Here is a 230,686-nt window from a genome sequence, read left to right as displayed (position 1 = left end):
CAGGAATCGCAGGTGATAAATATAGCCTTGGCTTTGTTGCGGAAACTGAGCGCCAAGTCAGTCTCCATTTACAACATCACATCAGCCAGTTGCCTGAGCAAGATGAACGTTCACGTCGTATCTTAGTTCAAATGAATGAAGATGAATTACATCATCGTGATACAGCCTTAAATGCAGGCGGTGTCGACTTACCTGTCCCTGTCAAAATCACCATGACTGCGATTTCTAAATTAATGACCAAAACCAGTTATTTTATTTAAGCTGAATATTGATATATCAACTTCAATTTAATATATAAATATTAATAAAAAAGACCTGAATCACTCAGGTCTTTTTTATTTCGGGTACTTCATTTTCAAAGGCAATTTAAAGAGAAATATCTTTGTCTTTTAAATTTTCATAGAACACTTGGCGAATCCATTGATGGCTTTTTTTATGGTGATTGGCGATATACCAAAACTGCTTAATTGAATACGTTGGAAAACCTTGAGGAAGTTCATAAATTTCCAAATTACCCCGTGCGAGTAAAACCTCACTAAGATAATACGGTACGGTTGCAATCGCATCCGATTGTTGAACTACCAAGCCCACTCCCAAATAACTCGGCAAAGTCATCACCTTATTGCGCTTATAACCCAATTTACTGATGTGACTTTCAAATGAAAAATGCCCTGCACCGACTTCAACATCAATATGCTTTTCACTGAGATAATCTTCGAGCGTGATTTTTGAATCTTTGAGTCGTGGATGGTCTTTCGCAGCAATCACCACAAAATGCTGTTCAAATAATTTTTGTTGATAAAAATGATCATCTAGATTTTCGTAATACCCTACGATCAAATCTAAAGTTCCACTTTTTAACAGCTCTAAACTCTTTGGTTTGATCGAATGAACATTCAATTGAACTTTAGGTGCGTGATCTTTGAGATAAGCTGAAATTTGAGGTAATAACACCAAATGTGCCACATCGGTCATGGCAATGTTATAAATTTTTTCCGACTCGAAATGATTAAACTCTTCTTTATGTAAACAAATCGCTTCGTAATTATTCAGCAAATTCGAGATCAATGGGAACAATTGAATCGATAGCTCTGTTGGTCGCATCTCATTTTCAACGCGAATAAATAACGGGTCTGAATAGTACTTTCTCAGTTTATTCAACAAATTGCTGACAGCAGGCTGACTCATGTCAATTTGTCTGGCTGCAAGCGACACGTTTTTAAACTTATAGACATAAAAGAAAACTTTTAAAATCTTAATATCTATTTCAACCACACAGATTTCCCAAAATTTATATCCAACCTCAACGCAAAAAGACATTGTGAAAACACAATGCCTTAAGTAACTTTAAATAAGCAAAACGAATTTTAAAAGTATCATCCGATACAATCAAAATATTAGAAAGCAATTAAGCTAAATAATAAACCTAAATAACAAAAGAGTTAAATGGGAAAAATCATCAATTTACATTTAAAAATCGAATCCTGAATAGAAACTTCCCTATCCTGTTTGGATATTTCAGACAAATTGTTCAACGATTGGATAATTCAGTGCAACCTTAAACTGATCATTAGCCCAAATATCGTAGAGTGGAATTTTGACATCGACTGCAAGGGGAACTTTTTTCGCATTAAATTGCATTGAACTTAAGTCTTGTCCCCATGCGATCAAATCCACATCTAACGTAATCTGATGCGAAGGTCGTATTCTACCTGACTCAAACTCCATATTTTTAAGGAACTTGAGCATCTGTTCGACAGTCAATTCACTTTTAACCAGACAAGCTGCATTCCAATAGTCTGCACCAACGCCATCACGGCATGGAATGAGATAAATAGGTGAAAACTGTGTTTCACCTAAACCACTGATTTGCTGAAAGGCGCGTTGAAAATGTTGCTCAGGATTTTGATTACTCGCCAGTGCTAGGGCGAACATCATTGCGGTGTCGTTCAAGACGAATTCCTACTGAATTTGCTTGCGCGATAATGGCAGGCTTCCGGATGGTAATCATAATAGATTCTATCGCTGGAAAGGTAGCAAAAAGCGCATTTAACACAAGTTTTGCTGCATGTTCGATCAATTCAGGCTTCGCTTCTTGAATCACTTTTGCTGATATTTCACAAATTTCAGCATAGTTCATGGTATCTGCTAAAGCATCTGAGTTTGAAGCCTGTTCCAAATCTGTATTGATCGTGAGATCCAACATTAAGGGTTGAATGATTTGGCGTTCCCAATTGAAACAGCCCACAACCGTTTCAACCTTCAAACCCTCAATAATGATGGCATCCATATTTTTACTCTTATAAAAAATTCAAACCTGATGAGATAGACTTCATTAGCATAAATTAACATCAACTTTCGAAATGACATGCATTCCGAAAGCTTTTTATTCAATCTAACAATCTATAAAATCAGGCTAAATCTAAAAACAAAATTAACTTTTCAGCAGTGTATTCGGATCTAAAGTCTGTACCATTTGCAAACGTTGATCTGCATAAATATCAGTATATGGTGCAAGCACGCGCATAAAGCGATCGAAATACAACATTTGTTTAAATAGCAATGCAAAATCACGTGGGAAACGGATACCGTGACGTTCACCCACTGCCACCATATCCATCATGATATCGTTCAAATCTGCTGGATTGGTCGATAAAATTTGCTGCGGATCTGCCATGATCACACCACTAAATAGACGCTCAATATCCTTGGCAAGGACTTGAATATCCACTTGATGATCGGTCATGCCCATTTTCAGCATATTTTCAGCCATTAATGGATAATTGGTGGTTTGCAATGCATCCATAAATGCCATGCACGCCGTCCAAACTTCTGGTTTTAATTGACCTACTATACCGAAATCAATAAATCCTACACGACCATCTTCAAGCAACATCAGGTTGCCTGCATGTAGGTCAGCATGGAAGCTTTCACACATCATCAAGCTACCAAACCACGTATTCATGGCGGTAATTAAGACTTGTGATGGATCTTTAGACAGTTTTTTAACCACTTCAAAATCAGTCAATGGCACACCATAAAAACGCTGCATGGTGAGTACACGTCGGGTTGAATATTGATGGTAAACCTTAGGTGCAGTTGCCTTATTATTTTGAGTTACATTTAAATAATTGACGAAATCATCAATATTTTTTGCTTCTTCAATAAAATCAACTTCACGCACCATACGGTTTTTAATTTCTTCAACAATATCTGCAAGTGAAGCAAACTTCACTTTTGGTACGGCTTTTTCAAGAATTTTGGTTGACCAATGCAGTACATTCAAATCGGTATAGAGAATCGTTTCTACACCTGGTTTTTGAACTTTGATGACGACATCTTCACCACTGACCAATTTAGCTGCATGTACTTGTGCGATGGAAGCAGAAGCCAAAGGTGTTTCGTCAATCGATGCAAATATCTCACCCAAATCACGCCCTGCAAACTCTGAAGCTAAAACGCTTTCAATATAGCTAAATGGCAATTTTGGCGTTTGATCTAAACAGCCTTGAAACTCTTCAACATATTCACGAGGGAAAAGTGAAGGCGTGCTGGCAATAAACTGACCGAGCTTAATATAAGTTGAACCCAAAGATTCAAAAGTTTCACGCATGAGTTTTGCGTTACTTGGTTTTTCTGTCGCGTATTTTATACCTGCTTTCGCCGCGATTACCGCAGTTTCCCCAACTCGGGCAACTGAGCGCAGTCCATCTAGCCAAATATTGTTTTTCATAATGTATGAATAGAAATAAATTCGTTTGAGTGTAGCAAATTAATCTGCATTTGCGGATTGTCTTGCCTGACAGATTGGACAATCTCTATCTGTTTCGTATGCAAGTAAGCGTTGTTTCATGCTTAAACCATCCCACAGCAACAGTTTTTGCTTCAATGGTGTCAGATTTAAACCTAAATAAAGCAGTGCATGATGTGCTTGTAAACTCGCCATAACATTCGGTGTTGTTGCTAATACACCTGAATCTGCACAGCGTAAGCTTTCATTGGTATGTTGTTCTTTGGGAAATAGACATTCATAGCAGGCTGAATCACCTTCTACCATAAACAACTGCCCTTGAAATCCAATGGCTGAAGCACTGATGAGCGGTACATTTTCAGATTTGCAGACTTGATTGACCAAATAACGCGTTTCAAAATTATCGCAACCATCTAAGACTAAATCTTGACTCGCAATCAAATGCTTTGCATTATTTTGTGAGAGTTTTTCGGTATAAAATTCAATTTGAATATGTGGATTAATCAATCTTAAACGTTTTGCTAAAATTTCAGATTTATAAAAACCCACGTCTAAACCTGTAAAACCAATTTGTCGTTGTAAATTACTGACTTCAATCGTGTCTGCATCGATCAAACTAATTTGACCTACACCTGCACGTGCGAGTAGTTCTGCGGTCGTACAACCGATACCACCACACCCAACAATCAAGACATTGGCAAGTTTAAGCTTTTCTTGAGCGTCAATATCCCAGCCATCGAGTAAGATTTGACGGGAATAGAGATGTAATTCGGATTCGTTGAGTTCAAAACTTGTTTCCAATGCTTCCATCATTTCTTCAATCAAATATGATCACTTATGAGTAATAAGTATAATCCACATTTCAAGTTTTTAAGATTCTTGTTATCTTGATTCATAATAATATTAATCTCTTAACGTAAATGAAAATTAATTTTTCTTTAGATACAGCAATAATAATTACTCTAACATCGGCACTTTTATACATGGCTGGACAAATTTATTTAAATTCATATTTACGTCCATTTGGTGCTGAAGCATTAGTCCTTAATTTTTCAATTCAAGATAAGCTTTATTATGGCTACCTTAAGACCGTAAATCACTGGATCTTATTTCTCTTCGCTTTAATTGTAATTTTTATTGGACTTCCAGTCTTTATTAAAGAATTAGGAATTGATAATAAAATTAAAAATTTTTTTAAGAAATTAAGAAAAAGTCATACCTCAAAAACTTACGCTCGAATCCATGATGAATCATCAAATCGTTCTTTTGATCAAACGATCGATTCCCGAATAGCACTACTTTATCCAATTCTATTTTTTATTATATTTTCATTGTTTTATTTAGCTCACTTGGAAAGAAAAACTGAAGAAGAGTCACAAAAAATAATCGTTGATTTTCCTGCAAAACTTTTAAAAATTGAGGTAAAAGAATTAGACTTGAAAGATCCTCACAAACTTTTATGTGGACAAAGTCTTTGTGCAATTGTAAGTAAGAATAAAAAGGGAAATATCATTCTTAATTATGCAGAACCCAAAAATATCACTGTGATAAAAGAGATTAAATAAAAAAAGCACCTTATATGGTGCTTTCTCTTTTAATCGTATCAGCTCACTTTTTGAATATCTTCCATCTTGGCAATCTCTTGTTGTTTCAACAAATTCCGCTGAATTTTACCACTCGACGTTTTAGGCAATGCATCTACAAACTCCACTTCTTTCGGATAGGCATGTTTAGACAAACGTGATTTCACATAGGCTTGAAGCTTATCTGCCAAAGCTTGATCAGCATTAAACTGAGGTTTTAATACCACAAAAGCTTTCACAATTTCAGTACGCTCAGGGTCAGGTTTACCAATCACAGCAGACTCTAAAACTTCATTACACTCCAATAAAGTGCTTTCCACATCAAAAGGACCTATACGATAGCCTGACGTTGTAATGACATCGTCCGCACGACCCACAAAATCTACCCCACCCAATTCATTAAGTTTAACCGTATCACCTGTTAAATAATAATGACCAACAAAAGACTTTAAGTTATTTCCACCATAACCCTTAAACCATGCCAACGGTGACTGTAAGAAATCAATCGCAAGTGTTCCGATGCCACCTTGTTCAACTTCTTCATGTGCAGTATTGAGTACACAAAAACGATGGCCGGGATTTGCAAAACCAGCCGAACCGACTTTAATTGGATGCTCTAATGCATGATGGTTGGCAATCACCATGCCCAACTCAGTTTGCCCATATTGATCATAGATATTCACATCTAAGTCGTGCTTAAACCAATGAATCACTTCAGGAGTTAATGGCTCACCTGCACTACTCACAGCACGCAAATGTGACTTGATTGAAGCATCAAATTTTTCTTTAAAGCCAAAGAACATGCGAAAAGCAGTTGGCGACCCAGTTAAATTATTCACTTTGTACTTTTTAATCAGTTGTACAGCTTGGTCAACACTAAAAGCACGCTCATCCATAATGATGCTATGCCCTAAAGCCAACGGTGCTGTAATACCGTAATACAACCCATACGCCCAACCTGGATCAGCCAAATTCCAAAATGTATCTTCTTCACGCAAATCCACTGCATGTCGCATATATTCCTTAAAGGCAAGAATGGCTTTTAGCGGTACAGGCACTGATTTAGCAAGCCCTGTCGTCCCTGAAGTAAACATCATTAAAAAGTCATCTTCAAAACTTTGTGAGACAGGCTCAAAATCACTATTGTGAAGTTCTAACGCTTTCCAAAAATCAGCATCCTGATTTGCATCATCTTGGGCATGGACATTGAGGATTTGAATATGGTCGATATCATTCAGCTTAGGTCGTTGCTCTGTATTGGTGACTATCAGCTTTGTACACGCAGTTTCGATGCGATGCTGAATCGCTTTCGACTCAAATGCAGTAAATAAGGGTTGGTAAATCGCACCTATTCGCCAAGTTGCTAAAATCGTAATCAGCAATTCAGGTGTGCGTGGTAATAAGCCTGCAACACAATCACCTTTTTTCATTCCAATCGATTGAAAATAATGAGCTAACTTGCCAGATTGTTCAGCGAGTTGATCAAATGTCCATTGCTCAGACTCTCCATTTTTTCCTTCCCAAATCAGCGCAACTTTATTTGAGCCAACATGGCGACCACAACATTCGGTATAGGCATTTAAAGCATGTGGTGTACCCACCAACTGATCTGCGATTAATTGTTCAAGATTAAAATCTTGATAAGCTTGGGCTAATGTTTTCATGCAAACTGTCCTTATTCTTTAACTTGCATCACTTCATGTCATGCGTTTCTAGAGTCATATTTTCGTTTTAAATCGCTATTTTTAGATCGCTATATAGCTCGATGGGATTCTAAATATTTATAAAATCATTGTGCTTTATAGAACATATTTTATTCAACTAGATAACCATGAATGAATCAGTTGCACAATTTCCAAAGACCTCAATGCTTATGCACTTTATGAACAATGGTTCAAATCAATACGCTTAAATTTGATAGGTTTTATTGGACTCATAAAAAATAAAAGCCCTGAAACCATGACAGTTTCAGAGCGCTATACGTTGAAAATGGGGAATTGAATTAATTTAGAACTTGAATTGTAGAACTTAAATTTTCGTTACTTCTCTTGCGATCACTAGTCGCTGAATATCGGAAGCACCTTCATAGATTTGGCTAACGCGCACATCACGATAAATACGTTCTACTGGAAAATCAGATACATAGCCATAACCACCGTGGATTTGAATTGCATCTGAACAAACACGTTCTGCAATTTCAGAAGCAAAGAGTTTCGCCATCGAAGCTTCTTTTAAACACGGCAATCCTGCATCTTTTAAACTTGCTGCATGGAAAATCAGTTGTCGTGCAGCTTCAATTTTTGTTGACATATCTGCTAAACGGAATGCAACTGCCTGATGTTGTACAATTTTCACGCCAAAAGCTTTTCGATCATTGGCATATTCCACTGCTGCATCTAAAGCCGCTCGTGCCATTCCTACACATTGTGATGCAATGCCAATTCGACCTGACTCTAAATTGGATAATGCAATCTTGTAGCCTTCACCCTCTTGCCCCAATAAATGATCTAGCGGAATACGACAATTATCTAAGACAATGGTTGCTGTATCTGAACAATGCTGCCCCATTTTCTCTTCAATTCGAGAAACAATATATCCATCTACATCCGTAGGTACTAAAAAGCATGAAATACCTTTTTTGCCTGCCGCTTTATCAGTTACTGCAAAAACAATTGCGACTTGAGCATGTTTACCTGTGGTAATAAATTGCTTGGTGCCATTCAACACCCAATGATCACCCTCTTTACGAGCCGTGCATTGCAAAGCACCTGCATCCGAACCAGCTTGAGGTTCAGTTAGACAAAAACAGCCTAACCATTCACCTGTGGCTAATTTCTTCAAATATTTTTCTTTCTGCACTTCTGAGCCATATTTTAAAGTGATGCCACAAGGCAATGAGTTCTGTACACTGACGATGGTTGAAATTGCCCCATCACCTGCAGCGATTTCCTCTAAAGCAACAACCAAAGAAATATAGTCTAAGCCTGCACCATTCCACTCTACAGGCACAGTCATACCTAATGCACCGAGTTCCCCCAATTCTTTTAATTCTTCACGTGGAAAACGATGTGATTTATCACGCTCAGGCGCAGTTGGTTTCAACTTTTCCTGCGAATAACTACGCATCATGTCCTGAACCATTTTTTGTTCATCATTTAAAATCATTTGAGCTTCCTTCTCTTGATCAGGTCATTTTTAATAGGTTAATATTTTCTAATACAATTTTTGATACGCGGAAAAGTCATTTGCAACTGTTCGAGACTGATGCAGTTCAACTCTAAAGTTTCTGCGATTTTTTAGTTTCGTAAAAAGTATTTAACGAGTTTTGCAAATGACAATGGTTTTGGTTACTTTTGCCGAAACAAAAGTAACAAACAGCATAGGCTGTAGTCTGACTGATAAAGTACAGACACCGACGTATTAAACGGTAATCTATTTATTTAGCCGCCATCCGAATCGCGCCATCCAAACGAATCACTTCACCATTCAGATAAGCATTTTCACAAATATGCCCCACCAAATGCGCAAACTCTTCTGGCTTTGCTAAACGCGGAGGAAACGGTACCATTTGCCCCAAAGAATCCTGAACATTCTGCGGTAACCCTTTCAACATTGGTGTTTCCATAATGCCAGGTGCAATGGTCATCACACGGATTTTCTCACGTGCCAATTCACGCGCCAAAGGAAGCGTCATCGCAACCACAGCACCTTTGGAAGCAGCATAAGCAGATTGACCAATTTGTCCATCATAGGCTGCAACTGAAGCAGTATTTACGATCACACCACGCTCTTCTTCACCTGCTTTTAATTCATATTTGGCAATGAGCTCAGCGGCAAAACGCAACATATTGAAAGTACCCGTTACATTGATATTCAAAACTTTTTGGAACAATGCCAATTCATGAATACCATCACGTCCAAGGACTTTTGCCGAAGGTCCAATCCCTGCACAATTGATTAAGCCATTAAGCTGACCATAATCTTGCTCAATCTGTTTAAAGAAACTTTCCACAGCTTGTTCATCGGTCACATCCAATTGAATGAAATGAGAATGTTCACCTAAACGCTTTTGCATTTCCTTGCCCAATTCATGATTCATATCAACCATGATGACTTTTGCACCTTGAGTAATTAAATGCGTAGCTGTAGCAGCACCTAAGCCAGAAGCACCGCCAGTGACAACAAATACTTTTCCTTGAATATTCATTTTTTATCCTTTTACATTTTCAGTATTTTTGAGCATTTTGTTTGTGCCTAATTCTTATGCTTTTGATATAGAATGAGAAGACAATTTTCAGTTTAATTTACACTCGACTTAAGACGCAGAGTAAACATTGTCAAGCTTGAGTACAATTTCCAAAAGTTGCATCCTGTTTGATGCATTTGGACAATTCTGATCGTAGAACAAAATAATGGATTTAAAGCAGAATAATCAATCAATTGAATTACACAAAGGAACGATCTCTATCAGTTTGGTAAACGAGGTTATTTCTTCTGTGAAAGATGCACATTGTGACATACATGCTATTTTGCATCAGTCTGGAATTCCACTTGAGCTTTTAGATGCACCTAAAGCACGTATTTCAATAGAATCTTTTGGACGATTATGGATAGAACTTGCTAATCAGCTCAATGATGAGTTTTTCGGCATGGATCGCCACCCAATGCGTCGGGGCAGCTTTAAACTACTTTCTGAAATGTTGATCCACAGTGAAAATTTACGAAAAGCTATTCAGTACATCACGCAATTTTTTAATAGTATTCTTGATGATGTTCAGAGCCAGTTATTCGTTCAGGAAAATTATGCTTATATTGTGATTAAAGATCTGAATGGAACTAAACCAATGTTTAGCTATGCCACTTATCTTATGCTGATCCATAGCTTAATGTGCTGGCTCTCTGGCCAAAGAGTCATCCTCAATCAAATTCAATTAAAATGCCCAGCGCCCTTAGATGATCAAGATTATAAAGTCAGGTTTTGTGAGCAAATCAAATATGGCTGTGATGAACATTATATTCAGTTCGATGCCAATTATTTAAACATCGCGATTAAACAAGATCGTCAATCATGGTCGAATTTTATAAAACAAACGCCTTATAACTTATTGGTCCGCTATAAAAACCCCAATTCAATCAGTACGATTATTCGTAAACAGCTCATCAATAGTTCACCATCGGAATGGCTTGAGATTCATGATTTAGCCAAACAACTCAACCTATCGGAAGCCACATTTCAACGGCGCTTAAAAGCTGAGGCTGTAAGTTACCAACAGTTAAAGAATGATATACGGCGTGATATTGCGATTGAATTACTTACACAAACCGATTATTCACTACAACAGATTAGTGATGAATTGGATTTTCACGATCCAAGTGCATTCCATCGTGCCTTTAAAAAATGGACTGGGGTAAGCCCTGGCGCATATCGTCATTTGCAAGAACATTAGACTGAACAGTCATTTGATATAGATTTAATTTAACTGTTTTATTTTTAAAATCTTATTTAAAGATAGACGAATTAAAATTCAAATAACACATTTACACTTATCTGAATAGAATTGCATTCACTGATTAAACAGGTTATTTTTCAATCAAATTTTGCATCATATGCAACCCACTCCTCTCCCTCGTTTAATCCGTTAAAGGTCTAAACATGCTTAAAATGTCCGATGTACTTGAACACCATCTTGTACAAAACTTTGCTCATGCTTTGAATTCTTCAACCGCATCATCAGTTGCTACTATTGAAGTAGACGAATTACTGAATCAAGCTATTTTGAATGCATCTGAGTTACAGCTTCAAAATGCAATTTCTGCATTTTTGATAGACAACGATGCTCTAGAACTTGCACATGCTTTGGATATTAGCCCTGAAAATATTCAAGCCATGCAATCGGGTGATGTTCTGAATCATGACTATCTTCACGATACAGCTAAAGTCGTTGCTCTGTGCCTAGCACTTGAAACCAATACTTTAGAGACCGTTGAAATTGCAGAATGCTTAACTGATTATCCAATGTAACTTTACATGTATTCATTTTTCTAAATTGCATCAATAAAAAAGCGACTCTTCAAGTCGCTTTTTTATTTGGAATCTGTTCTTTAATTCGGCCATTGCCCTAAGGTCACACGGTCATTACCGCCATAGTCTTTAACTGTACGAATTTTCTTAAATCCATACTTTTTGAAAACCTGCTGAACTGCATCACCTTGATCATAACCATGTTCAAGTGCAATCCAACCTTTCGCGGTTAATTGCTTTTTGCCATGTTGAATAATCAGTTCAATATCTGCCATACCGTGTTTGTCTGCAACCAAGGCACGACGTGGCTCAGTGGCTAAGTTTGGCATGTGTTTATCATCTGCATCAATGTAAGGTGGATTAGACACAATCACATCAAAAAACTGATTTGGTTTTAAGGCTTTGTACCAACTACCCAAGGCAAATTTCACATGATTTAAATCATGTTGCTCTGCATTGTACTGCGCGACTTCAAGTGTCGGTGCATAGATATCTGTTGCCGTCACATCCCACTCAGGACGCTCACTGGCAAGTGATAATGCAATTGCACCCGTACCTGTACCCAAATCGACAATACGTGCATCTTCAGGTAAGTCTAAATGCAACACGGTTTCAACCAAGATTTCAGTATCTGGGCGTGGCACTAAAGTATCTTTAGTTACTTTTAAGTCCAATGTCCAAAAAGGCTGTGATCCTGTTACATATGCTAAAGGTTCACCCGCTTCGATGCGTTTAAGTGAATCCACATAAGTCTGTTCTTGTTCAGCCGTTAATTCTTGATCCTTTTTCATGACAAGATCAAAAGAATCAATTTTGGTGATATGTTCAAGTAACCACGCATTTTCTTGGCGTTCATAACTTTCTGCTTCACCACGTAAAGCCAATGCCTGTGCAATATTCACTTAACCACCATTCTGCTGTGCAAGCATCGCCAACTGATCCGCCTGATATTCACGATGTAAGCTATCTAGCATTTCAGTTAAATCACCTTCCATCACCGCATCTAGCTTATATAAAGTTAAGTTAATACGATGGTCAGTCATACGACCTTGGGAATAGTTATACGTACGGATTCGTTCTGAACGATCACCCGAACCAACCAAATCACGGCGCATTTCTGAGGTTGCCGCATCGGCAACAGCACGTTTGGCATTTTCTAAACGTGACACCAATAGCGCCATCGCTTTGGCTTTGTTTTTATGCTGTGAACGTTGATCCTGACATTCCACCACTGTACCTGTTGGCAAATGGGTAATACGAACAGCCGAGTCAGTTTTGTTAATATGCTGACCACCTGCACCCGAAGCACGGTAAGTATCAATACGCAATTCTGATGGATTAATTTCAACAGAAGTATCAACATCAATTTCAGGTAAGATCGCAACAGTACATGCAGACGTATGTACACGACCTTGCGACTCTGTCGCAGGAACACGTTGCACACGATGCGCACCACTTTCAAACTTTAAACGACCATAAACGCCATCACCATTAATCAGGCAAATGATTTCTTTATAACCGCCATGTTCACCTTCATTTTCAGAAAGGACTTCTATACTCCAGCCTTGAGATTCAGCATATTTACTATACATACGATACAAATCGCCTGAGAAAATCGCAGCTTCGTCACCACCAGTACCCGCACGAACTTCCAAATAAGCTGAATTGGCATCATTTGGATCTTTAGGAATCATCAAGATGTTTAAGTCAGCCTCAAGCGCTTCGATTAAAGATTTATTGTCTTTAATCTCTTCTTGTGCCATTTCTTTAAAGTCAGGATCTGAAAGCATTGCTTCAGCAGTTTCAATATCTTGTTCTGCTTGAGTGTATTTTTTCCAAACCGTTGTGATTTCACTTAAGTCACTATGCTCACGTGACAAGTTACGAAAACGCTTATTGTCCGAAATTACTTCTACATCAGCCAATAACGCTTCTAATTCTTCATGACGATCACAAAGTTGGTCTAATCGTAAACGTAACGATTCTTTCATTTTAAATAAGATCTCAAGCTAAGACCCAGTATCACTCAACAATAAGTGACACTAAGCGAATTCTAAATTAGCAATAGTTTAACGAGTCTAGGCTTCAAAAGACATATATATGTCATTTTCTCCATGATTTACCCATCACTGGTCATTCAAATTGGGGCTTAAAAGTTCATATTCAAAATCGATGATTTTCTACATTCTTCATAATTTCTTCTTATTAAGCGATTTTCAGCCTAGAAAATATTCAGTTGTAATATAAACACAACAATGCGCTACCAAACTGTAAAACTATGGCTTTGCTTCTACACATTTTGCGCTGAAGTTTTTGTTAAATTTGCTTCATCGAAATAAATATGAATAAGTCCACATTTTGGACATGGAGTGAACCATGAAAATGAATGTTATTTTAATCAGTGCTACTTTAGCTGCTTCATCAATGTTTGCTGTAAATGCGTATGCAGATAGTACAGCACGTGTTGCTGCTGCAAGTGCATTAGGCAGTGTTGCAGGTACAGCTCTAGGTAAAAATATGGGTGGCAATACAGGTGCGACGATTGGTGCTGCTTTAGGTGGTGCTGGTGGTGCGGCTGTTGCTAGTAATAAGCGTAACCGTACTGAATCTGCTATCGGTGGTGCATTAGGTGGTGGTGCAGGTTATACCGTAGGTAAAAACATGGGCGGTTCCAACGGTGGTTACATCGGTTCTGCTCTTGGTGCTGCGGGTGGTGCTGCACTTGGTAATAAAATTTCTAAAGACAAAGATTACGATTCTCGCCAAGATCGTAAATGGAAGAAAAAACGTAATCGTCGTCATTAATTCATTTGTGACGTCTTAAGCACCTTCGGGTGCTTTTTTATTACCCTCTATCTTCAATATCGCACGGCTCATTCAAATTATGACTACTCGACTTGATCGCATTAAGAATAAACTCGAAGCTTAAATAAAAAATAAAATTCGTATTTAGCAGTAATTTCATCATTCTGATAAATCATTTTATTGCTGTAATTTACTCTCGAAACATTTTAAAACATACAGACCGATCAACTGGCTATTAAAAGCATCTCTACGCCTTCAACCCTAGCTAAAAATGAAGACATTACGGAGAAAAAAATACAATTCGAAAACGATGCCTCCACGCTCTATGTGCGCTTTAACACTATATTGAATCTAACAGTTAAACAACGCACTTCGTAAGGAGTCAAAAATGAAAATCAATAAATTACTCTTCGGTGCTGTCATTGCAACTTCAGTGATGACAATGTCTACAGCACAAGCCAATAGCAATACACGTGTTGCCCTCAGTTCAGCGCTTGGTGGTGTGGTTGGTGCTGCCATTGGTCAACAAATGGGCGGTTCAACAGGTGCAATGATTGGTTCTGCACTGGGCGGTGCAGGTGGTGCTGCGGCTTCTGCGAATAAACGTGACCGTAATGGCGCAGCCATTGGTGCCGCATTAGGTGGTGTAGGTGGTTATACTGTTGGTAAAAACATGGGTGGTACCAACGGCGGATATGCAGGTGCAGCTATTGGTTCTGCAGGTGGTTCAGTTCTAGGTAAGAAAGTATCTGAAGACCGTCGTTATGATGATGGCTATGACAATCGTAATAACCGTTACGATGATCGTTATGACCGCCGTGATCGAGGCTACCGCACAAGTAACTATCGTTACAATGATCGTGATTATCGTAGTAGCCGTGGAGACAATGGTCGCCATCTGGGTTGGTACAAAAACGGTAAACGTTAATAATAGCCCTCGTCATTATAATCACGAAAATGATAAAAGCACCTTTGGGTGCTTTTTTAGTATGAGATCGATTGTTAAAAACTTGTATTTCATTACAGCTTTTATCCTAAGCACCAAACCAACGTAAGTACTAAAATATATGAGTTTTAAATCATTCTTATCAAAAGAACACCTAAAATCACAATATATCGTATTTATTCGATATACAAAATCATCATCTAGTCGTATGATTTAATCATCCTCTGCATAAGGGCATTCAAATGCGTACCTTAAAAGATATTAAATTTTCAGTATTAGAACTCGCCCCTGTACGTGATGACAAAAGTGTTGAGTTTTCTCTGAAGCATGCTTTAGATCTAGCTCAACATATTGAAAAATTAGGTTACGATCGTTTATGGTTGGCTGAACATCACAACATGGATGGGATTGCCAGTTCAGCGACAGCTGTTTTATTGGGTTATATTTTAGCAAATACTCAATCTATCCGAGTGGGATCAGGTGGCATCATGCTCCCCAATCATGCTCCCCTCGTGGTTGCTGAACAATTTGGAACGCTTGCAACGCTTTACCCCAATCGCGTTGAACTTGGATTAGGTCGAGCACCGGGTACAGATCAACATACCATGCGTGCATTACGTCGTGGACGTCAAGAAACTGAAGACCAGTTCCCAAGAGATATCTTAGAAATTCTCAGTTATTTTGATGATGCTCAACCGAATCAAAGAATTACAGCCACACCTGGTCAAGGTACTCACGTTCCAGTTTGGTTACTGGGATCAAGCCTATTCAGCGCCCAACTTGCAGCGAAACTTGGATTACCTTATTCATTTGCATCCCATTTTGCACCGCGAATGTTAGGGCAAGCGATTCAACTGTATCGTGAAAACTTTGAACCTTCTCAATATTTAGATAAACCTTATGTGTCTATGGGTGTGCCTACAGTCATTGCAGACTCTGATGAGGAAGCGGAGTATTTAGCGACAAGTGCTTATCAACGTGTATTGGGTTTAATGCGAGGACAAAGCCTCAAACTCAAAGCCCCGGTTGAGGACATGAATGCATTGTGGTCACCTGCTGAAAAAATGTCAGTTGATAATTTCTACGCTATGGCGCAAATCGGCTCACCAGAAACAGTCAAGCAAAGTTTAGAGCAACTGCTTGTGCCTTATGATGTCGATGAATTTATTTTTACTTGTGATATTTACGATACTGAGAAACGTAAATATAACTTTGACTTGTTGATGCAAATTAAAAATCAAAGCCATTAATAAATACTCTAAACTATTGTTTTAACAACAAAGCCTAATCAGATTAGGCTTTTTTTATTGACTGAAACTTTATTGAAATTCTTCATAATTCATCTTTAATCCAATGTATTGAAAATCCTTTTAATAGCTTTTTCAGGCGAAATAATTTATAAAAATAAACATGATAATAAAGAATACTGAGAATAATATGCAGCAATACATTAACAAACCTTCTTCAGCTTTCATCGCTGTAAGTTGGGTGGCGCTCATCGCTGGACTTGCCGCTTATTGCGTAGGATTATTTAATGCTCAAATGGCTTTGAATGAAAAAGGCTATTATCTAGTTATCATTCTGTATGGCTTATTTTCTGCTGTTTCACTCCAAAAAGTAGTTCGAGATAAATTAGAAGGCTTAAATGTCACCCCAATTTATCTAGCACTCTGTTGGGCTTCACTTGCAATTTGTATTGTGCTTTTAGGCATTGGTTTATTCAATGCGACCTTATTACTCAGTGAGAAAGGCTTCTACATGATGGCTTTTCTCCTTAGCTTATTTGGCGCTGTTGCCGTACAAAAGAACGTGCGTGACTTGGAATATCTACGTGTACACACACTCACTCCAGAAATTTCACACCAAATGCCAAATGATCCATTCAATAATGACAATCCAAACACTTAAAATATTCAAAAATTGACAATTTAGATCCATTTAAAAAATTAAATATCGATGAGCTTGAAAATTATTTTCTATTTTCAAGCTCATCGTCATTTAAGCCTATGGCTTCGATCAAAAACATCTGTTGTAAATGAATGCATTCATGTCTCTACTTTTAAATGCATACGTTTCTAAAAGCTCATTTTCAATACCTTTTAATAACTGACAATTTATTGTCAGACAAATTTGATTTGGAAATGACAACCAGATGTCCTTAAATGACACCCTATAAAAAATAATTAAAAGAATGTATTTATTTTCATGATTCAAATCATTGCCTTAGAGATATGGCAAAAATGTTCAGTTCATTTTTATATTTTATGCAAACTTGATCACATTATCGAATTGTAAAATTGAAGTATTAAAAAAATATGATGGAACAATCATGGCTTCAATTGATCTCGATAAAATGCTTGAAAAAGTCAAAAATACACAATGGACACTGTCTGATATTGACTGGGATGCTCCTGGGCGTGAGTTAGTCACTGCTGAACAGTGGCCAAAATTAAAAGACTTTATGGCAGATTTGATGTGGATTGAGCATGTAGGTGCTCGTGCATTTTCAGCCATGTCAAAAAAAGCCCCGACAGAAACCCTTCGTGAAATGTATGCCATTTTCCATGCTGAAGAACAGCGTCATGCCAATGCTGAAATGGCACTGATGAAACGTTGGGGGATGCTTGATGGTGATATTCCAAAACCCAATAAAAATTTACGATTAATCATCGAATGGTTAGACACCTATGCAGATGACATGCCCTTCTATATCTTGGGTGCGGTAATTCCAATGCTTGAAGTTGCACTCGATGGCGCACTGTGTACTTTCCTACTCGAAACCGTTGATGATCCAGTGTGTCACCAAGCCTTTGAACTGATCAATGGCGATGAGGCACGTCACTTAGGTGTAGGCTTTAGTGTTATGGAAGCACAAGGCATCAACAAAACCATGATCGAACTTGCCCAAATGGCTGCCCGAGCTGTAGATCCACGTATGCTTTTGGGTATTTTGGCTTACTTACCATTGATCAATAAAATGCGTGATAACGTCATCAAACTGGGTTTACCTGAAGAAAAACTTTATTCTGCCATGAATAAGTTTGCTCGTATTGGTGGTCGTACCGCTGAAGGTCGCCGCAACCCATGGTTCCAAATCATTCAATTCCACGGCAAAAATGTCGTAGATCGTAATAAAAAATGGTTCCATATGCCGGTTGATGCCATGGTAAAAGTGACTGATAAGATTCCAGAAAAATCTTTACCTAAAGTTCCAACTTGGATATATGAATTAACTGCAGAACCCAAAGCCGTTAGCTAAAACAACAATTAGGTATCTCTATGAATAAGGAAAAAATGAAAAACAAGGATGTTTTTTTTGAAAATTCGCCAGATCATTTTGAAAAGTATCAAGGTAAATTGATCTCGGCATCTGAAATCAAACAAACAGATTTTTCAGGTTTACGCGTTGCTATTATTGGTGCAAATCAACTGTCTGTAACGCATTTAGATCTGATCTGTCAAAGCGCTGAGTTCGTAAAAGTATTTCAAATTCGACCTCACTTTGTACTTCCACATACTGAAAAAGGGATTCAACGATTAATTTCACATCCTCTGTTAGTGAAAAACCGACGTTTATTTAACAATCGAGTGAAATCGTTACTGGCTATTCGTTATTTAGAATCTCAAGTAGCGGATGTTTGGTTACGTCGTCAATTGATGCCAAATTCTGCTTCTGAGAGAAAGGTATTTTTAAAGTCGGATACCTACTATTCAGCGCTGCAAAATAGCAACTGTAAACTAATCACTTGGCCTGTGGTAAAAATCACTAAAGAAGCGATTCAAAGTATGGAAGGTATTGAACATTTAGTAGATATCATTGTGCATACTTATGAATAGTCTGATGCACACTTACTAAAAATGATGCCGAAAACTATTCTTTAAATCATGATTACTATCGGTATAACAATGAAAAAGGAGCAACGTGCTCCTTTTCCTTTTTCACTTTTTGACGCGCAATAAAGCTGAATTCATGTATTTAATTCACTGTAATATTTACAATTCATTTGATAATCATAAAGTTCACCATTTTCATCATAGTGAAGTACCACTCGTTTTGAAGCTTGCATATCTTCAAGTTCTTGGGGAGTGATCGACAAGTATTTCGACAACATCGCATTATTCACATTGAGCACTATTTTCTTGGCATGTTGTTTTCGAAATCTAAGCCAATTAAAACTTGCCCATAACAATAGCGTTGCACCAAAAAATATAACCAATGCAGCTAACCACATAATATTTAAAAGTTGTACATCAAATTTTTCCGCAAAAATATAGTTTCTGATCAAATTCCCTTGGTAAAGCCAAAGGATTAAAGTAAATAAAGGAACAAATAAAAAACTCCAAAATGTCCAGCCCGTAAATTGCAATAAATAATGCCCTTGTTTATTTTTCACAAATTTCGACTGATCGATATACGGTGGTAAATCTAAGTCTTTATCTTCAATTAAATCATTTTTCAGTTTCATTTCATTCATTATTTACTCTCCTTTAAATCCACGGTCTGGGCTCACCCATCGCGCGCGCTTATTTCGATTAAAAAGTGCTTTAGGTACAGCAACCACAGTCGTCATTACAGAAAGCACCCAGAAAAAGATCGGATACCAGATCACCCAAAAATAGTTTCTAAAAAAGCGACCGTTGTCGTAGCGCTTATCAATCCAAAGGCTAATAAAGAATTGAACTAAGCAAGTAATTGCCAAAATCACGCCATACCATTGCGGCATGAGCGATTTAATTTGCCAACCTGTTGGATAGTCGATGAATAATCCTGTTAGGAATAAAAATACAATCAATAGAATTAAATAAGACCAAATCACACTGAGCATGCATTCAATTGCTACTGGCCACATTCCCATCATTTTGAAACTGAACATTTTAGGTAAATAGGTTTTAAGAACCTCTACTCCACCTTGCGCCCATCGAACTCTTTGCTTCCACAGCCCTGAAAAAGTTTCTGGCATGTAGATATAACAAAGCGCATTGGGAACATAATGAATTTTCCACTTATCAATTTGGATTTTCCAAGAAATATCAATATCTTCAGTGATTTTATCTGGCGACCAAAAACCGACACGCTCTAATGCGGTTTTACGAAAACCTGCGATGACGCCAGATACAGTAAAGATACGCCCATAGGTTCGTTGAGCCCGTTTGATCAGCCCAATAATCGATGAAAACTCACCCACTTGTAACTTACCTAAGATACTAGAACGATTGAGAATTCTCGGATTTCCTGTCACAGCACCGACATGCCCAAAGTTCAGTAAATGATGCATCATCCATAACACCGCATGTGGATGTAATAAGGCATCTCCATCAATACAAATCAGATATTCATATCGACTGACCATTGCCCCTGAACGCAGTGCATAAGCTTTACCCTGATTATTGGCTAGATGTACGACGCGCAGCTGTTCATGCTCTTTAACCAATTCATCTAAAATCGCAGCAGTCTGATCTGAACTACCGTCATTCACGGCGATCACTTCAAACTTTGGGTATTGAGTTTGTAGAGCATAACGAATGGTTTCTCTTACTTGCTCATCTTCGTTAAAGCAAGGAATGATGATACTCGCACCTTCTTGGCTTGGCTCAGGTAAGGCTCTTTGTCTAAATTCATATTTAAAGAAAAACCATAATCCACCGATCATCCATGTCCATGCCATCACTAGTGGATATAAAAATGAAAATGAAAATATAAAATCAACAATACTCATTTCTTGACTCCTTGCTGAGAGTCAATTTGAAATGGATCTCGATAAAGTAATGTGCTTGAATTTAAACTGAGCGGTGTGTACAAATATTGATGAACCTGTTGAGCATTTGCAAAACCGTAGTTTGATATTGCCAACTTTTGAATACCTGCTCGTTGTAAGTGCTGTAATTGCTGACTTAAAAGCGGCCAATCCTTTTGTTGTTTAATATCGTCATTATTGATCGTCACCATTAATTTGGTTTTCTCTAAAGCGCTGAAATGATTCAACTGCTCAATAAAAGATTTCAATAGTTTCGGATCATCAAGACTGTCTATTTCAAAATTGATCAATGAAAAGTCATTTTTTAAAGCATCAACAACTGTACTCAATGGTTGGCTTTCGCTATTGACGTAATTGAGCTGTATATAAAAATTTTGACTGTTACTGCTGTTTAGATATTGATATGTTCTTTTTTGAATCGCATCACTTAAATTGAGCACTGCATTCAAATCAGACTGACAAGCAGTGTCTAATCCTTGCTTATTATTAAAGATACATGCCAAACGATTTTCAGCATTCAGCATAATGCCATCGATACCTTTATTATTTTTAACCAAATCTTCGGCTAAATCGACAACCAATAAAGGCTTTGATGGATCTGGATAAATCGGGAGCTGTGCAGTTACACGATTAAAGACGCGTGTTCTTGCCTGCCAAGTCACTCGATTTAATAGATCCTGATCTAATTGCAAATGCGTTGTCGGGAAATAAGCTTGGTCATAAACTCCATTTTTATTTGGATCAGCAAGAACTTTAAGAATCAAAGTATTACTAGATAAAGCACTGATTTGATTCAATGCTAAACCTAATATTTGATTTCCCTGTTCTACATTTTCAGATTTGAATTGCTTTAAATCCACCGTTACCGCACGAATCGGATTGTAATTTGCAAGTTGTTGATTATTTACAAACTCTGTCATTTGTTGATGTAAATCTTCAGCGGTTGGGTTATTCATCACCAAGCCACGCTGATAAATCGCATCGCTCTTTTTATTTGGTGTGTCTACCCCCAAACTAAAGGACAAAGGAAAGCCTGCCTGAGCAGCAATCCGAGTTGTTTCAGGATTAACCGCACCGTAAGGCCAAATAATCGCTAGGGAATCAATACCCAGTTCTTTAGTCAGTATGTCTTTTGATTTTTTTAAATCGTAATACAGTCTTTGCTGATATTCAGCATCAGTCTCATAACGTTTCATTGTTGGAAAATATTGATGCGTTAAGGCTGCGGGTTGCTGATTGCCTTGAGGATTCGCCAATACCCCTTTATGCATATCATCAGAATGACTCGCAAACTCAACTAAACCTGATTTTTTCATCTCGCGCATTTGCGCCCAAGTCATCAAGTTTCCTTTACCATACGCTTCATAAGCCGCTTGTGTATTTCCATTGGTCCAACTGGTCACAATCGCAAAGACCACAGGAACTTTATACTGCTGAATTAAAGGATAGACATGGGTGTATCCACTTAATGCGCCATCGTCAAAACTAAGCACAACAGCATTTTCAGGTAATGGTGTGCCATTTTTTTTTGCTTCAGCAATTTCCTTTAAACTGATCGGATGCCATGGTGAATCTTTTAACCATTCAAAAAATTGCACCAAGTTTCGTGTACTGACTGCATAAACATCTTTATCACCCTGTTTCAGTACATCATCTCTAACATCATGAAAAGTGAGTCCAATAAAAGTACGTTCAGCCGATTTATCCTGATTTTTTTCTTGTGCAAAACTTTGAGAATGACAAAGTGCTATCGCCATAAACATTGAGCTGAGTTTGATTTTTGTTTTCATTAGAATTTCCCCTCAAAGCCCAACTGGCCATACCATTTTTTTTCTTTTTCACCATCGTAGGGATGCATTCCCCAGCCAACACCGTATTGAAGTCCCCAGGTACGTGTTAATTGCCATTGATGCCCATAACGGATATCGACTACAGGCTCTGCATCAAACTGACTTTGTTTATAAAAACCTGTGGTTAATGAAAATTTCTGCGTCAATGATTGTTCGTACTCACGCCAAGTTAACCAATCATGGTTAAAATCGATGCCGACACTGATACTTTCTTTCGGGCTAAAGTAAGAGGTTTGGTCTAAGCTATTTCGACCTAAATAACTGGATATGCCAAACTGAGTCTTATGATGAGGTTGCATGAACATATTTTGCTGATAACGCACACTAAGCTCTTGTCTCAAGTTTCCATCACTTATATCTGTTGCCTGATATTGCAAAGAAGCTTGTTTTGATTCATTGGCTTGCCAAGATAAGCCTGCTGTATAGGACTGAGCATCTTCATTCAGTTTAAGTGCTTGTAATGGAATGTCAGATTGCGTTGAAAAACCCAAGTTATATCGCCAATAATCATCAAGACGATGATTCCAATTCACATCAAACCCGAAATGATCCCCATTTAAATCTTGCGACGCCATAAAAGAGAAAGACTTTTGTTGTGAATCCCACTCTGCCCCAATACCTAAACGCTCATCTCTAATTTTTCCATCACGGTAATCCCCCATTCGATGCTTATATTGGGTAAAAATGCGGTAATTATCTTGAACCCATGGTCCATTCAAACGAGTAATAGATTCAAAATCCCTTGTACCTTTTAAACTTTCTAAGACCTGATTTTGATTGGCTTCACTATGCGAAAAACGAGAGTCGTGTGAAATTGAAAAGCGCTCACGATCTGCAAGCTCTTTATTACTTTTAATCACACTGGTATCTGTTGGATAACGCTGATTCAATTGATTGTTCTGGTCACGCCAAGCTGAAATATTGCCCAAAGCTTGCTGATTTTGCATTTGATTGATCAACGTGCTTTTCGACAGTGGTTGTATACCATTTAAACGACCTAATGTTTCTTGAGCCTGTAAAGGCTTTTCACGCCAGCGTTGTATGCGGACTAGGTTATTAATGACTTCCTCATTATTCGGAGCACGTTGAATTTTTTGATTTAAATTTTGTTCCGCAGCATTTAAATCATTGGAATATGCAAGCGACAACGCCTTTAAATTTTCGTAATCATTCCGCTCAGGATGAACTCGCTTATCCACCCCTTTAGCCAAACTGTATTGAAAAGTTGGTATTTTAGAATCAATATCTTTAATTAAAGCATTAGCTTGCTCATAGTCTTCCTGTTCAATCAGTGCGTAATATAAAGAGGTATATACATTCATATCCGCATAGTTTTTTTCTGTTAGCAGTGATTTATAGACTTGCTCTGCTTTCGCCGGTTGTTGTGTCGACAAATACGCATCTGCAATCGAATGCCTCACATAAGCAGGCATTTCATTGATTTGCAGACCCAGTCCACGACTTACCTCAAGTACATCTTGATGACGACTTCGATAACTCAGCGCATAAATATATTCATATTGAAAACGACGATATAAATTAGGATCTTGCTTCAACTCAGGATCAAGCACTAATGCATGTTTTAAAACCTGATCCAGTTGTGCATAGCTCTGAACATCTGCCTCACCTTGATAGGCTAAATGTTTTTGGCTTTTAATCGCATTTTTAATACTTTCAGAAAACTGTCCCAACAATGCCTGTCTTCTGACTGTATGTGTTGAATCCAATGCTGGATTTTTTTGGATCAATGCTAAAACTTGCTGATAAGCACCTAATGCCATGAGTACATTGAGATATTCTTGCTCTGATGCAGTATTGGCAGTCTCAATATTACTTTTACGAATCACAGCTAAAGCCTGAATAGGCTGATCGCTGATTCGATATGCATAAGACAATTGATTCAACTGATCATGATTTAACTGTTCAATGTCTATTTTTTTAAGTTGCGCTATTGCTTCAACTTTTTTCTGATTTTCAGCCAGTAAAACAGCCTTTAATATTTCTAAATATGAGCTGTTATTCTTTTTTTGAAATAGATCTAATACATTTAAGGCAATTGGGAACTGCTTTTTATCTCGATATGCTTTGATCAGCGGCAATTGTGCATAAACTGGAAAATGTTCAGGCTGAATATGCTGCAACCATTTCTGATCTTCTTCTAGATATCGCTTATTTTGTAGTGCGAGTAAGAGATAATCAGCGATTAGTTTTTGATTATTTGGTGCTTTTTCCAGTAATTTTCTAAGTTCAACAATTCCTGCATCCACATTGCCCTGTTTAATTGAAATAACAATCGCTTCTCGCTGTTGATCAATTTCATTTATATGCTGATCCGGAGCTGCCTGAAGATTCGTTACCGTTAATGTACATAGCGTTATAGGTATAAAAGACTTCAAATAATAAAAATCAAATCTGGGTTTCATTCTAAAAATTCACTTGTTGTTCTTCGCAAAAGTGTGACTCATTTCACACTTTATGGATGGTATTCAAATGACTTAAGAATTATCGTTATCTAATGTAATGTGAAAAAACACGCTAAAAATCATTTAATTTCTTTAATTCAATCGATTATTAAAAAAATCAAAATCCGACATTTGTAATTACTTATACTATTTATGGTTATTTTGTAATATTGCGTAAATTTAATGAGATTAATTCTCTTCTTCGTAAAGATAATTAACTTTGAAAATTGATATTTTTTAAGTGAACCATGGCTTAATAATTTTATTTATTGTCATTTAGGTCAATAAATTTAACTTTAAGCCCCCTACTTTACACATGTGTTCTTCTTGAAGAACCTCCCAAGAGGCAAGTTAAACTTATTTATATAAATTTACGCTTTCCCCATAGTTTTAACCATTTATCGGAATCATAATTAGATTGACCATTGCTGAATAATTACAAAGGATTGAAATCCTAAACTAGCAATGCGAATTTGCTAAAAATTGCTTTTAACTCACTTTAAAAAATTTAAAACAATCTAAAAAGTTTAAAGCTAATCCATATAAAATTTCTTCAAAGACCCTTTCTAAAACAATTAAGCCAGCAAATGCTGGCTTAAAATAAATGAACTAAATTGAAAAAAATTGATCAACCGATTCTACGCTTTAATCCAGTCATTTGCAGAACGCGGGTAGAAATCTCTTCAATCGACATTTCAGAAACATTTAAATACTTAATCCCTTCTGAAATATAAATACCTTCTACTGCGCGAAGCTCCATTTCACACTGTCTAAAGCTTGCATAACGACTATTGGCTTTACGTTCAGTACGAATTGCGACTAAACGCTCTGCATCAATCATTAATCCAAATAATTTATGTTTATGCTCTTTAAGAACTGAAGGTAAACGATTGTCATCCAAATCTTCTTCAGTCAATGGATAGTTCGCAACACGAATACCAAATTGTAGAGACAAATAAATAGAAGTCGGTGTTTTTCCAGAACGAGATACACCAATCAAAATCAGGTCTGCTTTATCGTAATGACGAGTTCGCGCGCCGTCATCATTATCCAGTGCAAAATGTACTGCATCTATACGTGACTTATATGACTCAGAGTCAGTAACAGCATGCGTTTGTCCGACTAAAGTCGTAGGTGATGTTCCTAGCTCTTCCGACAGCTTACTAATCATCCCTTCAAAAACATCAAGGTTAACTGCATTAGCCGTATTGATGATATCTCGTACGTACGGATCGACCAATGTATCAAACACTAAAGGCAATTGACCGTCACTTGCTGAACGCGTGTTAATCTCAGCAACCACGCCCATTGCAGCCTCTTCCGTAGTGATATACGGAATAATATGAATATCAAAATCGACATGAGGAAATTGTGCCAATAAAGAATGTCCAAGTGTCTCTGCTGTAATTGCAGTTCCATCGGAAATAAAAAAAACACTTCGCTTTATCTCTTTACTTTCTGACATTAAAATACTCCTCATTTATTTGTCTAAGTGCTATATAATCTTTATAGTAAACTGATCTTACATGAGTGTCGCTTAGTAAAATAAGTTTGCTAAGTTTTATTGAAAATATCATGCCAAGATAGTGATTAATACTGCATAAGTGGAGTAACAACTTTGGAAGCACGCGTAATCGGTCTGGAAAAACTGGGTAAGCACGACGTTGAAATCGTCGGTGGTAAAAACTCATCCCTTGGAGAAATGATTAGCCATTTAGCAAATGCTGGCGTATCAGTTCCAGGTGGATTTGCAACCACGGCTAACGCGTATCGCGAATTCCTAGAGCAAAGTGGCCTAAATGCTAAAATTTCAGCTGAATTGAAACAATTAAACGTTGAAGATGTTAATGCGCTTGCAGAAACAGGTGCAAAAATTCGTCAATGGGTTGTAGATACTCCGCTTACGCCAGCTTTAGAAAAAGAAGTACGTGATGCATTTGCTGCATTATCAAACGGCAACCCTGATATCGCGGTTGCCGTTCGTTCATCTGCAACAGCTGAAGATCTTCCAGATGCTTCATTTGCGGGTCAACAAGAGACTTTCTTGAACATTCGTGGCATCGATAACGTGCTGATCGCGATCAAAGAAGTGTTTGCATCGCTTTATAATGACCGTGCAATTGCTTACCGCGTACACCAAAACTTTGACCATGACATCGTTGCTTTATCTGCGGGTATCCAACGTATGGTTCGTTCAGAAACTGGCGCTGCTGGTGTAATGTTTACACTAGATACAGAGTCTGGTTTCCGTGATGTTGTATTTATTACTGCATCTTACGGTTTGGGTGAAATGGTTGTACAAGGTGCAGTTAACCCTGACGAATTCTACCTATCTAAACCACTTCTCAATGCAGGCAAACATGCTGTATTACGTCGTAACTTAGGTTCTAAACACCAAAAAATGATTTATGGTGAAGAAGCGTCTGCTGGTAAATCTGTATCAATCGTTGATGTTGATAAAGCTGAACGCCAACAATTCGCTTTAAATGATCAAGAACTTCAAGAACTTGCTAAACAAGCACTTATCATCGAAAACCATTACGGTGCTCCAATGGACATCGAATGGGCAAAAGATGGTGATGACGGTTTAATCTACATCGTTCAAGCGCGTCCTGAAACTGTAAAAAGCCGTGAAAATGTCGGCACAATGGAACGCTACCTTCTTAAGCAAAAAGGTACTGTACTTTGTGAAGGTCGTTCAATTGGTCAGCGCATCGGTTCAGGTCGTGTACGTATCGTTTCTTCAATTAAAGAAATGGACAAAGTACAAGACGGTGATGTTTTAGTATCTGACATGACTGACCCAGATTGGGAACCAGTAATGAAACGTGCTGCTGCAATCGTAACGAATCGTGGTGGTCGTACTTGTCACGCTGCAATTATTGCACGTGAATTAGGCGTACCAGCAATCGTAGGTTGCGGTAATGCAACAGAAGTGCTTGTAGATGGTCAAGAAGTGACTGTTTCTTGTGCTGAAGGCGATACAGGTTTCATTTACGAAGGTGCTTTGGATTTTGAAATTCAACGTAACTCAATTGAATCAATGCCTCCTTTAGAATTCAAAGTCATGATGAACGTCGGTAACCCTGACCGTGCATTTGACTTTGCTCAAATTCCTAACGAAGGTATCGGTCTTGCACGTTTAGAATTCATCATCAACCGCATGATCGGTGTACATCCAAAAGCATTACTCAACATCGACAGCTTACCACGTGAAACTCGTGCTGCTGTAATGACACGTACTGCAGGTTATGCATCTCCTATCGAATTCTATGTGGAAAAATTGGTTGAAGGTATTTCTACACTTGCCGCTGCATTTGCAGACAAGCCAGTGATTGTTCGTATGTCTGACTTTAAGTCAAACGAATATGCGAACTTGATCGGTGGTAAGTTATACGAACCTGAAGAAGAAAACCCAATGTTGGGCTTCCGTGGTGCGAGTCGTTATGTATCTGACAACTTCCGTGATTGCTTCGAGCTTGAATGCCGTGCATTGAAAAAAGCACGTGACGAAATGGGCTTAACCAACATTCAAATCATGATTCCTTTCGTACGTACAGTTGCAGAAGCGAAACGTGTAATTGAATTGTTAGCACTGAATGGTCTTAAGCGTGGTGAAAACGGTCTTAAAGTGATCATGATGTGTGAATTACCAACCAATGCATTATTGGCTGATCAATTCCTTGAGCATTTCGATGGTTTCTCTATCGGTTCTAACGACTTGACTCAACTAACACTTGGTCTAGACCGTGACTCAGGTATTGTGTCTCACTTATTTGACGAACGTGATCCAGCAGTAAAAGCATTGCTTTCTCTTGCAATCAAAGCTTGCCGTAAAGCAGGTAAATATGTAGGTATCTGTGGTCAAGGTCCTTCTGACCACCCTGATCTTGCATTATGGTTAATGGAACAAGGTATCGACTCAGTTTCTCTTAACCCAGACTCTGTATTAGACACTTGGTTCTTCCTTGCAGAAGAAAAGACTAAACAAGCTTAACAAAACGTGTTAAAAAAAGACCCATTCATGGGTCTTTTTTTTCCCTATAATTTTTTCATTCGTATTTTGTTTTTGAGATTCTAGTTTTATGCAAATTTACTTGGCGCGAAATAATCAACAAGCTGGGCCATATACAGTTGAGCAGATCAATCAAATGTTACAAAGCCAACAAGTGTTGTTGACAGACTTGGCTTGGTATCAAGGTATGCCTGAATGGAAAGCTTTAGGTGAACTCACACAAGGTAAACTTGAGTTTCAACCCGCAGGATATGTTCCCAATGCTCCATTTGGAAATACTCAAACGAATGAAACAACATACCAAAACCCATCTATTCAAAATGTCAGCGTAAATAAAAAGCAGGAAAGCACTGAGCTTGCATCGATTGGTTCACGTGTACTTGCTAAGGTTTTAGATTTACTTCTTTGGATTCCTGCTCTTGCTATACCATCATTTTTCTTTCAAGAAGGTGATTTAACTAAGTTACAAGCCATCCAACAAAAAATGCAAGCGGCTCAATCTTCTGATCAAGCCGTACAACTTCAACAAGACCTTTTTAATTTGATTCCTGTTGAAGCGTGGCAAGCCATGGCGGTCTATATTGTGGTCATGTTGATTGCTCAAGCACTTTTATTGGCAAAAACAGGACAAAGTCTAGGCAAAAAAGTTACTAAGATTCAAATCGTCGATGCCGAAAATGGTGAAAAAGTAAACTTAATGCGTTCATTTACGCTAAGAAGTGTGATTTTCATTATTTTAAACATGCTATTCATGCCGTTCATTACCATTATCGACCACCTATTTGCATTAAGTCAAAAGCGTCAAACTTTGCACGACAAATTAGCAAAAACGAAAGTCGTAAAGCGTTAAAAGTGAAGTAAGGGATGCTCAGGCATCCTTTTTTATACCTATGATTTATATCAATAAAAATTAGAAACACCGTTTAATTCTGACCAATAAAATCGGGTTTATCTCAAGCACTTTATGCCACTTTATGTATAGCTTAGTTGGATTGATTAGGGCATAATGCCCTACAACGTAGCGGTGTTTCATTATTGGGAAGACTCATGCATTGAGAATATGAATTTTCAATCATGGAACACTTTAATCGCTATCCCATAATTTTATTAGGGAATGGGACTCTTCACCGAGGTTGTAAAATGAGACAAACAATTTTAGCTGTATTGTCTTTATCTGCGATCGCTGCACTCTTAACTGGGTGTGGTGGTGATATGGTACTTCTAAACTCAAAAGGTCCAGTCGCTCAAGGTCAATCTGATCTTATGATGACTGCGATCTATTTAATGCTGTTGGTGGTCATTCCATCAGCACTTATGGCATTGTGGTTTGGTTGGAAATATCGCGCGTCAAATAAAGATGCAGACTATGAACCTACTTGGGCACACTCTACTGCGATCGAAATCGTAGTTTGGGGTATTCCCGTAATTATTATCGGTATTCTTGCATGGTTAACTTGGTGGGGTTCTCACAAGTATGACCCTTACCGTCCAATCGAAAGCGATAAAGCACCATTAACGATTCAGGTTATTTCTGAACAGTTTAAATGGATTTTTGTTTATCCAGAACAAAACATTGCAACAGTTAACGAAGTACGTTTCCCAGAAAAAACTCCAGTTAACTTCAATATCACTTCTAACTTCACAATGAACTCATTCTTCATTCCGCAGTTAGCAGGTCAGATTTATGCAATGGCAGGCATGCAAACTCAACTTCACATGTTGGCTGATAACCAAGGCGTTTACCGTGGTTTCTCTTCGAACTACTCAGGTTACGGCTTTACACAAATGCGCTTCCTAGCTCATTCTGTGTCTGACGCACAATTTGCTGAATGGGTATCTGCAGTTAAAGCGGGTAATGGTACTTCTGTAAATGCTGATGCTGTACAAAAAGGTATCCTAGACAAAGTTGAATTTGCAACCTTGCGTGATGGTAACCGTGGTAAGAAACAGATTGAAGCAATCATCGCTAAAGCATCTACGCCTGAAGAAAAGGCTGCTGCACAAGCAATGAAGCCATATCCTACTCAACCACATCCAGTGACTTATTACTCTTCAGTAGAACCTAAGCTGTTCGAATCAGTAATCAATAAGTATATGAGCAACTACCACGGTGATGATCATTCATCAACTCAGGTAGAAGCGACTGCACATGATACTGCTGCTTCTGAAGTTACTGTTAATGCCGAACAACCTGCTTCTCAAGTTGTGGGGGAATAAGACATGAACTTATTAGGTAAGTTAGGTCCAGATGCAATTCCGTACGATCCAATCGTATTGGCTACAGTTGCAATGATGATCTTAGGTGGTATCGCAATCGTTGCAGGTATCACTTACTTCAAAAAATGGGGCTACTTGTGGAACGAATGGTTCACATCGGTAGACCATAAAAAAATTGGTATCATGTACCTACTTGTATCTGTAGTGATGCTTGTACGTGGTTTCGCGGATGCGATCATGATGCGTCTTCAACTGTTCCTTGCAAAAGGTGGCGGTGAAGGTTATTTACACCCAGAACATTACGATCAGATCTTTACTGCGCATGGCGTAATTATGATCTTCTTCGTGGCAATGGGTCTAGTTGTGGGCTTAATGAACATCTCTGTACCTTTACAGATTGGTGCTCGTGACGTTGCCTTCCCATTATTAAACTCTTTAAGCTTCTGGTTATTCGCTGGTGCTGCTGGTTTGATGATGGCTTCTCTAGCAATTGGTGAATTCGCTGCAACAGGTTGGATGGCTTACCCTCCTCTGTCTGGTATCGAATACTCTCCAGGTGTTGGTGTTGACTACTATATTTGGGCACTTCAGATTTCTGGTCTTGGTACACTTCTTACTGGTGTTAACTTCTTCGTTACCATCATTAAAATGCGTGCGCCTGGCATGGGTCTTATGGATATGCCGATCTTTACGTGGACATCTTTATGTACCGCTGTATTGATCATTGCATCATTCCCAGTATTAACAGCAACTATTGCAATGTTAACGCTTGATCGTTACTTCGGTTTCCACTTCTTTACAAATGACATGGGCGGTAGTCCAATGTTGTACGTAAACTTGATTTGGACTTGGGGTCACCCAGAAGTATATATCTTAGTTTTACCAGCATTCGGTATCTTCTCTGAAGTTACTTCTGTGTTCTCGCGTAAAGCTTTGTTCGGTTACAAATCAATGGTTTATGCAACTATCGCAATCACTGTGCTTGCTTTCGTTGTATGGGTTCACCATTTCTTCACCATGGGTGCAGGTGCTAACGTTAACGCGTTCTTCGGTATCATGACTATGGTTATTGCGATCCCGACGGGTGTTAAAATCTTCTCATGGTTATTCACCATGTATAAGGGTCGTATTACATTCACATCACCTATGTACTGGACAATTGGCTTCCTAGTTACTTTCGGTATCGGTGGTTTGACTGGTGTATTAATGGCTGTTCCACCTGCGGACTTCCTTGTACACAACTCTTTATTCTTGATCGCTCACTTCCATAACGTAATTATTGGTGGTGTTGTATTCGCTATGTTTGCGGGTATCACGTTCTACTGGCCGAAAATGTTCGGTTGGCAGTTAAGCGAATTCTGGGGCAAAGCGTGCTTCTGGTTCTGGTTCTTCGGTTTCTACTTTGCGTTTATGCCGCTTTATATCCTTGGTTTCATGGGTATGACTCGTCGTTTAAACTCTTACGACAACCCTGAATGGGATCCGTACATCGCTATCGCACTTTTTGGTGCTGTATTAATCGCAATCGGTATTGCTTGTTTCATCTTGCAAATCGTTGTGGGTTACTTACAACGCGAAAAAACTTTAGACGTTACTGGCGATCCATGGGATGCTCGTACGCTTGAGTGGTCGACTTCATCTCCATCTCCATTCTATAACTTTGCGATTGTTCCTGAAGCTAACGGTATTGACCGTTTCTGGACTGACAAAGAGAATGGCGTAGCTTATGCTCGTCCGACTAAATATGAAGACGTTCACATGCCAACAAACCGTGCTGCTGGTTTCGTTATCGCTATGTTCATCACTGTTATGGGCTTCGCGTTAATCTGGCACATTTGGTGGTTAGTTGTCGTTACTTTCATTGCTTCTATCATCAGCTTCATCGTGTCTTCTTTCACTAAGAAAGTGGATTACTATGTTCCTGCTGCTGAAGTTGAACGTATCGAAAACGAACGTTATGCATTACTTGAAAAACACTTGAAGAAGGACTAAGGATATGGCTGAAGTACTTCATCACGACAACCACGGACATGATGAACATCATCACGATGATACTGACATCACTGTCTTTGGTTTCTGGACCTACTTGATGAGTGACTTGATTTTATTCGGTACACTCTTCATCGCGTTCGCTGTATTAAGCAGTCATATTCCACCTGGCACACCAAGTGCAAAGGATCTTTTTGCAGATTCTTTAGGTTTCGTTTTAACTGAAACTTTCGCGCTTTTGATTTCTTCTGTGACTTTTGGTTTTGCAGTACTTGCTTCATACAAGAAAAATGTAGGTCAAGTTTTAACTTGGCTCGGCGTTACTTTTGTATTTGGTGCAGTCTTCATCGGCATGGAACTTTATGAATTCAATCATTTAGTTCACGCTGGTCACGGTCCAAGCGTAAGTGCGTTCTTATCTGCGTTCTTTACCTTAGTAGGTACGCACGGTATCCACGTAACTTCAGGTTTAGTGTGGATGATCGTTTTAATGATTCAAATCAAGAAAAATGGTTTGACTACAATTAACACGCGTCGTCTAGCTTGCCTAAGCTTATTCTGGCACTTCCTTGACATCGTATGGATCTGCGTATTTAGCGTAGTGTACTTGATGGGAGTATTATAATGAGTCATGACCATAATGCTGCTGATGCTTCACACGGTAACGTAAAGCAATACACGATTGGTTTTATCGTTTCTATTCTATTGACTGTAGTTCCTTTCTACATGGCAATGAATAGCGAAGATTTTAGCCGTGGTGCAATTATTGCAGTTATCGGTATTACTGCTGTTGCTCAGGTACTTGTACAATTAGTTTACTTCTTGCACATGAACTCATCTGCTGAACAACGTTGGAACGTGATTGCATTTATCTATACAATTCTAACTATTGCTGTTTTATTAGTTGGTTCTGTATGGATCATGAACTACTTACATTCAAACATGATGATCTAAACTGATCGGCATGTTTAAAAAGTATTTATTCCTGACTAAGCCAGGAATTCTCTTTGGTAACTTCGTTACCACTTTGGGTGGCTACTTTGTAGCTACCCAAGGTTCTGTAGATTTCCTTCTCCTGCTTCTTACCCTTCTTGGTACAACACTCGTTGTTGCATCCGGATGTGTGGTTAATAATATTATTGACCAAGACATCGACCAAAATATGCAACGCACTCAAAATCGTGCATTGGTTAAAAAATCAATTTCTGTTCCTGTCGCTTTTGTTTTTGCAATAGTACTTGGCGTTCTTGGTTTTGGCATATTGTGGTTTTGGGTAAATGCGTACGCGTTCTTATTTGCCGTTATTGGTTTTGTCGTATATGTTGGTTTTTACAGCTTATGGACAAAACGAACAACGATTCACCAAACGGTTGTAGGTAGTATTTCTGGTGCAGCACCACCAGTGATTGGCTATACCGCTGTAGCGAATCAATTCGATATAGGCGCTTTGCTGATATTCCTAGGATATGCACTGTGGCAAATGCCCCATTCATGGGCCATTGCAATTTATCGTTTCGATGACTACAAAAATGCAGGCATCCCGATTCTACCTGTCGCACGCTCTATTCAGCGTACGAAAATAGAATCACTGATCTATGTCATATTGTTTATCGTTGTCATGAACGGTTTATTCGTATTTGGTTATACGAATTGGATCTATCTTGTTGTATTGAATGTTTTAAGCTTTTACTGGCTTTATCTGAGTATTATTGGTTTCAAAGCCGAAGATGATCAGCTTTGGGCTAAAAAAACTTTCTTATTTTCAGTCATATTGATCACCGTAATTAGCATCTGCTTTAGCTTTACCTCTACAGCACCTATGACAGAGATTGTATTTTTTTAAAAAGATAGAGTTTTACTCTATCTTTTTTTAATCAAAAAAAGCATGCTGTTTAAGACCAAGTTTCACGTTATAAAGAACAAAGTCTCTAACTTATAATTCAAATGAGTCCATTCACTTTAAATTAAGCATATCCATTTTAGATTCATCTTTATTGAACCATCATCAATTCCCTGCTCATTAAATCTACGCACCACTACAACACCTACTCATAATCCCAGCAATATAAAAATCAGACATGCTTTATCTTGAATTTACATAAATAAAGCTACCTACTAAAAGTAAGTAACTTTCAATTCAGTTTAAAGATAATCCAGCTAAACTTTTTATTGATAATCTTCGTGCCATCCTTGTAATTCAAAGCCAAAGTGCCTAGAATACAGCTTCGCAATTTTTTGCGACGCAATTTTTATTGTCTGATGAATAATTCTTTATTTATTAGACTGTTTAAATTGTGACTCCTTGCTTCTAACAATTTAAGTTAGGGGCTGCATAAAACCGTAAGGAGCTGACAATGCGTCACTACGAAATCGTAATTCTGGTACACCCAGACCAAAGCGATCAAGTTGTGGGAATGGTAGAACGCTACATTTCTCACATCAAAGATGCTGAAGGTCAAATTCACCGTCTTGAAGATTGGGGCCGTCGCCAATTGGCTTACCCAATTAACAAAATTCACAAAGCGCATTACATTTTAATGAACGTTGAATGTAACCAAACTACGCTTAATGAATTGGAAGAATTATTCCGTTACAACGATGCTATTCTTCGTAACGTTATTATTCGTCGTGAAAACGCAATCACTGAAGAGTCTTTATTGGCTAAGAGTGCTGAAGAAAAACGTGCGCGTAAAGCTCAACGTGAAGAAGCACAACAAGCTCAAGACTCTGCTGAAGCATAAGGAGAACATTCAATGGCACGTTTTTACCGTCGTCGCAAGTTCTGCCGCTTTACAGCTGAGAAAGTTGCTTACATCGACTACAAAGATATCGATACTTTAAAACAGTACATCACTGAAAACGGCAAGATTGTTCCTAGCCGTATTACAGGTACTAAAGCTCGTTACCAACGTCAATTAGCGCTTGCTATTAAACAAGCTCGCTACTTGTCTTTGATTCCTTACACTGACAATCATAAGTGAGGTTGAGCTGTGGATATTATCTTATTACAACGCATTAAAAACCTAGGTAAACTAGGCGATAAAGTTTCAGTAAAAGCTGGCTATGGTCGTAACTTCCTTATCCCTCAAGGTATGGCAGTTGCAGCTACAGAATCTAATACTGCTGCTTTTGAAGCTCGTCGTGCAGAACTTGAGAAAGCTGAAGCTGATGTTTTAGCTGCTGCTCAAGCACGTGCTGATCAATTGGACGAAGTTAACATCGTTATCACTGCGAAAGCTGGTGATGAAGGTAAACTATTCGGTTCAATCGGTACTCGTGATATCGCTGACGCGTTAACAAACGCTGGTCTTGAAGTTGACCGTGCAGAAGTTCGTTTACCGAACGGTGCACTTCGTCACACTGGCGAATTCAACATCGCAATCCAATTGCACCATGATGTTGTTGCTGAAGTTCTCGTTACTATCGTATCTGAGTAATTTCTTGCAAAAAAAAGAGCATGCGTTTGCATGCTCTTTTTTTATCTCTAAAATTTGAGTTTCAATTTAAAATTTAATTTTTCTGATCCAAGCACATTACATTATTGATAATTCAGTTATGTAGATTAAGACTTTTGCATTAAGATAAGTCATATTCAAGTTCGTTTTATCGTTATATTAAAAATCAAGGGTTTATATGTCTCAGGCGACCGCCACAGCAAATTCAAAGAAATTTAATGATGATTCAAAAAAAAATGAATCAAGCCCATTAAAAGAATTTCGTACGCCTCCACATAATTTATCTATTGAGCAAGCTGTATTGGCTGCGCTCATGACTGTCGCTGAATCATTTGAACAAGTCAGTGATGTTCTGACTGAAAATGATTTCTATGCGACTCGCCACAAATATATTTATCGCGCAATTGAAAAACTCGCGCAAGAAAGCTCACCTTATGATGCAGTTTTGGTCAATGACTGGCTCATCAAACAGAATTTGCTTGATGCCATCGGTGGTGAAGAATACTTGATGCAGCTCATGGCTGACTCCCCTGCCAGTTTCTATAATTTAGAAACTTATGCCACTAAAATTCGTGAGTTTGCTACGCTACGAAATATGATTAAAGTCGGTAATGAGATTTTACAGAATGCTTACGACACTAAAGGTCGTGAAGTGAGTGAAATCTTAGATATGGCTGAAACCAATATTTTCTCCATTGCTGAACAACACAATAATAATGCAAAAGCCCAAGGGCCTAAGACGATTAGTAGTGTCACTGCTGACTTAATTACTAAACTGGATGAACTTTCCCAAATGGAAGGTAGCATTACAGGTTTAAGTACGGGCTTTGTGGAGCTAGACAATAAAACTTCAGGTATGCAAGCGGGTGACATGATCATTGTTGCGGCGCGTCCTTCAATGGGTAAAACAACACTGGCGATGAACTTGGTTGAAAGCGTGTTGTTTAACTCAAATCTTCCAGCGCTTGTATTCTCAATGGAGATGCCTGCAGATTCGATTGCCATGCGTATGATTTCATCTTGGGGTCGCGTTCACCAAGGTCATTTACGTTCAGGCAAAATGGATGGTGATGAATGGTCAAAAGTTACCGGTACAATTCTTCAACTTCAAGAAAAGCATCTATATATTGATGACTCTTCTGCACTTCCGCCTACGGAAATGCGCGCACGTGCTCGACGTATTGCCAAACAACATGGTGGTAAACTCGGTTGTATCATGGTCGATTATCTCCAGTTGATGAAAGTACCTGGCATGGGTGACAACCGTGTAGGTGAAATTGGTGAAATTTCACGAAGTTTGAAAGCACTAGCAAAAGAAATGCAGTGCCCTGTGATTGCATTGTCTCAGTTGAACCGTTCACTCGAGAACCGTCCAAACAAACGCCCTGTGATGTCAGATCTACGTGAATCAGGAGCAATCGAGCAGGATGCCGATTTGATTATGTTTATTTACCGTGATGAGGTATATAACAAAGAATCAAAAGAAGCAGGCACTGCCGAAATTATTATTGGTAAACAGCGTAACGGCCCAATTGGTACAGTACGTTTAGCCTTTGAAGGTCAATACACTAAATTTAGTAATCTATCTCCAGAATACTACGCTCAATATGATGATGAAGAGTAATATTACTCCTCATCACACTTTTCCAAAAACCCTGAAGGAGTAACTCAGGTGCGCCAAGCAACAGTTTGTATTGACAGTCAAGCACTTCAATACAATTTAAACCGTGTCAAACAACTTGCCCCTACCGCTAAAATCGTCAGCATGGTGAAAGCCAATGCTTACGGACATGGAGTTAAAGACTGCTTAGCAGCCTTAAGTGAAACAGATGCCTTTGGTGTCGCATGCTTAGAAGAAGCATTAGAAATTCGAGAGCTGGGTTATAAACAACCCATTACATTGATCGAAGGTGTTTTTTCAGCAGATGAAATGCCCACCGTAATCGACAAGAATATCGAATGTGTTGTCCACCATACACAACAAGTGGAATGGTTAATTCTTCACAAAGATCAATATATTCAAAAAGAACTTAAAGTTTGGGTAAAACTCAACAGCGGTATGAATCGCTTAGGTTTTAAAATCGATGCAATTAAAAATGTCATCCATCAACTTAAAGCAGAAGGTTTCACATGCGTATTGGCGATGCATTTTGCCAATGCTGATGCCGATCACCCATTAAACGATGAACAAATTCGTCAATTTTTATACATTAAAAACGATTGCGCTCCGATATTGGCATCTTGCTGCAACTCTGCTGCCATTTATAAATATCCTGAACTGCACTTTGATTTTGTGCGCCCAGGTATCATGCTTTATGGTGCAACGCCTTTTGCAGATCGTAATATTCATGACCTTGATTTAAAACCAGTGATGACTTTTACTGCTGAAGTGATTGCATTAAATCAAATCCAAGCGGGTGAAGCTGTTGGTTATGGATCAAACTTTGTTGCAGATCAACCAATGCAACTTGCGATTGTTTCTATTGGATATGGGGATGGTTATCCGCGCGCATTTCCAAAACAAAACTATGTCGCTATTCATGGTCAAATCACGCGTGTGATTGGTCGTGTGGCCATGGATATGATTGCCATTGACGTGACTGACCTTAAAGCTGAAATTGGTACAGAAGTTGAACTTTGGGGAACAAACCGCCTAGTAGATGATGTAGCTGAAGCAAATGGAACGATTGGTTATGAACTACTCTGTCGCTTAAGCCAAAGACCACAAAGAAAGAAAATTTAAGTCAAATAAAAAAATCCAAGCCAATGCTTGGATTTTTCAATTTTAGACCAATTCAACAGATTCAATATTCACCAGTGAACGAACCAAATCATCGACATGGTGTTGCTCAAAATCATGCGGTTTAAAACTTTCAAACCCCAATGACTGACAAAATTGATTAATTTGATGATTTCTTGAAATATATTTCATAGACCAGTCAGGAAATTGAGGTTGCTCTAAAGCTTTAATTTCAAAAATTTTAATATTGTGATGTCTTGAATCTGAATGAAGTTTTTCCAAAAGTATATTGAGCGTCGATAAATCACCTTCCAGATATTGAAAAAAATAACCCTGTGCAAAATACAAAACACCCGAAATTTGGTGCTTATAATTAAAATTTCGCGCTTCACTTAATATCGCGGTCAAGTCTTCAAGCAAGTGTTGTTTTTCTGATGTACTTTCACTTGCATAGCAAAACTGATGCATGATGATCTCAATTATTATCATTAGAACTTGAGATTATCATGCTACTTCAATAAATGTGTGAAATATTAAAAATTTAAATGGTGATTCGCATTAATCAAAATAATCTTCAGTCGGTACAGGAAGCTCTTGCAAACCTTGCTTTAAAGTTTCTGACCATTGCTTGCTGATATGTGTGAAATAAGCATCTTCTTCATAAATCCGCTTTCCAGCTGGCATAATGAGAGAATCTTTTTGATAAATCACGGCATCTAAAGGCATACCTACCGAAACGTTTGATCTCAACGTCGAAGCAAATGAAATTAATCCACAGCGCAACCCATCAGCCAACCCAGTAACGTAAGAAAGTGCACGATCTAAAATAGGTTTGCCATATTTACTCTCACCGATTTGAAAAAATGGCGTATCACTGGTGGCACTAATAAAGTTACCTTGCGGATAAATATTGTAAAGCTGAATTTCTTCACCTGAAATTTGCCCGCCGACCAACAAACTACAATAATAATTACTTTGCTCTTGCTGATCCGCAGTGACTTCAGCGATAACACGTCGCACTGTATGACCGACCAATTCAGCCAGTTCAAACATGGTATTTACACTATACAAATTTGGTTCTTGTTTAAGATCCAATTGATTCTTTAAATGCCCAATGACTGCTTGAGTCGTTGCAAGATTTCCAGAGGTTTGAATGGTAATAAATCGCTCTCCCGGTATGCCAAAAGTATATAACTTTCGAAATACAGAGATATGATCAACCCCAGCATTGGTTCTTGTATCACTAATAAACACCAAGCCATCTTTTAAACGCATCGCACAACAGTAAGTCATTATTTTTCCCTTATTTTTCTAACAAGGTAATACCTGCACGATTGTACTCATGCTTTCGATACCACCCTTTTCTCGTACCCCTCTTATAGGTGCAACATCCCAATAATCACGACCAATTGCAATATAAATATGTGAACTCGGCGTATATTTTTGATTACTGACGTCAAAAGTATGCCATTCACCCTCTATAAATGCCTCTGCCCACGCATGACTGGCAAGATGAATTGACTCAGGAACATATAAATAGCCTGATGCATAGCGGGCAGGTATGCCCAATGCTCGGCACATCCCAATAAAGACATGGCTATGATCTTGACACACGCCTTGCTGATGATGAAATGCCTCTGTCGCGGTGGTCGTCACCTGAGTGCTATAACTGATATAAGGCATATGCTGTAATAGTGCCTCTGATAATCGAACAAGGTTTTGATGACTGACAAAGGGCACATAATTTCGAGCAAAATGAATCATCTGATCATCGCAAATCGTACTTGGCGTAATTTGCAAAAAAATACTGGGTCTTAAATCAATATCTATCGCTTTAGCAGAGTCTTGCTGAATATCTATCGTTCCCTGAGCCATGATCGTCATACTGTGATAACTAAAGCGTTGTGAACTGGTCAGCCAAATATTTTGAAATGCATCTAATTGTTGCTGCACCAAGCCCGGTACACTAATCCCCCAAGATAAAACCTGCTGATGTGCATTATTTTGTGGTGTCATTTTAATGTATTGAATACTGTTTTTAGCTTGCTCGGTATAAACATAATGTGTTTGATGATTGATCATCAATTTCATGCATCCACCTCAAATAGGCACTGTACCTGATCATTTAACTGATAAAAGCTATGCGCGTTACGGTGTTCCAATAAATGTTGCCAAGCTTCATCAAGACTATCCCAACCTTTTGCTTTTAACATTTCAATCACTCCACTCAACGATTGAATCGTGACATGAATATCTTGATTTAAACGCAACTGCCTGTCTAAGTTCTCAAATAATTGCCCCATACTGAAAAAGAGAAAAATATCTTCATTTTCAGCCTCAAGCACATCACTACATTCATCAACCACTGTACAAATCAGTCCTGCATTAAGTTTTGCAGTATCAATCATTTGCTTTAATTCACAATATGCATCAATTGAAAGTACACCACGAAGATCTTGAATATTATGAATAACTAATTGAAACTGCTGATAAAATGAAGCCGGTTGTTCTGGGCTCATCACCAGTTCATTCAAGGAGCTTGCATTAAATGCCGGCAGACAAAATGCATGTGCATAAGCCAAAGCTTGTTCATCTGTTTGAAATGGAAATTGACCACATAAGTTTTGAATACGCGCCAAATAACGGCCAACCCAATAAATATTTTGTGCATTACTATTTAGAATAATCATGTCATTCTCCTGATTTCATTAGGAATGAAGTGTGTCGATGACCCATGTATCTTTAACACCACCACCTTGTGAAGAGTTAACAACTAACGACCCTTCTTGCATCGCTACACGTGTTAAACCACCCGGTACAATTTCAGTTCTATACGGCGAACTTAAAACAAATGGTCGTAGGTCGATATGTCTTTCCGCAATGCCAAAATCGGTCATGGTCGGTGCAACAGAAAGCGCTAAAGTAGGCTGAGCAATATAATGGTGCGGATTGGCCAATAATTTAATTCGAAATGCATCAATCTCTTGCGAAGTTGCCTGAGGTCCAATCAACATGCCATATCCACCAGATCCCTGTGCCTCTTTAACCACCAGTTGATCCAAATTTTGAATAACATAATCCAAAGCATCATGATCACGGCATTGATAAGTTGGAACATTTTTTAAAATTGCTTGCTCACCTAAGTAATAATTAATCATTTGATCTACATAAGGGTAGATCGATTTATCATCAGCAACCCCAGTACCTGGTGCATTTGCAATGACGACATTATGGTGTAGATAAGCAGACATTAAACCAGGTACACCTAAGGTGCTGGTTGGCATAAAGAACAAAGGATCAAGATAAACATCATCTAAGCGTCTATAAATTACATCGACTTGTTGCTTACCCCAAACCGTTTTGACATAAACCTTGCAGTTTTCTACAAAAAGGTCACTTCCTGTTACCAAAGGTACATCCATTTCTCTTGCTAAGAAGCAATGTTCATAAAATGCACTGTTATAGCGCCCCGGCGTAAGAACCACGATAAAAGGATTATCGACATAGGCATTTTCAATCAAAATTTCTTTGAGTAACTGCGGATACTGCTCAATGCCCATTAAATTACTTTTTTGACAAAGTTCAGGCATCATTTTTTCACTGATCTTACGGCTTTCAAGCATGTAAGACACACCAGATGGCGTTCTCAGATTATCCTCAAGGACAAAAAAATCGCCTTGTTTATCACGTACAATATCTATACCACTGATTTGACTATAAATTTTACCTTTTAAAGTGTGATTACACATTAAAGGTTGATATGCCTCATGAGTGAGCACTGGTAGCTCAGGAATGATGTCATCCTTCAAAATATCTTGATTATGATAGATATCATGTAAAAAATGGTTTAAAGCCTGCACCCTTTGTGCACAACCCTGCTCTATTTTTGACCACTGTTGTTTAGCAATCACACGCGGTATTAAATCAAAAGGAATAATTCGATCTGTCCCTTCTTGATCACCATAAACTGTGAATGTAATACCTTGATATAGAAAATGTTCTTTGGCTTTTAAATTAAGTGCTTTTAGCTCTTCAAGGCTTCGTTCACACAACCATGATTCTATTTTTTTTGATGATTCACCTGAAATACTTGCATCATCCAACATTTCATTAAAAAATTCTGATTTTAAATGGTCAAATAAATAAGCTGTACTGTTATGTTCCACTTCGATTTTTACTGATTTTTCAAAAGCAACTTGCGTATTTGTTGTAAAACCACTCGAAGTTGTATCTTTATCTTCTTTAAGCATACAGACCTCATCATTATTCTAAATTGTTATCTCTCTTAAGCAAATTGAGTGCCAAATCAACAAAACATTGGCTTATCTCTATTAATTACTCATCTACAAGGTCAATTCAATGTGTTTATTGATTTAAGTTGTTTCTAAATATAGAAAATTGATGCTTGATAATCTGACGTAGTTTTCTTATTGTGTCTGAGTAAATTCAAAAGTCATTGTTAATATTAGATTATGTCATCACAAGAAAAAGAAACCTCAAATAGCCTGTATCGACAATGGCAAATACTCTCTCGACTTTCCACTGGAAAGTGGATGGGAACACGTGAACTCCAAGAAACCCTTGAACGCGAAGGGATTGAAATTAGCTTACGTACCATTCAGCGGGACTTAAATCAAATTTCTCAACGCTTCCCCATTGAAAGCAATAAAACTGTACCCCAAGGCTGGCGTTGGCGCTCAGATGCACCTATCCAAAGCTTACCCCATATGACCAGCTCTCAAGCCGTCACTTTTATGATGGTTGAAGAACATTTAAAACATTTACTACCACCTAGCTTAATTGAGGAAATGAATCCTTGGTTTGATTTGGCTCGTCGTAGTCTTTCAACTCAAAACAATGTGCGTCAGTGGATTAACCGCGTGCGTATCGTACCTGCCAATCAACCGCTGATTCCTCCCGTTGTTGAAAGGTATGCACAACAAGCCATTTATGAAGGTTTACTACAAGATAAGCAAATTGAATGTGTCTACCGCGCTCGTGGTCCACTGGGTGAAGATCGAAGTTATATTCTTAATCCACTGGCTCTAGTCCAAAAAGGTTCGATTATTTATTTAATTTGTACCCGTCATGACAAAACTGAAGTTCAAACCTTTGCATTACATCGCTTCAAATCTGCTTCTGTGCTCGATACACGCGCTCTTCACCCTGTGAATTTTGATATTGATGCTTATATTGACTCAGGTGCTTTAGGCTTCCGTGTTGATTTTGATAAGCCAACTGAGCATGTTGAACTTGAACTGATTATGAATGAAGCCGATGCATTGTATTTTTCTGAGAGCCAACTGAGTAAAGAACAAACCATTACTCAAATTTCAGATGATTTGTATAAGGTCAGTGCAAGTGTTCCCTTCACATCGCAATTGGTGTGGTGGCTAAGAAGCTTTGGTAAGAAAATTATTCGTATTGAACCACTGAATGTGTTTAATGCGGTTCATGAAATTGAGTCTTAAGATCTCGCTTTAAACTCTATCTCTCGTAAAACACATAAATAAAAAAGAGCCGAATCTGGCTCTATCTAAAATTTCAGTATTATTTTATCAATTTAAAATCTATTTATATGGATTGGATCTACAACAGTGTTTAACCCCGACATCTGCTGTAGATGATTGATTTCTTGCTTAGCGGATAAATGAATACTTAGCATTGCATCATACAGCATGCAAGTTCATAGCCATTATAGCGAATCGCTTTTTTAGTCATGATACTTACCTCTCATTGTTGGTGTAGATTTAATTTAATACCCATCAACAATTTTGTAAAATACCCTTTTTTGCAACTTAAATCTAAATCTTTCATTAGGAACATTAGAGCTTAAGTTATGCTTTTTTTTAAAAAGTCATCCTTTCTGCTTACTCAACGAGATGGTTATAAGCTGAATGCTCATGTCCTTATTCAATTTCTCATATTTTGTTTTTATATTTTGACAATGCTGTAAGTGCAATTGCTGAAACGATGACTCCAGGTAAACTTGCCATCAAAATACCTATTGTTCCTAAACCTAATGCCAAAATTTTTCCTGTTAATAGTGGCCCCGTCATTGCCCCTAAGCGACCTAGAGAGATTGCGCTACCAACGCCTGTTACCTTACCAGCACCCGAATAAAATATCGGTGAAATACCATAAAGAATTGATTGACCACCAGTCGAGAATATACCGCCCATCACACCTGCTAAAATTAACAACGGAATCCAAGTGGTTGTAAATAACATGAGCAATGCAACAAATAAACCCGCATAGATGATAGTCGCCATTTGCCACAACTTCAAACGATCAAGCAAATAACCCAGACCCAAAGTTCCAATAACCGCACCTACTTGGAACACCAACATCACCAAAAATGCTTGTTGTTTTAGTAAACCTTGCTGCATTAACAAGTTAGGCAACCAACTAATCAAAATGTAGTTGATCATCAGCGTAAAGAAGAAAGCAGACCAAAGTGGCAGTGTATTTTTATATTGTTTCTTCTTAAACAATACCTCAACCATACCCGGTACAGCTTCAGTTGTTGCCTGAACACAATCAACAGCAACCACTTTCGGTTTATCTTTAAAAATAAATGCCATCAACGGAATAAGCGCTAAAGGTGTTAAGCCGCCGATTAAGAAGAGGGTTTGCCATTTAACTTCAGGAAGCACAATAGCCAAACCTGCTACAAAGATCGCACCTACTGGTAAACCACAATACATCAAGCTGTTAAGCTTACCGCGATTCTCTTCATTTGCTTCATCACCTACAACAGAAATCATTGTCGGCATTGCAGCACCTAGACCAAGACCCGTCAGAAAGCGTGCCACGTACAACATTTCAAGTGTTGTTACAACTGCTGTCAATGACATGAATACACCAAAAATACCAACAGATAGCATAAGGATTTTCTTTTGCCCTAAATAGTCTGCAGTACGACCACCAAAAAATGCACCAAACAACATTCCAAAAACAGCCAGACTAAATACATAGCCCATTTGAACTTGATCTAAGCCAAAACTCGTAGCAATTCCTGTTGCAGCAATTCCGGGCGCCTGAAGATCATAACCTTCAAAAAATGCGACCCAAAAGCACAGAAATATCGTTAATACTTTTTTAGTTTTACTGTTATGTGACTCCGCCATGAGTAATCTCCATCAATAGTTTAGGAATCGCTTGATACTCTTGCGATCTACTGAATTATTCTCAACTGAAACCATTTAAAGAAATAGCACTACAATGGTCGGGATTCTCTACCACTTGTTCTTTATAATGAATACAAATTAGATCTAAAATATTCCTTATTAAGATTTATTAACTATTAACTATTTACCTTTATTTTAATTATCAAGAACTTAAAAAAATCATAGTTAAAATATATACAACCATCATATATATCTATCAATAGAAGCCAACCCATAAAAAACCCGCACTTAGCGGGTTTTTATTACTTCAAAATCTTATGCAGACTTTTTAGTTTGTGCATTTTTACGAATCGTAATCATCACCAATTGAACTGCAGCAGGTGTCACACCCGGAATACGACCTGCTTGAGCAAGTGTTTCAGGGCGAACATCTTTAAGCTTCAAGGTTATTTCACGTGATAATCCAGAAACGATATCGTAATCAAAATCAGCTGGAATCTTGGTATCTTCCAAACGCTTCATTTGAGCAACATCTTCATGCTGACGGTTAATATAACCTGCATATTTCACCGCAATCTCAATTTGTTCACCCACGAACGGCGTTACTTCAGAATCTGTTAATTCGGCAATTTGAGCAAAGCTGATATTTGGACGTTTCAATAGATCAATTGCAGAACATTCTTTAGAAAGATCTGCGCCTGTCATTTCTACAAACTTTTTACCCATTGGGTTGTTAGGCGCAGCCCATAAATGTTGTAAACGACCTGTTTCGCGCTCTACTGCTTCCATTTTTTCACAATAAGAAGCCCAACGCTCATCATCGACTAAGCCTAGCTCACGCCCCATCGCAGTTAAGCGTTGATCTGCGTTGTCTTCACGTAACATCAAACGGTATTCAGCACGCGATGTGAACATACGGTACGGTTCTTTGGTACCTAAAGTGATTAAGTCATCAACCAATACACCCATGTACGCTTCATCACGTTTAGGTGTCCATTGTTCTTGATCCCATGCACGGCGCGCAGCATTCAAGCCTGCAAGTAAACCTTGCGCACCCGCTTCTTCATAACCTGTTGTACCGTTAATTTGACCTGCAAAGTACAAGTTATTAATCGCTTTAGTTTCTAAAGAGAATTTTAATGCTTGTGGATTGAAGTAGTCATACTCAATCGCATAACCTGGACGAAGAATGTGCGCATTCTCCATACCCTTCATTGAACGAACTAGTTCAAACTGAACATCAAATGGAAGCGAAGTCGAGATACCATTTGGGTATAACTCATGAGTATCTAAACCTTCAGGCTCTAGGAATACTTGATGTGAGTCTTTATCTGCGAAACGGTGAATTTTGTCTTCAATCGATGGGCAGTAACGTGGTCCCACACCTTCAATCACACCAGTGTACATTGGTGAACGGTCTAAACCGCCACGAATGATGTCATGTGTTTTTTCATTAGTATGTGTGATATAGCAGTTCACTTGCTCAGGATGCATTGATGCATCACCCATGAAAGACATCACAGGAGATGGGAAATCACCTGGTTGAGCAGTCATTACAGAGAAATCTACTGAACGTGCATCAATACGTGGTGGCGTACCCGTTTTTAAACGCCCCACAGGAAGATTTAATTCACGTAAACGATGTGCCAATGAAATTGAAGGTGGATCACCTGCACGACCACCGCTTGATTTCTCAAGACCGACGTGAATCACACCACCTAAGAACGTACCTGCTGTCAGTACAACTGTTTTCGCATCAAAGCGGATACCCATTTGGGTAACAACACCCTTAACGGTATCGCCTTCAACGATTAAGTCATCAGCCGCTTGTTGGAAAATATCTAGATTTGCTTGGTTTTCTAAAGTCTCACGAATCGCAGCTTTAAAACGTACACGGTCAGCTTGTGCACGTGTAGCACGAACCGCAGCACCTTTGCGTGAGTTTAGAATACGGAATTGAATACCGCCTTTATCGGCAGCAAGTGCCATTGCCCCGCCTAGAGCATCAATTTCACGGACTAAATGTGATTTACCAATACCACCAATCGCTGGGTTACAGCTCATCTGCCCTAGAGTCTCAATGTTATGAGTAAGGAGCAATGTCTGTCGTCCCATACGTGCTGCAGCCAAAGCCGCTTCCGTACCTGCGTGACCGCCACCGATAACAATGACATCGTAAACTTTAGGATAATGCATAGTGGTATTTAGGAGATAAAAAATAATGACTGCAAATTATAGCAAATTTTCATTCACTAGAGACAAATTCTCTTTCATTAATTCGAAACAGGCTATTGCTGTTTGTTTGGCTGTTTATTTGAATCTTTTCAGATTGTTTAAGCTAATTTCATCTCGATATGAGGAGTGAGCCTTGAATATTAGATACATTTTAAAATGAGTTGTTTACATCATGTGCATGTAATCCTATTGGTTATTTTTATAGCATATTGAGTGTTAACTCAGTAAAAGGAGTAAAAGGATAGACGCGATGAATCTCAAAAAAATATTCATGCCTTTATGTATAGGCATGGCGATGACGACCACTGGCTTTGCCAACGATAAAGTAGAGAGCACCTATAACGCCAAACAATATCAAAATGTCTGTAAAGGAAAATCAGAAGGTGCAGACGTGAGTTTTCCTTTCAAAGGCATTATTTGGAATGGCACTTGCCAAACTCAATTCTTTCCAAGCAATGCCTCTGGTATTAAAGGCACTGAAGAGCAATTGAATTCAAGCTGTAAAACTGACCCTGAAGTAAAATCAGTCAATATTGAAGGTAAAGAATATAAAGGCAAATGCGCTCTAGGTTATGCTCCACCCATGCCAAAAGCATAGCGCCCATTTATGTTTTAAACCCACATCAAAATCCAAAAAATCAAAAGCAATCATTTCTTAGATTTGATTGCTTTTTTTTGATTTTAAAGCTAAAACTTAGGCTAAATAATATTCACGATTTAGCTCAATCTTAAATCGAATTTCTAAATTAAAACAATAATCTATTCGGGACGATTCTATGGATAATGGATTAATCACAATATTTTTGCCACTTTCACTTGCTATTGTCATGGCAGGATTAGGCTTAGAGCTGACTTTAAAAGATTTCGCTCGGGTGTCCAAACACCCTAAAGCTGTATTAATCGCTCTATTTTCACAATTGGTAATTTTGGTTGCTATCGCCTTTTTGATTTGCAAGGTACTAAATCTACCACCACTCTTGGCAGTCGGTCTGATTCTATTAGCAGCATCGCCGGGTGGTGCAACTGCCAATCTGTTTAGTTATTTATTCCGTGGTGATGTGGCTTTAAATATTACCTTAACTGCGATTAATGCCATTATCGCAGCAGTCACTCTACCGCTGATTGTCAACTTTGCGATTCATCACTTTATTCAAGACTCCATGCAGATTGGCTTACAGTTCAGTAAAATCTTACAAGTTTTTGCGATTATTTTAATTCCCGTCAGTATCGGTATGTTAATACGTCGATATGCACCCAATGTTGGAGATAAGCTTGAAAAGCCCGTTCGTATTTTTGCGGTGGTTTTTTTGGTTCTGATCGTCATCGGTGCGATCTATTCAGAACGTGAAAATATGATCAATTATATCGGTCAAGTTGGTCTTGCAACTGCTCTGTTTTGTTTTGCCAGCTTATGTGTCGGCTATTTTTTACCGCGCTTTTTTGGTATTCCGAGTTTCCAAGCAAGAGCTTGTGCATTCGAGATTGGCATTCATAACAGTACCCTGTCGATGACCATTGCTCTTACGATTTTACACAGCACAGCTATCGCTATGCCTGCAGCGATCTATTCAATCTTTATGTACGTCTTTGCCATGATTTTTGGTCTATTGCTCAATCGTTTTGCACCGATCACCCAAAAACAAGCTCAGATGAACGCAGAAACATAAAGGTAAAAAGTAGCTCATCAATACATCATTCACAATAAACACTTTAAAGGGTATTCAAATGAATACCCTTTATCTATTTCACGCAACATTCAAGCTAAATCCCGACAAGCTTCTGTCGAATAAGCTACAATACCTCATCAAATATATTTTTAGGTTTTTATACTGTGAAGTGGTTACAAATTCATATTACTGTTGAAAAGTCACAAGTTGAATTCACCGAGACGCTTCTAGAATCACTTGGTGCTGTGAGCGTGACTTTAGATGATGCTGAAAATCAAGATTTACTTGAACCACTTCCAGGTGAAACACCGCTTTGGAATAAAGTCATTGTAACTGGCATCTATGCTCAAGAAGACGATGAACAAATTGATGTTGCAGCGCTTGAGACTTTTATCCGTACTCAACTTCCAACTGAACCAATGCGTAGCGAATTCATGGAAGACCAAGAATGGGAACGCACTTGGATGGATGCCTACGAGCCAATTCAAATTGGTGAAAAATATTGGATCGTTCCTGAATGGATGGAAGCTCCTGAAGCGGATGCGGTCAATATTAAACTTGATCCGGGTTTAGCTTTTGGTACAGGTAACCATGCTTCAACATTCCTTTGCTTACAATGGTTGGGCAAAACTGATGTGAAAGATAAAATCGTGATTGATTATGGTTGTGGTTCAGGCATTTTAGGGGTTGCAGCATTGTTACTCGGTGCTAAAAAAGTCTATGCAACTGATATTGACCCTCAAGCTGTTTTAGCTACACAACAAAATGCTGATCTCAATGGCGTGCTTGATAAACTATATGTCGGCTTACCAGAAGAGTTCAATAAAGAGCTTGCCGATCAAAAAGCAGATGTATTTGTAGCTAACATTTTGGCAGGTCCACTGATGGCACTTGCGGCTGACTTCTCAACATTGATTAAATCTGAGGGTGCGTTCGCACTTGCAGGTGTAATTGAAGAGCAAGTTGATGATGTTTCTCGTGTTTATTCTGAATTTTTTGATATATTAGACGTGGAAAAACGTGACGGCCATTGGTGTCGTATTTCTGGAAAACGCCATCAATTCAATTAACTAATTTTATACTATGACTCAAAAACAAACCCGCTGCCCAAATTGCCAAACCGTTTACAAGGTCTCTGTGACTCAGTTAACGATTTCGCAGGGTATGGTTTGTTGCCCAAAATGTTCTGCTGAGTTTAATGCACTGGTTCATTTGGTTAAAATAGAGAAAGATGAATCTGATCTAATGCTGAGTTCTCAGCATTCTCCTTATTCTCAAACTTTAGACTTTGAAGAATATGCATCGGAAACCAATGTCCTCGATATTTTTGAACGAAAGATTGAAGGCTCAAATATTAATCTCAGAACTTACCTGAATAATTTAAATACCTTTAATAAAGACCCGATTACCAACTTCCCTTCGCTGAACCTGTCTTCACAACACAATATTGCATCTCCAAACCCTCAGACACATAGCAAGCTCTATTATCTTATTTGGGCAGCTGCCAATTCGATTTTGGCACTTTTACTGATCTTTCAGATTCTATGGTTTAACCCCAATTTTTTAGATCGACACCCATTTATTAATGCTGCCTTTATTGCAACCTGTCATGCTTTTAACTGTGAAACTATTGATGAACGCTATATGCAAATCAAAGTTGCACAAGTAAATGTAATAGACGCAAAAAATGAATCGACAGTGTTTAAAGGTCAATTGATCAATCAATATGAAAAAGGCTTAGAACTCCCCCTCATTAAAATTGCTTTAATGAAAGACGATAAAGTTATCCTGAATCAAATTATCCCACCATCAGAATATTTAATTGACAGCTTAAATGGAATCACTCGAATTCCAACAAAAAGCCCATATCGTTTCGAATTTAACGTAAATAAACCTAAAATTTCATTTGATCGTTATAAATTAGAAGTGATACGTCCATAAAAGTGAAAAAAAAGATAAAAAAGTGAAAAAAAATGTAGTTTTCTTGCTCACTTTTTCTAAGACAATGGTATGATACGCGCCACGAAAGCTATGCCATAGCAACTTCTCGCAATTTTTCAAAAAAATACATCTCACTGTTGTGCTTAATTTAAATATTTTGCGCATGGAGTTTTTTCTTTTTTTGAATATTAGCCGGTAACAAATATTAAAGTATTGTTACGGTTAAATTTCGCGCAATTGTTATTTATATGGCAAGCTAAAGTTCTTGTTTTAGAGTCATCCGTTTTAGGACCTAAAACGGGGCTCGTTTTTTATTTTGACCACATTTTATCACTTTACCCAAGTGATTATTGATTTTCGGATTATCTCGCATGAATAGCAAATCTCCTATTTTTACTGCACAATCTGATGTCGCTCTTCGTATTCACGTAGATCGCGCAGTTCGCCATTATTTTGCACAATTGCAAGGTGAGCAGCCATCTCAGGTTTACGACATGGTGCTAGCAGAAATGGAGAAACCTCTTTTATCTGTAGTATTAGAATATACACGTGGTAATCAGACACGTGCTGCAGAGATCCTCGGATTAAACCGTGGTACTTTACGTAAAAAGTTGAAAGCTCACGGTTTAATGAGTGAATAAATGATAAAATGCTTGCGATTTCGCAGGCATTTTTTTTAACTTGCATTTCGCAAATTTGTTTTAATCTGTTTCTATAAGACTGTGACGAAGATCATGACTATTAAGCGCGCTTTAATCTCTGTTTCCGACAAAACCGGTATTGTTGAATTTGCACAAGAACTTGCTGCTCTAGGGGTAGAAATTTTATCAACTGGCGGGACATATAAATTGTTGAAAGACAATAGTGTCGCTGTTGTAGAAGTTTCAGAGCATACAGGTTTCCCAGAGATGATGGACGGTCGTGTTAAAACACTACATCCGAAAATTCATGGTGGTATCTTAGCTCGTCGTGGTTTAGACGAAGCTGTAATGGCTGAACACAACATCGATGCAATCGACTTGGTTGTTGTTAACCTTTATCCATTTGCTGCAACTGTTGCTAAACCAAACTGCTCACTTGCAGATGCGATTGAAAATATCGACATTGGTGGTCCAACAATGGTTCGTGCAGCGGCTAAAAACCATGCGTCAGTAGGTATTGTGGTCAATGCTACTGATTATGCAACGGTTGTATCTGAACTTAAAGTGGATGGTGCTTTATCTCTTGCAACACGTTTTGACCTCGCAGTAAAAGCGTTTGAACATACAGCTCAATATGACGGTATGATCGCTTCTTACTTAGGCGCTCGTGTAGGCAAAGAAGAAGGTCAAGCTGACAAGTTTGCGCGTACTTTCAATACTCAATTGAATAAAGCACAAGATTTACGTTACGGTGAAAACCCGCATCAGTCTGCTGCTTTCTACGTTGAAGACACTGCAACTGAAGCATCTGTTTCAACTGCTAAACAGTTACAAGGTAAAGAACTTTCGTATAACAACATCGCAGATACTGATGCAGCACTTGAATGTGTGAAATCATTTGCTAAGCCTGCATGTGTCATTGTAAAACACGCAAACCCATGTGGCGTTGCTGTATCTCTAGATGGCATCCAAGCGGCTTATGACCTTGCTTATGCAACTGACCCTGAATCTGCATTCGGTGGCATCATTGCATTCAACCGTGAATTAGACGTTGCAACTGCACAAGCGATTGTTGACCGTCAATTCGTTGAAGTGATCATTGCACCTAGCGTTGCTGAAGGCGTTCTTGAAGTAACTGGCGCGAAGAAAAACGTACGTGTACTTATCTGTGGTGAACTTCCTGCGATTGATGCACGTCAATCTCAACTTGACTATAAACGCGTAAATGGCGGTTTATTGGTTCAAGATCAAGACTTAGGCATGATTACTAAAGATGATCTTAAAGTTGTGACTAAACGCGCACCGACTGAACAAGAAATTGATGACATGATCTTCGCTTGGAAAGTTGCGAAATACGTGAAATCAAATGCGATTGTTTATGCTAAAAACCGTCAAACGATTGGTGTAGGCGCAGGTCAAATGAGCCGCGTAAACTCTGCTCGTATTGCTGCGATTAAAGCTGAACATGCAGGTTTAGTGGTTGAAGGTGCAGTTATGGCATCTGATGCATTCTTCCCATTCCGTGATGGTATTGATAATGCTGCAAAAGCAGGTATCAAATGCATCATCCAACCGGGTGGTTCTATGCGTGATGAAGAAACAATTGCAGCAGCTGACGAAGCTGGCATTGCAATGGTCTTCACTGGCATGCGTCATTTCCGTCACTAAGTTGGCAAACTGATTATGTCGTATAAGCACTTATTCATGCTTAATACATTTGATTTATAATCGAGATAAAGTCCTCTCCTGCTTACAGGCTGAGGACTTTATGTCATTTTCGATTCATGGAGTATGAACCGATGAATATTTTAGTTTTGGGTAATGGCGGCCGTGAACATGCATTGGCATGGAAAATCGCACAAGACGATCAAGTTGCTCAAGTTTTTGTAGCCCCAGGTAATGCGGGTTCTGCAACTGAAAATAAATGTAAAAATGTATCGCTAGACATTCTCGATAATGCTGCAATCATCGAATTTGCTAAAAACAATGCAGTCGATATGATTGTTGTAGGCCCTGAAGCTCCACTGGTGAATGGTGTAGTTGATGCTTGTCGCGCAGCAGGTGTTCAAGCTTGGGGACCTACCAAGTTCGCTGCACAACTAGAAGGATCAAAAGCATTTGCCAAGCACTTCTTAAAACGCCATAACATCCCAACTGCTTTCTATGATGTGTTCACAGAAGTAGATGCAGCGAAAGCATTTGTTGAAAAAAATGGCGCACCAATCGTAATCAAGGCTGACGGTCTTGCTGCGGGTAAAGGCGTGATCGTGGCAATGACCAATCAAGAAGCATTTGATGCCATTGATGACATGCTTGCAGGCAACAAATTTGGTGATGCAGGTTCACGTGTTGTAATCGAAGAATTCCTTGCAGGTGAAGAAGCCTCTTTCATTTGTATGATTGATGGCGACAACATTTTACCGATGGCAACTTCACAAGATCACAAACGTATTTTTGAAGGTGACCAAGGTCCAAACACTGGTGGTATGGGCGCTTACTCTCCTGCTCCTGTTGTAACTTCAGAAGTGTTTGAAAAAGCCATGAATGAAGTCATGCGTCCAACAGTTGAAGGCATGAAAAATGATGGTCATGTTTACACTGGCTTCTTATACGCAGGCTTAATGATTGATGAGCAAGGTCAACCTAAAGTGATCGAATTCAACTGTCGTTTTGGTGACCCTGAAACTCAACCAATTATGATGCGTTTGAAATCATCTTTAGTTGATTTGGTTCAAGCAGGCTTAGATGGCAATCTACCTGCTGAAGCTGAGTGGGATGATCGTAAAACTGTTGGTATCGTACTTGCATCACGTGGCTACCCTGAAACCTCTAGCAATGGTGATGTGATTTCAGGTTTAGACACTGAAATGACAGATGCGAAAGTATTCCATGCAGGGACTAAAGCACTTGATAATGGTGATATAGTAACTGCGGGTGGTCGCGTGTTATGTGTGACTGCACTTGGTAATACCATTGGTGAAGCGCAAGCGAAAGCATTAGAGCTTTGTCAAAAAGTGACTTTCGATGGTGTTCAATATCGTAAAGATATTGGTTACCGCGCAATTGCTCGTGAAAATGCTTAATCTAAATTTAGATTAATAAAAACCCCGCTAAGTGCGGGGTTTTTTATTTAATCACTATATTTTCTTCTAATATATTTTGCCACACTGTCAATTTCAGGAAAAATAGTAGCCTCTGTAATACCTAAAAGCTCAAGGTTATATATCAATCTTTGCTTACTATTAGCTGGTATAATAATTTTATTCTTTTTACTTAAAATATATTTTTGATCAATCTCAGCAGGCTTATTTTTGCAACCATCGATACCAAATAGAAAAAACGCTCCATCTTGCTTTATCACTCTTGGATTATCCATTTTAGGTTTCACACATAAAACTTTTGATAAAACCTCTGGATCCATACGAGGAACAAAATGTGGCTTTTCACTTTGAATCTCATAAGTTAACTTTTTAAGCTGATATGAACTATTAAATTTTCGTATCATTTCATCATATTCATCACAAGACGGAAGTACTTCTTTATCTAAATCAGTTTGTAAACAAAAATTAGAATCAACACGACTTAAATTAGATAAAATACTTACCGCATCACTGTCATAGTATTTGATATCTGATTTAGGTATTTCAAATATAATAATCTCACCATCATCTTTGGGCTTAGATTGGCATGCGAAATATAATGCAACTAATGGATTTATTGTAATATCTAACAATCGAGTAGGAAGAGAGTAATGCTGCATCTTTACTAGAAGTTCAAAAGTTGTTTTACAATACTCAAAATCCTGAGGACATTTAAGTAAAAGCTCTTTGAATAAAATATGTTCATGTTTGATTATGTTTTCACGATATATATTAGGAATCAACTTATAACTTTTATCTGAATGCCCTCTAAAAAAATAAACATTATTATCTCGATCATATGTGTACTCATTTAATTTTTCTAAGAATCCAGATACGCCTATGGAAACATTCTTACTCACTCAAAGCCCCTACTAAATAGTTAAAATTTTAAATGTAATTGCTTATTAAAATAAATTATCTAGTCAAATATTCAAACATATAATTTATCAATACTCTTAATTTTTATGAAACCTAAAGTGATGATTTACCTCCAACGCCCTCCACCAATAGTAAAAACTCCTACACTGCCCCATTTATTCAAATGTAGAATCAAATACCCTAAATATTGAAATGCAACTCTTTATATACAATTATGATTTAGATCTTAGAAAATCTTATAAAGCATTGATCTAGTTATTTTTAAGCAAGGAAGTTACATATTCAAAATATAAGACTGTAATTTATAAGTTTTATATATTTTCAAACTATTTTCTTATGCACTTTTAGCGATAACCAATTCTGTTCTATCCACTATAAAGAATAAATATTAATTGTTATCATCCATTTAAATTTCGTTATCAATTTAAGTTTTAAATTTTACTGATTTCAATTCATTAAGTACTCATCGCCAGATTGAATGACTTATTCGACTGAAAGAGTATTGCAACAATATGTCAGTCAATCTACAGTCTAATGGATAAGTCGATCATTCAAATTAAGACTTAAAAACATTCTAATATTATCGATAAATTAATGGTTTATTTTAATTTATCAGGGACACATTTATGAAAAAGATTCTCGGACTCGTACTAGGGTTAAGCGTAGGTATCGCAGGTTGTTCTAAACAAGAAACCCCTGCTCCAGAAGCGAAAGCAACAGATACAGCAGCAGTGCAAACCGTCACAATCGCGTCAACAGGTTCAGATGCTGATGTTTGGCGTCATATCGCTTCTTTACCTGAAACTAAAGAAGCAGGCTTAAAGCTAGATGTTAAAAACTTTACTGACTATGTTGCGATGAACACTGCTGTAGCCAATAAAGAAATCGATGTAAATGCATTCCAGTCTTATGCATATTTGGTGGCTTTCAACGAATCCAACAAAGATAAAATTGCACCATTATCGACTACATATTTAGAACCAATGGGTATCTACTCGAGCAAAGTTAAAAAACTAGAAGAGTTTAAACAAGGCGCAACGATTGCCATTCCCAATGACGGTGCAAACGAATCTCGCGCATTATTGTTATTACAATCAGCAGGCTTAGTAAAACTTAAAGCTGACTTTGACAATGTAAAAGGCACAACTGCTGACGTAAGTGAAAATGCGAAGCAAATTGTGATTAAACCGATTCAAATGGCAACGGCTGTTCGTGTAAAAGACGAAGTAGACGCGATTGTTTTAGGTAATACTTTGGCAATGGAAGGTGGTCTAAACGTATTGAAAGATGCGATCTACTACGAGCCAATCGACCAAAGCACAAAAATGAACGTTAACATTCTAGCGACTTCTGCTGATCGTCAAAATGATCCAGTTTTACAAAAAGTAGGTGCGTTGTACCACACAGAAGCGGTTAAGCAGTTCGTTCAAGAAAAATTCGCTGGTACTAAAGTTGATGTAAATAAACCGATTAGCTACCTCACTGAATCAAAATAGTAATATACTTCTACTAAATAAACAGGCAAATTAACTTTGCCTGTTTTTCATTTTATATATAGTTCTTGACGATATGATTGAATTTAAAAATATTTCAAAACACTATCAACTCAAAGGTCAAACCATACGCGCCTTGGATCAGATCAACTTATCCATTCCAGACGGCAGTATTTTTGGCATTATTGGGTATAGTGGTGCAGGTAAAAGTACGCTTATTCGCTTGATTAATTTATTGGAAAGACCCAATGAAGGTCAGGTCATTATTAATCAAAAAGACTTTACTGCATTGGATGCTCGTTCGCTCCGTCAAGAACGTGCCAATATTGGCATGATTTTTCAGCATTTTAATTTATTGCAAACCAAAACGGTTGCTGCAAATATTGAAATGCCGCTTAAACTTTTGGGGTTTAGCAAAGCAGAGCGTGAAAAACGCTTAAATGAGCTTCTAGAGTTCATTGACCTAAAACATAAAAAAGATGCATTTCCTGATGAACTTTCAGGTGGTCAGAAACAACGTGTAGGTATTGCACGTGCTCTTGCCAATCATCCTAAAATTTTACTCTGTGATGAAGCAACCAGTGCGCTTGATCCTCAGACCACCAAATCTGTACTTGAATTACTTAAAAAAATTAATAAAGAGCAAGGCATTACCATTGTCATGGTAACGCATGAAATGGATGTGATTGAAACTGTTTGTGACTATGTCGCTGTCATGGAACAAGGTAAAGTGATTGAGTCTGGTTCTACACTTGAAATCTTTAGCCAGCCTCAGCACCCAACCACTAAAACATTCATCCAGACGGTTTTACAACAACAGCTTCCTGTCAAAATTTTGAATAATTTAGAAAATCAAAATCACCACAGTATTTACAGCCTACAGTTTCTAGGCACTTCAGCTCAAGAAACTGTTGTACAAGCTGCAATTAAGCAGTTCGATATCAGCCTGAATATTTTATTTGCCAATATGACTGAAATTCATGGTGCAGTGATCGGTCAAATGTTTGTTCAATTACTTGGTGATGCTGAAATCATTCAACAAACCATTGCGTTTTTTGAACAGCATGGTGTCAAAGTTGAGCAATCAGGAGTATCCGAATGAGAGATTTGATTGTCCAGTGGTTAACTGAAATCACTGCTCCATTTTGGAAAAGTTCACTTTCAATCGATCAGTTTGTTACCGCTCTGCAAGAAACCTTCCACATGGTGTTCTTTGCGATGATTTTCGGTACGATCTGGGGTTTCATTCAAGGGATCACCTTAGTTGTGACACGTAACGGAGGGATCTTACCCAATCGTGCGATTTACCACGGTTTAAACCCGATCGTGAATGCACTGCGATCACTCCCCTTCATTATTCTACTGATTGCGGTATTACCACTAACCAAACTTCTGGTGGGTACATCTATTGGCACATGGGCTGCGATTGTTCCATTGACGATTTATGTCGGTCCTTATATTGGTCGTTTGGTCGAAACATCGCTGCTTGAGGTGAATGAAGGCATTGTAGAGTCTGCCCATGCAATGGGAGCATCTCCTCTTCAAATCGTGTTTAAGTTTATCTTACCTGAAGCACGTAGCTCACTGATTCTCAACCTCACCACAGCGACCATTAGCTTAATTGGAGCAACTGCAATGGCAGGTGCTGTCGGTGCAGGTGGTATTGGTGATTTGGCTATTTCTTATGGTTATCAGCGTTTTGACACCAGTGTGGTGCTTCTCACCGTGGTTGTATTACTGATCTTGGTACAGTTAGTCCAAATGATTGGTGAACGACTCGCAAAAATGCGATGAAATAAAGCCCTCGATCGAGGGCTTTATTTTTTAATATCCAAAGTGTTTTTTATATATTGCAATTTTAAAATGAAGTGTTAGTGTTTCTGAAACCTTTAAATAATATAAAACAATGAAAATTATCACTTCCTCATGTCTCGTATTCACTTTAATTTTACCTTGTTACGCCTTTGCCAAAGCCACTATGGATTATGTAAGCTCGATTCAAGTAAATGGCATCGAAATCAACAAACCTGTGGCAGCAAATCAAGTCGATAAAATTTTCGGTAAAACTACACACAAAATCTCAAAAGAATATTCTGAATGTACAGCTAACCATGACTATTCAACCGAATATAAAAATAGTAAACAGCTCAGATTTGAAATATTTGCCGAGGATAATCCTCAAATCAAATCTGCAACATACTACGAAACTAAAAATAATTTTCAGCAACTCGGTACAACTCAAGGTCGTGTTTGGCTCACATGGAAGAATGCCGGCCATTTAACAGAAAATATCAAAGTAAATCAAAAACAAATCGATTTCAAATACACTTTAGCTCAATTCAAAAAGGACTTTCCAGTCAGTGCTAAAAATAACAATACTGTAGTGCTTATACTTAACGCATCCGAAATAAAGAATTATTTAAAAAATCCAACGGATTTTGATGAAGGTTATACATCAGCTTTATATTTAAAATTTAATAATGGAAAATTAGAGAGTCTTGAAATCAACCAAGGCATTGCCTGCTAATTTATAACGAACAATGATTTCAAAAATAAAAAGGAGACTTACGCTCCTTTTTATTTAGTATTCTAAAAACTATTCATCTTTTATAAGAATCAATTCACCCAAAGTTCAGCAATCTTTTTCATCAAATCTGCTCTAAATGGCGCTGTCGGATTACATGGATTACGCTGCACTTCATTTTCATAAAAAGCTTGCCACTCTTTTACCATTGGTAGTGTCACACCTTTATCTTTAAAGCCTTGAATATCTTTTTGAGCCACATTTTCCAAACGAGCTTTCGCACCTTCAGGTCCTGTCGCCCAACCAATCACCCCTTGGCCAAAACTTGGCAAGCTCATGTTATTTGGCGTTGGTGGTACAGCATTACGTGCTATCGTTTCATTTACCTTACATGATGGATCGCGCTTAAACTCACCACTCTCTTTATTAGATGCTGGCGTATGACTTGCACATGCAACCATAAAAGTCGAAGTGAGTAGCACAGTCGCGATATTTAGTTTTTTCATTTTCTTGATCCATTCACATGTATTTACATATTGAAGATACCTTGCTCTTAAAAAGCATTAAAGTCTAATTCGACACTTTTATCTTTAAATGAATAAATTATGACTACAATTTACAATTACATCTGCTTAAATTAGGATAAAACCTGTAATAGCAGTTCGACCAAGCAAGTCACCTAAGGATATGTTCATGGCTTACCAAATACACGTTATTGATGTTAAAAATGCACTTCAAAATTATATTTGGTTATTGGAAGACACCGATACAAAGGAAGCGATCGTCGTTGATCCTACTGAAGCAGATTTAGTTCAATCCTTTTGCTTAGAGAACCAGATTACACTGCAACAGATTTGGCTCACCCATTGGCACAAAGATCATATTGGCGGCGTACCCGAACTGATTGCAGAACAACAAATACCTGTCTATGGCCCTCGTGAAGAACTGTCTAAAATTCCATTCATCAGCCATCCACTTGAAAATAATACACAGTTTCAATTTAACGGATTGGATGTTGATGTCTTTTCCATTCCTGGGCATACACTTGGACATATCGCTTTTTTCATTGATGAAATTGATACCCTCTTCTGTGGTGACACATTGTTTGCAATGGGATGTGGACGATTGTTTGAAGGCACAGCGGAACAAATGTATCAATCTTTGAATCGTTTAGCTGCACTACCACCCCGAACCCAAGTCTACTGTACACACGAATACACGCTGTCTAATGGCTTGTTTGCACTCACGGTCGAACCAGAAAACAAAGCCCTTCAACAACGAGTTAAAGAAGTACAAGCTTTAAGAGAAGAAGGTAAAATTACACTTCCATCAACCATTGAACTTGAGCTGAAAACCAATCCATTTTTACGCGTTGAAAGTGCTGAAGAATTTAAACATGTTCGAGAATTGAAGGATCATTTCTAAATCCTAATGATGCTTTCGAAGATTTAAATTGGACATTAATTTGAATAAAAATAGTAAACTAATGACCTAAATATCCAAAAATTTAAGCTATGCTTGCTTAAAATCATGATTGATTGTTCACAATAGAATAGGTTCAATCAATCATGATGCTCCACTCAATCCATTTATTTTTTAAAATTTTTTATTAGACAACCTAAGTTCAGAATAAAATCACCACTTTTCAATATTTTAAAATAAATCATAAAATACATAATCTTAACCTAAGTTAACAAAGTATTTTGAAACAACTCAATGCTTCCAATCACAAGAATTGGATATAAAATAAACAAACAAAAATATTTTTCATATTTCTTTTGATCCAGCCCTTTAAAAAGATTTTTTTCACCCTAATTTAATAAAGATCACTAAAAGGAGTTATCTAATGAAAAAGGTTGTTAAAGCAAAAAATTTGATCGCATTTCGTATTTGGTTAGAAAAATTAGGCTATTCAGTTAAAACATTAACCGATAATCGAGGCTTTACTTTTAGCTTTAAAAAAGAATATGGTCTAGTGACCTGCGACCTATCTGGTAATAATTTAGCGATGCAACTTGGTGAAGAATTTGAGGATCATTTAAAAGCTTAGTTATTTAGTTATATAGCTTAGAGAATTCGCTTCATAGTCGAAGATATATCAATCATCATTCGACCTATGATTTGAAATTTTCACTCAAATTAAAAAAGATTTAGTAAGATCATTTACGCCCAAGGATTTGGGCTTTTTTATTCCCGAAATTAAACTATCTAATAAAATGAGCAAAACTTATTTTATGCTTTAATTCAACCCACTTGTTTTTAGCAATCAAGTTAAATAAAAGTTTATTAACTGTTTGATTCAATTTCTGCATAACTAAATAATGAAATATAAATATTTCAAGAATCAATTTATCAAATTTTAGGCAATAAAAAAGCAAGGTATCAAACCTTGCTTTAATAATGGTGGGGACGGAGAGACTCGAACTCTCACACCTTGCGGCGCTGGAACCTAAATCCAGTGCGTCTACCAATTTCGCCACGTCCCCATTGAATACTCAACTACAACATATATGTAATGAGTTTCATAAAACTTGGCAGAGGATCAAGGACTCGAACCTTGACGAACGGTTTTGGAGACCGTCATGCTACCATTACACCAATCCTCTATTTCACTTACTTCGGTCGTTCCACCTCAGTAAATTACTTGGTGGGGACGGAGAGACTCGAACTCTCACACCTTGCGGCGCTGGAACCTAAATCCAGTGCGTCTACCAATTTCGCCACGTCCCCGATGGCTGTGTATATTATAGAGATCACCCCCACCTGACAAGCCCTTTTTATTAAAAAGTTAATCGTTTGATTAAATAAAAAACGATTTAACTATTCCTTGCTTTTTCTTTAAACAATATCGCTTAATAACTGTTTTATTTGATAAAAATTTGTACAGCGAATGGCTTTATTCTTATTTAAAAGCAGTTCAAACAGCGTTTCAAATTGTTTAAATGGATCATCTAATTCTATTTTTAGGCTTTGGCAGTGTAATTTTGCCCATTCCATGTAAGTTTTTGCTTGTAATTTACTTTGCGTTAACCATTCCAACCAAATAATACCAATTGCATAAAGATCAGTTGCATATGACTTGGGCTCTGCATGGAATAATTCAGGTGCCATATAACGTGGCGTAGCCGTATTTTCTTGTGTCACTAAATGATTTAGATCTACACATTGTTCAAGATCAATCAACACTGCCCTATTTTCAAATGCTCTAAAATGTTCAACTTTTAAATCACCATGGATATAACCAAGATCATGTAATTTCTCTAGTACTTCAAGACTCCGTAAAAATACCGATCTAATCGCGTCTACAGATAACTGCGCTGATGAGACATCAAACAGTGGAGCAAGCTCATGAACAATCAACAGTGATGGAATTGCATTCTCTATTGCGCGATGTTCTAAGTTATTTACATCTAACACTCGATGTGGCGATAAAATCTCACCATTCAGCTGATGAATATTTTGATATTGATTAATTTCATTCAGAAAACTCTGCTCATGTAGCGCACTGACATTTCTGTATTGTAATTTTAACCAAAGCTTTTGATCGTCGATTTCAATTCGATACATCCGACGACCAAACTCTTGACTGCGCTCTGAATTAAGAGCTTGCTTGAGCTGAGGGAAGATTTGATCTTGAAGTTTGAGACTTAACACGTTCACTTTTCGTTTGTAAGGGTTTCAACAGCTCTAAGCAATGCTCAATGGTTTTACCAATGCGAGCGTGTGCTTCGATACTGGATATTTTAGACCATGTTGCACGCTCACCTTCCTGTTGTAAAACTTTAAATAAATGAGGACGCGGATTTTGTAGCATGTATTGGTAATGTTTATAGCTGTAATTGCCAATAATATTTAAATCACCATAATAACGCTGATCAACAATGCCATAACCATGATCCAGCATACGGCGCACAGTCGGTACGCGTCCCATACGATCACGGGTAAAGTTCATCACGTCCATTGCAATGGCTTTACCATGAGTGCGTACAATCCGTTGAGGCCAACTGAGTAAGTCTGTACGAAAGCGCTCCTCATCGGATTGCATGAAAGGAACAATGTGCGGATTTACTTGACTGGCAATGGTGTAATTGACGTTGTAAAGACGCGCTAGCTTCTCCTGAGGGAAATCGCTGCGCACACTACCATCTACCCAACGGATACTCGCCAAATAAGGTGTATGCACGCCATCATAGCGTTTACTGGTCAACCGCACAGGTGGAAATAAAATTGGTACGGCACATGATGCGAGTACTGCACTCCATACCAACAAATCAGGTGCGGTATATTTATTCATAATGCGCGCACCTTCTTGCGCTACATCATAAGGAGCAACACTGATATTGATATCTAAACCCGATTTTTCATAGGCCTCTTCAAAAGTCAGATCACCTAAATTTTCAACCAAGAACTTTTTTAAATAACGGACATCTGCAAAACCACCATCACCACGCAATAATTCTTTCATACTGCGAAAATGAAATGCTTCACTATAAAAACTTTCACCCGTGAGGATTTGATCAATTTCGGTAGAATTCGATACGCCTAGCATTGCAGTCATCATTGCACCTGCGCTCGAACCAGACAGGACCTTAGGCATCAAATCCTGCTCTCGAAGTGCTTTACACACCCCTGTATGAAATAAACCTAATGATGCCCCACCAGAGAACATCATCGCAGGCTGCCCATAAGCCAACTGACAGTTTTGAAAAAAGTCGCTCTTTTCTTGCACACTTAGCGAATCACACTTTTGTGACGCGATAAAAATAAGGCTTTCACAGACTTCATGAATGTAATCCTCAATAATTTTTTTGGTTCCTACATAAGTTTGGGTAAACAGCATCGGATGTCCAATATTTGCAACATCATGCGATAACCCTTCCCTCAAAATATAAATCAAATCCACCACACGATTTTGTAGCTTATAACGACGTAACATATTTAAACGGTGGGAAATAATTTCAGCATCAAAGTAAGGTGAACTATTGTCATATTTCCATTCTTGTGCGCCAGTTTCCTGATCTAGGCTTAATGCAATCTCTTTCCATTCCGCATAAGTTTCAGCTCGATTCAGCTCTCTTTTTAATTTTTTAATACGATATTGTTGATGTGGATTAAGATCAGCGTGGTGATTAAATGCCATTTTAATTATTCCTTTGATTTTAATCCTGAGGATTCAATATTTTTCTCATCAAAACTATGCTGAATTTATGTGCATTAATCAATCACCAAAATATTATTTTTATTGATGATTAAATACTTTTACTTTGCCTTAAGTCTGAATTATTGTTTGGTGATCTATGCTAGATTAAGATGGCTTTAAACAACACTTTAGCTGAAATATATGGCAACTTTTGAACTTCCAGATCATCTTATAGAGCGCCTTTCGACTGTTCTTGAACAATTACAAAATGTTCTACCAGAACCTAAACAAAGTACAGACTTCAGCGCCCCTGCTTTTAAATGGCAAAATAAACAACTGAAAGCCATTCATCAACCCAAACCAATTCTTTTAGAAGACTTAAAAGGCATCGAACGTCAGATGCAGAAAGTACTCCAAAATACTGAGCAATTTTTAAAAGGTCTTCCTGCAAATGATGTATTGCTGACAGGTTCACGCGGTACAGGTAAGTCTTCAATCGTACGCGCACTGTTATCACGCTATCAAAATGAAGGTTTAAGGCTGATTGAAATTGAACGTGATGATCTGGCTGATTTGCCTGAAATTCAAAAACTGATTCAAGACCGCCCTGAAAAATTTATCGTGTACTGTGATGATTTAGCATTTAATGCCGAAGATGAAAATTATCGTAGTTTAAAAAGTGTGTTAGATGGATCACTTCAGTCAGGTTCAAATAATTTTATTATTTATGCCACCAGTAACCGTCGCCATTTACTGCCTGAATTCATGCATGAAAATACTCCTGTTACACGGGTGGATGTCCCACAGTACACCGAATTACATCCTCAAGAAGCGATTGAAGAAAAGATTTCATTGTCGGATCGTTTTGGTTTGTGGCTCTCCTTTTACCCAATGGATCAAAATTTATATTTAGAGATCGTTGAACATTACTTAGCAAAACAAAATATTCAAATGACAGCTTTAGTCCGTGCCGAAGCACTTCGTTGGAGTCAAAGTCGTGGACAGCGTTCTGGTCGTTCTGCGTACCAATTTTCTAAGCACTGGATTGGTTCTGAACAACTAAAGACACTCTAATACATTGATATTTTAGGTTATTGATATTGATTAAAATCCTACCTCTCAATCATCTTTGTGAGGTAGCATTCATTTTCAAATTTAGATTTTTATAAATACAGTCCTCATTTCAAAGTGAAAATAAAAACAGTTTAAATTTTTAAATCAACAAAACACCCCATCACACCACCATTCTAAATAACTTAAATATCACTGTTTAAAGCATGATCAATTTACTTAATCCCAATCATGGCGTATATTTTTCATTCAAAATGTGTGATTTTTACCACTCAACATTTAAGCGATTCATCTTTCTATAGAGAGCTTAACTATGGCTAAACCTACTCACAAGATTCCCACGCGCCCGAGTCGAGTCCACTCTAATTCGTTTAATTATGCGTTAGATTTCGACCAAATTAATTTTAGAAAGCGTCCTGAGCTTTACCGTATAGGACGTGGTGAGCAAGGTGTCTTATTGGTACAGCCCTATAAATCTGAAATTTTACCTTTTTGGAAATTTGCTGATCCAGAAAAAGCCACAGAAAGCAGTCAAAAAATTTATCAACTGTTTTTAGAATATCTCTCAAATGATGACTTTGTCGGTGCTGACATGGCGCGAAAATTTCTTCAAATGGGTTATACCCGAGCAAGACGTTATGCCAATCATAAAGGTGGTAAGAAATATAATGGACCAGTTCCCGATGATAAAAAAGGTTTAAGTGGTGCACATGGACGTGAAGAACTCCCACGCAGTGCTGAGGATCCTGTTAAAGCAGAGTCAGCAAGAATATTTAAAGTGCAATGGGATATTGCTAAAAATCACCCGAAGTACATTGAGTTAAAAGAAAGTTTTAAAACGTCAGTGGAGAATATCTGAATCTCTCATTTCTAGAAGTTGAAGCTTAAATCTATCTGACCAAACTTAAAAATGATCAATGAATACGCTCATTCAACATTTTATACATTGGTTATTTTGCCAATCATCTCAATCTATTTTATTTTAAAAACTACATATGAATAAACTTTCCGTTATTTCCAAATTTTTAGGACATTCCCTATTAAATTTAAAGCCTTTACTTGATTCATCAGTTCAAAATTCTGTACTCACCTTTTTAGATGACGACATCATTCGTCCTCGATTAAATGAGCAATATTATAGCTGGACACATTATGGAATCTTTATTCCAAACCTGCCTGAGCCTCATCGCTATTTAAATATTACGATCTTACTCGGAACTCCGAGTGCCTTAGCTTTTGATCATGATCAACTCATTAGAGATAAAAAATCACCTCGTCACACTGCTACATTTTTTTCAAGCACGGCTGCAACCACAGATTCTTTTCTCAAAGCTTATGATTTTGATGGTGAATGCGAATTTACAGAAAATGGCGACTTGATTCGCTTAGGTAATGATCTAAAAATTTATGGAGAATTACCCTATATTAAGCTTAAAGGTCAGTATCTTGGTTTGTATTTTGACTTTGATTTAGATGTAACTCGGCATGTATCTTGGTTTTTAAAGAATCCCATTTACGATCATTTTAGTTTGCTTTCAACAATAAGTGGCACGCTTACAGATACCACCAAGACTTATGACATTCAATATCTGTGTACTTATGAATATGCAAGATCAACAGGTATGCATTCTGTTTATTCAAAACTACTCCCTGAACATTATAAAATTCCACTCGATTTTTTTACTTATCAAATTATTAACGTCAATAAAAATACGCAAATCCTACTCACAAAAGCCGATATTTTAGGAAAAGCTGCAACTTATACTGCGCATATTCGCCATCTGAATAAACAAGCAGAAGTCTATACGGATGTAGAGTTTAAAATTTTAAAGTATAACGACAAACCTCAAATCTCACCCTATGGCGAAGCCATGAAAATTCCAAAAACGTTTCAATGGATTGTTAAAGATAATGGCGTAGAAATCATCAATATCCTTGCTGACTGTGATACTACCTTCCAATATGGTCACGGACGTGGATATGCGACTTCATATCGGTATAATGGTGCACTTAAATCTGAGAATATTAAAGGCATTGCTTATATGGAATATATCAATTTACAATCGAATTAACAAAAAAGAGCCTTGATCAGCTCTTTTCACTTTCATTTCTTACCGACATCAATAAGACTATAATTTAACTTATTATTTAACGTATTCTTATCTCACAATTGACCTATTTAAATGAGTTCATTTACAAGCTGATCTTTAAGCATCTCTCGTAAATATCTCGAAATTAATCGTACTCAACATTCGATTTTTTTAGTATCTTGTCCACTTCTAAAAAGTAGCATGTGTTGATCAATGAATTTTCTTTATTTTGCTTATGGCGTAGGTTTAGTGGTTGCAATGAATATTTTTTTATTCATTTTGACATTACTTGGTCATCAATTTATAGATAAGCAAATACTTGAAAACATTATTCATGTGCTTTTTTTCATTGGGCTGATTCTCATTGGCTATATGATTACTCGTAAAGCACCAGAGACTAAAATAATCAATGCACTGCTTTTAGCTTTAATGTTGGTCACTGTGATGGGTGGCTTTATCTTTATTTCAGGTTTTATTCCTAACGGATTTAATCTATTTCTTCTAGGTAGCTTTTTAGCGCTTATCGCTGGCTGTGGTTCATTTGTTATTATTCATAAGAAAACCTTAAATACCAAATAACGATTTGCGTCCTTTAATTAGTCCATCCTACGATTAATATATTGAAAATAAAAAAGAGGCTTTAAGCCTCTTTTTCAGTATTGCAAATTAGATATCTGCCGGTTTGCTTAATTCTATCATCGGCCAACGTGGTGTCGTTGTTACCACCAAATCGTCATGCTGCCCAGCTTTCAAACGCTGATAACCTGAAAAAGCAATCATTGCGCCATTATCTGTACATAAAGCAGGTTCTGCATAATACACCTGAGCTTTGATTTTCGCTAAATCAGCTTCTAAACGCTCACGCAAACGTTTATTTGCACTGACACCACCAGCAATGACCAAACGTTTAAGATTGGTTTGTTTTAATGCTTTAACTGACTTTTTAACCAAGGTATCAACCAACGCTTCTTGAAAAGATGCAGCAATATCAGCTTCTCGACCCTGACCTTCGACTTTCTTTAATTGATTAGAAACCGATGTTTTCAGTCCACTAAAAGAAAAGTCTAAACCTTGATGTAACATTGGACGTGGGAAATCAAAAGCTTTTACGTCACCCTGTTCCGCAAGTTTTGAAATGTTAGGACCACCTGGATAAGGTAAGCTCATCATTTTAGCCACCTTATCGAATGCTTCCCCCGCCGCATCATCAATCGACTCACCCAACATTTCATATTGACCAATGCCATAAGCCGCCATCAATTGAGTATGACCACCTGAAACCAATAGTGCCACGAACGGAAATTCCGGTGGAGTTTCAGACAATAATGGAGCAAGCATATGACCTTCCATATGATGCACCCCAATCGCAGGCTTATTTAAGGCAAAAGCCAAAGTACGCCCAAACAAAGCACCTGTCATCAGTGCACCCATGAGCCCAGGTCCACGTGTATAAGCAACAGCATCAATCTCTGGCTTATCTACACCACTTTCTTCAAGCAATTGATTCATCAAAGGAATAAGCTTTCGAACATGGTCACGAGAAGCCAGTTCTGGCACCACACCACCATATTCTGCATGCAATTTAATTTGACTATAAAGTACCTGTCCTCTTAAGCCGACTTCACTGTCATAGAGTGCGAGACCAGTTTCGTCACACGAAGTTTCTAAGCCCAGAACGATCATTAAATTGCCTTTTATACATTTCAAAATATTGCTAAAGCTATTATAGACTTGTGGTATGAGATGTAAATGAGTAAAATACTGACCTTCACTTGTGACTTAGCGCAATTCGGCGTTAAGTCTTATCCATAAACTAGAGGATTCTTCATGCCACAAGTTAAATTGAAAGAAGGCGAACCAGTAGACGTAGCTATCCGTCGTTTCAAACGTTCATGCGAAAAAGCTGGTGTTTTAGCAGATGTTCGTAAACGCGAATTCTACGAAAAACCAACTCAAGAACGTAAGCGCAAAAAAGCTGCTGCAGTTAAACGCTACCAAAAGAAATTGGCTCGCGAATCTGTACGCACCACTCGCCTTTACTAAGATTAATTTGTGATTGATTGACTGTCTGGAATATATAAATGACTACTTTAAAAAGCCAAATAACTGAAGTTTTGAAGGTAACAATGCGTGCCAAAGAAATGGACAAGTTAACGGTAATCCGTAGTCTTCAGGCAGCAATTAAGCAAATCGAAGTCGATGAACGCGTTGAACTAGATGATAGTCGAGTTCTCGCGGTCATTGAAAAGCAAATCAAGCAACGCAAAGAATCGATTAAAGCCTTTGAAGGTGCTAATCGACAAGACTTAGCTAGTAAGGAACAAGCCGAAGTTGAGATTTTATCTCAGTTTCTACCAGCAGCTATGACTGAGGAAGAACTTGATTCCGTGATTGAGCAAACTATTCTTGCTCAACAAGCTACTAGCATTAAAGATATGGGTAAGGTGATGAATTCTCTACGTCCGATCATAGCCGGACGTGCCGATCCTGCACAAGTTTCAGCTAAAATTAAAGCTAAACTGGCATAACCCTCTTTTCGTATATTGTTTGATTTGGTCTATTTAATCTGATTGCTTCCAGATGACATCATTATTTGATTAAATAGCCAAATACCTCATTTATTCTCTTCTATCCCAAAATATCAATTATAAAAATCAATCTATTCAGTTTTTAGAATATTTACGATCTTCTCCCCTCATAATCTTACTAAAATGCTTAAACCTTTTAAGTCATTCGTTTTAATTCTGATTCAAATCACACTGAATATTATAGTCTTTCAATATTTGCATTTCTTTTGATTGCTTTACTTTATTAATCACATCTTGCTTCGTAATATTTGCATAAGAAAAGGGTAAAGAATCTCTATTTTTATTCGTCAATTGATAAAAATCATCAACATAAGTTGCCACAATTGAGCAGTATTTATTTTTCTGTTGAGAATCAAATTGAACTGTCGTTGGTGGTAACGACTTTAAAAAATCACGCATATCCTGACTATATTGTTGAGTGATTTTATCTAAATCACGTGCATATTTTTCAGGTATTTGCTGTGCAAATGATGAAGTGCAAAATGTTATGAGTAACGCTGCCAATATCTTATTTTTCATCAATTTAATTTCTTCAGTCCATGATTAAGCGTCTTAATATTATATGTTGAATTGATACTTACAACCATTGTTTTAGCGCATAAATAAAACACTAACCGCTCTCAAGGTTTACAAAATCAGGTTTGTTTTTGATATAGAAATATTCTTTGGGAGTAGGTATTTCTCCATGTGTAACTGTACCCAGTCTCAAGCGAATAACATCAGGCAAATCCAAGCGATAAGAATAGACTGGACTAGCACATATACCACAGAATACTCGTGCCTTATTCGGCGTATGAAAATACTCTTTTAAGATCTGATAGCCAGTACAAATTTCAAATTTAGAGCGTTCCAATGCACTATTCCACGCCATTATTGTGCCTTGAGCCAATTGACAATCACGACAAAAACACAGAATACTTTGCTCGATTTCACCATGATAGAGATAAGTTATTGCTCCACATAAGCACTGACCTTTTATCATCATCAAAAACCTTCATTCATTTTCTAATTATCGATTCGGCAAACAATCACTGCAAAATGCATATCAAACCACTACCTTAGTACAAAACATCTTATATTTTTTGGGTATGCTCTTTTTGCATTACACTGAGTCGGCTATTAATCTTAACAGACATTGATTTATTACTTTTTGCAAGACGCTGAGCATGAATCAAAGATCGAATTGCAACCTCTTCAGCGCCTTTCCAATATTCAACCTCAGCTCGGTATCGAAGCACATTGATTGTTCGCATTGGATTGTCACGATCTAAATTTGCAGACTGTTGCATGATTTGCCAAGCCACAATGTCTCGATTATTTTTCTGTATAAATTTACTCACCAATTTCTCAGCTTCCACTGGTTGCTTTTTCAAGTTATAAATTTGTGCCAATTTATAAGCCAAAGCTCTATTTTCAGGCATTACTCTCTGCCTATGTAAAATCAACTGCATAGCAGCCTCTACCTGATCCTGCTCTAAATATAAATCGGCTTGAATCAATGCTAATAAGGTATGCGTAGGCTGAATGGTCTTAGCCATATCCAACTGCTGTTGAGCTAACGTATATTCACCTTTCTTGAGATAATATTCCGCGAGCGCCAACAAGCCACCAAAGTTTTTAGTCTGCGCCAAAGCTTTGAGTTGCGACTCCGAAGCTTGATTGGTCAGAACAGCTGTATACCACTTAATCACCTCAAATGCTTGCTGAGTATTACTGAAAGGTGTCCTTGGAAACTGATTGGCTCTTAAACGTGCCTCACTCATACGCTGAGTGGTCAATGGATGCGTAAACCAAAAATCAGGCATAAAACTGACACGAGCAGTTGCACGATTCATGGTTTCAAAAAAATCAGCCATACTCTGCGGATTATATCCCGCACCATACATCAACTGCATACCTATACGGTCTGCTTCACGCTCTTGATTACGACTATAACTCAATTGTTTATCAACCAATGCTGCTTGAGTCCCCATCATCACCGCACTACCCACATCACTATCAGCTTGTGATGCAATTGCAGCGCCGACAATAATCCCTGCCAGTGCTAACAATCCCTGCCCCTTAAAGGCCTCTTGTGAGCGACTATAATGTCGTTGGGATACGTGTGCAATCTCATGCGCCATAACACCAGACACTTCATCTAAATTCTTGGATGAAGTGATTAGTCCTGCATTTAAAGCAAATAAACCACCAGGTACGGCAAAGGCATTAATCTGAGGATCATTAACAATCACAAGTCCAATGGGTCGTCCGAGCTTGGTTTGGCTTAATATACGTGAAAATATCGACATGAATTGGTCTTCCAACCACACATCATGCAAAACTGGCATTTGATTTTGAACTTGACGATAAACCTTTTCACCGATCACATGTTCACGTTGTTGATCAATCAAACCCACACCACTCCCAATCTCAGGGATGTCAAAAGTAGGTACCTTTTCAGTATTAAAAATATCATCAGCACTACACATAGCGCTAAAACATAGACTCAATGCAAATAAGGTTTTTTTCAACACATCAACTCAAACAGATGAATATAATCGGACTATAACACTGAAAATTGAACGAATTCGCAATGAAGTGTTATGAATATTTATTTATGGAATCAAAAATGAGTTCCAATTAAAAAATTAATAACTCAAGTTGTTACAGCAAAATTAGGCTCATTCAAATATCAAATCATAAAAATTTAGCTAAATCGTTCATTAACGAGACATTTCGGAGTTTCACCCTCTAATGCTTGAACTAAATTTAAATAAGCCAACTCAGCCATTTTAAAGCGTGTTTCAGCCGTTGCAGACCCAACATGAGGTAAGGTCACCACATTATCCAACTCAAACAACGCTGAAGACTGTAAAGGCTCTTTTTGATACACATCCAATCCCGCGGCAAAAATCTTGTTTTGCTTCAGTGCATCAATTAAAGCACTCTCATCGACCACTGATCCACGTGAAATATTAATAAAGACCGCAGAAGATTTCATTTTATGGAATTGTTCAGCCCCTATTAAGGCCTTCGAGTCCTGATTTAAATCAACTGCAACCACAATGAAATCCGACTGTTCCAACAATTCATCGAGTTGCAAATATTCTGCATTGACCAACTGAGCAAACTTAGGTTTTGCAGTTCTATTATGATAATTGATCTTCATGTTAAAACCATGAAATCCTCGCTTAGCAATCGCCAGCCCTATATTGCCCAGCCCAATAATACCCAGCTTCTTACCATAAACATCTACACCAAATTGTGCTTTACCAACAGTTCTTTTCCACATTCCTTGCTTGGTCCACACATCCAACTGCGGTACTTGACGTGCAGCACTCATCAACAACGTAAAAGCTAAATCTGCAGTCGTTTCCGTCAAAACATGCGGTGTATTTGCTAGCCAAATTTTTTGCTGATTTAGATAGTGAAGGTCGTAATTATCATACCCTACACTCACCGTAGAAATAATTTTAAGTCGTTTGGCGGTATGTAAATTTTCTTCATTGAGTAACCGACCCGCACCAATCATGCCATCCGCATCTGCAACTTCTTTTAAGATTTGCTGATTAACGTTACCTGCTTTTGGATCAATGCAGACCACTTCATAACGATCTTTTAATTTTTGTAGAATGATTGAATCAATTTGACTAAATACCACAACCTTTTGGCGCATAAACTTTCCGAATATTTTTAAATCCTTTGTATCTTTTATACACTTTATTTGTGATTTTTGTTGTGTGAGTTGCTGTATTTTTATTAAATAAATTTAAGTCTTCATTCAATTTCAATCACGTTATTCTATATTTTGAATGAATCAATTATTGTGATTTTTGCATGTAATTCCAAAGTGCTCTTTTCAGCTGTGGTTGATCTAGCATCTCTTGAAGACTTGGCAATGCAACTATTTGATCAAGCCTTGCATGTGAAATTTCTCCCAAGCTTAAAATCTGTTTATCCACTTTCAATGCATCAATAAAACCTTGAATATACACTTGGACACCACGACCATCCTGTAATGGCGTTAAGGCAAATGGCCATTTCAAAGCAGAGAACTGACCTGTTTTAGCCATTTGAATATTGTGCCACAGTGTCGCCTGTTCCTGAGTCAACTCCGTTGAATCGACCAATATTAGACAGTTTTCCAAACTTAATGCTTGAAGCTCAAAAGGCGCAACATAAACCGCCTCACGCACTTCTGTTGAAATTACCACACCTGATTTTAAATTCGGTTGCTGATCAGCTCTTTCAACATTTGACTTTTCTAAACGATGTTCACGAGCTTGGATAGGCTGTGTAACGACATGAGAATTTTGATTTTTTCCAATCTGAACCACATCAGACGTATCAAGATTATTGACTTGAAAATCTTGAAAATGATTATACTCAGGTGCGGCTTGATCACGATATAAACTAGATGTGTAGGTACGCGTTGGCGCATCAGTTTTAGGTATCCATAAATCAATACCAATTACTGACAATATACTGCGCTGATGCTCTACCATATTCACATTCATTTCATACGTACTAGCATTTAATGGGCTGGATATTCTACCGATTTTTACAATGGATTGCTGGGCTTTAATTCCTCAACCAATCTCCCATCTTCTAAGTCCCCCATTCCATTTGAGGGCATGTTGTTATTCTAAGCAATTTAAATCCAATTTGCTCAAAAAATATTAAATTGAACAACAAATTTTAAGACTTAGGTTAAACAATCATAATACTGTTTTTCTTGTGCATTTGACTGACAATCTCTTCACTGTCAAATCCTAAACGCCAATACAGCAACTCAAGTACATCGAGCTCATCCTGTGTAATTACACGGTCATGCCATAAACACAGCTCTGCCACGCCCAAAATACTTAAGCGATCTCGTAATAATAGCCCTGCGATATCATTCAATATTTCCCCCAAATCTATGGGTTCATCTGAAATTTCCTCATAGATTTCCAACTCTTCAACCGTCAATACTCGTTTTAAAATCTTATAACGTACTTCAAGTTGATTTGCTGTATTTAACTGTTGCACATGCAATAGTGCATCTACCAAACGTACAATTTGCGGCTTAGCATCCTCTAAAGAAGTCGGTCGATGAATCGGTAAAAGAGTCAGTTCTGCTTTTACTTTTTCAATCAATAATGCATCCAACAAACCAATTTCACCATCTTCCTGAATAATTTTTGCAAGTTTGGTAATAAATTGGCGCGCACTGGTGGCAGGCATATTGCCTAAATTTGAGCATGCCTCATGGAAAATCTGAATATGCACACGTCCATCTATATGCAATAACGAATCGACAATGGCACGACTCACCTGCGCATTGGAAGGAATAAACTCACGGTATTGACGAATCATCAAAATCGCGATCATAACCTCTCGTGACCCTGTAGAGGTTTGCATGGCACGTGTGATTAATTCAGGACGAGCCATTTGCTGACGCACCTCCAAACTTAAAGGTTTGATTGCATCTTTGATTGCAAAACTAATCGGAGACAATCGAAGCAATGGTAAAGGCTGAGGAGACATCCACGGATTATATTCCTCTGCAATAGACTCTTCTAAAGAGCGCATTAAGCTAAATAAAGGCTGAGTTCTCAATTTCTGTAAGTTTTCCAGCTGTAAATCTTGCAGCAGACTTGGATTTAACTCATAAATACGGTCTTGAATACTTGGATGAATATTCATCCAACTTTGTGGGCTTAATGAGTTTGCAAAACACATATGTGAAATTGCTTCTGAGTATTCACTATGAATCTGAGAACCCGCATGATGCACATAGATTCGCAGCAGCGTTTGAACATTCGCATCATTGAGTAACAATCGTTTGGTTTTACGATCGTTATAATAGGTTCGACCACCCAAGGTCACATATTTAATCAAACGATTAATCAGAACACCTAGACTTCCAATCAGCCAAATCACACCACCAATTGCAACTAAGCTGGTTTCAAACTTATGTCGGGTATTTGATGCATTTCGCTTAAATCCTTTTTTAGCTATCTGACTACCCCATTGACTAAAAGTTGTCACACCACTGTAAAGAATTTTTAAGCGTGTATTTTCAGTCGCCTCACCCGATAAAATTTTATTAAATTCATGTCCCAACAGGCCACAAAGCTCAAGCTCATCCAGATTTTGTAAAGCACCCCAAGTTAAAATAATCACGGTATCTTTAGGGTGAAAACCTGCGGTCAGTGCATTTACCCCTATTTCATCTTGTAATACATACAGTGTTGGAATATCAATCACAAATGTATTGGCCAGTTTCTCAGTCAATTTTAAAGCTACACCTTCCTCAGGCGTACTCTCCAATAAACTCAGCTGACGCGCTTTTAATTGCTTGGCAAGTGTATGCCCACCTGAACGAAAGACATAAAATTCATACAGAATCGACCCACCAATAATAGAGCCAATAAAAAGTAGAAAATAAGGACTAAAACTATTCCAAAAAATAGATTGCTGCGGATTAAAATAGTGAATAAGAAGCCCTAAAGCACTATTCAACAGAAAAATGGAAAATAAAATAACAAGCGCACTAATACTTGCAGGCCAAAGCATGTTTTTGTTTTTTATTAAATAATGACTTACATCTTTCAATGTAAAATTTCCTGATTACATTGTGTTCAAATCATAAATTAAAAAAGCGAGAATTACTCGCTTTTTTAATCAATTTTTTCTGAAGAACTTAGGCGTCTTTTAATCCACTTAAATCAACAGATGCTGCATCAACATTTACATCAATGTAGCCATCTTTTTTCTTCATTGCAGATTCACAACGCTTTTGCTCTAAATCATCCAAGTAAGCATCGTTAATACCACCCGCTACGTAGATACCATCGAATACTGAGCAATCGAATTCACGTAAATCAGGTACTTTTTTGGTACGGACTGCATCTTTTAAATCTTCCAAGTTTTGGAAAATTAAACGATCTGCACCAATCAACTCACGAATTTCTTCAACATCACGGTTAGATGCAATCAATTCATCCTTAACTGGCATATCAATACCATAGACGTTTGGATACTTCACCATCGGTGCCGCAGAAGCGAAAAATACTTTTTTCGCACCTGCATCACGCGCCATCTGGATAATTTCGTTACAGGTTGTACCACGTACAATTGAGTCATCGACCAAAAGTACATTTTTGCCTTTAAACTCTAATTCAACAGGGTTCAACTTTTGACGTACAGATTTTTTACGCAATTGCTGACCTGGCATAATGAAGGTACGACCGATATAGCGGTTCTTCATGAAGCCTTCACGGAATTTAACACCGAGTGTATTTGCCAACTCAAGCGCTGAAGTACGTGATGTATCCGGAATTGGAATCACAACATCAATGTCATGGAACTCACCCCATTCACATAAAATTTTGTGAGCAAGCTTCTCACCCATTTTAAGACGGGCTTTATAAACAGAAATACCATCAATCGTTGCATCTGGACGAGCAAAATAAACATACTCGAAAATACATGGGCGATATTCAGGGTTTAATGCACATTGCTTTGTGAAAAGCTGACCTTCTGAATCAATGAAGATTGCTTCACCAGGAATCACATCACGTTCAACTTTAAAACCTAGTGCTGTTAAAGCAACAGACTCTGAAGCAAGAATATATTCAAGACCTAATTCAGTCTCACGTGAGCCTAGAATTAACGGACGAATACCGTTTGGATCACGGAAGCCAACCAAACCATGTCCAGTGATCATTGCAACTACAGCATAACCACCTTTGCAACGTTCATGTACTTTAGCAACAACGTTGAATACATCGTCAGCATTGGGAGTGAGTTTACCCAGCTTTTGGAATTCGTGTGCAAAGACGTTTAACAATACTTCCGAATCAGAATCCGTGTTCATATGACGTAAGTCAGTTTTGAACAAATCATCATGAATTTCTTCAGCATTGGTTAAGTTACCGTTATGCGCCAAAGTAATCCCATAAGGAGAGTTTACGTAAAATGGTTGCGCTTCAGCACTACTTGAAGAACCTGCTGTCGGGTAACGGACATGACCGATACCGTAATTACCCAGTAATGCGCGCATATGGCGTGTATGGAAAACATCACGAACCATACCGTTGTCTTTTCTTAAGAATAGCCGACCTTCATCACATGTCACTATTCCTGCAGCATCTTGTCCACGATGTTGTAACATCGTTAATGCATCAAACAACATTTGGTTAACCGGTGATTTACCCGCTATACCAACTACTCCACACATAGCAACCTCGCAAACAAGCTAGGATTAATAAAAAGGATTTTTCGTTGAATCTGATGATGCATCATTCTGATCAGAATCTTTCAGCGTTTTGTCGCTGTTCTGATCATCACTGTCATCTGAATTAATCTGATCTAAAGCCTTATTGGCAGTATCTTTGGTAAATTCGGTTGCCATAGGTGCATAAGGCAACAATGCTTGAACAAACTTTGATTGTTTCCAATGCGGAGAACTTTCCACAAAAGAGCCAATTCCTTGCATAGAAATGAGGACGATCAATAGACCTTTCAAGGTCCCAAATGCTCCACCCGCCAAACGGTTGAGTGGTCCTAATTTCAGTGTTTTTAACATTCGATTGAGAATCGCAGTCACAATCCATGTTAAAACAACAATAAGCAAAACAATAAAAGCAAAGGCTGCAATTTTTTGAACAACTGGATCTTGACTCAGAACAGTCATTGATGGTGCGATCAAATTGGCATATTTTGCACCGACAATCAGCGCAAAAATCCATCCAACTAAGTTCGCAAAGGCATTAACGAATCCTTGACGCAAACCGTTAAGCCCTCCAATGAGCAGAATAATCAGTATAAAGATATCTAAGTTGTTCATAGAAATTAGGTCATGGCATTAACACAATCTTTGATTAAAGCGGGTCCTGTATAAATCAAACCACTGTAGATTTGTACGAGACTTGCGCCTGCTTGTTGTTTCGCTATAGCCTGTTCACCCGAAAGAATACCACCCACCCCAATCAGTGGAATTTGATCCTTTAAAATATTTGAAAAAGCTTGCAAACAAGCCGTACTTTTTTCAAAAACTGGCGCACCAGATAAACCACCCGCTTCATCACCAGAAGGTAAGTTCTCAACGCCTTCACGAGAAAGCGTTGTATTGGTCACAATCAAACCATCAATTTTAAATTCAATCAGCTGAGAAGCAATAAATTGAATATCTTCTTCAGTTAAATCAGGTGCAACTTTTAAGACCAAAGGAACATAGTGCTGATATTCTTCAGCCAACTCTAATTGACGTTTTTTCAGTGTTTCAAGTAACTCAGTCAACGCATGACCACTTTGAAGACTACGCAAGTTTTTAGTATTTGGTGAAGAAATATTCACTGTCACATAAGATGCGTAGTTGTACACTTTTTCTAAACAAATCAGATAATCCGAAACAGCATCTTCAACAGCAGTATCCGCATTTTTACCGATATTAATACCTAAAACACCTTTAAAATTGGATGCTTTAACATTTTCAATCAGTTGATCAACACCATCATTATTAAAACCCATACGGTTAATAATGGCTTTAGCTTGAGGAATACGAAATAAACGAGGTTGCGGATTGCCCGCTTGTGGACGAGGGGTGATTGTACCGATTTCGATAAAACCAAAACCTAAACTTGCCAGTGCATCTATATAAGCACCATTTTTATCCAAACCTGCGGCTAAACCGACTGGATTTGGAAACTGAATTCCCATGCATGTTACAGGCTTAGCTTCAATCACTTGACGCATTACACCTAACTTGTAGGTTTTTTTGAGTAATGACAATGTCAGATCATGTGCACGCTCTGGCGCCAACGAAAATAGAAATGGACGAGCAAGCGAATATAACATATTCAAAAAGTCTACTGCTTTTTAAGTTGGCATATTATAGGCACAGTCCGTGTAAAAGGCTATGCCTGTCAGTTGTTTATTTTCACCAGTCACTTCACGGTCGCTGTTAATTTAATCTGCTCACCGACTTTATTTAATTCAAGTTTTTCAATGCTCAAGCCCATTTGTGCCAGTTGAGTCAAAAAGTTTGCCAAAATTGAATAGTTTTGATGTTCAGCAATAATTTGCATCGCATCTCCCATTTGCTGAGAAGCGACTGAAATCCCCTGCTGCTGAGAAACTCGTTGAATTTTATCTGCCGTAGTTAAATTTAAATCATCGGCAGGCTTCATCGTAGCAACATTGGTTTGCATCCACACGAGATCATCTTTAAGCTGAGTTAAACGACTTTGCTGAAAGTCAGCAGCTTGATTCATCTTCCAAAGTGATGCACCAATAATTGCGACAACAACAATAATTGATGCGCAAATGACCATGATTCTTTCACGTAAAGAAATACGATCTAAATTTTCACTGAGCTTATCCAACCATAAATCAAACCAGTCATGCGTTTTATTGAATAGTTTCATTATTGTATTTTCACCGCCCCAATCACACCATCCGCTTGTGTCTGAATGTTGCCTAATTCAGCTTTAAATCCCTGCTGATTTAACTGACTCACCAAAGTTTGTAATGCATCAGAACTACGTGCCACCAAATTCATATTCAGGACATTGGCATCATAATTTACATTATTCGCCACAATTTGATTTTGCATCAAAATTGGTCCTACACGACTAATCAACTGTAAAGCTTGTGTATTTGCGGTTTGACTTAAACGCAAGTTACTTTCAAATAAGCTTTTGATATTTTGCTCGGTGACGCGACTATTCGCCCCAAACCAAGTTTTATACTGTTCAATGGAAACTACAGCGGTTTGATCGGCAAGTTTCTTCAATTTCACCCAACGCGCCAAGTCATAACTAAATTGTACAACCAACAATGCCATCAGCAACATCGCACATGCTTTCCAATAGCCTGAGGCATGACTCTCCTCACGTTTGGCTTTAGGTAATACATTAAATGGATGACTTTTTGCTTTTATAATTGGTTGAAATTGATAGTTAAAACTTTCTCGTTGTTCAGTGGTTGTTATTGCAAGTAAAGCCGTAGATTGCTCATCAGTCAGTGCATCATATTTGAATATTTCAGGCTTCGCACACATATCAAGATATAAAGACAACTCATCTACCGATGAACCTTGCATTGCACTTTCACGTACGAGCAATTGCTGTTGGACGTTTGCAATAATCGTTTCATTGTCTTTTGGTATTGGTAAAACCAAAAAGTCTGGTAGTAATGCAGTTACTTTAACAGGTATCAAAGTCAGTGAATGCTGCATCGTGAGAACAGCATTTTTAGCAATAGCCAGAATAGAGAGTTGATCTGGTGCTTCAAAGTGCGAAATCACTTTCATTTGATCAATCGGGAAAATCACATACTCTTCAATGAGATATTTAACCCCATCATTCCCCAACTGTTTATATTGAGCTTTAGAGATCTTCTGTTGAATAATTTGTACGTCGCGACTTGGAAAGAAAACGACGGCTTCCTCTCCTTGATATGGTTTGATATCTTGAATCAATTGTTCAAGACTAGATGCCTGCATCCAGTTTTCACCACGTGACCATTGCCAAACCCCATTGGCCTCAGGCATCCATAAATACAACATTTATAATTTTCTGCCGTTTAATTTTTCAATTTAAATTTATTTACACATTAGGAATAAATGATTTTCGCTGTGTTGACAAGCCATTTGCGATGACACTTTGCTCATAAATACGCGCTTCCGCAAGTGCATAAGGATTAAATGATTCATGTGTCAACTGTTCAGCGATATGTGCCACAACATTCATATGACAAACTACCACGATATTTTCAAACGGTAATTGACTCAGCCAATCAATTGCATCTTTCGCATGATCATCTGGTTTGATTTTGTCACAGATCAGCACAGCAACCTCAGGGAAAATCGCTTGTAGATATGAAAGCGTTTCTTGAGCACGTAATAAAGGACTCACCACGAATATATCAGGAATCACTTGATCCTTTAAAAAGCCAGCAGTTTGCTTTGCTTGCGCATGCCCACGAGATGTCAGTGGTCTTTTAATATCATTACCATCTGTAGCTGGCGATGCTTCCCCATGACGAACCAAGGTTAATTGCATAAGTTTTCCCTAAACTTAAAAAATCCTATTGTAACGAAGCATAATGACATTTTTTTGATATTTGAATCGGCAATGTTCAATACTTATGAATGACACACCTCACTCATAAGTATGTTTAGAACGTAAAACTCTATCAATGTTTTCAAATCACTACATTTTAAAATTTAATGATGAATACAAAGCGTTTCCTGAGACCAGCTAAACAATCCATCCGAAATTTTTCTGTCGTTAAAACTATCACACTTTGCTATGTGGCAACACAAATTCCACATCACTACGATGACCATTTTTCATCAACGATACAGCTATATGTAATGGTGGAGCCCCTTCATAAATCACTTCATATAGAGCTGTAGTGATTGGCATATATACGTCCAGCTCTTTTGCACGACTATTCACTTGCACGATGGTATTGATACCTTCTGCTGTTTGACCAAGCTCTTTTGTCGCTTGTTCTAAAGATTTGCCAGAACCCAATGCAAAGCCAACCTGATAGTTACGACTTAAAGGGCTATTACAGGTTGCAAACAAGTCTCCTACACCAGATAAACCCAAGAAGGTTAAAGGATTGGCGCCTAATTTCACCGCAAATCGACTCATTTCTGCCAAAGCACGAGTTAAGATCATACTCTTGGTATTTTCACCCACTTTATAAGCAGCAGCTATACCCATTGCAACCGCATAGATATTTTTTAGTGCACCGCCTAATTCAACACCATTCACATCATCACTGCCAAACACACGGAATAGAGCACTATGCAAGGCTTGTTGTACTGCATAGCGTACTAGCTCAGAATCACTTGCAATCACAGTACCTGCTGGCATTCCTGCCATAATTTCTTTAGCAAGGTTCGGACCAGAGAGCACCCCATACGGCACTTCAGGAAGCTCTTCGCGAATAATGTCACTCATAAAGCTGAAGGTTTTTGCTTCCACACCTTTCGTTAAAGACACCACAGCTTGAGCACTAATGAAAGGTTTGATTTGGCGTAAAACATCTCGGAAAGAATGGCTTGGAATAGCAACTAAAATAATATCTCGATCACGAACAGCTTTTTCCAAGTTCGACTCAGCAACTAACCCTTTCTCAAGTGTGAAATCAGGCAAATAACGTTGATTGATATGTGTTGCATTAATTTCTGCAGCAACAGCTTCGTCACGAATCCAAATCATGGTGTCACAACCATTTCGCACAGCTGTATTTGCCATCGCTGTACCGAAACTCCCCCCACCTAACACAGTAACGCGCAATGCTGTTTTACTGTCTAGAGCAACTGGCTCAACCAAATCCGTGAATTTTAATTCCGACATTATTGTTATCCCAAATTTAAATTTATCTGTTCAACTTATAGGTAGATGAATACCATCTCAATACTGATTAAGGCTTCCAATTGGTCACATTCGATTCAGTTTGAATCTCTAAACGTGGAGGAATTGATTTAAAAGCAGTGCCAATGTAAATAATTCCAGAGATGAGATCATCGGTTTGCAAACCTAATTTTTGTTTAAACCAATTGGATTCAACCACAGCACCACTACGCCACATGGTTGAAAACCCTTGAGCCTGTAGGGAAAGTAGAAAATTTTGAACAGCAGCACCAGTACTTAAAGTCTGCTCAAAGTCAGGGACTTTGGCATGATCTTGAAAACGCGTCACTGCCAAAACAAGTAATGGCGCTCTCATGGGATGATGTCTTACACGCTCAACTTGTTGCTCATCGATGTCATCTAAGTCACGCATGGCATCAACTAAAATTTCACCAAATGCCTCTCTTTGCTCACTTGCAACAACGATAAAGTGAGTCGGCTTTAAACGGTGGTGATCTGGTGCAGCCAAAGCTGCCTGAAAAGCACGTTCCAATTGCTCTGTATTGGGTGCTGGCTCGACCAAATGTCCAATCGACTGACGTTGATGAATATTCTGATGTACTGCATCTAGAAAAGAATCTGACATTGACTGCAAATCTATGTATTACGTATTGAAGCTTAGCTTATCACAAACCTTAAAACTTACTCTATAGCCTTCAATTTTCTAATTTTGAAAGCAAAGTTCACAAGAAAACCTTATTAAAATTCAAAATATATACAAAGTATTCAGAATCAATCCTTAAGTGATCGTTAATATAGTCAATGACATTTAATTCAGCTTTGGGAAGAAAAATAATGAAAGCGATTCTTGCAACATCATCAGTTTTACTTGCAGGTCTATTTTTAACAGCATGTGCTTCAAATCCAACTGAAACATTGGCGATCCAAAAACCAAACAATCAATATGAAGTTTCTGGGCTAGGTAAAAGTCAAATCCTTGCTAAAAACAACGCAATCACAGCTGCCAATAAAACCTGTGGTAAAAGTCACGCCCCTGTACTTCTAGATGAAAAAACAGAATATAACGGTGCGTTAAAAGGTGTATTTGACGAAAAAACAGGACAAATGGTATCTGCAGCAGCAAGTGTTCTAGGTTCAGTGATTGGTAAAAATACCACCATTGAAAAAGATACTGACTACCAAACGGTATTAACCTTTAGCTGTAAAGCCAATTAATCATTGATATAAATAGCTAAAAAATAGATTAGAAAATAAAAAAGTCCCTGATGGGACTTTTTTATTAGATGCCATTTTTAAGCACCTCAAGGAGCTAATATCGGCTTAGCAATAACCATCTAAACGCGTCAGCGGAATTTTCTGTCCAATTGCTTTTTCAATTTCTGGAAGATAAAACGCATCATCTTCAGATAAGAAACTAATACTAACACCACTAGTACCTGCACGGCCTGTACGCCCAATACGGTGTACATAATCATCAGACTGCTCTGGTAGAGTAAAGTTAATGACGTGAGATACACCATCCACATGAATACCACGACCTGCAACATCTGTTGCAATCATAATGTTGTGTTGACCATTTTTAAATTGATCGAGCATTTTTAGACGTTTATCTTGAGCAATCTCACCTGACAACATGACTACTTTATAACCATCACGTTTTAAGTTGTCATATAGCTTACGCACCTGATCACGACGGTTCGCAAAAATCATGACCTTTTCAATCGGCTCATCACGTAAAATTTCTTGCAAAAGCTTATATTTGTCTGACTTTCCAACCACATAAACACGTTGTTCAACATCAGCATTAGTTTTCTTATCAGGCTCAATTTCAACTGTTACAGGCTCAAATAACCATTGCTGTGCCAAGTTAAGAACGTCATAGCTAAATGTTGCTGAGAATAATAAAGTTTGACGTTGTTCTTTGCGTGGAGAATAACGAACGATACGTTTAACCGATGGAATGAAGCCCATATCTAATAATCGGTCAGCTTCATCAATCACTAAAAATTCAATTTGATCTAACCAAATTTCTTTTTGCTCTGTGAAATCAATTAAACGACCTGGTGTTGCAACAATAATATCGACAAAACCTTGATCTAATTGTTTCTTCTGCTTATCAAAATCCACACCACCGACTAAAGTGACTACATTCAAACCAGCAAATTTAGTCAGCTCTTTGGCATCGCTTTCAATCTGAATCGCAAGTTCACGTGTTGGTGCCAAGATCAAAGCACGTGGTTCACCACGAAAACGTTGATGTTGAATTGGGTTTTTGAGTAAATCATTGATAATACTAATAAGGAATGCAGCAGTTTTACCTGTACCTGTTTGTGCACGACCAATTGCATCATGACCTGCCAAAGTATATTGCAATACTTTTGCTTGGATCGGGGTCATTTCTTTAAACCCTAAAGCATCAATTGCTTGCTTAAGTTGTGGCTCTAAGTTTAGGGTTTCGAAACCAGATGACATATATACGTGCTCGACGGTCAGATATTAAAATATTATATTCATTATAAACAAAAAACGCCCCAATTCCTAAAATTGGAGCGTTAACCTAGTTTTAAAAAACTAGGATTAGTCTAAAGGCTGAACTTCTTCAGCTTGAAAACCTTTTTGACCTTGTACAACGCTAAATTCTACGCGTTGACCGTCACGAAGTGAACGGTGACCGTCGCCTTGGATAGCACGGAAATGAACGAAAACATCATCACCGCCAGCGCGCTGAATGAAGCCAAAACCTTTAGTGTCGTTAAACCACTTAACTACGCCTTGTTCGCGAGCTGTCATAAGTTAATCCTCAGTTGGTAAGAAAAGGGACCACCCGGTGTTGCAAACAGCAGAGCAAACAAATTTTAAAACATTTTTGTATTTCAAAGCTTGTAATCATTCTATAAAACTATTAACAAAATCCCGGTTACATCCATTCATAAATAAGGCTTAGAGACGAAAAATCCCTATTCGATTCCTTAGTTACGCAACGAGCTTATCATGTGTTAATTACAATTAATAGAGGTTTTTTCGCAAAATATCACACAATAATTTGATTATTTATCATCCAAATAGATTAGCCATAAAATCACTTCAGGAATTTTTAGAGAAATTTCACAAAATATCATTAGTAATCACTCACACTTTGTTAAAATAGACAGTTAAATTCTAGATTATTTAATGAAATGAATGCTTTAATTGAAATAGATGCTATGGGTAAACCTTGCCCGCTTCCATTATTACTTTTAAAAAAGCAATTGAAGCTCAATGCTACACCGCAAACCTACCGCTTAAAATCTTCTGACCCTAATAGTCAGCTGGATATTCGTCGCTATTGTGAAATACATAACTACACATGCGATTTTACCCAAATTTCTGAACAAGAATTTCATTACGTAATTGAATCTTAATTGTTTTCAATTAAACTACTTGTGTGGCAATGTTGAATATTAATTTACATTTCACTACCCAATTTCCTTTAACTCCACATACAAATCGAATTAAGATATTGTTATTGGTTTTACAACTATTATCCATTAAGGAGAACACATGACTGACAGCAGCAATCAATTGATGCCCCTGTCATTGTCTGCGCCTGGGGTAAATCTCGGTGCTTATATGAGCACTGTGAATCAGATCCCAATTTTGACAGCTGAACAAGAAAAAGAGTTAGCTGATCGCTATTTTTACGATCAAGATTTAGATGCAGCCAAAATGTTGGTGATGTCGCATCTGCGCTTTGTTGTGCATATTGCTCGTAGTTATGCAGGTTACGGTTTACCACAAGGTGATTTAATTCAAGAAGGCAACTTAGGCTTAATGAAAGCTGTAAAACGCTTTGACCCTAATATGGGCGTGCGTCTGGTTTCATTTGCTGTGCATTGGATTAAAGCTGAAATTCACGAATACGTGATTCGTAACTGGCGTATTGTAAAAATTGCCACGACTAAAGCTCAACGTAAACTGTTCTTTAATTTACGAAGCCTGAAAAAGTCGAGTAAGAAGCTTACTTTAGATGAAGCAAAATCAATTGCTTTAGACCTAAATGTGACACCTGAGCAAGTGTTAGAGATGGAAGGTCGTTTGACTGCCTATGATGCTGCATTTGATGCACAAGGTGATGATGACGATGAAAATACAACTTATGTATCTCCTGCGCTGTATCTTGAAGATAACCGCTACGATCCCGCACGATTAGTTGAAGAAGAAGACTACGAACAGCAAAGTACATCTGCTCTTCACAATGCCATGGATCAGCTTGATGACCGATCACGTAATATTTTACAACGTCGTTGGTTAGATGATGACAAATCGACTTTGCATGAACTTGCCGCTGAGTACAATGTTTCGGCAGAGCGTATCCGTCAGCTAGAGAAAAATGCCATGGATAAAATCAAAGTTGCGATGTCTTCTAATTAGATTTTTCCAAAGAACAATCATTAGGTTGTGGTATTCAAAATATTGATATTTAAAAAAGGGCTTGATGCCCTTTTTTATCACGTTTTCTTGATTTTCATTTTTTGCACTGCTGACTTTATGCTAAGGTTAGTCGCAAGTTTAAAGAGCTTAAATCACCATGTGGATTGTCATCTCTGCAATAAATCTCGCTCTCGCTGTCATGTTAGGTGCCTTCGGTGCTCATGGTTTAAAAGCACGTGCCTCTGAAGCACAACTGGCATGGTGGTCTACAGCAACTGATTATTTTTTCTATCATGCACTCGGATTGCTCCTACTTGGACTTCTGGCAAAAGTGATTCCTCAACTGCCCATTAAAGCCAGTTTTCTCTTGATTCAAATAGGCACCCTGTTTTTCTGTGGCTCACTTTATATCATGGCGCTGGGGCTTCCACGTGGATTAGGTATGATTACCCCAATTGGTGGTGCTTTGATGATCGCAGGTTGGTTGGTTTTGGCGTGGAATGCTTACAAATACGCACGATAATGCTTAGGCTATAAACACTGAGTGCTGAATGATTAATTCTGAAAATCACAATTTAAAAAAGGATTTAAGCTGTGAATATTTATCTTAATGGCGAAGTTCAACAGACCCACTGTCAGAACTTACTGCAACTCATACAACATCTTTCACTAGACGGAAAAAGATTTGCAGTTGAAGTCAATGAAATGATTATTTCTAAAAGCAAATTGGAGCAAACTCCTATTGCTGAATCAGATCGTATTGAAATTATTCACGCTGTCGGTGGCGGCTAAAACGGAGTTGTTATGCAGGATCATCCTCTCATCATCGGTTCTCGATCTTTTCAATCACGCCTATTGGTTGGAACTGGTAAATATAAAGATCTTCAAGAGACTGATTTAGCGATTCAAGCCAGTGGCGCTGAGATCGTCACGCTTGCGATTCGACGTGTCAATATTGGGCAAGATCCAAGTCAACCGAACTTATTGTCTGTTATTCCCCCTGAGAAATACACACTACTCCCCAATACGGCGGGTTGCTTTGATGCGGATACAGCAGTTCGTACCTGTATGTTAGCGCGTGAATTACTTGATGGTCACAACTTGGTAAAGCTTGAAGTCTTAGGCGATGAAAAGACGTTGTATCCCAATATTATGGATACCCTTAAAGCTGCCCGCACTTTAGTTGAAGATGGTTTTGAGGTCATGGTTTATACCTCAGATGATCCAATCGTGGCACAAGAACTTGAAAGTATGGGCTGTGTTGCCATCATGCCACTAGGCAGTTTGATTGGTTCAGGTCTTGGAATTTTGAATCCACATACAATTTCAATTATTAAAGAAAATGCCAAAGTGCCTATTTTGGTCGATGCAGGTGTCGGCACAGCAAGTGATGCTGCTATTGCGATGGAACTTGGTTGTGATGGTGTATTAATGAACACCGCTATTGCCTCTGCTCAAAACCCAATACTCATGGCATCTGCGATGAAAAAAGCAGTAGAAGCAGGTCGTGAAGCTTATTTGGCAGGTCGTATGCCCCGTAAACGTATGGCAAATGCGAGCTCACCTGAAACCGGCTATTTCTTTAAATAAATCCATTCATTGCTGTGAGTGAAATTTATTCACACCATGATACTTGCGATAATCTCTAGTTCGCTTTAAAAAGGATGTTTATGCATCCTTTTTAATTTTAGAACATCTCAAATGAAAATAAATCCAACTAAAGCAATATGTGCTCTGTTCATAGTTCTATTCCCTAGCTATTTGACAGCACAATCTGAATTTCAAAGCCTTATACCATCGGGTTGGTCTATTTTAGATTCTGCGCAGGGTGACCTGAATCAAGATAGGCAACCTGATTTAGCACTAATCATTGAAGAAAATAATCCCAATAATATTCGAAAGGATTCGGATGATCGTAAAATCAATTTAAACCCTAGACATCTTCTGGTTTTCTTTAACAACAAGCATCGCTATCAACTCATAGCTCGCAATAAAAACCTACCCACAGCAGATGATGCAGAATCTTCCTGCTCATTAGATCCGCTCGCGGAATCTAATGGAATTGAAATTAGAAAAGGCTTACTCACCATTGAATTCAGTTACTTTATGGCATGTGGCGGATGGGAGTGGCCACAACATACCTATACTTTTAGATACCAAAAGCAAAAAATGCAACTTATTGGCTTTGATTACAGTAGTTTCCACCGATCCTCTGGTGAACAAAGTGCAAGCAGTTATAATTTTTCGACACTTAAAGTCAAACGCACTACAGGAGGCAATCAATTCGAGGGTGGTCAGGCGAAGAGTACTTGGAGCAGTTTTAAACAGAAACAACCTTTATTCTTAAATGAAATCAAATTTGATCATTTCCACACGCAATTTGAATATTAATCAAGAAAAGTCATGTTCTAGAAAGAGCTAAATAAAGAAATCTATTTTGATAATCCAGCATAAAAACAGCCTCATGAAGAGACTGTTTAAGTTAGTGTTTTAATTTATGCTTATATTTGAATAAGGATTAAATTTTTAACCTTAATTTTTCAAGCTTAATTAAGGCATCAACCCTTCATCACGCATTGCAATCTGTACAGATTGGCGAGCTGCAACTTTATTCCGAATCGCATTAATATTGTTATACGGCGTCAAATCATGCTTGATGCCCTTTGACCAATTGGTCAGTACAAATAAGTAAGCATCTGCCGGTCCAAAATTATCATCGACTAAATAATCATTATCAGACTCACCAATTGATTTATCAATAAATGTTAAAAGACGATCAATTTCAGCATACGCTTTTTGTTTCGCATCATCACTTAATGCCGCACCAAAAAATACAGCATAAGCATCATGTAACTCAGAGTTTAGGTAACCCAGCCATTCCAATACTTTGGCACGCCCCAAACCTGAAGGTGGAATCAAATCTTGCTTTGGATCATGTTGTGCCAAAAAAGGTAAAATCGCGACATTTTCAGTCAAAATCAACCCTGGATTAATCTCTAGAGCCGGTACATATCCTTTTGGGTTGATCTGATAATAATCATCCCCTTTTTCAGTTTGATGGTTTTTTAGATTTACTTTTACTAAGTCAAAATCAACGTTAATTTCATTTAAAATAATGTGAGCAGCAAGTGAACAAGCACCTGGCGAATAATACAACTTCATATATTTTCCTTGTTATTTAACTTAGTTTTTACTTCTATCAGTTTTAAATTGCTTCTGATTTTTTTTCAAGTTGAAGTCGTTTTAAATTTGCAAGCAAGCGTAAAAAAATCAATTTGAAACTTGAATATTCATTAAAATCTAGATTGATTCAAGTAATTTTTATGCTTTTTCACAAACAGATGACTTAACATACCCCAAATTTTAAGTCACTGGTAAATTTGCGTGATCAGCCTGAAAAAAGATGAATGGTTTTCTAATATTCGCACTGATGTACTGGCAGGTGTAGTCGTCGGACTTGCGTTGATACCAGAATCCATTGCCTTTTCCGCAATTGCAGGTGTTGATCCGCAAGTCGGTTTGTACGCATCCTTCTGTATCGCAGTCACTATTGCTTTTTTTGGCGGACGTACTGCCATGATCTCGGCTGCAACAGGTGCAATGGCTTTACTGATGATCACTTTAGTCAAAGAACATGGCTTGCAATATCTTTTGGCAGCAACTGTCCTTACAGGTATGATCCAAATCATTGCGGGTTATTTCAAAGTGGCTAAATTAATGCGCTTTGTTTCTCAATCTGTCGTTTATGGTTTTTTGAATGCTTTAGCGATTTTGATTTTTGTAGCTCAACTCCCTGAAATTAGTCAAATGGATTTGAGTGGTTATTTGTTCTTAGTCTTAGGGCTTGCCGTCATTTACTTATTTCCGTATCTCCCGAAAATAGGTAAAGCGATTCCATCGCCTTTGGTCTGCATTATTGTATTGAGTTTACTTGCACTGTTGCTTGGTTCAGATATGAGAACGGTCAGTGACCTCGGACAATTTCCAGATACTTTACCCATTTTTATCATTCCCAATATTCCCCTTAATTTAGACACTTTACTGATTATTCTGCCTTATGCCCTGACCTTGGCAACAGTAGGTCTACTTGAAACGATGATGACCACAACCGTGATAAATGAAGTCACACAAACTGAAGGTAATCGTCATCAAGAATGTCGTGGACAAGGCATTGCCAATATCGTGAGTGGATTCATGGGCGGAATGGCAGGTTGTGCGATGATCGGACAATCAATTATCAATGTTTCATCTGGCGCACGCACACGACTTTCAACACTTGTGGCTGGTGTATTCCTACTCTGCCTTGTGGTGTTTTTTAAAGATGGGTTGGCTTATATTCCTATGGCTGCTTTAGTTTCAATTATGGTCATGGTGGCTTTAACAACTTTCAATTGGGATTCAGTCAAAAACTTCAGCAAACACCCAAAGCAAAGCAACATCGTGATGCTGAGCGTAGTTGCAATTGTATTGGCAACCCACAATTTGGCACTTGGGGTATTGGTGGGTGTAATGCTTTCAGCTCTTTTTCTAGTCAACAAACTTGAAAGTGAAGTGAAAGTTCAATCTGAACTTGAAGAAAATAAGCGTATCTATGTGGTGAAGGGGCAAATCTTCTTTAATAGCGCCGAAAAGTTCTATCAATTTTTTGACTTTAATGAAATAGTTGAATCAGTTGAAATTGATCTGACCCATGCGCATATTTGGGACATTACTTCTGTGAATATGCTCGCTAATATTGTCGCAAAGTTTGAGTCTAAAAACATTCATGTTGAAGTGATTGGATTGAATCAAGCCAGTTCAACTTTGATTGATCGTGTTTGTGACTAATGCTGTGATTAGCGTTGTATAATTCTGTGATAATCGCTTCGATAAAGTGTAAAAATAAAAGCCTGAACAATTTCAGGCTTTTATTTTATGGATTAACTTTTAAGTTCTAAACCATTTTTGGCGAACCAATAATAATGCGAATAGCCCCAACAGCGTAAACAATGTCGTCGAACCACCGCCCGATTTTGAATTACTTTCTGGAGTTGTTATGACAGTATTATTTAAATCTAAATCAACAATGATTGGATCGTGATCTGAAGAACGATATGCATCATCCGCGTAAAATGCAGTGATCTGTTCAGAAGATTTAAACTCTTCGTTATAGTCCAATGCTGTGGGTTCATCTGCATTAATATGCCATGCAAATGCACGTTTTACATGCGCATATAAATTTTCATCCGCTATGGCATGGTCTAAATTCCCTGCTCCACCAAATCCATTGGTATCACTTGCCACACCAAAGACATAACTATAGGCATTTTTACCTTGTCCAACTTTTTCATCGTTGAGCAATACTTTATATTTTGCTTTTTCAAAGGCTAAAATCGGATCTTCTTTTGCATAACTATTTAAATCCCCTACGAACAAGTAATTCGGTTGAGCTGCTTTGGTTGGATTTGTAGCAGCCCATTGGGTGATTTTATTGACTGCATTTAAACGGGTTGCATTCCAACAACCTTGTCCATCTTTCTGATCCGCATCATTTGAGGTAGTATCTTTTGGACAACTGCCTTTAGATTTTAAATGATTCGGAACTATTGTGAATTGTTTGCCACCACTTAATGGCTGAAACGTCTGTGCCATAGTCACACGATTCAACTCGGTACCATCATCAAAAATTGCAGCATCATTTACAGGCTTAACGCGTTTACTGTTATAAATAATCGCCACAGCTATCACATCTGTCCCTAACTTATTTTGCTTGGGTGGAATGACATATTTCCAATCTGAACCGAGTGCTTTAGTCAGATAAGCCAATGCACTCTTTTCATCATATCCATTATTTGCAATCTCCATCAAACCATAAACATCAGCATCTATTGCTTTCAGTGCTGAAACGATCTTGGCATGTTGTCGATTAAACTCAGAAACTGTGTTTGCACCACGATCAGGCTTCAAACCATTCACTACGGCATTGTCATAATTCAAGACATTAAATGCCGCCACACGGATTTGCTTAGTCTCTTTTTGAATAATGCTATTTCGAGGATTTGTTTCTTTAACGATTTCAGGTTGTGCTTTGTTCAGAATCGGTTGAATACGCCAAGCACCAAAACGGTACTCTAAAATTCCTTCAACATTTTTCAGTTGATAGCCTGATCTGACTGAATTGCTCGCATTAAAGCCTACAGGTAACCATGGCGTTTGATTTTGATTGCTATAGCCATCATCAAGTTCAATTTTAGAGTTTAAATTTGAAAGTGCTAAGGCTTTCGCTTCAGCAGATTTGGCAGGGAATAAATTGGTCGGAATATACAAACGTCCAAGACTTAGGGAAAGCTGGCCATATCGCCCAAAATTATAATTTTCACTCACAGTTAAAGTTTGAGGGAGTTTGACCCACATGCCTTGATAGCGTTTTGGCACATGTCCTGTGGTATTTGTTAGACCATCAAAAGGCAGTTGCAGAGGAGTTGCTGTCACAGTACTCCCTGCATTGCTATTACAGGTTGTAATTTCACTGCTCAATTGATCGATTCGCAGTTGATTTTCAAATGTCGTCAAATTCCCACGTAAAATCACCTCATTACCGACAGCTCCCCCTTTAATTTGGCTTGCTACAGGCAAGTAAACAAATATCGCATTACTTAAATTTGGCTTGGATTGACTATCTGCTGTCTGAACATAAAATCCTGAAAATCCATTGTCATATCGATAATCTGCAGTGATCACGCCTCTCACAACATATTGTTGATTTTGAGTCGCCGTTTGCAAGTCTGCGATTGGTGTACTCGCCGTACTACAACTTACACTGGTCAATGGAGGTTGAGGTTGCGGTTGGCTAGTCAGAGTTAGATAGTTTGAAAAGGCATTACGTTCAGACCATTTTTCCCAACTCGCAAGTAAGTCAAATGCTGTTGTCGAGTCGATGCTTGAATTTGTATTTGTTAAGACACGACGCTTAAAACTATTGCCCTTTGAAATATTTGCCCAACCATTGGCAGGTTGATCACCGACTCTACCAAATCGATCTATTGCGATACCATTGTGATAAAGCACAATGGCATCATCACCATTGAATGCCAAATTTGCAACTTGATTGACCGTTTCGCCCAAAGCAGTTTTTAGATATGAATGCCCAACTAAATGTTTAGATTGAGTCGACAAACTTCCAGTGAGTTTTACCGTTAAATTGGGTGTTGATTCACCATTTGGATACTGACGGATTTCATATTCCGCTAAGTTCACAGTATTTGGGTCTGGATTATAAATTTCCAAACCTTTCTTATTGTTATTCCCATCCACATATTGGCTAAACAACAAAGCGGCTTGCGCTGAACTTAAAAGCGTTGATGCTCCGATTAACGCAAGACAAATCACGATTCTTTTTGGTTTAAGATGATTCATGTTTAATTCTTAGAGTTATTGATTTGTCTCAAACATAATTTAACAATATGACATCACAATGAAGTATTTCTAAAAAACAACTGGTTTTTACATTTCGATAACAAAGGTACTGCGACTCAAGTTTAAAAGCCTTTTTCAAATGACAAGGTCATTTATAAAAGTATAAATTCGAAAATTTATAGAAAATAGGCTGAATTCCCCTAAATAATTTGACTTGATATGCTGAGCACTTAAAATACCGCATTCAAATTTTTTTCATTTGCCAATTTATGTCGAACGATCAATTAGACCCGCAAGTTGTAGAATTAGACAACTTGAACGAGAATCGCGAAATTGTGACGTTTATGCGCCGTTCATCGCCACTGAATACTTCACAACGTACTGCGCTTGAACAATATGGTCATATGATTTTGGAATATCCTGTAGGCGACCTTCGCCAACAGTTTGAGCATCCAGAACGTCCATTAACTGTAGAGATCGGTTTTGGTATGGGTCGTTCATTGGTGCTTATGGCGAAAGCCAACCCTGAGCGTAATTATGTCGGTATCGAAGTGCATGTCCCAGGTATTGCACAGTGCGTATATGAAGCTGGCATGGCAGGTTTAACCAATCTACGTTTACTTGATGCAGATGCCATTCAAGTATTACGTGAAATGCCTGACAACAGTATCAATGCTGTTCAATTGTACTTCCCAGATCCTTGGCAGAAAAAACGTCACTTCAAACGTCGTTTCGTTTCACATGACCGTATGCCATTGGTTGAACAAAAACTTGAAATGGGCGGTACTTTCCACTCAGCAACGGATTGGGAACCATATGCAGAATGGATGTTAGATGTATTAGACAACCGTCCAAATCTTGAAAACTTGGCAGGTAAAGGCAATAGCTACCCTCGCCCAGACTGGCGCCCTCAAACTAAATTTGAACGCCGTGGTTTAGAAGAAGGTCACAAGATTAATGACTTCTACTTTAAGAAAATTAATTAATCAGGGTTGATTTATCAGATTCAAAAAAAGAGCTTCAACTGAAGCTCTTTTTTATGATGGTTGTCGTTTTGAAATCTGCTCACTCATCATTTGATAGCATTGCTGTAGATCCTCACGGCCTGAATCCACTAGCATCTGTTGATGCATATTCAAAATATTCTGATCACCACGCATTGCAGGACCAGTTTGGACTTGCCTCGGATCATGCGCTGTGACTTTTTTTGCAGTCTCTAAGATCAATGGATAAAGCAAACTGAAATCCACTTGTTTTGCATCCACCACTTGCTTTGCCATGTCATAACAATAATTACTAAAATTACAAGCGAAAACGGCTGCCAAATGCAAACTCAAGCGTTGCTCAGAATCGTATTGATAGACACGCGAGCTTAGACTTTGAGCAAGTGTATTTAAAACATCTAAATCTTGAGTTTGAACCGCCTCAACAAATAATGGCGTGTTCGCCCAATCCACGTCACGCTCTAAACTAAAAGTTTGCAGTGGATAAAATACCCCTGAACGTGAATGATATTGAGTCAGTACAGCAAGATTGGTACTGCCTGAAGTATGTACGATCAGTACATCCTTCAATACATTTGAAAGCTGTTCAATCACTTGAGATATTGCCTGATCACTGACTGCAATGATCGCCAAATCAATATCGGTGTTTAATTGTGTTATATCCGATACAGCATCAGCACTTATCCCCGATGCCAAGGCTTCTGCATGGTTCACATCACGGCTATAGACTTGTACGATTTCGTGTCCTTGCTTATACAGCACACGGGCTAGGTGTGTAGCAACTCGCCCTGCACCAATTAGACTGATACGCATCTAAATTCCTTCATCTTATTCAGCTCACAGCATGCCAATAAAAAAGGGATGAATCAATTCATCCCTTTTTAGATCGTTTTGAATTAAACCGATTTAATCCTGTATCTATTAATTAAACACATTATTTAAATAGACAATGCGCTCATTTGTACGTTGTGTAAAACATTTATCATATTGCATTTCAGTATTTTGAGCCTGTAGTGCATCATCCCAATATTGATACTGTTTTTGGTAGGTTTCACGCTCACTCTCAGAAATGTCGTAAATACGTTTTTGTGAAATCACCTTACAGTCCACGTCACGTTTTTCAAACCAATCTGCCTGATCTTGTTTTAATTGAGCCTTTTGCTCATCATTAAAACGATCCCACGTTTGGTTTAAACGCTCCACCACTTTTGCTTTGTCTGCATCAATTTCTTTCTTACGAATATTCATTGCTTTTAATGCAAGCTCAGTTTGAGCGGCTTCTTTTTCGCTGCTTAGATTTTCACGAGCTCGTATTTCTTCATTTTCTTTGACATAAGCTTCATATTGCACAGCTTTCACTGTGACAAGTACCACTGCATCGAGTACTTCATTTTGATGTTGTGCATTTACAGTAATACCTTCTTTATCTGTTTTCAGCACATCAAACTTGAAATTGCCTTTGACTAAATCACTGCTAATGGTTAATGGAACTTCACGATTTTCTAAATAATCATTCAGGGTTCGGTAAGCCATTCCACCTTCGTCACCACACCCTTCTTCACAATCATTGTGCTGTTCTAAAAAGGCATTTTCAGCGCGTTTTTGTAGACCTTTAGGGAAATTCACCACCAGCTCACCTTCACATTCTAGTTGTGAGGTTTTGGTAGTGTCTTGGGTGATTGTACGGATATTTTTAATATCAAATTTTAAATTTTCATTAATCGTTTTTAATAGAGCTTCATCAGCCGTGTAATAATCAGAATCACGCAAACTACGATCTATTTTTTTTAGATACTCTGATTTAAGAAATGCCTGCAACCCTTTAATGTGATTATCATTGGTACAACTCCACTCAATATTTGCTGTTTGTGCAGTTTCTTCTTTTTTCGGTTTGAATTTATCGCATCCTGAAATGGACAATGCTGTAGCTATAACACTGATTAATAAAATTTTATTCATTTTGTGACCTTATTGTCGTTATTTTTGATGACATTAAATCAAAATATTCTCATTTTTACGACTAGAAATTAGAAAAGATCACAATAAAGTGATCTTTTCTAATGAGCTCAATATCAAGCTAACGATTAAATTCAGTTGGTTTGCTTAACACTTTCACCAGTAACTTCACGCTGTACACCTGTTTCTGTATTAGTCACTTCAAATTCAATACGGCGATTTTTAAACTTGCCTTCATCGGTTGTGTTATCCGCAATCGGGTTCTCTTGTCCAAACCCTACTGCATTTAACTTACTTGGATCGACACCTTTAGATACTAAGTAATCCGCCACAGATTGTGCACGTTTAAGTGACAATGATTTGTTAGCATTTGCATCACCTGTTGCATCTGTAAAACCTTTAACCGTCAGTTCTACATTAGGTACACGATTCATGAGTGCCGCTGCTTGATCCAATACCGATTTATTTGCATCTGGAATATCATTTGAACCCGTTGCAAAATTAATAATTTGCAAATTCAATGCTGTCGCAATATCTATGGGTTTCACTTGATCTGGATTAAGACTAGCCAATGCTTTTTCTGCATCACCAATACTGGTATTCACAGCCTGACTCACATCAATGCCTTGCTGTGTTTTGACAGTCAAATTCGGTGTAATCGCTTTAATTTTACCTGCTAAAGCTTGGATTACATTTGCATCCGAACCTTGTAGTGCAATTTCACTACCCGTCCATGTCAAGGTGGTATTCGGCGAACCTTTAAGCAGTTTAATCACGCTTGATAACGCATTTTGATCAATCAGTTCTGCATGGTACTGCTGGCTTGAATCAATGCCACAACCAATCGGATGATTAAATAACTGTTTCACTTCTTTTTGAATATTTTCCACAAAACTTGGATTACCGATTCTTGCTTGGCAAGTGACTAACTCACCTGCTGCATTGGTATTGAGTTGGAAAAAAGCAGGCTGTGCCGTTGCATTGGTCACCGCAGTTGGATCACCGCTTACCACCGTCTCATCTTTGTTATTACAGTAGCGTAAAAACAAACTGACCAATATTCCTAGAATAATCAAAGCAATTAATGGCAACAATAAACCTGATTTTTCTTTTTCTGGTGGAGCAACAGGTGTAGACGTTGGTGTAGAAACATGATTTGGCGCTTCGTGTGAAGCGACTTGCGGGATCGGATTGGCGTGTGTAGCCTGAGTAGCAAATGCCCCAACCCCTAACCCACCAAGCAATGACGTAGCCCAAAGCGGTAAAGCAGATTTTATCGAATCTAAATTTTGATCCAAATAATGCAAAATCGCATTTTGATCCGAACTTCCTGCTAAATCAGACACGGCTCCTAAAGTTGGCGCAATGGTTTGACTCAACAATGACTCTGTTTCAGCAGGAGATGAGCTTTGATTAAATGCTTCTACAAAATGATTTTTGGTGAGTTGATCATGTCCAAAAATATCGGATAAGTTTGGACTTAAACTATTTTGGAGCGTATGAATCAATTCAGGTTTTGCTTTAAATATGGATAATAATATTGGGATAAATGTAGCGACAGCCGTGCTTTTTTCTTGATATAAACTAGGATCCTGTTGGTTATTATCTTGATTTAACACAATAGGAATGATTCGATCTTTGAGTAATTGAATTAAATCCATTTCTCGCTCCTTATTCATTTTATTTTAAAGTTATACTTCAGAATACTAATCCTTATTGTCTATAATATTTATTATAATTATGTATGTTATTTGATCATTAACACATTTAACAAGATCATGATTATTTTAAGCATGTAATAAAAAAGCCAGCCGAGGCTGACTCCTTTCTTTTTAAAATTCGTGAATACATCAAACTTAATATTCAAGATAGTATATTTTTTGTCTAAGTGCTGTGGTTCTCTGATCCGTCATATTTGCTTCGCAATTTAGACGATAAACTTCAGGATTATCTGTATTACTACTATCTAACTTACATTCAAGACTACGTTTTTTTAACCAAATTTTTTGTTCATCCAACAAATGATCTCGAACCTCTTTTGATGTTGAATTCCAAACTAAATTTAAGTTTTCATTAGCACTATCTAACTTGGTTTGTGCTTCACTTATTAATATTGAATGATATTCTTTAGTAGCAGCCTCTTCTTCTACTTGACGTTGGATCTCTTCTTGTTTCGCTACTTCAGCCGCATTTAAACGAGCTGATTTTAATAAAGAATCAATAACTACATCTCTAACAAAATATGCAGCACTTTCACCATTTTCTAATTGTACAAATACTTTTTTAGCATCATCGGTAGGTTGAACCATATAATCAAGTGATGTTTTTAAAGTATTGGATTCTAATGATAAATCAGATAAGACTGCAGATTGAGCAACATTAACTTCACCATATACATCTCGAGCATCATTTGCATCTTTAATCATATTACTCGGAAGATTTACAACAAAAGTCGTTACGCAATATTCTTTCTTACTGTTTGGATCTGAATTATTTGTCCTAATATCATTAACATTAAAACTTACATTTGCTAAAGATGCACGTAATTTACCCATATCAATCGTGATATTTTCAGAAGCAATCAAGCTCTTAACTCGTTCTGCAGATGCATCACTTAGTTTTTTACTAAAGCTTTCAACGATTAATTCCTTAGCTGTTTCATTATCACACTTAACACCTGAACCAGTTAGCGTTGCAACTTTGTCACATCCCGTCACAATCAACATACTTAATGCAGTGAGTACTAATTTAGATTTCATTTTTTATACTCCTGATTAGTATTCAGAATATGCTTCATCAGCGGGAAGAGTAGCTTCATAAGCTGCGTCTACAGCTTCTTGTGCTGCATACTCAGCATCGGAATAAACTGATGTGTTTACAGCTGCTTTTTTTTGCTCTTCTTCTAAGCGAATTTGATTTTTTTCAATCTGTGGTTTTAAAAATGCATAGGTCAGAGTATCGGCAACTAAAGTGTTAATATTTTGAGTATTTTTTAAAACTGCAAATACTTTTTCACCACTATCGGAAGGTTGTAAAACATATTCTAAAATGAGATCAACTTTATTATTTGTAAAATTTATTCCAAGCTCATTAGCCTGTGACTCAACATTTTGGACATCTACTTTTGATCGTGCTTCATCAGACTTTTTAACCAAATCTGACGGTATACTAATATTCAAATCAATTGAACACTGAGTTTTAGTGCTATTTGGATCAATAAAATCTGTACGACTATCTGTAGTCAAAAATTGGATATTTTGTGCAGTAAGTTTTAGCTTTGCAGGGTCTAGATCTTTAATATTTCCTGCTGAAATCAATTGCTTTAACTCATTTTCCAAGCTTTTGTTTAAATCATCTTTTAAAATAGTATGAATCAATTGATTTGCTGATTCATCATCACACTGAAGATGTTTCGAAAAGATTGTTCCACAACCGGAAAGGCTAAGGCAAACCATACTTAAGATCAAAATTTTGTGTTTAGATTTGATTTTCATTTTGTTGTACACCCCTCAAAGTTACAGAAGTATAAATAAACACAACATAAAATTACAATAATAAAGCCGAAATTAATCCAGCTTTATTATTTGATTTTATTGAACTTTTAATTTAGGAAAGTTAAACAACAAAAACTCGTTCAGTCTTTCCAATAAGTGTTTGTCCCAATAATGGCGTGTTCTTTCCTTGAGACAATATTGTGTCCTTCGCAACAACCCATTCGAGTTGAGGATCAATTAATACCCAGCCAGATTCTGTTTTCCAACGTTCTAACATATTTGCAACTTTTGCTGCAGAAACAGTGACTTTCTCAACCCATTCTAAAGGTTCAAATAAACCTTCATTAATGAGTTGGATGCCCAATGGTACATAAGTATCAAATGCAGTGATCCCCGGTAGAGTCTCTGCAAAGGGTGCTAATTTTGCTGAACTACTTAATGGCTCATGATGCGTACAAATCGTATCAATCACACCCTCTTTTAATCCCTGACGCAATAATTGCTTGTCATTTTCAGAGCGTAATGGTGGACGTACATGCGCCAACGAATTAAAACCATCAATGAGTTGTTCGGTTAAATGCAATTGATGCATCGCTACATCGCAAGTCACATTTAAGCCTTTATCTTTTGCAATCTTGATCAATTCAACCGATGCACCACACGACAGCAAGCCAAAATGGGCACGTACACCAGTTGCTTCAATCATCAATAGATATTTAGCAATCGCAATCGTTTCAGCAAGTGCAGGAATCATCGGTAAACCTTGGCGAGATGCGATAAAACCTTGATGCACGCAACCGTCTTTAGCAATCTGAGGTTCTTCCGCATAAAACACAATGGTCATACCCAAACCCGCTGCGTATTCCATGGTGCGAAGTACTACATCATCATCTGCAAATGCTGCTGAAGCATTGGATACCGCTGTACAGCCACCTTTTTTAAGCGCAGCCATATTGGCAGGCTGATTGCCCTTCAAGCCCTGTGTTTGCGCACCAATGACTTCAAGATAGATGCCACCATCTAACATCGCTTTTTCAACTAAGCCATGAATCAGCGCGCCATTGTCTTGCACAATCGGTTGCGAATCAGGTGGCGTAAACACATGCAAAATACCATTTTCACGAGCTGCACGACCTTCTGACTTCAATGTCCCATGCTGTTGTTGACCCGGCTCACGTAAACGCGCACATAGATCGACCATGGTTGGCATTAACCATTTGCCTTGACCATCAATCGTTTCTGCTACATTTTGCGATTCAGCAACCAATTTACCATTTTCAATAAAAACAGTTTTGACACTATCTGATTTGTTGATCGGGTCTAAGACACGTACATTCTCAATTTTTACAATAGTCATGACTTATTCCTTAAACCGCAATCGCTTCAATTAAACCCTGTTCCTGTAACTGACCCTGCATAGACAATGCAAGTACTGCCATACGTACAGCAATACCATTGGTCACCTGATTCAAAATCACAGCTTGTGGGCCATCAGCAATACTTGAATCAATTTCAACACCACGGTTCATTGGCCCCGGATGCATCACGATACAATCTGGTTTTGCCATGGCTAAGCGTTCTTTGTTCAAGCCATACATTTTGTAGAATTCAGCTTGTGAAGCGAGTGCTGGTGAATCAATACGTTCATTTTGAATACGTAAGGTAATGATCACATCACAGTCTTTAATCCCTGCTTCCATGTCATTGCACAGGCGTACACCTTCGCCATACTCTTCAAAACCGAAAGGCAACAAGGTATTCGGTGCAATCACACGAATATCTTTACAGCCTAAAGTTTGTAAAGCTGCAACATCCGAACGTGCAACACGTGAATGCTTGATGTCACCAATAATGGCAATAGAAATATCTTCAAAATTCTTTTGGGTTTCACGGCGAATCGTCAGCATATCCAACATTGCTTGAGTCGGATGCGCATGACGACCATCCCCTGCATTAATGATGGCTACTTTAGGGCAAACCGTTTGCGCAATAAAATGTGCTGCACCTGAAGATGAATGACGTACCACGAAAATATCAGCCGCCATTGCTTCCAAGTTCCAAAGCGTATCTCTTAAAGTTTCACCTTTAGACGTACTTGAACGTGCAATATCAATATTCAAAACATTGGCAGATAAGCGCTTTGCAGCAGCTTCAAAAGTAGTACGAGTACGTGTGGAATTTTCAAAGAAGAGATTCATCACGGTACGCCCTTCAAGCAATGGCGTGGTGATCAATTGGTTTTGTTCATTAAAAAAAGAATTCGCTGTATCTAATATTTTTGTAAGCGTTTCTTTGGAGAGACCTTCGATGGTGAGGAAATGTTTTAAATGTCCATCTTGGTTCAGCTGAATCTGACTCGGGGTATGTAACGACGCCAAGTGCATGAGAGATTCCTTATACGTTAAGTCAACGTATTATACAGACATTGCTATGAATTGGCAGTCTCCCCACTCATTGATTGATTTAATATCAATCACTTTAAAATCAAAATTTCCGATACTTATTATTAATTTTCAAATATTTAAATTAAACAAATTTTAGTAATTGAGTTGCAAACTATTGGCTATGATCAGAGCCAATAGACTATCGCCAAAGAACCTTCGCATCACGATCCATCAGTACCCACTCGAGTACGGTCATTCTTCTACCATTTTTCCATGCTCGTGTTTGGATATTAATTTGAAATTTATCATCATCACGAACAATCCACTCCGTAGGCTTAGACTCAACACGATCATAATAATCAAGACTATGCCGTCCTAACTTACCCAGATTCATTCCTTCTACAGCGCTAATATCTAATTTTATGAATTGTTCATCACTCTTTAGAAAAACAAAAACCTGAGTGCCTTTTCTTTTCTTCTGAGTTGAAACAGCAGCTGTACGATCATGATTAAAGAATGCATATGAAGGAACATATGAAACTAAATCTGAATGTTCATTCGCAATAGCTAAGTTTATCGTACAGATCAGTAGAGTAATTACAATTAATTTGCTTAGGCATTGCCCGATCATAATCTAGTAACCTCATAGGTAATCAAAATGATTGTTATTGTAAATATTTCGAGATTTTGGATCATTTTTATTAATTTAGGTTAAAGCAAACCTCACCATTTAGTCTCAACACAAAACTATTGATGTTTTTATTAAAGTTTAGGGAAGCTATTTAATCGTAACTCAACGGCAACGATGCAAACCGATTAATCAAGCTTATTAGCTAAACATAAAAATGTGACCAACTCATTTGTAATTCAATAAACATTAACAGCACGCCCATAGCCATGTTAAACAGTCTCATACGAGAACCTTGGTTTAAAAATACCGCGAGCTTTTGACCTGCATATCCCCAAATCAATAAGGATAAATAACAAACCACAAAGTAAATGAGAATAAACAGAAGCAAATAAAGTGCATTATGCGATGCAGAAAATAGAGCTGTCCCAGACACTGCTGCAATCCATGCTTTAGGATTCAACCATTGTAATAAAGCACCCTGCATAAAAGTCGGTGCTTTGGGTAATTCAAGCTGATCTGTCTGAATTGATTCACCTTGAGCTCTTGCGATATTCCAACCCATCCACACCAATAACACTGTACCAAGCACAGTAATGATATTGAGTAAGATTGGATAGAGTGAAATAACTTGGTACAAACCAAAACACACGGCTGCCAATAACGCGGTGAATCCTATGGTTGCACCTGAAATAAATGCAAAAGTCTGCTTCAGACCATAATTCATACTACTACTGAGAATCGTAATATTAACGGGCCCAGGTGATATAGACATGGATAAAGAAAAAGTGAACATTGAAAAAAATTAAACTAAACATTGTTATATCTTTGAATCATTATTTTTCTTAAATAGTGACCTATTCTATTTTTTTCAAGGATATAACAATGCGAATATTCAGAGAACAGTAATAGCGCCCAATTAATTTGATTAAAAGTTTCAGTGAATAACTTTTTAAACCCTAAAATTTGAATTAACGCAGAGATCCAATATAGCGATGCGACACTTGATGCTGATAAATATCTTCTTGAGTCGGTTCACTGCTCTGCACACTATTCAAGTGTTGAGGTGCACTCTGAGTTTTAATGATTTCTTTATTCATTTCAAATGACTGATTGGGTAATAAATGGTCTAACTTCAAGGCTAAACGTTTTAACTCAGAATCATTGGTTGCCAAAGCCAGTTCAATCACATAACGCGCATAGTCATTATTTTCCGTTAAATACATGACATCAATCACACGACTTGTCACACGTCTTAATCGTGCATATAAAAGTGTCGCTGTAGAAAATTTATCATTTGACTGTTGGATATCCATATTTCCCCACATATTATTTCCACCCCATTGTTTTGATTCAATAAAAAATCCAACTCGTTCAGCAATATTCGTACCATTTCTCATCAAAAATTAAATGAATAATAAATAATTAAAATTTAAGGCTCGCTTTGTTCTAATTTCAAAAGCTTTGATCGTTAAAATACGTTAAAATACGCGATTGCTTTAATTGTCTTTGGAAAATGTTCATGAATTCGAAACCACGTCTTTCTACATATTGGGTCACCTGTGCAGATGGGCTAGAAACCTTACTTCAAGAAGAAATTGAAGGTTTAGGGGTTCAAAACATTGAACGACTTCCAGGACGTTTAGTATTTAAAGGCACACTTGAAGATGCATACCGCGTATGTATGTGGTCACGTTTGGCATCTCGCGTATTAACGCCAATTCATACACACGAAATTGAATTTAGCCACGATGCACGTGATGTAGCAGAAGAGCTTTATGAAGGTGCAAACAGCTTCGATTGGTCGCTTATTTTTGCACCACAATCTACCTTTGCAGTACGTTTGCATATCGAACGTGAAATCAAAGTAAACAGTCAATTCGCAACTTTACGTGTAAAAGATGGTGTTGTTGACTCGTTCATGGAAGCTGTGGGTAAACGTCCAAGTATTGATATTAAACAACCTGAAATCACGCTTTACGTGCTTGCAGGTAAGACAGAACATACTTTCTGCTTAGATTTATCAGGTGATTCACTGCATAAACGTGGTTACCGTTTATACATGACTGATGCACCAATCAAAGAAAACTTGGCAGCAGCGATTTTGCGTCGTGCAAAACTTCATGAGCAAAACCCAGATATTTTCCTTGACCCGATGTGTGGTTCAGGGACGTTCATTATTGAAGCACTCATGATGCTGACTGATCGTGCACCAGGTTTGGTACGTCGTTTCGGATTCAATGGTTGGAATGGTCATAACCATGAACTATGGATGTCTATTAAAGGTGAAGCCGCTGAACGCCATAAAGCTGCTTTAGAAAAACCACTTCCAAAATTCTATGCATTTGATGCGGACTGGGAAGCGGTTAAGGCAACCAAACAAAACATTCGTGCGGCTGGTTTTGAATCGTTACTTGATCAAATTCAAATCGAAGAACGTACTTTAGCGGATTGGCCAGATTTCCAAACGGAAGGCAAAAAATCATTTATCGTCACTAACCCACCTTACGGTGAACGTTTAGGTGATCGTGGTTCAAGCCGTTCGTTCTACTTAGGCTTATCTGCACTTTTACAAAAGCATTTCCCAAATCAAATGACTGCAATCATTGCTGCTCAAATCGAGCAAGCCGATGTATTGGCCATTCAAGAACCGCTCACTTTACGTTTGATGAATGGTAAATTACCAATCTACATTCGTTCAGGTTTGATCAAACCTGCAACCGTTTCAAAACCATTTTTAGAAACGTGGCAGCCTCAGCAATTCGAAAAAATCGAAGGTGCTGAAGACTTTACCAACCGTTTGCAAAAGAACATGCAAAACTTAAAGAAATGGGCAGTAAAAGAAAACATCTACTGTTTACGTATTTATGATGCAGATCTACCTGATTTTAACGTTGCAGTGGATTTGTATGGTGATCGTTTACACGTTCAAGAATATGCGCCACCTAAAACCATTGATCCTGAAAAAGCGAAAAAGCGTTTTAACCTCGCTTTAGCTTCAATTCGTGCTGTAACAGGTCTAGGTCGTGATGCGATCTTCATCAAAACTCGTGCACGCCAAGAAGGTAAAACTCAGTACACTAAACAAAGTACTGCTTCTAAGCGTTTTATCGTTCAAGAAGGCAAAGCAAAAATCTTAGTGAACTTAACCGATTATCTTGATACTGGTTTGTTCTTAGACCACCGTCAAATTCGTCTACGTATCGCTGCTGAAGCAAAAGGCAAACACTTCCTAAACCTTTATAGTTACACCTCTACAGCAAGCTTACATGCTGCTTTAGGTGGTGCTGCGAGCACGACTAGTGTCGATTTGTCTAATACTTATTTGAATTGGTCTAAGGAAAACTATGTACTCAATGGTTTAACTGTAGATCATGCAGATCAACAGCATCAATTCTTTTCAAGTGATTGTTTTGAATGGTTAAAAGAAGGTCATGAACAATATGACCTCATCTTCATTGACCCACCAACATTCTCAAACTCGAAAAAGTTCCATGGTACATTTGATATTCAACGTGACCATTTATCACTGATCAAACGTGCGATGAACCGTTTAACGACAGGTGGTACGCTCTACTTCTCAAATAACTATCGTGGTTTTGAGTTGGATGATGAAATCAAAGCATTCTACGACATTGAAGAATTGACCAATGAAACCATCGGTCTAGACTTCAAACGTAATACCAAGATTCACCGTTCTTGGAAAATTCAGCACTTACCGTCTTAAGGTGCTTTAACATTCGTTTGAATCGAATGTTATAAAAATGAAAAAGAGTTTGAAGATGAATCTTCAAACTCTTTTTTATGAGTATGTTTAAAGCCAACCGTTAATAATTATTCAGCTTCACCGTTGCAGTTCCTGAGCCTTGAACATTGCCTGTACTATTAAAACGCATACTACTTTCTCGGATCGTAATTTCAGTTACACCTGATGATTTACCGGGTATATAGACCTTTCTTTCATCTGCCAACAATTTAGAGTTATCTGTTTTTTTCTTAATCTCATAATCAGATGCAGCTGTAGATTCAAGATTTTCCTTATTGATCTGATCAGCTTGTTCTTTGGCTAAGTGTTGATGCTTATCCAATTGTTGTTCTAATGGAATATGAGCATCATGCTTCACTAAACTAATCATTTCAGGGCTGACTTTTTGATCCCCTGCACTTTGTGTGGCAAGTACATCATCATCAACCGTTTGTGCATATACAGCTGCCGTCGTAGCAATCAATAATGTCGTGAATACAATTCTTTTTTTAGAAAAAACACCGTTCTGCTGATTCATCTTCAACATCCATTTTATTTTTATATTCTTTTTAATATAGTTTTTCTAATCAAAGTTGCAAGATATTCTTCAATATTCCGATAAGCAACTTTATTCAAAATAAAGATCCCTCATTATTCGAAAATTCTACAATCTACCAACTTCAAAATAAGAAATTTTTGAACGATCAAATTGACCTATTGGACTATTCTGAAAACTATGTAGTGTATGCGTTGCATGCATTTGATGTGAACGACTTTGTTTCGCAATCACTGATCTTGGATCATCATCACTCAGTGTGATGCAAAACGAAGATTTACCAAATTTTTTAGTTTCAACATTCATGAGATACAACTGATATGCGAAAACATCTAATCGGCTTGGCTCACAAAGCACACTATGTGACATCAAATAATCAAATGATTGACCGATTTGAGGCAACATGATCTGCTGGGTCAAATAGGCATACACATTATAAAAAGGTCTTAAATATTTCAAACTTGGAGAATACTCAAGTACTTTGGTTTGTTTAAAACTTTTTTGATTCCATAATCCCAATATTCCAACCACTTGTTGATTTGAATCAAAAATCAATTTGAAGTCTTGTGGATGCATACCCACCCAAAATGGGTGCTTGCCAGTGAATAAATCATGAAAATCATGGGCTGTTAAAAAATTATAATATTGCTTCATTTGATCGACAAATTGATTCGCAATAGCAATTAAATCCTTCGTTAGTATCCGCGTAGAAAACTTTTCAAACGACCTTGAATATGAAGCTTTCGAAATATTATAAGTCGTGATCTGATCAAAAATGTAAGGCTCAGGAAAATGAGGACGACTTTGATGGAGCATGTGTCTGGCTTTTTGATTATCTTCAAGCACCACACTTTGTAAAAAAGCATCTAACGGAACGTGTCTATATAAATAATCCATCAATACTTCGATCACTTTTTTACCGCGAAAAGAAGGATTAATCCTTAAATCAGAAACATAACGAATTTGCGTAAGCTGTTCATTGATATAACAATGTTTAAAACCAATATTCATCATCCCAATAATCACATCGGGTTGATGCTTTTCAACCACAACTTTGATTTCAGGTTGATGGTATTGAGCATATGTCGCTTTAAAATAACTGTCACCACGTTCAAAGGATAGAATCATGCCATTACTGGGCATCGTTTCAGCAACCAATGTCAAAAGCTGATGATTATTTTGTTTAGTTGCATCACGAACGATTAGCTGATCATTTTTATCCGACTGGAAATACGTCAATCCGACATCCATATTAATCCACCATTGTTTTTATTTTTTTAAGCGGTTCTGGTTTGATATTTCCTTCAATCATCCCATTATGCATGGCTAATTTTTTATAATAATCCCAAGCATCATCCACATGCTTCACACTTGGCTCATCGAGCTGACCTAAATTTCGTGCCAACTCATAATGAAAGTTCTTTTTTAATAATTGATCCAAAACAGATGAATCTGCAATTGCCTCTGAATTACCTTCACTCAGTAACACATAGTGCGGTTTTTTATGAAGTGATTGCTCAATACCCAATAAACTCATAGGTAGATAATCATGTTGTTTAAAATGATCAATCACGGTTAAAGCAGTAAAATGATCAATTTTTTCACCGACCAAATCCACCGTCATCTTACGCCCCATAAATCTAAAACATGGCACATTTTGGTAGAAATCCGTAACGACTAACTCATCATCAATAATGTAGCGCGTTAGACCTGAGCCAGTGGTTAGAATTGGACTAACGTGTTGACCCATTTTCAATTGCCAAGCTGGATAGACCTGTTGATCATCCAAGTTTAAAAACTCATAAAAATGCGACTGATACATCAATGGATAATGACCATCAAGAGGTATGGTAACCACTCCCTCCGTAGCCCAGAGCCCCTTTCCTTCAAATGCAATGCCTGATATTTTTTGTTTTAAAATTGCAGCCCAATGTTCCGCACTGGCTGTATCCCAACTTGAAATTAAGGTGAGTTTATTCCAAAGCATTTTCCATGCTTGAGCATCTTCTAAATTCAAATGTCTTAACTTGCAGCTTTGAAGCTTATTTTTTGGTGCTTCCAAAAATTGTAGTGACTGACGTTGCCATTGCCCTACTTGTAAAGTTTCAACTATTTCATCTTGATGCAGTTGAATGATCTCTAAAAGCTGTAGCGCAAAGGTTGGACTCCAAACTGAAATCAGACCAAGATGTTCATCTGCAACCAAATAAGTCGCAGTTGCAAACATTGCATCCTCAGCACTTTCAGCCAGTGCAATTTCAGTCGGCACAGACTGAGTTACTTTGGTCAACATTCGCTTTGAAAAACTTAATAAAGCACTATCATCATTCAAGTTTTGGTTATGCGTTAGCTTTCGTTGACTCTCTGGCAACCATGAAACAGACCAATAATGTGTGGTGTTTTTTAACTCAGGATAATGCTGATATAAACTTCCAAGCCACAACCCTATGGCTTGATCCAATTCATCCAAAAACCCTTGTGTATAAGGGATAAATTTAAGCGCTTCGCTTGAACCACTGGTGGGTTGGAATCGAACCACCCTTTGGGAATTGAGCGAGTTAATCGCTTGTTCTCTGGATTGTTCAATCTGAGCTTTCCAAGCTGCATATCGTGTGATCGGATACTGAGCAATGAACTCCTCATAATTTAAGTGAGGCTGCTCTAAAATCTGATTTAATTTTTGTCTTTGCACATGCTCAATTTGATCTGCCTCTTTATAAAATTGGGAATAGGCTTTTTGGCATGCCAAAGACAATATTTGATGCGAACTATATAAGATCAACCCCACAATTAAGCCACCTTAGAAGGTTCATCATTCACAGCTACATCTTCTGAAATGACTTTTGGTGACCGATCATCCTGACCTTTACTGCCTGATTTGGTCAAAAAACGATGGATATAACGATATAAATCCGTCCAATGAATTTCACCGATACATGGCAACTCTGTCCCTGCTATCCATGTTGGATTTTTCTCTTCAAAAAAAGCGATCTTTTTATTTTTTTCACGCATCTCATCTGTAATCGGTGCAATATCAGGTTTTAAGGGCTGATAATCATCACCAAAATTTAAGAGCTTTTTCTTCTTATCATAATATTTTGCAAAATATTGATTACAGTAGGCATCTACATGCTGTTCAAGCCGTTGATGTTTTTGATCACAATGTGGGTAATAGGTAAAATAGTTATTGGCTAACAATAAGTAAGTTTTAAAACCTTTACTAATCAACATCCAATAAATCGGTTTGGTCGGGTATTTAAACTTGAAGGAAATAATATAACGATACATCGCTCTTTGCAGTGCACGATTACCCCAATAAGCTTGCTCAATAATCGTATCACCACTAAAAAAAGCATGATGAACAATGCCATCAACTTCAAAATCACGCTCAGTGACTGTAGAAAATCCAACAAGCACATCATGTGGATCACGGATAATAAATACGCCCGTTTTTTCCATGAGATCTTTTTCAAAAATTTGAAATGTTGTGTTGAGATAGTATTGTTCAAAAATCCCATACATGGTTTTCATATCAAGCAATGTGATTTTTTCAACAGGCTTATATTCGCTATACGGTTCATTTTTAAATTTACGAAGTCGTTTTAATTCCAACATATTGATCAATCCATTGAGGGCGCATACATTGCGACTTTATTATTTTAGATTCATTTATGCGTTTCATTTTGAATCACTGCCTTTCCCTGACCTGTGGATATTAATCAGATCAACTTAACAATGGCAAACTTATATCTTATTTTTTTACAAAAACATAGCTTAAACAATAAAAAAACCCAACCGAGGTTGGGTTTTTCAGATGAATGAACGTTTAAGTCTTTAGTTCAACTTAAATGATTAAAACACAAGTGATTAGCTTAGTTTTACTTTTTCAAACACAAGTTTTCCATCTTCGCTTTTAATGACGATGGTATCTCCGGGCACAAAATCACCTGCTAGTATTTTCTGAGCCAAGCTATTTTCAACTTGTTGCTGAATTGCACGTTTAAGTGGACGAGCACCGTAAATCGGATCAAATCCTGCATCAATCAATTGATCAAATGCGCTGTCTTCTACAGCAAGACTCAACTCACGATCGGCCAAACGATCACGTAATCGATCCAATTGAATATCTGCGATTCCACGGATTTGCGCTTTTTTCAAACTATGGAAAATCACTAATTCATCAATACGGTTAATAAACTCTGGACGGAAATGCTCAGAAACTGCACTCATCACCACAGAGCGTACATCTTGCTCAGATGCATTCTCACCTAGCTCTCGTACATCATTTGAACCGAGGTTTGATGTCATCACAATCACTGTGTTTTTAAAATCAATCACACGGCCTTGTGAATCCGTCAAACGACCATCATCTAACACTTGAAGCAGGATGTTAAACACATCTGGATGTGCTTTTTCCACTTCATCGAATAACACAACGCTATACGGTTTACGGCGAACAGCTTCAGTTAATACACCACCTTCTTCATAACCCACATATCCTGGAGGTGCACCCACTAAACGGCTCACAGAGTGTTTCTCCATAAACTCAGACATATCGATACGAATAATCGCATCATCACTATCAAACAAGAAGTTACCGAGTGCTTTGGTTAACTCTGTTTTACCCACACCTGTTGGTCCAAGGAATAAGAATGAACCGCTTGGACGGTTTGGATCAGATAAACCTGCACGCGAACGACGTACCGCATTCGAAACAGCAACCACCGCTTCATGTTGACCGACTACACGATTGTGTAAGAACGCTTCCATCTGTAAAAGTTTCTCACGCTCACCTTGCAGCATTTTCGACACCGGAATACCCGTTGCAGCACTGACCACTTCAGCAATTTCATTTTCAGTGACTTTTGTCCGAATCAGTTTTGGCTCTTCATTCACTTCCAAAACCTCTTCTTCATTCAAGCGCTTTTGCAATTCAGGAATCACACCATATTGCAAACGACTCGCCTCAGCCAAATCACCTTCACGCTGCGCTTTATCAAAAGCTGTACGCGCTTTATCCAGCTCAACCTGCGCTTGGTTTGTACCCTCAACAAGGGTTTTCTCAGCACGCCATACTTCTTCCAAATCGTTGTATTCTTTTTGAACCTCAGCAATTTGTTTTTCCAAATGGGTCACTTCAGCCTTGCTCACTGAGTCCGCATCTTTTTTCACTGCTTCAAGCTGCATTTTCAATTGAATTAAGCGACGGTCTAAACGGTCTAATGGCTCAGGTTTTGAGTCAATTTCCATTTTGATCCGTGAAGCAGCCTCATCAATCAAATCAATGGCTTTATCAGGCAATTGACGATCAGTAATGTAACGATGAGACATTTTCGCAGCAGCAATAATCGCTGAATCTAAAATCTGCACACCATGATGCGTTGCATATTTCTCTTTCAAACCACGCAAAATAGCAATCGTGTCCTCAACACTCGGTTCATCGACCAATACTTTCTGGAAACGGCGCTCAAGTGCAGCATCTTTTTCAATAAATTGACGATATTCATCCAGTGTCGTTGCACCCACACAGCGAAGCTCACCACGTGCCAATGCTGGTTTAAGCATATTGCCTGCATCCATTGCACCATCACCCTTACCGGCCCCGACAAGGGTATGTAACTCATCAATAAACAGGATGATTTCACCATCATATTTTGCAAGGTCTTTGAGTACTGCTTTTAAGCGTTCTTCAAATTCACCACGGTATTTTGCACCGGCAAGTAAAGAACCCAAATCTAAAGACAAGACACGTTTACCTTTCAGGCTTTCAGGTACTTCACCATTGACAATACGTTGTGCTAAACCTTCAACAATCGCGGTTTTACCCACACCTGGCTCACCAATGAGTACAGGGTTATTTTTGGTACGACGTGACAATACCTGAATGGTACGGCGAATTTCTTCGTCACGCCCAATCACAGGATCAAGCTTACCGACCATTGCACGTTCGGTTAAATCAATGGTGTACTTATTCAGTGAATCACGTTGATCTTCATGATTATTTGCCATGACTTTTTCGCCACCTCGAATATTTTCAATTGCTTTACGTAATTTGTCTGATGTCACACCAATATTGGTGAGTAAAGATTTCGTTGCACCTGTTTCAGCTAAGGCTAGAATCACCCAATCCGTTGATAGAAATTCATCACCTGCCTTTTGTGCATAACTATCAGCCAAATTTAAGGCACGTACAGCTTCGGGATTTAAATTAATATCGCCTGTTGGATTCGACAGTGTTGCTGCATCACTTAAAGCTTGTTGAAGCTTAGACTGTAAATCTCTTAAATTTGCACCTGACTGTTGTAGCAAGCTAACATTCGCAGGTTCTTCCAATAGTGCCGATAAAATGTGAATACCTTCAATCGCAGTATGGTCTTTACCCATAGCTAAGGACTGTGCATCAGATAATGCTTGCTGTAGGCGATTCGTAAATTTTTCAAAACGCATTCTTATTTTCCTCACAACAAATTTTGTACTTGGAACATAAATGGGTTTAATTGTTAAAATTTCAAGTTAAATATTTAAAATATATTGATAACTTTCAAAAAGTTATATGATTTTATTTACAGATGTAATTCAGTTATAATATTTGTGCATGGCCTATCTTTTTCAAGACCCTAAAATGAAAATTTCTATGTTAAGATCAAAAAAATAATAATCGTTTTACTATAAATAAAAGTACGCCTTTGGCGTGACATTGAGAAGAATAAGAATGTTCTGTTTCCGTAATTTTATCTTAATTTTTCCACTTTCTTTTCTATTGAATGGCTGTGGATACACAGTGCCTGATTATATTGATGCTCAACGTTTCAAAAATATATCTCAATTCATCACTATCGCAAAAGAACAGCAATACCAACCTATTTCGATTCGATCCATAACTGAAATTGCAATCAATCAAAATATTACTGCTTATATTTGTGGTGAAGAGCAAAAGCGTAAAATTTGCGTACTCCCTCATCATCAACCTTATAATCGAAAAATGATCAAAAAAATCGACATACCCATAGCAAAGGAGCATGAATCCTATTTACTTCTAAACGAATCCAATCATTTATTTGTACCTTCTAAAGAACTAAGCCATGACAATCAAAACGTCTCTGAATCTCGTTCCATCATCGGATTCGAGATTGATCTTAATCATACAACTGTTAGAAAACTCGATATCATTAATGGACAACAGATTAGAAATGAGCTAATTGATTCACTGATTCAAGAAAAAAAGTATCGTAAGAAAAATGACGATGAAGTTAATTTTGATGGAATTATATATGAGGATTTGAATAGTACTGATGTTACTCAACCTACAAATGATTTAGATGAGAACGAATTCACCCTACTCGATATTCTAAAAATCACCTATAAAATCATTCAACAACTGGTTCAAAATATCGCAAGTTTATTTCAAGATCTTTCATCTACGCTGATTTATAAATCGGGATATACCATTTCAGATCAAACCATTACTTTTGATGATCTACCCGAAAGTTTCCCGACAAACTATCATGACAAACTTTTATCCCAATTAACTCAAGTCGATTGCTTGCACTCCTTCTCTCCACACCAAATGGATTATTTAGTTCAACAACAAGGATATTCTCGACTTATCATCAATACACCATTGTTAGATACATTGATCGAAGATCAAAAAATCAAGTTGTGTAATCATCCCAGCTTGCAAGAAGTGACCAATGAAAAAATCATCCATGAAGTGGTGACTGGGAACCGATCCTCAGGAAATCATTATATCGGTGGATACTCACCTGAAGGATTTAACATTTTTGAACTAAATAATGTTCAATTCCAAGCACCATTGAACGAGCTGAGTATTTATCAGAAAGATCAACAATATATAATTGAATTTCCAAAATCTAAGTTTTATCTCATTCCCGAGTGAATATCATGTGACTTGAGTTTTAGTCAGCGAACTTTGTGAAACAGCACTAAACGGCGCAACGCTCTGCGTAATCCATACATTCCCCCCAATAATTGCCCCTTCACCAATCGTGATTCGACCTAATATAGTTGCACCCGCATAGATCACCACATTGTCTTCAACCGTTGGATGGCGTGCATAATCTTTCTGTAAGCGCCCATCTTCATCCACCTCAAAGCGTTTCGCACCCAAAGTCACAGCTTGGTAGATACGAACATTCTGACCAATCACACAAGTTTCACCAATCACCACACCTGTTCCGTGGTCAATAAAACAGCCTTGCCCAATTTGAGCACCTGGATGAATATCAATTCCTGTTTTTGAATGTGAAATTTCAGCAATGATTCTCGCTAAAAGTGACAAATCTTTTTTATAAAATTCATGTGCAATTCGATGATAAGTGATTGCAACAATTCCCGGGTAGCACAACAGTACTTCATCCACACTCCGAGCAGCGGGATCCCCCTGATAAGCAGCAATCACATCGGTATCTAAGATTCTTCGAATAGACGATAACTGCTCAGCAAAGTCATGCACTATTTGCTCGGCTTGAGTGCTGATCTCAACTTGATTAACTGGCTGTTTTTTATATTTTAAGTCATAAGACAAGTTAAGTTTCACTTGATCCAGTAGCGCATATAAGGTTTTTTCTAAAGTATGCGCGATATAGAAATTTTCACTTTGTTGACGAAGATCATGTGGTCCAAGACGCATTGGAAATAAGATGCCACACAGATCATGTAATATTTTTTTGATTTCAGTACGTGATGGTAACTCACGTCCACCATCATCTTTTAGGCTATTTTGCTGAACTCTCCACTCATGTCTTACATTTTGAAGATCATCAACTATTTTATGAATATTCCAAGCCATTCAACTCACCACATTTTATCGTTATAAAATAATAAAAACTGTTTGATACAGGTGATTTAAAACACCACAGCTATAAATCACCATTGAACATTTGTAAATAAAAATGCAACAACATCAAATTAGTCTTGTGTTTAATGTTATCTAATCTCTTTAAATCCAAAACCATTCAATAAGTAGAAATCATTTCAAACTCAAGATGCAAAAATGCTTATTCCAAATTCAAGATGAATGTTATGTGATTATGTCAAAATTGGATAAAAGAATTTTCTATATGAATATGCACTTTTAAACTATGTAGCTATTTTCAAAATAAGAATATGTAAGTGAATTTTTATTAGTTTTATGAATAAATAAAATAGATATATTAATAATACTGAATATGCATAGTTGTTTTGCAAATACAAGGTGAATCTATACATGATCAATAGCTCGTTCATTTGAGTTAAGCAAATGAACTTGATGTGTTTATGCACTGATTAACTTGTGAATGTCAAAATCTATGCTCACAAAAAATATGAATGATTTTATAGGTATGACCATGAACAGTGCAGTGAATCAAGCTCAAGTGACGACTGACCAATTAAATGAGATTTTAAGCCAAGCAAAAAAATTGGCTGAGGATCACTATTTAGAATTTACAGGTACAGTTACACCTCACAATGCATGGCTACTATTTCAAACTGGGCAAGCGGTCATCGTGGATGTTCGAACTTTAGAAGAACGTAAATTTGTTGGACTGATTGAAAATACCATTCATATCCCTTGGGCAACAGGCATCTCTTTAAATCGTAATCCACGTTTTGCCAAAGAACTTGAAAATAAAGTGGGTAAAGACAAAATCATTTTACTGTTATGTCGAAGTGGCAAACGCTCCGCAGCTGCTGCAAATGTTGCTTTCAACGCAGGTTTTGAATCTGTATATAACATTGACCAAGGCTTTGAAGGTGATTTAGATGAACACAATCAGCGTGGCATATTTAATGGATGGCGCTTTCATCAACTTCCTTGGATACAAGAATAATTTGGATTCGACATATAGAACAGCAACAGATAGAGCGACAATAGCTCCGATACAAAAATAATCACGCTTAAAGCAATCTAAGCTGAAATGAAGCTCGTCTAAAACAAGAACCAATCTAATCATCACACTGCAATTTTTGAGTTGAATCAATTCAAGGAGAGGATCTTTACGTCTATACGTTTTTAAAAGTTTTAAATTTTCAATTTTTCTAAAAATAAATAAAGGATTCACATGGCTAAACATCAAGAAATTGCACGCCAAGCTCTGAGCGATCAAGCAGCACGCCAACTGGCAAATGCAACAAAAACTGTTCCACAACTTTCGACGATTACACCACGTTGGCTAACGCATTTATTACAATGGACACCTGTTGAAGCAGGTATTTATCGCGTCAATAAAGTCAGCAATACGGACGATATTCAAGTTGCTTGCACACAACGTGATGAGGCTACACTCCCTCAGACTTTTGTTGATTATGAAGTGAATCCACGTGAATATTTCCTGAACGGTGTTTCTACTGTTCTAGACATCCATACTCGCGTTTCAGATTTATATAGTAGCCCACATGATCAAATCAAAGAACAACTGCGTCTGACGATTGAAACCATCAAAGAACGTCAAGAAAGTGAATTGATTAACAACCCTGAATATGGCTTGTTGGCAAGCGTTGCAGATGAACAACGTATTTCTACCCTGACAGGTGCACCTACGCCAGATGACTTCGACGATCTACTCAGAAAAGTTTGGAAAGAGCCTGGTTTCTTTTTAGCGCATCCAGATGCAATTGCAGCATTTGGTCGTGAATGTACCCGTCGTGGCGTTCCACCTCCGACTGTAAGCTTATTCGGATCTCAATTTATCACTTGGCGTGGTATTCCCCTTATTCCCTCTAATAAGATCCCTGTGGAAGGTGGTAAAACCAAAATCATCTTGTTACGTGTCGGTGAGAAGCGTCAAGGTGTAGTTGGATTATTCCAACCAGGCTTAGCAGGTGAACAAGCACCTGGATTATCCGTACGCTTTATGGGAATCAATCATAATGCCATTGCTTCATATTTGATTTCGCTCTATTGCTCATTGGCTGTACTTACAGATGATGCTTTAGCCGTTTTAGAAGATGTAGAGGTAGATAAGTATCATGACTATCCAACAAGTTATAAATAATTCCCCTTTATGTTCTACGCCTAATCTTGATGTGAATATCCTTCCGTCAGCTATAGGATTAAACGAAGAGACACTTACACGATTGGCTGCAGAGTTTTTCTCTGCACTGCCAAACCAAAGTAGCGCATCCAATTTAGGACAACAGCATCATGGGCTAAATTTAGATTTGCCCAATGCAAATATTACTCATGCTCCTCAACCCAAAGATCCATTTCTAGCGTTGGGCGGTAGAGTGCCAAGTATTGTTCAACAACAGCATTTAAACCCACAGTTTAACCAACAATATATCAATCCAACAGCTGACCACCCAGAGAGACGGATTGCATCATCTGCACCTGTAATTGGAGGTGCACATACACCTGATCCAACCTCAATTGGTTCATTTACACCAACCCCGCCGATCAATAGCTTACCCAATGCATATCCTCATTCGGATATTGAAAAAAATCCGTTTGATTCAATTCGCTTCCCATTTATTAGCCCATTAGGTGGTGTTAGTCCATTAGCTGCTGTTAGTCCATTAAATACAGAGACATCACCTTTTTATTTTTTGAATGAGCAATCTTCACAAGCCACATCAACAACAATTCAACCGATTAATCAACAACAAGCTCCTGTGAAGAATGCTTTTGCTTTTGATCATTTACATGTCAATGAAGATCAACGTATCCGCTCTGCACTATTGGATAAAAATAATAAGCCCGATTCCCCTGCATCAGGCTTCTATTTCTTAAATGATCCCTATGTAGATAGTGGTTATAGCACTCAAAAAAAAGAAGCAGCTCAATTTCCTTCAAGTTTACAGACGTATCAACCGATTGATATTCATCGTATACGCCAAGATTTTCCTATTCTTCAAGAGCGTATCAATGGAAAACCTTTAGTTTGGTTTGATAATGCAGCAACAACCCACAAGCCACTCGCAGTGATTGAACGTATTTGTCATTTTTATAAACATGAAAATTCAAATATTCACCGCGCGGCACATGAATTAGCAGCAAGAGCAAGCGATGCTTATGAACATGCTCGTAATGTTGTTGCGCGCTTTATCGGTGCTCCGAAGGCTGAAAATATTCTCTTTGTCCGTGGCACGACTGAAGGGATTAATTTAATTGCAAAATCTTGGGGTAAGCAAAATATTCAAGCTGGCGATGAAATCATTGTTTCCCATTTGGAGCACCATGCCAACATTGTCCCTTGGTTTCAATTGAGCCAAGAAACAGGAGCAAAATTACGTGTGATTCCTGTAGATGATACAGGTCAAATTAAAATAGATGAATTCATTAAACTTCTGAATCCAAAAACCAAATTGGTTTCCATCACTCAAGTGTCAAATGCCTTAGGGACAGTTACACCCACTGAAGAAATCATTGCCTTGTCACACGCTGCTGGTGTTCGTGTCCTGATTGATGGTGCGCAATCCGTTTCGCATATGCCAACAAATGTGACTGCATTAAATGCAGACTTCTTTGTCTTTTCTGGACATAAAGTCTTTGGACCTACAGGCATTGGTGCAGTCTATGCAAAGTCAGAATTACTTGAATCGATGCCTGTTTGGGAAGGTGGTGGCAATATGATTCAAGATGTTACTTTTGAACAGATTATCTACCAACCCGCTCCTAATAAGTTTGAAGCAGGCACAGGCAACATTGCAGATGCAGTTGGACTCGGTGCAGCTCTAGAATATGTGGAAAGTATTGGTATTCACAATATTGCACGCTATGAACATGACTTACTTGAATATGGTCAGAATGCCTTGAGTGGTGTTTCTGGGCTACGTTTAATTGGTACTGCCAAAAACAAAGCTAGCGTCATGTCTTTTGTTCTTGAAGGATATGAAACTGAAGAGGTGGGTAAAGTTCTCAATCAATACGGAATTGCAGTGCGAACTGGGCATCATTGTGCCCAGCCTATTTTGCGTCGTTTCGGCGTAGAACGTACCGTTCGCCCTTCTCTCGCTTTTTATAACACTACTGAAGAAATTGATTTACTGGTCTCTGTACTTCACCAACTTAGACGAGCGAAGCCACTCAAAGCATCTCGCCATTAAAAAACCATAATCGCGTATAAAATTGGCGATAGATGAACCTTAATTTTTAGGTCTTAAAATCAAGATAACTGCCTTCAATATATGTAGGCAGTTATGCTTTTAGTGATTTCAATTTTATTCAATGCTCAATAATTAAAATGTAATACATATCTACAAGTATTGTTGATGCACATCATTTCTATATCACCACTTATTCAAAATCATTCAGAAAATATTTGCTTAAGTTGAGGGTTAAGTCATTCGCACTATTTTAAATAACATAAAAGCGAATGATTCACCCAAATAAACCCCAATAAAAAAGGCAACTGAAGTTGCCTTTTATTTCAATCATTTATTTAATTTTCATTCAGCTTCAATAATTTCGAAGTCATGCGTAATGATCACACCACCATCAGAAAGCATTTTACTTGCAGAGCAATATTTCTCAGCAGATAACTCAACTGCTTTTGCGACTTGCTTTTCTTTTACTGCTTTACCTGTGACGACGAAGTGCAAATGAATCTTCGTAAAAACGGCTGGAATTGTGTCAGCACGATCAGCTTTTAGCTCACAAACAACACCGGTCACATCTTGACGTGATTTCTTTAAAATAGTCACAATATCAAATGAAGCACACCCACCAAGTCCCATTAATATCAATTCCATAGGACGTGGACCACGGTTTTCACCACCGTAAGCTTCAGCACCATCCATGACAATTTGGTGACCACTCTCAGATTTTGCTTCAAAAGCAACATTCTCTAACCAATGTACGCTAGTATGCATTGCAACTACCTAAAAAAAGCTATAAATTTACCTAGTACTGTACACTAGCATAATTTGAGTTGATAAGGAATTTCATCTCTTTGCTTAATGTGGGAAGTTCAACTCAGATCTTAGATCTAGTAATTATCAAATTCGGAATTTAAAAAGCATGACTTCTAATTTTTCACAACTTAGTACAGATGCTTTGTCACCAGGTCAACTTCCTGAATCTGTCAAAGCTTTACTCAAGCGCGCGCATATCAATCGCTTTCCTAAGCGTACTGCGATTATCGATGCGGGCTCTGAGTCAAAATCTCTGTATCTAATTTTAAAAGGGTCGGTTTCAATTATTTTACGTGAAGATGATGATCGTGAAATTGTTGTTGCATATTTGAACCCAGGGGACTTTTTCGGGGAAATGGGCTTGTTTGAAACAAACCCACAGCGTACAGCGGAAGTTCGCACTCGTGATGTTTGCGAGATTGCTGAAATTTCGTATGCAAATTTCCATGAAGTAAGTAAACAATATCCAGACTTGAGCTACGCTGTATTTGCACAGCTTGTTCGTCGTCTAAAAAATACAACTCGTAAAGTGACTGACCTTGCATTTATTGATGTTTCAGGTCGTATCGCACGTTGCTTAATCGACCTTTCTGGTCAACCAGAAGCGATGATCCTACCTAATGGTCGTCAAATCCGTATTACGCGTCAAGAAATTGGTCGTATCGTGGGTTGTTCACGTGAAATGGTTGGTCGTGTTCTTAAAACGCTTGAAGAACAAGGCATGATTGAAACTGATGGTAAAGCCATTTTGATCTTTGATGCATCTTTAGAAGCTGTGAATGCAGCTGAAGAAGACTTCGATGATGCTGATGACGAATAATCATTAAAAATCGTTTTCATAAAAGCAAATCTTCGGATTTGCTTTTTTATTTGCCAAAATTAATATCATTTTGTTTTGATTTTTTATTCACATTGTTTTTCACTATTTGAATTAAGCAAACCTTATAACTCAGTTAAAGTACCTACACTCAAACACAGCCTTATCATTTTAAAATTTTTGATAAATTAACCGCGATATTTAGGATTAATATTATGCAATTTAAGCCACTTGGACAGACTGGAATATTAGTCCCTGAAATTTGCTTGGGTACCATGACCTTTGGTGAGCAAAATACACAACATGAGGCATTTCAACAACTCGACTATGCTTTAGACCGTGGTTTAAACTTTTGGGATACCGCAGAAATGTATCCCGTTCCACCTAAACCTGAAACCCAAGGTGCGACAGAACAAATTATTGGCAATTGGATTGCTGAACGTGGTGGACGCGATAGACTATTTATTGCTTCAAAAATTGCAGGTCCTTCCCAAGGTGGTAGCCACATCCGTGATGGAAATACGCGATTCAATAAATCGGATATTGAAAGTGCGTTGGATGGTAATTTAAAACGCTTACAAACAGATTATATTGATTTGTATCAGTTACATTGGCCGCAACGTCCTACCAACTTTTTTGGCAAACTTGGCTATGGTAATCAAGAATCAACTCTGACCACAGATATCACGCCACTTGAAGAAACACTTTCTGCTTTAAAAGATGAAATTGATAAAGGGCGTATTCGTTCTATTGGTCTATCGAATGAAACCCCTTGGGGAACTATGAAGTTCCTGCAACTGGCTGAAAAGTTAGGCATGGATAAATTTGTGAGCGTTCAAAATCCATATAATTTATTAAACCGTACTTATGAAGTAGGCATGTCAGAAATTGCTCATTATGAAGGTGTTGGCTTACTTGCATATTCTCCTTTGGCATTTGGCTATTTAACTGGAAAATTTAGAAATGGTGCACGCCCATCCAATGCGCGTATTACACTGTATTCTCGTTTTAGCCGTTACAGTAACCCCGAAAGCTTATGGGCTACAGAACAGTACGCACAGCTTGCAGAACAGCATGGTTTAACACTCACTCAACTTGCACTCGCGTTCATCAAACAACAGTTCTTTGTCACAAGTACCATTATTGGGGCAACCAATTTAGAGCAACTTAAAGAAAATATTGATGCGTTTGATAGCACACTCTCAGATGAAATTTTACAAGGTGTAGAAGCTATCCATAAGCAACAACCTAATCCAGCGCCATAAGCATATATCTCCTTCCCCCAGTGAAAAACACTAAATAAAGGAATAAAAATAAAAAAGGATGCCTGAGCATCCTTTTTTATTTGATCGAAAATTAACGCTGTCTGTAAACAGCTTGAGCTGCAGGTAAATTTTTGCGCATTGCTTCGATACGTTGTGAATTTGATGGATGCGTAGATAAGAATGCAGACTTACCACCACCAGATTCAGCATTCATTTTTTGCCAAAGTGTAATCGCAGCTTGTGGATCATAACCACCTTTCGCCATCAGCATTAAACCACCTTGGTCAGCTTGGCTTTCTAAGCTACGTGAATATGGCAAACCAATACCAATTTGGCTGCCCAATTGAGCTGCTGCTGTGCCTAACTGGCCAACGTTACTACCCGCTGCACTTAAACCAATATTCAAAGCAAGATTGGTTAAAGCATTTGCACCGATTTTTTGTTTTGCATGTTCTTCAAGTGCATGCACCATTTCATGGCCCATAATGGCAGCGATTTCAGCATCTGTTAGTTTAAGCTTATTCACGATGCCTGTATAAAATACAACTTTACCACCTGGTGCTACATAAGCATTTACTGTGTCTGCTTTCAATACAGCAAGCTGCCAATCAAAACGTGTACCAGTCTGATTCATTTGATCAGCATATGGCTTAAGGCGATTAAAAACTGCATTAATACGCTTATATGTTGAAGATGAAGTATCTAATGCACCTTTTGTACGCGCTTCCGCAACCGTTTTATTAAAACCTTCTGTCGCTACAACATTTAAAGAAGCTGTATCGGCACCAGACATATCGGCTACAGTTGCACAACCACTGAATGTTAAAACACTAGCTGCACAAAATGTAAGTAATACCTTATTTTTCATTATTTTACTCCAACCATCATAGCTAAAATCTATTTTCTTGGATTATATTGCATTGATTTGGGAGTTGAAATCTGTAATTTAATTATTTCATATGAGTTATGTAATTAGCTAAATTGCATGATTAGCCAATACACCAAACATAAAACATTTAATGCCAAATAAAAATTTGCCACTGGTTGTATCTTATTTTCAATCTCAGCACTTTTACGTTTAATAATTAAATACGTATTTTGAATCAAAATGATAGGTACTAAAATACACGCAATAATCACCGATAGACCGATCAAAGCTTGGAATGCCACTTCAGGTTGTACGGTTTGGGCATTAATAATGATCATCGCAATGGTCGGTGCTCCTCCCATAGCAAATAATAGTGAATAAAATATGGTATTCGCGATATTCTTTTGCATCCAAGCACTACTTTTTTAAATTTATATAATCCTCTGTTTTAAATGAAATCATCACCCTAATGCAAGATCAACTTTAGTCGCTAAAAAAAGAGCGCCTAAAGGCACTCTTTAATACTGAACTTACTCAAATTACTTCTTTTTTGCAGCCGCATAAATTTGCTTTGCTTCTACCATATTTTTATTTAAATCTTTAATACGGTCATTATTTGATGGATGCGTAGACGTAAATTTCTGTGCACCATTGCCTTCACCACCTGTTACTTTGTTCATTTTTTCCCAAACTGTAACAGCTGCTTCAGGGTTGTATCCTGCTTTAGCCATTAAGATCAGACCACCGCGATCCGCTTTAGACTCTAAATTACGAGAATACGGCAAACCTACGCCATACTTACTACCAATATCAATCGCTTGAGAGCCCATTGAACCAAGCTTATCTCCAGCATAGCTTTTGCCCAATTTAACTGCCATATCTGTAATCGCAGTTGCACCAGCACCACGCTTCGCATGTTCTTCAAGTGCATGCGTCATTTCATGACCCATGATTGCTGCAATTTCAGCATCAGTCAGTTTCAATTCATTTACAATACCGGTGAAAAATACAACCTTTCCACCTGGCATAACGAAAGCATTTAATTCATTTGATTTAAGAACACTAAGTTTCCAGTCAAATGTATGACCTGTCGCATTTGCTTGATCTGCAAAAGGTTTCATTTTTAGAAAAACTGAATTTACACGTTTATATGTTGAAGAAGTTGTATCTAATGCTTTTTGAGCTTTTGCGTCATTCACGATCAGTTGATAATCTTGTTCAGCATTTAAACTTAATGTCGCTGTATCATTCCCTGTGAGTTCCGCAACAGTTGTACAACCTGACAAGCCAACCACTAAACCCAAACCCAATAAGCTTTTTTTGTTAAACATTATTCTTTACCTAAAAATTTAAATTATTGTTTATTTCTTAAATTGAAAAATCATTATTTTCAGTTTGTAAACTATATGTTATTTTTTGTAAAAAATGAAACAATTATCACATTTTTCAATTTTAAGTTATAAAAAAAGCCCTCTTAAGGGCTTTTTTTATGATTCATTTAATACTTAAAAATTAAGCATCAAATGGATGACGTAAAACGATTGTTTCATCACGATCTGGACCAGTTGATACGATATCAATTGGGCATTCGATCAATTGTTCAATACGTTTCACATAGTTAATTGCCGCTTGTGGCAATTGATCCATAGATTTAGCACCGAAAGTCGATTCAGACCAACCTGGCATCGTTTCGTAGATCGGCTTTAAAGTTTCAAATGCAAGCGCATCAGAAGAACCTACACAACCCGAATCAGCAGCTTCATAACCTACACAGATTTTCACTTCTTCTAAACCATCAAGAACGTCAAGTTTAGTTAAGCAAATACCTGAAAGTGAATTCACTTCTACAGAACGACGTAGAATTTCAGCATCGAACCAACCACAACGGCGTTGACGACCAGTAGACGCACCAAATTCATTACCGATTGTACCTAAGTGTTTACCAATCGCGTCACCAACATCATTAGCAGCATCGTAAACAAGTTCAGTTGGGAATGGACCTGCACCAACACGTGTGGTGTAGGCTTTGGTAATACCCAATACATAGTCAAGGTGCAAAGGACCTAAACCTGAACCTGAGCTTACGCCACCAGCAGTTGTGTTTGAAGATGTTACATACGGATATGTACCATGGTCAACATCAAGGAGTGAACCTTGTGCGCCTTCAAACATGATTTTTTCGCCAGCTTTGCGGTATTTATGCAATTCGCCAGTCACATCAATCACCAGTGGAGCAACCACTTCACGCCATTGGTCACAAAGCGCCAATACATCTTCTAATTTCACCGCTTCTACGCCGTAGAATTGAGTCAATTGGAAGTTATGGTATTCAAGAAGTTCAGTTAACTGAGCTTTCAAATGTTCGCCACCACGTACCAAATCAGCAACACGAATTGCACGACGTGCAACTTTGTCTTCATACGCTGGGCCAATACCACGACCCGTTGTACCAATTTTCGCATTACCACGTTTGATTTCACGCGCTTGGTCAAGTGCGATGTGGTTTGGAAGAATGAGTGGACAGTTTGGCGAGATACGTAGACGTTCTTTTACAGGTACGCCTTCTTTTTCAAGAATATCCATCTCTTTGATGAGTGCTTCAGGTGAAAGAACCACACCATTACCAATCAAGCACAATACGTTTTCACGTAAAATACCAGATGGAATGAGGTGTAATACAGTTTTCTTACCACCAACGACAAGTGTATGGCCTGCGTTGTGTCCACCTTGATAGCGTACTACCGCAGCCGCTTGATCTGTGAGCAGGTCGACGATTTTACCTTTACCTTCGTCACCCCATTGGGTACCCAGTACCACAACATTCTTGCCCATAATAGCCTCATTGCATCATGCTGTTAAAATTAGAAAACCTTTCGATAATATGGTTAAAACTAGATCATCGAAAAGAGATTAAATTTGTTTTACTGTCCATTCACCCGATGCATTCACCAACTGATGCGTTGCATTTGGAACAGAGTTAATCGTGTCATTGCCAAGCAGTTGAATCACACTGAAACCCAGTTCGCGTGTCTGTTCAATGGCTTGTAATAAATCGTGTTGTGTACCTTTTGGTGCCACCACAACAGTTACTGCTTCAAATCGACCTGAGCTTAATGCATATAAGTCACATGAAAAACCTGTTGCTGGACGCGCACGCCCAAAGTGTTCACCAATACCATCATAACGACCACCTTGCGCTAAAGGTGCCGCACGATTTGGTGCATAAACCGCATACATCAAACCTGTATGGTAGTGATATGAACGGAGTTCTACGATATCAATACCAATGTGTAGGTTTGGCCAACGCGCTTGAATTTCAGTTTGTGTCGTTTTTACTGCATCAAATGCTAATTTAAAAGCTTCATCTGCCAAAACAACTGCACTTAGATTGCTTTGTAAAGCCTCTAAATCACTCGCAAAGCGACCTAATGTATAAAAATCAGAACCAAAACTTAAATCTTGAGTAAATTCTGCAAGCTCTGGCAATGCTTTACGTTGATACAAATCTGACAATTGACTTTCAGTTGCTTTATTTAAGCCAGCCAATTTAACCAAACTACGGAACAAGCCCACATGACCTAAGTCAAGGTGGATACCCTCATCGTAGTCAGCTGTTTTTAATAAGTTGAGCATAACATCGATCATTTCGACATCAGCATCAATACTGTCTGAACCAAATAGTTCTGCGCCCAACTGAAGTGGTGCACGAGTGGTATTAAAACCTTGAGGTTTAGTATGTAAAACTGTTCCTGCGTAGCAGTAACGAGCCACACCTTCTACTGGATGTACATGCGCATCAATACGAGCCACTTGTGGTGTCATATCGGCACGCACACCAAGTAAACGACCTGATAATTGATCGATAACTTTAAAAGTGGCTAAGTCTAAATCTTGATTCGATTCTGAAAGAGAAGATAGAGATTCGATGTATTCGATAAATGGCGTATACACCAATTGATAACCTCGAGATGCAAGGAAATCTAAGGCTTCACGGCGCATAGTTTCGATAACTTGCGCTTGCTCTGGTAATACATCAGCTACACCATCAGGTAATAACCATGTCTCTGAAATGGGCATGTTGTAAACCTAAATCCTGTCAGTGCGGAACGAATCCGCATAAAAAAATCGGGAACACACCCGATTTCTCCTAGTCTACCACGATAGTTTTAGCTGTGCATTAGACTTTTTTATAAAAAATTAGCAAATTTTAGAGGATCAATAAAAAACTTACTTTGCATGATTAAGACTTAAGATTATCAAACTTTAGTTTAGACTTAAAATGAGTGATTACATCAGCCTATTTTTACCATTTGGTCAATAGATTAAATTAAGTTATTCACTTTTAGCTCGGTTTTAATGCCTTATGCTAAAAATAAAGGTGTGCAATATCTCGCCGTGTTCTTGTCTACGAATGAACTTACCAATGAGCTAAAACGGCATCTTACAATACTAAAAATATAGAGACCTTAAGCCACTCCTCAGCGTATCACCAAGGAAACAATATCAATTCTTAAGATTTCGGATTTACGACTTTCGCCAGCAATGAAACCAATTCTACATTCTGAGTTTCAACTTGCTTTAATTTCTGTGCATTGATATCCAGCACTTCTTGCTGAACATTCATTTTTCTCGCCAAATCTTGCATAATTTCCAAAGTTTTCTGCAAATTAAGCTCTAAAGACTCAACTTTATTTTCCAATTGCTGAATGACTAACGCATCGACATTTTGATGTCGCTGTTTTTTCATAAACATCCAAAACATAATTGCGACCGCAACGACCAATACAATCACCACCAACCAAATAATAATCATCTTATTCCCCCATAATGTTATAGTCTATTAAACTAGAATTTTAAGTACCGAACTCAAATTCACAGCTCACTTTAAAATACTGATTAATTTAAAATCATTGATTAATTTAAAATAGTTGATTAATTTTCAAAATTTTTTAGATTTTAAATTTTGAGTACAACAACATTTTTTCAACATTAGGCTTTATATTTTTTATAAAGCGTTTATGCCTGAAAAGACTCACACAAATCCAATAATCGATTTGCATATCCCCACTCATTGTCATACCAAGCAAATACTTTAGCTTGATGTCCAACCACCATGGTCTGACTCAAATCCACGATTAAAGAGTATGGAGAGTGATTAAAGTCACTCGATACCAAAGGCTCATTGGTCACATCCATAATGCATGAATAATCCGTGCGTGCTGCAACACTTAAGACTTCATTTAGAATATGCGATGTAATTGGTGATTGCGAAATAAAGGTCAAATCAATCGCGGCAACATTAATGGTTGGCACACGAATCGAATAGCCATCGATGCGCCCCTCCATTTTCGGCATGACATTTTTAAGCGCCCCAAGTGCAGAAGATGTTGTTGGAATAATATTTTGACCTGATGCTCGAGCGCGACGTAAATCACGATGTGCGTGATCCAATACCGACTGATCTGCAGTCACGGCATGAATTTCAGTCATCAAGGCTGTATCTATACCAAATGCATCATCAATGATTTTAACCAAAGGCACCAAAGCCTGTGTGGTACAAGACACACTCGAGATAATTTGATCTGTTGCTTTTACGTCACGATGATTCACACCATAAACAATCGCAGCATCAACACTATCAAATGGTGCAGCACCAATGATCACCCGCTTTGCACCCGCTTGTAGATGCTTGCTGGCAGCCTCACGTGATCGAAACAATCCTGTACATTCCAATACCACATCAACGGCTAAACTTTGCCAAGGCAGCTGTTCAGGATTTGCTTGACTATGGACTTGAACTTTCAACTCAGATTCGCCACATTTGATATTCAAGTAAGCCTGAACACCTTCATAGCTCAGTTCTACTTCACCTTGAAAACGACCATGCGTCGTATCATATTTAAATAAATGAATCAGGGTATCTACATCTGCGACATCATTAATTGCGACGATCTTAAAATCAAAATGCTTTGGATTTTCAAACCAAGCACGTAATACATTACGTCCAATTCGACCAAATCCATTAATCGCCACTTGTTGCATTAGAAACCCTTATTCGATGAATTGAAAAGTAAGACTCCCCTATATTAATAGATTTCAAGCAAATACAGATATAAATTCTAGCTTTATCTTTAGTCAGTAAAAATGATGAATCATTTGATATTTAATGATGTAAATAAAAGTCGCTCATTTAACTTTAATCCATCAAGAAACCCTATACAAATTAGATCAAATACTGTTGAAACTCCCCCCTCACATGCTTTTTAAAATATAACAACAGCTTAGATAAAATCTTAAAAGTAGATTTATACTTAACTTTGAAATAGGTTGAATGCAAATTGTCATCAAAAGACTTTAAAATCGTTGGTGCATCATACATTTTCCGTTATAATTTGGCGTTTTTTAAAAATAAGCCTGTGTTGCTGCAAAGAAACTTAATTCTTATTAGACAGTGACACTTTTGCAAATCAGAAATTATGGAGTGACTTGGTTGTGAGTACTCGTTTTATGACATCAGCTGAAATTCGTGAAGCATTTTTGCGTTACTTTGAATCGCAAGGGCATACACGTGTCGCGTCGAGTTCACTCGTACCTGCCAATGACCCTACTTTATTGTTTACCAATGCCGGTATGAACCAGTTTAAAGACTGTTTTCTAGGTCTAGAAAAACGTGACTACGTACGTGCAGTGTCATCACAAAAATGTGTGCGCGCAGGCGGTAAACACAACGACTTAGACAACGTAGGCTATACAGCTCGTCACCATACTTTCTTTGAAATGTTGGGTAACTTCTCGTTTGGTGACTATTTCAAACGTGATGCAATCAAATTTGCTTGGGACTTTTTAACCAATGAGCAATGGTTAGGTCTTCCAAAAGACAAACTTTATGCCACTGTTTATCATACAGATGATGAAGCATTCGAAATCTGGAACAAAGAAATTGGTCTAGACGAATCTCGTATTATCCGTATTGGTGATAACAAAGGTGGTCAATACGCATCAGATAACTTCTGGGCAATGGGCGATACAGGTCCTTGTGGTCCATGTTCTGAAATTTTCTTTGACCATGGCGATCACATTTGGGGTGGCTTACCAGGTACTCCGGAAGAAGATGGCGACCGTTTCATCGAGATTTGGAACAACGTATTCATGCAGTTTAACCGTACTGCAGATGGCGTGCTCCACCCTCTTCCTGCACCATCTGTAGATACAGGTATGGGCTTAGAGCGTATTTCTGCTGTTTTACAACACGTAAACTCAAACTACGAAATCGATCTATTCCAACACGTACTTAAAGGTGCAGCTGAAGTCATTGGTTTAGATACTACTGCACTTGAAGCAGAAGCTGCTGAAAAAGGCACTCCGGTTCAATATCCTGCGTCCTTAAAAGTAGTTGCTGACCATACACGTTCATGCTCATTCTTAATCGCTGACGGTGTAAACCCTTCTAACGAAGGCCGTGGCTATGTACTACGTCGTATTATCCGTCGTGCAGTGCGTCATGGTAACAAGTTGGGTGCAACAGGTTCATTCTTCTACAAAACACTTCAACCACTGATCGAAGTGATGGGCGCTGCTTATCCTGAACTTGCTGCAAACCAAGCACGTATCGAAGCGCAACTTCTGAAAGAAGAAGAACAATTCGCGAAAACTTTAGAGCAAGGTTTGAAATTGCTAGAAGGCGAATTAGCTCAATTGAAAGGTTCTGTCATTCCAGGTGAAGTGGTATTCAAACTTTACGACACATACGGCTTCCCAACAGATTTAACTGCTGACATCGCACGTGAGCGTGATTTAACGATTGATGAAGCTGGCTTTGAAGTAGAAATGGCTGCACAGCGTCAACGTGCGCGTGATGCAGGCAAATTCGCAATCGACTACAACTCAGTTGTAAAAGTTGAAGGTGAAACTCAGTTTGATGGTTACGACGCAACTGCTGGTCAAGGTCAAATTGTAGCAATCTATAAAGATGGCGAGCAAGTTGACGAAGTGGTTGAGGGCGATGAAGCATTAATCGTACTAAACCAAACACCTTTCTATGCAGAAAGTGGTGGTCAGATCGGTGATACGGGTATCTTCAAAAACGATACAGGTATTTTCGAAGTTCAAGACACGAAAAAATCTGGCGGTGCATTTGTACATCAAGGTATCGTGACTATGGGTAACTTAAAAGTTACTCAAAATGTTGAAGCAACTGTAAAAGCAGACATCCGCGCGGCTACAGCACGTAACCACTCTGCAACTCACCTTTTACATGCTGCATTACGTCAAATCTTAGGTACTCACGTACAACAAAAAGGTTCATTGGTTGCATCAGATATTTTACGTTTTGACTTTGCCAATGACCAACCTGTGTCATTTGAACAACTTCAAGAAATTGAACGCTTAGTCAATGCAGAAGTAATTGCAAACACTGCTGTTTCAACTGAACTTTTAGATATCGAATCTGCGAAAGCAAAAGGTGCGATGATGCTGTTCGGCGAAAAATACGGTGACGAAGTACGTGTACTTTCAATGGGTTCTATTATTGAAGAGAAAAACTTCTCTATCGAACTTTGCGGTGGTATTCACGTTAAACGTACAGGCGACATCGGTCTATTCAAGATCACATCTGAAGGTGGTGTTGCAGCAGGTGTACGTCGTATTGAAGCGGTTACAGGTACGAAAGCAATCGAAGCTGCGCAAAAGTCTGATCGTGACATCAACACCATTAATGGTTTATTGAAAGCTCAAAAAGATCAAACTTTAGAAAAAGTTGAAGCTTTGGTAGACACAGCATCTAGCTTGTCTAAGCAAATCGATCAATTGAATCAAAAACTTGCAAGCCTGCAAGCAGCTGAACTTCTAGATCAAGTTGAAGAAATTGCAGGTCGCAAGACATTAATCACTACTGTTCAAAATATGGATGCGAAAACACTTCGCAACCTACATGACGGTGTGAAATCAAAATTAGAAAATGCAGTGATCGTTCTTGCAGGTGTCGAGGGTGACAAGGTTAGCTTGATCGCATCTGTAGCTAAAGATTTCACTGCTTCTATTAAAGCAGGTGACATCATCAAACACTTAGCAACTGAGCTTGGTGGTAAAGGTGGTGGTAAACCTGACTTGGCACAAGGTGGCGCGCCACTTAACGAGAAGTTTGCAACAGTGATGGCAGATTTAACTGCTTGGCTCGAAGCAAAATAATACTTCACCTTTTGTGTAACTGACCCTGATAGGTACATCAGGGTCATGGTTTATATGGAACAACTATGGCATTAATCGTTCAAAAATATGGCGGTACCTCTATGGGTACTCCCGAGCGCATTTTAAATGTTGCTCGTCGTGTAAAGCGTTGGCATGATCATGGTCACAAGGTGGTCGTGGTTGTATCTGCTATGAGTGGCGAAACCAATCGTCTACTTGCTTTAGCGAAAGCCATTACCGAAACCCCTGATCCTCGTGAATTAGACCAAATGGTGTCTACCGGTGAACAGGTTACGATTTCTATGTTAGCGATGGCGTTAAACTCTATTGGAGTTGAAGCAAAATCATTAACAGGTCGCCAAGTTGGCATGAAAACTGACAGCTCATTTAATAAAGCACGTATCGAATCAATCGATACTCAAGTATTAAATGAAAACCTAGATGCAGGTCGTGTTTTGGTTGTGGCTGGTTTCCAAGGTTTTGATGAGTTTGGCAATACCACGACGCTTGGTCGTGGTGGTTCTGATACTTCTGGTGTTGCAATTGCCGCAGCACTTAAAGCAGATGAATGCCAGATTTACACAGATGTTGATGGCGTATATACCACTGACCCACGTGTAGCACCTAAAGCGAAAAAAGTTGATCGTATTTCATTTGAAGAAATGCTAGAAATGGCATCACTTGGTTCAAAAGTCTTACAAATTCGCTCAGTAGAATTTGCAGGTAAATACCAAGTGCCTTTACGCGTATTATCAAGTTTTGATAATGACGATGATGGCGCATTCGACGAAGATTTTAAACAAAATGTCGGGACACTAATCACCACTGAAGCGGAAGACAACATGGAACAACCAATTATCTCAGGTATCGCGTTTAACCGTGACGAAGCAAAATTAACTATTCTTGGCGTTCCAGATGAGCCAGGTATTGCGTCTAAAATTTTGTGCCCTATCGGTGATGCAAACGTTGAAGTGGATATGATCATCCAAAACGTTGAAGAAGATGGTACAACTGATTTCACGTTTACTGTAAACCGTGGTGAACTTGCTAAAGCGAAATCAATCCTTGAAGCAACTGCTCAAGAAATTGGTGCTCGTGAAGTTGCAACACGTGATGATATTGTTAAAGTTTCAATCGTTGGTGTAGGCATGCGTTCTCATGCAGGTGTTGCGAGCAAAATGTTCACAGCATTGGCGAAAGAAGGTATCAATATTTTGATGATTTCTACATCTGAAATTAAAATTTCAGTGATCATTGATGAAAAATATTTAGAACTTGCTGTTCGTGCACTTCACACTGCTTTCGGTCTTGATCGTGAGTCTGGTGAATCGAGTGTTCGCGCATAATAGTTTATTAATAACATTTGTTCACTTATAACAATTCTTGTTATTAAGTTAAATAAATAATCTGAGCCACTATAGTTTTTCCTATGGTGGCTCTGTTATATTAAGCCTGCAGGATAATCGGAATATTTTAATGGTATTGTACAAAATGCATATTTCGTCACATTTTTCTGTTAAAATTTTCACATAATCCTGAGTTGTTGCTTTTCATTTTTTGAATAAAACTATCGCAGGTTTAGCGTTTAAGCAAGGAGATAAACATGCTGATTCTTACCCGTCGTGTCGGGGAAACTTTAATGATTGGGGATCAAGTCAGTGTTACTGTACTTGGTGTCAAAGGTAACCAAGTACGTATTGGTGTGAATGCTCCGAAAGAAGTATCTGTACACCGTGAAGAAATCTATCAACGTATTCAACATGAGCGTGCAATGCACGAGCATTTGCAACATATTGATCAAGATTATCAACAACCTTCTTTTGAGCAAACCTCTTTTGAAGATGAGAATTTCAAACAAAACGATTTTAATCGCTAAGATAAAAATGTTTTAAATTCATAAAGCGGCTAATTAGCCGCTTTAAATTTATCTATAATACTTAATGCAAATAAATCTAACCAACAAAACCTAAAGCCTTTTTTACAGGCCCATAACTTCTACGGTGCTCATCAATCACACCATGCTCTGCGATCGCTTCAAAATGTGCCTTGGTCGGATATCCCTTATGTTTCGCAAAACCATATTGTGGATACTTCAAGTCCAACTCCACCATTTCACGATCACGTGTCACTTTAGCCAATATACTGGCTGCAGAAATCTCTTCGTGTAAAGCATCCCCACCAATCACAGCTTCACATGCCATGACTAAGCCTTGTGGAACTTTATTACCATCTACTCGAACCAATTCAGGCTGAAGTTTTAAAGCTTCAACAGCTCTTCGCATTGCCAATAAAGAGGCTTGTAAAATATTGATTTCATCAATTTCTTGATGCGTTGCTTCAGCAATTGCCCAAGCCAATGCTTTTTCTTGAATTTCTATGAAAAGCTTTTCACGTTTCTTTTCCGTTAATTTTTTAGAGTCATTTAAACCCACAATAGGATTATTTGGATCTAATATCACCGCAGCAGCGACCACCGAACCCACCAAAGGTCCGCGCCCTGCTTCATCTGCACCAGCAATCAACATTCTTTATCATTTCCCAAAAAAAGAGGCTGAACAAGTCAGCCTGTTTTCATCCATTCAAGCTTAGTTCACGGCTTCCGCAACACAAGCATTGATTGTTTTCGTTACTGCATTTGAAATAATTGTAGCACGTGCAGCAGGATCAATTGCAGCAGTCGCCAAATCAACAGCTGTTACGCTTTGTGGCGCTTTTTCACTTACGCAACCACAAATTTCTGTTTGAATATTGGTTTTTTGCTCAGTAGTCATCAACTTTGTTGCTGTTTGCCAAGCAGGTAAATTATTCAATTCGGTGGTACATTTTGCATTAATACCAATTTTCAAAGCAGCAACACCCAATTGTTGAGTTGTTGTTCCCGCTGTTGAAGATGTTCCTGTCGTTCCTGTTGCACATGAAGATAAAACTAAAGCCAAAGGTGCAAGTGCTGCGATTAATTTTTTCACGTAAACATCCTGATGTTTATAAAAAATAATGGTGACATTCTGCCTAACTTGAATATATTTAGAAATATTTAAATTGTACATCCCGCTTATATGTTTAATTTGAGAACGAATGCTTGGTATTCCGTATATAAGCATTGTTCTATTTACTCAACACTATGTTCTAGAACTCAACTGTTTTCGACTCATGACTTCAATTAATATAATCACACCAAAAATTTGAATTGAATCATGAATAACTCAAAACAATATTACACACGTACTGCACAAATTATTCACTGGCTGATGGCTATTATCTTTATTCTTGCTTGGGTTGTTGGTTTTTATAGTGGTAATTTTTTAAGCTATGAAGTTGATGGTAGTTTTAAAGGTGATGTAATCACTTTCCATAAAAATATCGCAACCACTATTATTTTTCTTATTGTTGTCCGCATATTTTGGCGCTATACCCACCCCACTCCGCAACTGCCTGAAACCATGTCTCCGACCATGAAGAAATTGGCTCATGCAGGTCATTTAGCACTTTATTTTGTGCTTTTAGCTTTACCCATTACTGGCTGTCTATATAGCTGGAGTGTAGGTTATCCAGCACCTGTACTTTATTTATTTGATTTACCCGCATTGATTGGTGAAAATCCTGCGGTTACTGCGATCGTTAAACCATTACATATTTGGATTTCATGGGCGGCAGGTTTATTACTTGTAGGGCATATTTTAGCTGCACTGAAACATCACTTTATCGACAAAGACAATGTTCTAAATAGCATGACCAAACAACCTAAGGATTAAACCTTCAGCAGAATAGAAGGTGTAGCCATCAAATATGCTTACACCTATTATTCTGATCATTGACAGACTTTATTTTGCGTATTGGCTTTCAAATCAACAATGACTGACATGCCAATTGCCAATCGATCAATATCTTTTTGCTGAGGATTGAAAACAATTTTTACTGGGAATCGACGTACGATTTTAGTGAAATTCCCAGTCGCATTATCGGCAGGCAATAATGCAAGCTCCGAACCACTACTTTTTGAAATACTCTCTAATGTGCCACAAAAGTGTCCATCGGGAATCGCATCCACGGTAAATAAAACCTGATCACCTTTCTTTAATTTTGAAATTTGTGTTTCTTTTAAATTCGCCTCAATCCAGAGGTTAGCCGATGGTGCGATCACCATCAAACTTTTACCACTACTGACATATTCACCAACTCGCACTTTACGTGAAACAACCGTTCCATCATTTGGAGCAATTAACTTTGTTGCTCTTAAATCATTTTCAGTCTTTTTTAGTCCAGCATTAGCGGCATTCATTTCTGCCAACAAACCTGCACGCTGAGACTCAAGTACGCGTATATTTTGTTCCGACTCTAATATTTTGACTTGAGCCACTTCAGCATTTGCTTTTTGACTGACCTGATCTTCTTGCGCTTTCTCAAATTCTACTCGACTAATTCCGCCCATATCTACAAGTGCCTGCGTACGCTTCAGATAACTTGCTGCACGTTGCTGTGAAGCTTTCGCTGCTGAAATTTCCAATTTCGTAATTTGAATTTGAGCCTTTGCAAGTTTAATTTTTTCTTCTAACTCTTGTTTATTCGCTTGAATAGCTTCGATTTTTGCCTTAGCTTGCTCCACAGCTGAAATATAATCGGTTTGATCTATTTCTGCCAAAACATCCCCTGCTTTAACACTCTGGTTATCTGTTACCAATACCTCGGTTACATACCCGTTGATTTTAGTACTAATATAATTGAGATCACCTTTAACATAAGCATTGTCAGTGGTTTGAGTCAAACGATTATTACTCCAATATTCATAAATAAACATCACCAGTAATATCACTAACATCATGATTGAGAATGCAATAAGGACTCTTAACCACGGTCTGATAGCCTTTTTTTCTTGTATATTTTCACTCATATTTTTCTCATCATCTGACCATATTAATCAATGGATTGCTTTATTTTTTGGAAATACCCAAATACATGCCGCTGAAACTGCCAACACAATACAAACCAATAAAAATGCATCGTTATAAGAAAACACAAATGCTTGTGATTTTATTTTTTGTGCCACGTGCATATATGAACTCAGATCCGCTTGCTGAGTATCTGTAAAATGACTTCCCAATGATGTTTTTATTGTGTCTAAAGTCGATAAAGTCTGCTCGTCCCTGATATTAATATTTTCACCAATCATGGCTGAGTGTAGTTTTTCTCTTTCATTAATAAAGTGACTCAGAATCCCAATACCGCCTGTGAGTCCAAGTACTCGAGCATAATTGAATCCGATTCCACACGTTGGCCCTTCAACTGGAAGAATGGCATAGAGCACCAAATGCAGTGTCGCTAAAGAAAATAATCCCTGACCAATCCCTGCGATAAAAATGGGCGGCTGAAAATTACCAATCGACCATTGCGACGTTGAAAAACTACAATAAAAAGCAGTGAGTGACATCAGTGCCAAAGCCAAAGACATCACGATTCGTTGATCTATTCTTGGACTAAGAACATAAGCAGAAAAAATCCCAATTAAAATTCCAACAGTAAAAGGCCAAAGCACTTCAGCGATTTGCTCGATACGAAAGCCTGCCATTTGAATCAAAAATTGAGGAATAATCCAAATAATAAAGAGGGAACCAAATCGAAATAAAATTTGGAAAATTAATGCATATGTAAATGGTTTATAAAATAATGATTTTTTGAGCAGTGCCTGATCATGCTGAATAAAGTAATGTACTGCAAAGATCATAAACAGTATCGCATTGAGGAGTGCTGCTGTAATCCACCAACTTTCGAACCAAAAATGACGCTCTCCCTCAGAAACAAATACCACCAACGATGCCAAACTAATCGAAATCAGCAGATATCCAGGCCAATCAAATGCCTTAAACATCTCAGGTTTTATGGGATCTTCACGAAATAAAAAATGCGCCATAATAACGTAAACAACAATGCCTAACGTAGGCACAATGAACAGCAATCGCCAGTTTTCATCATAAAGAAATAAACTACCAAACCAAGCTGAAACCCCAACCCCGATAGCTGTTGCTGTGGCAAAATAGGTCAAACCTCTTGTCCTGATCACGCCTGCAGGATGTGTTGAAAAAATGATAATGAACATCAAAATAGGGAACATTCCCGCAAAAGTGCCTTGAAATACCCTTAAGATCAACATCGATGAAAAGTTACTAATGAGTACAATCAACAATGAACTCACGATATAACCGATACCCGCAGCCATCATTGCTCGACGTCGACCCAACAATCCTGAGAACAAAAATGCAATCGGCAAACCGAGTATCTGACCGACGTTGTAAAGCGTAATGACCCAACCAACATCTTGTGAAGTGACTGAGAATGCCCCAGCAATATCTTGCTGTGCAAAAATAATCGACAACGGAAATGTGCTACTGATCGCCGCACCAAAAGCAGCCACAGACATACTGGTTAAACGTTGTAATGATGCTTGATCAAGCATTTATATGAACTCTAATAAAGCTTTTGTTATTAAAATCATTTGATTTCTGTTTTTATTACCAAAGATAATTCATTTAAATTTTACATATTCTAAGGTGTGTCATTTTTGACAGTTTTAATATTTGCATCCAAAATAGGACAATAATGTAAATATCATCAAAATACTAAAACATTGTCTCATAAATAATTTTAAATGGATTGACTCAAATCTAAATTTTATACGTACTGTTCAGCCAATAAAAAAGGCACTCTATAGAGAATGCCTTTTAAAAAGAATCATATAAGTTGCTAAAACTGATCGTGTAAGATCAAATAATTTTCAGCAAATTAGACAGATAAGCGTTTGATTTCATTTGTCCATTTGAGCTTTTCTTCATCTGAAATAAATGATGCTTCAAAAGAATTGATCGCTAAATTTTTCAATTCATCAGCAGTCAAATCTAAAGATTCAGCAATCGCAATGAAGTTATCATTCATATAACCACCGAAATAAGATGGATCATCTGAATTGACAGTGACATGCACACCTTGCTGCAACAAACGACGGATATTGTGATCTGCCATATCATCTACAACACAAAGCTTTAAGTTTGATAATGGGCAAACAGTTAAAGGCATTTTTTCAGCGATCAAACGCGCCATTAACTTTGGATCTTCTTCAGAGCGTACACCATGATCAATACGATTCACTTTAAGTAAATCTAGTGCTTCCCACACATATTCAGCAGGGCCTTCTTCACCTGCATGCGCAACGATCAAGAAACCTTCTTCACGTGCTTTTGCAAATACACGTTCAAATTTAGAAGGTGGATGCCCCACTTCACTTGAATCCAAACCCACACCGATGATTTGATCTTTAAATGGAATCGCTTGCTCTAAAGTTTTAAATGCAGCTTCTTCACTCAAATGACGTAAGAAACACATAATTAAGTGTGACGTGATGCCTAGCTTGGCTTTTGCATCATCACAAGCGCGCTGTAAGCCATTGAGAACCACTTCAAATGCAATACCACGATCAGTATGCGTTTGCGGATCAAAGAACATTTCAGTGTGTACAACATTGTCTTCAGCACATTTTTCAAAATATGCCCAAGCAAGGTCATAAAAATCTTGTTCATGAATCAGAACATTTGCACCTGCATAGTAGATGTCTAAAAAGGATTGAAGGTTATGGAAGTTATACGCTTGCTTCACTTCTTCAACACTTTTATATGGAATATCAATTTGATTACGTTGCGCAATCGAGAACATGAGCTCAGGCTCAAATGTCCCTTCAATATGGACGTGTAATTCTGCTTTTGGCAAAGCACGAATGAGCTCTAATTGATTCATGTGTGTACCTCAAAATATAAAAATTCAAAAAAATATCAATATAAAAAAAGGGTGCAAACTGAGTTTACACCCTTTTTGTGATGGAAGTATTAACCACCAAATGCAACGAACTTAATCACCCAAAGCACAGCGATGATCCATACCATGTACGGAACAGTTTTTGCTTTACCTGTGAACAACTTAATCAATGCATAGCTGATAAAGCCCATAGCGATACCATCTGCAATTGAATAAGTGAAAGGCATAAATACAATCGTTAAGAATGCAGGAACAGCTTCCGTGATATCTTCCCAATCAATATTGGTGATACCTTGAATCATCAACACACCGACAAATAACAATGCAGGAGCTGTTGCGAAACCTGGAACAGATTGAGCAAGCGGTGCTAAGAATAAGCACAGTACAAACAAAACACCCACAACAACTGCAGTTAAACCTGTACGACCACCTGCAGCAACACCTGCAGATGACTCAATATAAGGTGTCGTTGAAGACGTACCTAGAGCAGCACCAGCAACAATTGCAGAAGAGTCAGCGAACAATGCTTTTTTCAAACGTGGTAATTTACCGTCTTTCAACAGACCTGCACGGTGAGATACGCCCACCAAAGTACCTGTAGAATCAAATAAATCAACCAAGAAGAATACGAAAATCACACCAATCAAACTTGCAGTGAATAGACCTTCAAAGTCCATTTGCATGAATGTAGGCGCAATTGAAGGAATCGTACCCAAAACACCTTTAAATTCGTTATAACCCAATGCTGTCGCAATTGCAGTAATGGCTAAAATACTGATGATAATTGCACCACGTACTTTAAAATGGTGCATTACAACAACCATCAAGAAACCTAAAAGTGCAAGCATTACAGAAGGTTGTTTAAGATCACCTAAACCCACTAAAGTCGCTGGGTTATCAACAATAATTCCTGCATTTTTTAAAGCAACAAGTGCAAGGAATAAACCAATGCCCCCACCAATCGCAAACTTCAATGACATTGGAATTGCGTTCACAATCGCTTCACGGATTTTGAACATACTGATCGCGATAAATACCAGACCAGAAACAAAAACAGCAGCTAATGCTGTCTGCCAAGGCACACCCATTCCAATACATACTGAATAAGTGAAGTACGCATTAAGCCCCATACCTGGTGCTAACGCGATTGGATAGTTAGCTACTATTCCCATAACCAAACAACCGATTGCTGCAGCTAAACAGGTAGCAACAAATACAGCACCATGGTCCATTCCTGTTTCAGAAAGAATCAATGGGTTGACGATAATGATGTAACACATCGTTAAAAATGTAGTTACACCTGCAAGGACTTCTGTTCTGAAGGTGGTTTTGTTTTCACTTAATTTGAATAAGCGTTCAAGCAAACCCACTGAAGGATTGGGATTTGTCATTGCTGAGCCCCTGTTTAAGATTGAGCTATGTGTTAAGTAAGTTTAGATCATTTATAAAATGAATTACTGGCGTATTTTGCATCAATAATACATTCAAAAAACGTACCCAAATGACAGTTCCGATAAATAAAATAGAATTAAAAAAGCTGCATCTATGCAGCTTTTTATAACAATCCCATTTCACGCCCCAAAGACGATCTACCAATCAGGTTATGATCAGAAAATATCGGAATTATTTTACAAATTATAACATAGAGTTTGGCAAAATTATTCATCCGTGAAATGACCAATAGCGTTCATTTTTTGATGAGTCGAATTATTAGCGTTTAAAAATACAGATTTAGCTTTAATGCATCGCGTTAAAATTTTCTATTGAATCGCCTATTTGGTGAAAAAAACAGCTCATTTAAATATTAAGTATTCACTTATTTTCAAACATTTAGCATCTAAAACTTAAGCCAATTCAATTTTGCTTTTCCTTTCTAAGCATTGTACAGCTGCAGAAAAATCAAGTTGTTTTGCCTCAACATTCACAATTTGATTAAACTCTTGCTGAATCAGTTGCATCGCGCTTAATTCCAAGTTTTCTTGTTCAACTAAACTTACCGCTATGCCAATATCTTTTTGCAGTAAGTCTAATCCAAAAGTTTTCTCAAATTTTCGATTTAGAACTCTTTGCGCCATGATATTTTCAGACATACTGCTTTTTCCACTCGACGCATTGATACAATTTAATGCCGCTGACAGATCAACGCCTTTAGATTTGAGAACAGTTAAACCTTCCGCTAATGCCCATAAATGCGTTGCCATTAAGGTATTATTTATAGCTTTCACTGCAAAACCCGTTCCACTATCGCCTACATATTCAATCAAGCCCGCAAAGGCTTGAATAATAGGCTTTGCTTTTTCAAAGGCTTCGAAATTACCACCAATCATGACTGTTAAAGTTCCACGCTCAGCACCTGTAGTCTGTCCTGAAACAGGTGCATCCAAATAAGAAACGTCCCTTACAGCCAATTCAGCACTTAATTTTTTCGCTGAATCAGGTACACCACTGGTGCAATCCACCCAAATACTTCCTTGTTTGGGTGGATATTCAGAGATTAAAGCTTCTACATCTGCACTGGTTGGAAGGCATGAAAAAATAATATCGGCCTGAACAGCGTCCGCTATAGAAACCGCTTTGGTATTAAATATTTCAGCATGTCGCAAAGCCTTTTCTTCTGTTCGATTCCAAACTTGAACCTCACATCCTAATTTTGGCAGATGAGATGCCATATGCCAGCCCATTGCCCCAAGCCCAATAAATGCAACAATCATGATTCCAATCCATTTAATTTATTCGAATTACAGATTCAGATGAGGAGGAAAATCTGAATCTGCTTTTAATACTTCTTGCTTTTAATACTTCTTAATGTGGCGCTACAGGAGTAGCAGACTCTTCTGTAGATGAATTTACTTTTTCTACAGCATCCTCACCACGGTTCAAACATAGATTTAGAATAATGGCTGCCAGAGTAGCAGTTCCAATTCCACCTAAATCAAAAGAACCGATATGCAAACTAAAATTACCTGCGCCCATAATCAAACTGACAGCAGCAATGATTAAAGTACTGTTTTTGGTAAAATCAACTTTGTTATCAACCCAAATTTTCGCTCCAGCTACCGTAATCAAACCGAATACAACAATTGATGCACCCCCGAGCAATGCCACAGGAATGGTACTGATCACAGCACCAAATTTAGGAGAAAGACCAAGGAAAATCGCAAATACACCCGCCACAACAAATATTGTCGTTGAATAGACCTTTGTAACAGCCATTACGCCAATATTTTCGGCATAGGTGGTCATCCCAGTACCACCGACTGATCCTGAAAGCGTGGTACAAACACCATCTGCTAAAAAGGCACGTCCCATGTAAGGATCTAAATTTTTACCTGTCATGGCAGAAACAGCTTTAAAGTGCCCTAAGTTTTCAGCAACTAAAATCACTGCAACAGGTGCAATAAGTAACATTGCATTGGCATTAAAAACAGGAGCGTGAAATGTAGGAAGTCCAAACCATGCAGCATTCGCAATGATAGAAAAATCAATGGCTTTGCCAAAACCCATCACATTTGCAAGGACGAAATACATTACATAGGCTGCAACCAAACCAATCAATAACAATAAGCGACGGATCATTCCACGAGTAAATACAGCCACGACACTGATACAAACAATCGTGAGGACTGCCATCCATGTATCAAAACTATTTGCAGAAACGCTTTTAATGGTGACGGGAGCCAAATTCAAACCAATAATCATGACAATCACACCAGTCACAATAGGTGGCATGAGTTTTTCAATCCATCCAGTTCCTGTTTTCATCACGATCAAACCAATCGCCGCATAGACCAAACCACAGGCAATCGTTCCTCCTAGTGCCAAACCAATATTGGGATTTGATCCTACGCCTGCATAACCTGTTGCCGCTGCGACTGCACCAATAAAGGCAAAACTAGAACCCAAATAACTAGGCATACGTCCGCCAGTCATAAGGAAAAATAAAATGGTCCCTATCCCAGTGATAAATATAGTGAGGTTAGGATCAAAACCCATCAATAATGGTGCCAATACAGTTGCACCAAACATGGCAAATGCATGTTGTAAGCCTAAAACAATACTTTTACCTACAGGTAGATATTCATCCACTTGCACAGGTGTTTTATCTAGATCACCTTGATAAGGCTTAAACTTTGGAAACCACGATTCTTTCATGTGCATGGGTTTCCCCTCCCTCATAGATGTGAATTGAGATTAATTCATGGGTTGTGGCTCGCAATATGCGCGGTTGAAATACATCAAAGCGTTTAATCCCTGATTTTGTTTCATGGCTTTCACTTCACAGATCAGCACATCATGACTCCCTACAGACATGCTCTGAACGACTTCACAATCAAAGGCAACTAAAGCATCCTCTAATACAGGCGCTTGTGTTGTTAATGTTGACCATGTTGCTTGTGCAAAACGTTCATTCATCGGTGTTTTGCCGCCAAAAACATTTGAAAGTGTGGTTTGATGAGCGGCTAAAGTATTTACACACAACACACGATTTGCCTTAAATGTTTCAAACACTGATGCAGAGCGGTTCAAACACACCAATAATGTGGGTGGTGAATCCGTCACGCTACATACAGCCGAAGCTGTAAAACCTGCCTGACCTGCGATGCCTTGTGTCGTAATTACATTCACAGCCGCACCCAAATTAGACATACCATTTCTAAAATTTTGTTGATCCATTTCAAGTGTTTGTTGTTGCGAAAACTGTGCCAATTGTTGTGCTGATAATGCAGCTTGATGGGACTTTAAAACTTGAACCTTGCTATTCATAACGGGTCTCCAGTCACCCAATACCGACACTCTGCAATTGGGTGTGTTAAATAAGCGCAAATAAGGGATTAAATATGTGCAATAGATGCAATTTCCACTAAAGCTTCAGGTTTAACCAAACCCACTTGAACGCAATAGCGAGCAGGTTTTTCATCTGGAAAATATTCTGCGTAAACCTCATTAATCGCTGCATAATCCGCCCAATCTTTAACAAAGACATGATTGAAGGTCACATCACCCATATTGCCACCAGCTGTTTCAATCACTCTTTTAATGGTTTCTAAAATATGTCGAGTTTGTGCTGCAGCATCGCCAACATGCACCACATTATTATTTTCATCAAAAGCTAAAGTGCCTGAGACATATACAATATTGTCAGCTTGAGTTGCAGGTACAAAGGGTGCAAGCGGTTTGCCTGTTCCTTCGGGGATAATCACTGTTTTTGGCATGGCTATATTCCTACTCGTATAAACTGTTTTGATTCGATATTTAAGCAGATTGATCTAAAGCAACAGGCGCTGCTTGAAATGTTTCAACGAACTGCTGTGTATCAGATACCCAGCCAAAAAAAGTTTTAATATTAAAAAGACTCGCTTCCTGCGCTGTCGCTGGGCCTGCCTGATAGCAAGCATCTGAAAGTGCTACACCAAAATATTCAAGGAAAAAACCATCTCTCAATGTAGATTCAACGCAGACGTTAGTGGCAATACCTACAAAGACAAGATTACGAATACCACGACTGCGTAACATGCTATCGAGTGCTGTATTAAAGAATCCGCTGTAGCGTGGTTTTTCAATCACAATGTCCTGTGATAAAGGATTTAACTCATCGATCAGCTCAAAATCCCATCCACCTTTCGCTAACAATTTTCCTTGTAGCTCTGGATTTTTACGCATGGTTTTTAAAGCATTCGATTTATGAAAGTTTGGAGAGTTAATTCCGCCTGCCTCAACGTATTGATCATCCCAACCATTTTTAAAATAAATCACTTGAATACCTGCATCATGTGCAGCATCTACAGCTTTTTTAATATTTTCGACTACAGGTTTCGTCGCTGAAACATCAAAACCTGCAAGGTCTAGATACCCCCCTTGAGAGGTATAGGCATTTTGCATATCGATGACAATTAAGGCTGTGTGCTCAGGTGCCATTTGAATATTTTCAGGTTCAGCTTTCAGGCTTTTTGCATATCTAGAATCTGCTGTAAAACCCGCACAGACTTCATTTTCTTTCATTTTAATCATGCTGATTTCTCCAATACTGCTAACTGAGGTACATCACCTCCAGCCACCACATGTTCACGACATTTCATTAGGGGCTGAATTTTTTGACCAAAGTCTTCAACGCCATGAATAAAATCATCAAACGTTAACAAGATGCCTTCTGTACCTTTAATTTCTCCAATTTCATCGAGCATTTTTGCGACATTTTCATAAGAACCCACCAAAGTTCCCATATTGATATTCACAGGAGAAACACTGGACGCCATATGACGAATATTGGTATCTGCACCAGATTTGGTATCTCGCCCACCTTGATTCATCAGCCAATTGATCGCTTCCATATCCGCGCCTTCGTTATAGCTTTCCCATTTGGCAAAAGCTTCTGCATCTGTTTCTGCCGAAATCACCATAAACAATACATACGTCGCTACATCACGCCCTGTTTTATCTGTTTGTACTTTCAAACGATCATTAATGTCCGCATATGCTGTCGGTGTATTTAAGCCTTTACCAAATACAAAATTGTAGTCTGCATATTTGGCAGAAAACGCTAAACCTGTATCTGATTGCCCTGCACAAATGATTTTCATGTCAGCTTGCGGGATTGGGCTCACTCGGCAATCATCCATTTGGAAGTGTTCACCTTTAAAATCAGACTGACCTGTTGCCCAAAGCTCACGTAAAATTTCTACATATTCAGATAAATAATCGTAACGCTTAGAAAAGTATTCATCTCCTGGCCACATCCCCATTTGAGTATATTCAGGAGCCTGCCAGCCAGTTACGACATTCAAGCCAAAACGACCATTTGAAATCGAATCAATCGTGGATGCCATACGTGCAACAATTGCTGGTGGCATAACCAAAGTCGCAGCAGTCGCGTAAATTTTAATTTTACTGGTGACTGCAGCCAAACCTGCCATCAACGTAAATGTTTCTAAGTTATGATCCCAAAATTCTGTTTTCCCACCAAAACCCCGAAGCTTGATCATCGAAAGTGCAAAGTCAAATCCGTAGTGTTCTGCACGCTGAACAATCTGCTTATTCATTTCAAAACTTGGTTTATATTGCGGGGCATTTTCTGACAGTAACCAACCATTGTTTCCAATTGGACAAAAGACACCTATTTTCATTAGACCACCTCAATATTTAACAAATGATAAAATTTAATGATCAAGAACTTCTCTTGATTTCATAAATGATATTTAGCAATTGATATGCCAACTTTATTTTATTTATATATTTCAATTATTTATTATTTTATTATTTTACCGATTAGTAAATTTATGTTTTTTATTAATGTTCAATTTTAATACGTGTTGCTTTAACACAGCGCATAATCCGAACTAACTTAGCACCTCATCATGATTTAATAATCTCTACCTTCATTTCATGAAGGTATAATTATTGATCTTATTTTTAATCAGTATTTATTTCAAAAATCAAATTTATCTTCAAATTTATATCGTTTTTATCATCAATCAGCACCTTCTCTAAAAACAAAAAAACCGCAGATTTTAATCTCTACGGTTAAGGTTGCAGTTAAGTTCGATCTTTAGATCTAATCAAAATTATTCGATGAAATTATGGCTTTTATAAAACTCAAATAAGGTCCGATTGATTAGATCCGATTGAGTCAGTGTGGATGCATGCGCTCCATGCGCTAAAATATTCATCGTCCCATGCCCAAGACTTTGCTGTAAATCTCTCGTTTTTTGAATAGGCACTAAGAAATCATCTTCATTGCCGATAAAATGTAATGCCACATACTCTAAGGCTTCTCGATGCAAGTGATTAATTTCAAAATCGACTGCTGTTTTTATACGCGTTAAAACATTATGAATCGGTGGAAAAGCCAATAGTTGCTGATTTTCAGCTTGAGTGATTTCATCAATAGATTGAGAGATCCATGCAGGCGGATATAAAAACAACGCCTGAGCGCGTAAGTAAGCCTCTGCCCCAGCACTTTTCAATAGATGAATACGTGCTTCAAAACACTTCGCAGTATGCGGATCAAGCTCATTCCATGCATTGATACTGGTTAAACTCAACATCTGCTTAAACTGTGGTTGGCTTTGAAGTTCTTGCTCACACAATAATGCCAATTCTGTCCCGATGAAAGCTCCTATCGCATGACCAATAAAGTGAAATTTTATGATCTGCTCTTGGTCTAAAATATTAAAAACTTGCTGTGCTAGATGTTGAAAAGAATACTGTTCATCCAACAGTGAATCACTTGCATGGCAGCCTTCTTGGTCATAACTCAAAACGTGAAAATATTGCTGTAAAAATTTAATCTGTGGCTTCCAAAAATTGGCATGACCACCTAAGCCTGAAGCCAATACAATAAAATCTGCTGCCGAGTTATTCGTACAATGATCAATGAAATAATTCATATTTTACCGTTTGCTAAAATTTATTGTTTTAATGCAATTTTTATACCGTTTAACTATCAAGATTTTCATGGTGCATTCATTTTGTGATTTGAGTGCGATATGAGTTTTACATATTAAAAAAGCCGATGCATGAGCATCGGCTTTTTTTCTTTATGACTAGGTAGACTGCTAATCAAAATTAGCGATCATCCCATCAAAATTAAACGTTAGAAAGAGCAGCGTTAAACGTAGCACTTGGACGCATTACAGCATTCACTTTATCTTGATCAACAGCATAGTAACCGCCGATATCAACAGCCTTACCTTGAACTTCTGCAAGCTCAGCAACGATCTTGTCTTCATTATCAGCTAAAGTTTTTGCAAGTGGCGCAAACTTCGCTTTTAATTCAGCATTTTCATCTTGTGTAGCAAGTTCTTCAGCCCAGAATTTAGCTAAATAGAAATGGCTACCACGGTTATCCAACTCACCTGTACGGCGTGATGGAGACTTGTCGTTATCTAGAAGTTTACCTGTTGCTTGGTCTAAAGTTTTAGCAAGTAACTTGATGTTAGCATTGTCTTCTTTAATACCCATCTCTTCTAAAGATACCGCTAACGCCATGAACTCACCTAGTGAATCCCAACGTAAATGGTTTTCTTCAACAAGCTGTTGTACGTGTTTAGGTGCTGAACCGCCTGCACCTGTTTCGTACATACCACCGCCCGCCATTAACGGAACGATAGACAACATTTTCGCAGAAGTACCCAATTCCATGATTGGGAACAAGTCTGTTAGGTAGTCACGTAAGATGTTACCTGTTACAGAAATTGTATCTAGACCACGCGCAACACGTTCAAGTGTATAGCGCATCGCACGTACTTGAGACATGATTTGGATGTCTAAACCAGCAGTGTCATGATCTTTCAAATAAGTTTGAACTTTTTTGATCAATTCATTTTCGTGTGGACGGTACGGGTCAAGCCAGAAAATAGCAGGCATGCCAGAGTTACGTGCACGAGTCACAGCAAGTTTCACCCAGTCACGGATCGGTGCGTCTTTCACCTGACACATACGCCAGATATCGCCTTCTTCTACGTTTTGCGACATTAACACTTCACCTGTTTCTAGGTCAGTAATGTTCGCAACACCCGCTTGAGCGATTTCGAAAGTTTTGTCGTGTGAACCGTATTCTTCAGCTTTTTGAGCCATCAAACCAACGTTAGGTACAGTACCCATTGTTTTCGGATCAAAGTTACCATTCCATTTACAGAAATTAATCATTTCTTGGTAAATACGCGCGAATGTAGATTCAGGCATTACAGCTTTACAGTCGTAAGGTTTGCCGTCAGCACCCCACATTTTACCACCACCACGGATCATTGCAGGCATAGAAGCATCTACAATCACATCGTTTGGAGAATGGAAGTTCGTGATACCTTTTGCAGAATCAACCATCGCTAAAGCTGGACGGTGTTCTTGGCAAGCGTGTAAATCAGCAATGATTTCTTCACGAACAGACGTTGGTAAAGTTTCGATCTTTTCATAAAGACCAGCCATACCGTTGTTTACGTTAACGCCTAGCTCATCAAACAATTTACCGTGTTTTTCAAAAGCATCTTTGTAGTAAATTTTCACACAGTGACCGAATACGATCGGGTGTGAAACTTTCATCATTGTTGCTTTAACGTGTAAAGAGAACAAAATACCTGCTTCACGACAGTCTTCGAGTTCTTTCTCGTAGAAGTCACAAAGTGCTTTTTTGCTCATGAACATTGAATCAATGATTTCGCCGTCTTGAAGCGCAACTTTTGGCTTAAGAACAATGCTTTCACCACTGTTCGTGATGAGTTCCATTTTAACGTTACGTGCACGATCAAGTGTCATCGATTTTTCACCGTGGTAGAAGTCGCCTTCATCCATGTGAGAAACGTGAGTTTGTGACCATTGCTTCCACTCTGTCATAGAGTGTGGGTGCTTTTTAACGTAGTTCTTAACAGCAGCAGGTGCACGACGGTCAGAGTTACCTTCACGCAATACTGGGTTTACAGCAGAACCTAAACATTTGCTGTAACGTGCTTTGATCGACTTTTCTTCTTCAGTCACTGGATTTTCTGGGTAATCAGGAATTGCATAACCCTTCGATTGAAGTTCTTTAATGCACGCCGTCAATTGACCTACAGAAGCACTAATATTCGGGAGTTTGATAATATTTGTGTCTGGGTCTTGTGTAAGACGACCTAACTCAGCAAGTGTGTCTGGCACTTTTTGCTCTTCTGTTAGGTTGTCTGCGAATTCTGCGAGTACACGTACCGCTACAGAGATGTCACTTTTGACAATCTCAACGCCAGCAGGCTTAGTAAAGGTTTCAATGATCGGCAGTAGAGAGTAAGTCGCCAACAATGGCGCCTCGTCGGTCAGTGTGTAAATGATTGTTGACTTTCCGCCAGCCATATATAGCCCCTTGCTTTAGATTGAGTATGTGAGTGCCGAACTTTTGATCCAGCCTCATCGAACCGATTTGCTTAAATAAAAACATTGAGAGTATCGTTCTTCATTGCATTTCAGTCAACGAAATATCATTTCGGCTCGCTATTTTGATGAAATATCATACAAAAAAGTATTATTCTTTAGTTGCAGAGCACTGTACTAATTTCATTCCGTCTGAACTCAAAAAAGATCATCCTCTCATTACCTACTACAAATCTTCAAAAATTTGATAAATGAATGAAGACTTATCTGTTCATAACAAACTGATTATAGACTGTTCAATATAACACTTTGATGGCAATTCATTTCATTACGTATTTTTTTATTATGCATTTTTTATGAGCAGAATGAATCTCGGAAAACTGGAATCATAGGTTTTAGATATGACATGCAGCATTCGAATTTATTAGCTCAGCACCATAACGTATGAGATTCAATATTTTTGGCTTGAAACCAGTGTATCTATTAATACAGACTCAATAAACACACCATTGTAAATAGCGCAACTGATTCAACCCATTCAATGGTTGCTCCAATGGTATCCCCAGTAACGCCTCCAATCCGATGAACAAATTTAGCTCTCAAATACCACAGCGTCATTGTACTAAAAATCATCAGTAGCAAACCCCACAACCCCATGAAGCCACATAGCCCAAACGTTATAGCAATGATGACATAACTGAGTTTTCGGGGAATATACTGACTCATTGCCGTTCCTAAACCTTTCGCCCTGACGTAAGGTGTGGTGAGAAACAAGATCAATGGGCTTAATCGTGCAAGCATGGGAACTAAAATGAGTAACCAGAGCTGTTGCTGTTCTAACAAAACATACAAAGCAGACCATTTTAAAACACAAACGATCAAAAGACTCAGCACACCAATCGGTCCACTGCTTGGGTCTTTCATAATCCTTAAAGTTTTTTCGGGATCACCAAAACCACCGACCCATGCATCTGCTGTATCTGCGAGACCATCGAGGTGTAATCCACCTGTAATCCAAATCCAAACAACCAATAATAAGGTCGAGAGTAGAATGATCGGCAGTTTTACTAAAGTGAGTGCAATCGCAAATAAAACAAGCCCTATCAACATACCAATCAAAGGATAGAACAGCAGTGATTGTGCATTTTGTTGAGGTGATGGCATTTTTTTTAACTGTATTGGGAATACGGTTAAAAACTGCATTGCAATCCAAAAAGCAGTCATTGCTGTTGCTCCCAAATGATTTGATTCTGCTCATTCGTTTTAAAAGAAACCAACTGCCCGAGTTCCGCACTCATTTTCAAAATATCATCTAAGGGTTGTTTCTGAGTCATCAGTTTAAACATCTTGATCACACCACCATGCGTGATCACCAAAGCCTTTTTAAATTGATGTTGTTGCATTCGTTGTTGTATTTCAATATGACTCTTTTCAATGCGTTGATGAAAGTCAGTAATTGGTTCAGCATCAGGTGGCGTATAATAGGTAGGTGTTTCCCAAAATTTAGCGAGCTCTTCAGGATGATGCTCATAAATCCATTGCGTTGTTTTGCCTTCCCAATCCCCAAAGTTCATTTCCTTTAAACCAGCATCTATCCACAATGGACATTGACGTTGTTTTTGCATGTGTTCTGCAAAATGTAAACATCGTTGTAAAGGCGAACTAATGATGACATCCCAATCGGCATTCTCGACAAGATCTACTGTCCTTTGCATTTGTTGCCAACCTTTTGGGGTCAACGCATCATCAATAGATCCACGTAGAGTATGACTCAACTCTGTTTCACCATGACGCAATAGATCTAATTGCATCATCTTAAACTTTCTCACCAATCACTTCAGCATCTGCAAAAGTTGCCATTTGATTGTGTAAAACACAGGCAAGACGTAGGATGCCAAGTGCTGCTCCCGCACCACTTCCCTCACCCAATCTTAAATTTAGCTGCAATAATGGTTTTGCATTCAATTCTTTCAATAATCGAGCGTGACCATATTCAGCTGATTGATGCCCAAACAGCATCCATTGACGTACATCTGCATTTAAACGTACAGCGATTAAAGCAGCTGCTGTACTGATAAATCCATCGACTAAAATGGCCAATCCACGCTGTGCGCAGCGTATATATGCACCGACCATCGCAGCGATTTCTAGACCACCCACAGCGCATAAAATTTTAAAAGCATCATCACCTGCCCAATCTTGATGTAACGTAATTGCCTGCTGAATCACTTGTTTTTTACGAATCAATTGTTCTTGTTTGATCCCAGTACCGACTCCAGTCAATGCTTCTTCTGACTCATTCAGCAGTAAACAAGCCAATGCCGAAGCTGAACAGGTGTTTCCGATTCCCATTTCACCCGCAACATAAATAGAGGCTTTTTGAGCCATGGCTTTTTCTACACTTTGATATCCCAATTGCATCGCAGCCATGCATTGCTCTGTGCTCATTGCCGTGGTTTTTGCAAAATTTTGCGTGCCTTGCATGATGCTGTGACACTCGACGCCAGCATAGGCATAAGCTTCTCCAACGCTGCCGCAATCAATCACTTGTAAATGTGCACCATAATGCTTTGCCATCACACTAATACATGCACCGCCCGAAGTGAAATTTTGTAGCATTTGACGTGTAACGGCTTGTGGATAAGCAGAAATTTGCTCTTCCATCACTCCATGATCGCCTGCAAATATTGTAATCCATGGAAAATCTATCTGAGGTGCAGATGTTGATTGTAGTGATGCCAATTGAGTTGCAACCTGCTCCAAATCACCGAGAGAACCCGTCGGCTTGGTCAGTTGTAATTGATGATCCAATGCGGCTTGATATGCGATTTGATCGGGTATTTGACACTGTTCTAACCACCACGCCATTTTTCTCTCCATCCTTCATCAACACTTTAGAAATACGCTTTAAAGCTTTTAATTTTCAACTCAATTTACTGATAGCTTCACAACATCAAATGTCATTTGAGCTTCATTGGAAAACCTGCGACACAGAACGTCACTTGATCCGCAATTTGCCCCAATCGTTGATGCATTCGACCAGATTCATCTACAAACTGTCGTGTGAGTTGTCCCATCGGAACAACACCTAAACCGGTTTCATTACTGACCAATATGATGTTCGATTGAAGTGTTGGAAGCACCTCATAAAGCTCATTCAACTTATCACGCCACACATCATTATTTTGCATGAGTAAATTACTCAGCCACAAAGTCAGACAATCGACCAATATCGTTTGTTCAGCTTGATCTATACGTTGTAATTGTTGAGCCAATTCGATTGGCTCTTCAAGCAAAGTCCAATCTTGAGGGCGCTGTTGTTGATGATGCTGAATACGATCAGTCATTTCATCATCCCAAGCTTGGGCAGTAGCAATATAAGTCACAGGATACTGAAGATGAGATGCTCGCTCTTCAGCCATACGGCTCTTGCCTGATCGAGCACCACCTAAAAAAAGATGAATCATGACTTTTCCAAATTAAATTGTTGTAGTGGAAATAAGCGACCTTGTAACTCATTGGCTTGAAAATACCCAAAAGTTAGTCGTTCAACATTCAACTCAAATGAACGCTGCGACAGTGCCTGTATTTTATGAAAAATAAAATCACTGGCAATCACCTTTCTATACAACCCTAAAGTGATATGGGGACAATATTCTAAGGCAGCTATTTCAACATTATAGCGTTGAAAGACTGCACGAATTTGATTTAGACAATTTGTGCCATCTTCTACTTCTACAAATAATGCACTTTCAAAACTATTCAGAGCACCTGTTTTTAGGCGGAATTGTTTTAAGTTTTCTTTGAATAATAATGTGAGTTGAGCTTGAAGCTCAGACTTGAGAAAATCATCATCCAACTGTTTTTGCTCTGTTAAAAACCCACAGATAAATAAAGTAATGTGATATTGACGCAAATTGGGCGCGTAAAGTTCATCTTGAAACTGTAGTTTGATCTGATCCAAATATTCAATCAATTCAGGTTGATCGATTTCCAAATACCACAATGCATAGTGCTGACGGTGCTGATGCCATTCGCAGTAATCTCGATTTTCAGTAGGGAGCGTTTGTTGACCTGAAACTAAGTACACACTAAACAACGATATAAAAGAAAGAATTAGATCATATTTCTCAGTAAAGAGAACTGAAATTTACTCATGGATGGTTGAATATTTTTGATTTCGAAAACGATCGACAATAAAAAACCTCCTCAGCGATTCGCTCAGGAGGTTTTGGAATTCTCATGACGTAAAACTCAAAATGCTTGACGTAATCTTGACGTAAACTTTACGGCTAAATCGGCTTATTTCACCTTTTAAACCGATTAGGCTGAAATTAGAACATCTTATTATACGCATAAAAAAAGGGCTTTAAGCTACTGTTTTCGCTTAAAACCCTTACAATTACTACCATTGAATTTTGGTAGGTTTAACCAGATTCGAACTGGTGACCTCTACGATGTCAACGTAGCGCTCTAACCAACTGAGCTATAAACCTAGAATGACAGCGATAATATTCAGTTTTAATTTTTTTGACAAGTTTTTTTGTGCATTTTCAATATATTTGTATATCTATTCAGCAAAAATTCAAATTGATCTAAATTTTCTTTACTGTCCTGATTCAAATACACAATTTGATGATGCAAATTCGTCAGCATGCCGAGCTCTGAACTTAAGTCAAAATTTTCATCAACAACTATCTTCGATTCAGTTAACGATGCTTCATGTGCTAAACGTAACATCCACGACTTAAAGCTTTCACCTTTTCGATTGTGTTGATCTGCTGAAAGTTTCTGGATAAATCGATTTAAAATACGATTGATACGCGTTTGCTGATTGAACGTTCTAAAACGCCATACCAAATAATAAATCACACCGACAGCGAACAAGCCTGCAATAATCAAAATACCAAAAGCATAATTTGATTTAATCCCAAGTAAACTCATCCATTTCTTTTGACGTTCTGAGTCAAAACCGACGACTTTCTCCTGCCATTGAAAGCTTGCGTAATCACTCCAAATTCGCAGTTTTTTCAGTGCTGAAAACTGCTGATATTTAAAATTAGAAAATTGTTCATCCCCAAATGCACTTTGATCATTGGACAGATAGTTTTGCATCCCTAAATCTAGGCGTTGTGGTGCAATAATCGATGTCGGGTCTACCCGTATCCATTGCTGATTTAAAAATACTTCAGTCCAAGCATGAGCATCCAGCTGGCGGACTTCCCAACTCTGTTCATCTGGTGCAGCTTGTCCCCCTTGATAACCCACGACTACGCGCGCAGGAATGCCAACATAGCGCATTAGCATCACAAAGCTTGAAGCATAGTGTTCACAAAAGCCTTCTTTGCTTTTAAATAAAAACTCATCAACACGATGATTGCCTAATCGACCTGGTTGTAAACTGTATTTAAATTGCTGTTGTTGATACCACTGAATGACATTTTCAACATATCGATTCGGATCTGACTGACTCTGATCAAATAGTCTTTTTGCTAAAGCTTGAGCCTGTTGATCTAAATGTTGCGGATAAAGCGTATATCGTTTTTTTTGCGCATCATTTAATTCAAGGTTTACATTATTAAAATCTTGCCCTACCCAGAGCAACGAAATTGGTTGATTACGTTGTACCAAACGATTAGGGGTAATTGAATAATCTTGATGTAGGTTTAAACGGCGCTCTAGAGGAATAGTTTTTTCTAAACCCGTCACCCATTTCTGACGTTGATCTGCTGCCAAATATTGATAGCGAATCCCTTGTGAATCTAAGTTTTGACGATTAATTTGAAAGCTATATTGATTACTCACATGGCTTGTCCAAGTGGTACCATCATATTCATCAAGTACCATTGCACGCCAATACAACTCATGTTGTGCAGGCAATTGTTTTAAATCAGCAATAATTCGAAATGCTAAAGCAGATGATTGCGACAGTTCCGCAATATCTCCAGGTGACATTCGATCACTGATTCCCGTAACACCTTGATCAGAAGCAATCGGGACATGCCACAGCGGTGGAAACCGTGGGAAAAATAAAAATAAAATGATAAAAAATGGAACGGCTAAACCAATAAATTTAAAAATATGCCCAATATCATGTCGAGCCGCACTCAAGATCTTCTGAGGCACTTGTTTGAATTCAGTTATTTGAATACGGTACAAACCAAATAAACAGCTGACTAAACAACAAACCACCATCAATGCCATCCAAATGGATTGGCTGTACAGAAATAAACTCGCACTGACAAATAATGCAAAATTAAAGAAGATAATCAGGTCACGTTTATTTTTAAGCTCAAGCGATTTACCAAATAAGAAAACCGTCAAAGCTGCTGTGCCCGCTTCAACACCAATAAAGCTTCCATAAGAGAGATAAATAGCAACCAAGGCGAGACCAACCAATCCCATCTTGAGCCATTTTGACAGTTGAGCATTTTGATCCTGTTTCTGCTTTTTAAAATGCAGAAAAAGAGCCAACATCATCAGTACAAAGACAAAACTTAGATAAAGCGGAGAAAATGCAATTTGGGCTATCAGAATTAGCCCCAGACTCAAAAAAATCGGCACAATAAGTGATATTTTCATTTCAATTCACCTGTGCCAAAATGCGTTGAGCATCTAAATACTGCTGACTACCTAAGCCTTGATCTAACTCAATACCTTGGATTTGAAGTGAATACTGCGCTTGTAAGCGTTCACACTCATCCACGAGCCCCATCATCAAACTTAACTTTTCTTCATGATTTGAACTTGGCATTTTTTCATAATCAATTTGAATCACGTTTAAATCATGATGATCCTCAAACTGCTTTACATAGAGACCTTGACCTCGAGCCGCTTGTTTCCATGAAATGGATTGTAAAGAATCACCCAATTGATAATTACGCAGTTCTCTAAACTCATCATGATCAGGTTGACCTGTGCTGTGAGCATATTGCGATTCAGATTGGGATAACTTCGCTGAAGGTGCAATCCATATAATTTTTTTGCTCAAAAAATACGTCCAAGCACGGACTAATCCCAAGGGATAGGTTGAGAATAACTGAATTTCAGGCAGGCTGAATTTCCCACGCTCAAGCGGAATAAAACTCAAATTAAGCGTATGCTTTACATCATTGAATAATATTGGATGGAGTTGATCATCTACTTTAAGATAAAGATATTTAGAGATAGCTATGGGTTGTTTCAACTGAACTTGTATCGTTAAGGCATCGTCAACTCGACCAATTTCAGGGTAGATCAATTCAACCTCTAAACCATGTAATTGTTTAAAGGTCAGATAAAAGCTAACACACAGTATCGCACTGATCAAAAAGCAAAAGCCCAAAATCAAGTTATTGGCATAGTTCACCCCTGCTATAAAGGTGATCAATATCAACACCAAGTACAGGTAACCTTGCTGATAAATAAAAATCAGCACATCTTTTTGCTTAATCTGCTTAGTATCTTCAAATTGAAAGCGCTTATAAACCCACTGTCGAAAATGTTTCTTCAGCATGTTTAACCTTGTACATCGACACGTTGCATTAAGTGCAAAGTCTCTGTTTCACCCAATCCAATTCGATGTGCACTGACTGCGACAAATACCGCTTGCACATCATCTACAGTGACAAAGCTTCTCTTTTCAATAAAGGCATGTGATTGAGCAGCTTTCTTCAATGCAAGTACACCGCGTGTAGATAAGCCATGACGACCTTTACGGGTTTCATTGGCTAAATCTAAAATATAATCCAGCACGAGATCACCAACAGCCACTGATTGACACAACTGTTGAATCTCTAAAACATCTTGTTCACTAAAAATATGAGTCAAAGTTGAAATCAAACTTTGTCGGGTATTTTGTTGTAATAATATTTTTTCAGCATGTCTCGAAGGATAACCCAGCGATAAACGCATCAAGAAACGGTCAAGCTGTGATTCAGGTAAGGCATAAGTCCCACTTTGAAAAAGCGGGTTTTGTGTTGCAATCACCCAAAATGGTTTCGGCAAATGATAACGCTCGCCATCCACGGTCACGATACCCTCTTCCATCGCTTCTAACAGCGCACTTTGCGTCTTTGGGCTACAACGGTTAATTTCATCCGCCAATAAAATTTGGGTGAAAATCGGCCCTTTTTTAAACTCAAATTGATGTTCTTTTTGATTGAACATATTGATCCCAATCACATCACTCGCAAGCATGTCATTGGTAAATTGAATGCGCTGAAATTGCAAACCTGCCAAATGCGATAACGCACTTGATAAAGTGGTTTTACCCAAACCAGGTAAGTCTTCAAATAAAACATGACCGCCTGAAAGTAGAGAACATAAAGCTAATTTTGTTTGATGATCTTTATCTAAAATGATTTGATTGATTTGATTCAAAAACAGATCAATTTTATCCGCGTAGAATGTTATTTTTTCCTTTAATTGATTCTCCGTTTCAGATAAAGGCTGTTTTTGAACCTTATTCATACCCCAAATCACGTTTTATTCCCCAATAAAAAAGCAGTGCATGATTAAACATACACGTTTTTTGAAAATACTCAAAGATTACAACGACACTGTTATCAATCATTGAAAAATAAAAGAAATTTAGTCCATTTTTAGTTTTTTTGAATACCGCATTTTTATTGGGGTGTTTTCGACATCCGTATGAATAGGTGATACATGTGATTAGTTAGCTTACTAATAAATGTCGCTTTAAGTCTTGGCTAGTCATCGGTGTATAGTGTTCTTGTTGTTCGGCATTTTTGATTAAAGTCACCAGTTTCAAGTTGATCGGTGCAGTTTGTCCCAATTGCTCAGCCAACCGAATCACCTCACCATTAATCCAATCAATTTCAGTATGCTTTCCAGTACTTAAATCATCTTGCATTGAAGAACGCGCTAGAGGGTCTATAGCGAGCATCTTACGACTGATTATTTTAAAAATAACATTGGGTAAATTTAAAATTGAAGGGATCACGCCTGCAGGAACAACCGTCAACTGTGCAGGTTTAATTTTCGCAAGTTTGAGCAATTTCAATGTTTCTTTTTGAGCCATTGCCAAACATTGACGATATGCTCGATTGGACAACTGTTTTTGCAAAGCTTGGCCTGAGAGTGCGTTCACAGCGTTATTCAAATTGAGTAAAATTTTCGCCCATTGCACTGCAAGCATATTGCTAGAAAATTCAATAGGCAGATGTGCATGTTCAAATTGAGTGCTCAACCAAGCTTGCTGTTGAAAACACTTCACATATAAAGCACCTTCCGTCCCTTGATGAAAATGTCCCTCGCCTTGCATCGACACATTGAAAGGCACCATACCTTCCAAAATTTGTAGCTTCGGTAAAACGCTTTTTAAAATTGGAACATTACTTACGCCATTTTGAAAACTAATCAAAATAGTTTGATCTGAAACACCTAATACTTTTAGTTCTTCAGCTACTTGCTCAGTTGCATCCGATTTAACACAAATAAAAATAATATCTAGACCCAATAAGTCTTTTGAATTTAAGGTTAATTTTAATTGTTCTGCAGCGATATAATCTTCTCTACCATGAAAATCCGTAAGCTTTAATCCATTTTTTTGCAGTGTGGCATACATACGCTCTCGGCACAGAAAAAGCACATCAACACCTTGACTGGCTAAACATCCACCCAAATAACAGCCAATCGAACCTGCACCATAAATACCAATTTTCATATTCAATCCATTTTATCGGTTGTTATTCTTAAGTGAATTATAAATGAAAAGACAGATAGGACTTGTCGTTTAAATGACGAATGAGCACTTTCATCCCCCCTTATGTTTAACTTATTTTTTATTTAAAAAGTACATTCGCACAAATCAGCTATTCTAAAAATACATATTTAAAGTGACTCTTTCCAATTCAATGACACCTGATTAATTCATGTCTGACAATAAAAAAACGGTACCGAAGTACCGCTTTTTATAAACACTTATTTATTTAGCAAGGACATTTTTTCATGCCATTTGCTGCACTTGGATAACGTGCATCCACGCAGTAACGGTAGAACGTTTTAGAATCCATTGCTTCTAAATCAGGATGATGTTTTGCCATATGTTCAAGGTAAGTCTGATAATCAGGTACACCAACCATCAAACGAAAGCTTTGTTGTAATCGCTGCCAAATCAGTTGAATGGTTTTAATACCGTTCAGCATCAAAAATTTCTTCGGCTGAGCCAAAACCGTAAACTTAATGATTTTACCTAGTGCAAGTTTTTGGCGAATTTGTTCTTTCAAACTCATTTGCTCTCTCCTGCTGGTACTTCATCTGTATAAATCGCTTCAGCTTCATTTACAGATGGATTTGGATTTGCCAATGCCTTACGAATCACTTTAATCGCAGCGAATAACATTACAAATGCGACGATCATAAAGAAAGCACATAACGCAGCATTAATCTGGTTCGATAATGCTACGGTTTGCATCTCAGCGATGTTTTTCGCAGGTTTTAAAATTTCATTGTTTGCAATTGCTGTATTGAAACGATCGGCTTGAGCCAAGAAACCAATTTTTGGATTTTCGTGGAAAATCTTCTGCCAACCCGCAGTCATGGCAGTAATGAATAAGAAAATGGTTGGGACAATCGTAACCCAAACATATTTTTGCTTCTTCATTTTGAACAGAATTACAGTACCAAGCATCAATGCCATAGCAGCAAGAATCTGGTTACCAATACCAAACAGTGGCCATAAGCTGTTAATACCACCTAATGGATCAACGACACCTTGATACACGAAGAAGCCCCAGCCTGCCACTGCAACCGCAGTACCAATCAAGTTACCCACAAATGATTTTGAGTTTTTCACCGCAGGAACAACGATACCTACCGTATCTTGAACCATAAAACGACATGCACGTGTTCCTGCATCTACTGCCGTTAAGATGAATAAAGCTTCAAATAGAATCGCAAAATGGTACCAGAATGCCATCATTTCACGACTATTGAATACTTCTGTAATGATATGTGCCATACCAATTGCAAAAGTCGGCGCACCACCTGTACGAGAAAGAATCGTACTTTCACCCACTTCTTGAGCAAGTAAAGTGAGCGCTTCAGGTGTAACCACAAAGCCTAAATTACGTACTGCTTCAGAAGCACTCTCAACGGTCGTACCAATCACGGCAGCTGGAGAGTTAATCGCGAAATAAACACCCGGATCAAGAATCGTTGCACAAATCATTGCCATGATTGCAACAAATGATTCCATCAACATACCACCGTAACCAATCACACGAATGTCTTTTTCGTTGTTGACTAACTTTGGTGTTGTTCCAGATGATACTAAAGCATGGAAGCCTGAAATCGCACCACAGGCAATAGTAATGAACAAGAATGGGAACATTGAGCCTGAGAATACAGGACCCGTACCATCCACAAATTGAGTAATCGCCGGCATTTTAAGTTCAGGCATGGCAAAAATAATACCAATCGCTAAACCTGCAATCACACCGATTTTTAAGAATGTTGATAGATAATCACGCGGTGCTAAAAGCAACCAAACGGGTAAAACTGATGCAATGAAACCATAAATGATCAATGCCCAAGTCAGTTGAGTACCTGAAAGTGTAAATAATTGCCCCCAATATGGATGTTGCGCAATATTTTCACCATAGATAATTCCCAGCATCATCAGCACAAAACCAATGATCGATACCTCTGCGATTTTACCTGGACGCAAGTAACGCATGTATACGCCCATGAACAATGCAATCGGAATCGTTGCTGCAATACTGAACACCCCCCAAGGGCTGTTGGTTAATGCTTTCACCACCACCAATGCCAAGACAGCAAGGATAATAATCATTACCCCCAATGCACCAAGCATGACAATAATTCCTGCAAAAGAACCGAGTTCCTGTTTTGCCATCTCACCTAACGATCGACCATCGCGACGCGTTGAAATAAACAATACCAAGAAATCTTGCACTGCTCCTGCCAGCACCACACCCACCAGTAACCATATTGTTCCAGGCAAATAACCCATTTGCGCTGCAAGAATAGGTCCTACTAATGGACCTGCACCTGCAATTGCCGCAAAGTGATGTCCAAAAAGTACGCCTTTGTTGGTTGGTACATAGTCCAAACCATCTGCTAAACGATGCGCTGGTGTCAGTCTTCTTGCATTAAGCTCAAAAACTTTGGTTGCGATAAACAGACTATAAAATCTGTAAGCAATACTGTATACACAGATTGCAGCGAGCACTAACCAGACTGCGTTGACGTGTTCACCACGACTTACAGCCAAAATACCAAATGAAACGGCGCCGAGGATGGCCACCATTAACCAAATTATTTTCGAAGTTATTGTTAACTTCGGTTCTATACGTTCCATATAAATACACCCTCATATTCAATGCATTCAGAAGCTTCAATTTTTTATACTTTTGAGTGACTTCTGTATTCCTTTGCAACTTTACTCTTCTCATTACCCCATTCATCTAAGACTTTGGCATAAAAAAAAGGGATGATTTTCATCACCCCTTCGATAATAGTCTATAAATCAACCATTATGCACGTTCTAAATAGTCACCCGTACGAGTATCTACACGAACGCTTTCTTCTTGCTGAACAAACAATGGAACACGTACAACTGCACCTGTTTCAAGTTTCGCTGGTTTACCACCACCGCCAGAAGTATCACCACGGACACCTGGATCAGTTTCAACGATTTTCAATACAACGAAGTTTGGCGCACTTACTGACAATGGAACACCATTGAACAACATGATTGTGCATTTTTCATTTGAATCATCTTTTAACCATTTTGCAGCATCACCCATTGCTGTTTTATCAGCAGTGATTTGCTCAAAAGTTACTGGATCCATGAAGTTCCAAAGTTCGCCATCGTTGTAAAGGTATTCCATTTCAACATCAACGATATCCGCACCTTCAAGTGTTTCATTCGATTTAAATGTTTTTTCTAATACTTTACCCGTTTTAAGGTTACGTAATTTTACACGGTTGAATGCTTGACCCTTACCAGGTTTTACATATTCATTTTCCATGATTGAACATGGGTTGCCGTCAAGCATTACTTTAAGACCTTGCTTAAAGTCATTTGTAGAATAATTGGCCATGGAAGGCACGCTCCAAACTTACTAACTTAAATCTATTAATGCTAGACTAGCATCATTTTTTACACGTGGCATGATAAACTATTTGTATCAAGAGCAAAACTGGCAATCTCAACTCAGTAACTTAATTACTGATCCATTAGAGTTGCTTGAAGTGCTACAGCTTTCACCCGAGCATTTATTATCAGGTGCAATACTTGCCTCTGAACAGTTTAAATTACGTGTTCCTCGTGCGTTCGTTGAAAAAATGAACTGTGCCGACCCGTTTGATCCACTGCTCTTACAAGTTCTTCCTCATCATTTAGAATTACAAGAACATCCCGATTTTGTTACAGATCCGTTAGATGAAGAAGCTGCCAACCATATCCCTGGGGTTCTACATAAATATTCATCACGTTTTTTACTGACTTTAACCGGTGCATGTGCAGTACATTGCCGTTATTGTTTTAGACGTCACTTCCCCTATCAAGAAAATTTACCGAAATCCGATGACTGGTTGAATATTCAAAACTATCTAATGAATCAAACTGAGATCAATGAAGTCATTTTAAGTGGTGGTGATCCATTGACTTTATCGAATCGCAAATTGGCGCAATGGGTTGAACGACTTGAATCTATCCCTCACATTCAGACCTTAAGAATTCATTCACGTGTACCGATTGTGATTCCAAATCGTATCGATGATGAGCTAATTACCTTATTAAAAAACAGTAGGCTACGTGTTATTCTAGTGGTACACTCAAATCATGCTGCTGAGCTTGATGATTTTACGTGCACGAAACTCAGTTTATTAACTGAGCATAATATTTTGGTTTTAAATCAAGCAGTGCTACTTAAAGGCGTAAATGATTCTGCTAAAACCTTGATTGATTTAAGTTATCGCCTCTTTGAGGCACGTGTAATGCCTTATTACTTACACGTATTAGATAAAGTTAAAGGTGCGCAACATTTTGATTTAGATGCCACACACATCAATCAAATTTATACAGAAGTTTTGGCAAATTTGCCGGGGTATTTAGTTCCGAAACTCGTTCGGGAAATAGCGGGAGAAAAAAATAAAACACCGCTTTTTGGAGTGGTAACATTTTAGAGACTCATTCGATGAATCAATTACAAATTTCTGAAATTTTTCATTTCCCCACAGTTTTATCGAGAGAAAAACTGAGTTTTTCTGATGCCAATGTTGAAGCACTTTCACAATGGGCTTCTTCGCTTTCGATTATGCAATTAGGCGATACTTCAGAATCAGTATTTAAAGCCTTATACGAAATCGCTGAATTAAATTGTGCTGAAACACTCAGATTTGATTTAATCCAGACTTTGCATCCTATTATTGAAAATGTCTTGGTCAGCCTTGAAAAAAATTTTTTGAATCAAGGCTTATTTCACTCAGACCGTAGTAAGCACATTATTGAATTAACCACGCGCTTAAGAACTTATTTTGCTGATATTTATATTGATATTGCACAGCGTTGTGAAAAACAGCTGAAACAACAAACATTTTCTTTATTTAAGTTTACTGCCAAAAAAAATCTGAAAACCGCACGTATTCTTTCAACCTATTATGCGCTTGAGCAATTAGGTTTACTCTTGGTTCAGCAGCAAATGCTGTACAGTTCTGCGCTTTCTAAGCAGTGGTTAATGACGCATACACTATATGACTTAGCCCTTAAAAACCAAGAACTACTGATTAATATCAATCAATTGCAAGGTACCAATTACGCAATTCGCAATATTCAACAAGCCTATGCGCAAGTGTTGTTGCTTGAAATTTTCAATACACATCAGATTCGCCCTTCTGAAATTTATGCGCTGTATCAATGTAGTTTCGATTGGGCACAGATGGTTCAAATTCTACCGAGAGAAACCTCACTATCTCGTTATATTGTTGATCGAAGTAAAGACCATCCGCCTGTCTACAATCGAAAACAGCATGAAAGTTTTAAACCTGACATTTTCATTTCGACACAAAGTTTACTTGAGCACGTGAATCTCACCATTCAAAAAGACAATGAATATTTGTCGAAGAATGAAAAAGTATATTTGAGTGCACCATTGAAGTTTCATGTCCAAAATGTTCTTGGCTCGACCAGTGAACGTCAACATGAACGTTATGAATATTCTGCGCAATTACAAATGTGCTTTAGCTTATTGTCTGCGCACTTTTATTTATCCAAAGCTAAGACTTTCGATGAAACTTTACAGTTGAATAGCAATTATGGTCTGCAATCGGAATCAAATATTCATGCCAAAATTGCCAATTTTCAAGATGTTTCACTCAAGAAACAAGTTCAAGTTTTAGATCGCCAAGCTAAGCAACTGTACCAAAGCCAAGTGTTAGACATCAGTATCAACGGTTATCGCGTGCGCTGGTCTAATAAAGAAGCTCCGCAAAACTTGCGTACAGGTGAATTTATTTTAGTAAATGAAAATTTCCAAAATAAATGGAAAGGTGGTGTGATTCGCTGGATCAAACAATCAGTGAATAAATCTTTTGAATTAGGTTTAGAAATTTTAGCTCAAGACATCTACCCTTGTGCTGTCAAAGTACTCAATGAACGCAGTAGTGCGAATTTCCATCCGTGTATTCTAGTACAAGTTCAAAACCTCAATAAAACTGAAAGTTCTTTGATTTTACCGAATTTGCCATTTTTTAAAGAACAACAAGCAATTTATTTGCGCTTGGGCGATCAAGACATTAAAGTGTATTTAATTAAAACACTTACAATTACACAAAGCTTTGCTCAATTTGATTTTGAACTCCTCAATGATGAGCAACAACCTTTAATTGATCAGTTTATTCAGCAACAATCATTATTATCAAATAATCAGCAAGATGTATGGGAAGCATTAAAGTGAAAAATTTATTGTTATCAAAAAAACTCAAACGTTCAGAAACGCGAATTCTGATCATTGACGATAATCAAATTCGCTTTAATGAGATTGAAAATATTTTTAAAGCTCAAACTCATTCTGTTAAAGCTTTATTGTTAGATGATATTAAAAACTTTGAAAAACAACTGAATCAGCATTGGGATTTGATTGTTTTTGGTCGTGCTTATGATATTCGTATTGAGCAAGCAGTAGCATTAATTCAAGCAACTGCTGAAGTTAATACACCTGTTCTACTCCTTGAACCAGATAACTATTCCAAAGATCAATATCAGTCTTATATTCATAGAGGCATCTACGACGTTGTTAATGCCAATGATCGTGAAGCATTCTATATCTGTGCTGTCCGTGCGCTTTCCTTTAGTCGTGTGTTGCAATCCCAACATTTCTTACTTGCTGATTTAGAAAATGCTAAGCTCCAAAAACAAGAGTCTGTGATTGAGCAAAATAAAGCCATTGCAGTCATTCAAGAAGGCATTCATATTCAAGCCAATGCTGAGTATTTAACGCTGTTCGGCATAGGACATGAAGATGACATAATCGGTATGCCGATACTCGATATCCTTCAGCCTAAAAAGGTAAATGATTTTAAGAGCCGTTTTAAAAAAATATCGCAAGGTCAATTTGACTTCGGTCGTTTTGAAATAGAAACGCTCAATGTAAATGCTCAATCAAGCAATCCTCTTAAACTTGAGTTTTTAGCAGCTCAAGAAGAAGATGCTCTTCAAATTACTATTGAAACAGAAAGCTCAAATCAAATCGTCAGCTCTACACAGACTGAGCCTAGCCAAAGCCAATCCGTGATTCAAAAATTACAACGTTTTGTGAAGAATCAACCCGCCAATGCCAATGCTATCGTGTTATTCAGCTTATCTAGCTGTCCGGACAGTATATTAAGTTCTGATTGGCATACATTTAAAAGTTACTTTGAAAAACTTTCTGATTTTATTAAAGAACAAACCAGTTCGACTGTTTTTAAAATCGAAATGGCACTGTATGCAACTGTTATACAAGCCGAATCTGAAGAAGTTTTGAAATCACGTTTAACTGGATTGTTATCGCTTGAAAAACCTCAATTGGTTGAAATTGGCGATCAAACCTACCAACAAAGCATTCGTTTAGGCTATAGCTTCTTTGATAGTCAGCACTTAGATGAAAGCAATTTTTTCAAGTTAGTCGAAACAGCATATAACACTCGTCTACCTCAGAATACGTTGAGTACAAATATTTGTTTAGATGAGTTAGATACACCGTCTATCGCAGATGTAACTCCTGTTATTGCAAATATCGCAAAACCGACTACCTCACCTAAACTTTCGCTTGAGCCTATGAGCACTCAAGCTGAATCACACAGTTTTGTGGAACCGATTGCATTTAATGAATCACCTGTTTTAAGCCAAATCCAAAAAGCTTTAGATAAAGGTGAAATTTTACTGAAGTATCAACAACTTTATGACAAGCAGGATACTAATTTAAATACTTACGAAGTTACCAGTGGCGTTATTTTTGAAAACAAATGGACTAAGCTAGGCAATCTTGCAGAATTAGATTTAGACCAAGCATTATCAATTAAAGTAGATCGCTGGATTATGGTAGAAGCATGTAAGCAATTACATAACTTTATTACCCAGTACCCTTCTGCCAAATTGATCATCAATTTAAATCGTCACACGCTTTTAAATGATCAACAATTATGTTCTTTGGTTTCTAAACTGATTACGATTGTTGGCAGTCATGAAGAATGCCCTCTCATTTTACAATTCGATGAAGAAGATATTTCTAAAAATATTATTGAAGCGAAAAAATCAATTGAGATGCTGCGCGACCATGGTGCACAGATTTCAATTCGTGGTTTTGGTCATGGACTCTCATCAGAAAGCATTCTTAAGGATATTCCTTTATCATGCGTGAAATTAGATGATCAATTCACTGAAATGCTCGGCAATGAATCTAGCCTGCAAACGGTTCAAGAGAAGTTAGAGCTATTCAAAGAAATTCAAGATATTGAATTCATTTTGCCGAACTTGAACGATATGGGTACATTTGCAAACGCTTGGAATGTCGATGCACGTCTTTTGCAGGGCGATTACTTCCAGAAAAAACTCGATCATTTAACAGACGTACAAGACCAGTAAGGGTCTTGTATTTTCATAATGGCTGAATACCTTTTCTCGAAATAGGTAAAGCCATTATGGATATTCCATTGTAAATACAAAATTTAAGCACAAAAAAACAGGCAATAGCCTGTTTTTTTGATTTTGCAGTATTAACGTTTGATAGAACGTGACATACCAGCAAAACGTTGTTTGAATTTGTCGATACGGCCGCCAGTGTCAACATTCTTCTGTTTACCAGTGTAGAATGGGTGGCAAGCTGAACATACGTCAAGATAAAGAGTTTCTTTACCAAGAGCTGAACGAGTTTCGATTACGTTACCACATGAACAAGTAGCAACTAAAGTTTCGTATTTTGGGTGAATATCGGCGCGCATGCTCGATTCTCCATAAGAGTTAAGAAGGTTTAGCTGTCATCGCAATTGATCACTCTCAAATGAGGAAAGCACATTAATTTGCATTAATGGCAGATCAACACCACAACAGACCATTCTTTTGGCCCACCGAGACGGATGCCGTCAGAGCTAAGCACAACAAGTTGGGACATATTATAGCGGATAAAGATGTATTAATAAATAGATCTTTACCCTACCCGCTACAATCTAAATCTGCGTGCAAACCTTTTAATATAAGTTACGGAATAGTCAAAATTTAATCTTGCTCGCTTTGCTTTGACCAATAATTCGCAATAACACCACAGACCATCAATTGGATTTGATGAAAAATCATAATAGGCAATACAATCATACCAATCGGCTGCCCTATAAAGAGAATTTGCGCCATGGGCACACCACTTGCCAATGTCTTCTTAGATCCGCAGAAAAATATTGTTTTTTGGTCAGTAGCATTAAACCCAAGCCATTTTGGAATATAAAGACTCAATAACATAATCAAGGTCAACAATACTGAACATGCCAGAATCAAGAGCATTAGGGTAGACATACTGATTTGTGACCATAAGCCTGCAACTACAGCACTACTAAAAGCGCCATACACCACCATTAAAATAGAGCCTTGATCAAATACTTTGACGATTTTAGGTCTTTTTTGCATATGTGGAAAAACATAAGGTCTGAGTATCTGTCCCAATATAAAAGGAACTAACAATAACAAGGTAATTTGGATAATAGATGAAGTTGGATCAAAGCTATGACTTGTTTGCCCCAGTATAAAAAAGGCAACCATAATCGGTGTTATAAACATTCCTATAATATTTGAAAATGAAGCACTACATACTGCAGCGGCTACATTACCTCGAGCCACAGAAGTAAAGGCGATTGAAGATTGTACTGTCGATGGTAAAAAACACATGAACAGAAAGCCCCAATACAATTCTTGTCCAAGCATAGGAACTAAAATAGGCCTTGCTAACAATCCAAGTATCGGAAACACAGCAAAGGTAATCGCAAAAACCAAGCCATGAAGTTTCCAATGTGTTAAACCCTGCATTACGGCTTCACGAGATAACTTTGCACCATGCAAAAAAAATAACACAGCAATCGCAGCTGTGGTAATCACACTAAAAATTTCAGCTGCGTGTCCTGAAACAGGTAAAATGCTGGCGAGTATAACCATGACAAATAAAAGTATCGTAAAACGATCAAGTGCCAAAAGCTTCAGCATATCCCTCTTCCTTAATTTTTAATTTTCAAAAAAATGCCCAGCCATCTTAACAGATGCTGGGCGATGCTCTGCATTCATATCAAGTGAATATTTTCATCACGACATGAATACAATTCATTTAAGAGTCTATTTTTTCTTAGTTATTACGTGCGTCTGCATCCTGTTGAATCAACTCAACTTTGTAACCATCTGGATCTTCTACAAACGCAATGACCGTTACACCACCTTTCATTGGACCTGCTTCACGAACGACATTACCACCGCGTGATTTAATCTCTTCACAAGCTTTATAAGCATCATCTACCGCAATGGCGATATGACCATAGCCATTACCAAGCTCATAGCTTGCAGTATCCCAGTTATGCGTTAACTCTAATACAGTATTGTTTTCTTCATCACCATAGCCCACAAAAGCCAAAGTAAAGCGACCCTCTTCATAATCACGTTTACGAAGTAAAGTCATACCGAGTACTTCAGTATAGAATGCCAATGAGCGCTCTAAATTGCCTACACGTAACATGGTATGTAACATACGCATTAAAATCACCTTTTTGCTAAGTTAAGAATTTTTCATCTGATTTAATAATTTACCCACCCAAATCACTAAAAGCAAAATCGGTAGACCCATTAAGAAAGTCATAAAGAAAAATGTTGAATATCCAAAGTTTGTCACGATTGTACCCGAATAACCGCCAATCATTTTCGGTAATAACAACATTAACGAACTAAAAATCGCATATTGCATTGCTGTAAATGAAACACTGGTCAAACTTGATAAGAATGCAATAAACACAGCGCCAGCCAAACCTGATGCCATATTATCAAAGATAATCCCCATCACGAGCCAAACTTTACTGTAAGGAACTATGACCTTCCCTTTTAATTCAACCTCATTCTGACTGTTTAGATCGACTGCTGACAACTCTGACATGCTCATACGAGATTTTGGTTGTACGCCTTGATGATTTATAAAGCTATGCGTTGTATTTAGTGTTTGCTTCTGTTGATTTGAATCTATGGTGGCAATTGCTGTGAGCTGAGTTTGCGTATTAAATTGCGCCCCCGGTATCACTACACTCCAGCTATTTTTATCAATTTTGGCATCCATTGGTTTTTGATCGCCAAACTTAACTTGAAGCTTCTCCAACTTGTCATGTCCAGACAAATTCGAAATCAAACCTCGAACAATAACATCTTTATTGCGCTCATCTTGATAGAGTTGATTGTCACCGCCAATCGCTTGCACATAAATCTGTGAAGGCTCAGATGGATTAAACGTTTGAACGGGAATTGCCAATTTCAGACTTTGATCAAAACCATCAGGTTGCGATTGTACTTGAATCTGATCTACATTCTGGAAGCTTGAAGCAGGTAGTTTTAAAGTCCAATTACCGACTTCATCAGGCTGAACTTTTAGGTTTTGTTGCCCGACGTGTAAATTCACTTCATTCATCGAAGCGCCTGATTTGACTAATCCCACAAAAATCAAATTAGTCGTGCTAGCAATGATTGCACCAACAAACATCATTTTCATAATGTTATAGCGCTGTGCCATTAACCCGCCAAGAAAGCCACCTAAAATCACAAAGAAGATCGCAAAGAACTTGTTAAACCAAGCAATCTCTTCTTTGTCAAAATTCAAATCTAAATAGAATAAGTTTGCGACTACACCTGCCACAATATCTGAAATTCGATAAAAACCGATCAGTAATAAAATAGCAAAGGCGATCTTAACGCCATAGCGTTTAAAGAAATCTAAAATCGGTGAAAGCCACGTTTCAACCACGATTGTTTTATCAATGATTTTCGAGCTAGTGAGACCCAATACCACGAGTACCGCAGCCGCAATACTGCTAACAAAGCGAATGACTTGAGCAACAAAACTTAAAAATGCATCATCAATATCAAAATGCTCAATTACTCCACCGACGTGGATAAAGCTAAATACAAATACTACGGTTGAAACAATAAATACAACAAACAACTGTAAATAATCTTTTGCACCGTAATTATTCTTTTTCGCTTCAACTACTGGCTCATGAATCACCAAAGTCGTGACCAGACCAATGATCATCAATGAAGCCATTAATAAATAAGTCGATTTCCAAGCTTCATAGATATAGTTCCCCATTGCGGTACCCATGGATGCAGCAAAGAGTAATGCCCCCAATTGAGTAATAATGGTCGCTATGCGGTAGCCTGCATTATAGGTTGAAGCTAAAACCGTCTGAATATTGGCATCCTGAGTTAACTCAATACGATAGGCATCCACAATAATGTCTTGTGTCGCTGAGCTAAAACCTAGAAATACGGCGGAAATCGCCATGAAAGTCAAACTTGGAATCGACCAAATATCTCCGCCATGCACACTTGGATCTGTGAATGCCATCATACAGATCGCTATAGTTACTAGAATCTGAGAGACAAACAACCAACTGCGACGCTTACCCATTTTCTGAGTTAAATATGGTAGCGGTAATTTATCAATTAACGGTGCCCAAATAAATTTGAAGGCATACGCCAAAGCAGCCCATGAAAACATGGTAATGGTACTGCGTTGAATCCCTGCCTCACTCAACCAAAACGATAGGGTTGAAAAAATTAGAAAAATCGGAATCCCTGATGAAAAACCCAAAAAGAGCATGATCAAAGCGCGACGATCTAAAAAGGCAGTAAAAGCCGATTTCCATCCGGAAGTTTGTGATGTCATTGCGTTATTATTTTCAGCAAAATTAATTAATGCTATTCAACTCTTTAATGGCAAGGGATTCAATATTTTTTATGCAACCATTGTGCTGATTTTGCATTTTTTTCCTGTAACTTCACTTGATATTTTCGCCTAACCCTGTATACCTTTAATTTTCAATTGTACTTTATAGTTTTGGATTTCACCTGTGACCCAAAGACACGATCAAATTAACTCTAATGCTTTAGCCAACACCACCACACCAACACCAACACCAACAGCAGAAATTGTTAATCCATTTCCCACAGTATTTGAACAAACGGAAATTCAACAAACTTTGAATCAAACAGCGTTAAAACCTGAACAATTGACCCATATACCCAATACTGCAAAAATTCCAGCATCAACCAAAAGAATTAAACCGCTGAACAACTTTTTGGGTCAGGATCGCGCAAAGGCTTCGGTAGAGGCCGGCATTGCCTTGCCTTATTCTGGCTACAATATTTTCGCTGTAGGAACTGCTGGTTTAGGTAAACGCACCATGATTAAGCGTTTACTGCAACAGCATGCCAAAACTATGGCAACACCGAATGATTGGGTGTATGTCAATAATTTTAAATTTGCACGTAATCCGATTGCACTTCAATTCCCTGCCGGACAAGGTGCTAAGTTCCAGACTATGTTGCATCAGACATGGCAGGTGATTTTCAAACAACTTGAACGTCGTTTTAGCGCAGAAACTTATCATAACCGCATTGAAAAAATTCGTGTTGCAACAGGCAATGAACAACAATCCGCTTTAATTGAATTGACCAAAGAAGGTTTAGAGCTTGATCTCAAACTGATTAATCGAGACGATGAACATTGCTTTATTCCGACTCACTATAAAGACGACAAAGTGCAAGAAATGTCTCAAGAAGACATGAATGCTTTATCCACGAAAGAGCGTTCGGAAATTGCAGCAAATATCCGCTACATGGATAAAAAGCTTGAACGCCTAGGTCTGCAAATCGGTGATTTGGAAGATGAAGCACGTGATTTGGTTTCTGAATTGAATCGTGACATTGGTAAACAAGTCATTCTGCCACGTATGGAATTGATCTTAACCAAGTTTCCAAATGTTGATGGTTTAGAGCAATATCTAAAATTCTATGCTGAAGACATGATTGATAATGTTGAAACGGTATTAGAGCAAGAGGAAATCGATTTCTCACCATCTCAGTTCAATCGCGTTCCTGCTCGTTATCAAGCCAATGTCGTAATTAGCAATAAAGCGAACTCTGGTGCGCCTGTTATTTTTGAAGATTTCCCAACGCATTATAATTTATTGGGTCATGTTGAGCAGTTAACCCAAACAGGTACGATCAGTACAGACTTCAGCTTAATTCGCCCAGGTGCATTACACCGTGCCAATGGTGGCTTTTTAATGCTTGAAGCTGAACAGCTTTTAGAACAGCCATATGCATGGCAAGGTTTGAAACGTGCACTAAAATCAGGTCAACTCAAACTCACCTCTTTAGAGCATATGCTGACCTTAACGGGCAGTATTTCGATTGAACCTGCATCTATTCCTTTAGATGTCAAAGTCGTGTTACTTGCAGAACCTGAAATCTATTATGAGATTTTAGAAGTTGAACCAGAGCTCGGTAGCGTCTTTAAAATTCGTGCTGATTTCACTGATACATTACAACGTAATGACGAAAATGAACAAGCTTATATGCATTTGATCGCAGATTATGTTCAGTCCGATAAGCTTTTACCATTTGATCGTTCAGCTTTAGCGGCACTTCTTACGGATTCTAGCCGTCAAGCAGAAGACCAAAGCTCATTGTCATTACATGCTTCAACCTTAGGCGATCTTATCCGTGAATCACATCACCATGCTTTTAAAGCTGGCGATACTATGGTCACTGCCGAGCATATCAATACTGCATTAAAACATCGCCAATATCGCTTGGGTTATCTACGTGAGCTCTATTGGCAGGATTTATCTCGTGGTACACAACTGATTGAAACCCGCGGTCACCGCCTAGGGCAAATCAATGCATTGTCTGTGATCCATTATGCTGATGTTGAATTTGGTTTACCTTCTCGTTTAACTGCATCCGTATATCAAGGTGGCGGTGATATTCTCGATATCGAACGCAGTGTTGAACTCGGTGGATCTCTACATGCTAAAGGCGTGTTATTAATGTCATCTTTCCTAAAAGCACACTTTGGCCGTGAACAAATTCTGCATTTCTCTGCTGCCCTCGCCTTCGAACAAAGTTATGGTCAAGTCGATGGTGATAGTGCAACCGTTGCTGAGCTTTCTGCTTTAATTTCTGCAATCAGCCAGCTTCCAATTGATCAATCATGGGCAATAACAGGCTCGATGAACCAACTCGGTCAAGTTCAGCCAATTGGAGGTGTAAATGCCAAAATTGAAGGTTTCTATGATGCATGTAAACTTCAAGGCTTAACGGGTAAACAAGGCGTCATTATTCCTAAACAAAATATGGATCACCTCATGATTCGTCAGGATGTGATTGATGCCGTTGAAGCAGGTCAGTTCCATATTCATGCCATTACCAATATTGCTCAAGCACTCGAAATTTTGATGGCACGCCCTGTCGGTGAAATGAATAAGAAAGGTCGCTACACCAAAGGATCTATCTTTGCAGCAGTCATGGATCAATTGGAATACTGGCAAGCAATAGAAGACGGTGCCGAAATCGAACAGCCGAAGAAAAAGAAAAAAAAGAAGAAAAAAAATAAAGACAAAAAGTCTGATGCTGAAACAGCTACAAACTCTGAACAAAAATAACGTTAATTCATGTTTAAATAACCATTAAGAATGGTTTAATAATACGCCCTGAACCTTTCAGGGCGTTTTGCTATTTTAGAACTCTAAAAAAATAGTAAATGAGCATAAATCTTTAAGTATTTATTTCTCACTGCAGTTGAAATCATTTTTAAAAATTAAATAAAACTTAGCCCTAAATTGAACACTAGAACCCAATAAGAATAATGGTACACCATGAACAATTTAAATCATTTGATCAATGAAGCGATTGATCACGAACAAATTAATCATACTGATGAAGCTTTACTCATTAATCTTAAGCAATACTTTGAGCACGATGCTGAATTTTATCAGCACTATCATCATGGTAATTATCAAATTTTAGATGCTCATGATATACAAGCTTTTTTTACTTCAGGACTCAAATACGTCCAATATAATAAGCACCATTTACAAGCCAATGATGTCCATAAATTAAATATCACCACGCTTTATAAAGTGTTTATGATTTTAGAAGCCAATAAACGTCTGCATCAACTCAATCAACAACAGCAACACATGCTGAACAAGTTAAATTACTTTTTTGACTGGGATGAATCACGACTTAAAACGATTGCTCAAGTCACCAAGCCTCGTATATACAAACTGATTAAACCTATTGCCCTATTGCTTATTCCGGTATTTCTTATCTGGCAATCCACATGGGAACAGCCGACGATTTATCATGCTGCAGGACTATTTATTTTTGGTTTAATCATCCTTTGTTTGCTTGGACTGGTTTATGCACAACATCGTTATATCAAAAGTATTCCTGCTGAATACAAGTTCTATTCACCTGAAACGGTGATGCAACTTTTTGATCATAAAATTAGTGGTGACAGTCCAAATCGAATTAAAGAAGAGTTGGCTGGGTTTTCTCAATGATCTAAATGAATTGCTACTGCTTTGATTAGACAATTTGATTCATTACCGAATCAATGACATATCAAGTGATTCAACCCATTGATGATTAAAATGAGAGATATAAAAAAAGCACCTATTCAGGTGCTTTCATTTTAGCGCTGAATTAAGCTTCAGGCGCTGCGCTGTATTGTTCAATAAGCGTTTTTAATTCGCCTGTTTGGAACATTTCAAGCATGATATCGCTACCACCAATCAGCTCACCATTGATCCACAATTGTGGGAATGTAGGCCAATTTGCAATTTGTGGTAATGTTGCACGAATATCTTGGTTTTCCAAAATATTTACATAAGCAAATGGACGACCAATTTGGCTCAACGCTTCAACTGCACGTGCAGAAAAACCACATTGTGGGAATTGTGGTGTGCCTTTCATATAAAGAAGCACTGCATGTTTAGCAATTTGATCGCGAATTAACGCTTCTGTGTCACGCACTTGTTCAGTCATTGATTAAATCCTCAACTTATCTGCGTGCATTATACCTAAATCCGCCCTAAAGAGTATGTCTTGCACATTTTTTCCAGTTAAATTTACATTTGGGCTTTTAATCTGAAGCAGATTTTGATTAGATTAACTTTTCCTTCATTTCACAGATAAGAGTTTGTCATGAACAATATCACTCTCGCGCCAATACAACCTGATCAACCTTCTCATTTGATGCCTGTATTCAGCCGTCAACCGATCAGCTTTGTTCGCGGTCGAGGTTCTTATCTGTATACAGAAGATGGTTCAGAATATCTTGATGCATTAACAGGTATTGCGGTATGTGGTCTAGGTCATGCCCACCCTGTTTTAGCTGAAGCGATTGCAGAACAAGCTGCAACGTTAATTCACACCAGCAACATTTATGAAGTGCCTTGGCAGACTGCTGCTGCTCAAAAGCTTGCAGAAGTTTCAGGCATGGAAGAAATTTTCTTCTCAAACAGTGGTGCAGAATCCAATGAAGGTGCAATTAAAATTGCACGTAAATATGGACACATGCAGGGATTAAGCCATCCAAAAATTATTGTTGCGGATCATTCATTCCATGGTCGTACCATGGCGACCCTTTCAGCAACAGGTAACAAAAAAGTTCAAGAAGGTTTTGGTCCATTGGTTGAAGGCTTCATTCGTGTGCCTTTTGGTGATATCGACGCGATTGAAGAAGCGGCTATTCATCATCCAGATATCGTGGCGATCTTAGTTGAACCGATCCAAGGTGAAGGCGGTGTAAATACTGCACCTCAAGGCTTCAGCTATTTAGAAGAAATTCGTCAAATTTGTAATCAGCATAACTGGTTAATGATGTTAGACGAAGTTCAAACAGGTAATGGTCGTACAGGTAAATACTTTGCTTACCAACACACCAATATCATTCCAGATGTGATGACGACAGCTAAAGGTTTAGGCAATGGCTTCCCGATTGGCGCTGTGATGACTCAAGGTAAAGGTGTAGGTATCTTAACCGCAGGCAACCATGGTTCTACCTATAGCGGTACAGCATTGGGTTCGCGTGTGGTCTATACCATTATTGATTTGATGCAAAAAGAAAATATCGTCGCGAATGCTGCTGAAATTGGTCAGTATTTAGTTGATAGTTTACGTACGCAACTTCAAGAACAAAATGTAGTTGTTCGTGGTTTTGGTATGATGATTGGTATTGAATTACCAAAAGCATGTGGTGAATTGGTAGATATCGCTCGCACTGAACACAACTTAATTATCAATGTGACTGCTGGTAACGTGGTTCGTTTACTTCCAGCGTTGAATATGACGCATGAACAAGCGGATGATTTATTAAAACGCTTAGTGCCTGCGATTAAAAACTTTTTAGGTTAATTACTTAGATTGTTTATATAAAACTTGAAGTTATAAAAAAGCCGCATCATGCGGCTTTTTTATGAGCTGAATATCAATATGATTGCAACTCAGCGATTCAAGTAGGTCTACTACTGATCAAGATGCTTCTTGAAAAATACGACCACCAGGCAATTGTCCAAAATACTGTTTTAAAGCATCTAAACAACGATGGATTTTCATTGGTTGCTGTTCACGCTTCAAAGTCATTGCATTCAACGTATAGGTTGGCAATTTCCATTCAGGTAAAACTTCAACCAAAGTACCGTTAACTAATTCTTTTTGAACATCAAGATAAAGTAAACGCGCAATACCATGACCACTTTGACAAAGTGATTTAGCCACGAAAACATTGTTGGTTTGCAAACGATGTTTCATTTCTAAATTTACAGTTTCACCTGTAGAGCCATGTTCAAAACTAAAGTTTTGATAGTTCTTCATGATATTAATCGGAATTAAATCATGATTAACCAAATCTTCTGGTCTTGAGATTGGTAAGTTTTGATTCAAATAGCTTGGTGAAGCCACGAGAACCTGATCTACACGCGCCAATGGTGTAATCAATAAATTGTTTGATTCTTCAAGTTTTGAACACATACGAATCGCAATATCAATTCTTTCTTGAATCAAATCAATAAATTGATTTTCAGCTTCAAAATGAACCGTCAGTCCACGATGTGCCGAAACCCAATGGGACAATGCTGGAACCAAGTGCGTTGCACCCAATTCTGGCGTTGTCGCGATGCGTAGGTCCCCAACCAAATCATCACGTAATTCATTAATTCTAATCTTGCCACGCTCAGCAGCTGCAAGCATTTCTTGGCAACTGTAAAAAAAAGCTTGGCCTGCTTCCGTTAAACTTAATTTTCTTGTAGAACGATGTAGAAGTGTGACTTCCATTTCTTGTTCTAGGGATCGTATTTGCTGACTTACAGCACTTGTAGTAATACCTAAATCACGAGCGGCACCACTAAACGAGCTTTTTTCAACAACACATGCAAATACACCCATTGATCGAAGTTGATCTAACATAAATTTCCCTCTGAAATTATGAGATGCTTCACCTTTTTAGGTGAAAGCAACTCATTGTATTATACGAAGAATTTTTAAGTTTGCATCAACTATCTTAATTGATTGGTAAAATATTTGCAGGATTGATTGGCTTACCATCTAAACGAATCTGGAATTCAAGCATAGTACGGTTTGTACCACTTGAACCCATTTCTGCAATCTGTTGACCTGCAGTAACGTTTTGACCGCTCTTCACTAACATTTTACTGTTATGAGCATATGCAGAAATATAGCCATCTATATGTTTTACAAGCACTAAATTACCATACTCTTTTAAACCATCCGCGGCATAAACCACTTGACCATTGGCTGCTGCCATCACCGGATCACCCACGTTACCGCCAAAGCGGATACCCTTCACATTGGCTGCATTGTTAAAGTTTTCTAATACAGCGCCATTCGATGGTTTGACCCATCTTAAAGTTGAAGTATTTACAGCTGAATTCGCTGGAACAGTTGGAGTCACTGTACGCATTGTTGTTGGAGCGGTCACAGGTACTGGTGCAGTCTGTGTGGTCGGCAGTTGAATATTTTGACGCTTAATTTGTGAATCTTGTGTCGCCAAAGGTTTCACCGCAGTAGTACGGTTACGATTACCATTTTGTTTTAAACGCAGTGATTGCTTCACATAGATACGATATGGCGGGGCAATATCGTTCATTTCAGCCACACTGATGTAACTCAAACCATAACGATTTGCGATGCCACTTAAGGTGTCGCCTGAGCGAACTGTATAAAAATCTGGAGCTTTTGCATAACGTGCAGAATTGTTAATTTGTGGCTTAGATGCACAGCCCGTAATCGCAAATACAGAAACAACTGCAAGGGATGCAAACAGCGTTTTAAATGTAAGCTTATGGGTTAAAACATTCTGTCGTCGGGCCAAAAGCATGATTTCCTCTCTACAATCTAAAATTTAAAAACTTGAATTTGCCTAAGATTAGCAAAATTAATACGAGTTTCGCTGATTAACTTTGCTTTTTCACAAACTTATAACATTCTCTCGACATCAGCGCTATTTTCAGAGATTTGATCTTTCAATGTTTCCAAAATACTGTAGTTGGTTGCGTCGATTTGAATCGGGGTGATACTGACGTAACCATTTGCCAGTGCAAAGAAATCCGATTGGATATCGATTAAACTCTTTTTAGGATCAACCACAGATTCACCGGTTAATCCAATCCAAAACACTTGACGACCTCTTGCATCAACCTGAGTGGTGATTGGTTTGTTTTGTAAACGTTGCCCTTGATAGGTAATTTGAGCACCCTGAATATATTCAATATCTGGAATATTAATATTGAAAATATGACGCGGTGGCAAAATCGGTAATCCTTTGGCAATAAAGTCATGTACCCACTCTGCCGCACGTGCATAGTGCATGGGATGTTCATAAGAACGAACTTCTGAACCTGCTAAAGAGACTGCAATTGCAGGCTGTTTCATTAAACGCCCCTCAAAAGCCGCGCCGACCGTTCCCGAATAAAGAACGTCATCACCTAAATTCGCACCGCTATTGATTCCACTCACCACAAGATCAAACTCAAAATCGAACATGCCGTTCATGGATAGATACACACAATCAGCAGGTGTACCATTCACCGACCAAATATCCTCTGCAATTTGAATCGGACGTAATGGTCGATCTAAAGTTAAGGCACTTGAATAACCACTCCGCTCGCCTTCTGGTGCAACAATTACAACTCTTCCCAACTTTTTTAAAGCATGGGCTAAGGCTTGAATCCCCGGTGCAAATACACCATCATCATTTGAAATTAAAATATTCACAGCGTGCAACCTAAAGTTTGACTCGTCAGGTAGATTATATGATTGGAAAATATTCAACAACTCTATATATTTAGCTCACTTTAAAACAATATACCAAAGGGTAAAAAGTGTTAAATCGTTCACTGACTCGTGTTGTCTGCATAACAACGCTCACATTTTTAAGCAGCACTTTAGTACAAGCAAATTTGATTTCTAAGGCAGAACTGGACTTAGTTGTAAAAGAAGACATTGCAGCGGCTCAAGTTCTTAACGAAATTTGTCCTGCTTTAATTACAGATGCAACTAAAATCAAGCAACAAGTGGATAGCTTTACAGCAGAAAGCTTGAACCATCTTTCTCAGGCTAATCTGAGTTTTGAACAGCTCAAAGCTGATCCCGAATATCAAAATGCATTTAAAGAAGCATTAGCTGAAAACAACGAATACTCTCAAGAAGAAAAACAACAAGGTTGTAACGAACTGATTAACTCAGCAGAATAAGCTCAACCTAATAAGCTTAATATAACGCCTTGATGATTCTTATTGCTCCCTATTGAGTATTCATCAAGGCGAATATCATGATAAATCACCTCATAAAATCTACAGCTTCTATACATTTTCTCTGTTTTTTCATCATCAAAAGTGTTTATCCTATACAAATCATTTAGTTATAAATTTTGAGTATCCAATGCACAATAAAATTGTAAAATTCTTTTCATTTAGTCTACTTTCAGCATCTTTAGCATTCAGCGCAACAGCATTTGCTGAAAAGAAAACTGAAGCTTCTGCTGAAAACATTGATGTGACTCAAACCACTATTACTAAAGATGAGCTCGCAGCCATCTATGTATTGTCAGAAATTTGCCCATCTTTAATTCAAACCGATGCGAAATTTGATGCAGGCTATGCACGATTATTAAAAGACTATTTACCACAAGAAAAATCGCCTATTACCGCGATTAAAACCACCGTTCAACAGCCAAGTTTTAAAGATGCATTAACGCAAGCTCGCGCTGATGTAAAAAGTGCTGGCGATAAAGTAAATACTCAAGTCTGCAATGATGTGAAAGATTACTAATCTTTAGTCGTATCAAGCATGAATTAGTTACAATTCGACTGAAAATAGCCGACTCTCCCCGTAGCAGTCGGCTTTGCTTTGTCCTAGAATGCAAGGCTGATTTTGCCGTTCACATAAGATTGGAACTACTTAGAATGACCCGAAAAAGCGCCATTGCTGCATTATTACTATTACCATCATTTTCTTATGCAGCAACTGTTTTATCTACTCCCCCAGAACTTAATAATAAATCATACGTTTTGATGGATTATGAAACAGGGCAAATCCTTGCTAGTAAAAATGAAAATGAGAAACTTGCTCCAGCGTCAATGACCAAAATGATGACCAGTTTCATCATCGAACAAAAATTATTGAATGGTCAGTTGACTGAAAACGAAAAAGTTCGCATGAACGAATCTGCATGGTGTCGTGGTAGTAGCACAGAATCATGTATGTATGTTCCCTTGAATGGAACTGCAACAGTTTTAGAAATGCTACGTGGCATTATCGTTCAATCTGGTAATGATGCATCTAAAGCGATGGCTGAGCACATTTCAGGCAATGAAGGTACATTTGCCCATGAAATGAATAAAGAAGCAAAACGTATCGGCATGACCAATACTAGCTTTGTGAACTCAACAGGTATGCCTGCTGAAGGTCATTTTTCAACTGCGAAAGATATGGCAACACTTGCGCAACATATCATTCATGACAGTTCTAAATACTACCCAATTTATTCTGAAAAAGAATTTAGCTTTAACGGTATTAAGCAAGGTAACCGTAATGCCCTGCTTTATACTGACCCAAGTGTTGATGGCTTAAAAACAGGTCATACTGAAGAAGCAGGTTATTGCTTAACGACTTCTTCTAAACGTGGTCCAATGCGTTTGATTTCCGTGATTTTTGGTGCGCCTTCTATGCAAGAACGTGCTTCACAAACACGTGAAATCTTAGCCTGGGGCTATGCAAACTTTGAAACTGTAAATGTTCAGCCTGCAAATCAAGAAATTGCAAAATCAAAAGTTTGGTTTGGTACTGAAAATGAAGCGAGTATTGGTCTTGCTGAAAAATTCAATGTAACTATGCCTAAAGGTCAAGCGAATGCGATTAAAACACAAATTTCGGTTCAACCGAATTTGAATGCGCCGCTTCAAAAGGGTCAAGTTGTGGGTAAACTCACTGCAACTTTAGATGGTAAAGTGATTGCTGACAAACCTTTGGTTGCACTACAAGCAGTTGAAGAAGCGGGTTTCTTCTCTCGCATGATTGATCATGTTAAACAGTTCTTTAGCAATTTATTCTAATCCGCTTATTTCAACTTAAGCATGTATTAGACTTAAGCATTCATATCTCGGTATGAGTGCTTTTTTATTTTATACTGTATTTAAAATTATGGATTTTTCAGCATGAGCCAAAACATTCGCCCTTATCTTGACACTTTTCCGCAGACTGATGATTCGAATTATATCGACCCGATGTCCGTGGTAATTGGCGATGTGCTTTTGGGTGAAAATGTTTCCGTTTGGCCGTTTGCTGTGATTCGTGGTGATGTGAATCATATTCGTATTGGTAAAAACTCGAATGTGCAAGATCATTCGATGTTGCATGTGAGTCATAAGAAAGCTGATAAACCTGAGGGTTCACCACTGATTATCGGTGAATATGTGACTGTTGGTCATCATGTGAAATTGCATGGTTGCACGATTGGTAATCGTGTCCTGATTGGGATTGGTACGATTATTTTAGATGATGTGATTGTTGAAGATGATGTGATGATCGGTGCAGGTTCTCTTGTTCCACCAAACAAACATCTTGAAAGTGGTTATTTGTATGTAGGTAGTCCTGTAAAACAAGTGCGTAAACTCACTGAGAAAGAATTGGCTTTCCTGCCTTACTCTGCTCAAAACTATGTGAAAGTTTCGCGGAACTACAAATGAAATTTCATTACGCATAACACCCATTATGTTAAATGAAGCAGGAAATGATTTATGAAAGAACTCTTATATATAAATCATAACTTTATCGAATAATGAAAATCTTAAGTATACTTATAGTCTTTTTATTGATTCTTCCTTTTCCACGCTTATCTATCAAACAATTTTCAACTGAACTGAATAGAAATTTTTCACAGACATTCTCGTCTTAAACAACTCCTCTTTCCTCATATTCCCCAAAAAAATTTATACAACATGCATCTTTATATATGACTCTTTTCTCTAACTTCTAGACTATTCATGTCAACTTCGCTCCTCACAGGACACAATCCCAATCTTTTCTAAGTGCTTCTAAAATGACTAAACTAGAAATAATCACATTTTTCTCAAATTTAATGATGATAAATGAAGTCAAGGTCATTGAAATCAGTGACTTAAAAATATAAAGTTTAAGTCCTCAATTAAAATAAAAACCTTAGGCTTGGCTTCATTATGAAATACGAAACACATCAATCGTTTGACACACAAATTGATGACATTATGAGATTTCTTTTCATTTACAAATGCTCCAAAACCAAACAGCAGCAATATGAACAAATCGTTAAAACTTTCTTAGATCTAGATATCGCCTCCACCTACTTTCTATTTGATCTGATCCAAGAACGCTTACCACGACGCGCAAAATTAATGTTCGCAGGTGAAGATTACCAAGGTAAAAAAGACACCATTTTAGAAGTCATGCAACATCATCTGACTCATAAATAATATGCGGGACTCGGTTTACCTAACAACAAAGACAATCTTAAATAGATGAAAGCCTATTTAAACAATCTCAAATAAGCTCATTTATGTTTAATTTATGTTTAATCTATATATTCTAAGGGATTTGTTTCTTGATTCGCTCCCAACAAATCATCGATGTATAGAATCCCACAGAATATTGTCACTATCACTACAAACACAATTATCGGCTTCATCATTGATCTCATTCATTTTTTTATGAGAGCATTCAAACAAAAAGCATATATCTAGTAAAATGATTTGTTATGATACCCACTATCTTAAAATGAGATAGCTTAATGCAAATTAAATCCATCGAAATCTTTATCGAAGTGGTTAAAACGGGGAGTTTTTCAGAAGCAGCTCGTCAACTCAATACTGTTCAATCCAATATCACCAATCATATTAAAAAGTTAGAAGATCAGCTGAAAGTTCAATTATTGCAAAGAAACTCACCTGTAGTCCCAACGCGTGCAGGTCAACAACTTTTGCAATATGCAGAACAGATGATCAATATCAAAAATGAGATCTTAACGGCGTTTGGTCATACTCAAGCGAATAATTTTTCTCCATTGAAAATAGGCAGTATGGAGACAACAGCAGCAACACGCCTTCCTTCATTTTTGAACTATTTACAAAATCTACAGCCTGATTTGCCTTTTCAGCTCTATACCGATGCAAGTCGACACTTGATTGATCGCATCGAACAACATGAACTCGACTGTGCTTTTATTGCGAATCAAGCCCCTATTCCAGATTTATATAATCGACTGATCTGGACAGAGCATTTGGTTTTAGTCACTGGATTGAATCAGCCCAATGAACTCTGCTCTTCTTGGCTACGTAAACAAAATTTTATTTCATTTAAACAAGGTTGTACTTATCGAAAATCAATTGATCTACTTATTAGTGAATTAAAGCTCCCTGCTGTTAAAATCACTGAAATGGGAAGTATAGATGCCATAATGAGTTGTGTTAGTCTAAATATGGGAGTTGCCCTATTGCCCTTAAGTTATCTACAGCAATCCTCCAACATTGATAAAGTCCAATTAATCAAGATTCCACCTCATCTATCTGAAATAAACACCTATTTAATTGCGCGTGCTGAAGATGAATGGAATACCAATACCCATCTATTTCAGCAAGCTATTTCAAGCTACTTAGACAGCTAATGTTTATATCTTTAATTTGAAAAGTTAAGAATCTAAGAATTAAATAAATACCTGTATTCATGGCTATTCATAGATATATTGAATGTACTTATAAAATGAATCCACACCTTAGCAATCACTTTAAAAATCGCTCACTTTAAAATTCGCTATGGATTCATTTTGACGTTTTAAAACTCTGATCAGAACCGAGCATTTCCAAGTTTTAAATACAGCTGAAGTTAAACTTTTTGCCTAAAAAATTTTTCACGATATTCGTCTTGGAGTTGTTCAGTTTGCATCTGTTTAGGATCACATTCCTTTTCCCGTGTATCTAGCATGTTGACAAAATTTTTGGTCAATATGCCCATACAATTTACGCCACAACAATCAATCTCATTTCAGATAATTGTCGGACCAATAAGGATTTCTTGATCTGCAATTAAAAGGGCTATCCTTAGCATTTTAGAATGGTCATAGAACCATTTCTGGTCGATATAATATTTAAGTAAATACTTTATTTAGGTGATCTTTATAGGTGCTTAGATAGTAGGGAACATCCGTATTTTTGATGACATCATTAATCATAAATGTCTCCAATGCGTGCATACCTAAAAACTGATTTGCTTTGTGAAATGAGAAATAAACTCCATCCACACCCACACCCTCAAAGAATTCGTTCGGTTGATTAAATGCTTGAATAGGTGCATTCCATGTTAATGAAAGCATATATTTTTTATTGTGGCTTAACCCTGCTGAGCCATATTGCTTAGATAAATCCTTGCGCGTACGACCATCACTTTCATATAGCTTTCCATGACCAGCACTAAACACCTCATCAATATATTTTTTAAAAATCCAAGGTAAACCCATCCACCAGCCAGGCATCTGATAAATAATTACATCCGCCCAAAGATATTTTTCTACCTCCTCTTCAATATCATAACCATGTTCAACATGAGTGACTCTAACGTTATCACCATTTTTTTCGAGAAAATTTTGGGCAAAGTCAGTCAAAGTGGTGTTCAGTTGTGCTTTAGAGATCAATCCAAACTCAGCAGCACCATTGATAATCAGAATATTCTTCATCATCAGCCATTCTCAATTAAATCAGCTTCTTTAATGATTTGTTTAGTCACATTTCATGCACATTAAATGCAAGAAAATAACCGATTCAATCTTTAACAAAAATCATAAAGAAGCTAATGGTTAACGTTCAAATTTAGTTTGCGAAAGGATAGTCGATATAACCGTGCTCACCACCTGCATAGAAAGTGTCAGGATTAGGCTGTGTTAAAGCCTGTCCATCCTTTAAACGCTCGACAATATCTGGATTTGAAATTGCCATGGTTGCGATAGGGAAAATATCGGCTATATTATTTTCTAAGTCTTTTTCAATGCTTTGAATATCACGTCCAGCTTTAACAAGTAACAGTGGCGTATTTTTTAAAATGGATCTGATTTCTGCTAAGAACTCATCATCACCAAAATAGAATAAATGCACATAAGCTAAAGATAATTTTTCAAGTTCCGTGATCAAATAACGATAAACATCTTTCCAATCTTCATCTTCATGCATCCCCAAGAAGTTCATATTTGGGGATAAACGAATTCCGGTTTTATCAGCACCGATCTGTTGAGCAATTTTTTGCGCCACTTCTAAATGCATTCTTGCTCTATTTTCAATACAACCTCCATATGCATCTGTACGTTGATTCGAGTTTTTATTCAGGAATTGCCACAATAAATAGCCATTAGCTCCATGAATTTCCACACCATCTGCACCTGCATCTATTGCATTTTGAGCAGCTTGAACAAATTCATTTTGTACATGAACAATTTCTGCTGTTTCCAAAGCACGTGGAACTGGTGCATCTTGAGCACCTTCAGCTGTAAAGATCTGTTGAGGGGTTGCAATCGCTGATGGCGCAACAGGAAGCTCACCATCTGTAATAGAAGGATGAGATACGCGGCCCGCATGCATAAGCTGTATAAAAAGGTGTGTATTTTTTGCATGAACCGCTTCAACCACTTTTTTCCATCCCTCAATATGTTCTGGGGCGTAAATACCGGGGCTACCCACATAGCCTTGACCCACTTTAGACGGTTGGGTTCCCTCTGAAATCAATAAGCCTAAAGATGAGCGTTGGTGATAGTATTCGACAGCCAAATCAGAAGGTGTACCATCTGGCAGCGCACGTAATCGTGTCATTGGGGCTAAGGCTAAACGATGCTTAAGCTTTATCGAGCCGATCGAGATTTCATACCAAATATGATTCATTACTCACCTCATTTTTATACTGATTATTTAGTTTTTGACTGTTATTAAAAAATCGTACAGTTTGTTAACAACAGTGACTAGGTATACAATAGTAACCAATAAAAATATTTTCAAGACGGCACTTTTATGTCACAAAGTTACTTCGAGGAAACCACACCACCTGTAGAGAGCGAATGCGCTACAGTCTCATCCATCTTAGCGAGAGTTGGTGATAAATGGTCAGTGCAAACTATCGTATTGTTAGATAAAGAAAAAAAACGCTTTTCTGAACTAAAAAGAGGCATTCCAAACATCTCACAAAAGATGCTGACCTCTACTTTACGTAGCCTTGAAAGAGACGGATTAGTAAAAAGAACCGTTTATCCAACAGTTCCAGTGAAAGTCGAATATGAGTTAACAGATTTAGGGTATTCCCTGTGGGGAGTTGTAGATGCACTGGGACAATGGTCAATAAACAATGTGGGTAAAATAATTGAAGCACGCAAAAAATTTGATCTATCAAATCAAGAACATTGACTTCAATTGAATAAATTGGATGCTAAAGATATGTATCCCCCTATTATTTTGAATAAAAGGAGATAACTGACATTCGTTGAATGAATTAAATTTTGAGTGTCTATTTAAGCAGCGCTTATAGAAATCATCTCAATAAAGAAATCCCCTTTCTACATAGCCACACACTGTAAAATTTTATACAATAGTGCATCCCTTCCCATGGTGCATTTCTATGACTGCTTGGACTGCTCATGTCACCGTCGCAACTGTTGTTGAAAAAGACGGAAAATTCCTCTTTGTCGAAGAACATACAGAAGGTGTGATGCATACTGTTTTTAATCAACCTGCTGGACATGTTGAAGTGGGTGAAACGATTATTGAAGCAGCCATTCGTGAAACCATGGAAGAAACAGGTTATGAGGTTGAAGTTCAATCTTTGCTTGGTATATATACTTATACGCCACCGATGTTTCCTGATCGTACCTATTACAGATTCTGTTTCTTAGCCAAAGAGATTAAGCATCATGTCGATGCTCAGCTTGATACAGATATCATTGGTGCTGTTTGGATGACACTCGATGAACTTGAAATGTCTGCACGTGCTCGTAGTCCACTGGTGATCAAAGCCGTGAAAGACGCAATATCTGGTCAAAAATATCCTTTATCGCTCATTTATGAGCACCAAAATTCTCCTTTAATTTCAAATTTGGATGCTTAATCCTATGCAACAACGTGTCATCGTCGGTATGTCTGGTGGAGTAGATTCATCTGTTTCGGCTGCACTGCTTCTTCAACAAGGATATCAAGTTGAAGGGCTTTTCATGAAAAACTGGGAAGAAGATGACGGTACAGAATACTGCACAGCAATGGAAGATCTTGCTGATGCTCAAGCCGTTTGCGATAAGATTGGTATTAAACTCCATACTGCAAACTTTGCTATGGAATATTGGGATCGTGTATTTGAACATTTCCTTGCAGAATATGCAGCAGGTCGCACGCCAAATCCAGATATTTTATGCAATAAAGAAATTAAATTCCGCGCATTCTTAGATCATGCGATCAACTTGGGCGCGGACTTCATTGCAACGGGTCACTATTGCCGTCGTGGTGAAACTTTAAAAAATTCACGTGGTGAGGAATATGCACCTTTGCTTCGTGGTGTAGACCAAAACAAAGACCAAACCTATTTCTTACATGCTGTTCATGGTCGTGAAATTAATAAGACCTTGTTCCCTGTTGGTGAAATTGAAAAGCCAGAAGTTCGTCGTATTGCGGAAGAACTTGGACTTGCAACAGCCAAGAAAAAAGACTCTACTGGCATCTGTTTTATCGGTGAACGTCGCTTTAATGACTTTTTAAAACAATATCTTCCAGCACAACCCGGAAAAATTGTCTTAGAAAATGGTAAAGAGGTTGGTGATCATCACGGCTTAATGTACTATACGCTCGGTCAACGTGGTGGCATCGGTATTGGTGGCATGAAAGGCGTCGCAGAGGGTGCGTGGTTCGTTCTTCATAAAGATATCGAAGGTAATCGTTTGGTCGTTGGTCAAGGACACGAACATCCTCTCATGCAAAGTACGACTTTGTGGAGTGAAGCGATTGATTGGGTTGCAGGCGAACAAGCGATTCCTGAAACAGGTTTCCGCTGTACTGCCAAAACTCGCTATCGTCAAACCGACCAAGCGTGTGTGATTTTCAATGATGCAAGCATGCCAAATGGTGTCCGTGTTGAATTTGATGAACCACAACGTGCTGTAACCCCAGGACAAAGCGTTGTATTTTACGCAGATGAAGTTTGTTTAGGTGGTGGTGTGATTCATCATACCAATGCACCAAAACCTGATTTTATTTAAGGAATTTCTGGCATGACAGAGTTACCGTTTCAACAGCCTCAAACTCTGAATGTTCGTCAAAATAGAGCGTTGGCTTTGGCAGCTGTGTTTCAATCGACACAGCTCACCCATATGACCGCCCTTTCAGGACGACAGAGCATCGGTGAAAACGGTAACTTCTATTTGGAACAATTGATTAAGGCGAGTCTGAATATTCGACCTCAATCCAATCAAAACTGTCAGACCTTAGATTTTTTCAACCAGCTTGCCGATATTTCCCTCGGACTTAAAACATTAGAAAGTAGCATTACCCAACCTTTTACCTCTTCTCCAAAATCTCGAATTCCCAAATTTGCCAATGCCAAACTGCCAATGTCCTATGCTATGGCCTTGTTGCATTTAGAAAAGAAAGTCTATAGCAATCCAAAATTCGTTGAAATTATTGAAAAATCACAACAAAAAATATTAAAACAACTCTCTTTCTTCGATAACAATTATCTGCATCCAAGTATCATTGCCAATCTTGCTCAAACTTATGTCGAAACAGCGGGTTCGATTAATCCGCGGATTATGGTCAAAGGCAGCGCTGAAGCTTTTAAAGATACAGCACATACCAATCGCATTCGCGCCTCCCTATTTACAGGTTTACAAATGGCGCATTTATGGCGTCAGTCGGGTGGAAGTTCATGGTCAATGATCTTCACCAAACGTAAGCTTTTAAAAGATATTCAAGATCTGGCTCGTTTACAGTTTCAGGTGGTTTAACTGATGCTGTACGAGCTTACTGTTTTTCGTTTAATTCCAATGTCTAAGGAATCGTTATGAACGCTTTAACTGCACTTTCTCCACTTGATGGACGTTACGCGAGCAAATGTGATGCTCTTCGTCCTTTCTTATCTGAGTTCGGTTTAATCCATGCTCGTGTGACTGTAGAAGTACGCTGGTTACAAGCCCTTGCGAATCGTCCAGAAATCACAGAAGTGCCTGCTTTTTCGAACGAAACCAATGCAGCTTTAGATGCGATTGTTGCTGATTTTTCTGAAGATGATGCAAACCGCATTAAAGAAATTGAACGCACTACGAACCATGACGTGAAAGCAGTTGAATATTTCCTTAAAGAAAAAATTGCGCACATTGATGAATTAAAAAATGCAGGTGAATTCATTCACTTTGCATGTACTTCTGAAGACATCAACAACTTGTCACATGCTTTAATGCTAAAAAGCGGTCGTGAAGTGTTAGTGACTGCAATGCAACAAATCATTGACTCAATCGTTGCACTTTCTGAAAAACATGCAGAACAACCAATGTTGTCTCGTACACATGGTCAAACTGCGAGCCCAACGACTTTGGGTAAAGAAATGGCAAACGTGGCTTATCGTTTAGCGCGTCAAATCAAACAATTCCAAAATGTTGAATTGTTAGGCAAGATCAATGGTGCAGTAGGTAACTACAACGCGCATTACTCTGCTTATCCAGAAATCAACTGGCCTGCGCATTCACAAGCATTTGTTGAATCTTTAGGTTTAGAATTCAACCCGTACACCACTCAGATCGAACCACATGATTACATGGCGGAACTTTTTGATGCGTTACGCCGTTTCAACACGATTTTGATCGACTTTAACCGTGACGTTTGGGGTTATATCTCACTTGGTTTCTTCAAACAACGTTTGAAAGAAGGCGAAGTTGGTTCTTCAACTATGCCACATAAAGTAAACCCAATTGATTTCGAAAACTCTGAAGGTAACTTAGGTATTGCAAATGCAGTATTGGGTCACTTAGGTGAGAAACTTCCTGTATCTCGCTGGCAGCGTGACTTAACTGACTCAACTGTTCTTCGTAACATGGGTGTTGGTTTTGCACAAAGCTTAATCGCTTTTGAAGCATGTTCAAAAGGTATTGGTAAACTTGAGTTGAATGCTGACCGTATTCTTGAAGATTTAGACAATGCTCAAGAAGTATTAGCTGAACCAATTCAAACGGTTATGCGTCGTTACAACGTTGAAAAACCATACGAAAAATTAAAAGCACTAACACGCGGTCAAGCAATGACTCGTGACATGATGGTTGATTTCGTGAATGGTAATGAACTTGAAGTTGTGCCTGCTGCTGACCGTGCACGTCTTGCAGAAATGACACCTGCGACTTATACAGGTAATGCTGCAGAACAAGCAAAACAAATTAAAGACTTGATTGCTAAAATCTAAGTTTTAGCGATTAAAAAAGCGAAGCTCAGGCTTCGCTTTTTTTAACTCGAATCAATCAACCTCAAACAAAAAATAAATCATAACTTTTTTTCATTAGTTTTTTAAATAAATTATCGTCATAATATAAATACCTTTATATTAATTTTTTACAAAATATAAAGTATACTCAAATCTCACATATGAATTGAGTATTTATCCATGCCTGACAAAAAGAATTTTTTAATAGCATTTCTTCTAGGAAGTGCCTGTATTCTTCCGCAAAATTATGAGTTTATTTTTGTCAATTTAAACATCTCTCCAAATATCAACATTGCTCCAACCTTCTATTTAGAAAACAGTTAAAGTCCATGTACCATTCAACAAAAAAAGTGGGTTTTTATAACCCACTTTTTTAAATAAATACTAAATTAAAGGACAATACTTCGCCCAATCATCTTTCATTCGTTGCAATTCACAGCCTGTTAAAATATCACTATAGTAGATGTAGTACATACATTCTGGATATTGAATTTTATGACGAAATACTATACCTCTTAAAGAGATAGACAACTCTTCAGGAAAATCATCCGCCAAATTCAGTTCTTCAAACTCATAATTAAAATAACAATTTTGCGTTGCTAAGAATGCTTCTTTAACTGTCATCATCTAACCTAAAAGCAAATAAAAATATTTTATCGGATTTTAACGCTTAAAACCTTCAAACTTGCTCCAACCAGAGTATATCGTTCAATGTTCGTTTAAAAAATGAATAGATATTTTCTGATTTATTTTTCTTATATAATGCCGACAATTCTTATAAAGCCAATAACAATATGATTTACCATTCTTTAACGAGCAAACATTATTTTGTTTTGACTCTACTCATCATTGCCTTAATCATCGCCAGTATAGAACCGCTTGAATACGCCTCTTATGGCTTACATCAAATCGGTACAGCAATCATGCTCGTTTTCTTATTTTACTGCCTTAAAAAAGTAGGTCTAAGTTTTTGGTCATTTGCGCTTTATATTGGATTTTTACTGATACATATCTTAGGCGCACATTATTTATATTCTTATGTTCCCTACAATGATTGGATCGTAACAATTTTTAACTTCGATTTAAATCAAGCGCTGGGCTGGACTCGCAATATGTATGATCGCTTGGTTCATTTTGCATATGGATTACTGCTCTATCCTTTTTTTCTGAGACTATTTCAAGTTTGGTTACCTCAGCTTTCGGCAAAAATTTTATTTATATTGGTGGTTCAATTCGTGATGGCGACAAGTTTGGTTTATGAATGGATTGAATGGTTGATCGCGATTGGCTTATCTCCCGAAGAAGCTGAAAACTATAATGGTCAACAAGGCGATATTTGGGATGCACATAAAGATATGTGGATAGCCACCATCGGTTCAATCCTTTCAGGATTCATTCTGCTATTTAAAGTGGCTGAAAAACCTAACGAAAAGAAAACATGAAAACAAAAAAAGCCAATCATTAGATTGGCTTTTTATTTAACTTAACACTGGCAAATCATAATTTCGGATCACGCATTTGAACTAAATTTGAGTTCGCTTTGCTGAGCGATTCCATCACCTTATTCATCACTGCTGGAATGAAACTATCTGCCATTTGTGCAGCTTGTAAACCTAACTTTTCACCTAAAGTTGGCTTACGGCGAGTCTGAATCAGATAGACATCATGTTGCATCAATAAACTTAGTAGATATTCATCAGAAGTCTGAAGCTTATCCACCAAGTTTAAATCTATCGCATCTTCACCGTACCAATGCTCTCCTGTTGCCACTTTTTCCACATTTAACTGTGGACGGTACTTTTCAACGAAGTGCTTAAACAACTTATGCGTTTGCTGAAGTTCTTCTTCGAACTTGGCTTTGCCCTCTTCCGTATTTTCACCAAACATAGTCACTGTACGTTTATATTGACCCGCGGTATACAGCTCGAAATCAACATTATGTTCTTTTAATAAACGGTTGAAATTCGGTACTTGTGCTACAACACCAATAGATCCTAATACTGCAAATGGCGCAGAAACGATTTCATTGGCAATACACGCCATCATGTAACCACCACTTGCCGCAACCTTATCCACACAAATGGTCAGGTTAAAGCCTGCATCGCGTAAACGAACCAATTGCGCAGCTGCAAGTCCATAACCATGTACCATACCACCTGGGCTTTCTAGGCGCAGTACAACACGATCACGACCTGCTTTTGCAGTCGCAAGAATCAATGTAATTTCTTCACGCAGGCTTTCTACAGCAGATGCTGCCATATCACCTTTAAAATCGAGAACATAAACCTTTTGATTATTCTTTTTACGGGTTTTTGCTTCTTTTGAAAATTGTTGTGACAACTGTAAAAGTTCAAACTTTGATGCTGTATTTTGAGCGATTTTCTTACGTTGTTCGTTAATGCGTGTATTGAGATGCGTTACACGAATTTCTGCAGGTAATTTTGGCAAATGGAATAACATAAAGCTCAATTCTCTAGAATATTTATTTATATTTTTAAGATGAGGTCTTTAGATAAAAAATTCAATGGTTGTTTGCTAATTCTTCTCGGGCTACAGAGCAATCGATGAAATACTGTAACTCCCATCAAAAAGATACTTTCTTTTTATATTATTTTATGTTGATATTTTAAAACTCATAACAACAACTTAACGCATACTATGTTTTTTTTAGACAACATTACAAATCAATCACATACAATAATTTTAATCGCTCAATTTCAGCAATATTTTATTCAACTGAGTTATCAAATAGATTCAGAAATCAATCAAAATATTTTAAGTTTTGATACCGAAGAAGCTTGTAAGCAATACCTTGAGTTGCAATTAAAAACCGCGCATCAAGCTGGATTTAAGGAAAGTCTTCTTTCTAAAAACATTGAATTATCATATCCCAATGAACACAATTGGAAGACGCAACAAGAATTTGAAAAAGACTGTTTAAATACATTCCAAGTCCATCAATTACATCATCTAATTTACTGTGCAGACATTGAGTACGGTCTTAAATTTATTCAGCAATTATCAAAAAAACAACTTAAACAGCATCAACTCATCCTTAAAAAAACGTATAGATTCTGGCATAACAGCTATCTTTTAAACGACGAATTTCTTATTCAAAATCAATTAATTTATCAGACTAAGTATCCTCATAATGCTGAACTTCAATCACAAAATCGTTCAAATAAACACTCATATTACTCTTCACCATATACCAGACGAAGAATAGCCTATCCAGAGCAACTTAATCTGTTCTTTTTAATGGCATGTGGCTTATTTTCACCTGCTAATATTTCAATGGCTTGGTATGAACTCATTGATGGGCTGAATGCCATGGAAAAAAATGAGCAACTTAAACAAGCCATTATTTTACTAAAACCAACTTGGTTTAATAAGCTACTCAGCCGAAACCTAAAAGTGATTCTACAAAATCTAAAGCATGTTGATTATCACTTAATTCGTTTCTTAGAATCTTTAAATTTATTAGATTTTGATGCGCATCTATTTGCACATATCGTTCCCTACATGCGCTATCAAGCTGATTACAATGTTTTGACCGAATATTATGCACAAGATGTATTGAGCATTCAGCGTGATATTCCCCTGTTATTTGAATATGAAAACAATTTAAAAAGTAGAAGCTTTAATAATCATCTCAAAAATGAAACCCCTGTTTGGCAAACGGTATTAGTCAACCTAGTCAATCAAAATAAATTGGACCGAATGCAAACACTGATCCAATGTATCCAAATTCAAGCCAAAGCTTGGAATATGCCAAATAAAGCTTTTTTTAAAAATTTGTTTATTGCCTTACAACCAACATCATCTGAACTCATACGAATCCAAACAGATCAATTCGAAATTTTAAAGTCAGGTTCATCTCCAACAGTACAATTCGTCATTAAAAATTTTAGAACCCTACTTGATCAGCCTGAATTTAATCTCAGCACTTATTTATCTATACTTGAACAAATTAGTCTAACTGAAACAATCAGTTCAGCTATTAAATTAGTTATACCCCAACTTAAAATTGTGATAACTAAATATGAGCAACATCGACAACAATCAATTCAAATCCTGTTTCAACTCTTGATTCAAGCCGACATGAATCAACAACACGAAATTGCGACGCTTATTTCTCAATCTACATCACAATACAATAGTGAAATAAACATTCTTCCCATTCAACTATTCATAGATACGCATCAAGATAGTTTTAAGGGTGATACTTCATCGATATTAAGAAACATAATTAATATAAATCCCTCTCTAGCTCATAGTACTGATCAACTTGAAAAAATAGAATTCAATCACCCAGCTAAAAGCTATCAGTACATTCCGCCTACATTTAACTACTTAGATGAACAGCATCGTTTAGTACTTCAACCTACGTGGGAAAATGTTATAGTAACAACTAAATTTGTACTAAAAAGCCAAGATATCTATGCCGTAGATCAATTTTTTTCTTTGTGGTTAACAACTCGGCATCAACGTCCTGAAGATTTTAAAAATCAATTACAATCCTTTATTAATCGTTTATTTTGTCCTGTCCTAGAACCAATTTTTTTAAGATTATTTCAATCAAGAATGTGGACATATTTTACAGGGAGAATTGACCATGATACGGAACAATACCTAAACTCTCGCCTGAAAGAAAAAACTATTTTAAATTTTTGGGATCAATACATTGATGCATTTTTAGACTATGAAAAACAAGAATCTACATTTGAAATGCTATCTTTACCGAGCCATAAACCAAGTTATCTTGAAGCTAGTGTTTTAGTTGAACGCTGCATTGCTTATGAACAGGCTTCCATCCACTATCATCCTGCTGATCTCTGTCTTGCTTTGTCCCGATTACCCTCTCAGGATTTCACCAAAGCGACACAGTTACTAGGGCAGTTAAAAGATGACACATTAAGAAATTTACTAAATTTTGCCTTTCAGGCTAATCCATCCCTTGAAGCATTACCCCCTGATCAGCTTACACAGATTAATTTAGAGCCCAATTTAAAGGTGCTTTATAGCACTGCTTTAATCACACGTGAGCCATCTGCTCAGTTCAATCAACAACACATGGAACTTCCGCAACGCTTTAACTTAAATCCAGAGCTTCATCCTGTACCTTATCATCTCCATCTTCACCAAATGTATAACAATAAAATTCATATCCAAAAAAATGAAAACAAAACTTCAGTACATTTACTCGTACCAGAAGTTGAAGCTCTAAATAATCTTGATCTCTACGCATTACAATTTAAATTTCATGGTCTACGTAAAATTGATGAATACTTACTTTATAACCCTCGTAAAGCAGATCTCCTTTTCTTCCATCATCTCACCCCGATCAATCACCTTTGGTTAGATCTCAATTATGCTGCAAATGCCTGTTTTTCTGCACAAAAACTAGCCGAACAAACAGGTTTATTATTTAAGCGAATGTTAGAACCAGATTATCAACTGAATTGTTATTCGATTTATCTGTTAACAAGTTCATTTTATCAAACGAATAAAGATTTAAGACAAGCTGCAATTGATGTTTTGAAAAATGCCATATCGAAGCAATCGCTACAATTAGACTACATGGGACAGCATTTAGCTGAACTCATTCATTGTTGTTATGGTTCGCTTAAAAAACCTTTGAATGCCCTAGAAGAATTGGCACAGCTGTCGACTTTGCATCAAAATGCTGTATTACAAATACTTGAAGGTATTTTTTACCAAACCCCGATTACTCCTGAACTCCCACGTGATTTCAAAAAGTTTTTTGAACTGTACTATCAGTTGATGGTAAAACAAAATGTTGATTTAGATATTTCTACTCAAACAGCATTACAACAGTGGCAAATACAACATCAATCACTAAAACCTATTATTCAAAAGCTAATGAACTTTAAATTGGCTGCATAAATTCAAATATGTAGAAGTATATTAATCTCACCAAGAGACATACTTAAAAATTGAGTGCTTTACACCATGAGACTGCAAGACAAATTATGTCGCAGTACTCTAGTGCATTGCTTCAATTTTTGGCATGATCAACTCAAATAACGAAAGAATAAGCATCAATGACTCAAATGCGATGGTTAGAACTGCTTTCTACAGTTCGAATTGGAAGTACTAAACAAAATACTGAACAAGCACGTAGCCCATTTCACAAAGATTACGACCGCATTATTTTTTCTCAGAGTTTTCGTCAACTCAATCGTAAGACCCAAGTTCATCCACTGACGCAACATGATGGCATCCATACACGATTGACTCACTCTTTAGAAGTCTCTTGTATCGGTCGATCACTAGGTATGCTCGCAGCTGAAAAAATCCGTGATGAATTACCCATGTGGATTTCCCCAGCCGATGTGGGTGCAATTATTCAAGCGGCTTGTTTGGCACATGATATTGGCAATCCGCCTTTTGGGCATGCAGGTGAATACGCCATTCGTGAATGGTTCGACGATGCCTCCCATGGGGATTTCCTCAAAGCCCTTTCAGCTGAACAACAAGCCGACGTTCGCCAGTTTGAAGGCAATGCACAAGGTCTAAGACTACTCACCAAAATTGATTATCATCCAAATAATGGTGGTATGCGCCTTACTTACGCAACCTTAGGGGCTTACTTAAAGTACCCGTGGTTATCAAAAACCATCGACTCACAAGGCAACACCCCTGCAAATAAACGTGCGAAGTTTGGTTGTTACCAGTCTGAAAAAGAAATTCTCAAGCAAATTGGTGAGCAACTGGGTTTAATCCAATATGGCGAATATCATTTCTCACGTCATCCACTAACCTATCTGTTAGAAGCCGCAGATGACATTTGTTATGCGCTGATTGATCTAGAAGATGGCATTATTTTAAATATGCTCTCTTATGAAGAAGTTGAACCAATTTTTCTTGATCTGATTGGTGATTATGGAAAGCCGTCTGAATTAGCGATGCCTTTTACCACTTGGCAACAAAAAATTGCAGCACTTCGTGGTCGTGTAATGAAGCGATTGGTTGATGAAGTAACCACTGCTTTTGCCAAACATCATTTTGAAATCCTGTCTGGTCAACTCAAAGGCAGTTTATTGCAATATTGTTCACCTGATATTGAATATGGAATTGATAAAGCGAAAAATTTAGCGCGTGAAAAGATCTTTGAACATCCACAAAAGTCAGGTTTAGAAATTATTGCACATCAAAGTTTACAACATATTTTAGATGCCTTTATTCCACTAACTACACCTGACAAGGTACATAGTTTTAAAGAAGGTCGCCTACTTTCGATTATTTCAGGATTAGGGGTTCGTTTTAGTGATGATCACTATGACAATATCATGCAAGTCCTAGATATTATTTCGAAATTTTCAGACCATCAGGCGTATAACTTAGCTCAAGAGCTACAAGGGAATAAGGTTGGATTTCTTTAATCATTCATCTCAGAAGATTATATTCTTCAAATAATTCAATTTATCTCGTTTTATCGTAGTTGTTCTTTTGCGTTTCATGGCAATCAACACTACTATTCAACCATCAACAAAGAAGTGAATAAATTCAATGATCGGATGTCTAATTGGTGAGGTGCTTGCCTTAGAAGCACCAACAGTTCTACTCAATGTAAATGGTGTGGGTTATGAAATTGACACCCCTCTCTCTACATTTTGCCAATTACAAAAAGGTCAAAAAGTTACGCTTTGGACGCATTTAGCCGTTCGTGAAGATGCTCAATTGCTTTATGGTTTTATGCATCAACAAGAAAAAATTATTTTTAGAACACTTTTAAAAGTCAATGGTGTAGGTCCTAAAATGGCTTTGGGCATTCTTTCGACTTTAAGCGTTGAAATGCTCATTCACACTGTTGAACATGGTGATGTCAAAACTTTAGTGAAAGTTCCAGGTGTAGGTGCGAAAACAGCTGAACGCCTGATGATCGAACTTCGTGATCGTTTCAAAAATTTTGCGGTATCTGGTGGTTCTACAAATGCCAATACCTCACAAATCCAATTTACAGGTAATTCAGCTGTGGCTGAAGCGGAAGCTGCACTTCAATCTTTAGGTTACAAGCCTGCCGAAGCACAAAAACTGATTAATGCAGTAAAAGCAGAATATACTGAAGCAGCTGATATCATTCGTGCAGCTTTAAAATCGATGAATAAATAGGTTAAATCAGCTCAACTATGCAAGACCGTATTATCAGTGGTTCTGAAAAACCAGAAGATCATTTTGATCGCGCTATTCGCCCAACCTCTTTGGAAGACTACATTGGTCAGCCTGTGGTACGTGAGCAAATGGAAATTTTCATTGGTGCTGCTCGTGGTCGCGGTGAAGCCCTTGATCATACTCTGATTTTTGGTCCTCCCGGACTAGGTAAAACCACGCTTGCGAATATTATTGCACGTGAAATGGGTGGTAACCTCAAATCAACTTCTGGTCCTGTATTGGAACGCGCAGGTGATTTGGCAGCAATGCTGACCAACCTTGAAGAAGGCGACGTTTTATTTATTGATGAAATTCATCGTCTTTCTCCTGTGATTGAAGAAATTCTCTATCCTGCCATGGAAGATTATCAACTCGATATCATGATTGGTGAAGGTCCTGCTGCGCGTTCAATTAAGTTGGATTTACCACCGTTTACTTTGGTAGCAGCAACGACGCGTGCTGGTCTTCTGACCTCTCCGCTACGTGATCGCTTTGGTATTGTTCAACGTTTAGAGTTTTATTCTGTTGAAGATTTGACGCATATCGTAGCGCGTTCTGCAAACTTGATGGATGTACCGACCACAGCTGAAGGTGCTCAAGAGATTGCACGACGTGCACGTGGTACGCCGCGTATTGCCAACCGTTTACTGCGTCGTGTACGTGACTATGCTCAGGTCAAAGGCACAGGTGAAGTCACACAAGAAATGGCTCAACGCGCTTTAGACATGTTAAATGTTGATAAAGATGGCTTGGATACACTGGATCGTCGTTATTTGTCGATGTTACTTGAGCGTTTTGATGGTGGTCCTGCAGGGGTTGAAGCTTTGGCGGCAGCAATGGCGGAAGACTCAGGCACACTTGAAGATGTGATTGAGCCTTATTTGATTCAGCAAGGTTATGCAATGCGTACTGCACGTGGTCGTATTGCAACCAATCAGGCTTATTTACAGTTTGGGATGACACCGCCAGAGCCGAAAGAGAAATAATGTTATTAAAGAACATGAAAATTCATATGATTTTCATGTTACCCCAACTTAAATTATAGATTCATCCTTCAAAATTTGTATAAGAGCTAACTCTACATCTGCTATATATTGCTGATATTCTTTAATCGAAACGTCAAATTCTTGCTTTTTATTTCTGATCAAATAATCTTGTAATTCAAATGCTTTCTTATCCAACTCGTGAATATGATTGACAATACTAATTAATGTAGCATCACCATACCAGTTGTATATTGAAAATCTTAATAAAACTTTTGAATCTAATAAAATTTTTAGCCTATTTCTCATATCATCAATTATTTGTCTCTCAAAACTTTCTATTTCCGATTTTGATTCAAAATGAAAATCTCTAAGCTCTTGAGCCAAGACAAACATATGCATACGATAACTTTCGCTTTTACTTAAATAATCTATAGAAGCATTCTTCAAATCAGTATACTTCTTATTCAAAAAATCAATTTTATGATTTTTTACAAATAGATCATTTTGATTTTTCACTAATTTTTCATTTGATTCTTTAGTAACTTCCTCAGAACTTTTAATTTGAGCTACAACAACTTCAAATGCTTGCTTAGTTAATGCAAAACTTCTAACTCCAAACCAATACGCTAATAATGTCGCAGACATTGCGAGGCAAACCGCTATCCCAGTTGCATAATCAAAAGATGTATTGGAAATATCAACACTTTTATCAAATGCTTTTTCAGATACAAGACTTGCCTGTTTGAATGATTCAATCGCCGTCGTATCTGTAGAAACATTCAAGTCCAAATAAATTTTCTTAGCATCAGTCTGCTGTAAAACGACAGTCTGCGTATTTTCTAATTGACTCAATTCTTTCCCCAAAAAACCTATAATTATTTTAACAATTAGATTGTATTTTAAACTATTCAGTGATTAAACATTCCAAAAATCAACAACTAAAATAATGACTTCATTATTGAGTCTATGAATTTTAAAGCCAAATGAATTGATTGAATGACGAAACAATTGAAACCTTGTGCCATTGGACTGAAACTTGAGAGTGATAAACTGCGAGCCTTTGCAGTACATTGTTCTGAGCAAATATTTTGTGCACCATGTTCAAAATAGAAGAACAATAGATTCACCAAAAATCCAAGATCCAAAGCTAGAAATGGGAAATGAATATGGCGAACAAATTTGAATTTCAAATTCGTGTATATATAGAAGATACCGATGCAGGAGGTATTGTTTATCACGCCAATCACATCCGCTTTATGGAACGTGCTCGTACAGAATGGTTACGTGCTTCAGGTATTTCACATTATTGGCATCAAAAAGATTACAACTTTGTCGTGCACAAAATCGGGTTAAAATACTCGCGTCCAATCCTCATGGATGATTTAATTACTGTTACAGCGAGTGTAGTTTCGTGTAAAGCCACGTCTTTTGTATTGCAACAAAATATTTATCGTGGTGAAATCATGCTAGCTTCTGGCGAGGTAGAATTAGCGTGTATTAGCGCTGAAATGAGACCGCTAAGAATTCCGAATGAAATCCGTGATTTGATCCAAAGAGAATTAAATCACGAATAAAAATACTATTGGCACATGTAACTATGGCAACACAACTAGAATCTTCGCTTCAAATTTCAGATCTCATCTTACAGGCGAGCCCTGTTGTTCAATTGGTCATGCTGGTCTTAGTACTGGCATCCCTGTTGAGTTGGTACCTCATTGCCAAGTTACATATGACCTTTAAAAAAGCCAAACAAGGCGATGACCATTTCCAAAAAGTGTTTTGGTCAGGCGCTGAATTAAATACGCTTTATAACAATGCTCAAGTCAATTCAAAACGTGATGGTTTGGAGGACGTTTTTTACAATGGTTTTGGTGAATTTCTTAAACTCAAAAAAACCAAAGCAGATTTAACTCATACCATTGATGGTACAGAACGCATTTTACGTGTCGGTTTAAGTCGTGACCAAGGTCGCATGGAAAATGGTTTAGGTGCGCTTGCGAGTATTGGTTCAGTTGCACCTTATATCGGTCTATTTGGTACGGTATGGGGCATCATGAATGCCTTTATTGGTCTTGCTCAAGTCGATCAAGTGACGCTTGCAACGGTTGCACCAGGTATTGCCGAAGCACTTATTGCAACTGCAATTGGTTTATTTGCAGCTATTCCAGCCGTTTTAGCATTTAACCATTACACTTCAAAAAGTGAAGAAGTTTATTCGGATCGTGCATTATTTGCAGAAGAAATGGTGGCGCTATTACAACGTCAATCTGTGGGAACTACACAGGATTCTGAATAATGGCTATTCAACGTTCAGGACGTTTTGATCGCGTTAAAAAACCGCTTAAAAGTGATATGAATGTCGTCCCTTATATTGACGTCATGTTGGTACTTTTAGTGATTTTCATGGTAACTGCACCGATGATTACCAGTGGGATCAAAGTAGATTTGCCTGAAGCAAACGGCACACCTATCGAGTCGAAAGACACCCCTGCTATGGTCAGCATTGACGCTGATGGACGTTACTTCTTAAAACATAAAGAAAATACCTTAAATGAACCATTGAGCTTAAGCGAACTAACAACACTTTTAAGCAGTGCTCAAGCACAGGCTCAAACTGAAAATAAACAGCTTACCGTGGTCATTGAAGGTGAAAAAACACGCCCTTATGGTGAAGTCATCGCTTTAATGTCTAGTCTTCAAGATGCGGGTTTAACTCAAGTTGGACTGCTGACCACTGAGTCTGAAAAATAAGTTATGAATGATTCTAAAAAGCCACTTTCTAAAGAAACCAAAATTGCACTGGGCTTTACCGCCGCAGTGCACGTGGTGGCAATTACAGGCTTACTTTTCTTGGGAATGACTCAACACCCTGAACCACCCAAGCAAATTAAAACCATCCTCATCAAACCTGAGGATCTGATCCCGCCTGAACCTAAGCCTTTAGTGGAATCAGATGCGACTGAAACAGCACATGAGAATATTCAAGCCGATATTCAACAAACAGCTGAACCTGTACAAGATGCACCCAATCTTCCAACAGTAGCTCCCCCTTTACCTAAAGTGGATACTGCTCAAAAACAAGCCTTAGCAGCAGAACAAAAAGCTGCCGAGCAAAAAGCCGTTCAGGCTGCAAAAGCCGCTGAACAAGCAAAGGCGAATGCAGCTCAAAAGGAACGTGAAGCAAAAGCGGATGCAAATAATAAAGCCAAAGCAGAGGCTGCAGCACAAGCCAAAGCTGAAGCAGCTCAAAAAGCCAAGCAAGAAGCGGCTCAAAGAGCAAAAGCTGAGGCGACAAAAGCAAGACAAGATGCTTTAAATAAAGCTAAAGCGGATGCGGCTGAAAAAGCAAAACGTGATGCTGCTGCGAAAGCTAAAACTGATGCAGTAAATAAAGCCAAAGCAGATGCTGCTGCAAAAGCTAGAACTGATGCAGCCAATAAAGCCAAAGCAGATGCCACTGCGAAAGCTAGAACCGATGCAGCAAACAAAGCCAAAGCAGATGCTGCTGCGAAAGCTAGAACCGATGCAGCCAATAAAGCCAAAGCAGATGCTGCTGCGAAAGCTAGAACCGATGCACCCAATAAAGCCAAAGCAGATGCCGCTGCAAAAGCTAGAACCGATGCAGCAAACAAAGCTAAAGCGGATGCCGCTGCAAAAGCTAGAACCGATGCAGCAAACAAAGCTAAAGCGGATGCTGAAGCAAAAGAACGTGCCGCAGAGGAAGCTCGTGCATCTTCTGCACAAAAAGCGAAAGAAGAAGCCGCCAACAAAAAAGCTGAGGCTCGTAAAATTGCCTCTTCTGCTAAACGTGACTTTGAGAATAAAGTCAAAAATGCGTGGCGTATGCCACTTAACTCTTCGGGTCAACGAGCGACTGCACGTGTGAACTTAAGTGATAGTGGTTCTGTGACCAGTGTGGTCGTTAATGCATCTGATCCAGATGTAAAAGCCAGTGTTGAACAAGCTGTACGAGCAGCTGCACCCTACCCAATGCCATCTGATCCAGATGCACGTAGTCAAGCAAGAAGTTTTACAGCGTCCTTCACTGTAAAATAAACGCGTAAAATCCTTAGAATATGAATACCCTACTTCGGTAGGGTTTTTATTTATAATTCATTGAATATTCATAATTACATGCTTTATATAGATTAAAATCATGTCATTATGCTACAAAGCAACAACTATCTAAAAATTAGTATTTTGAGTACGTGACACACCATGAAGATGATCTCTAAACACGTTTTGAGTCTCGCTATTATTGCGACGTTTATTCCTGCTTTTATAACAACCGCAAATGCTCAATTGCATTTGGAAATTGCCAAAGCGCCTGAACAAGCACCGAAAATTGCCATTGTTCCTTTTAGCAATGATGCTTCTCTTTATCCGATTATTGAGCAAGATTTAAATCGTTCAGGTCGTTTCAGCAGTGCTTCTAAAAATTTACCTGCAACTGCCACAATGAACAATCCAAATGGTGCAGCATGGAAATCTGCTGGTGTTCCTTATATCGTAACAGGTGATGTCAAGAAAAATGCTGATGGTTCTTTAAATGTTCATTACCAACTCTATGATGTCGAAAAGCAAACTTATTTATTGAATGAATTACTCACTGTACCTGCTTCACGTCTGCGTTCTGCAGGACACATGATCAGTGATACGATTTATGAAGCGATTACAGGTATCAAAGGTGATTTTAGTGGTCGTATTGCGTATGTGTTACGTAATCCTGCAACCCCTGATACACGCTATACACTTCAAATCGCAGATACAGACGGTGAACAGCCACGTACGATTTTAAGTTCACGTGATCCAATTTTATCGCCTGCATGGACACCTGATGCGAAGAAAATTGCTTATGTATCCTTTGAAACCAAACGTCCTGCGATTTATGTACAAGATTTAGCGACAGGTCAACGTGAGAAATTGGCAGGTTTCCGTGGATTAAACGGCGCTCCAAGCTTCTCGCCTGATGGTAAAAGCATGCTGTTTACTGCATCTATGCATGACAACCCTGAAATCTACCAAATGGATTTGAGTACGCGTCAAGTCAAGCGTATGACAAATGACACTGCAATTGATACAGAAGCACGCTACACACCCGATGGTAAAGGCTTTATCTTCACCTCTGACCGTGGTGGCTCAGCACAAATTTATCGCTACAGTTTTACCGATGGTTCAACTAAGCGTCTTACGTTCCGTGGTGCATTTAATGCCCGTGGCTCACTGAGTGCAGATGGTAAATACGTAGCTTTGGTACATCGCCCATCGGGTAGTAATTACAAAGTTGCGATTCAAGAGATTTCAACTGGTATTACCAATATTTTGACACCGACCAGTTTAGATGAATCTCCAAGTTTCTCTCCAAACGGTCAAATGGTGGTGTATGCAACCCGTGAAAATAGCCGTGGTTTGCTCTCTATCATGTCAACCGATGGTCGCTTCCGCATGAATTTACCAAGTGAACAAGGTGAAGTACGCGAACCAGCTTGGGCACCTAAATAATCTATTTTTAATTTCAAGGAGATGAACATGAACGCTATTAAGACTTTCGCTTTACCACTCATTGCCGTTAGTTTAATCATGACAGGTTGTGCAACACGTAAACCGACGACCGATCTTAACAATGATCCGTCTAGCAATGTTCCAAGCACATCGACTACAGTAAACACGTCTGGTTTAAGTGAAGATGCTGCGCTAAATGCTCAAAACCTAACTGGTGCTTCAGCGAAAGGCGTAACGGAAGCCAATAAATCATTCTTAGCAAAACGTGCTGTTCATTTTGATTATGACAGCAGTGAATTATCAAATGAAGATTACCAAACGCTTCAAGCACATGCTCAATTTTTAAATGCCAATGCAAACTCTAAAATTGCATTAACAGGTCATACGGATGAACGTGGTACACGTGAATACAACATGGCTTTGGGTGAACGTCGTGCTAAAGCAGTTCAAAGCTATTTAATCACCAATGGTGTAAATGCTACTCAGCTTGAAGCAGTGAGCTATGGTAAAGAAATGCCAATCAATGCAGGACACAATGAAGCTGCGTGGAAAGAAAACCGCCGCGTAGAATTAAACTATGAAGCTGTTCCACCTCTTCTAAAATAATTTATTTTAGATAGTCGATTTCAAAAATAAAAAAGCGCTCCATTTGATGAGCGCTTTTTTATACGTCTTTAAACTTAAAAATTGCAAGTAAGCGTATATGTAGAACTTTGCTTGTGTGTAGAGTTTAGCTTTGAGATTCTGGCATGGGATGAGCTTGCATAGACTCAATCATGTCATGCTTATTAAAGTCTTTATATTCAGGCTTAGACTCATATTCTTTCCAAGCTTCTTTCGATTTTTCAGTACTTACACTTTGAACATCGAAAGCTTCACCCGCTGTTGGAGTCGCCTCAAACTTTTGAATGGTCATATTAGTGCTCCTTGTATTTTAATCATCCACTCTATCAACATAGCATGTTCTAAAACTCTTTCAAGCCTAAAATCACCACATTTTTCGAATAAGGTTTCTATTTTGATTCGAACTCTCTAAAATAGACACCAATCAATGTATTGCTATATTTTTAACGCTTTTTGGAGCTCATTTGCTATGTCTTACCGCACCCTCTCCCAATATTTAGAACAACAACAAGGGAATCTAACACCTGAACTTTCTGATGTCATTGATACCATTGCTACGACATGCAAAAGCATTGATCTTTTACTACAAAAAGGCGCTTTAGCAGGCGTTTTAGGTAGTGCTCAAAATGAAAATGTTCAAGGTGAAGAGCAAAAGAAACTTGATGTTATCTCTAATGATTATTTGATTGATGCATTGAAAATCAATCCAAATGTCGGTGGTTTAGCATCTGAAGAACTTGATGATTTCACTCCTGCACAAGAAAATGGTAAATACCTTGTATTATTCGATCCACTTGATGGTTCAAGTAATATCGACATTAACATGTGTGTAGGTACGATTTTCTCTATTCTTCCTGCTCAAAAAGCAGTAACGACGTCTGAAGACTTCATGCAAGCGGGTACACAACAAGTCGCTGCGGGTTATGTATTATATGGTCCATCAACCATGATGGCACTGACTGTAGGCGCAGGCACTGTATTCTTTACTTTTGACCCTGAATCAAAAGAATTCCTACTGACTTCTGAAAATGTTCAAGTGGGTGCAGATACCAAAGAATACGCAATTAATGCATCAAATCAACGTCATTGGGAAGCACCTGTTCAACGTTATATTGATGAATTACTTGCAGGTAAAACTGGCCCACGTGCGAAAGATTTCAACATGCGTTGGGTAGCATGCATGGTGGGTGATATTCACCGTATCCTTTGTCGTACAGGTATTTTCATGTACCCATACGATACGAAAGATCCTCAAAAAGCAGGTCGTTTACGCTTAATGTATGAAGCAAACCCGATGAGTATGTTGATGGAACAAGCTGGCGGCGCATCTACAACAGGTCGTGTACGTATTTTAGACATCCAACCGACTGACCTTCATCAACGTGTTCCTGTGGTGATTGGTTCTAAAAACGAAGTTGATCTAGTCACTCAATACCACAATTAATTTTACTTATAGTAGGAGTTAAATCTCTATTTAGCTCCTATGGATTTATAAAACCATGGCAATGATTTATCTTGAATCAAAAGACAACCCCAAAATTAAGCACTTACGTGGTTTAATTGAGCAAAATACTTACCGTAAAAAACAAGGACAAACGGTTCTTGAAGGTACGCATTTATGTCTCGCTTGGCTTGAGAAAAAACGTCAAATCACTTCGATTTTCACGACTGAAAAAGCGATTGAACATCCTGATTTCGACAAGATTGCAGAGCTATATGCAGGGAATGTTTTTGTTATTGGCGAATCGCTTTATAAAGAAATTAGTACCCTAGGTACAAGCTTAGCTTGCTTGGCAGTTGTAGATATTCCATCTTCAAGTCATTCACTAAACTTTGATGCAGACACTTTAGTGCTTGAAAATGTTCAAGACCCGGGTAATGTTGGTACACTTTTACGTTCAGCTGCTGCAGCAGGGATTACACAAATTGTCTCTACAAAGGGTTCAGCATCGCTGTGGTCTCCACGTGTTCTAAGAGCGGGCATGGGTGCACACTTCGCTGTAAATACCTATGAAAATGTTGAACTTGAAGATATCTTGTCTAAATTCACGATTCCAGTTTATGTGACCAGCTCACATGAATCTGAAAGTTTATACAGCAAAGATCTTAGCCAACCAAGCGTTTGGATTCTAGGCAATGAAGGTCAAGGTGTATCAGAGTATGCACTTGCAAACGCGGCTGCTGTCTCTATCCCTCAACCGGGTGGTCAAGAGTCCCTTAACGTGGCTATTGCGGGTTCAATCTGCTTCTTTGAAATGGTTCGCCAACGCATCTAAATGGTTAATTTATATTAACCATCTCCCCCTCATCTGGGAAAATCATTTAAACTGCTAAAAATAGTTGCTTTAATTGTCAACCTATCATTATTTTTATACGTTATATAAGTATGACATTAAGAATAATGGTGGGTACCCAATGACGGGATTTTCCATCTCTATGGATTTAGCACCGAAAAAATCTAAGCTTGACGATTCAAGTGTTCTTGTGAGCACGGCTGAACAACGCCTGAAGAATTTCATGCGAGAAGTTACTGGACGTGCCTTAGTAATGATGGAAAGCGCAACCCAAGGTCATAATGGGATTGCCATGGATCTAGTGCAAGAAGCCTTTATTTCACTGCATAAATCTTATTCGGATAAATCCACTGAAGAATGGTACCCCCTGTTCTATACGATTCTAAATAACAAATTACAAGACTGGCGTCGTAAGGAATCACGACGTGCTTTTCCATTTTCACTTTTCAAAAAAGCTGATCTCGATTCTGATGAAGATGAAACTTTGGATATTGTGGATGAGTCCACACCCAATCCATTACAATTTCTATCGCAAGAACTCACTATGGAAGAAATTCAGTCTGCTATTTCAAAACTCCCTGTACGCCAACAGCAAGCATTCATGTTGAGAGCTTGGGAAGGTTTTGATACCCATACAACCGCAGAGATTATGAACTGCTCAGATGGATCGGTTAAAACCCATTATCATCGAGCTATTCAAGGTTTAAGAAATTCTCTATCGCATTTAAACCCTCATTCAGGAGGTTCATTTGATGAAGAATAATGACGAATTTGCAAAGCAAGTAACGGCTAAGCTTGATCAACTCGCTCATAACCATAGAAATAAAGCAGTGGTCATGGATCATGTTTTGGAAAAAATCCAAACTAAATCCATCACTTCTCAATTTATGAATTGGAAAATCACAGGTTTTGCTTTAGCCGCAGCCATCACAGGTTTTGTTGTATTGCCGAACGCTGTTGATTTTGGTGAAAAACCCAATACCCAACAAGTGATTGTTAGCCCTAAATTATCTCCACAAATGATGGAAGATTTAGAGATGTTATCTGTATTTGGTGAGGATAAAGTCGTTCATGGCAGCTAAAAATTTAGCCTTGGCTTTTTGTGCACTAAGCTTCTTGCAGACCAGTTTTGCAGGCTATGAGCGTTTTTGGATTTTTTCTAAAGATGCCGATACTCAAGTCAGCGAAACTTGGGATGCCCTCTCAGACGATGAACAACGTGCTTTGATTAAACGCTATCAAAATCTTAAAGAGATTCCAGAAAGTCAAAGTGTTGAACTACAACAAAAAATGGATTGGTTCACACAACTGCCTGAACAAGAAAAATCTCAAATGCGTGAAGCATGGCAAAAAATGAGTTCTTCAGAGCGTAATGAACTTCGTCAAAAAATGCAGAAAGCGACAACGAACGAACAACGTAAAGAAATAAGAGAAAGTTATTTAACCAAATATATTGAAGAAACTGCGATTGCTCAAAAGTAATCACAATTATCTCGTGTACCTTATGATGAACTAAAACAATCTTAAATGTAATAAAAGCCCAATCTATTCTAGATTGGGCTTTATTTTGAACTCATGTTTAAATCAATATCTGGTCTATTGCTCGATTATAAGTAATGACCTTCACGCTCAGGTTGATAAAGCACTTTTTCAATTTTCACTTTCATCAAATGACCATCAGGTTGTGGCCACTCAATTTCCTGCCCTTCTGCCAAGCCAAGAATCGCTGCACCTATAGGAGCGATCACATTAACCTGTCCTTTTTCACCTAAAAATTCATGCGGGTAAACCAAAACAATTTCAGTTGGTTCTATAGCCGGTGCAATTGTAATCATGACACGCGCATTCATACTCACGACATTGCTAGGTACGTCTTTAGGTGCGACAACCTCCGCACGAGCCAATTCATTTTCCAAATGCTGCATGGTTGGCGTGAGTTTAGTTTGATGTTCAAGCATCGTTTCTAAACGATGTAGATCTTGTTCAGAAACAATAATATTTGGTTGATCCATGTATTCAATTCCTTATTCACGCAAGTCTATAAAATGCGTCTTTTTCATTTTTATCTATCAATCATTTATAGCAGAAAATATATCATTAGATAACTATTTATACCGACATAAAAAAAGCCTCCTTAAAGGAGGCTCCTTTTACAGTTTAACTTATGCGTAAACTGGGAATTTCGCACATACAGTTTCAACTTGTGCTTTCACTGTATTGATTACAGCTTCGTCACCTTTTGCATCAAGGATATCAGCAATCCAACCTGCAAGCGCACGTACTTCAGCTTCACCAAAACCACGTGTAGTTACTGCTGGTGTACCAATACGGATACCAGAAGTAACAAACGGAGAGCGTGGATCATTTGGTACAGAGTTTTTGTTCACAGTAATGTGAGCCGCGCCTAACCAAGCATCCGCTTCTTTACCTGTAATGTCTTGTTTGATTAAAGACAATAAGAATAAATGGTTTTTCGTTCCACCAGAAACAACTTCATAACCACGAGCGATAAGAACTTCAGCCATTGCTTGAGCGTTCTTAACCACTTGTTGTTGGTAAGTTTTGTATTCAGGCGCCATTGCTTCTTTAAAGCAGATTGCTTTAGCAGCAACAGCATGAACCAAAGGACCACCTTGGTTACCTGGGAATACAGCTGATTGAAGTTTTTTCTCGATTTCTTCGTTTGCTTTCGCAAGGATTAAACCTGAACGTGGACCACGAAGTGTTTTGTGAGTCGTAGTTGTCGTAACGTCAGCAATTTGAACTGGGCTTGGGTAAACACCCGCAGCAACTAAACCAGCAACGTGAGCCATATCTACAAATAGGTAAGCGCCAACTTTGTCCGCGATATCACGGAAACGCTGCCAATCAACGATTTGGCTGTACGCAGAGAAACCAGCCACGATCATTTTTGGCTTGTGCTCGATCGCTAAACGTTCAACTTCTTCATAATCGATCTCGCCTGTTTCAGGGTTTAGACCGTATTGAATTGCGTTATAAGTTTTACCAGAGAAGCTTACTTTAGCACCGTGAGTCAAGTGACCACCGTGAGCCAAGCTCATACCCAAAACTGTATCGCCTGGGTTAAGAAGCGCTAAGTAAACCGCAGAGTTTGCTTGAGAACCAGCATGTGGTTGAACGTTAGCATAGTCAGCGCCAAAGAGTTCTTTAGCACGGTCAATCGCCAATTGTTCGATAACGTCTACATATTCACAACCGCCATAATAGCGTTTGCCAGGGTAGCCTTCCGCATATTTATTGGTAAGTTTAGAACCTTGAGCTTCCATTACTGCAGGTGAGCAATAGTTTTCAGAAGCAATTAACTCGATGTGCGCTTCTTGGCGTGCATCTTCTTGAGTGATTGCTTTCGCGATTTCTGGATCAAATTCAGCAATTGAGATATTGGCAAACATTAGCGAGGTCCTATTAAATTAGGGCTTTTAAGCCGTGCTAAGATTGGCGCGTATTGTAGCATGAACTTTATGAATTTCGAGAATGAAGTTTCGTCAGTTTGCATTAAATATGATTCATTTTAAGCGATGATGTTTCAGTAGTGTTCAAAACAAGCCTTTGAAATATGATGAAAGATTTAATAAGTCTAATATTTAGAGGCGATTTAACCTTTTCATTATCTTAAATTGAATCATCAACTTATTTAAGACCCTTCGATAGAGTGTTCTTTATTCTATCTTTTAGAATATTTTAAAAGCCTTTTAAATGTCGATACTCGACTAAACCTCAGGTACTTATAAATCTTACTATCAGCATCCCCTTCTTTCTATATAAGGGTCTTATTTCAACTCATCCAATTAAAAAAACCAATTCAGCATCATTTCTGCTCAAACTCGTCTCTAAGCTTCAATTCATTTGAAAAATTTGCAGATTAATCACAAATTTGCCTGTGCCTGATTTAGTGAAAATGATAAATTATTTTCAAATATATTTGCACTGACGGAAAACAGCATGCAAGCCATTATTCTCGATACTGAAACGCATACATTGAATGGTTTACCCATCGAGATTGCATACGCACCGATAGAAATTGAAGCTGGAAAACTGAGTCTTGATCGCTCAAAAATGTTTGATCAACTTTATAGTATTGGCGATGAAAAAATCTCTTTTGCAGCGATGGCTGTCCATCACATTTTAGAAGCTGATATTGTAGATCAGCCTAATTTCGGTACTTTTACCCTTCCTACTGAAACGGTTTATATCATTGGTCATAACATTGATTATGATATTCGCGCGATTCAGACCTGTGGTGTAGATACCCAACATATTAAAGCGATTTGTACACTGGCTCTTGCTCGCCTTGTTTGGCCAGATGCTGAAGCACATAACATTTCAGCACTGATTTATATGATCAGTAAAGGCAGCGAGAAAGCCCGTGAAATGTTGAAAGGCGCACATCGTGCTGATGCCGATATTATTTTAACTGCGAATATTTTAATGCACATTGTGCACAAACTGAATATTCAGACAATTGAAGCGTTGTTCGAAGCTTCTGAAGATGCTCGTATACCTCGCTCAATTAATTTTGGTAAGCACCGTGGCACAGCAATCGTAGATTTACCAAGTGACTATGTTCAATGGTTAATGCGCCAAGAAGACTTAGACCCTTACTTAAGAAAAGCACTAGAATTGAGAATTTAATCACATTATAAATTATTGTTTTGTATAATTATTTAAAATCACAATGATGTAACAATAGTGTAATTTTCACATAGTATCTTCATCCCTAATTTGTACTTGAGGTCAATTAGGGATGAATGAATATTACAAAACTCAACTGGGCATAGACACCTTACAATCACGATCAAAAGATTTAACCGCAAGACAACGTCGGCTACTGGTATTGATTGGAACGGAAGACTTCACCCTACTCACTGATCAATTCAAGCAACGAATTGCACCACCTGAATTATTAGAACAACTGAGCAATTTAGGATTAATTTCTACGCCACATTTGGATCAAATGTCGCATCTTTCAGAAATTCAAGTGAAATTAGAAACAGCAACTCAACCACCGAATCAATTTCAAAATCCACTTGAAACTGCTGTTAGCTTATCTTCAACTGCAACTGTAATGCCTCAAATCAACCCATCAGAAAGTTCGATTCAATTGGTGCAAAAACAAGAACCAAACTCTCAAAATTTTGATGATTTAACAATTCATCAAATTCAAGCATTAATGATCGAATTACTAGAGCAATACTGTGGTCTTATGGCAAAGCCATTAATTTTAGAGATTAAAAAATCGAGTAATCTTGCTTCTTTAAAAATGTGTCAAATCCAATGGATCACACATTTGCAAGAGTCTCGAATCGCGCCTGCTTTACTCAATCAAAACCTACAACAAATCAATTATTCAATTCACCATTTGATGCATAGCTAGTGTGATTTTTCTGATCCATATTCATGCATCTGACTCATGAATGTTTAACTCTTAAATCAGATCATCAATAGCAATTCGTAAACTATAGATAAATAATCAGTTTACATTCTAAAACGTAGCATGTTGCCACCTAAAACAATCATCAAAGGCAAACCATTAAACTCGAATCATACTCAATAATTCTTTTATCCATAAATCATATAAATTTATAAAATCTTTAAAAAATAGAATCTTAAGATATATAAAGCCATCCTCTATAAACAATTCAAATCACTTATTATGATTGAATCATTAATTTCTTATTCTTGTGAATTAATTTAAATAAACGTAATAACAGCCTATATTGTTACATAACAATGCTTTTAAATTGAGTATATTTTAATCTATTATCAAGCCCATCTTCAAAATAATCATAAATCAATAGGATTTGAGCATGACGATCATCTTTAATCAAAAGCCTAACCATAAAGCAATTATTCTATCGAATCTCTATTCAAATGTAGAAGAAAGTATTGCTGGATTACGACTCATTGATTTCACCAACCGTTATTCTATCTCAGTCGATCCGATTTCACAGCATCATACGATTATCGAAAATGAAACTAAATCTGGATTAGCATTTCGCTTAGATAACAATGATATTGCCATCGCCAATCAAAGTCGCCATATGCTTTATCATTTATTAACAACTGTACTGAATCATCTAGATGGACAGGCTCAAAAAGCTTAAGTAATATTCATTCGTTGAGATAAATGAGTGATCGATAAAATTCGGTCACTTTTTTATGAACGTTGATTGGAGAATTTTGAGCGAAATACTCAATTGCTTCAACTTTAAAATCTAATGACTTTTTAATCTATAAAAATTCTAGCCATTAGAAAAGCCCGCATTTCTGCGAGCTTTTATGTTGGAAGGCTAGTGCTGATTTCTTGTATGATCTTATGATCAAACTCAACGAGCTGTCATTGATCCGTCCAACTTCTTCGTAGCGTCATACACGACCTACTGTAGTTTTAAAATAAGCCAGCGCTAAGATGAATGCAATTGATTTAACATTTCTGCACATTTTTAAAGCTAAAATATAATTGAAATTTTATTCATACAATTTAAAATAATGTACTTTGTAAAATCAATCATTACTCCACCAACACTGAATTTCTATATCTAAAAACACCCTATCTAAAAATATCCCATCCAAAATCGCGAATCTATTCAATCGAGTGTGTTCATTTTTATAGTGCAAAATTTTCAGTTCATACTTATTTATGCATTATCTAAGGCCAATTTTAAAATAAATTTTTAAGATGAAACTGATGTTTCTTTTAAAAGTCTTCGTGGCTTAGAAACGTAGTGTCTATAAATAAATATTGTCAACATCACCATGATTGCACAAAATAAATATGTATTTTCATAGCCCCAATATGCGATCAGCAATCCCATCATCACTGAACCTACAGCCAAACCAATATCAAATAACGTAAAGAATGTTGATATTGCATGCCCCATTCTCTGTCGATCTACGCTTTGAATCGCCAATGTTTGTAAACATGGAAATAGAGAACCATAGCCTATTCCAATAAAGACAGCAGAAAGCCATAGCACCCACTGATTGGAAATAAAGGTAATGATCACTAAACCAATGGCAAAGAAAATAAAAGAAGGATAAATGAGAGCATCTGGCCCTTTTCGATCATAGAATTTACCTACCCATGGTCGTACTACAAGCATCGATACTGCAAATACAATGAAAAATATACTGGTATAGGCCAATAGTTGTTTGGTTTCGCTAAATGCCGTAATAAAAGTCATCACACTTGAATATGAAAATGCGGTGAGTAACGCGACACATCCAACTGCGATTACTTTAAGTTCAATGATGTCATGCAAACTTAATTTTGATCTTTGAGCAGTGATCTGATTTTGTTCTAATGAGCGAGATTTTGGCGCTTCATTAATTTTTAACATCCAACTGAAGATCAACCCAATCGAAATTAAAATAGCCAACACACCAAATAACACCTTAAAACTGGCAAATTGGATAAGAGTTAATGCCAAGAGTGGTCCAAAGACTACACCTAAGTTGGTCGACATGACAAAATATCCCATGCCCTCACCTTTACGCTGTTCAGGAATAAACTCATTTGCTACAGGTACGGTCACCGTCGTCAGAATGCTGAACCAAACTCCATGTAAAAAACGGATCAATAAGAGCGACCACATACTATCTATAAGCAAATAACCAAATGCAAATAACGCAAAGATCAATCCTGCACTTCGCATGGTAAACCGCTTACCTAGCTTTTCAATAATCAAACCTGAAAAAGGTCTAGTGGCTATGGATGAAACTAGAAATATTGTGAGTGCTAACCCAGCTTCTTGAACTGAGCCTCCTAAATCTTTCATGATATAAATTGGCAAAACCGTCAGTAATGCAAAGTAATAAATGAATAAAAATAGATTATTCAGGATGCATAAAATGAATGAGCGATTCCACAATTGCTCAGTTGCTGTATACATATTGACCCACTTTTCAGTTGGCTTGCGAAGGCTAGCCTTGAATACGGACTGGAAGAAGCACCATTTGAACTAATTTACGAATGTAATCTTCATCTGGCATCTTGTTAAAAAAGATAATTTGATAATGAATTGGTCCATATAAACTATCGAGCATCAAATCAAACTCATAATCAGCGCGGATTTCACCTGACTGAATCGATTGCTGAATCAAATGATGCATTTGTTGACGGCGTGGTAGAAGATACTGAATGAAAAATGCAGCAGCCATTTCACGATGATTCGCCAAAACAACTAACAGTGCTCGACCTAAATGATGATCTAAAGCGTAGGACAGTCTGAGTAATTGCGAGACTAGGTTATCTTCTAAATTAAGTTTTTGATCTAAATCAAAAATTGACAAAGTATGTTGTTTAAAAGCATCTAAAACTAAGTCTGCTTTATGTTTCCACCATCGATAAATCGTAGATTTACCCACCCCCGCTCTCGACGCGACATCTTCTACGGTCAGCTGATGATATTCAACATCAAATAATGCATCTGAGACTGCTTTCAAAATTTCGAGTCTTTTACGTGAATGCTTATCTTCAATTGCCATTTAAATGTATTTCCAACAGATTTATAACGCCAAAATATCGAAACGATACGTATCGTTTTGATTTAATTTCATATTAAACTAGGTTTATGTGTTTGGCTATATAAAATTGCTTATTAGTAAAAAGAAAGCAAAATAGTAGAGTGAAAATATGACTAAAAAATATCAAAAACAAAATGTAAACATTTGAAAATTAAATACTTATTGAAAATTTATTTTCAGAGGAAAAGTCGAATAACCCAATATAAGGTTTTTAGATTTCAAAGCGGTTTAGAAATGGAAACTTAGTGATATTTGAAATAAACGAAAAGGTCTAGATTAAATATATAAAGCATTTGAAAAGATATATTTTATTATTTGAACTGGTGCGCTCAGCGCGCACCGAACTCAGGAAATATCCTATTGTTTTATATTAATAAAAATAAAATCTCGTTAAGCTTTACCGTAAAAAATACCGTAAAAAAATCTCTTAGCTTGTTCTAGAGAAGTGAGATTCCCTAAGACGACATGAATTTAGATCAAGGCATAAACCACGGACTTTTGTTCAAATCTTTCTTGGGAATTCGAAATTGTGTACTGAGTTTAACACGTAAATTCTAAATATAAAATGCAACAATATAACATTACATTTTATATTTATTTTTTTCATGTATCATTCAATGAGACAACTTCAGGGCTAAGGTTATGTTTGAAAATATTGATGCTTTAAAAATGAAATTAGATCAGCATCGTCCTCTTTCCCCTGCAATTGTAAAAAATCTACAAGAAGATCTTATTGTTCGCTGGACATATCATTCAAATGCAATAGAAGGCAATACGCTTACGCTACTCGAAACAAAAGTTGTTTTGGAAGGTATAACTGTTGGCGGAAAAGCATTACGAGAACATTTCGAGGCAATCAACCATAGAAATGCGATCTACTATGTTGAAGACATTATTCGCAAAGAAGAGCCTTTTTCTGAATGGCAGATTCGTAATATCCATCAGCTTATTCTAAAAAATATTGATGATGACAATGCTGGACGTTATCGCCAACAAAACGTATTGATTTCAGGTGCTACGACTACCCCTCCTCACTATACATCATTGAATGACGAGATGGTTCAGTTAGTTGATTGGTATAATTCGGAGGCACACAAGCTTCATCCTATTGAACGTGCTGCTAAAGTACATGCGGACTTTGTAGGCATTCATCCATTTATTGATGGCAATGGACGTACATCACGTCTTTTGATGAACCTTGAGTTACTCAAAGCTGGATACCCTCCCTGCGTTATTACTGTCGAAAATCGACTAGCCTACTATGAAGCATTAGATCAGTGGATGGCTTATGAAAAAACTGAGCCTTTCATTCAGTTGGTTGCTGAAGCTGTACTAGATGGGTTTAAACCATATCAGGTTGTATTAGGTCTTTAACTGGCTTTGTTGCTCAAAGATTTATATTTTAAATCATTCCCCAACTCACTCAAATTTAAGTTACAACTCGGGTATGAGGTCGGTCTAATTCCGTAAATTTATTCAATACGGCTATACGGGCATGTATTTCATTTCCTTGACTTTGAAAATGTCTGCAGTCAGCTTATCTCCTAATAATTTGATGCAGTGCATCTTGGTTTCAACCAGACTTCGCTGATGGTAGCCCGACCATTTTTTCCATAGTGTCCTGCCTAAACATTTAACAGTGCGAAGTACTTCATTTCGCTCTAGCGAATGAACTTTTTTATCTTTCCAAGGCTTGGCATTTTTTCTTGGTGGTATCACTGCATGTGCTTGCCGATCTGCAATGACCTGTCGGCATTGCTTGGTGTCATAAGCTCCGTCTGTATAGACTGAATCAATCTGCTCTTCCACCGGGATTTGATCCAGTAAATCACCAAGTACTTGCGAATCACTCACGTTATTGGTTGTAAGCTGAACAGCTCGTATTTGTAGGGTTTTAGCATCTATACCAATATGTAATTTACGCCATTGGCGACGATATTCAGGCTGATGTTTCTTACGCTTCCATTCGCCTTCACCTAAAAATTTTAAACCCGTAGAGTCGACGAGTAGGTATAACCCATCACGACTTTTTTGGTAGCTAATTTGAATATCAATATACTTTTGTCCTCTACAAAGCGTCGTGAAGTCTGGTGCTGTCCAGTCTAATCCGCAAAGTTTAATTAAGGTTTGAACAAAGCCTGTAACCATGCGTAAAGTAAGTCTAAATAGAGATTTAATCATCAAACAGCATTGAATCGCTATGTCGGAGTAGGTTTGGTTTCGACCTTGCTTGCCTTGTGGTTGCGCATACCACTGAGTGTTTGGATCAAACCAAATGGCAATATTTCCACGATTAATGAGTGCTCGGTTGTATGTAGACCAATTTGTTGTACGGTAGATTTTAGGTGTAGGTTTCTTCATCTGAAAATTATATTTCTGAAAAAGCCCTTAAGAACAGCTTTGTGCAACAAAGCCAATTTTTAATGCAACATAATTTACTGTCGCTCAAAAATACTGAGCTTGTATATTTTGCAATTGTCTTAAATATTTACTATCCGTTTTGAATTTACTCGATTTCATCCATTTTTTCCTATATCTAATAATGCTAGAGATTTGAGCATCTTCATAACCAAACTCCACATTACAACATGGACAAATTTCAAATGTTGGAGTTTCTCCATCCTGCCCCCACGGAAAAAAGTCTTCATCACAATATCCACAAACTCTACAAGTATGTAACATGTTATTGTGCATTAAAATACTCCAGATTATTTTTATATCCATGGTCTTTTGGATCTGGTCTAAATACAGTTCTAGGAAGTCCATCCTTTGTTTTCACAGCAAATGTATTTGTACTAGGTTGATAAAGTACACTATCACCGTTCTTTCTAACTTTTTCTAATGTATCTTTGGGTGGGTTAGTTACAAAATTTTGTGCAAAACGATAATAATCATTTTGGGACATTAACGTAGGGAATTCATCTTTATGTTTTTCCCAATGTCCTGCCAAATTAATATTATTTGAAGCCTTCTTAGCGGAAGTCCAATTAACACTTGTTTCACCATCACGATAAAAATTATTCTCAATTTTTGTCGCAATATCCTTACCATATTTTTTCCCAATATTCTCAAATGCTTCATCCGTTAATTTAATCGGTCCACTTAACGTTTTAGAAAAACCTAAACCTAGCATTGCAACTTTAGCTTCTTGTATTTCCTTTGGCGTAAAATGCTCCTTAGTTATAGGGTCATATTCTGCACCCATTGCAGCTGCTAGCTGCCTTATTGTTAAATCATTAATTACCAGTAGAGTTTTTTCACCCAAAGTTTTCTCGGGTATTGGACAAACATATCCTGTCGGACAAGAAAATTTCTCTTTAGTATTTTCTTTAACTACCTGCCCATAATTCTCATCAATAATTGAAAATCCATTATTTTCCACCGCATTCTGAGCCACTTGACCACTTTGCACACTTGAAGCCACATCACCAGTGCTTGCACCTACACCAGATGCAACCAAACTAGTAATCGCACTTACCGTTCCTTTCTCATCTGCAGTTAAGTCTTTGGCTTCTTTTCCATACAAATATTTTGAAAGTAACGGTGCTGATGCTTCTGCTCCACCCGCAGTAACTCCTGCAAGGAGTGCATCATTACCACCTGCTGCTGCAACCGCCGCGCCCAACACAGTGTGCGCTAAAATATGCGCTGCACTTCCTTCACTATTATTGGATTTGAAATATTGCCCAATCTCATAGCTGAGTTTAGGACTTACTGTTGCGGCTGCTATACCTAAGCCACTGCTCGTTGGTGCTGACAAACCTGCTGAAATACTATCGACTAATATTCCTAAGGTTTGAAGTTGTTGCTGTTTCTTGTCGAACTCAGCTTGACTCAGTGTTCCTGCTTCCTTAGCTTTTTTAGCTTCATCTAACTTTTTATTAATTTAGCTCTAACTGCCAGTAGATTTACGTTCAATTGAGTCATACTAAGCACAAATCATAAAGATCATTCCGTAATTTGGTAAATTTGTCATTTTCATAAAGTGGATATTCTCCATTTTTTTCTAAAACGATGTCATTAAATGAGCCCATTCCAGCATAATTCCTTAAAATATCGTGCTTAACTTGAGAAAAATTTGAATCAATTTCCGTCAAAAAACGTTTAAATGCTGTTGACCAATATGTTAAGTCAAATTCTTCAAGCAAATTAATCATTTCACTTATAATTAATTTTATAGATTGAACTTCATTCATTTTAGAGGCTTCTCACTGATTACTTTTACTCAAGGGTAATCCTCCCATAAAGAATGCAAAGCCAAGGAAAGATCAGCAAGCGAGACTTAATAGAAAAGGAATGAGTTAATGAAGACCGTCAAACGGTTAGGCAGATCGCTTTAGAAAAGATGGTTCGATTATAATCGTCGAAGTTTAGTGAAAGCCAAGGTGCATTGCATCAAATCTTAGGAAGCATGGCTTCTCAGGCAATAAATTAACGGCAAGGAGTTTGCCTCGCCAGGTGAATAAGATTCATGCATGTGTAGCGGTCTTAAATAGATTTATGGAATTGGGTCGCCCTCATACCCAAGTTGTCTCTTGAATTTAACTTACTTAGCATAGATCTGCCTTTCAAACCTTTATGCAACAAAGCCCTATGTACTTTTCAAATCTTCCATCAAAACAAGTCTCAGTTTACAACGATATAAAATTAGGCTTATCCATGATTCCGGTTAATTATGGTGTATAATCATATTTATAGGATAAAAGCTTATCTATAATTTCATTCAACTCATTTTTTATTAAAAAACATTCATTGATTTCATAAATACTTAAATCACTCAACTGTAAATAATCTGACTCCATTGGATATATATAAGAAATCAACCTAACGCTCTCTTCATGTCCAATACAGAACATTTGATACCGCTTACTTCCTACACTACTACTTTCCAACTGTGCATCAAAAAGCAGCTCATTATAATCATAATAAGTGAAATCCTTGTTTTCAAACTCTTCTTCCGTCTCAGCAATATAATTATAATATCGATAATTCATCATTCTTTTAAAACACTCATCTAATGGAAGTGAGTAATATTCCTCATGATCAGGAGTATTAACTAGAGCACCTCCCACAACTAAGTCTTTTTGGGTATACAACATGACTGTTCCATCAGAAATATAAGATTTATTATTGATTATAAACCCTCCAAAACAATCATAATCATCCACACCTGAAATATAAGTCACAGGTTCAATGAACAGCGCAAATTTCTCGGGGTTTCCAAAAATCATAATCTTTTTACCTTTTTAGGATCTAGTCCAAAATGCTTAATAACATCAGGTGGAATTAATCCCCCATCTGATCTTTGTTGTACAGGCTGATCTTTTCCAGTTCGCCCAGCCCAATGCCATGTTTTAGAACCACTACCTTCGTAAGTAAATTGATGTATATTACCTTGAGAGTCAACAGCATATCGTTTCTTTCCAGATTGATAAGAATTGCTGAATAACTCTAATGAGTTTTTAGGTTCAATTCCTGCATTTGGACGATTTCCTTCCCCGCCTAGTGTATGTTTAGAATTAGATTTATATATTAAACCATTGTCAGCTTTAGTCGGCTCAGGAACAGGATATTTGGAACCTGTATTGCCCTTACCTTTTATTGCTTTACCTGCTCCAATAGCAGATACAGCCATTGCTAACTTGGCAGCATCTTCATCAGATATATTATATTTTGTCTTAAACTGTCGAGCTAACTCAACATTAAATACAAAGCCTTCTGCATCTACTTGCTGAGCCAACAATCCACTTTCATAAACTGCTGGTAAATTTTGTGTATCAGCTAAAGCTTTCTTTATTTCATTTCTATATTCGACTATAAATCCATATTCTTCTTTGCATAAGATAGCATTCACTGAACATACTGCAGCTAATTGTTTATCTTGATCCAATGCTATCTTTTTATATTTTTCTAAAATTTTTTGTTCACAATTAACATTTGTTTTACAAAGGTCCATTTCTTTATCAAATTGCTGAATTTGACTAACTGTTAAATAATTATTCTCCACTGCATTCTGAGCCACTTGACTACTTTGCACACTTGAAGCCACATCACCAGTGCTTGCACCTACACCAGATGCAACCAAACTAGTAATCGCACTTACCGTTCCTTTCTCATCTGCAGTTAAGTCTTTGGCTTCTTTTCCATACAAATATTTTGAAAGTAACGGTGCTGATGCTTCTGCTCCACCCGCAGTAACTCCTGCAAGGAGTGCATCATTACCACCTGCTGCTGCAACCGCCGCGCCCAACACAGTGTGCGCTAAAATATGCGCTGCACTTCCTTCACTATTATTGGATTTGAAATATTGCCCAAT

The 230,686-nt window shown here is 37.9% G+C and carries 215 protein-coding genes, 4 tRNA genes and 3 pseudogenes (1 of these 222 cut by a window edge); 100 read left to right on the top strand and 122 right to left on the bottom strand.

The window, feature by feature from the left end; genetic code table 11:
- Nucleotides 1-260, top strand: partial view of a 2-polyprenyl-3-methyl-6-methoxy-1,4-benzoquinone monooxygenase gene (coq7, locus tag AC5YDM_RS01110; RefSeq protein ID WP_496150279.1) — the end only. It extends 376 nt beyond the left edge of the window; the window shows 260 of its 636 coding nt (coding positions 377-636); its start codon lies off the left edge, out of view; it ends in the stop codon at nt 258-260.
- A gap of 106 nt (nt 261-366) precedes the next feature.
- Here coq7 and AC5YDM_RS01105 read toward each other — a convergent pair whose 3' ends face one another.
- From AC5YDM_RS01105 to AC5YDM_RS01085, 5 genes are all read right to left on the bottom strand, one after another.
- The gene (locus AC5YDM_RS01105) at nt 367-1,275 is read right to left on the bottom strand and encodes a LysR family transcriptional regulator (RefSeq protein WP_496150544.1); all 909 of its coding nucleotides are present in this window, start codon (nt 1,273-1,275) and stop codon (nt 367-369) included.
- 243 nt (nt 1,276-1,518) lie between these two features.
- On the bottom strand, nt 1,519-1,953 hold the full coding sequence (locus AC5YDM_RS01100; protein ID WP_496150278.1) for a 2-amino-4-hydroxy-6-hydroxymethyldihydropteridine diphosphokinase: 435 nt from the start codon (nt 1,951-1,953) through the stop codon (nt 1,519-1,521).
- Nucleotides 1,910-2,290 (bottom strand): dihydroneopterin aldolase, encoded by a 381-nt coding sequence (folB, locus tag AC5YDM_RS01095; RefSeq protein ID WP_496150277.1) that lies wholly within the window; start codon nt 2,288-2,290, stop codon nt 1,910-1,912. The genes AC5YDM_RS01100 and folB overlap by 44 nt, the downstream gene beginning before the upstream one ends.
- 144 nt (nt 2,291-2,434) lie before the next feature.
- Entirely contained in the window at nt 2,435-3,733 is a 1,299-nt protein-coding gene (locus AC5YDM_RS01090; RefSeq protein ID WP_496150276.1) for an ABC1 kinase family protein, read from the bottom strand.
- Between the two features lie 39 nt (nt 3,734-3,772).
- The gene (locus AC5YDM_RS01085; protein WP_496150543.1) at nt 3,773-4,561 is read right to left on the bottom strand and encodes a HesA/MoeB/ThiF family protein; all 789 of its coding nucleotides are present in this window, start codon (nt 4,559-4,561) and stop codon (nt 3,773-3,775) included.
- A gap of 173 nt (nt 4,562-4,734) precedes the next feature.
- Between AC5YDM_RS01085 and AC5YDM_RS01080 the strand changes: the two genes are divergently transcribed.
- Nucleotides 4,735-5,316 (top strand): hypothetical protein, encoded by a 582-nt coding sequence (locus tag AC5YDM_RS01080; protein WP_496150274.1) that lies wholly within the window; start codon nt 4,735-4,737, stop codon nt 5,314-5,316.
- A 38-nt stretch (nt 5,317-5,354) separates the two neighbouring features.
- Here AC5YDM_RS01080 and AC5YDM_RS01075 read toward each other — a convergent pair whose 3' ends face one another.
- The 3 genes from AC5YDM_RS01075 to AC5YDM_RS01065 form a co-directional block, all read right to left on the bottom strand.
- Nucleotides 5,355-6,998 carry an AMP-binding protein gene (locus tag AC5YDM_RS01075; RefSeq protein ID WP_496150273.1) on the bottom strand — a complete coding sequence of 548 codons (1,644 nt, stop codon included), beginning with the start codon at nt 6,996-6,998 and terminating at the stop codon, nt 5,355-5,357.
- Nucleotides 6,999-7,362: 364 nt separating this feature from the next.
- Nucleotides 7,363-8,499 carry an acyl-CoA dehydrogenase family protein gene (locus AC5YDM_RS01070; protein WP_496150272.1) on the bottom strand — a complete coding sequence of 379 codons (1,137 nt, stop codon included), beginning with the start codon at nt 8,497-8,499 and terminating at the stop codon, nt 7,363-7,365.
- Between the two features lie 271 nt (nt 8,500-8,770).
- On the bottom strand, nt 8,771-9,541 hold the full coding sequence (locus AC5YDM_RS01065; protein WP_496150271.1) for a 3-hydroxyacyl-CoA dehydrogenase: 771 nt from the start codon (nt 9,539-9,541) through the stop codon (nt 8,771-8,773).
- 205 nt (nt 9,542-9,746) lie between these two features.
- Here AC5YDM_RS01065 and AC5YDM_RS01060 point away from each other — a divergent pair, with 205 nt between their 5' ends.
- Together AC5YDM_RS01060 and AC5YDM_RS01055 are read left to right on the top strand one after the other, a co-directional pair.
- Nucleotides 9,747-10,781 (top strand): AraC family transcriptional regulator, encoded by a 1,035-nt coding sequence (locus tag AC5YDM_RS01060; RefSeq protein ID WP_496150270.1) that lies wholly within the window; start codon nt 9,747-9,749, stop codon nt 10,779-10,781.
- A gap of 206 nt (nt 10,782-10,987) precedes the next feature.
- Nucleotides 10,988-11,356 carry a hypothetical protein gene (locus AC5YDM_RS01055; RefSeq protein ID WP_496150269.1) on the top strand — a complete coding sequence of 123 codons (369 nt, stop codon included), beginning with the start codon at nt 10,988-10,990 and terminating at the stop codon, nt 11,354-11,356.
- An 80-nt stretch (nt 11,357-11,436) separates the two neighbouring features.
- On the opposite strand, the gene prmC is transcribed toward AC5YDM_RS01055, so the two are convergent.
- Together prmC and prfA are read right to left on the bottom strand one after the other, a co-directional pair.
- Complete coding sequence (prmC, locus tag AC5YDM_RS01050) at nt 11,437-12,258, bottom strand: peptide chain release factor N(5)-glutamine methyltransferase (protein ID WP_496150268.1); 822 nt, start codon at nt 12,256-12,258, stop codon at nt 11,437-11,439.
- Nucleotides 12,259-13,347 (bottom strand): peptide chain release factor 1, encoded by a 1,089-nt coding sequence (gene prfA / locus AC5YDM_RS01045; protein WP_496150267.1) that lies wholly within the window; start codon nt 13,345-13,347, stop codon nt 12,259-12,261.
- A 385-nt stretch (nt 13,348-13,732) separates the two neighbouring features.
- Between prfA and AC5YDM_RS01040 the strand changes: the two genes are divergently transcribed.
- The 6 genes from AC5YDM_RS01040 (at nt 13,733) to AC5YDM_RS01015 (ending at nt 18,944) form a co-directional block, all read left to right on the top strand.
- Nucleotides 13,733-14,161: a glycine zipper domain-containing protein gene (locus tag AC5YDM_RS01040; protein WP_496150266.1), complete on the top strand. Its 429-nt coding sequence runs from the start codon at nt 13,733-13,735 to the stop codon at nt 14,159-14,161.
- 388 nt (nt 14,162-14,549) lie between these two features.
- Nucleotides 14,550-15,089, top strand: a complete 540-nt coding sequence (locus tag AC5YDM_RS01035; RefSeq protein ID WP_496150265.1) for a hypothetical protein — start codon at nt 14,550-14,552, stop codon at nt 15,087-15,089.
- A 260-nt stretch (nt 15,090-15,349) separates the two neighbouring features.
- On the top strand, nt 15,350-16,357 hold the full coding sequence (locus AC5YDM_RS01030; RefSeq protein ID WP_496150264.1) for an LLM class flavin-dependent oxidoreductase: 1,008 nt from the start codon (nt 15,350-15,352) through the stop codon (nt 16,355-16,357).
- Nucleotides 16,358-16,544: 187 nt separating this feature from the next.
- A complete protein-coding gene (gene yiaA / locus AC5YDM_RS01025; RefSeq protein ID WP_496150263.1) occupies nt 16,545-17,015 on the top strand; it encodes an inner membrane protein YiaA in 471 nt (156 codons plus the stop codon).
- Between the two features lie 421 nt (nt 17,016-17,436).
- Nucleotides 17,437-18,366, top strand: a complete 930-nt coding sequence (locus AC5YDM_RS01020) for a ferritin-like domain-containing protein (protein ID WP_496150262.1) — start codon at nt 17,437-17,439, stop codon at nt 18,364-18,366.
- Between the two features lie 20 nt (nt 18,367-18,386).
- A complete protein-coding gene (locus tag AC5YDM_RS01015; protein ID WP_496150261.1) occupies nt 18,387-18,944 on the top strand; it encodes a flavoprotein in 558 nt (185 codons plus the stop codon).
- Nucleotides 18,945-19,075: 131 nt separating this feature from the next.
- Here AC5YDM_RS01015 and pgaD read toward each other — a convergent pair whose 3' ends face one another.
- From pgaD to ppsR, 5 genes are all read right to left on the bottom strand, one after another.
- Nucleotides 19,076-19,582 (bottom strand): poly-beta-1,6-N-acetyl-D-glucosamine biosynthesis protein PgaD, encoded by a 507-nt coding sequence (gene pgaD / locus AC5YDM_RS01010; RefSeq protein WP_496150260.1) that lies wholly within the window; start codon nt 19,580-19,582, stop codon nt 19,076-19,078.
- 3 nt (nt 19,583-19,585) lie between these two features.
- Nucleotides 19,586-20,824: a poly-beta-1,6-N-acetyl-D-glucosamine synthase gene (gene pgaC, locus AC5YDM_RS01005; protein ID WP_496150259.1), complete on the bottom strand. Its 1,239-nt coding sequence runs from the start codon at nt 20,822-20,824 to the stop codon at nt 19,586-19,588.
- A complete protein-coding gene (gene pgaB, locus AC5YDM_RS01000; RefSeq protein ID WP_496150258.1) occupies nt 20,821-22,653 on the bottom strand; it encodes a poly-beta-1,6-N-acetyl-D-glucosamine N-deacetylase PgaB in 1,833 nt (610 codons plus the stop codon). The genes pgaC and pgaB overlap by 4 nt, the downstream gene beginning before the upstream one ends.
- On the bottom strand, nt 22,653-25,136 hold the full coding sequence (gene pgaA, locus AC5YDM_RS00995; RefSeq protein WP_496150257.1) for a poly-beta-1,6 N-acetyl-D-glucosamine export porin PgaA: 2,484 nt from the start codon (nt 25,134-25,136) through the stop codon (nt 22,653-22,655). The genes pgaB and pgaA overlap by 1 nt, the downstream gene beginning before the upstream one ends.
- Before the next feature lie 667 nt (nt 25,137-25,803).
- Nucleotides 25,804-26,640, bottom strand: coding sequence for a posphoenolpyruvate synthetase regulatory kinase/phosphorylase PpsR (gene ppsR, locus AC5YDM_RS00990; protein ID WP_496150256.1), 837 nt, complete (start codon nt 26,638-26,640; stop codon nt 25,804-25,806).
- Between the two features lie 153 nt (nt 26,641-26,793).
- On the opposite strand from ppsR, the gene ppsA reads away from it, so the two are divergent.
- From ppsA to alr, 12 genes are all read left to right on the top strand, one after another.
- Nucleotides 26,794-29,172 (top strand): phosphoenolpyruvate synthase, encoded by a 2,379-nt coding sequence (gene ppsA, locus AC5YDM_RS00985; RefSeq protein ID WP_496150255.1) that lies wholly within the window; start codon nt 26,794-26,796, stop codon nt 29,170-29,172.
- An 88-nt stretch (nt 29,173-29,260) separates the two neighbouring features.
- A complete protein-coding gene (locus tag AC5YDM_RS00980) occupies nt 29,261-30,040 on the top strand; it encodes an RDD family protein (protein WP_496150254.1) in 780 nt (259 codons plus the stop codon).
- A gap of 290 nt (nt 30,041-30,330) precedes the next feature.
- A complete protein-coding gene (cyoA, locus tag AC5YDM_RS00975; RefSeq protein ID WP_496150253.1) occupies nt 30,331-31,407 on the top strand; it encodes a ubiquinol oxidase subunit II in 1,077 nt (358 codons plus the stop codon).
- 3 nt (nt 31,408-31,410) lie between these two features.
- Nucleotides 31,411-33,399, top strand: a complete 1,989-nt coding sequence (gene cyoB / locus AC5YDM_RS00970) for a cytochrome o ubiquinol oxidase subunit I (RefSeq protein WP_496150252.1) — start codon at nt 31,411-31,413, stop codon at nt 33,397-33,399.
- A 4-nt stretch (nt 33,400-33,403) separates the two neighbouring features.
- Nucleotides 33,404-34,021, top strand: a complete 618-nt coding sequence (cyoC, locus tag AC5YDM_RS00965) for a cytochrome o ubiquinol oxidase subunit III (RefSeq protein WP_496150251.1) — start codon at nt 33,404-33,406, stop codon at nt 34,019-34,021.
- Nucleotides 34,018-34,350 (top strand): cytochrome o ubiquinol oxidase subunit IV, encoded by a 333-nt coding sequence (cyoD, locus tag AC5YDM_RS00960; protein WP_496150542.1) that lies wholly within the window; start codon nt 34,018-34,020, stop codon nt 34,348-34,350. Before cyoC ends, cyoD begins: the two co-directional genes overlap by 4 nt.
- Before the next feature lie 10 nt (nt 34,351-34,360).
- The gene (cyoE, locus tag AC5YDM_RS00955; protein WP_496150250.1) at nt 34,361-35,239 is read left to right on the top strand and encodes a heme o synthase; all 879 of its coding nucleotides are present in this window, start codon (nt 34,361-34,363) and stop codon (nt 35,237-35,239) included.
- A 511-nt stretch (nt 35,240-35,750) separates the two neighbouring features.
- Nucleotides 35,751-36,137, top strand: a complete 387-nt coding sequence (gene rpsF, locus AC5YDM_RS00950; protein WP_035267614.1) for a 30S ribosomal protein S6 — start codon at nt 35,751-35,753, stop codon at nt 36,135-36,137.
- Between the two features lie 12 nt (nt 36,138-36,149).
- Nucleotides 36,150-36,377 carry a 30S ribosomal protein S18 gene (rpsR, locus tag AC5YDM_RS00945; protein WP_004648825.1) on the top strand — a complete coding sequence of 76 codons (228 nt, stop codon included), beginning with the start codon at nt 36,150-36,152 and terminating at the stop codon, nt 36,375-36,377.
- Nucleotides 36,378-36,386: 9 nt separating this feature from the next.
- Nucleotides 36,387-36,833, top strand: coding sequence for a 50S ribosomal protein L9 (rplI, locus tag AC5YDM_RS00940; RefSeq protein WP_496126773.1), 447 nt, complete (start codon nt 36,387-36,389; stop codon nt 36,831-36,833).
- Nucleotides 36,834-37,029: 196 nt separating this feature from the next.
- A complete protein-coding gene (dnaB, locus tag AC5YDM_RS00935; RefSeq protein ID WP_496150249.1) occupies nt 37,030-38,475 on the top strand; it encodes a replicative DNA helicase in 1,446 nt (481 codons plus the stop codon).
- Nucleotides 38,476-38,523: 48 nt separating this feature from the next.
- Nucleotides 38,524-39,594 carry an alanine racemase gene (alr, locus tag AC5YDM_RS00930; protein WP_496150248.1) on the top strand — a complete coding sequence of 357 codons (1,071 nt, stop codon included), beginning with the start codon at nt 38,524-38,526 and terminating at the stop codon, nt 39,592-39,594.
- Between the two features lie 42 nt (nt 39,595-39,636).
- Here alr and AC5YDM_RS00925 read toward each other — a convergent pair whose 3' ends face one another.
- From AC5YDM_RS00925 to AC5YDM_RS00905, 5 genes are all read right to left on the bottom strand, one after another.
- A complete protein-coding gene (locus AC5YDM_RS00925) occupies nt 39,637-40,059 on the bottom strand; it encodes a BLUF domain-containing protein (protein WP_496150247.1) in 423 nt (140 codons plus the stop codon).
- Between the two features lie 90 nt (nt 40,060-40,149).
- Nucleotides 40,150-40,884 carry a proteasome-type protease gene (locus AC5YDM_RS00920; RefSeq protein WP_496150246.1) on the bottom strand — a complete coding sequence of 245 codons (735 nt, stop codon included), beginning with the start codon at nt 40,882-40,884 and terminating at the stop codon, nt 40,150-40,152.
- Between the two features lie 18 nt (nt 40,885-40,902).
- A complete protein-coding gene (locus AC5YDM_RS00915) occupies nt 40,903-41,682 on the bottom strand; it encodes a transglutaminase family protein (protein ID WP_496150245.1) in 780 nt (259 codons plus the stop codon).
- Nucleotides 41,679-42,281: an alpha-E domain-containing protein gene (locus AC5YDM_RS00910; protein WP_496150244.1), complete on the bottom strand. Its 603-nt coding sequence runs from the start codon at nt 42,279-42,281 to the stop codon at nt 41,679-41,681. The genes AC5YDM_RS00915 and AC5YDM_RS00910 overlap by 4 nt, the downstream gene beginning before the upstream one ends.
- 18 nt (nt 42,282-42,299) lie before the next feature.
- Entirely contained in the window at nt 42,300-43,841 is a 1,542-nt protein-coding gene (locus tag AC5YDM_RS00905) for a circularly permuted type 2 ATP-grasp protein (RefSeq protein WP_496150243.1), read from the bottom strand.
- Between the two features lie 222 nt (nt 43,842-44,063).
- Here AC5YDM_RS00905 and AC5YDM_RS00900 point away from each other — a divergent pair, with 222 nt between their 5' ends.
- On the top strand, nt 44,064-45,062 hold the full coding sequence (locus tag AC5YDM_RS00900) for a helix-turn-helix transcriptional regulator (protein WP_496150242.1): 999 nt from the start codon (nt 44,064-44,066) through the stop codon (nt 45,060-45,062).
- A 450-nt stretch (nt 45,063-45,512) separates the two neighbouring features.
- On the opposite strand, the gene mhpT is transcribed toward AC5YDM_RS00900, so the two are convergent.
- Entirely contained in the window at nt 45,513-46,721 is a 1,209-nt protein-coding gene (mhpT, locus tag AC5YDM_RS00895) for a 3-(3-hydroxy-phenyl)propionate transporter MhpT (RefSeq protein WP_496150241.1), read from the bottom strand.
- Between the two features lie 315 nt (nt 46,722-47,036).
- The gene (gene mnmG, locus AC5YDM_RS00890; protein ID WP_496150240.1) at nt 47,037-48,917 is read right to left on the bottom strand and encodes a tRNA uridine-5-carboxymethylaminomethyl(34) synthesis enzyme MnmG; all 1,881 of its coding nucleotides are present in this window, start codon (nt 48,915-48,917) and stop codon (nt 47,037-47,039) included.
- A 289-nt stretch (nt 48,918-49,206) separates the two neighbouring features.
- Here mnmG and AC5YDM_RS00885 point away from each other — a divergent pair, with 289 nt between their 5' ends.
- The 7 genes from AC5YDM_RS00885 to purD all read left to right on the top strand — a co-directional run bounded on the left by AC5YDM_RS00885 (nt 49,207) and on the right by purD (nt 56,288).
- On the top strand, nt 49,207-49,554 hold the full coding sequence (locus AC5YDM_RS00885) for a hypothetical protein (RefSeq protein WP_496150239.1): 348 nt from the start codon (nt 49,207-49,209) through the stop codon (nt 49,552-49,554).
- A gap of 178 nt (nt 49,555-49,732) precedes the next feature.
- On the top strand, nt 49,733-50,623 hold the full coding sequence (locus AC5YDM_RS00880; RefSeq protein ID WP_496150238.1) for a bile acid:sodium symporter family protein: 891 nt from the start codon (nt 49,733-49,735) through the stop codon (nt 50,621-50,623).
- A gap of 164 nt (nt 50,624-50,787) precedes the next feature.
- Nucleotides 50,788-51,693, top strand: a complete 906-nt coding sequence (prmA, locus tag AC5YDM_RS00875; protein WP_496150237.1) for a 50S ribosomal protein L11 methyltransferase — start codon at nt 50,788-50,790, stop codon at nt 51,691-51,693.
- A 13-nt stretch (nt 51,694-51,706) separates the two neighbouring features.
- The gene (locus tag AC5YDM_RS00870; RefSeq protein ID WP_496150236.1) at nt 51,707-52,564 is read left to right on the top strand and encodes a DUF3426 domain-containing protein; all 858 of its coding nucleotides are present in this window, start codon (nt 51,707-51,709) and stop codon (nt 52,562-52,564) included.
- A gap of 371 nt (nt 52,565-52,935) precedes the next feature.
- On the top strand, nt 52,936-53,205 hold the full coding sequence (fis, locus tag AC5YDM_RS00865; RefSeq protein ID WP_001086304.1) for a DNA-binding transcriptional regulator Fis: 270 nt from the start codon (nt 52,936-52,938) through the stop codon (nt 53,203-53,205).
- Between the two features lie 93 nt (nt 53,206-53,298).
- Nucleotides 53,299-54,873, top strand: a complete 1,575-nt coding sequence (gene purH / locus AC5YDM_RS00860) for a bifunctional phosphoribosylaminoimidazolecarboxamide formyltransferase/IMP cyclohydrolase (protein ID WP_496150235.1) — start codon at nt 53,299-53,301, stop codon at nt 54,871-54,873.
- A gap of 131 nt (nt 54,874-55,004) precedes the next feature.
- Complete coding sequence (gene purD / locus AC5YDM_RS00855; RefSeq protein ID WP_496150234.1) at nt 55,005-56,288, top strand: phosphoribosylamine--glycine ligase; 1,284 nt, start codon at nt 55,005-55,007, stop codon at nt 56,286-56,288.
- 47 nt (nt 56,289-56,335) lie between these two features.
- On the opposite strand, the gene AC5YDM_RS00850 is transcribed toward purD, so the two are convergent.
- Complete coding sequence (locus tag AC5YDM_RS00850; protein ID WP_496150233.1) at nt 56,336-57,205, bottom strand: FRG domain-containing protein; 870 nt, start codon at nt 57,203-57,205, stop codon at nt 56,336-56,338.
- Between the two features lie 645 nt (nt 57,206-57,850).
- On the opposite strand from AC5YDM_RS00850, the gene AC5YDM_RS00845 reads away from it, so the two are divergent.
- The 4 genes from AC5YDM_RS00845 (at nt 57,851) to AC5YDM_RS00830 (ending at nt 61,244) form a co-directional block, all read left to right on the top strand.
- Complete coding sequence (locus AC5YDM_RS00845) at nt 57,851-58,720, top strand: MetQ/NlpA family ABC transporter substrate-binding protein (RefSeq protein ID WP_496150232.1); 870 nt, start codon at nt 57,851-57,853, stop codon at nt 58,718-58,720.
- A gap of 73 nt (nt 58,721-58,793) precedes the next feature.
- Nucleotides 58,794-59,819, top strand: a complete 1,026-nt coding sequence (locus AC5YDM_RS00840; RefSeq protein WP_496150231.1) for a methionine ABC transporter ATP-binding protein — start codon at nt 58,794-58,796, stop codon at nt 59,817-59,819.
- Nucleotides 59,816-60,511 carry a methionine ABC transporter permease gene (locus tag AC5YDM_RS00835; RefSeq protein WP_496150230.1) on the top strand — a complete coding sequence of 232 codons (696 nt, stop codon included), beginning with the start codon at nt 59,816-59,818 and terminating at the stop codon, nt 60,509-60,511. Before AC5YDM_RS00840 ends, AC5YDM_RS00835 begins: the two co-directional genes overlap by 4 nt.
- A gap of 112 nt (nt 60,512-60,623) precedes the next feature.
- Entirely contained in the window at nt 60,624-61,244 is a 621-nt protein-coding gene (locus AC5YDM_RS00830; protein ID WP_496150229.1) for a hypothetical protein, read from the top strand.
- 89 nt (nt 61,245-61,333) lie between these two features.
- Here AC5YDM_RS00830 and AC5YDM_RS00825 read toward each other — a convergent pair whose 3' ends face one another.
- The gene (locus AC5YDM_RS00825) at nt 61,334-61,747 is read right to left on the bottom strand and encodes a DUF4951 domain-containing protein (protein ID WP_496150228.1); all 414 of its coding nucleotides are present in this window, start codon (nt 61,745-61,747) and stop codon (nt 61,334-61,336) included.
- Between the two features lie 187 nt (nt 61,748-61,934).
- On the opposite strand from AC5YDM_RS00825, the gene gloB reads away from it, so the two are divergent.
- Together gloB and AC5YDM_RS00815 are read left to right on the top strand one after the other, a co-directional pair.
- On the top strand, nt 61,935-62,666 hold the full coding sequence (gene gloB, locus AC5YDM_RS00820; RefSeq protein ID WP_496150227.1) for a hydroxyacylglutathione hydrolase: 732 nt from the start codon (nt 61,935-61,937) through the stop codon (nt 62,664-62,666).
- A gap of 421 nt (nt 62,667-63,087) precedes the next feature.
- A complete protein-coding gene (locus AC5YDM_RS00815; RefSeq protein ID WP_496125712.1) occupies nt 63,088-63,291 on the top strand; it encodes a hypothetical protein in 204 nt (67 codons plus the stop codon).
- Between the two features lie 351 nt (nt 63,292-63,642).
- Here AC5YDM_RS00815 and AC5YDM_RS00810 read toward each other — a convergent pair.
- The 5 genes from AC5YDM_RS00810 to AC5YDM_RS00790 all read right to left on the bottom strand — a co-directional run bounded on the left by AC5YDM_RS00810 (nt 63,643) and on the right by AC5YDM_RS00790 (nt 66,381).
- A tRNA-Leu gene (locus AC5YDM_RS00810) sits at nt 63,643-63,727 on the bottom strand.
- A gap of 46 nt (nt 63,728-63,773) precedes the next feature.
- Nucleotides 63,774-63,847 (bottom strand) — tRNA-Trp (locus AC5YDM_RS00805).
- 39 nt (nt 63,848-63,886) lie between these two features.
- Nucleotides 63,887-63,971 (bottom strand) — tRNA-Leu (locus AC5YDM_RS00800).
- Nucleotides 63,972-64,079: 108 nt separating this feature from the next.
- A complete protein-coding gene (locus AC5YDM_RS00795) occupies nt 64,080-64,895 on the bottom strand; it encodes a protein kinase domain-containing protein (protein WP_496150226.1) in 816 nt (271 codons plus the stop codon).
- Entirely contained in the window at nt 64,840-66,381 is a 1,542-nt protein-coding gene (locus tag AC5YDM_RS00790) for a DUF3336 domain-containing protein (protein ID WP_496150225.1), read from the bottom strand. Before AC5YDM_RS00790 ends, AC5YDM_RS00795 begins: the two co-directional genes overlap by 56 nt.
- 201 nt (nt 66,382-66,582) lie before the next feature.
- On the opposite strand from AC5YDM_RS00790, the gene AC5YDM_RS00785 reads away from it, so the two are divergent.
- The 4 genes from AC5YDM_RS00785 (at nt 66,583) to AC5YDM_RS00770 (ending at nt 70,121) form a co-directional block, all read left to right on the top strand.
- A complete protein-coding gene (locus AC5YDM_RS00785) occupies nt 66,583-67,455 on the top strand; it encodes an ATP-binding protein (protein ID WP_496150224.1) in 873 nt (290 codons plus the stop codon).
- Nucleotides 67,456-67,765: 310 nt separating this feature from the next.
- Nucleotides 67,766-68,311 carry a DUF4385 domain-containing protein gene (locus AC5YDM_RS00780; RefSeq protein ID WP_496150223.1) on the top strand — a complete coding sequence of 182 codons (546 nt, stop codon included), beginning with the start codon at nt 67,766-67,768 and terminating at the stop codon, nt 68,309-68,311.
- A 136-nt stretch (nt 68,312-68,447) separates the two neighbouring features.
- Nucleotides 68,448-69,524 carry a DUF6670 family protein gene (locus tag AC5YDM_RS00775; protein ID WP_496150222.1) on the top strand — a complete coding sequence of 359 codons (1,077 nt, stop codon included), beginning with the start codon at nt 68,448-68,450 and terminating at the stop codon, nt 69,522-69,524.
- A 231-nt stretch (nt 69,525-69,755) separates the two neighbouring features.
- The gene (locus tag AC5YDM_RS00770) at nt 69,756-70,121 is read left to right on the top strand and encodes a hypothetical protein (RefSeq protein WP_496150221.1); all 366 of its coding nucleotides are present in this window, start codon (nt 69,756-69,758) and stop codon (nt 70,119-70,121) included.
- A gap of 87 nt (nt 70,122-70,208) precedes the next feature.
- Here AC5YDM_RS00770 and tsaD read toward each other — a convergent pair whose 3' ends face one another.
- Complete coding sequence (tsaD, locus tag AC5YDM_RS00765; RefSeq protein ID WP_496150220.1) at nt 70,209-71,225, bottom strand: tRNA (adenosine(37)-N6)-threonylcarbamoyltransferase complex transferase subunit TsaD; 1,017 nt, start codon at nt 71,223-71,225, stop codon at nt 70,209-70,211.
- Between the two features lie 144 nt (nt 71,226-71,369).
- Here tsaD and rpsU point away from each other — a divergent pair, with 144 nt between their 5' ends.
- Both rpsU and AC5YDM_RS00755 read left to right on the top strand, forming a co-directional pair.
- Nucleotides 71,370-71,585: a 30S ribosomal protein S21 gene (gene rpsU, locus AC5YDM_RS00760; RefSeq protein WP_001136722.1), complete on the top strand. Its 216-nt coding sequence runs from the start codon at nt 71,370-71,372 to the stop codon at nt 71,583-71,585.
- 38 nt (nt 71,586-71,623) lie between these two features.
- Complete coding sequence (locus tag AC5YDM_RS00755) at nt 71,624-72,070, top strand: GatB/YqeY domain-containing protein (RefSeq protein WP_496150219.1); 447 nt, start codon at nt 71,624-71,626, stop codon at nt 72,068-72,070.
- A 210-nt stretch (nt 72,071-72,280) separates the two neighbouring features.
- Here AC5YDM_RS00755 and AC5YDM_RS00750 read toward each other — a convergent pair whose 3' ends face one another.
- From AC5YDM_RS00750 to AC5YDM_RS00685, 14 genes are all read right to left on the bottom strand, one after another.
- Nucleotides 72,281-72,649: a hypothetical protein gene (locus AC5YDM_RS00750; protein ID WP_496150218.1), complete on the bottom strand. Its 369-nt coding sequence runs from the start codon at nt 72,647-72,649 to the stop codon at nt 72,281-72,283.
- A gap of 91 nt (nt 72,650-72,740) precedes the next feature.
- Entirely contained in the window at nt 72,741-73,112 is a 372-nt protein-coding gene (locus tag AC5YDM_RS00745) for a GFA family protein (protein WP_496150216.1), read from the bottom strand.
- 91 nt (nt 73,113-73,203) lie between these two features.
- Nucleotides 73,204-74,643, bottom strand: a complete 1,440-nt coding sequence (locus AC5YDM_RS00740) for a M48 family metalloprotease (protein ID WP_496150541.1) — start codon at nt 74,641-74,643, stop codon at nt 73,204-73,206.
- A 176-nt stretch (nt 74,644-74,819) separates the two neighbouring features.
- Complete coding sequence (locus AC5YDM_RS00735) at nt 74,820-75,788, bottom strand: 2-hydroxyacid dehydrogenase (RefSeq protein ID WP_496150215.1); 969 nt, start codon at nt 75,786-75,788, stop codon at nt 74,820-74,822.
- A gap of 145 nt (nt 75,789-75,933) precedes the next feature.
- Nucleotides 75,934-76,623, bottom strand: coding sequence for a hypothetical protein (locus tag AC5YDM_RS00730; protein ID WP_496150214.1), 690 nt, complete (start codon nt 76,621-76,623; stop codon nt 75,934-75,936).
- Between the two features lie 199 nt (nt 76,624-76,822).
- Nucleotides 76,823-78,712, bottom strand: a complete 1,890-nt coding sequence (locus AC5YDM_RS00725; protein WP_496150213.1) for a M48 family metalloprotease — start codon at nt 78,710-78,712, stop codon at nt 76,823-76,825.
- Nucleotides 78,713-78,800: 88 nt separating this feature from the next.
- Nucleotides 78,801-80,339, bottom strand: coding sequence for an amidophosphoribosyltransferase (purF, locus tag AC5YDM_RS00720; protein ID WP_496150212.1), 1,539 nt, complete (start codon nt 80,337-80,339; stop codon nt 78,801-78,803).
- Nucleotides 80,340-80,363: 24 nt separating this feature from the next.
- A complete protein-coding gene (locus tag AC5YDM_RS00715) occupies nt 80,364-80,948 on the bottom strand; it encodes a CvpA family protein (protein ID WP_496150211.1) in 585 nt (194 codons plus the stop codon).
- A gap of 5 nt (nt 80,949-80,953) precedes the next feature.
- Nucleotides 80,954-81,958, bottom strand: coding sequence for a quinone-dependent dihydroorotate dehydrogenase (locus tag AC5YDM_RS00710; protein WP_496150540.1), 1,005 nt, complete (start codon nt 81,956-81,958; stop codon nt 80,954-80,956).
- A gap of 89 nt (nt 81,959-82,047) precedes the next feature.
- Nucleotides 82,048-82,527, bottom strand: a complete 480-nt coding sequence (locus AC5YDM_RS00705) for a type II secretion system protein M (protein WP_496150210.1) — start codon at nt 82,525-82,527, stop codon at nt 82,048-82,050.
- Nucleotides 82,527-83,669, bottom strand: a complete 1,143-nt coding sequence (gene gspL / locus AC5YDM_RS00700) for a type II secretion system protein GspL (protein WP_496150209.1) — start codon at nt 83,667-83,669, stop codon at nt 82,527-82,529. Before gspL ends, AC5YDM_RS00705 begins: the two co-directional genes overlap by 1 nt.
- Before the next feature lie 40 nt (nt 83,670-83,709).
- Nucleotides 83,710-84,165, bottom strand: coding sequence for a SixA phosphatase family protein (locus AC5YDM_RS00695; RefSeq protein WP_496150208.1), 456 nt, complete (start codon nt 84,163-84,165; stop codon nt 83,710-83,712).
- 237 nt (nt 84,166-84,402) lie between these two features.
- Nucleotides 84,403-85,476, bottom strand: coding sequence for an NAD(P)H-dependent glycerol-3-phosphate dehydrogenase (locus tag AC5YDM_RS00690; protein WP_496150207.1), 1,074 nt, complete (start codon nt 85,474-85,476; stop codon nt 84,403-84,405).
- A gap of 67 nt (nt 85,477-85,543) precedes the next feature.
- Complete coding sequence (locus AC5YDM_RS00685) at nt 85,544-86,119, bottom strand: nitroreductase family protein (RefSeq protein ID WP_496150206.1); 576 nt, start codon at nt 86,117-86,119, stop codon at nt 85,544-85,546.
- Between the two features lie 209 nt (nt 86,120-86,328).
- On the opposite strand from AC5YDM_RS00685, the gene AC5YDM_RS00680 reads away from it, so the two are divergent.
- Entirely contained in the window at nt 86,329-86,709 is a 381-nt protein-coding gene (locus AC5YDM_RS00680) for a hypothetical protein (RefSeq protein WP_496150205.1), read from the top strand.
- A gap of 105 nt (nt 86,710-86,814) precedes the next feature.
- On the opposite strand, the gene rhlB is transcribed toward AC5YDM_RS00680, so the two are convergent.
- A complete protein-coding gene (gene rhlB / locus AC5YDM_RS00675; RefSeq protein ID WP_496150204.1) occupies nt 86,815-87,966 on the bottom strand; it encodes an ATP-dependent RNA helicase RhlB in 1,152 nt (383 codons plus the stop codon).
- Between the two features lie 105 nt (nt 87,967-88,071).
- Nucleotides 88,072-88,284 carry a cold-shock protein gene (locus tag AC5YDM_RS00670; RefSeq protein ID WP_004822370.1) on the bottom strand — a complete coding sequence of 71 codons (213 nt, stop codon included), beginning with the start codon at nt 88,282-88,284 and terminating at the stop codon, nt 88,072-88,074.
- A gap of 386 nt (nt 88,285-88,670) precedes the next feature.
- On the opposite strand from AC5YDM_RS00670, the gene AC5YDM_RS00665 reads away from it, so the two are divergent.
- From AC5YDM_RS00665 to AC5YDM_RS00640, 6 genes are all read left to right on the top strand, one after another.
- The gene (locus AC5YDM_RS00665) at nt 88,671-88,895 is read left to right on the top strand and encodes a sulfurtransferase TusA family protein (protein ID WP_496150203.1); all 225 of its coding nucleotides are present in this window, start codon (nt 88,671-88,673) and stop codon (nt 88,893-88,895) included.
- 139 nt (nt 88,896-89,034) lie between these two features.
- A complete protein-coding gene (gene rpoH, locus AC5YDM_RS00660; protein WP_496150202.1) occupies nt 89,035-89,904 on the top strand; it encodes an RNA polymerase sigma factor RpoH in 870 nt (289 codons plus the stop codon).
- Between the two features lie 157 nt (nt 89,905-90,061).
- Nucleotides 90,062-90,427, top strand: coding sequence for a DUF423 domain-containing protein (locus tag AC5YDM_RS00655; protein ID WP_496150201.1), 366 nt, complete (start codon nt 90,062-90,064; stop codon nt 90,425-90,427).
- Between the two features lie 71 nt (nt 90,428-90,498).
- Entirely contained in the window at nt 90,499-90,696 is a 198-nt protein-coding gene (thiS, locus tag AC5YDM_RS00650) for a sulfur carrier protein ThiS (RefSeq protein WP_496150199.1), read from the top strand.
- A gap of 12 nt (nt 90,697-90,708) precedes the next feature.
- Nucleotides 90,709-91,494, top strand: a complete 786-nt coding sequence (locus tag AC5YDM_RS00645) for a thiazole synthase (RefSeq protein WP_496150198.1) — start codon at nt 90,709-90,711, stop codon at nt 91,492-91,494.
- A gap of 111 nt (nt 91,495-91,605) precedes the next feature.
- Nucleotides 91,606-92,295 (top strand): PWWP domain-containing protein, encoded by a 690-nt coding sequence (locus tag AC5YDM_RS00640; protein ID WP_496150197.1) that lies wholly within the window; start codon nt 91,606-91,608, stop codon nt 92,293-92,295.
- A 159-nt stretch (nt 92,296-92,454) separates the two neighbouring features.
- On the opposite strand, the gene AC5YDM_RS00635 is transcribed toward AC5YDM_RS00640, so the two are convergent.
- Nucleotides 92,455-93,066 (bottom strand): glutathione S-transferase N-terminal domain-containing protein, encoded by a 612-nt coding sequence (locus AC5YDM_RS00635; RefSeq protein ID WP_496150196.1) that lies wholly within the window; start codon nt 93,064-93,066, stop codon nt 92,455-92,457.
- Nucleotides 93,067-93,288: 222 nt separating this feature from the next.
- On the opposite strand from AC5YDM_RS00635, the gene AC5YDM_RS00630 reads away from it, so the two are divergent.
- Complete coding sequence (locus AC5YDM_RS00630) at nt 93,289-94,731, top strand: SulP family inorganic anion transporter (protein ID WP_496150194.1); 1,443 nt, start codon at nt 93,289-93,291, stop codon at nt 94,729-94,731.
- A gap of 99 nt (nt 94,732-94,830) precedes the next feature.
- Here the strand turns inward: AC5YDM_RS00630 and AC5YDM_RS00625 are convergent, their stop codons facing one another.
- A complete protein-coding gene (locus AC5YDM_RS00625) occupies nt 94,831-97,299 on the bottom strand; it encodes an ExeM/NucH family extracellular endonuclease (RefSeq protein ID WP_496150193.1) in 2,469 nt (822 codons plus the stop codon).
- Nucleotides 97,300-97,568: 269 nt separating this feature from the next.
- Between AC5YDM_RS00625 and trmB the strand changes: the two genes are divergently transcribed.
- A complete protein-coding gene (trmB, locus tag AC5YDM_RS00620; RefSeq protein WP_496150192.1) occupies nt 97,569-98,285 on the top strand; it encodes a tRNA (guanosine(46)-N7)-methyltransferase TrmB in 717 nt (238 codons plus the stop codon).
- Nucleotides 98,286-98,336: 51 nt separating this feature from the next.
- Here trmB and AC5YDM_RS00615 read toward each other — a convergent pair whose 3' ends face one another.
- The 10 genes from AC5YDM_RS00615 to AC5YDM_RS00570 all read right to left on the bottom strand — a co-directional run bounded on the left by AC5YDM_RS00615 (nt 98,337) and on the right by AC5YDM_RS00570 (nt 108,093).
- Nucleotides 98,337-99,116, bottom strand: a complete 780-nt coding sequence (locus tag AC5YDM_RS00615) for a Rossmann-like and DUF2520 domain-containing protein (protein WP_496150191.1) — start codon at nt 99,114-99,116, stop codon at nt 98,337-98,339.
- Nucleotides 99,117-99,224: 108 nt separating this feature from the next.
- On the bottom strand, nt 99,225-100,262 hold the full coding sequence (locus AC5YDM_RS00610) for a DUF1311 domain-containing protein (RefSeq protein ID WP_496150190.1): 1,038 nt from the start codon (nt 100,260-100,262) through the stop codon (nt 99,225-99,227).
- Between the two features lie 131 nt (nt 100,263-100,393).
- Entirely contained in the window at nt 100,394-101,920 is a 1,527-nt protein-coding gene (locus AC5YDM_RS00605; RefSeq protein WP_496150189.1) for an OmpA family protein, read from the bottom strand.
- A 195-nt stretch (nt 101,921-102,115) separates the two neighbouring features.
- Nucleotides 102,116-103,018: a lysozyme inhibitor LprI family protein gene (locus AC5YDM_RS00600; RefSeq protein ID WP_496150188.1), complete on the bottom strand. Its 903-nt coding sequence runs from the start codon at nt 103,016-103,018 to the stop codon at nt 102,116-102,118.
- A 15-nt stretch (nt 103,019-103,033) separates the two neighbouring features.
- Nucleotides 103,034-103,753 carry a hypothetical protein gene (locus AC5YDM_RS00595; RefSeq protein WP_496150187.1) on the bottom strand — a complete coding sequence of 240 codons (720 nt, stop codon included), beginning with the start codon at nt 103,751-103,753 and terminating at the stop codon, nt 103,034-103,036.
- Nucleotides 103,754-103,874: 121 nt separating this feature from the next.
- Nucleotides 103,875-105,110 carry a dihydroorotase gene (locus AC5YDM_RS00590; RefSeq protein WP_496150186.1) on the bottom strand — a complete coding sequence of 412 codons (1,236 nt, stop codon included), beginning with the start codon at nt 105,108-105,110 and terminating at the stop codon, nt 103,875-103,877.
- 10 nt (nt 105,111-105,120) lie between these two features.
- On the bottom strand, nt 105,121-106,137 hold the full coding sequence (locus AC5YDM_RS00585; protein ID WP_496150185.1) for an aspartate carbamoyltransferase catalytic subunit: 1,017 nt from the start codon (nt 106,135-106,137) through the stop codon (nt 105,121-105,123).
- A gap of 199 nt (nt 106,138-106,336) precedes the next feature.
- Nucleotides 106,337-106,768 (bottom strand): hypothetical protein, encoded by a 432-nt coding sequence (locus AC5YDM_RS00580; RefSeq protein WP_496150184.1) that lies wholly within the window; start codon nt 106,766-106,768, stop codon nt 106,337-106,339.
- A 202-nt stretch (nt 106,769-106,970) separates the two neighbouring features.
- Complete coding sequence (locus tag AC5YDM_RS00575; protein ID WP_496150183.1) at nt 106,971-107,540, bottom strand: LysE family translocator; 570 nt, start codon at nt 107,538-107,540, stop codon at nt 106,971-106,973.
- A 196-nt stretch (nt 107,541-107,736) separates the two neighbouring features.
- Nucleotides 107,737-108,093 carry a hypothetical protein gene (locus AC5YDM_RS00570; RefSeq protein WP_496150539.1) on the bottom strand — a complete coding sequence of 119 codons (357 nt, stop codon included), beginning with the start codon at nt 108,091-108,093 and terminating at the stop codon, nt 107,737-107,739.
- Between the two features lie 194 nt (nt 108,094-108,287).
- Here AC5YDM_RS00570 and rlmKL point away from each other — a divergent pair, with 194 nt between their 5' ends.
- Nucleotides 108,288-110,492 carry a bifunctional 23S rRNA (guanine(2069)-N(7))-methyltransferase RlmK/23S rRNA (guanine(2445)-N(2))-methyltransferase RlmL gene (rlmKL, locus tag AC5YDM_RS00565; RefSeq protein WP_496150182.1) on the top strand — a complete coding sequence of 735 codons (2,205 nt, stop codon included), beginning with the start codon at nt 108,288-108,290 and terminating at the stop codon, nt 110,490-110,492.
- Between the two features lie 100 nt (nt 110,493-110,592).
- On the opposite strand, the gene AC5YDM_RS00560 is transcribed toward rlmKL, so the two are convergent.
- The 5 genes from AC5YDM_RS00560 to clpB all read right to left on the bottom strand — a co-directional run bounded on the left by AC5YDM_RS00560 (nt 110,593) and on the right by clpB (nt 117,513).
- Nucleotides 110,593-111,048, bottom strand: a complete 456-nt coding sequence (locus AC5YDM_RS00560; protein ID WP_496150181.1) for a hypothetical protein — start codon at nt 111,046-111,048, stop codon at nt 110,593-110,595.
- 126 nt (nt 111,049-111,174) lie between these two features.
- Nucleotides 111,175-112,317 carry a GNAT family N-acetyltransferase gene (locus AC5YDM_RS00555; RefSeq protein WP_496150180.1) on the bottom strand — a complete coding sequence of 381 codons (1,143 nt, stop codon included), beginning with the start codon at nt 112,315-112,317 and terminating at the stop codon, nt 111,175-111,177.
- A 1-nt stretch (nt 112,318) separates the two neighbouring features.
- On the bottom strand, nt 112,319-113,854 hold the full coding sequence (locus tag AC5YDM_RS00550) for a GH3 family acyl-acid amido synthetase (RefSeq protein WP_496150179.1): 1,536 nt from the start codon (nt 113,852-113,854) through the stop codon (nt 112,319-112,321).
- Nucleotides 113,855-113,856: 2 nt separating this feature from the next.
- Nucleotides 113,857-114,681: a hypothetical protein gene (locus AC5YDM_RS00545; protein WP_496150178.1), complete on the bottom strand. Its 825-nt coding sequence runs from the start codon at nt 114,679-114,681 to the stop codon at nt 113,857-113,859.
- Nucleotides 114,682-114,933: 252 nt separating this feature from the next.
- Nucleotides 114,934-117,513, bottom strand: coding sequence for an ATP-dependent chaperone ClpB (gene clpB, locus AC5YDM_RS00540; RefSeq protein ID WP_496150177.1), 2,580 nt, complete (start codon nt 117,511-117,513; stop codon nt 114,934-114,936).
- 334 nt (nt 117,514-117,847) lie between these two features.
- Between clpB and AC5YDM_RS00535 the strand changes: the two genes are divergently transcribed.
- Entirely contained in the window at nt 117,848-118,963 is a 1,116-nt protein-coding gene (locus tag AC5YDM_RS00535; RefSeq protein WP_496150176.1) for a hypothetical protein, read from the top strand.
- 3 nt (nt 118,964-118,966) lie between these two features.
- Here the strand turns inward: AC5YDM_RS00535 and epsC are convergent, their stop codons facing one another.
- Nucleotides 118,967-119,875, bottom strand: coding sequence for a serine O-acetyltransferase EpsC (gene epsC, locus AC5YDM_RS00530; RefSeq protein WP_496150175.1), 909 nt, complete (start codon nt 119,873-119,875; stop codon nt 118,967-118,969).
- 532 nt (nt 119,876-120,407) lie between these two features.
- Here epsC and AC5YDM_RS00525 point away from each other — a divergent pair.
- From AC5YDM_RS00525 to AC5YDM_RS00515, 3 genes are all read left to right on the top strand, one after another.
- On the top strand, nt 120,408-120,896 hold the full coding sequence (locus AC5YDM_RS00525) for a rhodanese-like domain-containing protein (RefSeq protein ID WP_496150538.1): 489 nt from the start codon (nt 120,408-120,410) through the stop codon (nt 120,894-120,896).
- A 231-nt stretch (nt 120,897-121,127) separates the two neighbouring features.
- Nucleotides 121,128-122,060: a family 2A encapsulin nanocompartment shell protein gene (locus AC5YDM_RS00520; RefSeq protein WP_496150174.1), complete on the top strand. Its 933-nt coding sequence runs from the start codon at nt 121,128-121,130 to the stop codon at nt 122,058-122,060.
- Complete coding sequence (locus AC5YDM_RS00515; protein WP_496150173.1) at nt 122,035-124,110, top strand: family 2A encapsulin nanocompartment cargo protein cysteine desulfurase; 2,076 nt, start codon at nt 122,035-122,037, stop codon at nt 124,108-124,110. Before AC5YDM_RS00520 ends, AC5YDM_RS00515 begins: the two co-directional genes overlap by 26 nt.
- 342 nt (nt 124,111-124,452) lie before the next feature.
- On the opposite strand, the gene AC5YDM_RS00510 is transcribed toward AC5YDM_RS00515, so the two are convergent.
- Nucleotides 124,453-124,875: an OsmC family protein gene (locus tag AC5YDM_RS00510; protein WP_496150172.1), complete on the bottom strand. Its 423-nt coding sequence runs from the start codon at nt 124,873-124,875 to the stop codon at nt 124,453-124,455.
- Between the two features lie 148 nt (nt 124,876-125,023).
- Between AC5YDM_RS00510 and crp the strand changes: the two genes are divergently transcribed.
- The gene (crp, locus tag AC5YDM_RS00505) at nt 125,024-125,737 is read left to right on the top strand and encodes a cAMP-activated global transcriptional regulator CRP (RefSeq protein WP_496150171.1); all 714 of its coding nucleotides are present in this window, start codon (nt 125,024-125,026) and stop codon (nt 125,735-125,737) included.
- 212 nt (nt 125,738-125,949) lie between these two features.
- Nucleotides 125,950-126,999 (top strand): NADP(H)-dependent aldo-keto reductase, encoded by a 1,050-nt coding sequence (locus AC5YDM_RS00500; protein WP_496150170.1) that lies wholly within the window; start codon nt 125,950-125,952, stop codon nt 126,997-126,999.
- Between the two features lie 91 nt (nt 127,000-127,090).
- On the opposite strand, the gene AC5YDM_RS00495 is transcribed toward AC5YDM_RS00500, so the two are convergent.
- The 7 genes from AC5YDM_RS00495 to AC5YDM_RS00465 all read right to left on the bottom strand — a co-directional run bounded on the left by AC5YDM_RS00495 (nt 127,091) and on the right by AC5YDM_RS00465 (nt 133,909).
- The gene (locus AC5YDM_RS00495; protein WP_496150169.1) at nt 127,091-127,867 is read right to left on the bottom strand and encodes a M48 family metallopeptidase; all 777 of its coding nucleotides are present in this window, start codon (nt 127,865-127,867) and stop codon (nt 127,091-127,093) included.
- A gap of 104 nt (nt 127,868-127,971) precedes the next feature.
- On the bottom strand, nt 127,972-128,277 hold the full coding sequence (locus tag AC5YDM_RS00490; protein ID WP_496150168.1) for a hypothetical protein: 306 nt from the start codon (nt 128,275-128,277) through the stop codon (nt 127,972-127,974).
- Nucleotides 128,278-128,406: 129 nt separating this feature from the next.
- Nucleotides 128,407-129,198 (bottom strand): M48 family metallopeptidase, encoded by a 792-nt coding sequence (locus tag AC5YDM_RS00485; protein ID WP_496150166.1) that lies wholly within the window; start codon nt 129,196-129,198, stop codon nt 128,407-128,409.
- A gap of 181 nt (nt 129,199-129,379) precedes the next feature.
- Nucleotides 129,380-130,699, bottom strand: coding sequence for an adenylosuccinate synthase (locus AC5YDM_RS00480; RefSeq protein ID WP_496125655.1), 1,320 nt, complete (start codon nt 130,697-130,699; stop codon nt 129,380-129,382).
- A 78-nt stretch (nt 130,700-130,777) separates the two neighbouring features.
- Nucleotides 130,778-131,944, bottom strand: coding sequence for an ATP phosphoribosyltransferase regulatory subunit (locus tag AC5YDM_RS00475; protein WP_496150165.1), 1,167 nt, complete (start codon nt 131,942-131,944; stop codon nt 130,778-130,780).
- A 433-nt stretch (nt 131,945-132,377) separates the two neighbouring features.
- The gene (locus tag AC5YDM_RS00470) at nt 132,378-132,680 is read right to left on the bottom strand and encodes a hypothetical protein (RefSeq protein ID WP_496150164.1); all 303 of its coding nucleotides are present in this window, start codon (nt 132,678-132,680) and stop codon (nt 132,378-132,380) included.
- Nucleotides 132,681-132,883: 203 nt separating this feature from the next.
- On the bottom strand, nt 132,884-133,909 hold the full coding sequence (locus AC5YDM_RS00465; RefSeq protein WP_496150163.1) for a type I glyceraldehyde-3-phosphate dehydrogenase: 1,026 nt from the start codon (nt 133,907-133,909) through the stop codon (nt 132,884-132,886).
- 450 nt (nt 133,910-134,359) lie between these two features.
- Here AC5YDM_RS00465 and alaS point away from each other — a divergent pair, with 450 nt between their 5' ends.
- The 3 genes from alaS (at nt 134,360) to csrA (ending at nt 138,929) form a co-directional block, all read left to right on the top strand.
- Nucleotides 134,360-137,053: an alanine--tRNA ligase gene (gene alaS, locus AC5YDM_RS00460; RefSeq protein ID WP_496150162.1), complete on the top strand. Its 2,694-nt coding sequence runs from the start codon at nt 134,360-134,362 to the stop codon at nt 137,051-137,053.
- A 65-nt stretch (nt 137,054-137,118) separates the two neighbouring features.
- On the top strand, nt 137,119-138,399 hold the full coding sequence (locus AC5YDM_RS00455) for an aspartate kinase (protein ID WP_496150161.1): 1,281 nt from the start codon (nt 137,119-137,121) through the stop codon (nt 138,397-138,399).
- Nucleotides 138,400-138,656: 257 nt separating this feature from the next.
- On the top strand, nt 138,657-138,929 hold the full coding sequence (gene csrA / locus AC5YDM_RS00450; protein WP_496150160.1) for a carbon storage regulator CsrA: 273 nt from the start codon (nt 138,657-138,659) through the stop codon (nt 138,927-138,929).
- A 76-nt stretch (nt 138,930-139,005) separates the two neighbouring features.
- Here the strand turns inward: csrA and rnhB are convergent, their stop codons facing one another.
- Both rnhB and AC5YDM_RS00440 read right to left on the bottom strand, forming a co-directional pair.
- Entirely contained in the window at nt 139,006-139,578 is a 573-nt protein-coding gene (rnhB, locus tag AC5YDM_RS00445; protein ID WP_496150159.1) for a ribonuclease HII, read from the bottom strand.
- Nucleotides 139,579-139,638: 60 nt separating this feature from the next.
- Nucleotides 139,639-140,019 carry a hypothetical protein gene (locus AC5YDM_RS00440; protein ID WP_496150158.1) on the bottom strand — a complete coding sequence of 127 codons (381 nt, stop codon included), beginning with the start codon at nt 140,017-140,019 and terminating at the stop codon, nt 139,639-139,641.
- Between the two features lie 228 nt (nt 140,020-140,247).
- On the opposite strand from AC5YDM_RS00440, the gene AC5YDM_RS00435 reads away from it, so the two are divergent.
- A complete protein-coding gene (locus AC5YDM_RS00435) occupies nt 140,248-140,805 on the top strand; it encodes a cytochrome b (RefSeq protein WP_496150157.1) in 558 nt (185 codons plus the stop codon).
- Between the two features lie 56 nt (nt 140,806-140,861).
- Here AC5YDM_RS00435 and AC5YDM_RS00430 read toward each other — a convergent pair whose 3' ends face one another.
- The 25 genes from AC5YDM_RS00430 to efp all read right to left on the bottom strand — a co-directional run bounded on the left by AC5YDM_RS00430 (nt 140,862) and on the right by efp (nt 168,753).
- Nucleotides 140,862-141,941, bottom strand: a complete 1,080-nt coding sequence (locus AC5YDM_RS00430; RefSeq protein WP_496150156.1) for an HlyD family secretion protein — start codon at nt 141,939-141,941, stop codon at nt 140,862-140,864.
- A gap of 27 nt (nt 141,942-141,968) precedes the next feature.
- Nucleotides 141,969-143,501, bottom strand: a complete 1,533-nt coding sequence (locus tag AC5YDM_RS00425) for an MFS transporter (protein WP_496150155.1) — start codon at nt 143,499-143,501, stop codon at nt 141,969-141,971.
- A gap of 326 nt (nt 143,502-143,827) precedes the next feature.
- A complete protein-coding gene (locus tag AC5YDM_RS00420; protein WP_496150154.1) occupies nt 143,828-144,832 on the bottom strand; it encodes an adenosine deaminase in 1,005 nt (334 codons plus the stop codon).
- An 89-nt stretch (nt 144,833-144,921) separates the two neighbouring features.
- A complete protein-coding gene (locus tag AC5YDM_RS00415) occupies nt 144,922-146,241 on the bottom strand; it encodes an NCS2 family permease (RefSeq protein WP_496150153.1) in 1,320 nt (439 codons plus the stop codon).
- A gap of 453 nt (nt 146,242-146,694) precedes the next feature.
- Nucleotides 146,695-147,531, bottom strand: a complete 837-nt coding sequence (locus tag AC5YDM_RS00410; protein ID WP_496150537.1) for an NAD(P)-dependent oxidoreductase — start codon at nt 147,529-147,531, stop codon at nt 146,695-146,697.
- A gap of 121 nt (nt 147,532-147,652) precedes the next feature.
- The gene (gene rutG, locus AC5YDM_RS00405; RefSeq protein WP_496150152.1) at nt 147,653-149,008 is read right to left on the bottom strand and encodes a pyrimidine utilization transport protein G; all 1,356 of its coding nucleotides are present in this window, start codon (nt 149,006-149,008) and stop codon (nt 147,653-147,655) included.
- 33 nt (nt 149,009-149,041) lie between these two features.
- Nucleotides 149,042-149,614: an NADH-dependent FMN reductase RutF gene (gene rutF / locus AC5YDM_RS00400; RefSeq protein WP_496150151.1), complete on the bottom strand. Its 573-nt coding sequence runs from the start codon at nt 149,612-149,614 to the stop codon at nt 149,042-149,044.
- A 68-nt stretch (nt 149,615-149,682) separates the two neighbouring features.
- The gene (gene rutC / locus AC5YDM_RS00395) at nt 149,683-150,063 is read right to left on the bottom strand and encodes a pyrimidine utilization protein C (RefSeq protein WP_496150150.1); all 381 of its coding nucleotides are present in this window, start codon (nt 150,061-150,063) and stop codon (nt 149,683-149,685) included.
- A gap of 40 nt (nt 150,064-150,103) precedes the next feature.
- A complete protein-coding gene (gene rutB / locus AC5YDM_RS00390) occupies nt 150,104-150,856 on the bottom strand; it encodes a pyrimidine utilization protein B (RefSeq protein ID WP_496150536.1) in 753 nt (250 codons plus the stop codon).
- Nucleotides 150,856-151,971 (bottom strand): pyrimidine utilization protein A, encoded by a 1,116-nt coding sequence (rutA, locus tag AC5YDM_RS00385; RefSeq protein WP_496150149.1) that lies wholly within the window; start codon nt 151,969-151,971, stop codon nt 150,856-150,858. The genes rutB and rutA overlap by 1 nt, the downstream gene beginning before the upstream one ends.
- A gap of 438 nt (nt 151,972-152,409) precedes the next feature.
- Nucleotides 152,410-153,234, bottom strand: coding sequence for a pyrimidine utilization protein D (rutD, locus tag AC5YDM_RS00380; protein ID WP_496150148.1), 825 nt, complete (start codon nt 153,232-153,234; stop codon nt 152,410-152,412).
- 199 nt (nt 153,235-153,433) lie between these two features.
- Entirely contained in the window at nt 153,434-155,665 is a 2,232-nt protein-coding gene (locus AC5YDM_RS00375) for an NADP-dependent isocitrate dehydrogenase (RefSeq protein ID WP_496150147.1), read from the bottom strand.
- Between the two features lie 501 nt (nt 155,666-156,166).
- Nucleotides 156,167-156,907 carry an adenosylcobinamide-GDP ribazoletransferase gene (locus AC5YDM_RS00370; RefSeq protein ID WP_496150146.1) on the bottom strand — a complete coding sequence of 247 codons (741 nt, stop codon included), beginning with the start codon at nt 156,905-156,907 and terminating at the stop codon, nt 156,167-156,169.
- Nucleotides 156,904-157,497, bottom strand: a complete 594-nt coding sequence (locus AC5YDM_RS00365) for a histidine phosphatase family protein (protein ID WP_496150145.1) — start codon at nt 157,495-157,497, stop codon at nt 156,904-156,906. Before AC5YDM_RS00365 ends, AC5YDM_RS00370 begins: the two co-directional genes overlap by 4 nt.
- 1 nt (nt 157,498) lies before the next feature.
- The gene (gene cobT, locus AC5YDM_RS00360) at nt 157,499-158,551 is read right to left on the bottom strand and encodes a nicotinate-nucleotide--dimethylbenzimidazole phosphoribosyltransferase (RefSeq protein ID WP_496150144.1); all 1,053 of its coding nucleotides are present in this window, start codon (nt 158,549-158,551) and stop codon (nt 157,499-157,501) included.
- Between the two features lie 92 nt (nt 158,552-158,643).
- Nucleotides 158,644-159,150: a bifunctional adenosylcobinamide kinase/adenosylcobinamide-phosphate guanylyltransferase gene (gene cobU / locus AC5YDM_RS00355; protein WP_496150142.1), complete on the bottom strand. Its 507-nt coding sequence runs from the start codon at nt 159,148-159,150 to the stop codon at nt 158,644-158,646.
- Nucleotides 159,147-159,773: a 2'-5' RNA ligase family protein gene (locus AC5YDM_RS00350; protein WP_496150141.1), complete on the bottom strand. Its 627-nt coding sequence runs from the start codon at nt 159,771-159,773 to the stop codon at nt 159,147-159,149. The genes cobU and AC5YDM_RS00350 overlap by 4 nt, the downstream gene beginning before the upstream one ends.
- A gap of 329 nt (nt 159,774-160,102) precedes the next feature.
- Nucleotides 160,103-160,179 (bottom strand) — tRNA-Val (locus AC5YDM_RS00345).
- A 25-nt stretch (nt 160,180-160,204) separates the two neighbouring features.
- Entirely contained in the window at nt 160,205-162,265 is a 2,061-nt protein-coding gene (locus tag AC5YDM_RS00340; RefSeq protein ID WP_496150140.1) for a transglutaminase TgpA family protein, read from the bottom strand.
- 1 nt (nt 162,266) lies between these two features.
- The gene (locus tag AC5YDM_RS00335) at nt 162,267-163,178 is read right to left on the bottom strand and encodes a DUF58 domain-containing protein (protein WP_496150139.1); all 912 of its coding nucleotides are present in this window, start codon (nt 163,176-163,178) and stop codon (nt 162,267-162,269) included.
- Nucleotides 163,179-163,180: 2 nt separating this feature from the next.
- Nucleotides 163,181-164,134 carry an AAA family ATPase gene (locus tag AC5YDM_RS00330; protein ID WP_496150138.1) on the bottom strand — a complete coding sequence of 318 codons (954 nt, stop codon included), beginning with the start codon at nt 164,132-164,134 and terminating at the stop codon, nt 163,181-163,183.
- 205 nt (nt 164,135-164,339) lie between these two features.
- Entirely contained in the window at nt 164,340-165,350 is a 1,011-nt protein-coding gene (locus AC5YDM_RS00325; RefSeq protein ID WP_496150137.1) for a 2-dehydropantoate 2-reductase, read from the bottom strand.
- 265 nt (nt 165,351-165,615) lie between these two features.
- Nucleotides 165,616-165,918: a YbdD/YjiX family protein gene (locus tag AC5YDM_RS00320; protein WP_496150136.1), complete on the bottom strand. Its 303-nt coding sequence runs from the start codon at nt 165,916-165,918 to the stop codon at nt 165,616-165,618.
- Entirely contained in the window at nt 165,915-168,008 is a 2,094-nt protein-coding gene (locus tag AC5YDM_RS00315; RefSeq protein ID WP_496150134.1) for a carbon starvation CstA family protein, read from the bottom strand. Before AC5YDM_RS00315 ends, AC5YDM_RS00320 begins: the two co-directional genes overlap by 4 nt.
- Before the next feature lie 175 nt (nt 168,009-168,183).
- Nucleotides 168,184-168,753 carry an elongation factor P gene (efp, locus tag AC5YDM_RS00310; RefSeq protein ID WP_496150133.1) on the bottom strand — a complete coding sequence of 190 codons (570 nt, stop codon included), beginning with the start codon at nt 168,751-168,753 and terminating at the stop codon, nt 168,184-168,186.
- Nucleotides 168,754-168,823: 70 nt separating this feature from the next.
- Here efp and epmB point away from each other — a divergent pair, with 70 nt between their 5' ends.
- From epmB to AC5YDM_RS00295, 3 genes are read left to right on the top strand one after another with little or no spacing between them, the layout of a single operon-like run.
- Nucleotides 168,824-169,840: an EF-P beta-lysylation protein EpmB gene (gene epmB / locus AC5YDM_RS00305; RefSeq protein ID WP_496150132.1), complete on the top strand. Its 1,017-nt coding sequence runs from the start codon at nt 168,824-168,826 to the stop codon at nt 169,838-169,840.
- An 11-nt stretch (nt 169,841-169,851) separates the two neighbouring features.
- Nucleotides 169,852-171,609, top strand: a complete 1,758-nt coding sequence (locus AC5YDM_RS00300) for a cyclic-di-GMP receptor FimW-related protein (RefSeq protein WP_496150131.1) — start codon at nt 169,852-169,854, stop codon at nt 171,607-171,609.
- Nucleotides 171,591-173,777 (top strand): EAL domain-containing protein, encoded by a 2,187-nt coding sequence (locus AC5YDM_RS00295; protein ID WP_496150130.1) that lies wholly within the window; start codon nt 171,591-171,593, stop codon nt 173,775-173,777. Before AC5YDM_RS00300 ends, AC5YDM_RS00295 begins: the two co-directional genes overlap by 19 nt.
- A 131-nt stretch (nt 173,778-173,908) precedes the next feature.
- Here AC5YDM_RS00295 and rpmE read toward each other — a convergent pair whose 3' ends face one another.
- The 4 genes from rpmE to AC5YDM_RS00275 form a co-directional block, all read right to left on the bottom strand.
- Nucleotides 173,909-174,133, bottom strand: a complete 225-nt coding sequence (rpmE, locus tag AC5YDM_RS00290) for a 50S ribosomal protein L31 (RefSeq protein WP_004989885.1) — start codon at nt 174,131-174,133, stop codon at nt 173,909-173,911.
- A 274-nt stretch (nt 174,134-174,407) separates the two neighbouring features.
- Nucleotides 174,408-175,379 carry a bile acid:sodium symporter family protein gene (locus AC5YDM_RS00285; protein ID WP_496150129.1) on the bottom strand — a complete coding sequence of 324 codons (972 nt, stop codon included), beginning with the start codon at nt 175,377-175,379 and terminating at the stop codon, nt 174,408-174,410.
- 136 nt (nt 175,380-175,515) lie between these two features.
- Nucleotides 175,516-175,917, bottom strand: coding sequence for a lactoylglutathione lyase (gloA, locus tag AC5YDM_RS00280; protein ID WP_496150128.1), 402 nt, complete (start codon nt 175,915-175,917; stop codon nt 175,516-175,518).
- Between the two features lie 21 nt (nt 175,918-175,938).
- Nucleotides 175,939-178,089, bottom strand: a complete 2,151-nt coding sequence (locus AC5YDM_RS00275) for an AmpG family muropeptide MFS transporter (RefSeq protein WP_496150127.1) — start codon at nt 178,087-178,089, stop codon at nt 175,939-175,941.
- 184 nt (nt 178,090-178,273) lie between these two features.
- Between AC5YDM_RS00275 and AC5YDM_RS00270 the strand changes: the two genes are divergently transcribed.
- Nucleotides 178,274-180,871 (top strand): Lon protease family protein, encoded by a 2,598-nt coding sequence (locus tag AC5YDM_RS00270; RefSeq protein WP_496150126.1) that lies wholly within the window; start codon nt 178,274-178,276, stop codon nt 180,869-180,871.
- A gap of 213 nt (nt 180,872-181,084) precedes the next feature.
- Nucleotides 181,085-181,774 (top strand): hypothetical protein, encoded by a 690-nt coding sequence (locus AC5YDM_RS00265; protein ID WP_496150125.1) that lies wholly within the window; start codon nt 181,085-181,087, stop codon nt 181,772-181,774.
- A gap of 142 nt (nt 181,775-181,916) precedes the next feature.
- Here the strand turns inward: AC5YDM_RS00265 and grxD are convergent, their stop codons facing one another.
- Complete coding sequence (gene grxD, locus AC5YDM_RS00260; protein WP_496150124.1) at nt 181,917-182,258, bottom strand: Grx4 family monothiol glutaredoxin; 342 nt, start codon at nt 182,256-182,258, stop codon at nt 181,917-181,919.
- Nucleotides 182,259-182,417: 159 nt separating this feature from the next.
- Between grxD and AC5YDM_RS00255 the strand changes: the two genes are divergently transcribed.
- The gene (locus AC5YDM_RS00255) at nt 182,418-183,629 is read left to right on the top strand and encodes an aspartate aminotransferase family protein (RefSeq protein WP_496150123.1); all 1,212 of its coding nucleotides are present in this window, start codon (nt 182,418-182,420) and stop codon (nt 183,627-183,629) included.
- 117 nt (nt 183,630-183,746) lie between these two features.
- Here AC5YDM_RS00255 and AC5YDM_RS00250 read toward each other — a convergent pair whose 3' ends face one another.
- The 3 genes from AC5YDM_RS00250 to surE all read right to left on the bottom strand — a co-directional run bounded on the left by AC5YDM_RS00250 (nt 183,747) and on the right by surE (nt 186,506).
- Complete coding sequence (locus tag AC5YDM_RS00250; RefSeq protein WP_496150122.1) at nt 183,747-184,679, bottom strand: LysR family transcriptional regulator; 933 nt, start codon at nt 184,677-184,679, stop codon at nt 183,747-183,749.
- Between the two features lie 94 nt (nt 184,680-184,773).
- Nucleotides 184,774-185,610 (bottom strand): peptidoglycan DD-metalloendopeptidase family protein, encoded by an 837-nt coding sequence (locus AC5YDM_RS00245; protein WP_496150121.1) that lies wholly within the window; start codon nt 185,608-185,610, stop codon nt 184,774-184,776.
- 98 nt (nt 185,611-185,708) lie between these two features.
- Nucleotides 185,709-186,506, bottom strand: coding sequence for a 5'/3'-nucleotidase SurE (gene surE / locus AC5YDM_RS00240; protein WP_496150120.1), 798 nt, complete (start codon nt 186,504-186,506; stop codon nt 185,709-185,711).
- Between the two features lie 107 nt (nt 186,507-186,613).
- Between surE and AC5YDM_RS00235 the strand changes: the two genes are divergently transcribed.
- From AC5YDM_RS00235 to AC5YDM_RS00210, 6 genes are all read left to right on the top strand, one after another.
- Nucleotides 186,614-186,985: an MCR_0457 family protein gene (locus tag AC5YDM_RS00235; RefSeq protein WP_496150119.1), complete on the top strand. Its 372-nt coding sequence runs from the start codon at nt 186,614-186,616 to the stop codon at nt 186,983-186,985.
- Nucleotides 186,986-187,172: 187 nt separating this feature from the next.
- On the top strand, nt 187,173-187,562 hold the full coding sequence (locus AC5YDM_RS00230) for an MCR_0457 family protein (RefSeq protein WP_496150118.1): 390 nt from the start codon (nt 187,173-187,175) through the stop codon (nt 187,560-187,562).
- Nucleotides 187,563-187,696: 134 nt separating this feature from the next.
- Entirely contained in the window at nt 187,697-188,845 is a 1,149-nt protein-coding gene (dacC, locus tag AC5YDM_RS00225; RefSeq protein ID WP_496150117.1) for a D-alanyl-D-alanine carboxypeptidase PBP5/6, read from the top strand.
- A gap of 102 nt (nt 188,846-188,947) precedes the next feature.
- Nucleotides 188,948-189,478: a gamma carbonic anhydrase family protein gene (locus AC5YDM_RS00220; protein WP_496150116.1), complete on the top strand. Its 531-nt coding sequence runs from the start codon at nt 188,948-188,950 to the stop codon at nt 189,476-189,478.
- Between the two features lie 537 nt (nt 189,479-190,015).
- Entirely contained in the window at nt 190,016-190,240 is a 225-nt protein-coding gene (locus tag AC5YDM_RS00215; protein WP_496150114.1) for a hypothetical protein, read from the top strand.
- 314 nt (nt 190,241-190,554) lie between these two features.
- On the top strand, nt 190,555-191,427 hold the full coding sequence (locus AC5YDM_RS00210) for a LysR family transcriptional regulator (RefSeq protein WP_496150113.1): 873 nt from the start codon (nt 190,555-190,557) through the stop codon (nt 191,425-191,427).
- A gap of 480 nt (nt 191,428-191,907) precedes the next feature.
- Here AC5YDM_RS00210 and AC5YDM_RS00205 read toward each other — a convergent pair whose 3' ends face one another.
- Both AC5YDM_RS00205 and AC5YDM_RS00200 read right to left on the bottom strand, forming a co-directional pair.
- Nucleotides 191,908-192,492, bottom strand: a complete 585-nt coding sequence (locus tag AC5YDM_RS00205) for an NAD(P)H-dependent oxidoreductase (protein ID WP_496150535.1) — start codon at nt 192,490-192,492, stop codon at nt 191,908-191,910.
- 133 nt (nt 192,493-192,625) lie between these two features.
- Entirely contained in the window at nt 192,626-193,684 is a 1,059-nt protein-coding gene (locus tag AC5YDM_RS00200) for an alkene reductase (RefSeq protein ID WP_496150112.1), read from the bottom strand.
- Between the two features lie 126 nt (nt 193,685-193,810).
- On the opposite strand from AC5YDM_RS00200, the gene AC5YDM_RS00195 reads away from it, so the two are divergent.
- The 5 genes from AC5YDM_RS00195 to purB all read left to right on the top strand — a co-directional run bounded on the left by AC5YDM_RS00195 (nt 193,811) and on the right by purB (nt 198,224).
- The gene (locus AC5YDM_RS00195) at nt 193,811-194,200 is read left to right on the top strand and encodes a winged helix-turn-helix transcriptional regulator (protein ID WP_496150111.1); all 390 of its coding nucleotides are present in this window, start codon (nt 193,811-193,813) and stop codon (nt 194,198-194,200) included.
- A gap of 211 nt (nt 194,201-194,411) precedes the next feature.
- The gene (locus AC5YDM_RS00190) at nt 194,412-194,897 is read left to right on the top strand and encodes an NUDIX hydrolase (RefSeq protein WP_496150110.1); all 486 of its coding nucleotides are present in this window, start codon (nt 194,412-194,414) and stop codon (nt 194,895-194,897) included.
- 4 nt (nt 194,898-194,901) lie between these two features.
- On the top strand, nt 194,902-196,035 hold the full coding sequence (gene mnmA / locus AC5YDM_RS00185; RefSeq protein ID WP_496150109.1) for a tRNA 2-thiouridine(34) synthase MnmA: 1,134 nt from the start codon (nt 194,902-194,904) through the stop codon (nt 196,033-196,035).
- Nucleotides 196,036-196,047: 12 nt separating this feature from the next.
- Nucleotides 196,048-196,779, top strand: coding sequence for a high frequency lysogenization protein HflD (gene hflD / locus AC5YDM_RS00180; protein WP_496150108.1), 732 nt, complete (start codon nt 196,048-196,050; stop codon nt 196,777-196,779).
- Nucleotides 196,780-196,835: 56 nt separating this feature from the next.
- Nucleotides 196,836-198,224: an adenylosuccinate lyase gene (gene purB, locus AC5YDM_RS00175; RefSeq protein WP_496150107.1), complete on the top strand. Its 1,389-nt coding sequence runs from the start codon at nt 196,836-196,838 to the stop codon at nt 198,222-198,224.
- A 402-nt stretch (nt 198,225-198,626) separates the two neighbouring features.
- Here purB and AC5YDM_RS00170 read toward each other — a convergent pair whose 3' ends face one another.
- A complete protein-coding gene (locus tag AC5YDM_RS00170) occupies nt 198,627-198,866 on the bottom strand; it encodes a hypothetical protein (RefSeq protein ID WP_496150106.1) in 240 nt (79 codons plus the stop codon).
- A gap of 170 nt (nt 198,867-199,036) precedes the next feature.
- On the opposite strand from AC5YDM_RS00170, the gene AC5YDM_RS00165 reads away from it, so the two are divergent.
- On the top strand, nt 199,037-199,684 hold the full coding sequence (locus AC5YDM_RS00165) for a DUF2238 domain-containing protein (RefSeq protein ID WP_496150105.1): 648 nt from the start codon (nt 199,037-199,039) through the stop codon (nt 199,682-199,684).
- Nucleotides 199,685-199,739: 55 nt separating this feature from the next.
- On the opposite strand, the gene sohB is transcribed toward AC5YDM_RS00165, so the two are convergent.
- Nucleotides 199,740-200,702: a protease SohB gene (gene sohB / locus AC5YDM_RS00160; protein WP_496150104.1), complete on the bottom strand. Its 963-nt coding sequence runs from the start codon at nt 200,700-200,702 to the stop codon at nt 199,740-199,742.
- Nucleotides 200,703-200,900: 198 nt separating this feature from the next.
- Between sohB and AC5YDM_RS00155 the strand changes: the two genes are divergently transcribed.
- The 4 genes from AC5YDM_RS00155 (at nt 200,901) to ruvB (ending at nt 207,403) form a co-directional block, all read left to right on the top strand.
- Nucleotides 200,901-204,149 (top strand): DUF6493 family protein, encoded by a 3,249-nt coding sequence (locus AC5YDM_RS00155; RefSeq protein ID WP_496150103.1) that lies wholly within the window; start codon nt 200,901-200,903, stop codon nt 204,147-204,149.
- Nucleotides 204,150-204,307: 158 nt separating this feature from the next.
- Nucleotides 204,308-205,648, top strand: a complete 1,341-nt coding sequence (locus tag AC5YDM_RS00150) for a deoxyguanosinetriphosphate triphosphohydrolase (protein ID WP_496150102.1) — start codon at nt 204,308-204,310, stop codon at nt 205,646-205,648.
- 127 nt (nt 205,649-205,775) lie between these two features.
- Nucleotides 205,776-206,378, top strand: a complete 603-nt coding sequence (gene ruvA, locus AC5YDM_RS00145) for a Holliday junction branch migration protein RuvA (RefSeq protein ID WP_496150101.1) — start codon at nt 205,776-205,778, stop codon at nt 206,376-206,378.
- 17 nt (nt 206,379-206,395) lie between these two features.
- On the top strand, nt 206,396-207,403 hold the full coding sequence (gene ruvB, locus AC5YDM_RS00140; RefSeq protein WP_496150100.1) for a Holliday junction branch migration DNA helicase RuvB: 1,008 nt from the start codon (nt 206,396-206,398) through the stop codon (nt 207,401-207,403).
- Between the two features lie 48 nt (nt 207,404-207,451).
- Here ruvB and AC5YDM_RS00135 read toward each other — a convergent pair whose 3' ends face one another.
- Nucleotides 207,452-208,255 carry a hypothetical protein gene (locus AC5YDM_RS00135; protein WP_496150099.1) on the bottom strand — a complete coding sequence of 268 codons (804 nt, stop codon included), beginning with the start codon at nt 208,253-208,255 and terminating at the stop codon, nt 207,452-207,454.
- Nucleotides 208,256-208,569: 314 nt separating this feature from the next.
- Between AC5YDM_RS00135 and ybgC the strand changes: the two genes are divergently transcribed.
- The 6 genes from ybgC to pal all read left to right on the top strand — a co-directional run bounded on the left by ybgC (nt 208,570) and on the right by pal (nt 213,511).
- A complete protein-coding gene (ybgC, locus tag AC5YDM_RS00130) occupies nt 208,570-208,977 on the top strand; it encodes a tol-pal system-associated acyl-CoA thioesterase (RefSeq protein WP_496126987.1) in 408 nt (135 codons plus the stop codon).
- A 23-nt stretch (nt 208,978-209,000) separates the two neighbouring features.
- Nucleotides 209,001-209,699 (top strand): protein TolQ, encoded by a 699-nt coding sequence (gene tolQ, locus AC5YDM_RS00125; RefSeq protein ID WP_496150098.1) that lies wholly within the window; start codon nt 209,001-209,003, stop codon nt 209,697-209,699.
- On the top strand, nt 209,699-210,154 hold the full coding sequence (gene tolR / locus AC5YDM_RS00120; RefSeq protein ID WP_496150097.1) for a protein TolR: 456 nt from the start codon (nt 209,699-209,701) through the stop codon (nt 210,152-210,154). The genes tolQ and tolR overlap by 1 nt, the downstream gene beginning before the upstream one ends.
- Nucleotides 210,155-210,157: 3 nt before the next feature.
- Nucleotides 210,158-211,459 (top strand): cell envelope integrity protein TolA, encoded by a 1,302-nt coding sequence (tolA, locus tag AC5YDM_RS00115; RefSeq protein WP_496150096.1) that lies wholly within the window; start codon nt 210,158-210,160, stop codon nt 211,457-211,459.
- Nucleotides 211,460-211,621: 162 nt separating this feature from the next.
- Entirely contained in the window at nt 211,622-212,905 is a 1,284-nt protein-coding gene (tolB, locus tag AC5YDM_RS00110; RefSeq protein WP_496150095.1) for a Tol-Pal system beta propeller repeat protein TolB, read from the top strand.
- Nucleotides 212,906-212,932: 27 nt separating this feature from the next.
- Nucleotides 212,933-213,511 carry a peptidoglycan-associated lipoprotein Pal gene (gene pal / locus AC5YDM_RS00105; protein ID WP_496150094.1) on the top strand — a complete coding sequence of 193 codons (579 nt, stop codon included), beginning with the start codon at nt 212,933-212,935 and terminating at the stop codon, nt 213,509-213,511.
- A gap of 124 nt (nt 213,512-213,635) precedes the next feature.
- Here pal and AC5YDM_RS00100 read toward each other — a convergent pair whose 3' ends face one another.
- Nucleotides 213,636-213,821 carry an NF038105 family protein gene (locus tag AC5YDM_RS00100; protein WP_496150093.1) on the bottom strand — a complete coding sequence of 62 codons (186 nt, stop codon included), beginning with the start codon at nt 213,819-213,821 and terminating at the stop codon, nt 213,636-213,638.
- Between the two features lie 177 nt (nt 213,822-213,998).
- Between AC5YDM_RS00100 and AC5YDM_RS00095 the strand changes: the two genes are divergently transcribed.
- From AC5YDM_RS00095 to AC5YDM_RS00075, 5 genes are all read left to right on the top strand, one after another.
- A complete protein-coding gene (locus tag AC5YDM_RS00095; protein ID WP_496150091.1) occupies nt 213,999-214,973 on the top strand; it encodes a class 1 fructose-bisphosphatase in 975 nt (324 codons plus the stop codon).
- A 55-nt stretch (nt 214,974-215,028) separates the two neighbouring features.
- Entirely contained in the window at nt 215,029-215,805 is a 777-nt protein-coding gene (locus AC5YDM_RS00090; protein WP_496150090.1) for a TrmH family RNA methyltransferase, read from the top strand.
- Nucleotides 215,806-215,965: 160 nt separating this feature from the next.
- Nucleotides 215,966-216,586 carry an RNA polymerase sigma factor gene (locus tag AC5YDM_RS00085; protein ID WP_496150534.1) on the top strand — a complete coding sequence of 207 codons (621 nt, stop codon included), beginning with the start codon at nt 215,966-215,968 and terminating at the stop codon, nt 216,584-216,586.
- Nucleotides 216,576-216,905 carry a hypothetical protein gene (locus AC5YDM_RS00080; protein ID WP_496150089.1) on the top strand — a complete coding sequence of 110 codons (330 nt, stop codon included), beginning with the start codon at nt 216,576-216,578 and terminating at the stop codon, nt 216,903-216,905. Before AC5YDM_RS00085 ends, AC5YDM_RS00080 begins: the two co-directional genes overlap by 11 nt.
- Nucleotides 216,895-217,305: a DUF3106 domain-containing protein gene (locus AC5YDM_RS00075; RefSeq protein ID WP_496150088.1), complete on the top strand. Its 411-nt coding sequence runs from the start codon at nt 216,895-216,897 to the stop codon at nt 217,303-217,305. Before AC5YDM_RS00080 ends, AC5YDM_RS00075 begins: the two co-directional genes overlap by 11 nt.
- 125 nt (nt 217,306-217,430) lie before the next feature.
- Here the strand turns inward: AC5YDM_RS00075 and rnk are convergent, their stop codons facing one another.
- Together rnk and glyA are read right to left on the bottom strand one after the other, a co-directional pair.
- Nucleotides 217,431-217,835, bottom strand: a complete 405-nt coding sequence (gene rnk, locus AC5YDM_RS00070; protein ID WP_496150087.1) for a nucleoside diphosphate kinase regulator — start codon at nt 217,833-217,835, stop codon at nt 217,431-217,433.
- Nucleotides 217,836-217,985: 150 nt separating this feature from the next.
- Entirely contained in the window at nt 217,986-219,236 is a 1,251-nt protein-coding gene (glyA, locus tag AC5YDM_RS00065; protein WP_496150086.1) for a serine hydroxymethyltransferase, read from the bottom strand.
- Nucleotides 219,237-219,786: 550 nt separating this feature from the next.
- On the opposite strand from glyA, the gene AC5YDM_RS00060 reads away from it, so the two are divergent.
- From AC5YDM_RS00060 to AC5YDM_RS00050, 3 genes are all read left to right on the top strand, one after another.
- A complete protein-coding gene (locus AC5YDM_RS00060) occupies nt 219,787-220,476 on the top strand; it encodes a putative quorum-sensing-regulated virulence factor (protein ID WP_496150085.1) in 690 nt (229 codons plus the stop codon).
- Between the two features lie 112 nt (nt 220,477-220,588).
- Complete coding sequence (locus AC5YDM_RS00055) at nt 220,589-221,218, top strand: hypothetical protein (protein WP_496150084.1); 630 nt, start codon at nt 220,589-220,591, stop codon at nt 221,216-221,218.
- A 433-nt stretch (nt 221,219-221,651) separates the two neighbouring features.
- Nucleotides 221,652-221,948 (top strand): hypothetical protein, encoded by a 297-nt coding sequence (locus tag AC5YDM_RS00050; protein ID WP_496150083.1) that lies wholly within the window; start codon nt 221,652-221,654, stop codon nt 221,946-221,948.
- A gap of 570 nt (nt 221,949-222,518) precedes the next feature.
- Here the strand turns inward: AC5YDM_RS00050 and AC5YDM_RS00045 are convergent.
- Together AC5YDM_RS00045 and AC5YDM_RS00040 are read right to left on the bottom strand one after the other, a co-directional pair.
- Complete coding sequence (locus AC5YDM_RS00045) at nt 222,519-223,736, bottom strand: MFS transporter (RefSeq protein WP_496150082.1); 1,218 nt, start codon at nt 223,734-223,736, stop codon at nt 222,519-222,521.
- Between the two features lie 31 nt (nt 223,737-223,767).
- Entirely contained in the window at nt 223,768-224,331 is a 564-nt protein-coding gene (locus AC5YDM_RS00040; protein ID WP_496150081.1) for a TetR/AcrR family transcriptional regulator, read from the bottom strand.
- A gap of 681 nt (nt 224,332-225,012) precedes the next feature.
- Here AC5YDM_RS00040 and AC5YDM_RS00035 point away from each other — a divergent pair.
- Nucleotides 225,013-225,744, top strand: coding sequence for a Fic family protein (locus AC5YDM_RS00035; protein WP_496150080.1), 732 nt, complete (start codon nt 225,013-225,015; stop codon nt 225,742-225,744).
- A gap of 55 nt (nt 225,745-225,799) precedes the next feature.
- Here the strand turns inward: AC5YDM_RS00035 and AC5YDM_RS00030 are convergent.
- The 3 genes and pseudogenes from AC5YDM_RS00030 to AC5YDM_RS00020 form a co-directional block, all read right to left on the bottom strand.
- Nucleotides 225,800-226,731 (bottom strand): annotated as a pseudogene (locus tag AC5YDM_RS00030) (IS5 family transposase).
- A 946-nt stretch (nt 226,732-227,677) separates the two neighbouring features.
- A pseudogene (locus AC5YDM_RS00025) lies at nt 227,678-228,256 on the bottom strand (VENN motif pre-toxin domain-containing protein); the annotation flags it as partial.
- Between the two features lie 37 nt (nt 228,257-228,293).
- The gene (locus AC5YDM_RS00020) at nt 228,294-228,566 is read right to left on the bottom strand and encodes a DUF6966 domain-containing protein (protein ID WP_496150079.1); all 273 of its coding nucleotides are present in this window, start codon (nt 228,564-228,566) and stop codon (nt 228,294-228,296) included.
- A 40-nt stretch (nt 228,567-228,606) separates the two neighbouring features.
- Here AC5YDM_RS00020 and AC5YDM_RS00015 point away from each other — a divergent pair.
- A pseudogene (locus AC5YDM_RS00015) lies at nt 228,607-228,909 on the top strand (IS5/IS1182 family transposase); the annotation flags it as partial.
- 134 nt (nt 228,910-229,043) lie between these two features.
- On the opposite strand, the gene AC5YDM_RS00010 reads toward AC5YDM_RS00015, so the two are convergent.
- On the bottom strand, nt 229,044-229,601 hold the full coding sequence (locus AC5YDM_RS00010) for an Imm42 family immunity protein (RefSeq protein WP_496150078.1): 558 nt from the start codon (nt 229,599-229,601) through the stop codon (nt 229,044-229,046).
- The coding region (locus AC5YDM_RS00005) for a VENN motif pre-toxin domain-containing protein (protein WP_496150077.1) at nt 229,598-230,686 on the bottom strand (1,089 nt) is incomplete at its 5' end. The genes AC5YDM_RS00010 and AC5YDM_RS00005, both read right to left, overlap by 4 nt.

It is taken from the genome of Acinetobacter sp. CY81 (assembly GCF_059515925.1).
Note: the sequence above shows the minus strand (reverse complement) of the source record. Positions and strands in the feature narration are given on the sequence as shown.

What these genes read in the sequence shown, in the direction of transcription:
- AC5YDM_RS00595 (WP_496150187.1), bottom strand. Translation starts at nt 103,753, where the DNA reads ATGAAAATCAAATCTAAACACAAAATTTTGATCTTAAGTATGGTTTGC.
- AC5YDM_RS00285 (WP_496150129.1), bottom strand. Translation starts at nt 175,379, where the DNA reads ATGCTGAAGCTTTTGGCACTTGATCGTTTTACGATACTTTTATTTGTC.
- purB (WP_496150107.1), top strand. Translation starts at nt 196,836, where the DNA reads ATGAACGCTTTAACTGCACTTTCTCCACTTGATGGACGTTACGCGAGC.
- gloB (WP_496150227.1), top strand. Translation starts at nt 61,935, where the DNA reads ATGGCTTACCAAATACACGTTATTGATGTTAAAAATGCACTTCAAAAT.
- AC5YDM_RS00580 (WP_496150184.1), bottom strand. Translation starts at nt 106,768, where the DNA reads ATGATCGGGCAATGCCTAAGCAAATTAATTGTAATTACTCTACTGATC.
- AC5YDM_RS01030 (WP_496150264.1), top strand. Translation starts at nt 15,350, where the DNA reads ATGCGTACCTTAAAAGATATTAAATTTTCAGTATTAGAACTCGCCCCT.
- AC5YDM_RS00200 (WP_496150112.1), bottom strand. Translation starts at nt 193,684, where the DNA reads ATGAATCATATTTGGTATGAAATCTCGATCGGCTCGATAAAGCTTAAG.
- AC5YDM_RS00680 (WP_496150205.1), top strand. Translation starts at nt 86,329, where the DNA reads ATGAAAGCGATTCTTGCAACATCATCAGTTTTACTTGCAGGTCTATTT.
- csrA (WP_496150160.1), top strand. Translation starts at nt 138,657, where the DNA reads ATGCTGATTCTTACCCGTCGTGTCGGGGAAACTTTAATGATTGGGGAT.
- AC5YDM_RS00715 (WP_496150211.1), bottom strand. Translation starts at nt 80,948, where the DNA reads ATGAACAACTTAGATATCTTTATACTGATTATTCTGCTCATTGGAGGG.
- AC5YDM_RS00425 (WP_496150155.1), bottom strand. Translation starts at nt 143,501, where the DNA reads ATGCTTGATCAAGCATCATTACAACGTTTAACCAGTATGTCTGTGGCT.
- AC5YDM_RS00605 (WP_496150189.1), bottom strand. Translation starts at nt 101,920, where the DNA reads ATGGATTTAATTCAATTACTCAAAGATCGAATCATTCCTATTGTGTTA.
- AC5YDM_RS00275 (WP_496150127.1), bottom strand. Translation starts at nt 178,089, where the DNA reads ATGACATCACAAACTTCCGGATGGAAATCGGCTTTTACTGCCTTTTTA.
- cyoA (WP_496150253.1), top strand. Translation starts at nt 30,331, where the DNA reads ATGAGACAAACAATTTTAGCTGTATTGTCTTTATCTGCGATCGCTGCA.
- AC5YDM_RS00215 (WP_496150114.1), top strand. Translation starts at nt 190,016, where the DNA reads ATGAGATTTCTTTTCATTTACAAATGCTCCAAAACCAAACAGCAGCAA.
- AC5YDM_RS00615 (WP_496150191.1), bottom strand. Translation starts at nt 99,116, where the DNA reads ATGCGTATCAGTCTAATTGGTGCAGGGCGAGTTGCTACACACCTAGCC.
- AC5YDM_RS00495 (WP_496150169.1), bottom strand. Translation starts at nt 127,867, where the DNA reads ATGAAAAATAAGGTATTACTTACATTTTGTGCAGCTAGTGTTTTAACA.
- AC5YDM_RS00735 (WP_496150215.1), bottom strand. Translation starts at nt 75,788, where the DNA reads ATGCGCCAAAAGGTTGTGGTATTTAGTCAAATTGATTCAATCATTCTA.
- pgaC (WP_496150259.1), bottom strand. Translation starts at nt 20,824, where the DNA reads ATGAGTATTGTTGATTTTATATTTTCATTTTCATTTTTATATCCACTA.
- AC5YDM_RS00205 (WP_496150535.1), bottom strand. Translation starts at nt 192,492, where the DNA reads ATGAAGAATATTCTGATTATCAATGGTGCTGCTGAGTTTGGATTGATC.
- AC5YDM_RS01075 (WP_496150273.1), bottom strand. Translation starts at nt 6,998, where the DNA reads ATGAAAACATTAGCCCAAGCTTATCAAGATTTTAATCTTGAACAATTA.
- AC5YDM_RS00295 (WP_496150130.1), top strand. Translation starts at nt 171,591, where the DNA reads ATGGGAAGCATTAAAGTGAAAAATTTATTGTTATCAAAAAAACTCAAA.
- AC5YDM_RS00825 (WP_496150228.1), bottom strand. Translation starts at nt 61,747, where the DNA reads ATGAAAAAACTAAATATCGCGACTGTGCTACTCACTTCGACTTTTATG.
- AC5YDM_RS00080 (WP_496150089.1), top strand. Translation starts at nt 216,576, where the DNA reads ATGAAGAATAATGACGAATTTGCAAAGCAAGTAACGGCTAAGCTTGAT.
- AC5YDM_RS00100 (WP_496150093.1), bottom strand. Translation starts at nt 213,821, where the DNA reads ATGACCATTCAAAAGTTTGAGGCGACTCCAACAGCGGGTGAAGCTTTC.
- AC5YDM_RS00060 (WP_496150085.1), top strand. Translation starts at nt 219,787, where the DNA reads ATGCAAGCCATTATTCTCGATACTGAAACGCATACATTGAATGGTTTA.
- rlmKL (WP_496150182.1), top strand. Translation starts at nt 108,288, where the DNA reads ATGAATTCGAAACCACGTCTTTCTACATATTGGGTCACCTGTGCAGAT.
- rpsU (WP_001136722.1), top strand. Translation starts at nt 71,370, where the DNA reads ATGCCACAAGTTAAATTGAAAGAAGGCGAACCAGTAGACGTAGCTATC.
- AC5YDM_RS00815 (WP_496125712.1), top strand. Translation starts at nt 63,088, where the DNA reads ATGAAAAAGGTTGTTAAAGCAAAAAATTTGATCGCATTTCGTATTTGG.
- gloA (WP_496150128.1), bottom strand. Translation starts at nt 175,917, where the DNA reads ATGCGTATGTTACATACCATGTTACGTGTAGGCAATTTAGAGCGCTCA.
- tolR (WP_496150097.1), top strand. Translation starts at nt 209,699, where the DNA reads ATGGCTATTCAACGTTCAGGACGTTTTGATCGCGTTAAAAAACCGCTT.
- ybgC (WP_496126987.1), top strand. Translation starts at nt 208,570, where the DNA reads ATGGCGAACAAATTTGAATTTCAAATTCGTGTATATATAGAAGATACC.
- AC5YDM_RS00510 (WP_496150172.1), bottom strand. Translation starts at nt 124,875, where the DNA reads ATGCATACTAGCGTACATTGGTTAGAGAATGTTGCTTTTGAAGCAAAA.
- ppsR (WP_496150256.1), bottom strand. Translation starts at nt 26,640, where the DNA reads ATGTCAGAAAGTAAAGAGATAAAGCGAAGTGTTTTTTTTATTTCCGAT.
- AC5YDM_RS00775 (WP_496150222.1), top strand. Translation starts at nt 68,448, where the DNA reads ATGAATAAACTTTCCGTTATTTCCAAATTTTTAGGACATTCCCTATTA.
- AC5YDM_RS00780 (WP_496150223.1), top strand. Translation starts at nt 67,766, where the DNA reads ATGGCTAAACCTACTCACAAGATTCCCACGCGCCCGAGTCGAGTCCAC.
- AC5YDM_RS00515 (WP_496150173.1), top strand. Translation starts at nt 122,035, where the DNA reads ATGACTATCCAACAAGTTATAAATAATTCCCCTTTATGTTCTACGCCT.
- AC5YDM_RS00095 (WP_496150091.1), top strand. Translation starts at nt 213,999, where the DNA reads ATGTCTTACCGCACCCTCTCCCAATATTTAGAACAACAACAAGGGAAT.
- AC5YDM_RS00370 (WP_496150146.1), bottom strand. Translation starts at nt 156,907, where the DNA reads ATGACTGCTTTTTGGATTGCAATGCAGTTTTTAACCGTATTCCCAATA.
- AC5YDM_RS00555 (WP_496150180.1), bottom strand. Translation starts at nt 112,317, where the DNA reads ATGGATGTCGGATTGACGTATTTCCAGTCGGATAAAAATGATCAGCTA.
- ruvB (WP_496150100.1), top strand. Translation starts at nt 206,396, where the DNA reads ATGCAAGACCGTATTATCAGTGGTTCTGAAAAACCAGAAGATCATTTT.
- AC5YDM_RS00470 (WP_496150164.1), bottom strand. Translation starts at nt 132,680, where the DNA reads ATGATTATTATTTGGTTGGTGGTGATTGTATTGGTCGTTGCGGTCGCA.
- AC5YDM_RS00520 (WP_496150174.1), top strand. Translation starts at nt 121,128, where the DNA reads ATGGCTAAACATCAAGAAATTGCACGCCAAGCTCTGAGCGATCAAGCA.
- AC5YDM_RS00925 (WP_496150247.1), bottom strand. Translation starts at nt 40,059, where the DNA reads ATGCATCAGTTTTGCTATGCAAGTGAAAGTACATCAGAAAAACAACAC.
- AC5YDM_RS00525 (WP_496150538.1), top strand. Translation starts at nt 120,408, where the DNA reads ATGACCATGAACAGTGCAGTGAATCAAGCTCAAGTGACGACTGACCAA.
- AC5YDM_RS01085 (WP_496150543.1), bottom strand. Translation starts at nt 4,561, where the DNA reads ATGGAAGCATTGGAAACAAGTTTTGAACTCAACGAATCCGAATTACAT.
- gspL (WP_496150209.1), bottom strand. Translation starts at nt 83,669, where the DNA reads ATGTTGTATTTATGGATGCCTGAGGCCAATGGGGTTTGGCAATGGTCA.
- AC5YDM_RS00375 (WP_496150147.1), bottom strand. Translation starts at nt 155,665, where the DNA reads ATGGCTGGCGGAAAGTCAACAATCATTTACACACTGACCGACGAGGCG.
- AC5YDM_RS01040 (WP_496150266.1), top strand. Translation starts at nt 13,733, where the DNA reads ATGAAAATGAATGTTATTTTAATCAGTGCTACTTTAGCTGCTTCATCA.
- AC5YDM_RS00075 (WP_496150088.1), top strand. Translation starts at nt 216,895, where the DNA reads ATGGCAGCTAAAAATTTAGCCTTGGCTTTTTGTGCACTAAGCTTCTTG.
- AC5YDM_RS00465 (WP_496150163.1), bottom strand. Translation starts at nt 133,909, where the DNA reads ATGCAACAAGTGGCGATTAATGGATTTGGTCGAATTGGACGTAATGTA.
- AC5YDM_RS00055 (WP_496150084.1), top strand. Translation starts at nt 220,589, where the DNA reads ATGAATGAATATTACAAAACTCAACTGGGCATAGACACCTTACAATCA.
- rutC (WP_496150150.1), bottom strand. Translation starts at nt 150,063, where the DNA reads ATGCCAAAAACAGTGATTATCCCCGAAGGAACAGGCAAACCGCTTGCA.
- purH (WP_496150235.1), top strand. Translation starts at nt 53,299, where the DNA reads ATGACTATTAAGCGCGCTTTAATCTCTGTTTCCGACAAAACCGGTATT.
- AC5YDM_RS00045 (WP_496150082.1), bottom strand. Translation starts at nt 223,736, where the DNA reads ATGTATACAGCAACTGAGCAATTGTGGAATCGCTCATTCATTTTATGC.
- AC5YDM_RS00410 (WP_496150537.1), bottom strand. Translation starts at nt 147,531, where the DNA reads ATGGGCTGGCATATGGCATCTCATCTGCCAAAATTAGGATGTGAGGTT.
- AC5YDM_RS00255 (WP_496150123.1), top strand. Translation starts at nt 182,418, where the DNA reads ATGAACAATATCACTCTCGCGCCAATACAACCTGATCAACCTTCTCAT.
- AC5YDM_RS00330 (WP_496150138.1), bottom strand. Translation starts at nt 164,134, where the DNA reads ATGAATAAGGTTCAAAAACAGCCTTTATCTGAAACGGAGAATCAATTA.
- sohB (WP_496150104.1), bottom strand. Translation starts at nt 200,702, where the DNA reads ATGTTATTCCATTTGCCAAAATTACCTGCAGAAATTCGTGTAACGCAT.
- prfA (WP_496150267.1), bottom strand. Translation starts at nt 13,347, where the DNA reads ATGAAAGAATCGTTACGTTTACGATTAGACCAACTTTGTGATCGTCAT.
- AC5YDM_RS00165 (WP_496150105.1), top strand. Translation starts at nt 199,037, where the DNA reads ATGATTTACCATTCTTTAACGAGCAAACATTATTTTGTTTTGACTCTA.
- dnaB (WP_496150249.1), top strand. Translation starts at nt 37,030, where the DNA reads ATGTCTCAGGCGACCGCCACAGCAAATTCAAAGAAATTTAATGATGAT.
- AC5YDM_RS00315 (WP_496150134.1), bottom strand. Translation starts at nt 168,008, where the DNA reads ATGGAACGTATAGAACCGAAGTTAACAATAACTTCGAAAATAATTTGG.
- AC5YDM_RS00230 (WP_496150118.1), top strand. Translation starts at nt 187,173, where the DNA reads ATGCACAATAAAATTGTAAAATTCTTTTCATTTAGTCTACTTTCAGCA.
- rpoH (WP_496150202.1), top strand. Translation starts at nt 89,035, where the DNA reads ATGACTGACAGCAGCAATCAATTGATGCCCCTGTCATTGTCTGCGCCT.
- AC5YDM_RS00245 (WP_496150121.1), bottom strand. Translation starts at nt 185,610, where the DNA reads ATGCTTTTGGCCCGACGACAGAATGTTTTAACCCATAAGCTTACATTT.
- AC5YDM_RS00455 (WP_496150161.1), top strand. Translation starts at nt 137,119, where the DNA reads ATGGCATTAATCGTTCAAAAATATGGCGGTACCTCTATGGGTACTCCC.
- AC5YDM_RS00745 (WP_496150216.1), bottom strand. Translation starts at nt 73,112, where the DNA reads ATGATAAAAGGTCAGTGCTTATGTGGAGCAATAACTTATCTCTATCAT.
- hflD (WP_496150108.1), top strand. Translation starts at nt 196,048, where the DNA reads ATGACAGAGTTACCGTTTCAACAGCCTCAAACTCTGAATGTTCGTCAA.
- AC5YDM_RS00155 (WP_496150103.1), top strand. Translation starts at nt 200,901, where the DNA reads ATGTTTTTTTTAGACAACATTACAAATCAATCACATACAATAATTTTA.
- AC5YDM_RS01035 (WP_496150265.1), top strand. Translation starts at nt 14,550, where the DNA reads ATGAAAATCAATAAATTACTCTTCGGTGCTGTCATTGCAACTTCAGTG.
- AC5YDM_RS00640 (WP_496150197.1), top strand. Translation starts at nt 91,606, where the DNA reads ATGAAAATAAATCCAACTAAAGCAATATGTGCTCTGTTCATAGTTCTA.
- cyoC (WP_496150251.1), top strand. Translation starts at nt 33,404, where the DNA reads ATGGCTGAAGTACTTCATCACGACAACCACGGACATGATGAACATCAT.
- AC5YDM_RS00750 (WP_496150218.1), bottom strand. Translation starts at nt 72,649, where the DNA reads ATGAAAAATAAGATATTGGCAGCGTTACTCATAACATTTTGCACTTCA.
- AC5YDM_RS00635 (WP_496150196.1), bottom strand. Translation starts at nt 93,066, where the DNA reads ATGAAGTTGTATTATTCGCCAGGTGCTTGTTCACTTGCTGCTCACATT.
- AC5YDM_RS00980 (WP_496150254.1), top strand. Translation starts at nt 29,261, where the DNA reads ATGCAAATTTACTTGGCGCGAAATAATCAACAAGCTGGGCCATATACA.
- dacC (WP_496150117.1), top strand. Translation starts at nt 187,697, where the DNA reads ATGACCCGAAAAAGCGCCATTGCTGCATTATTACTATTACCATCATTT.
- cyoE (WP_496150250.1), top strand. Translation starts at nt 34,361, where the DNA reads ATGTTTAAAAAGTATTTATTCCTGACTAAGCCAGGAATTCTCTTTGGT.
- AC5YDM_RS00845 (WP_496150232.1), top strand. Translation starts at nt 57,851, where the DNA reads ATGAAAAAGATTCTCGGACTCGTACTAGGGTTAAGCGTAGGTATCGCA.
- rutD (WP_496150148.1), bottom strand. Translation starts at nt 153,234, where the DNA reads ATGAATTATTTCATTGATCATTGTACGAATAACTCGGCAGCAGATTTT.
- AC5YDM_RS00485 (WP_496150166.1), bottom strand. Translation starts at nt 129,198, where the DNA reads ATGTTTAACAAAAAAAGCTTATTGGGTTTGGGTTTAGTGGTTGGCTTG.
- AC5YDM_RS00645 (WP_496150198.1), top strand. Translation starts at nt 90,709, where the DNA reads ATGCAGGATCATCCTCTCATCATCGGTTCTCGATCTTTTCAATCACGC.
- AC5YDM_RS00085 (WP_496150534.1), top strand. Translation starts at nt 215,966, where the DNA reads ATGGATTTAGCACCGAAAAAATCTAAGCTTGACGATTCAAGTGTTCTT.
- AC5YDM_RS00880 (WP_496150238.1), top strand. Translation starts at nt 49,733, where the DNA reads ATGGATAATGGATTAATCACAATATTTTTGCCACTTTCACTTGCTATT.
- AC5YDM_RS00430 (WP_496150156.1), bottom strand. Translation starts at nt 141,941, where the DNA reads ATGAGTGAAAATATACAAGAAAAAAAGGCTATCAGACCGTGGTTAAGA.
- mnmA (WP_496150109.1), top strand. Translation starts at nt 194,902, where the DNA reads ATGCAACAACGTGTCATCGTCGGTATGTCTGGTGGAGTAGATTCATCT.
- purF (WP_496150212.1), bottom strand. Translation starts at nt 80,339, where the DNA reads ATGTGTGGAGTAGTTGGTATAGCGGGTAAATCACCGGTTAACCAAATG.
- AC5YDM_RS00655 (WP_496150201.1), top strand. Translation starts at nt 90,062, where the DNA reads ATGTGGATTGTCATCTCTGCAATAAATCTCGCTCTCGCTGTCATGTTA.
- AC5YDM_RS00435 (WP_496150157.1), top strand. Translation starts at nt 140,248, where the DNA reads ATGAATAACTCAAAACAATATTACACACGTACTGCACAAATTATTCAC.
- rutG (WP_496150152.1), bottom strand. Translation starts at nt 149,008, where the DNA reads ATGCACATGAAAGAATCGTGGTTTCCAAAGTTTAAGCCTTATCAAGGT.
- AC5YDM_RS00475 (WP_496150165.1), bottom strand. Translation starts at nt 131,944, where the DNA reads ATGCCCATTTCAGAGACATGGTTATTACCTGATGGTGTAGCTGATGTA.
- AC5YDM_RS01055 (WP_496150269.1), top strand. Translation starts at nt 10,988, where the DNA reads ATGCTTAAAATGTCCGATGTACTTGAACACCATCTTGTACAAAACTTT.
- rhlB (WP_496150204.1), bottom strand. Translation starts at nt 87,966, where the DNA reads ATGTCATCTGGTTTCGAAACCCTAAACTTAGAGCCACAACTTAAGCAA.
- AC5YDM_RS00420 (WP_496150154.1), bottom strand. Translation starts at nt 144,832, where the DNA reads ATGAATCAATTAGAGCTCATTCGTGCTTTGCCAAAAGCAGAATTACAC.
- AC5YDM_RS00500 (WP_496150170.1), top strand. Translation starts at nt 125,950, where the DNA reads ATGCAATTTAAGCCACTTGGACAGACTGGAATATTAGTCCCTGAAATT.
- folB (WP_496150277.1), bottom strand. Translation starts at nt 2,290, where the DNA reads ATGGATGCCATCATTATTGAGGGTTTGAAGGTTGAAACGGTTGTGGGC.
- AC5YDM_RS00600 (WP_496150188.1), bottom strand. Translation starts at nt 103,018, where the DNA reads ATGAAATCTAAATTAGTACTCACTGCATTAAGTATGTTGATTGTGACG.
- AC5YDM_RS00885 (WP_496150239.1), top strand. Translation starts at nt 49,207, where the DNA reads ATGAATCTCAAAAAAATATTCATGCCTTTATGTATAGGCATGGCGATG.
- AC5YDM_RS00830 (WP_496150229.1), top strand. Translation starts at nt 60,624, where the DNA reads ATGAAAATTATCACTTCCTCATGTCTCGTATTCACTTTAATTTTACCT.
- AC5YDM_RS01065 (WP_496150271.1), bottom strand. Translation starts at nt 9,541, where the DNA reads ATGAATATTCAAGGAAAAGTATTTGTTGTCACTGGCGGTGCTTCTGGC.
- AC5YDM_RS00685 (WP_496150206.1), bottom strand. Translation starts at nt 86,119, where the DNA reads ATGTCAGATTCTTTTCTAGATGCAGTACATCAGAATATTCATCAACGT.
- tolA (WP_496150096.1), top strand. Translation starts at nt 210,158, where the DNA reads ATGAATGATTCTAAAAAGCCACTTTCTAAAGAAACCAAAATTGCACTG.
- AC5YDM_RS00670 (WP_004822370.1), bottom strand. Translation starts at nt 88,284, where the DNA reads ATGACAGCTCGCGAACAAGGCGTAGTTAAGTGGTTTAACGACACTAAA.
- AC5YDM_RS00170 (WP_496150106.1), bottom strand. Translation starts at nt 198,866, where the DNA reads ATGACAGTTAAAGAAGCATTCTTAGCAACGCAAAATTGTTATTTTAAT.
- efp (WP_496150133.1), bottom strand. Translation starts at nt 168,753, where the DNA reads ATGGCCAATTATTCTACAAATGACTTTAAGCAAGGTCTTAAAGTAATG.
- AC5YDM_RS00570 (WP_496150539.1), bottom strand. Translation starts at nt 108,093, where the DNA reads ATGTGGGGAAATATGGATATCCAACAGTCAAATGATAAATTTTCTACA.
- mnmG (WP_496150240.1), bottom strand. Translation starts at nt 48,917, where the DNA reads ATGCATTATCCTAAAGTTTACGATGTCATTGTTATCGGTGGCGGTCAC.
- tsaD (WP_496150220.1), bottom strand. Translation starts at nt 71,225, where the DNA reads ATGATCGTTCTGGGCTTAGAAACTTCGTGTGACGAAACTGGTCTCGCA.
- AC5YDM_RS00915 (WP_496150245.1), bottom strand. Translation starts at nt 41,682, where the DNA reads ATGAAATTGATGATCAATCATCAAACACATTATGTTTATACCGAGCAA.
- cobT (WP_496150144.1), bottom strand. Translation starts at nt 158,551, where the DNA reads ATGGCGTGGTGGTTAGAACAGTGTCAAATACCCGATCAAATCGCATAT.
- AC5YDM_RS00415 (WP_496150153.1), bottom strand. Translation starts at nt 146,241, where the DNA reads ATGACAAATCCCAATCCTTCAGTGGGTTTGCTTGAACGCTTATTCAAA.
- AC5YDM_RS00010 (WP_496150078.1), bottom strand. Translation starts at nt 229,601, where the DNA reads ATGATTTTTGGAAACCCCGAGAAATTTGCGCTGTTCATTGAACCTGTG.
- rpsF (WP_035267614.1), top strand. Translation starts at nt 35,751, where the DNA reads ATGCGTCACTACGAAATCGTAATTCTGGTACACCCAGACCAAAGCGAT.
- AC5YDM_RS00545 (WP_496150178.1), bottom strand. Translation starts at nt 114,681, where the DNA reads ATGTTGGAATTAAAACGACTTCGTAAATTTAAAAATGAACCGTATAGC.
- AC5YDM_RS00265 (WP_496150125.1), top strand. Translation starts at nt 181,085, where the DNA reads ATGAACAATTTAAATCATTTGATCAATGAAGCGATTGATCACGAACAA.
- AC5YDM_RS00090 (WP_496150090.1), top strand. Translation starts at nt 215,029, where the DNA reads ATGGCAATGATTTATCTTGAATCAAAAGACAACCCCAAAATTAAGCAC.
- rnk (WP_496150087.1), bottom strand. Translation starts at nt 217,835, where the DNA reads ATGGATCAACCAAATATTATTGTTTCTGAACAAGATCTACATCGTTTA.
- AC5YDM_RS00695 (WP_496150208.1), bottom strand. Translation starts at nt 84,165, where the DNA reads ATGCAATTAACCTTGGTTCGTCATGGGGAAGCATCGCCAGCTACAGAT.
- epsC (WP_496150175.1), bottom strand. Translation starts at nt 119,875, where the DNA reads ATGGCTTGGAATATTCATAAAATAGTTGATGATCTTCAAAATGTAAGA.
- tolB (WP_496150095.1), top strand. Translation starts at nt 211,622, where the DNA reads ATGAAGATGATCTCTAAACACGTTTTGAGTCTCGCTATTATTGCGACG.
- AC5YDM_RS00300 (WP_496150131.1), top strand. Translation starts at nt 169,852, where the DNA reads ATGAATCAATTACAAATTTCTGAAATTTTTCATTTCCCCACAGTTTTA.
- AC5YDM_RS00835 (WP_496150230.1), top strand. Translation starts at nt 59,816, where the DNA reads ATGAGAGATTTGATTGTCCAGTGGTTAACTGAAATCACTGCTCCATTT.
- AC5YDM_RS00870 (WP_496150236.1), top strand. Translation starts at nt 51,707, where the DNA reads ATGACTCAAAAACAAACCCGCTGCCCAAATTGCCAAACCGTTTACAAG.
- AC5YDM_RS01080 (WP_496150274.1), top strand. Translation starts at nt 4,735, where the DNA reads ATGGCTGGACAAATTTATTTAAATTCATATTTACGTCCATTTGGTGCT.
- rpmE (WP_004989885.1), bottom strand. Translation starts at nt 174,133, where the DNA reads ATGCGCGCCGATATTCACCCAAAATACGAAACTTTAGTTGCTACTTGT.
- crp (WP_496150171.1), top strand. Translation starts at nt 125,024, where the DNA reads ATGACTTCTAATTTTTCACAACTTAGTACAGATGCTTTGTCACCAGGT.
- AC5YDM_RS00705 (WP_496150210.1), bottom strand. Translation starts at nt 82,527, where the DNA reads ATGAAACTATTCAATAAAACGCATGACTGGTTTGATTTATGGTTGGAT.
- yiaA (WP_496150263.1), top strand. Translation starts at nt 16,545, where the DNA reads ATGCAGCAATACATTAACAAACCTTCTTCAGCTTTCATCGCTGTAAGT.
- AC5YDM_RS00190 (WP_496150110.1), top strand. Translation starts at nt 194,412, where the DNA reads ATGACTGCTTGGACTGCTCATGTCACCGTCGCAACTGTTGTTGAAAAA.
- tolQ (WP_496150098.1), top strand. Translation starts at nt 209,001, where the DNA reads ATGGCAACACAACTAGAATCTTCGCTTCAAATTTCAGATCTCATCTTA.
- mhpT (WP_496150241.1), bottom strand. Translation starts at nt 46,721, where the DNA reads ATGGCGGAGTCACATAACAGTAAAACTAAAAAAGTATTAACGATATTT.
- AC5YDM_RS01020 (WP_496150262.1), top strand. Translation starts at nt 17,437, where the DNA reads ATGGCTTCAATTGATCTCGATAAAATGCTTGAAAAAGTCAAAAATACA.
- rnhB (WP_496150159.1), bottom strand. Translation starts at nt 139,578, where the DNA reads ATGTTGATTGCTGGTGCAGATGAAGCAGGGCGCGGACCTTTGGTGGGT.
- AC5YDM_RS00755 (WP_496150219.1), top strand. Translation starts at nt 71,624, where the DNA reads ATGACTACTTTAAAAAGCCAAATAACTGAAGTTTTGAAGGTAACAATG.
- AC5YDM_RS01070 (WP_496150272.1), bottom strand. Translation starts at nt 8,499, where the DNA reads ATGATTTTAAATGATGAACAAAAAATGGTTCAGGACATGATGCGTAGT.
- AC5YDM_RS00250 (WP_496150122.1), bottom strand. Translation starts at nt 184,679, where the DNA reads ATGTTAGATCAACTTCGATCAATGGGTGTATTTGCATGTGTTGTTGAA.
- pgaA (WP_496150257.1), bottom strand. Translation starts at nt 25,136, where the DNA reads ATGAAACCCAGATTTGATTTTTATTATTTGAAGTCTTTTATACCTATA.
- AC5YDM_RS00020 (WP_496150079.1), bottom strand. Translation starts at nt 228,566, where the DNA reads ATGAATGAAGTTCAATCTATAAAATTAATTATAAGTGAAATGATTAAT.
- AC5YDM_RS00920 (WP_496150246.1), bottom strand. Translation starts at nt 40,884, where the DNA reads ATGACTTACTGTTGTGCGATGCGTTTAAAAGATGGCTTGGTGTTTATT.
- AC5YDM_RS00480 (WP_496125655.1), bottom strand. Translation starts at nt 130,699, where the DNA reads ATGGGCAAGAATGTTGTGGTACTGGGTACCCAATGGGGTGACGAAGGT.
- AC5YDM_RS00770 (WP_496150221.1), top strand. Translation starts at nt 69,756, where the DNA reads ATGAATTTTCTTTATTTTGCTTATGGCGTAGGTTTAGTGGTTGCAATG.
- AC5YDM_RS00610 (WP_496150190.1), bottom strand. Translation starts at nt 100,262, where the DNA reads ATGAATAAAATTTTATTAATCAGTGTTATAGCTACAGCATTGTCCATT.
- AC5YDM_RS00790 (WP_496150225.1), bottom strand. Translation starts at nt 66,381, where the DNA reads ATGGCATTTAATCACCACGCTGATCTTAATCCACATCAACAATATCGT.
- AC5YDM_RS00035 (WP_496150080.1), top strand. Translation starts at nt 225,013, where the DNA reads ATGTTTGAAAATATTGATGCTTTAAAAATGAAATTAGATCAGCATCGT.
- AC5YDM_RS00905 (WP_496150243.1), bottom strand. Translation starts at nt 43,841, where the DNA reads ATGCTTAAAGAAGATAAAGATACAACTTCGAGTGGTTTTACAACAAAT.
- pal (WP_496150094.1), top strand. Translation starts at nt 212,933, where the DNA reads ATGAACGCTATTAAGACTTTCGCTTTACCACTCATTGCCGTTAGTTTA.
- AC5YDM_RS00210 (WP_496150113.1), top strand. Translation starts at nt 190,555, where the DNA reads ATGCAAATTAAATCCATCGAAATCTTTATCGAAGTGGTTAAAACGGGG.
- pgaD (WP_496150260.1), bottom strand. Translation starts at nt 19,582, where the DNA reads ATGAATGAAATGAAACTGAAAAATGATTTAATTGAAGATAAAGACTTA.
- fis (WP_001086304.1), top strand. Translation starts at nt 52,936, where the DNA reads ATGAATAGCAAATCTCCTATTTTTACTGCACAATCTGATGTCGCTCTT.
- AC5YDM_RS00690 (WP_496150207.1), bottom strand. Translation starts at nt 85,476, where the DNA reads ATGTCGGAATTAAAATTCACGGATTTGGTTGAGCCAGTTGCTCTAGAC.
- AC5YDM_RS00910 (WP_496150244.1), bottom strand. Translation starts at nt 42,281, where the DNA reads ATGATTATTCTAAATAGTAATGCACAAAATATTTATTGGGTTGGCCGT.
- AC5YDM_RS00575 (WP_496150183.1), bottom strand. Translation starts at nt 107,540, where the DNA reads ATGTCTATATCACCTGGGCCCGTTAATATTACGATTCTCAGTAGTAGT.
- AC5YDM_RS00585 (WP_496150185.1), bottom strand. Translation starts at nt 106,137, where the DNA reads ATGCACTTGGCGTCGTTACATACCCCGAGTCAGATTCAGCTGAACCAA.
- AC5YDM_RS00325 (WP_496150137.1), bottom strand. Translation starts at nt 165,350, where the DNA reads ATGAAAATTGGTATTTATGGTGCAGGTTCGATTGGCTGTTATTTGGGT.
- cobU (WP_496150142.1), bottom strand. Translation starts at nt 159,150, where the DNA reads ATGATTCATCTTTTTTTAGGTGGTGCTCGATCAGGCAAGAGCCGTATG.
- cyoB (WP_496150252.1), top strand. Translation starts at nt 31,411, where the DNA reads ATGAACTTATTAGGTAAGTTAGGTCCAGATGCAATTCCGTACGATCCA.
- AC5YDM_RS00150 (WP_496150102.1), top strand. Translation starts at nt 204,308, where the DNA reads ATGACTCAAATGCGATGGTTAGAACTGCTTTCTACAGTTCGAATTGGA.
- AC5YDM_RS00665 (WP_496150203.1), top strand. Translation starts at nt 88,671, where the DNA reads ATGAATGCTTTAATTGAAATAGATGCTATGGGTAAACCTTGCCCGCTT.
- glyA (WP_496150086.1), bottom strand. Translation starts at nt 219,236, where the DNA reads ATGTTTGCCAATATCTCAATTGCTGAATTTGATCCAGAAATCGCGAAA.
- trmB (WP_496150192.1), top strand. Translation starts at nt 97,569, where the DNA reads ATGTCGAACGATCAATTAGACCCGCAAGTTGTAGAATTAGACAACTTG.
- AC5YDM_RS00560 (WP_496150181.1), bottom strand. Translation starts at nt 111,048, where the DNA reads ATGAATCAGCAGAACGGTGTTTTTTCTAAAAAAAGAATTGTATTCACG.
- AC5YDM_RS00625 (WP_496150193.1), bottom strand. Translation starts at nt 97,299, where the DNA reads ATGAATCATCTTAAACCAAAAAGAATCGTGATTTGTCTTGCGTTAATC.
- AC5YDM_RS01060 (WP_496150270.1), top strand. Translation starts at nt 9,747, where the DNA reads ATGGATTTAAAGCAGAATAATCAATCAATTGAATTACACAAAGGAACG.
- epmB (WP_496150132.1), top strand. Translation starts at nt 168,824, where the DNA reads ATGATAAACTATTTGTATCAAGAGCAAAACTGGCAATCTCAACTCAGT.
- AC5YDM_RS00335 (WP_496150139.1), bottom strand. Translation starts at nt 163,178, where the DNA reads ATGCTGAAGAAACATTTTCGACAGTGGGTTTATAAGCGCTTTCAATTT.
- AC5YDM_RS00040 (WP_496150081.1), bottom strand. Translation starts at nt 224,331, where the DNA reads ATGGCAATTGAAGATAAGCATTCACGTAAAAGACTCGAAATTTTGAAA.
- AC5YDM_RS00490 (WP_496150168.1), bottom strand. Translation starts at nt 128,277, where the DNA reads ATGCAAAAGAATATCGCGAATACCATATTTTATTCACTATTATTTGCT.
- AC5YDM_RS00365 (WP_496150145.1), bottom strand. Translation starts at nt 157,497, where the DNA reads ATGATGCAATTAGATCTATTGCGTCATGGTGAAACAGAGTTGAGTCAT.
- AC5YDM_RS00840 (WP_496150231.1), top strand. Translation starts at nt 58,794, where the DNA reads ATGATTGAATTTAAAAATATTTCAAAACACTATCAACTCAAAGGTCAA.
- AC5YDM_RS00710 (WP_496150540.1), bottom strand. Translation starts at nt 81,958, where the DNA reads ATGTTATATTCGCTTGCTCGTCCATTTCTATTTTCGTTGGCGCCAGAG.
- clpB (WP_496150177.1), bottom strand. Translation starts at nt 117,513, where the DNA reads ATGCGTTTTGAAAAATTTACGAATCGCCTACAGCAAGCATTATCTGAT.
- AC5YDM_RS00220 (WP_496150116.1), top strand. Translation starts at nt 188,948, where the DNA reads ATGAGCCAAAACATTCGCCCTTATCTTGACACTTTTCCGCAGACTGAT.
- pgaB (WP_496150258.1), bottom strand. Translation starts at nt 22,653, where the DNA reads ATGAAAACAAAAATCAAACTCAGCTCAATGTTTATGGCGATAGCACTT.
- AC5YDM_RS01015 (WP_496150261.1), top strand. Translation starts at nt 18,387, where the DNA reads ATGAATAAGGAAAAAATGAAAAACAAGGATGTTTTTTTTGAAAATTCG.
- purD (WP_496150234.1), top strand. Translation starts at nt 55,005, where the DNA reads ATGAATATTTTAGTTTTGGGTAATGGCGGCCGTGAACATGCATTGGCA.
- rutF (WP_496150151.1), bottom strand. Translation starts at nt 149,614, where the DNA reads ATGAATAGCAAGGTTCAAGTTTTAAAGTCCCATCAAGCTGCATTATCA.
- ruvA (WP_496150101.1), top strand. Translation starts at nt 205,776, where the DNA reads ATGATCGGATGTCTAATTGGTGAGGTGCTTGCCTTAGAAGCACCAACA.
- AC5YDM_RS00785 (WP_496150224.1), top strand. Translation starts at nt 66,583, where the DNA reads ATGGCAACTTTTGAACTTCCAGATCATCTTATAGAGCGCCTTTCGACT.
- AC5YDM_RS00050 (WP_496150083.1), top strand. Translation starts at nt 221,652, where the DNA reads ATGACGATCATCTTTAATCAAAAGCCTAACCATAAAGCAATTATTCTA.
- AC5YDM_RS00590 (WP_496150186.1), bottom strand. Translation starts at nt 105,110, where the DNA reads ATGACTATTGTAAAAATTGAGAATGTACGTGTCTTAGACCCGATCAAC.
- AC5YDM_RS00320 (WP_496150136.1), bottom strand. Translation starts at nt 165,918, where the DNA reads ATGAGTTTGAAAGAACAAATTCGCCAAAAACTTGCACTAGGTAAAATC.
- AC5YDM_RS00340 (WP_496150140.1), bottom strand. Translation starts at nt 162,265, where the DNA reads ATGAAAATATCACTTATTGTGCCGATTTTTTTGAGTCTGGGGCTAATT.
- rutA (WP_496150149.1), bottom strand. Translation starts at nt 151,971, where the DNA reads ATGAAAATAGGTGTCTTTTGTCCAATTGGAAACAATGGTTGGTTACTG.
- grxD (WP_496150124.1), bottom strand. Translation starts at nt 182,258, where the DNA reads ATGACTGAACAAGTGCGTGACACAGAAGCGTTAATTCGCGATCAAATT.
- rpsR (WP_004648825.1), top strand. Translation starts at nt 36,150, where the DNA reads ATGGCACGTTTTTACCGTCGTCGCAAGTTCTGCCGCTTTACAGCTGAG.
- AC5YDM_RS00900 (WP_496150242.1), top strand. Translation starts at nt 44,064, where the DNA reads ATGTCATCACAAGAAAAAGAAACCTCAAATAGCCTGTATCGACAATGG.
- AC5YDM_RS00195 (WP_496150111.1), top strand. Translation starts at nt 193,811, where the DNA reads ATGTCACAAAGTTACTTCGAGGAAACCACACCACCTGTAGAGAGCGAA.
- AC5YDM_RS01090 (WP_496150276.1), bottom strand. Translation starts at nt 3,733, where the DNA reads ATGAAAAACAATATTTGGCTAGATGGACTGCGCTCAGTTGCCCGAGTT.